We start from the raw sequence: 225,770 nt of genomic DNA, 5'->3' as shown, positions 1-225,770 counted from the left end.
CCATCCATGGCGAAGTCTGGTAACCGCCCCCTCCCGCCACCCTGCTGACACTCGCCGTCAGCAGGGCCCCTAGCCTTCGGGCGCGCGGGACCCTATTTTCCGGGGATGCCCAGCACCCGAGACAGCGGCGTTTCAGACGTCTCCACGCCCTTCGTCATGGACGTCTCGGCCGATCCGGCCCTGATCGCCCGGCAGACCCTGTGGACCCCGCACCGCCCCGAGCGCCCCGCCAAGTCGGAAGGCGGCAAGCGGTTCAAGCTGGTCAGCGAATACTCCCCCGCCGGCGACCAGCCGACGGCCATCGCCGAGCTGGTGGAAGGCCTGGAGAACGGCGACCAGGACCAGGTGCTGCTGGGCGTCACGGGCTCGGGCAAGACCTTCACCATGGCCCAGGTCATCGAGAAGACCCAGCGCCCGGCCCTGATCCTGGCCCCCAACAAGACCCTGGCGGCCCAGCTCTACAGCGAGATGAAATCGTTCTTTCCGGAGAACGCGGTCGAATATTTCGTCAGCTATTACGACTACTACCAGCCCGAAGCCTACGTCCCGCGCACCGACACCTATATCGAGAAGGACAGCTCCATCAACGAGCAGATCGACCGGATGCGCCACTCGGCCACCCGGGCGATCCTGGAGCGCGACGACGTCATCATCGTCGCCTCGGTCAGCTGCATCTACGGCATCGGCTCGGTCGAGACCTATACGGCCATGACCTTCACCCTGGAGGTCGGCCAGACGGTCAACGAGAAGCAGCTGATGGCCGATCTTGTGGCCCAGCAGTACAAGCGCAACGACGCCGCCTTCGAGCGCGGCACGTTCCGCCGCCGGGGCGACACGCTGGAGATCTTCCCCGCCCACTATGAAGACCGCGCCTGGCGCATCAGCCTGTTCGGCGACGAGGTCGAGGCCATCGCCGAGTTCGACCCGCTGACCGGCAAGAAGACCGCCGACCTGCCGTCGATCAAGGTCTACGCGAACAGCCACCACGTCACGCCGCGCCCCACCCTGCGCCAGGCGATCATCGAGATCCGCGCCGAGCTGAAAGAGCGGCTGGCCTGGATGTACGAGAACGGCAAGCTGCTGGAGGCCCAGCGCCTGGAACAGCGGACCAATTTCGACCTGGAGATGATCGAGACCACCGGCTCCTGCGCCGGCATCGAGAACTACAGCCGCTATCTGTCGGGCCGCAAGACCGGCGAGCCGCCGCCGACCTTCTTCGAATACATCCCCGACAACGCCCTGCTGTTCACTGACGAGAGCCACCAGACGGTGCCGCAGATCGGCGCCATGTACAAAGGCGACCGCAGCCGCAAATGGACCCTGGCCGAGTACGGCTTCCGCCTGCCATCGGCCCTGGATAACCGCCCGCTGAAGTTCGAGGAATGGGACGCCATGCGGCCCCAGTCGGTGCATGTCAGCGCCACCCCGGCCGCCTGGGAGCTGGAGCGGTCGGGCGGCGTGTTCGCCGAGCAGGTGATCCGCCCCACCGGCCTGATCGACCCGCCGGTCGAGGTGCGCCCGGTCAGCGCCAACGGCGCCAGCCAGGTCGACGACGTCATCGACGAGATCCGCCAGACCGCCAAGAAGGGCTACCGCTCGCTGGTCACCGTGCTGACCAAGAAGATGGCCGAGGACCTGACCGAATATATCAACGAGCAGGGCATCGGCGTCCGCTACATGCACTCCGACGTCGACACCCTGGAGCGCATCGAGATCATCCGCGACCTGCGGCTGGGCAAGTTCGACGTGCTGGTCGGCATCAACCTGCTGCGCGAGGGCCTCGACATCCCCGAATGCGGCCTGGTGGCCATTCTCGACGCCGACAAGGAAGGCTTCCTGCGCTCGGAGACCAGCCTGATCCAGACCATCGGCCGCGCGGCGCGCAACATCGACGGCAAGGTGGTGCTCTATGCCGACCGGATCACCGGCAGCATGGAGCGGGCCATGGGCGAGACCCAGCGCCGCCGCGACAAGCAGCACCAGTTCAACCTCGACAACGGCATCACCCCCGAAAGCGTCAAGCGCGACATCAAGGACATCCTCAACAGCCCGTTCGAGCGCGGCGACCGCGTCACCGTGCCGATCGGCGGCCTGCACGCCGGCGACGTCGAAAAGCCCTTCACCGGCGACAACTTCAAGGCCGCCCTCAAGGACCTGGAGTCCAAGATGCGCGAGGCCGCCTCCAACCTCGAATTCGAGACCGCCGCCCGCCTGCGCGACGAGATCAAGCGCATGAAGATGATGGACCTGGAGTTCGCCAACGAGATCCTGACGGCGCCGGGCGAGGCGGTGGACAAGGCCGCGCCGAAGCGGATCCGGCAGGAGCTGCGGGCGGAGCAGGCCGAGGCGTTCAGGAAGAGCCGGCTGTAGGCCGAAGATCCTCCCCCTCCGGGGGAGGACGGCCCGAAGGGCCCGGAGGGGGCAACTGGGCGGAGGCCGCGATGGCGCGGATCGCGTTCAAAACGCGGCCGGGGATAGTGATTGGTGGCGATTAGGTCGCTGGGGAGTTAGGGGATCTATTCAAAAAACGACTTTCGCCCAGGAAATAAACTCCACTACCCATCCAAACATTGCGCCATGTGAACTAGCTATTTTTAAAATGACAGGCTCTAGTTTTATTATAGTCGCCACCAAAGCGGCAATTGACGTATACTTTATTCCGTCAGTTAATATCGCACTTGGAGCATCCGAAACACTTTTCTTAAATTGAGAATTTACGTATCCAGCCACAACAGCCAGCATGTTTTGCGCCATTCGAACCACGCCTTCACGTTCAAGCTCAGAACTCGCTCCACTTTCAATGTCACTTATATAAGAAGTAACTTCTCTTGCCGCTTCAGAATACATTGTTTTAGGATCGCTGAACTCGCGAAGAACATCAAATGCTCTATCGACGACACTGCTCTCTATTTCACCTTGCGGCCTATCGACCTCCCAAAGATACTCTCTCCACGCCCGAAGCCTATTCAAAAAGAGATCCGTCTGTCGCGTTGCGGCATTTATGCCACCATGCGCAGCATCGTCTATGTTGTCAGACTCAAATTTCAATTGGTCTTTTATAGATCCGTTTATTATTCCCGCCCTTATTACCGCAGGACCTGTTGGATTTTCGATTATTTCATTAAGAACAGATTTTAGGCGTGACATTTTCTGCGATATTATAGGCGCAGAATTTGAAAGATTATATACACTTGTTATGTCGTTTATTTGATTTACCAACTCTTGCAAGACAGTCGAGGCATCATCTTCCTTAACAACCCCCTCAATTCTTCTAATTGAAGACTGTAACTTTCCGCTGCCAATTAGAAATTCTATGGGAGCAGATAGGGGCTTTGGCAATCCATATGTATTAATGGATAAGTCTTTATTTACATGATCAATATAATATCTTGAAAAATGCCTAGCTGCCGCTCCAGATATTTTCGAAGACGATTTTCGAGAAAACCTTGGGGGCGGAGGGAGTGTCGTCTCAAGAAGAAGCTTTAGATGAGCTGCGTCCACACCCTTTCCATTAGCAACGCCCTCTACAATCTGGTCCCAAGTAACATAATCTCTTTCCATAACCCTGAATCCGGTGGACCGCGCAACCTCGCCATCACCCAGCAGAAGCCACACGGTGTCAGGAGATACCTTTGATATCGCAGGTACTAGCGCATCAAAATAGGTCAAGGCGCTGTCGGGGCGCGACGCGCCATAAACCAATATACTATCCGATATTAAGCTAGATATATTCTTTATGTAATCGTAATAGAATTCTTTTCTAAATATTTTTATTGGCTTCAGCACATCTTCATAATATTCGGAAACGCCGATATTTGCCGCATCCCTCTTAACGAGCGCCCCTTTGACTGCAAGCCCCAATTCATACGGCATTATATTCCCGAGTCTGGTAACATCATCCCTGTATGATCCAGCAAGATTATTTGGTACCAACTTCTCTCTTACATCTTGAGAGTCTGTAGCGACAATTGCATTCAATCCCCGCAACTCATGTACGAGCGGCAACGTAAATTCTGTCAAATTTTCACCGGTAACAATAATCCCCTTTGGGTTATCATCATGCAGTAGTCTGAGGCGCGTCAGTTCTCTGATAATCGGAGAAGTGTCCCATTCAATTATGAGCCCTTCCGATCTTCCCGATATTGAAATTTTGGCCATGCTCGCCCTCGTTGTGCCCGAATAGACACCACTCCCTCTCCGGGAGGAAGAACAAAAGACTCAGCTTGATCGCCTGGCCATCACGCTGGCCATTGTCGAAGACTAGGATCGCCGCCACTTCGATCATGTCTCAGCTGAGGGGGTATGTGCAGCGCCCCACCCCGCCCTTCATCTCATGGAGGCCAAGCGTGCCGGTCTGGACAGGTTGGTCAAGGACGGCCCTCCGGGCCGCCGCGGCGCGGCCGGTCGCAGACCGGTCCTTGAGGAACCTGTCCAGACCGGCGATCGTCTCGCCGTGAGATGAAGGGCTGGCTCCCTTCGGCGCGAAGGCGGCGTGGTCCCCGCTTTGAGAAACCCTGATTTCGCCGTACCCTTACGGCCATGACCACGCACTCCGTCGTCCTGCCCGAGCCTCTTGAAGCCTTTGTCGAGGCCGAGGTCGCCTCCGGCGCCTATCCCGACGTCGACGCCGTACTGGCGGCGGCTGTCGATCTGCTTCAGCGCCAGCAACGTCGCGAGGCCGCGAAGGTCGAACGCTTCAAGGCCCTGATTCAGGAAGGTCTCGACGATCTGGAAGCCGGCCGCGTCGAGATCGTCGAGGACCTGGGCGCCTGGTTCGACCAGATCGAGGCCGAACTCGACGAGGCGTCGCGCGCCGCGTGAGGCGAGCCCATCTCACGGCCGGCGCCCGCCGCGACGTGGCCACGATCCTGGCGTGGAGCGAAACCCGGTTCGGCAAGCGCCAACGGCACCTCTACCGCCTGCTGCTGGAACGCGCCTTCGCAGCGCTCTGCGAGAACGCCGATCGTGCAGGCGTCCGGACCGATCCGGACCTTCCGCCCGACCTGCGCCTCTATCCCATCCGCTTCAGCCGCGCCGACCTGCCGCGCCAGGATCGCGTGGGCCGCCCCCGTCACGTGGTGGCCTTCCGCGTTGAAGGCGATGTTGTCGTGATCTTGCGGGTGTTGGACGAGGCGATGGACTTGCCGGAGCGACTGGTGTGACGGACAGGACTACGGGCCGCCACGGCGCGGCCGGTCGCGGACCGGTGTCGGCGGAGCAACCTGCCCAGACCGGCGACCGTCTCGCCGTAAGATGAAGGGATGGCTCCCTTCGGCGCGAAGGGGGCGGGGCGCACAGACCACAGCCCTCTCCCAGAGGGGAGGATTATGTACCTGACAAAGCAAGCCGATGGCGGCGCTGATTCGAGAGGTCAATCTGGAGCTGAGATAGAAGTCACCCCCGCCATGATTGATGCGGGGTGGGATGTCGTTCTCATGCATGGCCCAGATGGGGCATCACCAGAAGACGACTGGCTCGTGAGAGTATTTCGCGCGATGTCAGCCCAATGCCATAGATAAGCCCTTACAGCTTGCTGCGATGGCTCGAACGACAATTCCTAGCTCGCTGGTGGTTGAGTCCAAAAGAGAAAGGTCTAGCGGCTCGTTTTTGTGAGATCCGTGGCGCTTAGAAAGCGCTCCCTTTATCAGCACTGTGCGCCCTGTCTCTTCTTCGGTTCCATACAGGCTATGGGCCAGCTTGTTGCGAAGAGCCAAGGCGTTACCGATGCATGCTTCCCCCTTCAGAATTTGGACCGATATGGGGTGCGTTGGATTCAGTTTCGCTACACTCTTCACGATCGCCCACCGGGCGCTGATGTTTTCAATCTTTATCAGAATTGCCCCCGCTATTGCCCCATCTCCGAGCAGCCCAGAGAAGGCGATGAACAGATAGGCTTCCAGATTTGCTGTCGCGATGATCAAGCGCCCAACGGCCTGGAGGACTTCAGCGGGCGTATCTGGATATGGATCTGTCACACTGGCGGTCCGAGGCTGACTAGATGTAGGTTGCGCTATGAGCCAAGATCCTAAGCCTGAATCGCCAGAATCCGACGAAGAGTTTGAGCGAGTTCTACGGAACCTAGTGAACACACCCCACAAGCCGCACAACAAGGCCGCCCCTAAGCGTCCCGCACGCCCCCCGCGATGATTTCTTCCAGCAGCGGCCTGCGCCACGCCAGCCCAAGTTCCGCATCGAGGGGATTAGAAGAGTGGATGCGTCCGGAGTAGATGCCGAAGAATCGCGTGGCGACACCGGTCATCACGCACGTGTTGCCGTCCTCCATCGGAACCGAGCCTGACGCGCGGCGGATGATTGGAGAGCCCGACATTCCGGGTCGGCTCGCCGTATCGATGAGGGTAAATGGACGGCTCGGATCCGCAACATCCGGTTCTGACGCGAGACTACCCCGCTTCCAAACGGGCAAGCCGCCCGGCCCGATCCCATAGGGATACCCAAGAATAAAAAGGTCGCTGCCTATCTCGGTTCTGATGGCCATCTCCGGGAGGTCGTTGACGGCGTAAGGCTCCACGTTTGGCGGCGCGATCAGCGGCAGGGCTACAGCATCCACCGCCGATCCTAAGTGAGGGTGCACGAGCCAGAGTGGGACTCCCTCGTCATCACGTAACGGATGATTTAGGGCGACCTTATCGCCAAGTTGATCTTTGACATTCCACCAAACCCTCAACTGATTTGGCTCAGCTAAGGTATTTGACAGATGTTTCCCGGTAAATGGGTCCTTTCCAGATACATTGTGCCAGTTGGTCATCAGAAACAGTTGTTGCTCTAACTTCCAAAAGAAGGCCGTTCCCTGGCTCAATAGCGTTTCAGCGAAGAACATCTCGATTGGGACGCTAACTACGGAGTACTGATCTATGACCTGCAAATCACCGCCTCCTGTGGCATACTTGCGCGCCGCCGTTCCGCTAACCTTCAGTCCGGCCAGCACGCGTAGGCTTACGCTTCTGGAAAAGCTTACGCGCCTTCTGCCTAACCGTGCGCGCCTTCGTTAGTCCGCCGATAGGTCAGGCGCTTGCCGCCGATGCCGCGAAGGGCTTCGTCAGTACGCATCGTGTCGTTGATGCCGAGCGCGATACGGTTGGAATAGCGGAAGTCGAACTCTTTCAGATAGCGGGCGAGGTGGGCTTCCGAGACGTGATGGAAGGTCCCGATCACGCCGCGCTTCAGGATCGAAAAGAACCCTTCCGCCGTGTTCGAGTAAGCGTCGCCACGAACGTATTCTTCTTTGCCGTGGTTGACGGTTTCGAAGCGCGCGAACTCGCGACCGACGTTGCGGTATTGGCCAGCGTCGTCGGTCATCAGGGCTGACTTGCGATCAACGTGTTTGACGATGATCGGACGCAGGGTCTTGCCGGTCACGTTGGCGACATGGAACGAGCGGGCGCGACCGCCGCGCTCAACCAGCGTGAAGCAGATTTGCTTGCCCACGGCGCCAATGTTCTTCGGGTTGCGCTTGGACAGGCGCTTGTTGCGTTCCTTGCCGCCAATCACGGTTTCGTCTGCTTCAACGAACTTGCCTTCGCCGCCCATCGGAGCGCTGCCATCATCGCCCATGGCCTCGCGGATGCGGTGACACATGAACCAAGCCGTTTTGTAGGTAACGCCGAGTGTGCGGCCGATCTGGTGGGCCGAAATGCCCTTCTTGCTGGACGACATGAGGAACGTCGCCAGCAGCCACTTGTTGAGCGGCACCTTGGAGCGTTCGAACACGGTCCCGACCGTCACAGTAAACTGCTCACGGCATTCCTTGGCGTTGCACTGATACAGGCCTGGACGAGCCGACCGACCCTCAATCTTCGTGGCCTCGTTGACCACGCCGCAATGCGGGCAGATCGGACCTTGCGGCCAACGCGTCGCTTCAAGATGGGCGCGGGCTTTGTCGGCGTCTTGGAAGATTTCAGAGGTCAGGTTCATCGGCAGGGCTCCAGTGAGAAAACCCTATCAATTCAATCCTGCTTTGTCACGTATATAATTACCCCCAGAGGGAGAGGGAGGGGCCCGCCGCGCAGCGGTGGGAGGGTGAGGGGTTTGCGAAGCCCTTCCGGACAAGGCAGGGCCTTCGGGCGCCAGGACGGTTGACGGTGTAACCCCTCACCCTCCCACGCAAGCGTGGGCCCCTCCCTCTCCCTCTGGGAGAGGGTTGCTCACGGGGATAGCGCGCAGTTTATCCCCGCGCCCGCCGCCACAAACCCCAACCCTTTCAACGCCCTGCAGAAAAATCGATCGCGCCTGTCAGACGCGCTCAAACCTGCCGCATACTTCTAGCCATCCCGTCGCGAGGGAGAGGGCTCTTGGATCCGGCCCGAGACGCGCGGCGCGGATGCGGTCGAGCGGGGCCGCCGGAGTCGCGTGATGCGGGACCGGCCGGCTTGATGGGAGGGCGGGTGACGTAAACCCGCCTATCGGGAGGTCCGTCGGAGGGCCCCCGCCCGCCCGAAGGTTCGCTCCGGGTTCCTCCGGAATCGGCGTTGCCGCAGCTTCAGGCTGGGTGCGTCGCGAGGCAGGACAAAACCCGGGTGGGGCATAAGGCTGAACAAGGCCTGCGCGCCCCGGCCAGAGGGATAACGACCGCGCGGGGCGTCAGGCTTCGTCGAAACGGTACACTCTTCACAACAGCTCCGGACGCGGTCCGGACGCCCCGCGCCTCTCCCGTTTTCACCCGCGCCGCGATCCGGCGCGGCGGCGAAGCCGTGCGCCCATCCCGGCGCGCGCCGCCGGCATCCCAGGAGACACCCATGACCGACACCTCACGCGAAGCCCGCGTCAACGCCTGGCACAAGGCCATGACCGAGAAGCTCGACGCCCTGCGCGCGCAATGGGCGGCCGAAGCGGCCGAGCGCGCCGCCCGCCCTCGCATTGTCCGCCGCACGCCGGCCTCGCCCCGACCGCGCCGCGCCGCCGGCCCGGCCGACGCCGCGCAACAGGCCCGCGAGGCCGAACACGCGCGCCAGCTGGATCAGGTGCGGCAGGACTGGCTGCTGGCCATGGAGCAGGCGGCGATGGATGTGGCGCTGATCGGGCGGTAGTCGGCGGGGGAAGCTGAAGGCGGCTCAGTCCGCCTTCGTCGACTCGGCGGCGGCCGCGTCAGCCCGGTCCTTGGCCTTCTTCAGCCGCTCGCGATAGGCGGCCGAGCTCTTCACGAAGCCCTCGGCGTCGCCATAGTCGAGGAAGGCGGCGTAGCGCTCGTGGCTGCCCTTGACCTTGAGGGCGTGCTTGATCGGGCACCAGTACTGCTCGGTGCGGGCGGTGATCTCGCGGGCATAGGCGATGACGCCGGCGCCATAGCCGCAATAGACGCAGTTGAGCTTCTGGACCGGGTTCAGATAGCTCAGCCGGTGGCGGTCGATGACCACATAGTCGCGGCGGCGGACCCGCTCGATGCCCCAGGCGCTGAAGCAGCCCAGCTGGTAGACGCTGACGGCCAGGTCCATCAGGGCCATCGGAATGACCATGCCGTAGATCAGCGGCATGGTCAGCAGGGTGGGCCAGGGGGTCTTGAAAAAGTCGATGCGGCGCTTGTGGCTGCGCTGGCTCTGGCGGGCGTCGGGGCTGAAGTGGGGCTTGCCGCGCTTGAGCTCCAGCCCGTGCTCGCCGGCCCGGGCGACGAAGGCGGCCTCCAACTGGTCCTCCAGATGGCGCAGACGGTCGATCATCTGCTCGATCGAATCGGCCATCGGGGTGTCCTCGGTTTGCGGGCGTCAGTCTTCGGTATTCCGGCGGCGCGGACCAGCGGTATTCCCCGCGGGGCGCCCCGACGGGATAGGCCCGGCCGGCGATTAAAATATAACGGCACTATGTCTGCCATTATATTCCTGATACAGCCACGTCGAAGCCCCCGGCGAAGCTGTCGACAGAGTCGCGGACGGGCGAGCGGGATCATCGCGCGATCCCGACAGCCGACCCCACAATGAGTTTTCGACACCGAGCTCTGAGCGCTTTTGGCCGCTCTCGATGTTTACGTCGCCGACCCGGAGAGATATCGTCCCGACATCTGGCCTCGAAAGCCAGTATCGCCTTCATAAGCCTGATTGATATTGCCCAGTTCCGTTTACCAAGTACAGCGTATTGACTTGAGGGGAGTTCGATTTTGCAAGACAGCAGTCGGATAAATCTGTCCTCCGCCCGGTTCCTGATCGTCGACGACAACGACAAGTCCCTGAAAATCCTCTGCGATCTGGTCCGGAGCTTCGGGGCCGGATCGGTGACGGCCGCCAGCAGCGCCTTCGAGGCGCAGGAGCTGATGAGCCGCCAGCGCTTCGACCTGCTGATCACCGACGCGGTCATGCCCGACTATGACGGCTACGCCCTGGTGCGCTGGCTGCGGGCCCGGCCCGAGGACGAAGAGCGGATCATCCCGGCGCTGATCGTCTCGGCCCATACCCGCGAGGAAGAGATCGCCATGGGCCGCGACTGCGGGGCGCATTTCATGATCGCCAAGCCGATCAGCCCGACCGTGCTGCTGGAGCGCATCTTCTGGATCGCCACCCACCAGCGCAATTTCCTGGTCTGCGAGACCTATGCCGGTCCCGACCGGCGCTGGAAAAACCGCGCCCCGCCGTCCGAGTTCGGGGCCGGGCGCCGCAGGAGCGACCTGTCGATCGAGATCGGCGCGGCGATCGACGCCAACCTGTCCGGCGACGCCATCGACGCCCTGTTGAAGCCCCAGAAGGTGCGCTCGTGAGCCTGGTCCGGACCATCCGCAAGCAGCCGATGCTGGCGCAGATCATGCAGACCGCCGGCGGCGTCCACGCCCGCACGGCCCTGGAGCAGGCCCGGGCGGTGATCGCCTCGACCCGCGGCGAGAACATCGACGCCATCGGCGCGGCCCTGACCCGGATGGGCGAATGGCGGGCCCTGGCGGCCCCCGGCGAGGACGACTGGAACCAGCTGTTCGAGGCCAGCTCCAGCGTCATCTCCCTGTGCGACCCCGACGAGGACGTGCATCTGGTGCGCGCCGCCCGGCTGCTGTGCGACTACATCAACCGCACCCGGGCCGCCTCGCGCAGCGCCGCGATCGGCGGCCTGTTCATCAGCACGATGAAATCAGTCGCCTCGCAGGAGGCCGACGAGGCCGCCCGCGCCGAGGTGATGCGCCGGCTGGAAGACCTGATCCAGCGCTAGGCCAGCATCGAGGCCAGCCGGCCGCGGATGATGTCTTCAGCCTCGGCCACCATGCGGTCGACCAGATCCTTGACGGTCGGGATGTCATGGATCAGGCCCTGGACCATGCCGGCCGACCAGATGCCGCCGTCGGTGTCGCCCTGCGCCAGGGCGTCGCGGCCCCGGGTTCCGGCCACCAGATGGGCGACGTCCTCGAACTTGGCGCCCCCGGCCCGCTCGATCTCGACCACCTGCTGGCTGACCTGGTTGCGCATCACCCGGGCGGTATTGTGCAGGGTGCGGAAGATCAGGTCGGTCTGGCGCTCGTCATTGGCGACCATCTGCTCCTTGAAGGCCATCGGGATCGGCGCCTCCTGGGTGACGCAGAAGCGGGTGCCCATGTTGACGCCGTCGGCGCCGAGGGCCAGAGCCGCGACCAGGCCGCGCGCATCGGCGATGCCGCCCGAGGCCAGCATCGGGATCTTCACCTTGTCGGCGGCGGCGGCGATCAGGATCAGGCCGGGAATGTCATCCTCGCCCGGATGGCCGGCGCACTCGAAGCCGTCGATGCTGATGGCGTCCACGCCCATCCGCTCGGCGCTGAGGGCGTGACGGACGGCGGTGCACTTGTGGATCACCTTGACGCCGTGGGCCCGCAGGTCGTCCACGTGCTCCTGCGGCTTGTAGCCTGCGGTCTCGACGATGGTGATCCCGCTCTCGATGATCGCGGCCCGGAACTCGGCGTAGGGCGGCGGGGTCATGGTCGGCAGGATGGTCAGGTTCACGCCGAACGGCTTGTCGGTGAGATCGCGGGTGCGGGCGATCTCCTTGCTCAGCGCCTCGGGCGTGGGCTGGGTCAGGGCGGTCAGAAAGCCCAGGGCGCCGGCATTGGCGACGGCGCTGACCAGCTCGGCCTTGCCCACCCACTGCATGCCGCCCTGGGCGATGGGGTGCTCGACGCCGAACATCTCGGTGAAGCGGGTCTTGATAGCCATGCGCGTCTCTCCCTGACGATTTTCAGGGACTATGCGCGGTTGACCGTAACGTCAGGCAAGAGGCCTCAGCGCCCCTTGCGAAAGAGCTCCAGCTCGCCGGCCCGCTCGCGGGTGCGGTCCAGCACGCACTGGTTGGCCTCGACCCGGGCCACCGAACCCCAGTCCTCGTCCAGATAGCTGGCGCAGTCGGCGTCGCGGAAAGCGATCCAGGCCCGCTGGGCCTTCTGCAGCGCCGCCTTCTGGCGCGGACGCTCCAGCCGGCTGATGGCGGCCTGATAGGCGTGGTTAAGGCGGGCGTCCTGAACGCGGGTCTCGCTCGCCAGGCACTCGATCATGCCGTAGGTGGTCTGGCCCTCGGGCCGGGCCAGGCAACGATCCAGGGCCGAAACCGGCCTGGCTGCTTTAGTCGCTGGGGTAGAAGCCTGCGCATTGGCAACGCCAGAGGTGCAAAACAGCACGCCGGCGGCGATCCAGAGCAATTTTTTTTGCATGGCGTTCTCCTCCCCGGCCGCCCGTCGACCGACCACTTTCTTAAGGCCGCGCGGACGCCTCGCCAAACGGCTTTCGGGACCTCTCGGACATTTGCGATATCCCAAGCCTCACAAGGTTTGGCGAGCGCTCCTGCCGCCGCCCATTCCCACCTGGCACGCGAATTTTTCGCCTTCCGGAGGATCCAATTCCCTTGTTGCGCGAGCATCCGAAAGTTGTGTAGCCGCCCAACTTGGGCGCGACCACCACCTGAAATGGGCGCAAACTTGCTTGGCGTGAAATCTATTCCGCGTCAAAGTGCCGCATTCGAAAACAATGGCAACCTCAGATGCTCGTACTCGACCGATCAGACGGAGCATACGCAAACAACAAGGCCCCCTTGTCGTCACGCGTAGTGTCAGTTTTTAAACTATTAGCTATAATTTTAACTTGGTTAATCATCATTTTACCGTTTTCGGTATGGGTTTTAACAATTTATATTGCAAAGTTTACAATTCGAATCCTCAAGCTAGATTCTCGCGCAGGTGGATCTGCACTTAAGGTCGTAGACTGAGACTGCCGCTTCTCTTGATACCCAAAACAAAGGCCGCAAAAGCGGCGCCGACTGAACCGATGGAATAGGCTGATGATCAGAACCGCACTAAAGGCGGAGATATCCTCGAAAGATCTCACCAGCGCAGGGCTTCGGGCGCGCTTTCAGCTTGATGAGAGCAACTCGCAATATTACTCCGGTCATTTCAAAATCGGGCTTCCGATAAGGAAGTCGAGAATCCAGGAGTTGGCGGCAATCAAATCACCTGCGCACTCGAAATCAGAATACGACTCGACAGACGATGATCTGGAAAATTCGAAGCTGGTTTACAGATGGTGTGGAATACTTTTGTCGACGCTGATCAAGCGACGGGACTACTATTCCGGTGATCTGGACAACTTCATCATCCACATGGTGCTGGTGCTGGGCGAGCTGAAGGCGATGAACCTCGCCGCCGACTCCAGCGCCCGCGGCCTTTCGCAGCCGGCCGGCGGCCACGGCGTCAACGTTCAGAGCCTGTCGGACATCACACGGATCCCGCGCGAGTCCGTCCGCCGCAAGCTGACCATGCTGATCGAGTCTGGCCTGGTGCGCCGCGGCCCCGACCGCCTGCTCTATCCCGGCCCCGCCAGCGACCTGAACACGTTCTTCGAAGACCTCTCGCCGCTGTTGCGGGAAAGCGCCCGGCTGACCTGAGTCAGACCGGGCGGCCGGCCCGGGCGCCGGCCGAGTTGAGGCTCAGGGCTTGAGCAGGTCTTCCAGCACCTGGGCCCGGCGAGCGGTGTGCTCCAGATAGCAGTTCTGCATATAGATCGGGGCGACGGTGCCGCCGATCAGAGCCCGGACCGTGGCGCAGTCGGCGTCGCGAAAGGTGATCCAGGCCCGCTGGGCCTTGAGCAGCGCGGCCTTGGCTTCAGGAGCCTCCGCCAAGTCGGCCATGTCCGCCTTATAGGCCTTGTTCAGCCGGGCGTCCTGAAACGCCATCTCTGCCTCGCCGCAGCGAAGTATCCCGTAGGTGTTGGAGTTTTCCGGCGTGTCCCAGCAAAGCTCATAGGCGGGACTGTAGGTGACGCCCTCCTTGGGCTGGGCCTGGGCCTGGGCCGCAACCGGCGCCATGGCCAGAAAGGCGGCGGCGGTCAGCATTGTCCGGAAGAGCATCGGTTCGTCCTTGTCCGACTATTGCAGACCGACGCGACCGATGGCGTAGAACCGCTCCGAGCGCTGCTTCTTCAGGGCGGCCGCGTCGAGCAGGGACAGGGCCTTCAACTCGTCCTCGACCGCGTCACCGACGGCCTTCAGGGCCGCCTCGTGATCCGAGTGCGCGCCGCCGGCCGGCTCTTCGATGATGCGGTCGACGATGCCCAGCTTGATCAGGTCCTGCGCCGTGATCCGCATCTGGGTTGCGGCGTCCTTGGCCCGGGCGCCGTCGCGCCACAGGATCGAGGCCGCGCCCTCGGGGCTGATCACTGAATAGATCGAGTGCTCCAGGATCAGCACCTTGTTGGCGCCGGCCAGGGCGATGGCCCCGCCGGAGCCGCCCTCGCCCACGATGGTGGCGATCATCGGCACTTCGAGGGTCAGGCAGCGCTCGGTCGAGCGGGCGATGGCCTCGGCCTGACCGCGCTCCTCGGCGCCCAGGCCCGGATAGGCGCCGGCCGTGTCGACAAAGGTGATGACCGGCAGGTTGAAACGCTCGGCCATGTCCATCAGGCGGACGGCCTTGCGATAGCCTTCGGGGCGAGCCATGCCGAAATTGTGCTTCAGGCGCGTGGTGGTGTCATGGCCCTTCTCGTGGCCCATGACCACGACGGGTTGCCTCCGGAAGCGGCCCAGGCCGCCGACAATGGCCTGGTCGTCGGCGAACTTGCGGTCGCCGCGCAGCTCGACGAACTCGTCGATCAGGCTGGCCAGATAGTCGCGCAGATGGGGCCGCTGGGGGTGGCGGGCGACCATGGTCTTCTGCCAGGCGTCCAGATTGGCGTAGGCCTCGACGCGCAGCTCCTGGGCGCGGTCGCGCAGCGCCTGGATCTCAAGCTCGAACGCGCCTGGCCCCGCGGTTTCGGAGAGCTTGCTCAGCTCCTCGATCTTGCTTTCCAGATCAGCGATGGGGCGTTCGAAATCGAGATAGTGGGCGGCCATGGAGTCTCAACGTCGCCGTTTACGAAAGGGTGCGAACCTAGAGGTTACGCCGCAAAAAGGGAACCGGCTTTGGAACGTTCCGGCGCACGGCGGATTCATCCCCAGGACCGTCCCCAGATGAGTCGCGAGAGAGTCTTCTTTGAAGACTCAAACCGGTGGAGAATCGCGACATTTGGTCCTATGGTGAGTTCTGGCTGGTTGAGAACAAAAACCAGCGCCCAGCGGCCCCCGCCCATCGAATGTGGCTCGGACCCGCCTGTTGAGAACGGCGTTCCCATGCAGGTGTTTACGTTCTTCTGCGTCGAGCCCGATGGCTCCGTTCCGCGCTTCGACGTCGCCCCTTTCGCCGATGATCAAGCCGCTCGCCAGCGCGCGTTCGAGTTGATCGACATGCATCACCGCTGCGACCTGATCGAGGTCTGGCGCGGCGCGACCCGCATCTTCGACGTGCCGGCCCAACGGTCCGCCGTCGCCTGATATTCATCACATAGTGAATTATTGCGGCGCACCCTGCGGGGTGCTATGCCGTCGTTCCGGATGGAGCGCCCTCCCCGGTGGCTCCCGTTCTGGAAGCCTCCCATGGACGCGCAAGTTCCCCGCCCCCTGATCCCGCCCGCGCCGAAGGTCCACGCCAAGGGCCAGACCAATCTGCGCGCCGCCTGGTCGATGATGCGCAACATGGTCGGGGCCTGGTCGGAGGCCGACTTCGACACCCTGATGACCCCCTACACCTTCCTGGGGCAGCCTGGCCTGGTGGTCAGCGACCCGGCGGGCGTCAAGCACGTGCTGGGCGCCCAGGCGGCGCGCTATCGGCGGCCTTATCAGGCCGGTCGCATTATCCGCCCGCTAGTGGGCGAAGGCCTGCTGCTGACCGAGGGTGAGACCTGGCGGCGTCAGCGCAAGGCCCTGGCGCCCAGCTTCACCCCCAAGGCGATCGGAAGCCTGCTGCCGCATTTCATCGCCGCAGGCCATACCCTGGCCGACGGGCTGGCGGGCCAGACAAGGGGCAATCTCAGCGAGCGCTTTCACCGCGCTGCGCTCGACGCCGTTCTGCGCGCCCTGTTCTCACGGCCGGCGGCGGAAGACGGCGCGGAGCTGGCCGCGATCGCCCGAACCTATCTGCAGGGCCAGAGCGGCCTGAACCTCTTCGACTTTCTGGCGCGCAAGCCCGGCGACTTCGCCTTCGCCGAACGCGGCCGACGCCGGACCGGAGACGCGTGGATGAGCGCCGTCGCCGCCCTGATCACGGGCCGCAAAGTGGCGGGACCGCCCCTGGAAGGCGGCGATCTTCTGGACAGCCTCCTGGCCGCCCGCGACGAGGACGGCCGGCCCCTGCCCGACGCCGAGGTCCGCGACCAGTGCGGCACCCTGCTGGCGGCTGGGTTCGAGACTACCTCGCGACTACTGTTCTGGGCGACCTATCTGCTGGCTCTGGATCCCGCGACCCAAGGACGGGTGCGCGCCGAAGTCCTGGCCGTCCCGCCCGACCAGATCCGCACGCTGGACGATCTCTCGGCCTGGCCCCTGCTGCGCTCGGTGCTGATGGAGGCCCTGCGCCTGTATCCACCCGCGCCGCTGATCGCCCGCGAAGTCGTTCTGGCCGACGAGATTCTCGGGCATCGGGTCAAGCCGGGCCAGATGATCATGATCAGCCCATGGCTGATCCAGCGGCATCGCAAGCTGTGGGATCAGCCGACCGCCTTCCTGCCCGACCGCTTCGTGGATCACCCTTCGCCCTGGGGCCTGGACGCCTTCATGCCGTTCGGCGCGGGTCCTCGGGTCTGTATCGGCGCCAGTTTTGCCATGGCCGAGGCGCAGATCATGCTGGGCAGCCTGCTGGCGCGCTTCGAGATCGGCCTCACCCGCGACCGGCCGGTCATGCCGGTGGCGACGGTCTCGCTAGGCCCCGACCACGAGCCGGACTTCAGCCTGACACCAATCCCACACAAATAGACAATCGCGCGCCTCTTGCGGCGGGCAAGCTGCGACACGAGCTTGGCTGCAAGCCTGAAGGGAGCCCCGCCATGACCGACACCCCACGCCCCAGCGCCGTCGCCGACGACAGCGGCCACGGCGGCCTGCAGACCTTCGTCACCGCCGGCCCGACCAGCCTGGTCGCCGATGTGAAGGTCTCGGCCGGCGGTCTGGACCTGGGTCCTGATCCGCATGACCTGGTCGCGGCGGGTCTGGCGGCCTGCACCACCATGACCCTGCGCCTCTACGCCAGGCGCAAGAACTGGCCACTCGGCGCGGTGCATGTCGAGGTGCGCAGCAGCCGGGAGCCCGACATGACCCCGCCGGAACGGTTTGATCGCGAGATCACCCTGGACGGCGATCTGGACGCCGATCAGCGCCGGCGACTGCTGGAGATCGCCGAGATGTGCCCGATCCACCGACTGCTGACGCAGGGCGCGCGGGTGGTGACGACGGTGGGGTGATATCCAGAAGATCCTCCCCCAGCGGGGGGAGCATCTACCGCCTAGAACCCATACAGCGCCGCATACTCCGCATCCTTGCCCGCGATTTGCCGCGCGCAATCCACCATGACCTTGGCCTGTTTCCAGGTCGCGTCGTCCTGCATCTTGCCGTCCAGCATCGCCACGCCGGTGCCGTCGGGCATGGCCTCGAGGATGCGCTTGGCGAAGATCACCTCGTCGGGGGCCGGGCTGAAGACCTGCTTGGCGATGGCGATCTGGCTGGGATGCAGGCTCCAGGCCCCGGCGCAGCCCATCAGGAAGGCGTTGCGGAACTGCTGCTCGCAGGCGACCGGATCGTCGATCGCGCCGAACGGACCGTAGAACGGCTTGATGCCGTGGGCGGCGCAGGCGTCGACCATCTTGGCGAAGGTATAGTGCCACAGGTCCTGCTGCACCGAAGCGCGGGGAGAGCCGTCAGCGTGCGGGTCCTCGATGACGCGATAGCCCGGATGACCGCCGCCCACGCGGGTGGTCTTCATGGCGCGGCTGGCGGCGAGATCCGCCGGGCCCAATGAAATGCCCTGCATGCGCGGGCTGGCCGCCGCGATCTGCTCGACGTTCATCACGCCCTCGGCGGTTTCCAGGATGGCGTGCAGCAGGATCGGCCGGGTGACGTCGTGCTTGGCCTCCAGCGAGGCCAGCAGCTGGTCCATGTAGAAGATATCCCACGGCCCCTCGACCTTGGGGACCATGATCACGTCGATCCTGTCGCCGGCCTTCTCGACCAGGGTCGAGACCTCGTCCAGGTGCCAGGGCGAGTTGAGGCAGTTGATCCGAACCCACAGGCCAACGCCCAGGGCCTTGAAATCGACGTCGCGGGCCATGGCGATCGTGCCGGCCAGGGCCGCGTCCTTGGCGTCGGCGGGGATGGCGTCTTCAAGGTTGGCCAGGATCACATCGACCGTCGGCGCGATCTCGGGAACCTTGGCGCGCACCTTGTCCAGATGCGGCGGCACGAAGTGGATCATGCGCTCGACGCGGGCCGGCAGGTCGCGGTAGGGCGCGGGCGCGCCGATGGCCAAGGGTTTGAAAAAGCCTCGCGCGGTCTTCATCCGCAGTCTCCCCGTCTTTGATTGCCGCGTGACGGGCGCCGAAACCGGCGTCCACTTTCGGCTGTCACGCTTGCTGCTCTTTTCGCAGTTGCGAGAAGATTGCGGCGGCGCGGCAAGGGCGTCAAGGCCTCAGCTTATCAGCGTTCAGAAACCTCAGCCCTTTGGCGGCGCGGGCGGTGGCGACATGGGGGGATCGTCAGGATCCTCGCGTTCCAGGTCCAGGGCGGCGTCGTTGCTGGAGCCGGGCTTGGCGGCCTTGGCCTTGCTGCGGCGGCGGGCGGCGGGTTCCAGCTTCAGGCTGGTCAGCGCGTCCTCGCCCTCTTCGCCGAACAGGCCGCGCACCCGGATGTCGCGCTGCGGATAGGGGATCTCGACCCCCGCCGCGCGCAGGGCGTCGTCGATGGCCCAGGTATAGGCCGCGAAGATCGCCGCGGGACGGCGCACCGCCTCGACGGTGGGCCAGACGATCAGCTCGAACTTCAGGGCGTGCTCGCCATAGCCGACCAGCCAGACCTGGGTGCGGCGCACGGCGTCGTCGGGCGAGGTGAAGGGCACCGACTTGGCCGCCTTCAGCACCGCCTCGCGCACCTTTTGCTTGTCGACCCCGAAGGCGGTGACGAACGGCACGCGGATGCGGCGGTTGGTGTTGCGCAGGGTCCAGTTGATGACCAGATCGTTGACCAGCACCGAGTTGGGCACGATCAGGTCGGTGCTGTCATTGGTGCGGATGCGGGTGGCGCGGGGGCCGACCTCATGCACCACACCGCGCTGGCCGTTGGGCAGCTCGACGAAATCGCCCACCGCCACCAGCCGCTCGAACACCAGCGAAATGCCCGAGGCGAAGTCCTTGACCATGCCCTGCAGGCCCAGACCGACACCCACGCCCAGGGCGCCGGCGAACACCGCCAGCGAGGTCAGGTCCAGACCCATGGTCGACAGGCCGGCCACGAAGCCGATGATCACCAGGCCGTAGGTCAGCACCTTCTCGACGATGTACAGCGAGGCGGCGCTGCCGGCCGCCCGGGCCCGCAGGCGCTGCAGCCCGGCCGCCGTCAGCCGCGAGGCGATCAAGGCCACGGCGATGATAAACAAAGCGGCCGCGAGACCGCCGACCGTCACCGAAGCCTTGCCCAGCTTGACCAGCTCGAAGGTGTCCAGGCGTTCCAGGGGATTCTCGACCATGGGCGCACTCTGAGCCGCGCCGCGCGGCGGGATCAAGGGGGCCGGCCGCTACTTCTCGACCTTTGGCGTCCAGCCGTCGGCGCCGCGCAGGAAGTTGGCCGCTGACCACGCCTTCGCCTGCGTCCCGGTCAGCTGATGGGTCCAGGGCTCGCGCGCCCCGGGGTTCGCGCCCGGCCCCCTGGAGCGATACTCGGCGTAATAGGCCGTCTTCCAGGTCTCGGTCTTGCCCGGGGTCCACTCGCGCCAGCCCTTGGGGTCAAGGCCCTTGCCCAGCCTGGAGTCGAGGAACACCACGGTGGCGTAGGGCCGCCAGGCGCGCCCGAGAAAGACGCCGGTCGCCCTGGGATCGACGGTCACCCTGGCGCGATCGAAGACATAGCCGCTGTCCTGCTCCGGGGTCAGGCGGCTCTGGGCGGTGAAGAACACGCCGTCATGGGCGATCGCGTGCAGATGACAGCGCTCGAAGACCGTCTTGCCGTCGCCGAAGATGAAGTCGATGTGGCCCTCGATATAGGTATCGCGGAAGTACTGCCGACTGTTCTGACAAACGACGCCGGGCGCGCATCTGCGATGGCCGGCATAGAGGGTGTCCTGGGCGCCCAGCAGGCGCAGGCGATCAAACACCGCCCGGTCGCCGTTGACGAACAGCGCCACGGCCTGGGAGGGCACGGTCGCCTTCAGGTGATAGTCGTTGGCGATGGTCAGGTTGCGGACCTGGAAGTCGTCGCCGGTGATCGTCACCGAGGCGCTCTTGAAGGTGCCGCCGATGGTGGCCGAGGCGTCGCCCCAGACCAGCACCACGTCGTCGGGCTTCTTGCCCAGGCCCTTGAAGCGGACATGAGCCTTGGAGACGTTGAGTTTCTCGCGATAGGTCCCCGGCGCGATTTCGATCACCCCGCCCTCGGCGGGCAGGGCGTCAACCGCGCTCTGGACGCTGGAATAGGCCGCGCCCGTGGGCGCCACGCGAAGGCGGGTTTCGGCCGAGGCGCGCGCCGCCGGAACGGTCGCCAGCAGCGCCATGCCGATCCAAAGCCAGTTCATCGCCACCTCCCGTGAGTCTCCGCTCGCGGGCTAGCGATAGCACGCCAATGACACCGGTGGACATCGGCCGCCCGGATCAGGTTTCAGGGCCGGAGCATGCGGCCCTTCAGGTCAAAGCCACAGGCCCGCCGCCTCGACCCCGTCGCCCCAGAACCCCGGCTTGGGCGGCGTGATCACCCCGCCCTCGACCCGCAGCCCGCCGGGATGATCCACCGCCAGCCACCACGGCCCGTCGAGATCGGCGAACTGACAGCCGGCGGCCAGATGTAGGGCCGGCGCGATCCCCAGCGACGAGGCCACCATGCAGCCGGTCATCAGCTGGAAACCCAGGTCCCTGGCCTGCTCCAGCATGCGCACGGCCTCGGACAGGCCGCCGGTCTTGTCGAGTTTGAGGTTCACCGCCTGATAGCGCCCGCGCAGGGCGGCCAGATCGCCGCCGACATGCACCGACTCATCGGCGCAGATCACGTAGGGCGGATCATAGCCGTCCAGCGCCTGGTCGGCGTCGGCCGGCAGGGGCTGCTCGACCAGCGCGATCGGCAGATCGGCCAGCAGCGCGCGCAGGCCGTGCAGGATCTCGAACGTCCAGCCCTCGTTGGGATCGACGATGAAGCGCGCGTTCGGCGCCGCCCCCGCCACGGCGCGCAGGCGGGCGGCGGGATCCTCGGCGGACAGCTTGATCTTGATCAGCGGGGCGTCGGCGACGGCCAGCGCCGCGGCGGCCATGGCTTCGGGCGCATCCAGGCTGACCGTCACGGCGGTGACCAGCGATCTGGGAACCGGCAGGCCCGTGGCCTCGGCGACGCTAACGCGGGTGCGCTTGGCGCGCAGGTCCCAGAGGGCGCAGTCCAGGGCGTTGCGGGCCGCGCCCGGCGCCAGCAGCGCCAGGGCCGCGCTCTCGTCGCCCTCGACTTCAAGCATCCGCAGGGCTGGCTTCAATTGGGCCAGCACGCCCTCGACGGTCTCGTCATAGCGGCCATAGGGCACGCTCTCGCCACGTCCGACATGGCCGCCGCTCCGGGCCTCGACCACCACCACCTCGGCCGCCGTCTTGACCCCGCGCGAGATGCGGAAAGGAGCCTTCAGCGGGTGATGGACGGCGCGGGCGGAGACGGACAGCGACATGGCCCAAGGCTTGTCATTGTTCGCTGGCCTTGGCGAGACCCCTACCAGGACCAGTCGCGGCGGATCGGCGAGTCGGCGCGGCGCTCGCGAAACACCTTCATCGCCAGCGGCCGGTCGACCACGAACAGGGCCAGCCAGACCAGCAGAACCCCCGCATAGTTGATCGCGCCAAGAACGCCGGTTGGACGACCCGGACGGGCGGGACGGCGGGTGGGTTGAAAAGCGTGGGGCATGGCGTAGTCGGTCATGGCGTCCTCCTGGGATGCCCCAACCTCGCCCCTGCCTACGTCGGAAACGGACGCATGTTCCGCGACGCCGAACCGTTCCTATGTTCAGGGCGTTGATACCGAACCTTCAGCAGAGACCCATCATGTCCAAGCCGATCACGATCACCATTCCCCACCAGCTCGGCGCGGCCGAGGCGCGGCGGCGGATCGAGACCGGCTTCGCCCAGATGGCCGGCCAGATTCCCGGCGGCGGCGCCGACAAGGTTCATCAGTCGTGGAACGGCGACACCCTGACCTTCTCGGCCGTGGCCATGGGCCAGACGATCAGCGGCACGATGGATGTGCTGGGCGACATGGTGAAACTCGACATCGTCCTGCCCGGCATGCTGGGCATGATCGCGGGCAAGATCAGGGACCAGTTGCAGAAGCGCGGTCAGCTTCTGCTGGAGAAGAAGTAGCGCAGCGCTCCCTGCGGCCTACATCCGCCGGCTGTCATAGTCGTGCCGTCCGACGCTCTCGAACCGGCCTTCCTCGGCCTTGTGGATGTATTGCGACGCCACCAGCCAGGCCTTGACGGGTCGCAGGCTGCCCAGGCACGCCGCGATCAGGACCGGGAACACGGTCACGAAGTGCACCCAGATCGGCGGCCGATAGACCACCTCGACCCAGGCGAACACGCCGATCACGATGATGCCGACGCCGCTCATCACGAAAAAAGCCGGGCCGTCGGCCGGGTCGGCGAAGGCATAGCTCAGGCCGCAGCGGTCGCAGGCCGGAGCCAGCTTCAGGAACCCCCTGAACAGCTTGCCCTCGCCACAGCGCGGGCAGCGGCAACGCAGGCCGGAAATGATGGGCAGGGGAGAGTTGTAGACTGGATCGGCCATCGAAAGCCCTTCCTACAATCGCGCAATTGATACATACATTCTGGATACAATGTATGTATTTGTGAGCCGCGAGACAACCGCCATGCTGTCGCATCCGTCCGCCGCCTGGTTGAAACGCGCCGAGGCCCTGACCGGTCCCGTCTATCAGCGGCTGGCCCAGGCGCTGGAGGCGGCAATCGCGGACGGGGAGTTGCAGGCCGGCGACCAGATCCCCGCCCAACGCGAAGTGGCCCGGCTGGTCGGCGTGGACTTCACCACCGTGACCCGCGCCTACGCCATCGCTCGCGAGCGCGGCCTGATCGAGGGAACCGCCGGTCGCGGCACCTTCGTGCGCGGGCGCGTCGGCGAGGACGAAGCCGGGCTGGTCGATCTGTCGATGAACCTGCCGCCCCAGCCTCGAGGTCTGAACCTGGGCGCCCTGCTGCGCGAGACGACCGGCGCGGTGCTGGCCCGCACCGATCCGGCGGCGCTGATGGCCTATCACCCCGGCGCCGGATCCCTGGCCCAGCGCACGGCGGCGGCCAGCTGGCTGGCGCCGACCCTGGGCGCGGCTTCACCGGAACGCCTGCTGATCGGCAGCGGCGCCCAGACCGCGCTCAGCGCCCTGCTGGCCCTGATCGCCCGCCCGGGCGAGGCCATCATCGTCGAAGCCCTGACCTATCCGGGCCTGCTGACCGCCGCCGCCCAACGGGGCCTGCGGGTCATCGCCTGCCCGATGGATGATGAAGGCTTGGAGCCACAGGCCCTGGCGCAGCTGTGCGCGCGGCATCGCCCCCGCGCGATCTGCTGCACGCCCACCCTCCAGAACCCGACCACCGCGACGATGAGCCTGGCGCGGCGCGAGGCCATCGTCGGGGTCGCCCGGGCGGCCGGGGTGATGATCCTCGAGGACGACGCCTATGGCCTGTCGCTGGCCGCGCCCCTGCCCGCCCTGGCCAGTCTGTGGCCGCAGGGCGTGTTCCACATCGCCACCACCGCCAAGACCCTGTCGCCGGGCTTGCGCATCGCCTTCGTCGCGGCGCCGGAAGAGCGCGTGGCCGAGACGGCCGGGGCTCTGCACGCCATCGCCCAGATGCCCGCGCCCTTGATGGCGGCTGTGGTCACCAGCTGGATTCGCGAGGGCGACGCCCGGCGGGTGCTGGACGGCGTGCGACACGAGGCGATCGAACGGCGCCGTCTGGCCGCCGAGATCCTGCCGACGGCGATCGGCGGGCCCGAGAGCCTGCATGTCTGGCTGGAGCTGCCCGCTGGCTGGCGCCGGGGCCGCCTTCTGGAGGCGGCGCGGGCGCGCGGCCTGTCGCTGGTGGACGCCGAGACCTTCCGTGCGCCGGGCGTCACACGCGAGGGTCTTCGGCTATCGCTGGGCGCGCCGGCCAAGGCCTCGACCCTGGCGCGGGCCCTGCGCGACGTCGCGGGACTGCTGGCGGCGGAGGTGTCCTAAAACGCGCCTTCGTCTTCGTCCCGGTCTTCACCGTCCTCGTCGGCGTCGCCGCCGGTCGCGAGTTCAAGCGAGTCGATGATGTCGTCCATCTGCTCGGCGGTGATCGAGACATACAGGGTGTCGCCGCCGATGGCCGAGACCAGCAGGCGATAACCGTCTTCAGTTTCTTGCAGGCTGAACGACTGGAGGGGCTGCAGCTTGGCCATGGGAGGCTCCGGTAAAATCAAGGCGCGGATATAGGCTCCCGGAGCCGACTTTGCCACGCCCCTGCGTCAGCGCCCTATTTCAGCGCGCCACGCCGCAGCATGGCGATATGGGCGGCGATCAGGGTTTCGCGCTCGACCCAGGGAAACTCGGCCCGGGCGATCAGCAGCGACACCAACCCATGCAGGCCGGCCCACAGGGTCTGGGTGGCCAGTTGCGCGTCGTCCAGAACGGTCAGGCCCTTGGCCTGGTACTCGCCGATGATGTCGCGGAACATGTGGAAGGCCTCCAGTCCGGCGATCATCGGCCGGCTGTTGGTCTTGTCCAGGAACTCGCCATGGGGGCCCTTCTCGATCATGAAGGCCACCCGATAGGCGTTGGGGTTCTCGACCCCGAAATCGACATAGACCCGCAGGGCCCGCTCGAAGTTTTCCGCCGTCGGCACGTGCCCGACCCGCGCGGCGGTCATCCGCTCGATCAGGGTGGCGAAGGCCCGCACGCACAGCTCGGCGGCCATGTCGTCCTTGGTGGTGAAATAGGCATAGAGCGCCGGCTGCGAGATCCCGGCCAGCTCGGCGATCTGCCGGGTCGAGACGGCATGGACGCCGCGCTCGCTGAACAGGGTCAGGGCGGCGTCGAGAATCTCTTCGCGGCGTTCGGCGCCGTGGCCCTTGGCTTTACGCGGCGACCGCGTGGTTGACGTCTTCATTTTCCGACCTTCATCACTCCGCGCCAAGCTTGACAAGCGACAACAATCTATCACTGATAACTTATCATTGATTGATCTGGAACAAGGACGATGCGGCGCTCTCCCCAGCCCCTTCTCCAACGCGCGTGGCGGCCGTTCGTCTTCGCCGCCGTCGTGCCCTTGCTGGCGTCGTGCGGCGGCAAGGCCAATCAGGCCGAAGCCCCCGCCCCGCCAACGCCGGTGGAGGCCGCGCAAGTCGCCGCGCCCAACGCCGCCGGCGCGGTGTCTGGAACCGGCACGCTGGAGCGTCGGCGCGAGATGGCGCTGTCGTTCCGCATCGCTGGGGTGCTGACCCGCATGAGCGTCGAGGCGGGCGACAGCGTCCGCGCCGGCCAGGTCATCGCCACGATCGATCCGGCCAGTCTGGACGCCCGCCAGCAGCAGACCTCGGCCGACCTCGAGCGCGCCCGCCGCGACGTCGAGCGCGACAAGGCCCTGTTCGAGAAGGGCTATGTCAGCCGCCAGCGACTGGACGATCGCCAGAGCGTGCTGAAATCGGCTCAGGCCGCCTACAGCTCGGCCAGCTTTGACCGGCGCTGGGCCCAGCTGGTTTCACCGGCCTCCGGCGTGGTGCTGGCCCGCACGGCCCAGACCGGCGAGGTGGTTCAGCCCGGCCAGGTGGTGGCGCGCGTCGCCGACCTGACCAGCCCGCTCGTCCTGCGCCTGCCGCTGGCCGCCCGTGACGCCGCGCGCGTCCGGGTCGGCGACGGCGCCCGGGTCAAGGTGGAGGATCTGGGCGGACAGCTGCTGAACGGAACCGTCACCCGCGTGGGCGAGGCCGCCGACACCCGCACCGGCGCCGTCACCGTCGAGATCGAACTGGCCGGCCGACCCGAGCTGCGAAGCGGCCAGATCGCCAGCGCCGAGCTGTCGGTGCGCGCCGCGCCCAGCGCAGGCGGCCAATTTGCCCGCATTCCCGCCGAGGCCGTGCTGGAAGCGCAGGGCGGCCGCGCCTTCGTGCTGCGGCTGGATCGCGGCGTCGCCCGCCGCACGGCCGTCGGCTTTGGCGGCTTTGACGGCGACGACGCCCTGGTCTCGGGCCTGGCCGACGGCGCCCAGGTGATCACCGCCGGGGCCGGCTTCGTCAGCGACGGCGAGAAGGTGCGCCTCGTCGATCCGGCCAAGCTGGCCGGGGAGAAATAGCCGTGAAGTTCGACCTCGCCGGACTGGCGGTTCACCGCTGGCAGTTCACCCTGGTGGCGTTTGGCCTGCTGGTCATGCTGGGCTTCAACGCCTTCACCAGCATTCCGCGGTCCGAGGATCCGCACTTCCCGATCCCCATCGTCATCGTCCGCGCCGTGCTGCCGGGGGCCGAGCCGTCGGAGATGGAGCAGCTGGTCGTCGACCCGATCGAGGACGCCGTCGACGGCCTGGACAATATCGACAAGGTCGAGTCGACCAGCTCGGACGGCGCGGCCGTCGTCCGGGTCCACTTCACCTGGGATGTCGATCCCGAGCGCAAATACGACCAGGTGGTGCGCGAGGTGAACGCCATTCGCGGCAATCTGCCCAGCGGCATTGCCCGGCTGGACATCCAGCGCGCCCGGACCACCGAGGTGGCCATCGTCCAGGTGGCCCTGACTAGCGACGTGCTGCCGATGCGCCGCCTGGAAAAGACCGCTGACCGCCTGCGCGAGCGGCTGGACCGCGTGCCCGGCGTGCGCGAGGCCCGCTATTGGGGCGCGCCCGCCTCCGAGGTTCAGGTCACTCTGGACCTGGCCCGGCTGGCCGCGCTGAGACTGCCCGCAAGCGCCGTCGCCGACGCCCTGCGCCAGGCGGGCGCCGAAGCGCCGATCGGCGCCGTTCAGGCCGGGGAGAGACGCTTCAACGTCAAGTCCGGCGGGGCCTTCCGCTCGCTGCAGGCCGTGGGCGACACACCGGTGCGCGCCGTCGGCGGCCAGGTGACCCGGGTGCGCGATGTCGCCCAGGTGGCCTGGGCCCAGGCCGAGCCCAACCATCTGGCCCGCTTCAACGGCCAGCGCGCCGTGTTCCTGACCGTGACCCAGAAAGACGGTCAGGACGTCGCCAAGATCACCAAGAGCGTCGAGCAGGTGCTGGACGAGTATGAAAAAATCTTGCCCGCCGGCGTGAAGCTGCAGCGCGGCTTCGTCCAGGCCGAGAACGTCAAGCATCGCCTGAGCAATCTGTTCCGCGATTTCGGCATCGCCCTCGTGCTGGTGCTGATCACCCTGCTGCCCCTGGGTCCGCGCGCCGGGCTGGTGGTGATGGTCTCGATCCCGCTGAGCCTGCTGATCGGCCTGTCGATGCTGCAGGCCTTCGGCTTCACCCTCAACCAGCTGTCGATCGCCGGTTTCGTGCTGTCGCTGGGCCTGCTGGTCGACGACAGCATCGTCATCACCGAGAACATCGCCCGCCGCATCCGCGAGGGCGAGGAGCGTACGGAAGCCGCCGTCAACGGCACCCGCCAGATCGGCCTGGCGGTCATCGGCTGCACCGCGACCCTGATGCTGGCCTTCCTGCCGCTGATGGCCCTGCCGGCCGGCTCGGGCGCCTATATCAAGTCGCTGCCGGTGACGGTGCTGTGCACCATCGCCGCCTCGCTGCTGGTCTCGATGACCATCATTCCGTTCCTGGCCAGCCGGATCCTCGACAAGCACTCCGACCCCGAGGGCAACGCCATCCTGCAGGCGGTCAATGGCGGCATCCACCGCTTCTATCGCCCGGTGCTGCACCGCGCCCTGGCCCGGCCGTGGGTGGCGCTGGCGATCATGCTGGCCCTGTGCCTGACCACCTATCCGATGCTGAAACTGATCGGCTCCAGCCTGTTTCCGCCGGCCGAGACGCCGCAGTTCCTGGTGCGGATCGAGACGCCGGACGGCTCGTCCCTGGCCCGCACCGACCGCGCCCTGAAATATGTCGAGCAGCGCCTGAAGGCCACGCCCGAAGTCACCTGGCGCGCCGCCAATCTGGGCCGCGGCAATCCGCAGATCTTCTACAACCAGCAGCAGCGCGAGAGCGCCACGACCTATGCCGAGGTCTTTGTCAGCCTGAAGGCCTGGGAGCCGGGCCAGAGCGAAAAGGTGCTGGACGGTCTGCGTCGAGACTTCAGCGACTTCCCGGGCGCGCGGATCAGCGTCGTCACCTTCGAAAACGGCCCGCCCATCGACGCGCCGATCGCCATCCGCCTGACCGGCCAGAACCTGGACGCGCTGAAGGCCCTGGCCGCCCGCGCCGAGGAGATCCTGAAGGCCACGCCGGGGACCCGCGACGTCACCAACCCCGTCCGCCTGGATCGCACCGACCTGGACCTGGGCGTCGACGAAGCCAAGGCCTCGGCCCTGGGCGTGCCCGCCGGCGCGGCCCGCCGCGCCGCGCGGCTGGCCCTGTCGGGCGAGGAAACCGCCCGCTTCCGCGATCCCGACGGCGACGACTATGCGGTCAAGGTGCGGCTGCCGATGGAGCAGGCCGACGGCGCGGCGCGCAACCCGCTGTCGGCCCTGAAGGGCGTCTATGTGCCCACCGCCGACGGCCTGGCCGCGCGGCTGGACGCCGTGGCCACCCCGACCCTGAAATCCAGCCCCGCCCGCATCGACCGCTTCGACCGCGAGCGGACGGTGACGGTCACCTCGTATGTCGCCACCGGCTTCCTGGCCGCCAAGGTGACGCAGGACGTCGTGGCCCGGATGGAAAAGGACCTGCCCATGCCCCCCGGCTATCGCCTGACCCTGGGCGGCCAGGCCGAAGCGCAGTCGGAAAGCTTCGCGGGCCTGGGCGCAGCGGTGCTGGTGGCGGTGTTCGGCATTCTGGCGGTGCTGGTGCTGGAGTTCCAGAAGTTCAAGACCGCCCTGGTCGTGGCCGGCATCATCCCGTTCGGGATCTTCGGCGCGGTGGCGGCCCTGGCCCTCACCGGCAACTCGCTGAGCTTCACGGCGACCATCGGCCTGATCGCCCTGATCGGCATCGAGATCAAGAACTCGATCCTGCTGGTCGACTTCACCGAACAGCTGCGCCGCGAGGGCATGGGCCTGCACGACGCCATCGAGAAGGCCGGCGAGGTGCGGTTCCTGCCCGTGCTGCTGACCTCGGTCACGGCCATCGGCGGCCTGTTGCCGCTGGCGCTGGAGCGGTCGGGCCTCTACTCGCCGCTGGCCATCGCGATCATCGGCGGACTGATCACCTCGACCGTGCTGTCACGGGTGGCGACGCCGGTGATGTACTGGCTGACGGCGCGGGGGAAGGCGGAGCGGGCTTAGGGTTTTCGGCCAGCGCCACGCGCTGGGCGGCGCAGGCCGAGCGACACGTGGCCTAAAAGCGGACACCGCCAAGGTTCGGGAACGGTGGATAGCCGAAGTTAGAGATTGAGGCGCTGCCGAACCTCCTCGGCCAAGGATGAGACTTCATGATCCGCGAGAGTGATCTTACGGCTGGTTCGGCTTGTGATGTCGTAAACAGTAAATCGCCAGAAGCGCTCGCCATCGCGGTTCGTCAGGAAATGCACGCTAAACAACGCCCCAGAAACAAGCAGTATCCTTGAGTATGACGCGCCCGCTGGTAGCTCAGCACGGCGAACAATTTGCCATTCTTCAAGCCATTCTCGGGGTTCAATGCCGAACAGAATATCTTCACCTGCATCATCGACGGTCCGAATGGTGAAATCATCCGACAGGCCAACGTCTGGGCTCATGTACTTGCCCGGTTCGACCGTGAGCGTCTTCATTCAACCAACCTGCAACCATCTCGGAGCGTCAGCAATGGGTCGGGTCCGGAAATCAGCCAAGCACCCGAAACCAGACATTGGCCGCCATGCCGGAAAGCGGACAGGGCGAAGTTCGGCTAGGGGTGGAAAGCGGACGCGGGCGTAGGTAGCGTGGCCGGATGAAGCAGCGGACCCGCGTCGCCTTGACCGTCGTCTTAGTCGCGTTGGCCGCTTACCTCATATGGCGCGGTCCAGCGATCTATCGGCTCTATCAAGATTGGCCGCTGATCGCTGCTTGCGCCCGAGACAATAGCAATTGCCCTTGAGGGCAGCGGCCTGCTCGGAAGGCTTTAGAAGGGTGGTTGGCGGACCGGAGTTATTCCCCGCTTCGGTCGCGTAGATATGCGCGCTGCTCTACGATTTCCTGATCCGTGAACTCTTGGTCGGCAAAGTCCTCGGGCGGCTGCCACGCGTCGTATCCGAACCAATCGTTCTTGTGTCGAAAAGCTTCGAACGATGATTTCGCTGTAAAGCTGTGCAGCAGGACGGCGGTGGGCATCGTCAATCGACGTACCTTGTCGTTCTGAGGGTGAACGACGAACATGCTGCCTCCGCCCTCCTTCGGGCCATCTCCCCAAATTTCAAACAGAAGCTCTGGCATGTTCGGTCCCGGTGGCTGACGGCTGTATAGCAGGCGCGTCAGATGCCCGCGTAGGGTCGGGACCGGAAATCCGGCCGCCGCCTCAAACAGGACATTCCAGCTTCGACCCTAATTCCGACCGTTGTTAAACCACGTCGTCCCAACGATGAAGGTCTCCGCCGCTTCTGCGGAGGTGAACGGTCCGACAAGGTTACCGCCGTGCCGGTTCTCGTAATCGCCGGTTTCGCGCCTCTCCTGTTCGTTTAGGTATACTTCGCCACCCTCGAACTCCATCACGTCCACGCCCCGAGCACCGTCCTTGCTGTAGAGTTGGAAGGCGATGCGATAGCTCTGTTCGGTCAGTCTGCTCATGGCTCCATTGGCACACGAGGTGCCAAGGTCCGCAATGGGTCGAAAGCGGCCTCTGGCTCATTGCCAACAAGCGGACGCCCCGCGTCCCGCTCATCCTTAAATCTCTTGGAGGCTGCAGCGTGCCGGTCTGACCAGGTTGGTCAAGGACTGGCCTGCGGCCAGCCGCTCCGCGGCGGCGCGGAGCGCCGTCCTTGAGCAACCTGGTCAGACCGGCGATCGTCTCGCCGTGAGATTTAAGGATGGCTCCCTTCGGCGCGAAGGGGGGCGGGGCGCCAATCCAATACATTACCGTCATTCCCGCCCTTGTGGCGGGAACGCCTGTTTCAGCTGACACGTGAAGCGCAAGCGAAGTGCGCGCGCACTTCGCCCCTTCCGCACCTGCGGCGGACAGAGGGGTTCCCGCCACAAGGGCGGGAATGACGGTAGGTGTGGGGATTGGCGGCGCTATATCCCCGTTCTTTCGGGAGCAAACTTCAGCACAATCAACGCACTAAAAAATAATCGATCGCGCCCATCAGACGCGCTGAAACCTCCCGTATTCTTATCCCACCTCATCGCGAGGAAAGGGCGCAAGGCCAGCGACCATTGCGGCGGCGGGGGGTGATCGAGCGGGATTGGGGTCGAGGGGGATACTCGACCGGTCCGGGGATCCCGGCGTTGCGGGACCCGCCCGCCGTTGGCGTGGATGAGGGCAGACGGGTGTGTACATTAGTCATTAGATTGGCTCGCCCGCCTCGACCGCCGGTTCCTCGCGGAAACGTGGAGAACTGGCTCCCGGTAAGGCCTGAACAGGGCCACCTGACGGGACGCTGATGGATAACGACCACGCGGAGCGAACGGCTTCGTCGAAACGGTATTTTCTATTCTCATCCGGACGTGGTCCGGACGCTCCGCGACCCTTCCCATCCCTTCAGCGAGCAGTCGCGTGAGGCTGAGAACCCGCGCGCCCTTGCCTATTATACACTCGTATAGCAACCTCTCCCCTTCAACTCGGGGACGACATCACATGGCCACCACCCAAACCCGCGACGCCGTCATTATCGGCGGCGGCCATAACGGCCTGGTCTGCGCCTTCTACCTGGCCAAGGCCGGGCTGAAGGTCACGATCTGCGAGGCGCGCGGCGTGGTCGGCGGGGCGGCGGTGACCGAGGAATTCCATCCGGGTTTCCGCAACTCGGTGGCCAGCTACACGGTCAGCCTGCTGAGCCCCAAGGTGCTGGCCGACATGGGCCTGCACGGCCACGGGCTGAAGATCGTCGAGCGGCCGATCTCCAACTTCCTGCCGATCAGCGACAGCAAGTACCTGAAGCTGGGCGGCGGGCTCGAGCGCACCCAGGAAGCCTTCCGCGAATACAGCCGCCGCGACGCCGAGGTGCTGCCGGCCTATTACGCCATGCTGGACGAGATCGGCGACGTGCTGCGCGACCTGGCCGCCGAGACCCCGCCCAATCTGGGCGACGGCATCCACGGCCTGCTGCGCGGCGCCCGCCAGGGCACCCGGCTGGCCCTGCTGAGCAAGGAACGCAAGCGCGACCTGCTCGACCTGTTCACCAAGAGCGCCCGCGACTTTCTGGACGGCTGGTTCGAGAGCGACGCGGTCAAGGCCAGCTTCGGCTTCGACGCCGTGGTCGGCAATTTCGCCAGTCCCGACAGCCCGGGCTCGGCCTATGTCCTGCTGCACCACACCTTCGGCGAGGTGAACGGCAAGAAGGGCGCCTGGGGTCACGCCATCGGCGGCATGGGCGCGATCACCCAGGCGATGGCGAAAGCCTGCGAGGCCCTGGGCGTCGAGATCCTGCTCGATGCGCCGGTCGAGGCGGTGCATGTCGAACACGGCAAGGACGGCCCCCGGGCCACGGGCGTGCAGCTGGTGGACGGCCGCCAGATCATGGCCCCCATCGTCTCGTCCAACCTCAATCCGTCGCTGCTGTACGGCAAGCTGATCGCGCCCTCGGCCCTGCCCGCCGCCTTCGCCAAGGCCATCAAGGGCTACAAGAACGGCTCGGGCACCTTCCGGATGAACGTGGCCCTGTCGGAGCTGCCGGACTTCACCTGCCTGCCGGGCAAGGTCTCGGCCGAGCACCACCAGTGCGGCATCGTGATCTCGCCCAGCCTGGACTACATGGACGAGGCCTATCGCGACGCCAAGGCCTACGGCATCAGCAAGAAGCCGATCGTCGAGATGCTGATCCCCTCGACCCTGGACCCCACCCTGGCCCCGCCCGGCCAGCACGTGGCCAGCCTGTTCTGCCAGCAGTTCGCCTGGGACCTGCCCGATGGCCGTTCGTGGGACAACGAGCGCGAGGCGGCGGCCGACCTGATCATCGACACGGTCAATGACTGGGCCCCCAACTTCAAGGCCTCGGTCCTGGGGCGGATGATCCTGTCGCCGACCGACCTGGAGCGGAAGTTTGGCCTGGTCAACGGCGACATCATGCACGGCCACATGTCGCTGGATCAGCTGTGGGCGGCGCGGCCGGTGCTGGGCCACGCCAGCCATCGCGGGCCGCTGAAAGGCCTCTATATGTGCGGCGCCGGCTGCCATCCGGGCGGCGGGGTCTCGGGCAATCCGGGGCGCAACGCGGCGCGCGAGATCCTGCGCGACAAGGACTTCGTCACGGCGCTGAAGCTGTCGGTGGTGGGGCGATGATCTCACACACCGACCCGCAAGCCGACTGGGGCCTGCCCGGCTGGACCTACGGCAATGACCGGTTCTTCAAGGAGGAGCAGGACAGGATCCTGCGCCCCTCGTGGCAGGTGGTCTGCCATCTGAACGACATCCCCAAGGCCGGCGACTTCCACACGCTCGACTTCCTGGGCGAGAGCGTCGTGGTGGTGCGCAGCAAGGACGGCGGCGTGCGGGCCTTCACCAATGTGTGCCGCCATCGCGGCGCGCGGCTGGTCGACGGCCCCAGCGGCAGCTGTGGCAAGGGCGGCGGCCGCATCGTCTGCCCCTATCACGCCTGGACCTACGACCTGGAAGGCCGGCTGATCGGCGTGCCGATGCGCGACACCTATCCGGCGCTCGACATGGACAGGCAGGGCCTGGTCAAGGTCGAGGTCGAGGTCTGGCGCGGCTTCGTGTTCACCCGGCTTGAGGGTGATGGCCCATCCGTCGCCGAGATGATGGCCCCCTACGACCATGAGGTCGCCCACTATCGCTTCGAGGAGCTCCAGCCGTTCGGCCGGGTCACCCTGCGGCCCCGGACGGTGAACTGGAAGAATATCAGCGACAACTATTCGGACGGCCTGCACATCCCCGTCGCCCACCCCGGTCTGACCCGGCTGTTCGGCAAGGGCTATGGCGTCGAGGCCGAGCCCTGGGTCGACAAGATGTGGGGCCAACTGATCGACGAGCCGTCGAACAATCCGTCCGAGCGGCTGTATCAGGACCTCCTGCCCGACGTTCCGCACCTGCCGCCCGAGCGCAAGCGGCTGTGGACCTATTTCAAGCTGTGGCCGAACTTCGCCTTCGACATCTATCCCGACCAGGTGGACTTCATGCAGTTCATCCCGGTCTCGTCCACCCAGACCCTGATCCGCGAGATCGCCTACGCCCTGCCCGACGACCGTCGCGAGATGAAGGCGGCCCGCTATCTGAACTGGCGCATCAACCGCCAGGTCAACGCCGAGGACACAGAGCTGGTGGCCCGGGTGCAGGAGGGCATGGCGTCGCGGAGCTTCACGGCGGGGCCGCTGGCGAGCTCGGAGGTGAGCTTGCGGAGCTTTGGCCGGAAGATGCGGGCCCTGATCCCCGAGGCGCGGCTGGACCGGCCGCCGACGGGGTGGTGACACCGGGCAGCTCATGACCCGCGCGCCCTTCACCCGGGAAACCGCCGACGTCCGCCGTCAGGCCCTGGTGGCGGCCGCCGAGACCGTGCTGGCCCGCGACGGCGTGGCCGGCGCCTCGGTGCGGGCGATCTGCGCGGAGGCCGGCGTCTCGCCCGGCCTGTTGCGGCACTATTTCGACGGCGTCGACGCCCTGATCGCGGCGGCTTACGAGGCGGTCGGCCAGCGGATCGACGCGGCGCTGGAAGAGGCTGTGGCTCAGGCGGGAGACGCACCCCGCGCCCGGCTGGCGGCCTATCTGACCGCCAGCTTCAGGCCGCCGGTGCTGGACACGCAACTGCTGGCCGCCTGGCTGGCCTTCTGGAGTCTGGTGAAGGTCAATGACGCCATCGCCGACATCCATCGACGGACCTATGCCGGCTATCGGGCGCGACTGGAGGAGCTGCTGACCGCCTGCGATACGGGTCTCGATGCGCGGCTGGCGGCCATCGGCCTGACGGCCGTGGTCGATGGACTATGGCTGGAACTGTGCCTGGACCCCACAGTCTTCACCCCGGCCGAAGCCGGGGCCATAGCGGAACGGTTATTGGCCGGCTATTCGCCGACGCCGGTATTCCTGGACTAGGCGGCGACGTGGCTGACGATGCTGCGGCCCCAGGTGGCGCGGCGGACTTCAGGCTCAAAGACTTCGACCTTGGCGGTCTTGCCCTGCACGCGCATGTGGCGGGCCATCATCTCGGCGATGGCCTGGGCCTCGGCCTGGCAGGAATAGGAGCCGATCAGGTCCGGCGCATCGTTCCAGGTCACATGCCAGACACCAGAGACCGGGCGCACGAAGTACTTGTGTTCGGTGGCCATCGGGGAACTCCTTGGACGGGCTTAAGCGTCGGACATACAGCGTCCGCGTGACAGTGTTTCAATGCTGCACGGCAACATGCGTGCTGCATTGCACATTGCACAGGCCGCGCCAAGGCGAAGGCTGGTGAATCCGGGAGCAGCTTTGAGGCGAACGCGTCGGGAAGAGCGGCGGCCGTGCCTACTCCTTCACCACCACACCGCCCTTCATCACCCTGGCGACGGAGGACAGAATGGCGATATCAGCCAGAGGATCACCGGCCACGGCGATCATGTCGGCATAGCGCCCCTTGCTGATCGCGCCCACCTCGGCGGACTTGCCCATCAGGGCGGCCGAAACCGTGGTCGCCGACTGGATCGCCTGCATTGGGGTCATGCCGTACCGGACCATATAGGGCATCTGCCGGGCGTTCTGGCCGTGGGGAAAGACCCCGGCGTCGGTGCCGTAGGCGATCTTCACACCCGCCTTGACCGCCTTGGCGAAGCCCACGCGCTGAGCCTCGGTGGTCTCGGTGTTCTTGCGCAGGGTCTCGGTCGGCCAGCCATGCTCGCGGCCATAAGCGTCGATGAAGTCGCCGTTATAGATGTCGGCCACCAGCCAGGCGCCCTTGGCCTTCATCAGGGCGATGCCTTCGTCGTCGATCAGCGAGCCGTGCTCGATCGAGCGCACCCCGGCCCGCACCGCCACCTTGATGCCCTCGGCCCCGTGGGCGTGGGCGGTGGCGTAGGTTCCGCGCTTGGCGGCCTCCTCGACGGCGGCCTTGATCTCGTCTTCCGACAGCTCCAGCTGGCCGGGCTCGGTGCCGACCGTAAGCACGGCGCCGGTGGCGATCAGCTTGAGAAAGTCGGCCCCGCCCACCAGCAGGGCGCGGGCCTTCTTGTGGGTGTCGGCCACGTCCTCGACCACGCCGCGTCGCATCTCGGGCGGGATGCCGACATCGGCCGCGATGCCGGTGATCTCACCGCCGCCGCCAGGCGTGGTGATATAGGCCCCCGCCACCGACATCCGCGGTCCGGGAACCAGCCCCTTGTCGATGGCGTCACGCAGGGCGACGTCGCTGAAGGCCCGCCACGATCCCACGTCGCGCACGCTGGTGAAGCCGGCCATCAGGGTGTCGCGGGCGTGGGCGGCGCCGATATAGGCCTGCTCGGCGGCCGTGGTCAGCAGGGGCTCGGCGATGTTGTCGGTCTGCTCCTGGTCGACCAGATGGGTATGCATGTCCATCAGGCCGGGCAGGACGGTGAAGGCGCTCCAGTCCAGCACCGGGCCGTCGGTCGGGGCGCTGACCCAAGGGCCGACGGCGGCGACGCGCTCGCCCTCGATGCGGATCAGCTGGTTGGTCAGAACCTTGCCGCCCTCGGTGTCGATCAGCCTGCCGGCATGCACATAGGTCGGCCTGACCTGGGCCAGGGCGCCGGGCGGGGTCAGGGCGATGAGACCGGCGGCCAGAACGGCGCCGGCCAGGGCGGTGAGACGATGCGGCATGGTCTTCACTCCGGATCGGGAACGACGGCGAACCGCTTGATCAGCCAGTGGATCGGCAGGCCCACCACCAGCAGCGCCAGGCTCCAGAGGCTGGCCTCGCCCGCGCCATACAGCGTCCAGAACGAGTAGATCGTCGCGATGATCGCCACCACGGTCACGGCGCGCGAAGGCTCCATCCGGCCCCGGCTCTGCAGGCGCAGCGCCGCCATGGCGCAGAACAGATAGGCGAACAGCGAGATGGCCGTGGCCAGCAGGGCCATGAAGGTGAACAGCTCCACCATCGACTTGGCGTAGTTCATCGTGACCAGCACGGTCAGGAACAGGCTGGACAGTATGTGGGCCCGGACGGGCGCGCCGCGCTTGGAGGTCTTGGCCAGGAAGGCCGGAAACACCCCGCCCTTGGCCATGGCGTAGGGCACCTCGCCCTGCAGTAGCATCCAGCCGTTCAGGGCGCCAAAGCCGCTGATCGCCGCGAAACCGGCCAGGACCAGGCGGGCGTCGCCGCCGCCATACAGCCCCACGAAGTCGGCGAAGGGCGCGTTGGAGGTTTTCAGCATGTCCGTCGGGGTCAGCAGCACCACCGCAGAGCAGACGATCAGATAGATCACCCCGGCAAAGGCGGTGCCCACCAGGGTGGCGCGCGGAATGGTGCGCTCGGGATCCTTGACCTTGCCGGCCGGCACGGTGGCCGACTCCATTCCCAGCAGCGCCCATAGCGTCAGGGTGGCGGCGGCGGTGATGCCCACGGGCGTCAGGTCCTGGGCGTGGAACGGCAGGACGGTCGAGCCGCCGGTCTTGCCCAGCACCACGGCCGCCAGCAGGATCACCCCCATCAGGGGCAGCAGTTTCAGGGCCGTGGTCACCACCTGCATGCCCCCGGCCAGCCGGGCGCCGAAGCAGTTCATGATCGTCAGGCCCCAGATCATCACCAGGGTGATCGCGCAGTGCAGGCCGGTCTGGGTGGCGATTTGCGGATAAAAAACGCTGAGATAGCTGACCGTACCCGCCGCGATGGCGGCGTTGCCGACCCAGATCGAGATCCAGTAGCTCCACGCCACCATGAAGCCGGCGGCGGGACCAAAGGCCTCCTGGGTGTAGATGTACGGGCCGCCCCCCTGCGGAAAGGCCTTGGCCAGACGGGCGAACACGAAGGCCAGGCACAGGGCGCCGCCGATGGTCAGGATCCAGCCCGCCACGGCGTTCCAGCCATAGGGGGCCAAGGATGCGGGCAGCATGAAGACGCCCGAGCCGATCATGTTGCCCACGACCAGGGCCACGCACATCCAGAAGCCCAGCGCCTTGGGTTCGACCGCTTTCACTAGAATACACCCTTCCCGCTCTCCCGGGCCTGGCCCAGAGGAGAGACACTCGCCGTCACGCCATCATCGGAAAGAAAAAGGGGCGGCTCGTTCGAGCCGCCCCTCTCCAGACTAGAACTTGCGTCCCACCTTCACCCCGACGGTGCGGGGCTGATTGGGCACAATATAGGTCTGGGCGCCGCAGACGCTTTCGGCGCACTCGGCATAGCGATTGAGGCTGGCGCGCTTGTCGGTGAGGTTCTTGACGTACAACGACATCGACCAGTCCGCTCGCACCACGCCGGTGGAAACGTCCAGCAGGGTGTAGCCCGACTGACGTCCGATGATGCCGCGCTCATCCAGTCGCAGATCGGTCCAGCTGCCGGTCTGGTGCACGGCCGAGGCCTGCATATAGGCCTCGTACTCGCCGACATTGAAGTCATAGCGGGCCGTGACATTGGCCTTGAACTTGGGCGTCACCGGCAGGGCCGTGCCGTCCGGAGCCTGCGGGTTGGCGCAGGTGGTCACCGGATTGCCCGAGGCGTCGGTAAAGCCGCAATAGTTGGCCGTCAGCTTGGCGTCGGTATAGGCCGCCGCGCCGCTGATGGTGAAGCCTTGCGAGACCGCCAGGGTGACGTCGCTTTCAACGCCCTTGATGCGGGCCTCGTTGGCGTTCTTGATCTCGGTCAGGCCGTTGGCGCCCAGGATCGAGAACTGGAAGTTCTGCCAGTCCTCCATGAACACCGCGCCGTTCCAGCGGACGCGGTTTTCCATCCAGCTGGTCTTCCAGCCGAACTCGTAGTTCTTCAGATAGTCGGCCTGATAGGGCGGCAGGGTCGAGCGACGGTTGATGCCGCCCGGCCGAAAGCCTTCCGAATAGGTGATATAGGCCAGCTTGTCGTCGTCATGCTTGTAGGTGAGCGTGACCTTGGGAACGTTGCCGGTCTCCTTGACCCGCTTGTCCAGGTTCGTACACGGCGCGCCATTGACGCCGCCGGTGCGGAAGCAGGCGCGCTCGCCCGTGCCGCCATAGCCGGTGCCGTAGCCGTAGAAGCCTTCCAGCGAGTTGTCGGACTTGAAGAAGCGGATGCCGCCCATGACGGTCAGCTTGGGCGTGATATCGAAATAGGCCTCGCCGAAGACGGCCTTGTCGCGGTCGATCCGCTCCTGGGCGGTCAGCCAGATCGTGTCGCTATAGCCCGGCACCTCGATGTCGTAGCTGATGCCGTCGATCTTGTAGCGCTGGGTGATGCCGTGCTTCTGGCGCTGGATGAACACGCCGCCGATCAGGCGGAAGCGCTTGTCGTCCGGCGTGGCGATCCGGATTTCGTGGCTTTCCTTCTTATAGCGGTCCTTGCCGGTGATGTATTGCGACGGGTTGGCCAGGCCACCTGTGTCGTTGGTCCAGTAGAAGCCGTAGCCGACCTGATCGTAGAAGTAGGAATAGTCCGAATAGTCCTGGCGGGTGTCGACCGTGCGCTTCAGGTACGAGCCGGCATAGGTGACATCCAGATTGGCGATCTGCCCCTCGATGGTCATGGCCGTCTGGGTCCACTTGTCATCCGAGGCTTCCGGATAGAAGTGGGTCAGTTCCAGGTCGCCGACCTTGGGGTCATAGGCATAGATGCCGCTGGTCTTGGTGCGCTGGCCCATGACCGAGGGCGTGATCACCCAGTTCTCGCCCAGCTCGACCCGCAGGGCGGCCCGGCCGCCGCGGGTGCTGGAGCCGTTGTAGTTGTCGCTGGCGACGCCGGCGTTGCTGATCGTCAGGTCATCGCTGGGATCCGCCGTGCCGCGGCCATAGGTGCGCGTGCCGACGACATTATCGATATAGCCGGCGGCTTCCTCGTTCCAGCCGACCAGGCGCACCGCCACCGTGTCCGACAGCGGCATGTTGATGAAGGCTTCTTCGACATGGCCGGTATCGTCGCCGTCGACGATATTGCCCTCGATGTCGACGCCGGCCGAGAAGCCCGCCGTGCTGGGCTTGTTGGTGATGATCCGCAGCGTGCCGGCCTGCGAGCTGGCGCCGTACAGCGTGCCCTGCGGTCCGGCCAGGGCCTCGACCCGGGCGACGTCATAGACGTGGATGTCCAGCGCGCCCTGGATGGTGCTGATCGGTTGCTCGTCCAGATAGACGCCGACGCTGGGCAGGGAGCCGGAGTGGTTGCCGTCGCCGCCGCTGGCCACGCCGCGCATATAGACCTGGCCAAAGCCCGGGCCCGCCGTCGTGAACGACACGCTGGGCAGGAACTTCACATAGTCGACGAAGTTTCCGACCTGCAGCTGCTCCAGCTTGGCCTCGCCCATTGCCTGGATCGAGACCGGAACGTCCTGCAGATTTTCGGATCGCTTCTGGGCGGTGACCACCACCTCTTCCAGCGACACCGCCTGCCGGGCGTTCGCCGCCACACTGGTCAGCATGGTCGACGCCAGCAGCGCGGCCGAATAGACCCCCGCCCGTTTCATGTTTTTGTTCAAAGCCATGGTCGCTCCCCGTACCATTTTAAGGGAACGATGTTCGGCCGCGCCCAGACGATCGACAAGACGGAAAGCGCTGAAAAATCCCGAATCTTCCGAGTGTTGCAGAAATGGCAGACCCCCGGTCAGGTGTTCAATTTCTGGGCGCGGCGGGGTAGGTCAGCAGACATTTCCCCAAGGCCTGTTTCAGCGGGTCCAGGGCCGATTCGAAATTCTGCCAATGCTCGACGGCGTCCTTGAAGATCGGCTGGCGAACCTGTTCGGAACTGGCGGTGCGCACGGCGCGGTCGTTCTCGTGAAAGCTCAGGCAGCCCGCCTCGAACGGCAGGCCGCAATGGTCGAGCAGGGAGCGGATCAGGCCCTCCGGATCGGCGATCATCGCCTCGTAGATCACCCGGTGGACCCGGCCCGGCAGCACGGTGTCGAAGTGGTCCATCAGGTCCACATAGTCGGCATAGTAGCGGCCGATGTCGGTCAGGTCGTAGCTGAAGGCCTGGCCCCGGGCGAAGTGCTGCTTGAAGCCTGAAAAGCAGCAGCCCAGCGGATGACGGCGCGCATCGATGATCTTCGCGTTCGGCAGGATCAGGTGGATCAGGCCGGTGTGGGCGAAGTTGTTGGGCATCTTGTCGATGAAGAACGGCCGGTCCGTCTTCCGCTGCACCCGTGTGCGTTCCAGATACTCCTCGCCGAGCGCTCGCAGGGCGTCGGGTGACAGGTCGGCCAGCATTTCCGGATAGGTCGAATCCTCGCGCCGGTTGGCCCTGCCGCCCAGCCGCCGCGCCATAACGATCAGGTCGGGCAGCTCCATCGTGCCCTCGACCTGGCTGTGGCTGGCCAGGATCTGCTCGATCAGGGTGGAGCCCGAGCGCGGCAGGCCGACCACGAAGATCGGATCCGGCGCCGGGCAGCCCTGCCCCGCCGTGGCGGCCAGAAAGGCTGGGGTGAACACCGCGCGAGCGCGCGCCACGTCGGCGTGGTTTTCCTCGGGATCATAGTCCACCTGCCGCCGCCGGATCGCCGCGCCGGCGGCATAGTGCTGGAAGGACTCTGCGTAGAGCTTGGCGTCTTCCAGCGCCTTGCCCAGGGCGTAGTGCAGATGCAGGCGGTCATCGTCCGACAGGTCCGGCTGCTCCAGTCCGGCGGCCATGGCGGCGCGGTCGGCGGCGTCGAACTTCACGGTCTTCAGGTTGGCGAGACTCCACCAGGCCTCGCCCAGGCCCGGGGCCAACTCCAGACACTTGCGGTAGGCGGCGATGCAGTCAGTCTGCCGGCCCACGGTCTTGAGGGCGTGGCCATAGCTCATCCAGCCCTTGGGCTGGTTCGGGAACTCGGCCAGCATCCGCTCGTAAATCCCGATGGCGGTGTCGTACTCGCCCAGCCGCGACAGGATGGCGGCGCGCAGGTTGGCGTAGCCCGGATGGCGCGGATCGCGATCGGTCAGGCGCTCGATCTGGGCCAGGGCCTCGGCGGACTTGTTCTGGCGATACAGCATCGTCGCCAGATTGTGCCGCGCGGCGGCAAAGCCCGGGGCGATCTCCAGACAGCCGACCAGCAGCCGCTCGGCGTCCTCATAGCGGCCCAGCCGGGCGCCGGTCTCGGCCAGCATGCGCAGGGCGGCGACGTCGGCGGGGTGGTCGGCGAGGTGGTCGCGCAGCTTTTGCTCGGCCTCGCCCAGCCGGTTATCGATTAGGGCGGCGGCGGCCTCGATCAGGGCCGGATCGCGGGTCGAGGCGCGCAATTGCTGGGCCAGGGCCTGCTCGGCGCCCGCCGTGTCGCCCATCAGATCCAGACCCTCGGCCAGGCCGCGCCAGGCCTCGCCGGCGCGGGGATCGAGCGCGACGGTGCGCCGAAAGGCCGCGACGGCCTCGGCGGTGCGGCCCAGATCGGCCAGGGCCAGGCCCAGTTCCAGCTGCCCATCGGCGAGGCCCGGCAGGCCGCGCGCCAGCGGCGCGATTACGGCCAGGGCCTTGTCGGGCTCTCCGCTCAGGCGATGCGCCGCAGCCAGCACCACGGTGGTGCCGGCGTGGCGCGGAACCGCTTCCAGAATGGCTTCCGCCTGTTGCCGAGCCAGCACCGGGTCGCGCTCCAGCAGGCGCTGGGCGTGTTCAAGCGCGGTGGCGAGGCCGCCCTGGGCGGAGGTCGTCTGGGTGGTCATGGGGCGAGGAGATCGACGGCGGCTGGGGAAGTCAATTCGAGATGGCTCAAAGCCGGTCACGCAGTCCGTACCAGCTCAGCCCGGCCACGGTCAGCGGCCAGCGCAGCAGTCCGCCGCCCGGAAACGGCGGGGTCGGCAGGCGCGACAGCAGTTCAACCCCCGCCCCTTCGCCCAACGTCGCATCGGCCAGCAGCTTGCCGACATAGGGCGCCAGCATCACCCCCTGCCCCGAATAGCCAGACGCCACCCGCACGCCGGGCGCGACCTGCGCCACAAACGGCACACGGTTCATCGTGATGCCCAGGGTCCCGCCCCAGGCGTGGCTGATCTTCACGTCGGTCAGGCGCGGATAGATCTTCAGCATGTGCCGACGGACAAAGCCCGCGATGTCGCGGGGGAAGCCCGGACGATAGTTCTCGCCGCCGCCGAACAGCAGGCGGCCATCCGGGGTCTTGCGGAAATAGTTCACGACGAAGCGGCTGTCGGCCACGGCCGCGTCGGAGGCGATGATCTGGTCGGCCAGATCGCCCAGCGGCTCGGTGGTCAGGATGAAGTTGTTGATCGGCATCACCCGGTCGCGCGCCGGTCCCGCCATGTGGTTCAGGCCGCCGTCGCCGCTGATGATCAGTTGGTCGCAGGTGAGCCGGCCGTCGGTGGTGAACACCACGATCTTGCCGCCCTGACGGGTCCAGGACAGCGCGCGGCTTTGCTCGCAGATCGTCGCGCCCACGGCCATGGCCGCGCGGGCCAGGCCCAGCGCCAGGTTCAGCGGATGCAGATGGCCGCCGCCCCGGTCCAGCAGGCCGCCATGATAGACCTCCGTGCCAAGGTCGGCGGCCAGGGCATGCCGCCCGATCAACGACAGGGCGTCATAGCCATAGCGCCTGGCCATGTGCTCGATATGGGCTGCGTCTTCGGCCTCGCCGCCCAGACGGTGACGGGCGTGGATCATGCCGGGCTTCAGGTCGCAGGCGATGGCGTGCTCGGCGATGGTGGCGTGCAGGTGCGTCCGCGCATCCTGGGCCAGTCGCCACAGGGCCATGGCGTCGTCCTGGCCCACCGTCTTTTCCAGCCAGGCCTGATCGCGGCGCTGGCCGGTATGGACCTGCCCGCCGTTACGGCCCGAAGCCTGCGATCCGACACGACCCGCTTCCAGCACGATCACAGAGACCCCGCGTCGGGCCAGTTCGAGCGCCGCGCCCAGGCCCGTATAGCCCGCGCCGATCACGCAGACGTCGGCGCGGACATCGCCCCGGAGCGGGGGCAGGCTTGGGAAGGGCGTGGCGGTGTCGGCGTACCAGGAGGTCATCTCCCCTCCGCCATCATGGGGAAGGGCTTCAAGACATCACACATTCAGCAACAGGAACTCCCGCTCCCAGGGGCTGATCGTCCGCATGAAGGTCTCGTACTCGGCCTGTTTCACATGGTCATAGGCCTGGCAGAAGACCGGCCCCAGAATGTCGACCAGGTCCTGGCAGTCCTCGAACAGCTTCAGGGATTCGGTCAGGCTGCGCGGCAGCTCGATGCCCCGCAGGCTGGCGTCGGTGAGAACCGGCGGGCTGGGCTTGAGGTCATTGACCATGCCCAGATAGCCCGCCGCCAGGGTCGCGGCGATGGCCAGATAGGGGTTGGCGTCCGACGACGGAATGCGGTTTTCCAGCCGGCGGTTGGCGGCGTTCGACGGCGGCACGCGCAGGCCGCAGGTGCGGTTGTCATAGCCCCACTGGGTGTTGACCGGCGCGCCGGAGTCCTTGGCGATCCGGCGGTAGGAATTCACGTAGGGGGCCAGGATGGCCATGATCGCCGGCAGATAAGTCTGCTGGCCGGCGATGAAGTTGTGGAACAGCGCCGTCTCCTCGCCGGTCTTGGGATCGGAGAACAGGTTCTGGCCGTGCTTGTCGATGATCGACTGGTGGATGTGCATGGCGCTGCCAGGCTCGCTGGCCATCGGCTTGGCCATGAAGGTGGCGTAGATCTCGTGCTCCAGCGCCACCTCGCGGATGGTCCGCTTGAACATGAACACCTGGTCGGCCAGCTCCAGCGGATGGCCGTGGCGCAGATTGATCTCCATCTGGGCCACGCCGCTTTCGTGGATCAGGGTGTCGATCTCCAGGCCCTGACGCTCGGAATATTCGTACATGTCCTCGAACAGCGCATCGAACTCGTTGACCGCGCTGATCGAATAGCCCTGACGCCCGGTCTCGGGCCGGCCCGAGCGGCCGATGGGCGGTTTCAGCGGGTAGTCAGGGTCGGTGTTCTTGTCGACGAGATAGAACTCGATCTCCGGGGCCACGATCGGAACCCAGCCCTTTTCGGCGTACAGGGCCAACACCCGGCGCAGCACCTGACGCGGGCTTTCCTCGACGGGCCGGCCGTCGGGATGGAAGGCGTCATGAATGACCTGCGCCGTGGGGTCCTGGGCCCAGGGCACGGCGGCCAGGGTGGCGAAGTCGGGCGTCAGGACGATGTCGGTGTCGGCCTGCACCGAATTGACCACCCCCTCGAACTCGGGAAAGTCGCCGGTGATGGTCTGGTAGAACACCGCCAGCGGCAGGTTCATCGACGGGGTCCCGAGGAACTTGCGCACCGGCATGATCTTGCCGCGCGCCACGCCGGCCAGATCAGGCACGACGCACTCGATCTCCTCGATGTTCTGCCGGGTGAACCAGGCCTGCGCCTCCTCCAGCGTGGCGACGCCGCGGTTCACCCGCTGGTCCGGCTTGGTCTTCTTGTGCTTGGGCTGCTTCATGACGCGGCCTCCGGCTTCAGGGCGCGGAGAACCGGCTCGGCCTCGATCAGCGACTTGCGCAGGATCCCCACCAGTTCGTCGATCTCGGCGTGGGTGATGATCAGCGGCGGGCAGCAGACGAGGCTGTCGCGGATGGCGCGGACCATCAGGCCGTTCCGGATGCAGATGTCGCGCACAATGGGGCCGGCCTCGCCTTCCTTGTCGAGGAAGCGGTGGTTGGTGCCCTTTTCGCGGACGATCTCGACCGCGCCGATCAGGCCCAGCGAGCGGGTCTCGCCCACCAGCGGCAGGTCGTTCAGCGTGGCCAGGGCCTTGGCCAGATAGGGGCCGGTGTCGTCGCGGGTGCGCTCGACCAGGCCTTCGCGCTCGAGGATCTCAATGTTCTTCAGGGCGACCGCGCAGCAGGTCGGGTGGCCTGAATAGGTAAAGCCGTGGATGAAGTCGCCGCCCTTGTCCTTCAGTTCGGCGACGATGAAGTCGGCCACGCCCACGGCCGAAATCGGCAGGTAGCCGGACGACAGGCCCTTGGCCATGGCGATCATGTCGGGCTTGATCCCGTAGTGCTGGTGCCCGAACCACTGGCCCAGGCGCCCGTAGCCGCAGATCACCTCGTCGCAGACCAGCAGGATGCCGTACTTGCGGCAGACGGCCTCGACCGCCGGCCAGTAGCCGTCGGGCGGGATGATCACCCCGCCGGCGCCCTGCACCGGCTCTCCGATGAAGGCGGCGACGTTCTCGGGACCGACCGCCAGGATCCGGTCCTCGATCTCCTTGACCGCGCGGTCGCGGAAAGCGGCCGAGTCCTCGCCGAAGCCCTCGCCGAAGGGATAGGGCTGCATCACGTGCTCGACGCCGGGGATCGGCAGGTCGCCCTGCTCGTGCATGTGCTTCATGCCGCCCAGGCTGACGCCGGCCACGGTCGAGCCGTGATAGGCGTTCCAGCGGCTGATGAAGATCGTGCGCTGCGGCTGGCCCTTCAGTTTCCAGTAGTGGCGAGCCAGACGGAAGACCGTGTCATTGGCCTCCGATCCTGACGAGTTGAAGAAGACGTGGGTCAGGGCGCCGCCCATCTTCTCGGCGATCTTGGCGGCCAGCCGGATCGGCGGCGGCGAGGCCGTCTTGAAGAAGGTGTTGTAGTAGGGCAGCTCCAGCATCTGGTCATAGGCCGCCTGGGCCAGCTCCTGCCGGCCATAGCCCACGTTCACGCACCACAGCCCGGCCATGCCGTCGAGGATCTGGTGGCCCTCGCCGTCGTGGATATAGACCCCGTCGGCGCGGGTGATGATCCGGCTGCCGCCCAGCTCCTGCTGCAGCTTGTAGTCGGTCTGGGCCGGCAGATGGTGGGCCAGGTCCAGGCGCTTGAGCTCGGCGATGTCGTGGTTGCGGATCGGGACAGTCATTGGGCTTGGTTCCTACGCGACGTCTTCTTGGGGCGCTCCCGCCGAGGCGGGACCGACGAGCGGCGCGCCTCTGAGGGCGCGTCCGAAAAGCTGGAAAAAGGTCTGGGACTGAAGGTTGGCGGCGGTCTGCCATTCGGGATGCCACTGGACGGCCAGGACGGGCGCGCCGTTGACGGTGGCCGACACCGCCTCGACCACGCCATCAGGCGCGCGGGCCTCAACGATCAGGCCTTCGCCCAGCCGGTCGACGCCCTGATAGTGCACGGAATTGACCACCGCCCGCTCGGTTCCGAACGCGGCCGACAGCACCCCGCCGGGGGTCAGATCGACCGGGTGAAGATGGTCGAACATGCCGTTGAAATCGACTTCGTCAGGCGCGTGGTGGGCGATCAGCTCGGCGCTGGAGGCCATGTCACGGCGCAGGGTGCCGCCGAACGCCACATTGATCTCCTGGAAGCCGCGACAGACGCCGAACACCGGCCGGCCGAGATCCAGCATGGCCTTGATCAGGTCGGCGGTCATGGTGTCGCGGGCCAGGTCGAACGGGCCGGGCGCGTCGCCGATCTCCTCGCCATAGAGCGCGGGATCCAGGTTCGAGGGACTGCCGGTCAGCATCAGGCCATCCAGCCGCGCGGCGACCTCGGAGGCCTTCATCAGCTCGGGCATCGACGGGACCAGCAGGGCCGCGGCGTCGGCATACCGCATCGCGCCGGCGACATAGCGGTTCATCACCGCCTGGGCCGGCTCGATCCCCACGGTGCGAGTGCAGCAGATGATGCCGGCGACGGGGCGGGTCACGACAACAGCACCGCCGGCGAGCAGGCGTGCCAGCACAGCCAGACCTCTTCGCCCAGCTTGAAGTCTTCTTGGTCCCAGCGGGTCAGGTTGGAGCGGTGGACCTTGATGCTGCGGCCTCCGGCGATCTCGACCTCATAGACCGACGAGCCGCCCAGATAGGCCTCGTGCTTGATGACACCCGCCACCGCATTGGCGCCCTTGGGGGCGTCGCCCAGATTGGGGGCCTCGTCGCCGTCCTTCTTGTGCAGCTCGATCTTCTCGGGCCGGATCGCCGCCCAGGCCGCGCCCCCGCGCGGGCCGGTGACGCCGTGGTCCAGGAAGATGTCCACCGGCAGGTCGGGCGAGCGGATCACCGCGTGGCTGGGCTCGTCCACCGCCAGCACGCCCTCGAACAGGTTCACGCTGCCGATGAAGTCGGCCACGAAGCGGCTGTTGGGGAACTCGTAGAGATCGCTGGGCGTCGCCACCTGCTGCAGCACCCCCCGGTTCATCACCGCGCAGCGCGTGGCCAGGGCCAGAGCCTCGTCCTGATCATGGGTGACCATGATGAAGGTGATGCCGACCTTCTCCTGCAGGGTGCACAGCTCGGTGCGCATCTGCTCGCGCAGCTTGGCGTCCAGGGCCGACAGCGGCTCGTCCAGCAGCAGCACACGGGGCCGCTTGACCAGGGCCCGGGCCAGGGCGACGCGCTGGCGCTGACCGCCGGACAGCTGGTCGGGCTTGCGACCGCCCAGACCGCCCAGTTGCACCAGCTCAAGGGCTTCCTCGACGCGCCGATCGCGCTCGGCTTTCGGCACCCGGTCCACCTTCAGGCCGTAGGCGACATTGTCGGACACGGTCATGTGCGGGAACACGGCATAGGACTGGAACACCATGTTCACCGGCCGCTTGTTGGGCGGCACGGTCGACACGTCCAGGCCGTCGATCAGGATGCGGCCCTCGGTCGGCGTCTCGAAGCCGGCCAGCATCCGCAGCAGGGTGGTCTTTCCGCAGCCCGACGGCCCCAGCAGCGAGAAGAACTCGCCCTCCTCGACGCTCAGCGAGACATTGTCGACGGCCACCATCTTGCCGAAGCGCTTGGTGACGTTCTCGAAGGTGATAATGCTCACGACTTCTCTCCCCCATGGCCCGCCGTCGCGGCCGAATTGCCCTGCAGCTTCAGGGCGACGGCCGTCAGGATCACGGTCAGCACGATCAGAATGGTCGAGGCCGCGTTGACCTCGGGCGTCACCGAGAAGCGGACCATCGAATAGACCTTCACCGGGAAGGTCACGGTGTCGGGTCCGGCGGTGAAGAAGGTGATGACGAAGTCATCCAGGCTCAGCGTGAAGGCCAGCAGCGCCCCGGCCACCAGCGACGGGGCCATGTGCGGCAGGATCACGTCGCGGATCGTCCGCCACTCGCCCGCCCCCAGGTCGCGGGCCGCCTCCTCCATCTCGCGGTTGAAGCTGGTCATGCGGGCCCGCACCACCACCGCCACGAACGGGAACGAGAACGAGACGTGGGCGATGATGATCGCCCCCAGGTTCAACGGCCACACCATGCCCTGCGGCCACGGCATCACCTTGGCGAAGAACACCAGCATGGCCACGCCCATGCAGATCTCGGGCACCACGATGGGCAGGGCCAGGGCCCCATTCAGGGCCGTCTTGCCGGGAAAGCGGAAGCGCCACAGGGCCAGCGCAACCATCGCGCCCAGCGCCACGCTGACCACGGTCGACACCGCCGCGATGGTCAGGCTGTTGCCGAACGCCTCGATCAGCCCGTCGTTGTTGAAGGCCTTCTCGTAATATTTGAGCGTGAAGCCCTTCCAGACGATGTTGCGCCGGCTGTCGTTGAAGCTGAAAGCCATCAGGGCGATCAGCGGCGCGTAGAGAAAGATCGCCACGGCCGCCAGCCAGGCCTGCATCTGCCAGCGGCGGAGATATTCCAGCGGACCGGGCGCATTCTTGCGAAGCTTGGCCATCACTTGGCCTCCGGAGTCTTGCGAGACAGCACCGCCTGGATCGCGATGGCGATGAAGGTCAGATACATCAGCAGGAACGACATCGCCGCGCCGAACGGCCAGTCATTGGCCCGCTTGAACTGGCGCTCGATGACATTGGCGATCATCTGGCTGTCGGGACCGCCCAGCAGGTCGGGCGTCAGATAGGCCCCCAGCGCCGGGATGAAGGTGATCAGCACGCCAGACGCGATGCCCGGCAGGGCCAGCGGCACCACCACCTTGAACAGGGTCCGCATATGGCCGGCGCCCAGATCCAGGCTGGCCTCCAGCAGCGACTTGTCCAGCCGGTCCAGCGCCGAATAGAGCGGCAGCACCATGAATGGCAGGTGGACGTAGATCAGGCCCAGGATGACGGCGAAATTGTTGTGCAGCAGCTCCAGCGGCTGGAAGTCGCCGATCGGCGCCAGGCCCAGCAGCGGCGCGATCCCGCCCATGCCGTTCCACAGCCATTCCAGGCCCATATTGACGTAGCCCTCGGTGCGCAGCACCGCGATCAGGGCGTAGGTGCGGATCAGCAGGTTGGTCCAGAACGGCAGCATGATCAGCAGCAGCAGCCAAGTCTTGGTCTTCTCGGACGCGAAGGTGATGGCCAGGGCGACGGGGAAGCCGATCACCAGGCACAGCCCCGTGGTGATGGCCGCCACCCAAGCCGATTTCACAAAGATCTTCAGGTACAGCGGCTCGATCGCCCGGGCGTAGTTCTTGAACGTGCCGGTGATGGCGATCTCGGTCAGGCCGTCATTGTTGCCAAAGCTGTAGGCCCAGACGATGGCCAGCGGCACGAGGAAGAACAACACCAGCCAGAACAGCGGCGGGCCCAGCGCGCCCGCGAACACCGCCTTGGCCTGTTTCCAGCTCTGTTCCATGGGTGGTCCCCCTAAAATCCTCCCCCCAGCGGGGGAGGTGTCGACGCAGTCGACGGAGGGGGAAGTCGGGCTGACTCAGCAGCACTTCCCCCTCCGGCCTTCGGCCGCCTCCCCCGCTGGGGGGAGGACTTGGCTCGCCCCCTAAGCCGCCCGCACCCGCGTCATGACTTCCTCGTACTGGCTGGCCTTTTCGGCCCCTTCGAAGGCGCCGTATTCGCACTTGGCCATCACGTCGAGCGGCGGGAAGATCACCGGATTGTTCTTGTAGTCGTCCGGCATCAGCGCCTTGGCCGCCGCATTGGGCGTCGGATAGAGGATGGTCTTGGAGATCGTCGCCCCGGCCTCGGCGTCCAGCAGGTAGTTGATGAACTTGTGGGCGTTCAGCGGCCGCGGCGCGCCCTTGGGGATGCACAGGGTGTCGGAGTTGATCAGCGATCCTTCCTTGGGGATCACGAAGCCGACGTCCTCGTCCTCCGTCATCAGCTGGGCGATGTCGCCGTTGTATTCCAGGACCAGATCCACCTCGCCCGAGGCCAGCATGTCCTGGCCGTTGTCGTCATGGAACGCTTTGACGAACGGCTTCTGCTTGATCAGCATCTTCTCGATCTCGGCCACCAGTTCGGGCGGGATGTTGTTGACGCTGTGGCCCTTGTATTTGGCCGACAGGCGGATCAGGTCGGCGCTTTCCGACAGCAGGGCGATCTTGCCTTTGTACTGGTCGCTGTCGAACAGGTACTTCCAGCTGTCGGGAACGCCCTTCACCTTGCTCTTGCGATAGCCGATGCCCAGCACCAGCCAGGTATAAGGCATCGAGAACTTACGACCCGGGTCGTATTCCGGGTTCATGAAGGCCGGATCGACGTTCTTCAGGTTGGGAATCTTGCTGTGGTCCAGCACTTCCAGCAGGCCCGCCTGACCCATGCGGGTGACGAACTCGTTGGAGGGCACGATCACATCGAAGCCAGGATTGCCGGCCTTCAGCTTGGCGAACAACTCGTCGTTGGTCGCGAACAGGCTCATGTTCACGTCGACGCCGCTGGCCTTCTTGAAGTCAGCCAGGGTGGTGTCGCCGATATAGGTGTCCCAGTTGTAGAAGTTCAGCTTGGCTTCCTCGCCGCCCGTCGCCGCGGCCGGCTTCTCGCCGCAGGCGGTGAAGGTCAGGCCGATGGCGGCGGCGCCCGTGGCCGTCAGCAGCGACCGGCGGTTCATGCCTCTCTGAGTGATGGTGCCCATGGTCTCGAAACTCCCCTGTCCGTTCCGTTTGATGCCGGCCTCCGCCGACGGTTCACGCCAAGCTCCGCTCCACTTCGCCATCAGGCGTTGCGGAGGTACCAATCGAAATCGAGGCTGGTGACCACCTCGAAGAACCTCGCCTGTTCGGTCCGCTTTACGGACACGAACATGTCCACGAAGCGATCACCCAGATAGTCACGAAGCACCGCGGACTGATCGAACAGATCCACCGCCGAGAACCAGTTTGACGGCAGACGCGACTTCTCCTTGGCCGCGGCGGCATAGCCGTCGCCGACCACCGCCGGGCCCGGATCGATCCTGTGGGTCAGGCCGTGGTGAGCGCTGGCCAGCAGCACGGCCATCACCAGGTACGGATTGCCGTCGGCCCCCGCGACGCGGTGCTCGACATGGCGCGTCGGGGCCGGACCAGCCGGAATGCGCAAGGACACCGTGCGGTTATTGACGCCCCAGGTCGCCGCGACCGGCGCATAGCTGTTGGCCTTGAAGCGACGATAGCTGTTGGCGTTGGGCGCCAGGATGGCCATGCCCTCGCCCAGCAGCTGCTTCATGCCGCCGATGGCGTGGCGCAGCATGGGCGAGCCTTCAGGATCTTCGTCGGCGCAGAGGTTATTTCCGTCCGCGTCGTTGAAGCTGACATGGACGTGGAAGCCGTTGCCCGCCCGGTCGGCCCAGGGCTTGGCCATGAAGGTCGCCTCGCAGCCGTGGCGCAGGGCCACGCCCTTGGCCATGCGCTTGTAGAGCAGGGCGTCGTCACAGGCCCGCAGCGCGTCGGGCTTGTGCTTGAGGGTCAGCTCCACCTGGCTGGGCGCGAACTCCGAGATCGCGCCTTCCAGCGGCACGCCGATGACGTCGGCGGTGTCCCACAGCTCGCGCAGGAACGGCGCGATGGCCTCCAGCTCGGGCAGGCCATAGACCTCGATGCCGTGCGGGCGACGACCGGTCTGCAGAGACTTGGGGGGCTGCAGGTCGCCATCGGCGGTGCGCTCCAGGTCGACCAGGTAGTATTCCAGCTCGCAGGCCGCGACCGGCGTCAGCCCGTCGGCGGCGTAGCGGTCCAGCACCCTCTGCAGCACGTGGCGCGGATCCAAGTCGTTGGGCGTACCGTCCAGCTCGTAGAGCGACAACATCACCTGGGCCATGTCGTCGCCCAGCCAGGGGGCCAGGGTCAGGGTGCCGGGCACGGGCCGCGCGCGGCGGTCGGCGTCGCCGTCCTCCCAGACCAGGCCCGTGTCCTCGCAATCGGCGCCGGTGGTGTCGACCACCAGGATCGAGCCCGGCAGGAAGCGGCCATAGTCATAGATGGCCTGCAGCTCATGCACCCGCAGCCGCTTGCCGCGCGGCACGCCGGTCATGCTGGTGAAGAACACATCGACGAACCGCACCTGCGGGTTGGCGGCGAGGAAGTCGCGGCATTCCTGGGGATCGGCGACCATGGGGGACGTCATGCGGATAGGCCCTCGAGCGCCCCGGCGAAGCCGTCGACCGCCGCGACCAACCGGTCGATCGACGCATCTTCAGTCACCGGAGACACCAGCATCATGTTGTGAAAGGGCGCGATCAGCACGCCCCGATTGATCAGCCACAGATGAAGCGCGGCCACGAGGTCGTGGTCCAGAGCCTTGCGCATCTGGGCGGCGTTTTTTGGCGGAGGATCGGCGAAGACCAGCTCGACCCGCGCCCCGACATGGGCCACCGACCAGGGCAGGCCGCGCGCCGCGATCACACCGTTCAGCCCGGCCACCAGCCGCTCCGCGCCGGTCAGCATGCGGTCATAGGCGGCGGGCGTCATGACCTCGGTCAGCATGGCGCGCATGGCCGCCATGGCCAGGGCGTTGCCCGACAGGGTGGTGCCGATGCCCGACTGGCCTGGACCGATCCGCGCCTGAGCCGCGTCCATCTGGGCCGAAAGCTCGGCGGTGACGCCCCAGACGGCGGCCGGTACGCCGCCGGCTATGGCCTTGCCGACCACAAACATGTCGGGCTCCAGCCCATGCAGGCCGGCATAGCCTCCGGGACCGCTGGACAGGGTGTGGGTCTCGTCCAGGATCAGCAGGGTCCCGGCGTCGCGGGTCAGGCGGCGCAGGGCCTCGTGAAAGCCCGGCTCGGGCAGGATCATCCCGCAATTGGTCATCACCGGCTCGGCCAGGACGGCGGCCACCTGGTCGGAGGCCAGAGCCATTTCCAGGGCGGCCAGATCGTTGAACGGCACGACCCAGGTGGTGGCGGTCAGGTCGTGGACCTGGCCCAGCAGACCGGGCTTCATCACCCGCGCGCCGTCCCTCAGCACCACGAAGGCGTCCTCGACCATGCCGTGATAGCAGCCGTCGAACACCAGGATCCCGGGTCGCTGCGTAACCGCGCGCGCCCATCGGATCGCGGCCCGGTTGGCGTCGCTGGCCGTGGTGGCCGTCTGCCACAGCGGCAGGCCGAAACGCTCGGCCAGCAGGCGGCCGACGAGGATCGCGCTGGCCGTCGGCAGCATGAAGCCCGCGCCGCGCCGGATCTGGTCCGACACCGCCGAGGCCACCGCCGCGTCGCCATGGCCGAACATCGACGGCGTGTCGCCCAGGCAGAAGTCGTCGTACAGCCTGCCGTCGACATCGGTGATCTGGGCCCCGACGCCCTGGGCCGCGAAGATCGGCGACGGACTGGCCCAGTCGTTCATCCAGTGCATCGGCGCGCCGCCGCGCCAGACCTGCGCCGCCTGCCCCGCCATCGCCACGCTGCGCGGATGCTCGGCCGTGAAGCGCGCGGCTTCGGCCTGCATCAACCCTTCGAGGGTGGACGACGGGGCGGCGGCCGACATCATCCCTTCACCCCGCCAAAGCAGAGGTACTTGGTCTCGAAATACTCATCCAGACCTTCGGACGCGCCCTCGCGACCCAGGCCCGACTCCTTGACCCCGCCGAACGGCGCGACCTCGGTGGAGATCAGGCCTTCATTGATCCCGACCATGCCGGCCTCGATGGCCTCGGCCACCCGCCAGCAGCGACCGACGTCGCGGCTGTAGAAATAGGCCGCCAGGCCGAACGGCGTGGCGTTGGCCAGGTCGATGGCCTCCTGCTCGGTCTCGAACTTCACGATCGGGGCGACCGGGCCGAAGATCTCCTCGTTGAACAGGCGCATCCCTGCCGTCGCGCCGGTCAGCACGGTGGGCTGATAGAACAGGCCCGCCAGGCCATGGCGCTCGCCGCCGGTCTCGACCTTGGCCCCCTGCTTCACCGCCTCGGCGACCAGGGCCTCGACCTTCTCCAGCGCCTTTTCGTTGATCAGCGGGCCGATGGTGACCCCATCGCCTGTCCCGGGGCCGACCTTCATCGCCGCGACCTTCTGCGTCAGGCGCTCAACGAAGGCGTCATGGATGCCCGACTGCACGATGAGCCGGTTGGCGCAGACGCAGGTCTGGCCGGTGTTGCGGTATTTGCTGGCGATGGCGCCGTCGACGGCGGCTTCCAGATCGGCGTCGTCGAAGACGATGAAGGGCGCGTTGCCGCCCAGCTCCAGGCTGAGCTTCTTCATGGTGCCCGCGCACTGGGCGTACAGCGTCTTGCCCACGGGTGTGGAGCCGGTGAACGACAGCTTGCGCACGCGAGGGTCATCACAAAGCGCCTTGCCGATGGCGCTGGCGTCCTTGCCGGTCACGATGTTCAGCACACCCGCCGGCACGCCGGCCTCGACCGCCAGCCGGGCGATGGCCAGGGCGCACAGGGGGGTCTCGGCCGCCGGCTTGACCACCACCGTGCAGCCGGCCGCAAGCGCCGGGCCGACCTTGCGGGTGATCATGGCGATCGGGAAGTTCCAGGGCGCGATGGCCGCGCACACCCCGACCGGCTGCTTGATCGACATCAGCCGCTTGTTGGGGTCCGGCGTCGGGATCGACTGGCCGTGGCCGCGCTTGGCCTCCTCGGCGAACCAGTCAATGAAGCTGGCGCCATAGACGACCTCGCCCCGCGCCTCGGCCAGCGGCTTGCCCTGTTCGGCGGTCATCAGCCGGGCCAGGTCGTCGGCATGGGCCAGCATCAGGTCGCTCCACCGCCGCAGGATCGCCCCGCGATCCTTGGCGGTGCGCGCGGCCCAGGCCGGGAAGGCGCGATGGGCGGCTTCGATGGCGACGGCGGTCTCGGCCGCCCCCAGGTCGGCGACCTTGGCGATCACCGAGCCGTCGGCCGGGTTGGTCACCTCGAACGTGGCGGCGGCCTCGATCCAGAGGCCATCGATAAAGGCGGCGGTTTCTACAAGCTTCATCAGGTCACCTCAGCGTCACGGACACCGACTTCAGGTCGGCGTACTTGTGCAACGCATGGAGGCTGCGATCGCGGCCGAAGCCCGACTGCTTGAAGCCGCCGAACGGCATGGTGATGTCGCAGGCGTCCCAGCCGTTGACCCAGACCAGACCGGCCTTCAGCTTCCGCGCGCCGCCAAGCGCGCGGTTGATATCCGAGGTCCAAAGCCCGGCGGCCAGGCCATAGACGGTGTCGTTGGCCAGGGCGATCGCCTCGTCCTCGGTCCTGAAGGTCATCACCCCCAGCACGGGCCCGAACACCTCCTCGCGGGCCAGGGTGGAGTCGGGCTCGACGCGGTCGAAGATGGTCGGCTCGACATAGAAGCCGCCGCTCTCCCTGCGCACCCGCTGTCCGCCCAGCACCCGGCGCCCGCCCTGGCTGTCGGCGGTGGCGATATAGTCCAGCGCGGTGTTCATCTGCCGCTCGCTGACCATGGCCCCGAACACGGTGTCGGGATCCAGGGGATCGCCCGGAACCATGTCCCTGGCGACGGCGACAACGCGGGCCAGGAAGTCATCCTTGATCGAGGCCTCGACCAGCAGGCGCGAGGCGGCCGTGCAGACCTCGCCCTGGTTATAGAACACGCCCCAGGCCGCGGCCTGGGCGGCGGCGTCGAGATCGGGACAGTCGGCGAAGACGATCTGGGGCGACTTGCCGCCCAGCTCCAGCGACACCCGCTTGAGGTTCGACCGCGCCGAATACTCCATCAGCCGCCGGCCCACAGGGCCCGAGCCGGTGAAGGCGATCATATCGACGTCCATCGACAGGGCCAGGGCCTCGCCGGCCACCGAGCCGAGCCCGGGAACAACGTTCAGCACACCCGGGGGCAGGCCGGCCTCCAGCGCCAGTTCACCCAGCTTCAGGGCGGTCAGCGGCGACTGCTCGGCGGGCTTGAGCACCACCGAATTGCCCATGGCCAGCGCGGGGGCGACCTTCCACATCGCCATGTGCAGCGGGAAGTTCCACGGCACGATCGCGCCGATCACGCCCAGCGGCTCGTGGACGGCGTAGCTGAGACGGTCGACCGGCGAGGTCCCGACCTCGCCATAGACCTTGTCCAGCGCCTCGGCGTACCAGCGGCAGGTGTTGATCGCGAGCGGGATATCGACGGCCCGGGCGTCGCGGATCGGCTTGCCGACGTCCAGGCTTTCCAGCAGGGCCAGCTCTTCGGCGTCGCGCTCCATCAGGTCGGCCAGGCGGAACAGGATCGCCTTCTTCTGGCGCGGGCCCAGGTCCCGCCAGCGGCCGTCCTCGAAGGCGGCGCGGGCGCTGGCGACGGCGCGGTCAACATCGGCCTGACCGCAGGCGGCCACGTCATTGATCACCGTGCCGTCGCGCGGCGAGACATTGTGGAACACCTCGCCCGACGCGGCCTCGACCCGGGTGCCGTCAATCACCGCCAGCCCCGGCAGGGACAGGCGCGAAAGGGCGTCAGTGATGGCGGCGGGAAGGGTCACGTGCAGGCTTTCCTGAAACTGTGATCACAGTTCGCGGGCCTAGCGCCCCTGTCAAGCCGGCCGCTCATGCGCCCGCCTCCACGGCGGCCCGCATCTTGTCCATGCCTTCGGACAGGTCAGCGGCGATGGCGCGGCGGGCGCCCTCGGCGTCGCGGGCTTTCAGGGCGGCGATGGCCTCGGCGTGGCGGTCAGCCGGCAGGCTGCCGGTGCCGACGCGTCCGAACACCACCCGCATGAACGGCCCGATCTGCAGCCACAGCCCGCCGGCCATCGACAGCAGCACATCGGCGCCCGACCGCTCATAGATCGCGAAGTGAAAGGCGTGGTTGGCGGTCATGTAGCCGTCGACGTCGCCGACCGCGAGGGCGGCGTCCAGTCGGGCGTCTATGGCCTGCAGGGTTCGGATCAGCCCCTCGTCGACCCGGGGCGCGGCGCGCGCGGCCAGCTCCGGCTCGATCCAAAGCCGGGCCTGGGACAGCTGTTCCAGCCGGTCGGCGGTCAGGGACGGCACTGACAGGCGCTTGTTGGCCGGGTTGATCGCGAGGGCCCGCTCGGCCGCCAGCCGCCGCACCGCGTCGCGCACCGGCATCGGCGAAACCCCCAGCTCGGCGGCGAGGCTGCGCAGACTGACCCCGACGCCGGGCGCGATGCGGCCGGTGATCAGGGCCTGACGGATGGCGTCATAAACCTGGTCATGCACGGCCGTGGAATCGGCCAGGGCGCGTCTTTGCGGGGCGGCGGGCACGAAGGGGCTTCCAGAAAGCGGTCAATTGCGATCACAGTGCATGATCCCTCGCCCGACGCCAGCCCCCGGCCCAGCCTTCGAGACCGCCCATGCCCGATTTCGGCGCCAACAACCTCGACGCCTTCTGGATGCCGTTCACGCCCAACCGGCGGTTCAAGGCCCATCCGCGCATGCTCTCGTCCGCGAAGGACATGCACTACAAAACGCCTGAAGGTCGCGAGATCCTCGACGCCACCTCGGGCCTGTGGTGCGTCAATGCCGGCCACGACCGCGCCCGCATCCGCGAGGCGATCCAGAAGCAGGCGGCCGAGATGGACTACGCCCCCTGCTTCAACATGGGCCACCCCCTGGCCTTCGCCTTCGCCAGCCAGCTGGCCCAGGTGACGCCCGAGGGTCTGGACCGGATCTTCTTCACCAACAGCGGCTCGGAGTCGGTCGATACCGCCCTGAAGATCGCGCTGGCCTATCACCGCGCCCGGGGCAAGGGGACCAAGACCCGGCTGATCGGCCGCGAGCGCGGCTATCACGGCGTCGGGTTCGGCGGCATCTCGGTGGGCGGCATCCCCAAGAACCGGATGTATTTCGGCTCGCTGCTGACCGGCGTCGACCACCTGCCCCACACCCACGGCGTGGCCGGCAACCAGTTTGCGAAAGGCGAACCCGAGCACGGCGCCGACCTGGCCGACACTCTGGAAAAGATCGTCGCCCTGCACGACGCCTCCAACATCGCCGCCGTCATCGTCGAGCCCGTGGCCGGCTCGACCGGCGTGCTGATCCCGCCCAAGGGCTATCTGCAGCGCCTGCGGGCGATCTGCGACAGGCATGACATCCTGCTGATCTTCGACGAGGTCATCACCGGCTTTGGCCGCCTGGGCGCGCCGTTCGCCGCCGACCGCTTCGGCGTCACGCCCGACCTGATCTGCATGGCCAAGGGCCTGACCAACGCGGCCGTGCCCTGCGGCGCCGTCGCCGCCTCGGGCAAGATCTACGACGCCATGATGGAGGGCGCCGACGCCCCCATCGAGCTCTTCCACGGCTACACCTATTCGGCCCACCCGCTGGCCTGCGCGGCCGGGATCGCGACGCTGGAGACCTACAAGGAAGACGACCTCTTCGCCCGGGCGGCGGGCATGGAGGCCTACTGGCAGGAGGCCATGCACAGCCTGAAGGACGGCCGCCACGTCATCGACATCCGCAATCTGGGCCTGATCGGCGGCATCGAACTGGAGCCCCGCGCCGGCGCGCCGACGGCGCGAGCGATGGAGGTGTTCGAAGCCGCCTTCGACGCCGGCCTGCTGATCCGGGTGACCGCCGACATCATCGCCCTGTCGCCGCCGCTGATCATCGAAAAGAGCCACGTGGACCAGGTGGTCGAGACCCTGCGCGGGGTGCTTTCAAAGGTTGATTAGGCACGCGAGCGCCGCTGGAATTGATCCCGATCAATTGCAAGCCGCCGCCGGCGCGCACACTCGGAACAGACCCCCACTGGGCCCGAGCGTCACCATGTCATCATCCCTGATCGCCACCCGGCGCCTGATCCTCATCCTGGCCGCCGGCGCCAGTCTAGTCGCCTGCGCGACGTCTCCGGGAGAGCCCTCGCCGGCCGATCTGGTGGCGCGCGGACGGACCCTGGCCCTGACCGAATGCTCGCAGTGCCACGCGGTGGCCTCCAACGGCGGCAGCCCCAACACCGCCGCGCCCAGCTTCGCCAGCGTCGCCGAGCGCTATCGCAACACCCGCCTCGACTGGGAGCTGGAAGCGATCTCGCAGGTGGGCCACTACCGCATGCCGCGCAAGCAGCTGACCTCGATCGATATCGCCGACCTCACGGCCTATATCCGCTCACTGGACCGCGCGCCGCGTTAGGGGTGTGATGCGGGGGGCGGAAGCGGACCTTGCGGGGTTTGGCTTGGGGTGGAGAGCGGACGTTCAGGCCGGGAGTTTCCACCATACGTCTGTCTGATATTCGGCGGGTAGTTCGTCCTGCCATGGGGCGGCCACGCCACGCGCCTCGAGCTGCTCGAACCATTGGTCCCGCTTGCTATCTGGCAAACGGTCACCGCAAAAAGGACAGTAGAAGAGTAACTGAAGCGCGCCTCCCGACGGGATGCTGTATTCGTCGAATCTCGGGTCGTAGCTGACCGCGCCCCAGTCGTTCTGCGGATGCTGGTCCATATGCCCTGCAGGTTTCTTAGCGCTCATACTTTATCGTTGCCTGACACCGCGATGAGGTCTGCGATCAGTCGAGCAAGGCAGGTCTGATCCGCCTCAAACTCGAAGTGCGCTCGTTGATCGTTCCCACCATTGTCAATCAACAGACCACTGACGCGAACCCGGCCAAGGCCATCGCCCTTCAAGCGAATGTAAGGCTCCTCCCACATCGGCTTCAGAACTGCTTCGCCCTCCAGCGTCCGATCAATCTTGCCGAGTGCAGCGATGAACTCAGTGAGGGGGTGGGACTCAAAGAAGAACGGATAGGCGGCCGTTAGCCAAGCAGACCGAACCGAGATGTTGCATCCATAGCCAGAACCGTCTGCGTATCGTTCCACATCGGTAAGCGCGAGGAACGGGTTCTGTGTGTTGGTGGCAAGGATGATGTCCATTTGGGCAACTTAGGCCAAGCTACAAGGTCCGCAACGGGTCGAAAGCGCCCCTTGCCCATGCCCCAAAACGGACAGGTCGAGCCGAAACGCACAAAACACATCACGGTCTCCGGGTTCATCCCGGCCGCTTCGCGCCTCACCACCTAACTCAGCGGTCTCCCGCGCGAGGTCAATAAGCGACACTTGACGCCATCTGGTTACATTTGTAGCGTACTGACGACATCAACGCGGGCCCTTTTTACAATGACCGATCCCTCGGAGCTCGAACTCGAAGTCCTCAAGGCCTTCTGGCGCGGCGGCGCGATGAGCGCCCGCGAAGCTCAGGCCCTGATCGCGCCGGAACTGGGCTGGACGCCATCGACCACGCGCACTGTTATCGAGCGGATGGTCGCCAAGGGCCTTCTGGCGCGAAAGTCCGTGCACGGCCTGGCCGTCTATGAGGCCCAAAAGGCCAAGGTCGACGTGATCGGCGGCGTGCTGAACCGCCTGCGCGGCCTGCTGGAGATCGACGGCCGCCTCCCCGCCTCGGCGTTCTCGGGCAGCCAGATCCTGTCCGTTGATGAGCTGGCCCAGCTGGAAACCCTGCTGAACGCCCCCGCCGAGGAGCCCAAGGCATGAGCGCCCTGCTGACCTCGACCGCCATCGGCGTACTGGCCGCCTGGCCCGCCGCCGGCCTAGGCTGGGCGCTGGGCAAGACCGCCGACGCCATCACCGAGGATCCTGGCCCGCGCGCCCGCGCCTGGGCCCTGGCCGGCGCCCTGCCCGCCGCAGCGCTTGGCCTTGTGGTGCTGGCCTCACAGCTTCCGACCTCCGTCGCCCCGCCGATCGTCGCCGTCGCGCCCACGGTCCAGGAGGTCAAGGCCGCGAGCGTGGACCTCGCCGCCCAAAGCCCCTGGCTACCCGACCTGTTTTCGCTGGGTGCGGGCGCCCTGATCGCCGCTTCCGCGGCTGGCCTGGCCGTGGCCGCCGCCCGCCAGGCGCTGGGTCGGCGTCGGCTGGCCCGGATTGTCCGGGGCGCCCACCTGGCGCCCGCCGCCCTGGTCCAGGCCAATCAGGTCGCCGCCGCGCGACTGGGTGTCAGCGCGCCGCCGATCCTGGTCAGCGACCTGGTGGACCAGCCGCTGTTGGCCGGACTTTCAAGGCCCGTGATCCTGCTGCCCTCGCCCCTGGTCAGTCGGCTGGACGCCCCACGCCTGGCCCTGATCTGCGCCCACGAACTGGCTCACCTGAAGCGGCGCGACAACTGGCGGCTGCTGGTGGAAAGCCTGGTCGGCGGCCTGTTCTGGATGGTCCCGCCCGCCGTATTCTTGCGCATCCGCGCCGCCGCCGTGCGCGAGGAGCTGTGCGACCGCCTGGCCCTGAGCGACGCCCCGGCCGTCGCCCGCCGCGACTATGCCGACAGCCTGATCCAGGTGCTGCGCCTGCGCGCCGCGCCTTCCCCCCACCCCGCATTTACCGGCAAGGAAGGACACCCGACCGCCATGCGCCTGAAAGCCATTCTTGAACCCCGCCGCCCCGCTGGCCTGGCCCGCAAGGCCGTATTGGTCGCGATAGGCGCGCTCGCCCTGACCGCCGTGGGCGCCTGCTCATTTGCCGCCGCCGAGCATCGCGTTTCGAACAGCTCCCACAGCAGCACCACCATCAGTTCGGATGGCAAGAACCAGAAGGTCTGGGTTCGAATCGAGGCTGACAAGGTCCAGATCCTGGGCGAGGGCCGATCGGCCCATGAAGGCCATGTCAGCGTGAAGGGACGCCTGCGGGCCTCGGGAACCGTGCTGCTGCTGGACGGTCGCGCGCCGCCGGCCGACTTCGACCCGACCCGCCTGCCCGCCGGCGCCATCCAGCGCGTGGTGCTGACCGATACGCTCGACGAGCCGGATGGCAAGGTGACCGTCGACGTCACCCTGGCCCGGCTGGGCGCCGAGGCCACCCCCATGCGGCCGATTTCTATCATGGCCGACCAGCAGATCACGACCCGCGGCGAGAGCCGTGTGGTGTTCCGCGGCAGGCCCACGATCACGGGCGACGCCTCGGCCATGTCCCTGCTGGTCAACGGCGCCCCGGCGCCCGCCAACCTCGACCCGGCCAAGCTGAACGCGGACTCCATCGACAGGCTGGAAGTGACGCCAGGCGATCAGCGACCCGACCGCAAACCGCTGATCAACATCGTCATGAAGGCCAGCTGATCGGGAGAGGCGTTGCGTACATTGGAAATGACACCGGTGGACAAGGCAGAGTTCCACCGGCATTTTCGCCTCGAACCTTCAGGCGGCGCAACAGACGTCGCCGGTCCGTCGGGGATGAAACAAAGCATGCGCCGCCCGCTTCAGAACGCCGCCGGACTCGCCGCCCTGACACTCGCCGTATCGGCCTGCGCAACCGGCCCGTCCCTCGCCGCGCCGAAGGAGGTCATCGCCTTTCCGGGCGCAGAAGGCGCGGGGCGCCTTTCGGTCGGCGGGCGCGGCGGGGCGGTGATCAGGGTCACAAACTTGGAGGACGCGGGCCCAGGCTCCCTGCGAGCCGCCGTAGAGGCCAGAGGGCCGCGCACGGTCGTCTTCGCGGTGGCCGGCACGATCGCCCTGAAGAGCCCGCTGAAGATCGCCAACGGCCAGATCACCATCGCCGGCCAGACCGCGCCGGGCGGCGGTATCACCCTGCGCGACCAGACCCTGATCGTGGCCGCCGACGACGTGGTGATCCGCTTCATCCGCTCGCGCCTGGGCGCCGAGAGCAAGACCGAAGGCGACGCGATCTGGGTGGCCAAGGGGCGGCGGATCATCCTGGACCACGTGTCGGCCAGCTGGTCGGTGGACGAGACCCTGTCGGCCTCGGCCCGGTTCGACAATCCGGGCCAAGGCTTTCATGACCTGACCGTGCAATGGTCAATCATCAGCGAAAGCCTGGCCCACTCGATCCACGCCAAGGGCGACCACGGCTATGGCAGTCTGATCCGGGGCGGTCAGGGTTCGAAGATCAGCTTCCACCACAATCTGTGGGCCAATCACCTGGCCCGCATGCCGCGCCCCGGCAACTATGACGGGCCTGACAAGGACCCGGTCGGGGCCTTCATCGAGTTCCGCTCCAACGTCTTCTACAACTGGGGCAAGGGCCATGCCGGCTATGACGCCGACAAGGAGGCGCTGGTCGCCTACAACTTCGTCGACAACGCCTATGTCATGGGCCCCAGCTCCGAAAAGCCCGTCGCCTTCAACGAGAGCAACAGCCTGGCCAGGGCCTATTTCGCCGGCAACAGCATGAACGGCGTGGTTCCCGCCGATCCGTGGAGCCTGGTCACTGGCCTGCAGGTGGAAGGCTATCGCCAGGCGGCTCCGATCGACATCGCCCCCATCGCCGCCGATCCTGCCGCGAGCGCCTATGACCGCGTGCTGGCCGACGCCGGGGCTTCGGTGGCGCGCGACACGGTCGACGCGCGGGTCGTGGCCGGGGTGCGCGACCGCAGCGGCAAGATCATCAACAACGAACAGGACGTCGGTGGCTGGCCCGTGCTGGCGCCCGGCGTCGTCGCACCGGATACAGACGGCGACGGCATGCCGGATGCGTGGGAAGCGGCGCACGGGCTCAATCCGAAGAAGCCCGATGGCGCGGCGCCGGCGAAGGGCGGCTCGGGCTGGACCAACCTGGAGCTTTACCTGGCCGATGCGGCGAAGGTTCGCGGGTGAAAGCAAAAAGGCCGAAAGCTTGCGCCTTCGACCTTTTCGACAGGCCTCCTTTCGGAGGCAAGGACTTGCGTCCAGCGGCCTCAGGGCCGTGAAGAGACAATAGGGGGATCGGGCCCAAAAATCAAGGTGCGCTCGGGTCTGGCTCCATGGTCGGCGGTTCGATCGAGTCCAGAATGATCCGGTTCAAAGCCAGACGCACACGTTTGCCGATCTCGCGCATATCGGCCGGATCGATCGTCGGAAAACGAGGATTGGCATAGACGTCCGCCATCGGGCGAAGACGTTCAGAGGCGACCGTGTAAATCTGGTTGCAAATGACCCAGGACCGCTTGTTTGGCTTCTTGGGATTGGGATTGCGCGGCATCTCGTAGGCGTAGACATCTCCGGTGTGATCGATCGTCGTCATGGGCAGGACGAGATGCGGACGATCCAGCTTCTGACCCGAACGAATAACGATCGCCGGATGCACGTCATCGAACTCCGGCAAGACATTCGAGATCGAAAAATCGCACCAATAAACCTGCCCGTATCGCGGAACACTCTTCAGCAGAAGTGGCGGCTTGGGAGGCTTGTAGTGCATTCTTGAACACAGCGCCCAACGACACGATATGCAATTTTTAGTTGCCTTATCGGCAAATGCAATCCCCCTCCCCGCGCGTACTTTGCCCCACCCATCTGTTTCCGCTAGAAGCCCCGCCATGTCGCACAACACCTTCGGTCATCTGTTCCGCGTCACCACCTGGGGCGAAAGCCATGGGCCGGCGCTCGGCTGCGTCGTCGACGGCTGCCCTCCCGGCATCGCCCTGACGGCCGAGATGATCCAGGGCTTCCTCGACAAGCGTCGCCCCGGCCAGGGCAAGTTCGTCACCCAGCGCCAGGAGCCCGACGCGGTGCGGATCCTGTCGGGCGTGTTCGAGGACGGCCGCACCGACGGTCAGCGCACCACCGGCACGCCGATCAGCCTGATGATCGAGAACACCGACCAGCGCTCGAAAGACTATGGCGAGATCGCCCAGGCCTTCCGGCCGGGCCACGCCGACTATCCCTATTTCGCCAAGTACGGCGTGCGCGACTATCGCGGCGGCGGCCGCAGCTCGGCGCGCGAGACGGCCGCCCGGGTCGCGGCCGGCGCCATCGCCAGGCTGGTGATCCCCGGGGTCACGGTGCGCGCGGCCCTGGTGCAGATCGGCCCGCACGCCATCGACCGCTCGCGCTGGGACTGGAGCGAGGTCGACAACAACCCCTACTGGTCGCCCGACGCGGCGATCATTCCGGTGTGGGAAGAGCACCTGGAAAAGATCCGCAAGGCCGGCTCCTCGACCGGGGCCATCGTCGAGGTCGAGGCCACCGGCGTGCCGGCCGGCTGGGGCGCGCCGCTGTATGGCAAGCTGGACGCCGAGCTGGCCGCGGCCCTGATGTCGATCAACGCCGCCAAGGGCGTCGAGATCGGCGAAGGCTTCGCGTCGGCGGCCCTGACCGGCGAGGACAACGCCGACCAGATGCGGATGGGCAACGACGGTCCGGTGTTCCTGACCAACCATGCCGGCGGCGTGCTGGGGGGGCTCTCCACCGGTCAGCCGGTGGTGGCGCGCGTGGCCTTCAAGCCGACCTCCTCGATCCTGATCCCGCGCGACACGGTCAACGAGGCCGGCGAGGAGGTCGAGCTGCGCACCAAGGGCCGTCACGACCCCTGCGTGGGCATTCGCGGCGTGCCGGTGGTGGAAGCCATGACCGCCTGCGTGCTGGCCGACGCCTTCATGCGCCATCGCGCCCAGACCGGCGGCGGGGCCTTTCGCCCCGGCCAGACTGACCGCCTTTAAGACCGCTGATCTGCGAACTTTGCCGAGCGCGACCTGATCGATTGAAAACACTCAGGTTTCTGGGTTGACCTTGTACATTGCGACGCTGTAATGCTTCTTCCCATGCGGACATCCAACAGTAGGTTCGCGCATAGGTTGCGCTAGTGCGCGTCAGGGCTCAAGAAAACGCGTGCGCTTCGACACCCTGAAAATCCTTCTCGTTGACGACAACCAGCACATGCGGCTGCTGTTGACCGAGATGCTGCGCGCCATCGGCGTGCGGAACATCTTCGAGGCCATCGACGGCGCCGAGGCGCTGCACATGATGCGGCGCGTGCCGATCGACATCGTCATCACCGACCTGAAGATGGGCCTGCTGGGCGGGATCGAGTTCGTCAAACTGCTGCGCCGCTCGCCCGACAGCCCCAACCCCTTCGCGCCGGTTCTGATGGTGACCGGCCATTCGACGATGCGGCGCGTCCAGGACGCCCGCGACGCCGGGGTCAACGAGTTCCTGACCAAGCCTGTCACGGGCCGCGGCCTGGTCCATCGCCTGACCCAGCTGATCGACCAGCCCCGTCCGTTCATCCGCTGCGAGGGCTATTTCGGCCCCGATCGGCGCCGCCACGTCGCCGCCGGATACAAGGGACCCTGGCGGCGCGACGAGGATGCGATCTCCATCGACTCCGACTTCGGCTAAGCCGGTCTTAAGACCTGTTAGCCATCATGGGGCCGCTGTTAGTCGGGATAAGCGAGCCATGACCGCCCAACGTCTGATTTCCACCCTCGCCCTGGTTACGCTGGGCCTGGCCCTGCAGGGCTGCATGGCCGCCGGCGCCGTGGGCACCGTGGCCGGCACCGCCATCGGCCTCACCGGCGCTGTGGTCGGGGGCGCCGCCAAGGTCGGCGGCAAGGCTGTCGTCGCCACCGGCAAGGCCGTGATCCCGGGCGAAAGCGCCGCCGACCGCGACAAGCGCGAATACGAAGAGTGGAAGCGCTCGCGCTAGACCTCCCCGGAGGCTCCAACGCTCCCTGGCCTGAACGCGCCTATTCGGCGTCTATCAGGAAGAGGACGCCACGGCTGCCGGGCAGCACGCTATGGGCCTGTCCCGCCGGCACGAGGTAGAAATCACCCGCCGTCATGGGGATCGGACGCCCGTCGATCTCGAGCGTCATCTGCCCTTCGACCACCAGGAACCCTTCATCGAAGTCCGGATGACTTTCGGTGGGGATGCCCGCCTCGTCCATGCGGATGATCTTGATGTTGGCGCCGCCCGTGCGCCCCAGAACCCGGGAACGCCAGGCCTGAGGTAGCTCTGCGGCGTCCTGCATCAGATGGGTGAGCACCGCGACCTCCGATCAGGACAGCGACAGGGCGCAGCTTTCGCCGATGGTCGGGCGCGAGATCACCACGCGCGACAGACCCGGAAAGGTCGGCGTCAGGCGCTCGGCGAAATACAGGCACAGACGCTCCAGGGTCGGGCTTTCCAGACCGGGGCGATCGTTCAGCAGGCCATGATCCAGTTCGGTGGCCACGGCCTTGAGCGCCGTGTCCAGGCCCTCCAGGTCGGCGACCCAGCCGGCGTCCTGCATCTGCCCCTTCACGCTGGCCTCCACCTTGAACGAGTGGCCGTGCAGTTTGCGGTAGCGATGGTCGGCGGGACCTTGCTCGATATAGTGGGCCGCGTCGAACGTCGCGGCCTTCGTGATCTCGAAGACGGGCTTCATCAGGTACTTCTTTTGACAGGGCCTGGGAGGCTCTAGCGCAACGACCCTGTCACCAGGTCGAGCGCCTTATCCGTCAGGGCAGGCCGAGATATTTGTGTGTTTGGACGCTTAAACGCCATTGGGGGTGGGAAAGGCAATAGGCGACCGCCAATTGCGTGTTCCGGTCGCGGTCGGGACCATCCATCGGCTGCAGGTAGAACCGCTCGAAATCCAGGCTCTCGAACCGTTCCGGCAGGGCCTTGTCCTGCGGATAGACCAGCTTCAGCTCCTGGCCCCGGGTCTGGATAACGGGGGCGTCGGCCTTGGGGCTGATACAGACCCAGTCGATGCCGTCAGGCGCCTCGACGGTGCCGTTGCTCTCCACCGCGATCATGAAGCCCCTGGCGTGCAGAGCCGCGATGGCCGGCGGATCCAGCTGCAGCAGCGGCTCGCCGCCGGTGCAGACAACCAGCCGGTCGTTCGGCCCGCCGGTCCACTGGGCCTCGACCGCGTCGGCCAGGGCCTCGGCCGTGGCGAACTTGCCGCCGTTCTCGCCGTCCGTGCCGACGAAGTCGGTGTCGCAGAACGTGCAGACGGCCCTGGCGCGATCCTGCTCGCGACCGGTCCACAGATTGCAGCCGGAAAAACGGCAGAACACCGCCGCCTTGCCCGCCTGACCGCCCTCGCCCTGCAGGGTGAGGAAGATTTCCTTCACGGTGTAGGTCACGGGGCCAGCACCGCGCGGCCGGCGGCGTCCCAGTCCTCATAGCCCTTCTGGCGCAGGTCGCAGGCCGGGCATTCGCCGCAGCCGTGGCCCCAGGAGTGCAGGTCGCCGCGCTCGCCCCGGTAGCAGGTGTGGCTCTCGATCACGATCAGGTCGACCAGGTCCTCGCCGCCCAGAGCCTTGGCCAGGGCCCAGGTTTCCGCCTTGGTCAGCTTCATCAGCGGGGTTTCGATGCGGAAGTCGCGATCCATGCCCAGGTTCAGCGCGGTCTGCATCGCGTCCAGCGTATCGCGCCGACAGTCGGGATAGCCCGAGAAGTCGGTCTCGCACATGCCGCCGACCAGGGCCGGAATGCCGCGCCGATCGGCCAGGGCCGCAGCATAGATCAGGAACACCAGGTTGCGGCCGGGCACAAAGGTCGAGGGCAGGCCGCGATCGGTCATCTCGATGGCCCGGTCGGCGGTCAGGGCGCTTTCGGCGACCGCGCCGAAACCCTTGAGGTCCAGCACGTGATCCTCGCCCAGACGCTCGGCCCAGTGCGGGAAGCGGGCGGCGATCTGGTGACGCACGGCCACGCGCGCCTCCATCTCGATGACGTGCCGCTGGCCATAGTCGAAGCCCACGGTCTCGACGCGGGCATAACGCTCCAGCGCCCAGGCCAGACAGACGCTGCTGTCCTGGCCGCCGGAGAACAGCACCAGGGCGGCGTCAGTCATGGACGGATCTCCGGCCCGGCGCGCGCCGGGCTGCAAAAGGATGGAAACAGAAAGCCATGGCTCCCTCTACACGAGGCGGCGACGGCTCGAAACGGTCCAGCGTTTCGACAGGGTCATGCGACCGCCGGGTAGGGCCCGAAAACCCCCGAAAACCCGTCAGCGCGCCCAATACCCAAGTCCGCAATCGCGCGACGCGAGAGGACGATACTCTTTACAGCGCCCGGTATTTGGGAGCCGGGACCGAGGCTGCCTTAAGGTAAACGCCAAACCGACTTTTCTAATCGTAGTGGAAACTTGCCCCAAACAGGAGAACGTGACGCCGGGGAAAGTGAAAAGGCGTAACCTATCGCCGTTCACTTAGGCTGGCGGCAGTTGACAGTCAAAGAACGCAAGTATGCAATCCTCCAATGCTGCGAGGGGTCAGCCGTACGCCCGCGTAGCGTGAATTGTACGGCGCCGAGGAAACAAACGACGTCCGCAGAAGTCCGCATAAGGACTCGCGGCGTTCAGGGAGGGAATTCGAATGTCGCAATCTTCGCGTTTGCGGAGCCTGCTGGCTATGGGCGCTTCGGCGGCCGTGCTGGCAGCCGTCGCCACACCCGTGCTGGCCCAGACCGGTCAGCAGTCCACGGTCATCGAGGAACTGGTCGTCACCGCCCAGAAGAAGGAAGAAGCCCTTCAGGACGTGCCGATCGCGGTTTCCGCCTTCAGCCAGGATACGCTTGAAGCCCAGAAGATCGACGGGGGTCCGAATCTTCAGCTCGCCATTCCGAACGTCAGCTTCGCCAAGAGCAACTTCACCAACAGCTTCAACTTCCAGATCCGCGGCATCGGGGCCCGGGCGGTCGGCGCAGCGGCCGACGCCGGCGTCGGCGTCCACCTGAACAACGCCCCCCAGCAGTCGGGCAACCTGTTCGAAGCCGAATTCTATGACATGGAGCGCGTGGAAGTTCTGCGCGGCCCGCAAGGCACGCTGTATGGCCGCAACGCCACCGGCGGCGTGGTCAACCTGATCACCGCCAAGCCGACGGACACCTTCGAAGCCATGGCCCGCGCCGAAGTCGGCAACTACGGGACCCAGAAGGTCCGCGGCATGGTAAACCTGCCCATCTTCGGCGACAAGCTCGCCATCCGGGCCGCCGGCGCCTATCTGAAGCGCGACGGCTACATGACCAACACGTTCACCGGCAACAAGGTGGACGACCGGGACCTGTACTCGACCCGCATCTCGGTGATGTTCAACCCCACCGAAAAGCTGCGCACCAACTTCCTGTGGGAACGCTTCGACGAGGACGACGCCCGTTCGCGGACCGGCAAGCAGCTCTGCACCAAGGATAACGGTCCGGCTACGGTCGGCGGCGTCGCCACCGGCGCGGCGCGCATCTTCCTGACCCAGGGCTGCCTGGCCGGCTCGCTGTACAGCAACAACGCCTACGGCACGGTCAACAGCTCGGGCACGCTTACCGGCGAGCTGGGCAACATCTTCGGCTTCACCAGCGGCGACGTGAACGCCGGTGACACGACCGACAAGGACCTGAACAAGTTCGAGTCGTCGTTCGACCCGATCTATCAGTCCAAGTCCGACGTCTATCAGTTCACCCTGAACTACGACCTGACCGACTACCTCACCCTGACGGCGATGACGTCATACAGCGAGAACTCGGTCTATTCGAAGCAGGACTACAACCGCAACGTCTCCGTCGTACCGTTCAACAACACGCCCTTCACGCCGGGCGGCTTCTTCACCGATCCGCAGACGGGCCGGACGAACAAGTTCACCACGCTGGACATCTCGTCCAACACGGCTGAACAGTTCAGCCAGGAATTCCGCCTGTCGTCGAACTTCGATGGCCCGCTGAACTTCAACATCGGCGGCATCCACTTCGACTACGAGTCGGTCACCGACTACTATGTCATCGGCAACTCGCTGACCCTGTCGGCCCTGGCCCTGAACGCCACGACGGCCGGCAATGGCGGCAACCCCAACTGTAATCCGGTCACCCTGCCGACGACCTGTATCGGCATCGACACCGGGGCCACGCCCGACGGCTCGGGCCACAACTATTATGACAACCGCACGCCCTATCGCCTGAAGTCGGACGCCCTGTTCGGCGAACTGTACTGGCAGGCCAATGACGCGCTGAAGTTCACCCTGGGCCTGCGCCAGACGCGCGACCGCAAGGAAGTCGACAACTACAAGACCGTGCTGCTCAGCCCCGGCACCGGCCTGGTCCTCGACCCGGTCACGCCGACCGCCAAGGTCAGCTTCAGCGAACTGACCGGCCGCTTCGGCTTCGACTACAAGCCCGAGCTGTCGATGACCGACGACACCCTGGTCTATGCCTTCTATTCCAAGGGCTACAAGGGCGGCGGCATCAATCCGGGCGTGCCGGACAACGCCATCGGCATCCCGCAGACCTTCGATCCGGAATTCGTCAACGCGTTCGAAGTGGGCACCAAGAACACCCTGATGGGTGGCAGCCTGATCATGAACGCGACGGGCTTCTACTACGACTATCAGGGCTACCAGATCTCGAAGATCGTCAACCGCACCTCGGTCAACGAGAACGTCAACGCCAAGGTCTATGGCCTGGAGTTCGAGTCGATCTGGTCGCCGGTCTACAATCTGCGCCTCAACGCCAATATCGGTTACCTGCACACCGAGATCGGCAAGGGCGTGAAGTCGATCGACACGATGGACCGCACCCAGGGCAACGCGGCCTATACCCTGGTCAAGGTCGGGCCCAGCCTGCCCAACGCCAGCGTCGGCGCCAACTGCGTGCTGGCCAGCGCCGGCGTCGCCACCCTGCTGGCCATCGGCCAGGGCGGCACCCTGCCCTTCGCCTGCGGCGGTCCGGCGGTGTTCTCCGGCTTCCTGCAGAGCCGCGGCGTTCCGGCGGCCACGGCCAACTTCCTGGCCAACGGCACCGGCCTCTATAACTACGGCGCGGGCTATTCGATCGAGGGCACCAGCGCCGACATCTCCGGCAACGAGCTGCCCAGCTCGCCGCATTGGACGACCTCGGTCGGCGCCCAGTATCGCTGGGACATGGCGGCCGGCTGGTCGGCTACGCTGCGCGGCGACTACTACCGCCAGACGGGCCAGTACGCCCGCGTCTACAACACCGACTACGACCGCATCAAAGCCTGGGACAACGCCAACCTGACCCTCAAGCTCGAGAAGTCGGAATGGGGCCTGGAGGTCGACGCCTATGTGAAGAACCTGCTGAACGACATTCCGATCATCGACGCCTACACCAGCGACGACTCCTCGGGTCTGTTCACCAACGTCATCACCCAGGAGCCGCGCCTCTACGGCGTGAGCATCACCAAGAAGTGGTAGCCGACCGTCCCTGACAGGACGCTCTTTTCGGGGGCGGCGGGTCATCCCGCCGCCCCTTTTTATGGCCCGGCCACCCGTCCTTCGCCGCGACATCGGGGTGCGCCTGAAACAGCTTTCCCGGGAATCGGCCGCGACTTAACGACTCCGCAAGGGCGAAGCAGGCAAGGTGATCCTTCACAGACGCCAGCGAAGCGGCCGCATGGAAACGCTATCTCGTCTCATTGATCGCCGTCCGCCGGTCGCCTCCACCACGTCCTGCCAGGACGTATGGGCGATCTTCGACGCGGATCCCCGAGCTTTTTCGGTCGCCGTCGCCGACGGCGCCACGCCGACCGGCGTGGTCTATCGCGATGTGCTGATGGGCATGATGGCCGTCGCCCGCGACACCCTGAGCGCGCGTCCGATCGTCGAGGTCATGGACACCGATCCGCGCCGGGTGAAGATCGACACCGAACTTGGCGATTTCGTCGACGGCCTCGCCGATAGCCCCTCTCCGGTGTTCCGCACCGCGTTCGTGGCCGTTGACCAGGCCGGCGACTATGTCGGCGTGGGCGGGCTCGGCTCGCTGCTGGCCTCCTATCGACGCCGCCAGCGCGAGGCCAAGGACGCCATGGCGCTGGTCGAGCGCATGGCCACCGACATCACGCATCACCTCAACGGCGTCCTGGCCATCACCGAGCGTCTGGAGCAGCAGCGCCTGACGCCGGACGCCAGCGCCTTTGTCCGGGCCATAGGCGACACCAGCCGCGACATGGGCGCCATGCTGGGCCGCGCCATCGATCTGCACCGCTCGGCCGTGGGCCAGCTGCCGATGATCGCCCGGCCCGTGCGGCTGCGCGATCTGGCCGACGCGGTCGAAGCCCGCTGGTCGGCGCGCGCCGCCGAGGGCGGATCCACCCTGCTGTTCTCGTATGACGGCGAGCCCGAATGCGGCGTCGAGGTCGACGGCGAGCGCCTGCTGCAGGTGTTCGACGCCCTGATCGAGAGCGCCCTGGCCAGCGGCCGCGGCGTCATCGAGGCCTGCCTGCAGGCCCGCATCGGCATTGATGGCGTACATCTGGACGGCAGCGTCCGCGACAACGCCGCGGGCCTGGCCGAGGACCGCCTGGCGCGGGTCTTCGCGCCGCTGGGCGCCTCGCGCATCGAGGATCGCACCGAAATGGCCCTGGGCGTAGGCATGGCCCTGGCCCACCGGATCATGCGCGGCATGGGCGGCGAGGTGAAGGCCGAGGCCAATCGCGGCGCCGGCCTGACCGTGCGCTTCGCCTTTGTCGCCCCGTCGGCGCAGATCGACGCTGCGCCCCCGGCCGAACCGACCATCGACGCCCGCGCCGCCCACATCCTGATCGTCGACGACAACGCCACCAACCGCATGGTCGCCGAGGCGCTGTGCGACATGTTCGACTGCACCTCCGAACAGGCGGTCGACGGCGTGGAAGCCGTCGAAATGGCCAAAAGCGGCCGCTTCGACCTGATCCTGATGGACATCAAGATGCCGCGCATGGACGGCGTCACCGCCACCCGCGCCATTCGCGAGATGGGCGGCCGCCCGGCCATCACCCCCATCGTCGCCCTGACCGCCAACGCCGATCCCGCCGACGTCCAGACCTATCTGGCGGCCGGCATGCAGGACGTGGTCGAAAAGCCGATCAAGCCCGAGCGCCTGGCCATCGTGCTCAGCGCCCTGCTGAGCGACGACGCCGACGAAGAGGTCGCGGCCTGATCCAACCCTTGCGACGGAGCAGGTCGAGGCTCTAACCTGGCGTTGAACGCTGGAGTCGCCGTCGCGTGCTGACCACCGCCGAGCAGATCGCCTGGGATTTCCTCAGCAAGGCGCCGCACCACACCACACCCGACGCGGTCGAGACCCATTTCGCCCAGGCCATCGCCGCCTTCGGCTATGACCGCTTCTGCGCCACCCTGATCAACGCCGAGCATTACGGCAAGGAACCGCCCACCCTCAGCCGGCGGGATTTCGACGTCTGGGACGCTCGCTACTGGAGCGAGCGCCATGTCGTCCACGACCCGTGCGTGAAGCTGCTGATGAAGTCCACGCGCGCGTTCGCGTGGTCGGACGCCAAGCCGTTCGGCGACAACCGGCGCGCCGACATCATGTGGGCCGAGGCCTCCGATCTGGCCATGAACGACGGCTTCGTGGTGCGGGTGTTCGGCCCGGCCGGCCACCTGGTGCTGATCCGCATGGCCACCCAGGCCCCCGACACCGATCCCGCCGCCCGCGCCGTGATCGAGAGCCTGGCCACGGTATTTGGCACCATCATGCTCAAGCACTGGGAGCTACAGGACGACAATCCCGACTATGGCGTGATCTCCGAACGCCAGGCCCAGTGCCTGCACTGGGCCAGTCGCGGCAAGACCGACTGGGAGATCGGCGCGATCCTGGAACTGTCGCCCCGCACCGTCCACCACCACATCGAGAACGCCAAGAAGCGCCTGGGCGTGGTCAAGCGTCAGGAAGCGGTGATGAAGGCCGGAGAGCTGGGACTGCTGGGCAAGGGCTGAGACATGGCCTGGCCGCCTCGCGCGGAAAGCCGCCGAGGGGATGGGAAGGGTCGCGGAGCGTCCGGGCCTCGCCCGGATGATGGGATAGTTGAATACCGTTTCGACGAAGACAGACACTCCGCGTGATCGTTATCCCTCTGGCCGGGGCGCGCGGGTCTTGTTCAACCCTATGCCCCACCCGGATTTTCTCCTCCTCGCGACGGACCCAGCCCTCAAGCTGCAAGCCACGCCGATTCCGGAGGAACCCGGAGCGAACCTTCGGACGGGCGGGGGCCTTGGCTTGCCCCCGATAGGCGGGTTTACGTCACCCGCCCTCTGATCAAGTCCGCCGGCCCCGCTCTCGCGACACCGGCAGACCCCGCTCGATCACCCCTGACAGCCGTCGCTGGTCGCCGGCCGGACGCCCTTCCCGTGCTGTCAGGTGAGATTGATTATGCAGGCGGTTTCGACGCGTCTGATTGGCGCGATCAAGTTTTTTACAAGCCGCTGATCTGATTTGATTTTGTTCTAGAAAGAACGGGGATTGAGCGCTCCATATCCCCGCCTTCTCCTAAAATCTCGTCATCCCGGGGCTTGTCCCCGGGACCCATTTGTCCGCCGCAAGGGCGGAGCAGACCCCGATGCTCACGTGGAAGCTGAACCATGGGTCCCGGGGACAAGCCCCGGGATGACGGTGATCTATTGGATTGGCGTCCCGCCCCCCTTCGCGCCGAAGGGAGCCATCCTTAAATCTCACGGCGAGACGATCGCTGGTCTGGAAAGGTCACTCAAGGACCGCCCTCCGGGCGGCCGCTCCGCGGCGGCGAAGCCGTCCTTGACTGACCTTTCCAGACCAGCACGCTGCAGCCTCCAAGAGATTTAAGGATGCGCGGGACGCGGGGCGTCCGCTTGTGGGGCGGAGGGCAAAGCGTGCTTTCGACCCATTGCGGCCCTCGGAACCCCTCTCTCATAGAGAGAGGGAGGGGCCCGCCGCCGCAGGCGGTGGGAGGGTGAGAGGTTTCACCATTTCCGGAAAGGCCCTGGCCGTTCCGCCATTCCCCAGCGAGTTCAGGCCCACCCCAGGATAAGAGCTAGCCACCCCGCAGAGCTAGGTTCCGAGAGGCTGTAACCTCTCACCCTCCCACCGCTTCGCGGCGGGCCCCTCCCTCTCTCTATGAGAGAGGGGTTCCGAGGGCCGCTTCCCCCCCATAGCCGACATGCACCACGCCTTCTAACAGCCCCCCCATAGGCCGTTTGGCCTATCGCCACCGCCCAGAAACCTGACACTTACTCGTGGCCGTCACTTCCGGGGGAACGGCCATGATCCACATCGTCACGTCAGACAATCGCCACCTGTATGGCCCGCAGCTGTGGGCCATGCACGAGCAGCGTCGCCTGCAGTGCGTGGAGAAGAACGGCTGGGTGGATCTGGTCGTGCTGGATGGCGGCGAGGTCGACGACTATGACGACGCCCGCGCCATCTATCTGCTGGGCTTCAACGAGGCCATGGACCTGGAGGTCGGCCTGCGCCTGCGGCCCACCGACGACCGCTGCATGCTGGCCGACAAGTTCCCCCATCTGATCGCCCCGGGCGAGCCGCCCAAGAAGGGCGCCGACATCTGGGAGGCCAGCCGGCTGTTCACCACCGAGGCCTATCGCCGGCGCAAGGGCGGCGGGCGCGGCGAGCGGGTGTTCGAGGCCTGGGCGGCGGCGATGGAGCTGGCCCTGGCGCACGGGGTCAGCCGCTTCGTGGGCATGATCGACATGCAGCTGTATCCCGGCATCCTGAACTCACCGATCGACACCCGGCTGCTTGGCCTGCCCCGCGCCTATGACCACGGGATGGTGGCGGGGTCGGAGATCGCCCTGTCACCCGCCCTGCTGGATCGCGTGCTGGAGGCGCTGGGTCGGGACGGCCCGGTCGGCTACGAGGTCGACGCCCTGGACATGATCGCCTTCGGCGACCTTGGCGCCGTGCAACGGCAGGTGAAGCGGGCCATGACGCCCCAGCTTTGCGCCGGCGTGGAGCGCGACGAGACCCTGGCCGCCCAGACCCTGTTTCGCCTGCACGACACCTCGGATCAGGCGCGCCGGATCTGGGCCCGGCGAGACCAGGCCAGGCCCTCTTTCCTGAACGCCTAGAGCGGCGCGCGCGATCAAGGAATCGCACGCACCACTCTAGTTTTCTCTTTTCGCGTCGCCTTTGCGGAAAACCGGCATCCACTTTTCCGCGCGACGCTCTAGCGCCCCCAAACCCTGCCGCAGGGGGCCTGAAACCCATTTCGGGGCCATGAGTCGCCCGACTCGCGCGACCTAATGCCGCGCCTGACTTACGCCGCCGTCACGGTCGTGTCATGTTGGACAGACAACCTTTGGAGGCGAAAACATGGGCGAAGAAACCGAGGGCCGGCGACCCAATCCGGTCGATCTGCATGTCGGCGGGCGCGTTCGGATGCGCCGCAAACTGCTGGGCGTCAGCCAGGAGCAACTGGCCGATTCCCTGGGCCTGACCTTCCAGCAGGTCCAGAAATACGAGCGGGGCGCCAACCGCGTCAGCGCCAGCAAGCTGTATGAGATCGCCAAGACCCTGCAGGTGCCGGTGTCGTTCTTCTTCGACGGCCTGGCCGACCCCATGGGCGGCTCGGAAGCCGATGACGCCGGCCTGCACGCCGAACGCATCGTCCAGGAGTTCCTGACCACGCCCGAGGGCCTGGAACTGGCCGAAGTGTTCCCGCGCATCGCGCGCGGCCGGGTCCGTCGCCAGGTCCTGGATCTGGTCCGGGCGATGGCCGACGACGCCGGGCGCAACGAAGCCGCCGCCTGATCCACCCGCGCCTGGCGCGACAGCAGACCTCGACGGGCGACCGTCGGGGTCTTCGTGTATCTGCAGGTCAGCTCGCCGAAAGGCGCGCCTGCGAGGCGGCCCAGATGTTCTTGGCCGTCCGCGCCGAGGCGTGGGTCAGGCCGCGCAGGTCGTGGGTCTTGAGCACCTTGAAGCCGACCTCGCGATCCTTCTGCCAGGCCAGCTGAACGTCATGGGCCAGGCCCGCGGCCAGATCGACCAGCTGCACCCGGGCGGGCGGCGCGGCGCCGGCCAGCATCTGCACCCGCACCCCGCCGTCGGAAACGTCGCGGATCACGCAGTCCCAGGCGAAGGCGCCGCACAGCAGCTTTCCCGCTCTCTGGGTCGAGACCCGGGGCGAACCCCGCCGATCACCTTCTGCGCCTGACGCGTACTTTGACATGATCGCATAAACGCATGGTGCGGTTAATCGGCCGTGCAGACGGCGCGTTTTTGTCGCCCCCGCGACCATAGGTCTCGCACAAGCCGCTGAAACCGCGAGGCTTTTGTCGGAAACCCGACGCGGCCGGCCGGCCCCGGATCATGGCGCCGCGCCGTTAACCTTTGCGGGCGGTCAGGCGACCGCCGGCGAGGGCGACCGCTCCAGCGCGCCGGCCAGATCGGCCAGGATGTCGGCCTCGTCCTCCAGGCCGATCGACAGCCGCACCAGCCCCTCGCCGATGCCCGCCGCCGCCCGCTCCTCGGCGCTGTAGGTCGAGTGGGTCATGCTGGCCGGATGCTGGATCAGGGTCTCGGCGTCGCCCAGCGACACGGCGCGGCGGATCAGGGTCAGGCGGTTCATCATCGCCACCCCGGCCGCGTGCCCGCCGGCCAGTTCGAAGGCCATCATGCCGCCGGGCAGGGCCATCTGGCGCTGGGCCAGGTCATGCTGGGCAAAGCTCTTCAGTCCCGGATAGAAGACCCGCGTCACGGCCGGATGGGCCTCCAGCCAGGTCGCGACGCTGGCGGCGCTGGCGCAGTGCTGGCGCATGCGCAGGGCCAGGGTCTTGAGGCCCCGCATGACCAGGAAGGCCGTGAACGGCGACATCACCGCACCGGTCATGTCCTTGACCCCGGTCAGCCGCACGCGGGCCATGTCTTCCACCCCGCCCACGGCGATGCCGCCGATCAGGTCGCCATGGCCGCCCAGATACTTGGTGGCCGAATGCACGACGATATCGGCGCCCAGTTCGATCGGCCGGGTCAGCAGCGGCGTGGCGTAGGTGTTGTCGACCACCAGCTTGGCCCCGCAGGCCCGCGCGACTTTCGCCGCGCCGGCGATGTCGACCAGCCGCATATTGGGATTGGCCGGGGTCTCGAAATAGATAATCCGGGTCTTGTCCGACACCGCCGCCGCCAAGGCGTCCATGTCGGTCATGTCGACCTGGGTGACGGTGATCCCGAACCGCGAGAGCCCGTCGCGCAGGAAGGCGAAGGTGCAGCCATACAGGGTCTGGTCGGTGACCACCTCGTCGCCCGAGCGCAGGAAGCTCCACATCACCGCCGTGATCGCCCCCATGCCCGAGGCCGTGGCGACGCCGGCCTCCGCGCCCTCCAGCGAGGCCACCCGGCGCTCCAGCAGGTCGGTCGTCGGGTTGGAGATGCGCGAATAGAAGTGCCCCGGCCGCGTGCCGGCGAACATCTCGCCGCCGGCCTCGGCGCTGTCGAAGGCGAAGGTCGAGGTCAGGTGGACCGGCGGGGTCAGGGCGCCGTGCTCGTCGGCCGGATCATAGCCCGCGTGGATCGCCCGCGTCGAAAAACCGGTCTCGATAAGGTCGCGCGCCATGACTGTGCTCCGTTGCCAGGGCGCGAGATTGACGCGGATTGACCAGCGGAAGATTGCCAAGTCTGCTAGTAAAGGCATCCGTTTTGGCAGATTCCACCCCAAGGACCCGATATGGACGCCAAGGACCGTCAGATCATCCGCGAACTGCAGAAGGACGGCCGCCTGACCAACCAGGACCTGGCCGAGCGGGTGAACCTGTCGCCCTCCCCCTGCCTGCGCCGGCTGCGCCATCTGGAGGCCGAGGGGGTGATCACCGGCTACACGGCCCTGGTCGACCAGAAGGCCTATGGCCTGCCGATCACCGTCTTCATCCGCGTGCGGCTGGATCGCCACGGCCAGGACGTGGTCAAGGGCTTCGAGGACCAGGTGGCGCGGATCGACCAGATCCTCGACTGCTTCCTGCTGGCCGGCGGCGACGACTATCTGCTGCGGGTGATCGTCGAGAGCCTGGAGGCCTATGAAGACTTCATCCGCCGTCGGCTGCACGCCATCCCCGGCATCGCCTCGATCGACACCAGCTTCGCCTATGGCGTGGTCAAGCAGACGCGGGTGTTTCCGCTGGCGGGAAGCTAGAGCCTGGGCAGCCACATCCCCATGGTCGCGCCGAAGATGCCGACGCTCATGGCCAGGGTCAGGACGAACAGGGCCAGCGCCATGCCGCTCTTGGCCAGCGCCCCGCCCCGGTCGCGGGCCACCCTGTAGACCTCCAGCACCGCCAGCGGCAGCAGCACGTGGGCGAAGGCCAGGAAGATGTCGAACGGTCCGGTGAAGGTGTCATTGTGGCCCACCGGCGCCTTGTGGATGACGAACCACAGCATCATCCCCACCCGATAGAACCAGACCCCGTACATCAGCACGAACAGCCGCAGGGCCCAGCGCTGGTGCAGGGCTATCCGGCGGGCGGCGGCGTGACGCCAGGCCAGGACGGCGCAGACGATCACCAGCACCGCGTTCAGCGTATTGCCGACCGCCATATAGTGTCCGGCGACCGCCCCGCGCGTGAAGGCCACATACAGACCAGAGCCGCTGATCATCAGGGCGATCAGCAGAAACAGCCGGCCGTTCCAGCGATGCAGGGCCGGGACGCGCGACCGGATCTGCGGGACCAGTTGCAGCGCGCCGCTGAAGCTGACGAGACCGGCGGCCAGCAGGTGGACGCCCAGCACCGCATTGCCGCCCAGATCGCCGGGATTGTAGCCGTGCCCGGCCGGCAACACCGTGTTCCAGCGCGCCCACTCGCCCCGCAGCGCGCTGACGCCATAGAGGGTGACGATGTAGTAGCCGAACACCCAAAGCCCGACGACCAGCGCCAGATACCACAGCGCCGCCGACGCCCTGAGCGCCAGGGTGGCCGTCGCCAGCCCATCCCTGCGGCGCGCCGATACCGGTTTCATTCTGCCTGCCTGTTTCCGAAATGCTTCAAAGCGAGCCGCAAGATCCAGGCTAGGAACCGGTCGCGCGGGCCGCCATGATCGCGGGGGCCAGATTCTTGACCCTGGAGACCAGATGCGCGGATCGACGGTTTCAGGCGGCTTCGCCCGGGCGCTGATGGACTTCGCCGTCTCCCTTGGAGCCGACCGCGAAACCCTCGCGGCGCGGGCCGGCATCGCGGCCGAAGACCTCGCCGACCAGGACAGCCGCATCCCGATGGACCGCTACAAGGCCCTGATGAAGGCCGGCCAGGACCTTTGCGGCGAGCCCGCCCTGGCGCTGCGGTTCAGCGAAGGCACGCGCTTTGAGGAGCTGTCGATCGTCGGTCTGATCTGCAAGGCCGGCGAGACCATGGGCGAGAGCCTGCAGCAGCTGAGCCGTTATTCCCGGCTGGTCACCGAGATCGACGGCCTGGGCGTCGAGCAGCGCTTCCAGCTGGTCCGGCAGGGCGAGGAGCTGTGGCTGGAAGACCGGCGTCCCGATCCCAACGACTTCCCTGAACTGACCGAGGGGGCCTTCTCGCGGTTTGCCTGCGAAGTGACCCGCAGCCATGGCGACGTGCCGTTCGTGACCGCGGTGCACCTCACCCATCCCCGGCCCAGCTACAGCGCCGAATACGACCGCATCTTCAAGGCGCCCGTCGCCTTCGACCAGGCCCGCAACGCCCTGCGGATCGAGGCCTCGTGGCTGGCGGTCAAGACCCACAAACCCAATCGCTATGTCTTCGGAATCTTCAACGAGCACGCCGAGGCGCTGCTGAAACAGCTGGAAACCACCGGGACCACGCGCGGCCGGGTCGAGACCCTGCTGATCCCCCTGCTGCATACCGGCGACCTGGCCATGGACGCTGTCGCCAAACGTTTGGGCCTCAGCCGACAGACCCTCTATCGCCGCCTGAAAGCCGAGGGCGCCAGTTTCGACGCGGTGCTGGACGATCTGCGCCGGCGGATGGCGCTGGACTATCTGGGGAGCAAGAAGCTGTCGGTCAACGAGACCGCCTATCTGGTCGGCTTCTCCGACCCCAGCGCCTTCTCCCGCGCCTTCAAGCGCTGGACGGGCGAGAGCCCGCGCGGGCGCAAGGGCGCGCGGGCGGCGACATCTGGCTGAGAGTGGAAGACCGTCCTGGTGGTTGGAGGCGGGATCGAACCGCCGACCTGTGGGTTATGAATCCACCGCTCTAACCATCTGAGCTACCCAACCGTTCCAGAACGGAGCGGCGTCATACGCTCTCGCGGCCAAGGCATCAAGCCCGCAAGCGCGATCCGCCGAAGTGGCCGCCGGTTCGGCGCCAGATCGCGCTTTCACTTAGAAAAGAGCCTTCTTATCCGGGACGGGAAGCCCCGTCCCGGGAAGGCTCAAGCATCCGATCCAACACCGCTTCAAGACGCCGCGCCAGGCGAGCCGAGCCATAGTCATGCAGCACGGTGTCGCGGGCGCGCTGACCCATGGCGCGGGCCAGGTCGGGCGCGGCGATCAGATCGGCCAGGGCGTCGGCGAAGGCCATGGGATCATCGGGCGGCACGAGGCGGCCGGTTTCGCCGTCCACGACCATCTCGACCGGGCCGTCGATGGCCGACGACACCACCGGCAGGGCCACGGCCATGGCCTCCAGCAGGGCCAGGGGGAACCCCTCCTGATGGGACGGGAAGGCGAAGAGGTCGCCCATCGCCAGGAAGCCCGAGACATCGGCCGCCCAGCCGATCAGGCTGACGGCGGCGCCTAGGTCCAGTTCGGCGATCAGGCGCTCCAGATGGGCACGTTCCTCGCCCTCGCCGGCGATGTCGCACACCACGTCCAGGCCGCGGGCGCGCAGCAGGCCGATGGCGCGGATCAGGATGTCGAAGCCCTTCTTGGGATGCAGCCGGCCGGCGGCCACCACCCGGATCGCCGTGCCCGGGGCGGCGAAGGGATCGGCCTGGGCGGTAGGCTCGGCCACGGCGTTGGGCACGAAGTGGGCCCGCGCCGACGGCACGCCGCGCGCCACGGCCAGCTCGGCCAGATGGCGTCCGACGCAGATATAGTGGGCGCCCTCGATCACGTCGAAGACCGGCTTGTGCACGCAGACCGCCTGCACCACCCCCAACGGAGCCAGACGACCGAACAGCCGCGCCGGGCGCTGGCCGTGGCTGAGGATCAGGCCCGGGTGAACCGTCTCGACCAGTCGCCGCGCGGCGCCCACGGTCCAGGGGTCCCAGTCGGTGAAGGCGGGCATCAGCGCCAGCGGCGGCGAGCGCATGGCCTCGGCCCCGCTGACCGCCCCGCCCCGGCGCACCACGCCCGTGCAGGTTCCGCCGTGCCGGGTGGCATAGGCCTCCAGGATCGGCTGGTAGTCGAGGAACACGCGCTCCAGACCGCCCAGTCCCTTGCCCAGCATGGCGTGCAGGATGTTGGTCAAGGTTGGTCTCCGATACGGCGACAGGCGCGGAACATCTGCGGGTGGGCCGAGGGTGTCAACGTGGCGTACTCTCGTAACGGGCGCGCGAAAGCGGGCGGGCCCTGTCAGAACTGCCCAGCTTCGATCCGGGTCCGTCCCGCATCGAAAAAATAGCCCGGCGCGCGCGGGCGCAGGCTCAGCCCAGCAGCCGCGCCGCGACCTCTTCGCCGATGGCCAGAGAGCTGGTCAGGCCGGGGCTCTCGATGCCGAACAGCGCCATCAGCCCCTCAAGGCCATGGTCGTCGGCGCCGCGCAGCTGGAAGTCGGGCTGAGGCTCGCCCGCGCCATGCAGCTTGGGCCGCACGCCGGCATAGTCGGGCGTCAGCGCGCCCTCGGGCAGACCCGGCCAGAACTTGCGGATATAGGCGGCGAAGACCTCGGCCCGGGCCGGATCGATCGAATAATCCGGTGACGGAACATATTCCAGATCGGGGCCGAACACCGCCTGGCCGCCCAGGTCATTGCGGTAATGCGTGCCGAGCGCTCCGGGTATCGGCGGCGGATAGATCAGGCGCTGGAACGGCGCCTTGCCGGTCAGGCGGAAATAGACGCCCTTGCCGAAGTGGCCCGCAGGAATGCGATCTTCCGGATAGCCCTCGATCCGCGCCGCCACGGCCTGGGCCGACAGGCCGGGCGCGGTGACCAGCAGCCGGCAGGTCAGGGTGGTGGGCTCGGCCCCGCCGGCCCGCACCGAAAACCCGCCGTCGGCCAGGGCTTCGGCCCCTTCGAACGGCGTGGCGATCACCACCGCCCCGCCGGCCGCCTCGATCTCGCCCTGCAGGGCCAGCATGTAGCCGTGGCTGTCGAACACGCCGCTCTCGGGCGACAGCAGGGCGGCGTGGGCGTTGAGGCCGGGCTCCAGCGCGCGGGCCTCCTCGCCGGTCAGGCGCTGCATGCCCTCGACATCGTTGGCCAGCGCCTGGGCCCAGATGCCGTCGAGGCGCGCGACCTCTTCCTCATTGGTGGCGACGACCAGCTTGCCGCACTTCTTGTAGGAAACGTTGTGCCCGTCGAGGAAGGCGTACAGCAAGCGTCGCCCCTGCACGCACAGCCGCGCCTTCAGCGAGCCGGTGGCGTAGTAGAGCCCGCCGTGAACCACCTCGGAATTGCGCGACGACACGCCCTGGCCGATGTGGCCCTGCTCTTCCAGCACCGCCACGACCAGGCCACGCCTGGCCAGCGCATAACCGCAGGCCAGGCCCACGGCGCCGGCGCCGACGACGACAGCGTCGAAATCGAAGGTCTGGGTCATTTCACGCTCTTGGGCAGACGCGCGCCGTGAACGACGCGCTCGATAAGGATATCAACCTCGGTCACACGATAGAGGATGAGATAGGGCTTGAGGGTCAGTCCCCGTACACCCTCGCCATAAGGCCGATACAGCGGGCCCATGTCCGGCGCGTCCTGCAGGGCCATGGCGCGCGCGATCAGCGCCTCGACGAACCGGCGTGCGGCCATCGGCCGGTCGCGAGCGATCCAGTCGCCGATATCGTTGAGGTCAAGCTGGGCTCGGCGCGAAAACCTGACGCGCCTCAATCCCCGGCCTCGCCATAGCGCTGGCGCAGGCGGGCGAACACGACCTCGGCGTCCTCATAGCTGTCTTCAGCGATGGACGTCTCGATGGAGAGACGGATCGCCTCGACGTCATCGGTAACGCCGAACTCCAGTCGATCCGCGAACGCGCCCGCCGCGACAAAGACGGCCTCACCCACACTCTCGAACACGCCACTTTCCACCGCCGGCTGGAACCGCTCGGCGAGCGACGGCGGGATGTAGTGGCTGTCGGGCTGGCGAACCGGCTTGTTCATGACTTGGCCTGCGCCTTCAGGTTCGTCAGCATCTCGGTCAGCGAGATGTTGCCGGCGACCGGCTCTTCGGGATCGATCAGGTCGAAGTCCAGCTCGTCCAGCAGCGCCTCAAGCTGCTCGGAGCCCCCGACGATCTCGGCGGCGCGGCGATAGTTGAGCTCGGCCAGTTCGGCGGCGACGCCCTCGTCGAGCGACGCGAACTCGCCCCGCTCCACCCGGGCCTGCAGATCGGCGGCGTCCTCGGCGGAAAGCTGCACCGTGACGTAGGGGGGATCGAGCGGTCTGGTCATGAGACCGAGCCTACCACGAACGCGCCGCCGTGCGACACCTCGGCGGCGCGGGCGGTTGACAAGCCCGGCCACGGCGGCAAGGTCCGACCAATGACAGCGCTAACTAGGCCACTGGCGGCGCACTGTCCAAGGGGGGAATCTCGACCATGAGCCGCGACGCGCCGACAGTCTCCACGCGCAACGACCTGATCGACACGCTGCGGGCTTTCGCCCTGATCGGCGTGTTCATGGTCCACATGTTCGAGCAGTTCGAGATCTACTGGGTCTCGCCGCAGCAGACTCTGACCCACACTCTGATCACCACCCTGATGATGGGCAAGGCGTTCGCGCTTCTGGCCCTGTGCTTTGGGCTGAGCTTCTTCCTGCTGATGGACCGTTCGGCCCGCCGGGGCGAGGACTTCTCGGCGCGCTTTGTCTGGCGGATGGTGCTGCTGGGCCTGATCGGCACGGCGCATGGCCTGATCTATCGCGGCGACATCCTGGTGGTGCTGGCCCTGCTGGGCATCCCGCTGATCCCGTTCTACCGGGCCTCGAACAGGATGCTGGCCGGGGCGGCGGCGCTGTTCCTGCTCCAGCCGTGGATCTGGACGCAGATCGCCATCGCCGCCTCGGGCGCGCCGTGGGCCAATACGCCGCCCCGCCACTGGGTCGATCCGGCCCTGGCCCTCTATCAGAGCGCCGACCTGATGACGGTGCTGAAGACCAACCTGTTCGAAAGCCAGCTGATCAAGTGGCTGTTCTTCATCGAGACAGGCCGGATCAGCCTGGTGATGGGCCTGTTCCTGGTCGGGCTGATGCTGGGGCGAAGCGGCTTTCTCGACGCGCCGCAACGCTTCGTCGTCGAGCGCCGGGTCGCTCTGGCCGTGCTGGCGACCACCGCCCTGGCGCTCTACCTGGCCAAGCCGCACCTGACCGCCCTGCTGCCCGAGACGCCCAAGCCCGGCATGGCCCGGGTGATGGCCGGCAACCTGCTGGGCGGCTGGTTCGACATGGCCCTGATGGGGACCTATGTGCTGCTGATCGTCGAGGCCTATCAGGGCCTGGCCGGCAAGGCCCTGCGCCTGCTGGCCCCGATGGGCCGGATGACCCTGACCTTCTATGTCGTCCAGTCGCTGGTCTGGGTTCCGGTGTTCTACGGCTTTGGCATGGGGGCATGGAAAACCCTGCCGCAGGCGACCGCCCTGTGGCTGGGCGTCGGCTATCTGGTGGTCCAGGCCGTGATCGCCCAGCTGTGGTTCAGACGCTTCGCCTATGGCCCGCTGGAGTGGGCCTGGCGGGCGGCGACGTATCGGACGTGGAAGGTGCCGTTCGTGAGGCGGGCGGCCGGATAGGCCAGAGCATTCGCACACGCCGGAGCGCCCCCTCCGTCACGTCGCCTATCGGCGCCGCGCCACCTCCCCCGCACGCTTCGCTACGGGGCAGGAGAAGAGCTGCTGAACCCTCCTGCCCCGCAAAGCGGGGGAGGTGGCGCGATGCGAATACGCATCGTGACGGAGGGGGCGTCTCGGCGCTTACCCCGCCCACTGCTCCCAAAGCTTCGCCTCGGCCGCCTTGGCCGTGACCACCGACGCCTCCTTGACGTGGCCGTAGCCGCGGATGGACTGCGGGATCTCGGCGATCTTCAGGGCCAGGGGCAGGCTCTCGGGCCGCAGGCCGGCTGACAGCCGGTCGAGCGCGACCTCGTAGTCCGCCATCAGGCCGCGCTCCATCCGGCGCTCTTCGGTCTTGCCGAAGATGTCGAACTGGCCGCCGCGCAGGCCCTTCATCTTGGCCATCAGCGGGAAGGCGTAGTCGAGCATCCAGCCGCCGAAGGCGATCTTCTTCGGGCGGCCGTCAGGGCCCTTGGCGCCGATGATCGGCGGGGCCAGCCAGACCCTGGCCTTGCCGCCCTTGAACGTCCCGGCCAGTTCGGCCGCGAAGCGACCGTCCGTGTACAGACGGGCGACCTCGTATTCGTCCTTGTAGGCCATCAGCTTGTAGAGATTGACCGCCGCCGCGCGGGTCAGCGGCAGGGCGCTGTCGGCTCCGCTGACCGCGACCTCGGCAGAGCGCACCTTGGCCACCCTGGCGGCATAGCGCTGGGCGTAGGCGGCGTTCTGATAGGCGGTCAGCTCGGCCGTGCGTTTGGCGATCAGGTCGTCCAGCGGCATCGTCTCGGGCGTGGCCACGGCGTCGACCTTGGGGCCGGCGGCCGTGGGGTCGTGGGCGATGCGGCGGCCCAGCTCGAAGGCCTGCAGGTTGGCGTCGGCCTCGACCCCGTTCAGCTTGATGGCCCGGTAGAGGGCGCGGCTGGACAGCGGGATGACGCCGCGCTGCCAGGCGAAACCGACCATGATCATGTTGGCGAAGATGGCGTCGCCGAACTGGCTTTCGGCCAGATGCTGGGCCGGGCAGGCATCGAACGACTTGGACGCCGCCTTGACTCGGCGGGCCATGGCGCCGCTGTCGAACTTGACGTCGCGGCTGGTGACGAAGTCGGCGGTGGGGGCGAAATCGCTGTTGCCGAAGGCGGCGGTGCGGTCCTTGGCGTACAGCGACAGGCCTTCCGGCGATGCGGCCACCAACAGGTCGCAGGCGATCAGCACGTCGGTGCTGGCGGCCGGCACGCGGCCGCCGACCACGGTGTCCTCGGTCTCGCCGATCTTGACGTGGCTGAACACCGAGCCGCCCTTCTGGGCGAGACCCGTCATGTCGACCACGCTGCCCGAGCGCCCGTCGATATGGGCGGCCATGGCCAGGATCGAGGCGACGGTGGTCACGCCCGTGCCGCCCACGCCCGTGAACAGGATCTTGCGCACGCCAGTCAGCGGCTCGAATTCGGGCAGCGGCGTCGAGTCGGCCGTCAGGGCGGCGGGAGCCTTTTTCGACTGCGCGCCCTCGGCCCCTTCCAGGGTGATGAACGAGGGGCAGAAGCCTTCGACGCAGCTGTAGTCCTGATTGCAGCTGGACTGGTTGATCTTGCGCTTGCGGCCAAACTCGGTGTCCAGCGGCTCGACCGAGACGCAGTTGGACTTCACCGAGCAGTCGCCGCAGCCCTCGCAGACCAGCGGGTTGATGAAGACGCGCTGGGTCGCCTTGGCCATGGTCCCGCGCTTGCGGCGACGGCGCTTTTCGGTGGCGCAGGTCTGGTCATAGAGCAGCACCGTCGTCCCGACCGTGTCGCGCAGCATCTTCTGCACGGTCATCAGCTCGGATCGTGGGAACACCTCGACGCCGGGGGCCAGGTCCTTGACCTCGGCGTAGCGCTCCAGCTCGTCGACGACGATGACCGTCTTGGTCACGCCTTCAGACGCCAGCTGACGGGTGATCTGGGCCGGGGTGAAGCCGCTCTCGGCCTTCTGGCCGCCGGTCATGGCGACGGCGTCATTGAACAGCAGCTTGTAGGTGATGTTGGCCTTGGCCGCGATCGCCGCCCGGATCGCCAGCGAGCCGGAGTGATTGTAGGTGCCGTCGCCCAGGTTCTGGAAGACGTGCTTTTCGGTGGTGAACGGCGCCGCGCCCACCCAGGTCAGACCCTCGCCGCCCATGTGGGTGTTGAGGTCGGTCGAGGGATCGTTGAAGCCGGCCATGTAGTGGCAGCCGATGCCTGCAAGGGCGCGCGAGCCTTCCGGCAGCTTGGTCGAGGTATTGTGCGGGCAACCCGAGCAGAAGAACGGCTTGCGGGCCTGGTCGGCGGCCAGGCTGACGGCGGCGACGCCGGCGGCCGAGACGCGGTCCAGATAGGCGCGGGCCCGTTCCATGTGCGGCCCGTCGGGCAGACGGTCATAGATGGCGAGCGCGATTTCGGCAACCGACAGCGACCCCAGCTCCGATAGCAGCGGGTGATGATGCTCGTCGGTCTTGCCGATGATGCGTGGGCGGGCCTGGGCCGGAAGGTCATAGAGCGCGGCGCGGGCTTGCGGCTCGATCAGCCCCCGCTTGTGCTCGATGACCATCAGGGTCTCAAGACCGGCGGCGAAGGCGCGGATGCCCAGCGGCTCCAGCGGCCAGGGCATGCCGACCTTGTAGATCGACACGCCCAGATCGGCGGCCTCCTGCAGGGTCATGCCCATGGCCGTGAAGGCCTCCAGCACGTCCTTGTAGGCCTGGCCCTGGCAGACGATGCCCAGGCGGGCCTTGCCGACGCGCACATGCGAGGCGCCCAGCACCACGCGGTCGATATGGTTGGCGCGGGCGAAGGCCAGCGTGGCGGGCAGCTTGTGGAGGCGGAGGCGACGCTCCTTCTCCATCGGCTGGTCCTTCAGCCGGATGCCCAGCCCGCCGGGCGGCATGGCGAAGTCCGGGATGATGATCTTGTGGCGGTCCAGCGAGACATCGATCGTGACGCCCGAGTCCATGGTGTCGGCCAGGGCGATCATGCCAGTCCACAGGCCGGTGAACCGCGACATCGCGATGCCCATCAGGCCGTAGTCCAGCACTTCCTGTACGTCGGCGGGCGACAGCACCGGCATCTCGAAGTCCTGGAAGGCGAACTCCGACTGCGACGGCAGGGTCGAGCTCTTGCAGGCATGGTCGTCGCCGGCCACGGCCAGCACGCCGCCGGTCGGGAAGCTGCCGGCGAAATTGGCGTGCTTGAAGACGTCGCCGGTGCGGTCGACGCCGGGCGCCTTGCCGTACCACATGCCGAACACGCCATCATGGGTCGCGCCCGGGAACAGGTTGGCCTGCTGGCTGCCCCACACGGCGGTGGCGGCCAGGTCCTCGTTGAGGCCTTCCTTGAAGACCACGTCATGGGCGGTGAGCAGCTTGTTCAGGCGCGCGGCCTGCTGGTCGAGGCCACCCAGGGGCGAGCCGCGATAGCCGGAGAGAAACCCCGCCGTATTCAACCCCGCCTTGCGGTCCAGGCGCTTGCGATCGAGCAAAACCCGGATCAGCGCCTGCACGCCGGTGATGAAGGCGCGACCATCTTCGAGAAGATATTTGTCGTCTAGAGTGACTTCCGAGTGCCTCATGGCAAAAAAATTCCTCCCGGGTCTTCTCGCCCGCTTAGCAATATCTTATAGAAGCGGGGAAATTGTTTGCCCAAGGCATGCCCTACCCATGGCTGCTTTCGGCACGATCGCCGCGCCAAATGACCTCTGGGGGAGGAATTCTTGTCCGAACAACTCGACGCCGTGGATGCCAAGATCCTCGATCTCATCCAACACGACGCCGGACTGTCTGTCGCGGAGATCGCGGAGCGAGTCGGATTGTCGTCCAGCCCGTGCTGGCGACGGATCAAAAGGCTGGAAGACGCAGGCGTCATCCAGCGTCGCGTGACCATTCTTGACCGTGAAAAGCTTGGCCTGGGCTTCGAGGTCTATTGCACCGTCAAGCTGTCGCTGCCGACCAAGGAAAACCTCGACACCTTCGAGCAGGCCGTCGGCAAGTGGGCCGAGGTCGTGCAGTGCGCCACCGTCACCGGCGCCGCCGACTACGAGATGCGCATCGTCACCCGCGACATGCGCGCGTTCGACGAGTTCCTGCGCGACAAGCTGCTGTCGCTGGGTCTGGTGTCCAACATCGAAAGCCGGATCGTCATCCGGGGGGTCAAGAACTCCACGGCGGTGCCGCTGGGTCTGGTCAGCCCCTATGTCAGCCCCCTGGGCTAGGGCGCTCGCGAGCGTCGCCTTCGGCGCGCTCGCCTTTGCCCTCACTACGCTGTCTGGGGCCACGCCGTCCCTGGCCGAGGGACGGCTGGACGCCTTCCGCCGCCTGCGCGCCGAGGGCCTGGCCGCCGCCAAGGCCGGCGACATGGCCGCCGCTCAAGCGCGGGTCGGCGAGGCGGTGACGACGATGCCGTCGCACCCCGGCGCCATCCTGCTGCTGGCCCGCCTGAAGGCCACCGACGATCCCGCCGGCGCCGTCGCCCTGCTGGCCCGCCACGCGGCCATGGGCCTGACCCACAACGCCTCCGCCGATCCGGTCCTCAAGGCTCTGGCCGAGCGCCCCGACTACGCCCCGGTCGCCGAACGGATCGCCGTCAACCGCCAGCCGGTCGGCGCGCTGAAGCCGGTCAAGGACTTCGCCGGCCCCGTCCTGACCGAGAGCGTCGCCTATGACAGCAAGACCGGTCGCCTGCTGGTCAGCCAGATCCACACCCGACGGATCGTCGCCATCGGCAAGGACGGCGCGGTCTCAGAGTTTACGGCGCCCTCCGACGACATCTGGGGCGTGTTCGGTATCGCCATCGATGCGCCGCGGCGGATTCTATGGGCCCTGACCGCCGCCACGTCCCAGGCCAAGGGCGTCGCCGCCACCGATCTGGGCGCCACGGCCCTGCTCCGCATCGATCTGGACACCGGCAAGGTCCTGGCCCGCTACGCACCGCCGGCCGACGGGACCAAGCGCCAGTTGGGCGACCTGACCGTGGGGCCTAACGGCGCGGTCTATGCCTCCAATTCGCTGGGCGGCGAGATCTGGCGACTGGAAGCCGGCGCCGAGGCGCTGGACCGGCTGGCGTCCTCGCCCGAACTGGGCTCGCCTCAGGGCCTGGCCCTGACGGCCGACGGCAGGCGCCTGCTGGTCGCCGACTATTCCAGCGGCCTGCACGTCATCGATCTGGCCAGCGGCGCGGTCTTGCCGGTCGCGATCCCGCCGGACGTCACCCTGCTGGGCGTCGATGGCTTGGCCCGCGCCGGCCAGACTCTGATCGCCGTCCAGAACGGCGTCGCGCCCCAGCGGCTGCTGCGCCTGTGGCCGACGCCGGACGGAAAGCGCCTGACCCGAGTCGAGACCCTGGCCGCCAACCTGCCCGAGCTGGACGAGCCGACCAGCGGCGCGATGCGCGGTGACGACTTTGTCTTCGTGGCCCGCAGCCAGTGGACCGAATTCGGCGACGACGGGCTGAAGACGGCGGAGCCCAGAGCCGCGCGCGTCATGGGCATCGCTGTTTCGCGCTAGCGCGAGGCGCATTTCGACAAGACGCCCACCGCAACCTGTGAGAATCTCCGGCCATCCCCGCGCCGGAGCCCTCCATGATCGACCTCGTTATCGAAGCCCGCCGTCACGACATCGGCAATTTCGAGGTCGGGCGCGTGTTGCCGTTCCACGCCAAGCGGATGGTCGGCCCCTTCACCTTCCTTGACCACATGGGCCCCGCCGAGTTCGCGCCGGGCTTTCCCAAGAGCGCCGACGTGCGCCCTCACCCGCATATCGGCCTGTCCACCCTGACCTATCTGTTTCAGGGCGAGATCACCCATCGCGACAGCGTCGGCTCGCTGGCGGTGATCAAGCCGGGCGAGGTCAACTGGATGACCGCCGGGTCGGGCATCACCCATTCCGAGCGCTTCGAGACCCTGCGCCGTCAGGGCGGCCGAATGGACGGCATGCAGGCCTGGATCGCCCTGCCGAAAGAGTTCGAGGAGGTCGATCCCAGCTTCAGCCACCATGAGGGCGACGCCGCCCTGCCCTCCTACGAGAGCGGCGGGCTGAAGGCGCGGCTGATCGCCGGCGAGGCGTTCGGGGCCAAGACCAATGTGCCGGTCTATTCGCCGCTCTTCTATGTGCACTGGGAAATGGCCGCCGGAACCACCGCCGCCCTGCCCGCCGAATATTCCGAGCGCGCGGCCTATGTCGCCAGCGGCCGGGTCGAGGTGGACGGCCGCGAGCTGACCGCCCTGCAGATGGCCGTGTTCGCACCCGGCGACACCATCATCTTCAAGGCCCTGGAGCCATCGACCGTCATGCTGCTGGGCGGCGAGCCCGTGGGACCGCGCTTCATGGAATGGAACTTCGTCTCGTCGTCAAAGGACCGGCTGGAGCAGGCCAAGGCCGACTGGAAGGCCGGCCGCATGAAGCTGCCCGACCTGGACCACGACGAGTTCATCCCCCTGCCCGAGGCCAAGCCCGCAACGCCGCAACCGTTGTAGCGCCTCGCCACCTTGACGGGCGCTAGCGAAACTTGCTCCCTTTAGCGTGTCTGGCGGAGGATCGATTTTGCGTCTGATTTCGGCTTTCGCCCTTGGCCTGGCGCTGTGCCTGCCCGCCTCGGCCTGGGCGGGCTTTCCCGTGCAGGTGAAGGAAAAGTGCGCCGTCGGCGGCCAACGGTTCACCTATGTGACAACGGGATCCTACTCGATCTACGGCCACCGACCGGACGGACGCCCCTACGGCAGCTGGACCTTCCCCCTGAACCTGCCGACCTGCCCCAAGAACGGCCTGGTGATGTACAGGGATTTCTCCCCGGAAGAGCTGGCGCGCCTGCCTGCCCTGCTCGCCTCGCCGGACTACCTGGCCTTGCGGAAGGACGAAACACAGTATTACCGCGCCGCCTGGCTGGAGCGTGCGCTCGGCGGCAGTGAGGCCACCGCCGCATGGCTGCTCCTCAACGCCACGTGGGAAACCGAGGGGGACGCCGCGCGTCACAACCGCTATCGCAGCGAGTTCGTCACAGCGGCGGGTCAAGCGCCCTTGCAGCTCGAAACCCTCGATGGGTTGGCGCTGCGCGTCCGCGCGATCAACGCCCTGCGCGAACTGGGACGGTTTGACGAGGCGGCGGCGACCTTGCGAGACCTGCCACGCCAGGCTCTGGAGCCCCGCCCCTCGCCACCGCCATCCGACCCTGAGTCCAAGCCGGTCGACGACAACGAAAGCCGGGCGTTCTGGCGCGACTTCATCACCAAGCTGGACGTCGTCATCGCGCGCCACCACGCCGGCAAGGAGCCGCTCGATCTCTTGCCGATAGATCTTGCCGCCCAGCTCTGTGTCGGCGCAGGCATCGACGGCGAGGCTCCGCCCCGAACAGACGCGCTGTGTGGACAGTCGCCGATCGCCGAAGCCGTCGCCAGTTTGAAGGCCGAGATCGCCGCCAACAACTAGAACAGCGCGTCATGCCCAGCTTCACCGCGTCGGCCGGCCTGAAGAGCGCCTTCACGGTCTGGGACGATGACGAGACCCGGCCTTCGCCGCAGCGCTGGCGGCGTTCCTGAGCGAGGCGCGGCGGCCGCTACTTGTAGCGACGGTTCTCGCGGATGCCGAAGCGCAGATAGTGCTTTTTGGCGTCGACGCGGGCCGCCGCCACATCGGGATTGAGCGCCAGATAGCGTTTCGGATCGAAGTCCGGCGGCGTCTTGCCGGGAACCGGCGCGGGCTGTCCGGCGCCGACCGGCGAGGCCCGACGCGGGACCTGCTCGACCGGGCGATCGACATAGACGTTCGGCGCGGTCTGGCCGGTGGTGATGTCGACGATCTGGCGCAGGTCCAGATTGCCCATCAGCGGGTCCGAGAAGGCCGGCGTGTAATAGGCGCAGTCGTCGAAATAGTAGTGCGTCACCTGCGACCAGCGCGTCCGCGTCGGATCGTTCTGGCGGCTGCCGCCATGCAGCAGGTTGGCGGCCCAGATCAGCGCCTGGCCCTTCTTGGGCTGGAAAAATTCCGGCTTGGCGCCCGAGGCTTCGACCATGGCGTCCCAGACGTCTTCATACGGCTTCTGGGCCATGAAGTCGGCCCCGGTTCCGATCACCTTGCCGATCATGTCATTGTAGACGATCGGCCACTTGTGAGAGCCCGGATAGTAGACCAGCGGGCCGGCGTCGGGATGGATGTCCTCCATCGCCAGCCACACGCCGCACATGAAGCGCTCGGGAATGCTCGAGAAGTGGATCGAGTCCGAATGGATGTGCTGCTGGGTCCCGACGGGGAAGTTCAGCGTCTGGAACGGGAAGGCGCGGCGGCCATACAGCTTGCTCAGCAGGTCGGTCACCACCGTGTTGGCGGCGATGGCGCGGACGTCCTCATTGGTGCGCCAGGCGTCCTGCACCCGCTGATCCTTCCGGGCCCAGCCGTTGGCGCGGTAGTGCTCCAGATCATATTCCGGCGTCAGGGCCGCGATGATGCGCTCGATCCGCTGGTCGATTTCCTCGTCGGGGAAGTCAAAGACCGCGAAGCCCTTCTCGTTCAGCTGGACGGCGATGTCGCGCTCGCTATTGGACAGGCCCATGTCGTCGAGCGAGGCCGCGAACAGCATCGACTCGATGATCGGCACGCCCGGCAGAAGCTTCTGAGAAACAGTCATGGGCCCTTCGCGACGGCAACCTTGAGTACGGGGTCGACTTAACCGATATCGCCGCGTGATTGCCAGCCCCGCCGGGGAGCGGCGACGCCTTAAGGGGTTTATCGGGAAGCAGGCGGATTTATCGGGTCGATGTCCGGTTCGAGACTGTCGGGTTTATCGGGTCGTATTTGCAGACCTGGCGCCGCAATGACGGTTGATCGCGCGCCGCTGGTGCGACCATAAACCTGCATGACCGACACCAGCCTGACCACCTTCGTTCGCGGCCTGCCCAAGGCCGAGCTGCACATGCACATCGAGGGCAGCCTCGAGCCCGAGCTGATGTTCGAGCTGGCCCGGCGCAACGGGATCACCCTGCCCTATGCCTCGGTCGAGGAGATCCGCGCGGCCTACGCCTTCTCCAACCTGCAGGACTTCCTGGACATCTATTACCAGGGCGCGGGCGTGCTGATCACGGAAGCCGACTTCAAGGACCTGGCCCTGGCCTATTTCCGCCGCCTGGCGGCCGACGGCGGCACCCACGCCGAGATCTTCTTCGATCCCCAGACCCATACCGATCGGGGCATCGCCTTCGACGTGGTCATGAAGGGCCTGCTGGCCGGCATGGACGAGGCCGAGAAGACGCTGGGCGTCACCTCCAAGCTGATCCTGTGCTTCCTGCGCCACCTGGATGAAGACGCCGCCTTCGCCACCCTGGAGCAGGCCAAGCCCTGGCTGGCCAAGATCGCCGGCGTCGGCCTGGACAGCTCGGAGGTCGGCCACCCGCCGGCCAAGTTCGCCCGGGTGTTCCAGGCGGCCCGGGACCTCGGCCTCAAGATCGTCGCCCACGCGGGCGAGGAAGGCCCGCCGGCCTATGTCTGGGAAGCCATCGACCTGGTGAAGGTCGACCGCATCGACCACGGCAACCGGGCGCTGGAAGACGAGGCCCTGACGGCGCGGCTGGTGCGCGATGGCGTGACGCTGACGGTCTGCCCGCTGTCGAACCTGAAGCTGTGCGGCGTGAAGACGCTGGAGGAGCACCCCCTCAAGCGCATGCTGGGCCTGGGCCTGAAGGCCACGGTCAATTCCGACGACCCGGCCTATTTCGGCGGCTACCTGCTGGAGAACTACATGGCCACGGCGACGGCGGTGGGCCTGAGCCGCGACGAGCTGGTGACCCTGGCCCGCAACAGCTTCGCCGGGTCGTTCCTCAGCGAGGCGGAAAAGGCCGAGCGGATCGCGGGCGTCGACGCCTACGCGGCGGCGAACTAGCCCGCGACAGCGCTGCGCAGCACCGCCGCGATATCGTCCAGGGCCTCGAGACCCAGATCCGGATCAATGCGGATCACCACCACCGAACCCGCCAAGCGGTCGGCGACCGGGGTCTCGTCGGCGTCCATGTCACGGGTGCGGAACGAGGCGCCGACAGCTTCCACGCCGGCCTCTCCGAGCTTTGTCAGCACGCCGGCGGCGGTGTCGTCGGGCAGGCTGAAGGCGCAGGTCTCGGAGACCCAGCTCATGCCCCAGCCGGGCTGGAAACCGATCGGCGCGTCCAGCAGCAGAACCCGCAGGCGCTGGGCGGCGGTGGCCAGGCGCGGACGCCTCTGCGGCCACAGGTCCAGGCCCGCCTCGCCGTCGAACAGCGGCGCGTCCATGGCGTTGATCGGGGTGGCGTCCTCGCAGGCGACGAACACGCCCTGGCCGCTGGGCAGGCCGACAATGACCGGCACCGGGGCGCTCTGGATGACGTCGAAGGCCTCGAAGGCCTCGACCAGGATCGGCAGGCCGGTCTCGTCGCGAAAGGCCGCCCAGGCGCGCAGGTCGGGCGCGCGGCCATGGGCGCCGGCCGGCAGGATGGCTTCCAGCGGACCGGGCGCCTCGGGCAGGCGCTCACGCAGGTGCGAGGGATCGAACATCCAGCTGAACGGATCGACATCGACCAGCCAGGGCTTGAGGCCCGCCGCGTCAACGCCGGCCAGGGTCTCTGAGCAGGCCAGGGCCGACACCACGCAATAGCCGCCGGGACGGACGCCCAAAGCGGTCAGGGCGACGGAAACGGCCTGCGCATGATCCGACAGCACCCGCACGGCGACGGGGCGGCAGAAGCGCGACATCAGGCCCGCCTCCTCGCCCGGACCATGGCCGGCCGCGCGCAGGGCCTCGGTCACGGCGTCGAAGTCCACCGGCAGGGAGGGCGCGCGCTTTTTGGCTGTGGTCGGCTGCGGAGCGGGAACGGCGGCGGGCGAAGGACGCATGGGGCAGGCGCTTCCACGAGAAACCGGTTACGCCCTATGGCGTCACCTTATGGTTAAGCAACCGTAACAAACGATTCCGTTCGCCCCACTGCGGCGCGCCGTCGCGGGAGAAGGCTCAGACTTTCGACGAAACCTGCCATGAGTCGCGCAGTTCTCGCTTGAGAACCTTGCCGATGTGGCTGCGCGGCAAAGCATCGACCAGATGCAGTTCCGCCACCCGCTGGGTCTTGCCCACCCGACTATTGACGAAGGTCTTGATCTCGTCGGCGTCGGCGATCGCGCCGGCCTTCAGGGCCACGAAGGCCACCGGCGTCTCACCCCAGGCGTCCGACGGCACGCCGACCACGGCGGCCTCGGCGACGGCCTCGTGCTTGACGATCTCGGCCTCCAGGTCGCTGGGATAGATGTTGAAGCCGCCGCTGATGATCATGTCCTTCTTGCGGTCCATCAGCGTCAGGAAGCCCTCCTCGTCGAACCGGCCCACGTCGCCGGTGCGGATGAAGCGCAGACCCTCGGGCGAGACCCAGGTCGCCTCAGCGGTCTTGCCCGGCTGGCCGTGATAGCCGTTCATCATACCGGCCGAGCGCCCGACGATCTCGCCGACCACGCCGGGTCCGACCTGCGCGCCGTCCTCGTCGATCAGCCGAATGTCATGGCCCGGCGCCGGCTGGCCCACCGTGTGGAGCTTGTCGGGGTGCTCGTGGCACATCAGGATGCAGGTGCCGCCACCCTCGGTCATGCCGAAATACTCGACCAGCCCGCCGGGCCAGCGCTTGAGCACATCGGCCTTGAGGTTCGCCGCGAACGGCGCGCTGGTGCAGAACTTTAGATGGGTGGTCGACAGATCGTAGCGGTCGAAGTCCGGCCGCTCCATCAGGCGGCGGTACTGCACCGGCACCAGCATGGTGTGGCTCATGCGGTGCGTCTGGGCCAGCTCCAGATACCGGCCGGCGTCGAACTTCTTCATCAGCACCACCGTGCCGCCGCCCGCCAGGGTGGGGAAGAAGCAGACCAGGGTGGTGTTGGAATAGAGCGGCGTCGACAGCAGGGTCACGGCCGTGGGGCCATAGCCGATGGCGTCGCCCCGGAACACGTGCTTCCAGCGCATGGCGTGCGACTGGACGATGCCCTTGGGCGTGCCGGTGGTGCCGCTGGAATAGATGATGTTGAACGGCGCCTCGGGGGCGATCTCGACCGGCGCCGGCTGAGCGCCTTCGGGGGCCAGCCAGGCGTCGAACGCCTCGCCCGCGCTTGAGCCGTCCAGCGCGATCTGACGCACCGGAACCGGCGCGGGCGTCTGGGCCTCGGCCACACCGGCGTCGAGGAAGAACAGCTTGGCCCCGCAGTCGGCGACCATGCCGGCGATCGACTCCGGCGTCGACGACGGCGCGATCGGCGCCACGGCCACCCCGGCCCGCAGGCCGCCCAGGAACACCGCCGTGTAGGGAATGGACGACAGCGCGCAGACCGCGACCGCCTCGCCGGGCTTGATCCCGTCGCGTTGCAGCGCCGCCGCCACCCGGTCGACCAGGGCGTCGAACTGGCCGTAGGTCACCGCCTCGCCGGTTTCCATGATGATGGCCGGATGGTCGGGGCTTTGCGCCGTCCGCAGCCGCAGGATGTCGCCCATCACGCCATAGTCGGCGGTCATCATGGCGGCGATGGTGGTCATGGGCTTCTTCCTGAAACGCAAAATACCTTGTCATCCCGGCCAAGCGCGAAGCGCGCCGAGCCGGGACCGCCGGAAGCTCTGAGCCTTCTGCGGTCCCGGCTCTCCGCTGCGCTGCGGCCGGGATGACAATTCGAAAGGATCAGGCGTCCTTGAAGCCCTTGCCCTCGGCCACGAGGCGCTCCAGCAGGGCCGACGGCTTGAAGTCCTCGCCCAGCGTGGCGTGGAATTCCTTCATCTTGGCCAGCACCTTGTCGAGGCCGACCAGTTCGCCCCAGAACATCGGGCCGCCCGTATAGACCGGCCAGCCATAGCCGTTGATCCACACCGTATCGATGTCCGAAGCCCGGATGGCCTTGCCCTCTTCGAGGATCTTCGCGCCCTCGTTGACCATCGGATACAGGCACCGCTCCAGGATCTCCTGGTCGGTGATGTCGCGGCGCTGGATCTGGCGCTTTTCGGCGAAGTCGCGGATCACTTCCTCGACGATGGCCGAGGGCTTGGCGACGCGGTTTTCGTCATAGTCGTAGAAGCCCTTGCCGTTCTTCTGACCGCGACGGTCCATCTCGCACAGTACTTCACGCACGGTGGACGAGCTGGTCTTGGCCGGGTCCCAGCCGATGTCGAGGCCGGCCAGATCGCTCATCGCAAACGGACCCATGGGCAGGCCGAAGTCGTAGAGCACGCGGTCGACGTCCCAGGGCATGGCGCCTTCCAGGATCAGCTTCTGGGCCTCGCGCTGGCGCTGGGCCAGCATGCGGTTGCCGACGAAGCCGTGGCAGTTGCCGACCAGCACGGCGACCTTGCCGATCTTCTTGCCGATCTGCATCGAGGTGGCGATCACCGACTTGTCGGTCTTGGCCCCGCGCACGATTTCCAGCAAGCGCATGACATTGGCCGGCGAGAAGAAGTGCAGGCCGATCACGCTTTCCGGCCGCGAGGTCGAGGCGGCGATCACGTCGATGTCGAGATAGGAGGTGTTCGAGGCCAGGATCGCGCCGGGCTTGGCGATCTTGTCCAGCTTGCCGAAGACTTCCTTCTTGATCTCCATCAGCTCGAACACGGCCTCGATGATCAGGTCGCAGTCGGCCAGGTCGTCCAGCGACATCGAGGGCGTCAGCAGCCCCATGCGCTTTTCGACGTCGTCCTGGGTCAGGCGGCCCTTCTTGGCGGTGTTCTCGTAGTTCTTGCGGATGGTGGCGACGCCGCGATCCAGGTTCTCCTGCTTCATCTCGATGATCGTCACCGGGATGCCGGCGTTGAGGAAGTTCATCGAGATGCCACCGCCCATGGTGCCGGCGCCGATCACGCCGACCTTCTTGACGGGGATGATGGCGGTGTCGTCCGGCACGTCGGGGATCTTGGCGGCCTGGCGTTCGGCGAAGAACACGTGGCGCTGGGCGGCCGACTGGCTGCCGGTCATCAGTTCCATGAACAGCTTGCGCTCGGCCTTCAGGCCTTCGTCGAAGGGCAGGTTCACCGCCGCCTCGATGCACTTGATGTTGTTCTCCGGGGCCATGAAGCCGCGGAATTTCTTGGCGTTGGCGGCCCGGAAGGCGGCGAAGATCTCGGGCTTGCCGCGCGCGGCCTCGACCTTGGCGTTGAGCTCGCGAACCTTGGCCAGCGGACGCTTCTCGGCCAGCACCTTTTGGGCGTAGGCGATGGCGCCGGCGCGGAGGGCGCCCTCTTCCACCAGCTCGTCGAACAGGCCCATCGCAAGCGCGGCCTTGGCCGGCACGTGCTGGCCGCTGGTGACCATCTCCAGCGCCTTCTCGACGCCGACGATGCGCGGCAGGCGCTGGGTGCCGCCTGCGCCGGGCAAGAGGCCGATGTTCACTTCGGGCAGGCCGCCCTTGGCCGAGGGCACGGCCACGCGATAGTGCGCCACCAGGGCCACTTCCAGGCCACCGCCCAGCACCGTGCCGTGGATCGCGGCGATCACCGGCTTGGGCGAGTTTTCGATGGTGTTCTGCACGTCCTGCAGGGACGGGCCGGTCATGGCCTTGCCGAACTCGGTGATGTCGGCGCCGGCGATGAAGGTCTTGCCTTCGCAGATCAGCACGATGGCCTTGACGGCCGAATCGGCGATGGCCGCGTCGAACGCGCCCGAGAGGCCCTCGCGCACGGCGGCCGACAGCGCGTTGACCGGCGGCGAGTTCAGCGTGACGACGCCGATGTCGCCTTCGACAGTTAGATCGGTGACGGCGTTGATCGCGGTCATGGCGGTTTCCACCCCTGCTCTTTTGAACGGTTGTTTGACGACAAAACCTGCACGGCCAGACGCGGATGTCCAGCCTGACGAAGCGGCGCCCGATTTGTGGGCAGCCGGCGTTGACGACGCCGGGAACATACTACAAATTCGAAACAGTGATTTCAGCCAAGATCGTCCGTGGGGGCGGATGACGCGGTGAACGCGGTCTGCCCTGCACTTTCAAGAGAACATCGGGCTGGGGGAGGGCGTACGCGTGGGAGCTGAGGCTTGGGACGCGACTTGCAAGCGTCCCGGAATTTCGAAGTCATGGATTTTGCGCGGACGCGGCGCGTTGTGGCCAATGCGTCGAACTTAGGTAAAGCGCACTTCGGCGCGGGAGCCCGGCTCCCGCGCCGCTTTCTTTCGCGCGGCGGCTAGGCCGCTGACTCCGTGAACGCCGAATAGACCAGCGTCCGCAGTTCGCGCCGGATCGGGTAGGCGGTCGACGGCATCAGCTGGGTCATGAACACCACCGCCAGATCTTCGACCGGATCGATCCAGAACGCCGTCGAGGCCATGCCGCCCCAGAAATATTCGCCGTGCGAGCCGATGTTCTTGGTCCGCGCCTGGTCGACCGTCATCGCGAAGCCCAGGCCAAAGCCCAGGCCTTCGAACACCGCCTCGCTGAACAGCGACTTGGACAGCTCGGTCAGCTCCTTGCCGCCCGGCAGGTGGTTGATGGTCATAAGCCGGATGGTCTTGGGGCTGAGCAGCCGCGCGCCGTCCAGCTCGCCGCCGTTCAGCAGCATGCGGCAGAAGCGCATGTAGTCGTCGGCCGTCGAGACTAGGCCGCCGCCGCCCGACTTGACCGACGGGTCGGTCAGGTAGCGGCTCTTTTCCGGATCGTCCTGCAGCACGATCTTGCCCGACGGGGTCAGGGCGTAGCAGGCCGTGAATCGGGCGCGCTGGCTTTCCGGGACGAAGAAGCTGGTGTCGACCATCTTCAGCGGATCGAAGATGCGGCTCTTGAGGAAGGCGTCGAAGGGCTGGCCGGAGATCTTCTCGACCAGATAGCCGAGCACGTCGGTGGCCACCGAATAGTTCCAGGCCTCGCCGGGGCTGAACTCCAGCGGCACGGTTCCCAGCCTGTCGACAAACTCCTGCAGGCCGCCTTCGCTGTCGATGCCGTCCAGCTTCAGCTTGCGATAGGCGGCGTCGACATTGGTGCGCTGCTGGAAGCCATAGGTCAGGCCGGCGGTGTGGCGCAGCAGGTCCAGCATGCGCATGGGCTCGGCCGCCCGCCTGGTCTGGAACGCGCCCTGCACGCCCGCCTGGAAGACGCCCAGGTCACGCCAGGCCGGAATGAAGCGATGGACAGGGTCGTCCAGCGAGACCTTGCCTTCCTCGACCAGCATCATGAAGGCGACGCTGGTGACCGGCTTGGTCATCGAATAGATGCGAAACAGGCTGTCGGCCTTCAGCGGCTTGCCGCGCTCGATATCGGCCGATCCCAGCACGGACGTATAGGCCAGCTGGCCGCGTCGCCAGACCTGGGTCAGGGCGCAGGGCAGCTTGCCGCTGGCGATGTATTTTTCCTGGATGAAGGTCTCGATGCGCTTCAGGCGCTCGGACGACAGCCCCACGGCTTCAGGCGTGCTCACGATTCTACATCTCCCCTGCGATCGCCTCCGCAGGGAAGGCGTTGTTTTTGTTGGCGACGAGGCCTTTTGGCGCAACGCTCGCTTTACTCGTCTCGTGCATGGTTATTGAAAACGAGGGAACGCCGATGGGCAAGGACCTGAGCGACAAGGCCGTCCCGAGCACGGAGGACGCCGCCGCCGACTGGTTCTTCCAGAACAGCCTCGACATGTTCGTGGTCCTGGAGCGCGGCGCCATATCGCGCGTCAATCCGGCCTGGACGTCCCTGACCGGCTGGTCGCCCGAGGAAAGCCTTGGCCGGCAGATCCGCGACTTCTTCCATCTGCACGACGCCGAGGTGTTCGAGGCCCTGAACCGCACGCTGCGCGTCGAGGGCCGCGCCGGATCCGAGCACCGGCTGGCGCGCAAGGGCGGCGGATGGCTGTGGGTGCGGTCGCAGTCCAGGCAGCTTTCGCCGGCCGTTCTGCTGGTGGTCATGCAGGACTTCAGCGCCGACCGCGCCAGCGCCATCGCCCGCCAGCAGGCCGAGCGCGCCGGCGAGATGCTGCGCTCCACGGCTGGCGTCTATGTCTGGAAGTTCAACCCCCGCAAAGGGGTCTATGTCTTCGAGCAGGACATCCCCACGCCCTCCTCGCCCCAGGGCGGCGCGCGCACCATGAGCGTCGCCGAGATGACCCAGTCGATCCACCCAGAGGACAGGGCCAGGGTCTGGGAGAATTTCTCGGCGACGCTGCAGACCGGCGACCATCGCGTCGTGGACTACCGCTATCTGGATCCGGAGAACCAGGCCTGGGTGATCATGCGCGCCGCCTGGCGCGGCGTGCGCGGCCCCAGCCCCGACGTCTGGGACGTGATCGGCATCAGCCAGGAAATCACCGAACTGGTCGCCGCCCGCGACGCCGCCCTCGACGCCGCCGAGGCCAAGAGCCAGTTCCTGGCCAATATGAGCCACGAGATCCGCACGCCGATGAACGGCGTGTTGGGGGTTCTGCATCTGCTCAAGCAGGAAACCCTGTCAGAAGATGGCCGTCAGCTGCTCAACGAGGCGCTGGGCTGCGGCGCCATGTTGTCGGAACTGCTCAACGACATCGTCGACTTTTCGAAGGTCGAGGCCGGCAAGCTGGAACTGGCCCCGGAGCCCACCGACCCCGCCGCCCTTCTGCGCGGCGTCGCCGATCTGTTGCGCGCCCAGACCCGCCAGCGCGGCCTCTATCTGCGCGTCGAGACGCCCGCCGATCTGGGCTGGGTGTCGGTCGATCCGGTGCGGCTGCGTCAGGCCCTGTTCAACCTGCTGGGCAACGCCGCCAAGTTCACGCTTGAAGGCGGTATCGACGTCCGCCTGACCACTCGCGCCTCAGACGCCGGCCTGCGCCTGCGCTTCGAATTCCAGGACACCGGCGTGGGCATCGCGCAGGAGGCCGGTCGCCACCTGTTCGAGCGCTTCAGCCAGGCCGACGGCTCCACCACGCGCCGGTTCGGCGGCGCCGGCCTGGGCCTGGCCATCACCCGGCGCCTGGCCCAACTGATGGGCGGCGACATCGGCTTCACCAGCACCCTGGGCCAGGGCTCGACCTTCTGGCTGGAGATCGAAGCCGCGCAGGCCGACGCCATCGCGTCCAGCGAGGAGGTCGAGCGCCCGCTGTTCGCCGGCCGGCGCTTCCTGCTGGTCGAGGACAACGCCACCAACCGGATGGTCGCCTCGCGCATGCTGGAGGCCTTGGGGGCCAGCGTTGAATGCGCCGAGGACGGCGCTCAGGGCGTCGAGGCGGCCGAGCGCGGCTTTGACCTGATCCTGATGGACATCCAGATGCCCGGCATGGACGGGATCGAGGCCACCCGGCGCATCCGGGCCCTGGGCGGCGCGATCGGCGCCACCCCGATCCTGGCCATGACCGCCAACGCCCTGGCCCATCAGCAGGCCAGCTACCTGGCCGCCGGGATGAACGGCGCGGTGGCCAAGCCTCTGTCGCCCGCCGCCCTGATCCAGACCCTGGCCGCCGCCCTGGATGACGTCGACGGCGCCCAGCCAATCGGCATTCTGCAACAAAGCTGAAAAACGCCGGGTCCGAAGGCCTGTTATTGTCTAGATAATCGAGGCGCGACCTTTGCGCCGCCCCTCGGCGCGCCTAAATTGGACCGAGTAGTCCAGCAACCGGCGTACTCGGTGCTTGGGGAGTCCTGCGTATGGATGATGGACGGATCGGTGGCGTGGCCACGGCGCGCTATGCGCGCAAGAAGGAAGCCATCCTGGCGGCCGCCACGGCGATCCTCAACCGTCAGGGCGTCCGCGGCATGACCCTGGCCGACGTCGCCGCCCGCGTGGGCCTGATCACCACCAGCGTCACCTACTACTATCGCAAGAAAGACGATCTGGCGGCCGCCTGCTTCATGCGCGGCCTGGAGCGGTTCGACGCCATGATCGCCCAGGCGGCGGCTCAGCCCGATCCGCCCTCGCGCCTCAAGACCTTCATCGATCTGTATCTCGACCTGAACCGTCGCGTGCGGCTGGGCGAGGCCACGCCCCTGACCAGCTTCACCGAGATCAAGGCCCTCAAAGAGCCGCTGCGCTCGTCGGTGTCCAACGCCTTCAACGACCTCTTCCGCCGCGTGCGGGGCTTCTTCGAGGGCGAGGGCTTCGAGCACCTGGAAAAGCGCGAACGCAACGCCCGCACCCACCTGTTGATGGAGCAGGTCTTCTGGTCGGGCACCTGGCTGCGGCGCTACGACCTGGATGACTACGACCGCGTCCGCGACAAGATCTACGACATCCTGATCGGCGGCCTGGCCGCGCCCGGCCGCGCCTGGACGCCCGCCGCCCTGCCCGACCCGACCCCGGTCTCGTCCGAGGGCCAGGAATGGCGCGAGACCTTCCTGGTCGCCGCCACCCGGCTGATCAATCAACGCGGCTATCGCGGGGCCTCGGTCGAGGACATCTCGGCGGCGCTGAACGTGACCAAGGGCTCATTCTATCACCACCACGAGGACAAGGACGCCCTGGTGGTGGAGTGCTTCCAGCGCACCTTCGCCGTGACCCGCAAGTCGCAAGTCGACGCCCGCGCCAGCAATGGCTCGTCCTGGGACCAGGTGGCCGCCGCCACCGCGACCCTGGTGGCCTATCAGCTGTCGGACCACGGCCCTCTTCTGCGCGCCTCGTCGATGGGGGCCCTGCCCACCGACATCCGCCACGATATGGCCGAAGGCTATGGCCGGGGCTCCGAACGGTTCGCGGCGATGATCTCGGACGGCATCGCCGACGGCTCGATCCGTCCCGTCGATCCGATGATCGCCGCCCACATGATCAATTCGATGCTCAACGCCGCCGCCGCCCTGGGCGCCTGGGTGCCCGGGGTCGAGCGTGACGAGGCCGCCGAGCTGTTCGCCCGTCCGCTGATGATGGGCGTCTTCACGCGTTAACCAACCAGAGGTTTGATTTCGCAGGATTTCAAACCATGGCGGGGCTGTTACTCTTGCGGCGATTGAATCGCTTCGAGTACCCCCATGACCATCATCGGATCTTCGCCGTACGTCACGGGCTACGCCAATGCCGGCCTGGCGACCAATACGACGACCACACCAACGAACACGGCGGACACCTCGGCCCAGGCCAAGGCGGCCAACAACGCCACGGCGGCCGTCACCGTCACCCTGTCAGCCGAGGCCCAGGCGGCCCTGAAGGCCCAGACCGACACCCGCACCACCGACGGCGTGGTCGCCGAGGCTCGCTCCGCCCTCGACAGCCTGTTGAAGGCCGCCAGGGCGACGAGCGCCCTGAAGGACGGCAAGGCGACCATCGACCTGACCGGGCTGGATCGCCGCGAGCTCTACGCCGTCGCCAGCAACCGCGGCGGCAAGTTCCCGATCGAGGAGCAGGTCGTCACTTCGCTGGAGCTGAAATCCCGCCGCGACGCCGTCCTGGCCGGCCCCGCCGCCAGCGCCCGGATCACCGGCGACTATGCCGGTCTCTACAAGGCCGCCCTGGACCATCTCGAGACAGCCTCTCCTGAAGAAAAGGCGACGGGCCAGTGGGCCAAGGACAAGGCCGCCCTGACCGAGGGCCGCAAGCAGGCCATGGACCGCCCCGGCATCGCCCCCGCCGGCATCGAGGGCGACCCGATCGCCGCCTATCTGAAGGACGCCGGCGGCGTGGTCGCCAGTCCCCGCACACGCGACTTCGGCAAGGTGGCCAGCGACGTGCGGGCGGTGCTGGACCGACAATACGCCACAGCGACCGGAGAGGGCATGGCGACCGATCCGGAGTCAGGCGAGATCGATTTCGCCCGGTTCGACGCCCGCTCGCTGGCCGCGATCTCGCTCAATCGCGACGGGCTGTTCTCGGAGCATGAGATCCGCGAGGCGGCGACCGAGATCCGCACGCGCGACGGCCAGGCGGTGCGCGACAGCTACACGTCCACCGGCGCCTCCGACGACCCGTCGGCGTTCGGCAAGGCGATGATCGCGCGCTATGTCGGCATGACCGGCGAGGAGCGCCAGGCCGCCGGCTGGACGCCGCAGCTGTACGACCAGATGGTCAAACTGCAGGACATGCGCAGCCAGCTGGCCTCGCTCTTCAGCGGCGCAAACGGCCCCAACGGCGGATCCAGCCTGCTCGACTACATCTGAGGACGTCGGACGCCATCGCCAAACGAAAGAAGCGCGCCCCGCGAAGGGCGCGCTTCCGTCTTGGTCTCTCCAGCGAGATCTAGAACTTCTTGCGCAGACCGATCTTGTAGGTCCGGCCCAGCGGATCCCCGGTGAAGGGGTCGTAGCCGAGGTCGAGACGGGCGTAGGACGGATCCTTGTCGAACAGGTTGGTGATCGCCGCGGTGACCGTGGTGTCCCAGGGCAGGAAGACGCGATAGGCCAGATCGGTCAGGATCTGGGCGTCGATCGTCTTGCCGTTGGTGATCTGCACGCCCGCGCCGGTGGTGTCCTTGTAGGCGTTGGCCGCGAAGGGCGCCGTGCGCTGGTCGGTGTAGGAGTCGATATAGTGGACCGTCAGGCGCACATTGTGCGGCCCCATGCTCCACTCGCCATGGATGTCGCCCTTCCACTGCGGGATCGGCACGACCGTGGTCTGGTAGTTCAACAGGCCGACGGCGTCGAAGGCCTTCTCGACCACCACGCCCTCGACGCTGGTGGCGCCGACCTTGTACTCGGAGATGTAAGTGGCGTTGCCGCCGACCGCGAGCTCACCGCCCAGGACGTTGTCGAACCGGTAGTCGAGCGCGAAGTCGAAGCCCGAGTTCTTCACCGCCGCGCCGTTGATGTAGTTGGTCTTCAGGCGGGCGATGGTGGTGGGCGGACCGCAGGCGCCGTTGAAGGTGAACCGCGCGGCCAGGGCCGGATAGAGGGCGCAGTTGTTGGCCCCCGTGGCGCCGTTCGGATAGAGGGCGTTGACGATGCCCGCCACCGGCTCGGTCACGATCGGGTTTTTGAAGTCGAACTGGAAGTAGTCGATGCTGGCCTTCAGGTTGCCGGCGCTGAACAGCAGGCCGGCGTTGTAGGTGTTGGCCTTTTCTGGATCCAGGTTCGGATTGCCGAAGATGTCGACCGCCCGGAACGTGCCCAGGATGCTTTGCAGCGAGGTCACCGAGGTGGTGGTGGTGATCGGGTCCGGCGGCCCGCGGAAGGTGGAGCCGGCCGAGCCGCGCACGGCCAGCCAGGGCAGGGCCTGCCAGCGCGCCGAGATCTTGGGATTGAAGGTGTCGCCCACCGCGCCGCCGTAGTCCTCGAAGCGGGCGGCCAGTTGCACCTGGAAGGTGTCGGTCATCGGCACCGACAGTTCGCCGAACGCGGCCATCACGTCCGACTGGTTGTCGGCTTCGTTGCCCACGCCCAGGAACATGAAGGGGCCGTTGCGCTGCGAGCCCGTGCAGGTCGTGACGCCGAAGTCGGGCGTGTTGACGCACGGATTGATCGCCGCGTTGCTGATGTCGTTGTAGTCGGCCTTGAAGTAGCTGCGGCGATACTGGACGCCCGCCGCCCAGGCCACGTCGCCGCCGGCCAGGCTGATGCCGGTCTTGCCGTTCAGGACCGCCTCACCGACGAACAGTCGCGAGGACTGCTTGGTCGACAGCTTCTGGAAGAACCACTTGGCGAGGTCCTTGTTGACGGCCAGGGAGGCGTTGTAGGCCGGATTGGCCGCGCCCGTGATGGCGTTGCTGGGGATCGCGCTGGCGAAGGGGTTGAAATACATGCAACCGCCGACCCCGGCCGTGCCCTGGATGCCGGGCAGGCTTGGATTGCTGTCGCAGGTCGGGCCGCCCAGGCCTTGCAGCGCAAGAGCGTAGCGGTTGACCAGGGTGTCGTAACCCGTGCGGATGCCGACTTCCTGGGAATAGGTCAGCGCCATTTCCCAGCCGATGCCGTTGTCGAACTCGCCCTTCAGGTCGCCCGAGACGCGGAAGGCGTCGAAGCTACGTGAGCCGATCGAGGGGCCGTAGTCGAAGGCCGGGTTGCCGCCGATGCCGAAGGGGCGGTTGGCGGCGTTGATGGCGCCGAAGGCGAAAATCGATCCCGGCGCCGTGAACTGGGTCCCGTTGACCAGATTGGTCAGCTGAACGGTCGGGTTGGACGCGATGAAGGCCTGCAGGCCCGGATTGCTGGCCGGAACAATATAGCGCCCGGCGATGGGCGAGGCTTCGGCCGTGGGAACCGCCAGGGCGGCATAAGACGGCGAGGTGTTCCAGTCAGGCACGTCGGTGTGGGCGTACAGCACCTCGACATGGAACTTGGTCTTGTCGGAAAGGTCGGCATTGACCTCGCCATAGATCTGGATCGCGTCCGACTTCTCGACCAGATTGTCGAACGGCGTGTAGTGCCAGTAGCAGACCGGGGTCAGGCCGCTGAAGCCCGGGAAGCCGCTCAGACCCGCGCAGGCCGGGTCGCGCATGCCGCTGGTGGTGCTGGCCAGGGGGATGAAGGTCGACGGGCTGCCCGCCGCCGACCAGCCGGCTTCCGGATTGTTCAGATAGGGCGTGTTGGCCCAGCTGCGCTCGGCCACGCTGAGCTTTGAGCGATGCTGCCAGCCGGCGCTGACCAGCAGGTTGCCGTTGTCCCAGATCTTGCCGAAGGTGGCGTTGAGGCTGTGGTCGCCGTCCGAGCCATCGATCACCCGATAGTCGGCGCCCACTTCCAGGCCGTTGAAATTCTTCTTGGTGATGAAGTTGACGACGCCGGCGATGGCGTCCGAGCCATAGGTCGCCGCCGCGCCGTCCTTCAGCACCTCCAGCCGGCCGATGGCGGCGGCGGGGATGATGTTGGTGTCGACGATGCCGGCGCCGGCGGCGCCGAACGGATTGATCGCCAGGCGACGGCCGTTCAGCAGCACCAGGGTGCGCTGCGAGCCAAGCCCGCGAAGATTGACCGAGCCGGAGCCTTCGGACCCCTGGGCGCGGCTGTCGAACTGGTTGGTGTCGCCCAGAACCCCGCTGGAAACCGACAGGGCCTTGAGCAGCTCGACGGTGGAGGGAGAGCCCCGCTTCTGCAGTTCCTCGGCGCCGATCACATCGACCGGCAGGGCGGCGTCTTCGGGGGTGCCCCGGATGAACGACCCGGTGACGACGACTTCCTCGACCTCGGTGGGCGCGGTGTCAGGCCGGGTCTGGGCGTGGGCCGCCCCGGCGGTTAGGGCGATGGCCAACGCCAGTGACGAGCCGCCCCGCAGGAACACGGTTCTTTTCATTATGCTTCCCTCCCTCGTTTGCTTTTTTGATGCTTATTTTTGGGGGCCCGGGGTCGACCTCAGTCGTCGGGACGCGTCGCACAGCAGGCCGAGCGCCAGGCCTCGCCATAGCGGGCGAAATCTGGCGTTGCAGCATTTTCGAAGTCTGATGATGCGCCGCACATAACCGACACTCTTGGGATCTCCCTGAGCCGGATACTGGAAAACTCACGCATAACCGCCGCGCGCGAACTCCGCGAGGCGAGGCTCGAACCTGGATTCGAACACCTGTTTCGATGATGCGGTATGTTTTGACGGTACGTCAACCGTCGTGGGATTGGGGGCGCCGCAAAGCGGGTTCCGACGCCGCTGCTGACACCTTGTGGCGTCAGGGTCTGGCATGAGACCTGGCCAAGGCGCCCGTTCACCGATCAATGATCAACAGAGGGGTTTTCCGGCGGGCCGGACACGCCTAATTGGAAGGGACAAGGGTCGATGCGGCGAACCGCCGACGGGCCGCGGATCAGGTTGGACTTCATGAGTTTCGTCGCGACGGACGCCGCTGGGCGCCATCGTCCTACAGGCTCGAACGCGCGCGCCATCGCCGCTGTCGGTCTCGCCGCCCTGACCCTTTCGGCCTGCGTCTCAGCGCCCCGGTCGGCCGACACGCGCCTGCCCGCCGCTTTCGAGGCCCCCGCGGGCGTCGCCCTGCCCGACCAGACCCTGGATCGCTGGTGGACGGTCTTCAACGACCCGGCCCTGACCCAGCTGGTGGACACCGCCCTGGAGCAGAGCCAGGACGCCCGCCTGGCCGCCGCGCGGCTGGACGAGGCCCGCGCCGTGCGCCGGGGCCAGGTGCGGCAGCTCTATATCCCCTCCACGCCGCTGACCGGCGCGGCCAGCCGCACCAGCACCGACATCATCGACCAGAGCGGTCCGGGCGGCTTCACTCAGGGCGGCGACAGCGAAAACTACAGCGCCAGCTTCGATGTCAGCTGGGAGCTGGACCTGATCGGTCGCCGCCGCGCGGCCCGGGGCGTGGTCGACAACGATCTGGCCGCCGCCCGCTTCGGCTATGAAGGCGCCCGCGCCGCCCTGGCCGCCAATGTCGCCCAGTCCTATTTCCAGGCCCGCGTCCTGGCCGTGCAGCTGGAGGACGCGCGCGAGAGCGCCCGTATCGCCCGATCGCTGTCCGATGTCGCCGGAACGCGCGCCACGCGCGGGCTGTCGCCGAGTTCCGACGCCGACCGCGCGGCCGCCGATCTGGCCCAGTCCGAAGCCCAGGTCGCCAGCCTGGAAGCCGAGCTCCAGGTCGCCCGCCGCAGTCTGCTGATCCTGGTCGGACGCGGGATCGATCCGCTGGCCAGCCTGCCGGTCCCCGCCGCCCTGGCCGATGCGCCGCCAGCGCCCGCCGCCATCCCCGGAACCCTGCTGGCCCGCCGCCCCGACGTGCGCGAGGCCCAGGCGCGGCTGGCCTCGGCCTCGGCCAATCTGAAGGTCAATGAGCTGGCGCTGTTCCCGACCTTCACCCTGGCTCCGGGCGTCGGCCTGACCAAGGCGGTCTCGCCCAGCTTCCTGACGCCGGGCGCCACGTCCTCGACCAGCAGTTCGGCCTGGTCGATCGGCCTGAACCTGTCGGTCCCGGTGCTGAACATCCCCAAGCTGCTGACCGATATCGACGCCCAGGACGCGCGCGCCGAACAGGCCGCCATCACCTACGAAAAGTCGGTGCAGACCGCATTTGGCGAGGCCGAAGGCGCCCTGCTACAGCTGTCGGCCGACCAGCGCCGGGTCGCCCTGCTGGAAGCCGGCGAGCGTCGCGCGGCCACGGCCTATGACGCCAGCCGCCGCGGCTACGCCGCGGGCCTGACCGACCTGACCTCGGCCCTGCAGACCGAACAGTCCTGGCGCGCCGCCCGCACCGCCCTCAGCGGCGCGCGGGGCCAGGCCCTGCAGCGCGCCGTCCAGACCTACAAGGCGCTTGGCGGCGGCTGGTCGCCCCAAGCTGTTCCCGAAAAAGCCTCTTCGCGATGAGATCCGCCCTGATGAACCGCACCCTGATCGCCGCCCTGCTCCTGACGACAGCCCTGGGTGTCACCGCCTGTGGCGGCAAGAAGGACGAGCCCGCCGCCGCCAAGGCCTCGAGCCAGGCGGCCCGCGCCGTCACCGTTGGCCGCGTCGAAAGCCGGCCGCTGGGCGCCGGGTTCGAAGCCTCGGGCCAGCTGGTCCCGCGCGAGGAAGCCGCCGTCGGCTCGGAGCTGGCCGGCTATCGCGTCGCCAAGGTCTATGTCGAGGAAGGGGCCTATGTCCGCGCCGGCCAGCCGCTGGTCCAGTTGGACGACACCCTGCTGCGCGCGCAGATCGCCCAGCAGGCGGCGCTGACCGCACAGGCCCAGGCCGAGGCGGCGCGCGTCGCCGGCCTGGACGGTCAGGGCGTCCTCAGCCAGGAACAGATCGAAAGCCGCCGCTACGCCGCCAAGGCCCAGGAAGCGGCCCTGGCCGAACTGCGCACGCGTTCGGGCCGCATGACCATCACCGCCCCGGTCGGCGGACGGGTCCTGGAACGCACCGTGCGCCCCGGTGAGATTTCCGGCGGCGCGACCACGCCCTGGTTCCGCATCGCTCGCGACGGCCTGGTCGAGCTGGACGCCGAGGTCGGCGACGCCCAGCTCTCGTCCCTCGCGGTCGGTCAGTCGGCCCAGGTCATGCTGCCCGACGGCCGCTCGGTGTCCGGCGTCGTGCGCCTGATCAGTCCGCGGATCGACGCGGCGACGCGCCTGGGCAAGGTGCGCCTGCGCCTGCCCACCGATGAGGGCCTGCGCCCGGGCGGCTTTGGCCGCGCCATCTTCGCCGCCTCGGGCCGCAAGGTGAAGGCCGCGCCCGAAACCGCGATCCGCTATGACGCCGAGGGTTCGTCCCTGGTGACCGTCGACGCCTCCAACCGGGCGCGTCAGACCCCGGTCCGCACCGGTCAGCGCGGCGGCGGCTGGGTGGAGCTGCTCGACGGCCCGCCGGTCGGCTCGCGCGTGCTGTTGGGCGGCTCGGCCTTCACGCTCGACGGCGATCTGGTCAAGCCGACCGACGCCAATGGCAAGGCCGCGCGCTGATGGCCGGCGTTCGCATATCCGCCTGGTCGATCAAGAACCCGATCCCGGTCGCGGTTCTGTTCATCGCCCTGATCCTGGCGGGCATCGCCAGCTACATGATGCTGCCCATCAAGCAGTATCCCAACGTCTCGTTCCCGCTGGTGGCGGTGACCATCACCCAGAGCGGCGCGGCCGCCGGCGAGATGGAAACCCAGATCACCCGCCAGGTGGAAGACGCCCTGGCCGGGATTCCCAACGTCAAGAGCATCCGCTCTTCGGTCGTTCAGGGCGTCTCGACCACCTCGATCGAGTTCGAGATCGGCGAGGACCTGCAGAAGGCCACCGACGAGGTGCGCTCCAAGATCGACCAGTCGCGCGCCCTGCTGCCGCGCGAGATCGACGAGCCGATCGTCCAGCGCGTCGACCTGGATTCGCTGCCGATCGTCACCTACGCGGTGTCATCGCCCACCATGACGATCAGCGAGCTGTCCTGGTTCGTCGATGACACGATCAGCCGCCGCCTGCAGGGCGAAAAGGGTGTCGCCCAGGTCGGACGGGTCGGCGGCGTGGATCGCGAGATCAACATCGTCATCGACCCCGACCGCATGGCCGCCGCCGGCCTGACCGCGCCGCAGCTGAACGCCGCCCTGGCCAGTTTCAGCCTCGACGCCCCCGGCGGGCGGCTGGCGATCGGCGCGCGCGAACAGACCGTCCGCGTGCTGGCCGCCGCCCGCACCGTCGAGCAGCTGCGGGCCATCACCATTCCGACCAGCGGCGGGCGTTTCGTGCGCCTGACCGATGTGGCCGAGGTCGGCGACGGCGCCGGCGAGGCCCGCTCCTTCGCGCGTCTGGACGGCCGCCCGGTGGTCGCCTTCCAGGTCAGCAAGACCAAGGACGCCAGCGACGTGCGCGTCGAGGACGGCATCAAGATCGCCATCGACAAGCTGGTGGAGGCTCACCCCGACGTCACCTTCACCAAGATCTATTCCATCGTCGACGACACCCGCGCCAGCTTCGAGGCCACCCGGGCCACCCTGCTGGAAGGCATGCTGCTGGCGGCCGTGGTGGTGTTCCTGTTCCTGCGCGAATGGCGGGCCACCCTGATCACCGCCATCGCCATGCCGATGTCGCTGATCCCGACCTTCATCTTCATGGCGATCATGGGCTTCTCGCTCAATGTCGTGACCCTGCTGGGCCTGACCCTGGTGATCGGCATCCTGGTGGATGACGCCATCGTCGAGATCGAGAATATCGAGAAACGCGTCGCCGCCGGCGAGCGGCCCTATGCCGCCGCCATGGTCGGCGCCGACGCCATCGGCCTGGCGGTCGTGGCCACCACCTTCACCATCGTGGCGGTGTTCGCGCCCGTGGCCTTCATGCCCGGCATCCCCGGCCAGTTCTTCCGCGAGTTTGGCCTGACCGTCGCGGTGGCGGTGCTGTTCTCGCTGGTGGTCGCGCGTCTGCTGACGCCGCTGCTGGCCGCCTATTTCCTGAAGCCGGCCACCCATCCTCACCCGCGCAAGCCGTTCAAGGGGATGTATCGCAATGTGCTGGAATGGGCGCTCGATCACCGGATCGTCGCCTGCATCATCGGCGGCGTGATCTTCGCCTTCTCGATCTTCATGGCCAGCGGCCTGCCCGCCGGCTTCCAGCCGCCGGCCAACAACAACTACTACTACCTCAAGGTCCAGGGCCCGCCGGGCGCCACGGCGGCCGACATGGACCGCGCCGTCCAGTCGATCACCAAGCTGTTCAAGGCCCGCCCCGAAACCTCGCACGTCTTCGCCCAGATCGGTTCGGTGATCGCCGCCAGCGGTCCCGGCGGGGGATCGGGCGGCAGCGACCTGCGCGACGGCACGGTGACCATCGTGCTGCATGACGAGCGCGAACTGCGGGTGCCCGAGATCAAGGCCCTGATGCGCGACAAGCTGATGGATCTGCCCGATGTGCGGGTCAATCTGCTCAGCGACGACGGCTCGGCCGAGGTCTCCACCATTCTGACCAGTGAGGACGGCACGGCTCTGGAGCGCGCCGCCCTGACGCTGGAACGCCAGATGCGCGGCCTGAAGACCGTCGCCGACCCGCGCCCCGCCTCCCCGCCCAGCGGCCCGGAGATCGTCATCCGCCCGCGCGCCGACGAGGCGGCCCGCCTGGGCGTCTCGGCCGCCGACATCGCCGCCGTCGCCCGCGTGGCCACGGTGGGCGACATCGACGCCAATGTCGCCAAGCTGACCGACGGCGAGCGCCGCCTGCCGATCCGGGTGCGCCTGCCCGACAACATTCGCGGCGACCTGGCCCAGATCAAGGCCCTGCAACTGCCGACCGCGTCCGGGGGCTATACGCGCCTGGACGCCGTGGCCGATGTCGAGTTCCAGGCGGGTCCGGCCAAGATCGAGCGTTATGGCCGCAAGCGCCAGCTGACCACCGAGGCGGACCTGCAGCCCGGCGTCGTGCTGGGCTCGGCCACCGCCGAGGTCGACAGCCTGCCGATCATGAAGAACCTGCCCGCCGGGGTCGAAAAGGCCACGGGCGGCACCGAGGAGGCGATGGGCGAGCTGTTCGGCGGTTTCGCCATCGCCCTGCTGTCGGCCATCTTCCTGGTGTTCGGCGTCATGGCCCTGCTGTTCGGCAGCTTCTTCAAGCCGATCACCATCATGTCGGCCCTGCCGCTGGCCATCGGCGGCGCCTTCGCGGGCCTGCTGGTCTGCGGCATGAGCATGTCGATCCCTTCGCTGATCGGCCTGCTGATGCTGATGGGCCTGGCCGCCAAGAACTCGATCCTGCTGGTCGACTACGCCATCGAGGAGGAACGGGCCGGCAAGTCCCAGCGCGACGCCATCCTGGAAGCCTGCCGCGAACGGGCCCGCCCCATCGTCATGACCACCCTGGCCATGATGGCCGGCATGCTGCCCACCGCCCTGGGCATCGGCAAGGGCTCGGAGTTCCGCCAGCCCATGGCCGTGGCGGTGATCGGCGGCCTGATCACCTCGACCGTGCTGTCGCTGGTGCTGGTGCCGGTGGTCTATGAGATCATCGACGACTTCGAAAACTGGCTAAAGCCCAAGCTGGCCCGCTGGACCACACCGCGCGAAGCGCCGGTCACGGCGACGCCGGACGGGGCGCCGGCCGACCGGCTTTAGGACTCCAGCGCCTTGGGCCGATAGGTCAGGCGACAGACGGTCCAGCCGTCCTGGCGGGTCAGATCGAAGACGCCGCCAAGCTGACCGGCCATTGAGCGGACGATCCGCAGGCCAAGACTGGCGGATTTGCGGGGATCAAAGCCGGGCGGCGGCCCGGCGCCATTGTCCCGCACGATCAGCACGTGCTCGTCCCCGCTCTGGTCGAGGCTGACCAGCACCTGGCCCGCGCCGCCCTTGAAGCCGTGTTCGATGGCGTTGTTGAAGCTTTCCAGCAGCACCAGAGTCACCGGCGTGGCCTGGTCGGGATGCAGCGGCGCCTCGCCGCCGTCCAGCGACACCTCGGCGGGACTGCCGGCCGCCGCGTTGGCGTCGGCCAGAAGGCTTCGCGCGAAGTCGCGGAAGGGAGACGGATCGCCGACCTGGTTGTGCAGTTCGCGCTGGATCCGGGCGATCGTCTCGATGCGGCCGCCGGCCTCCGTCAGGGCGCGCTGGGCCTCGCCGTCGCTGACGCCGCCGGCCTGCAGACGCAGCAGCGCGCCCACGACCTGGATGTTGTTGCTCACCCGGTGATGCAGTTCGCGATAGAGCAGATCACGGTTCTCGGCCAGCCGCTCATAGCGTTCGCGCTCGGCCGCCAGCTGGCGCATCGCGCCGCGCATGCCGTCGATGAAGAAGATGTCGACCGCCACGACGAAGACATAGAAGAACAGCGCCATCCCGGTGGCGACGTTGATGTGGAAGCCATTATAGGCCGGTACGAAGAAGTAGCCCGCGCCCACCATCGACAGGACAGCGCAGAGGATCGCCGGCCTGGCCCCGGCGAGATAGGCCGTGATGACCACGGCGGGAAAGAAGGTCACATAGGGAAAGCCTGGCGGAAACCAGCCGTCGAGCAGCAGGCGCAGGCAAAAGGCCGCCAGCGCCGCGACCGCCGCGATCCCGTAGCCGAATAACGGCGCGGTGCGGATGCTCCGCCAGCCCATCATCAAGTCCCCCACCAGATGTTGACGTGACGCGGCTACTGGCAAACGTCAAGCCGGTTGCCGACATAGCCGTTTGGCGTCACGCGATCCAGTGCCCCCAAAGCAAAAGGCCCCGGCGTTTCCGCCGGGGCCTTCGCAGTCTTTAGCCGTGGCTGGAAAGTCGAGACTACTCGACGATCTTCGCAACCACGCCGGCGCCGACCGTACGGCCGCCTTCGCGAATGGCGAAGCGCAGGCCCTGGTCCATGGCGATCGGGGTGATCAGCTCGACGTCCAGCTCGGCGTTGTCGCCCGGCATGATCATTTCCACGCCTTCGCGCAGCTTGATGATCCCGGTGACGTCCGTCGTGCGGAAGTAGAACTGCGGGCGATAGTTGGTGAAGAACGGGGTGTGACGGCCGCCTTCTTCCTTGTTCAGGATGTAGGCTTCAGCCACGAACTTGGTGTGCGGGGTGATCGAACCCGGCTTGCACAGCACTTGGCCGCGCTCGACGTCTTCGCGCTTGGTGCCGCGCAGCAGAACGCCGACGTTGTCGCCAGCCTGGCCCTGGTCCAGCAGCTTGCGGAACATTTCGACGCCCGTGCAGGTCGTCTTCTGAACCGGACGGATGCCGACGATTTCGACTTCTTCGCCGACCTTGACGATACCCTTTTCGATACGGCCCGTGACCACGGTGCCGCGGCCCGAGATCGAGAACACGTCTTCGACCGGCATCAGGAACGGCAGGTCCAGCGGACGCGCCGGCTGCGGGATGTAGTCGTCAACCGTCTGCATCAGCGCCAGGATCGACTCTTCGCCGATCTTGGGGTTGCCACCGTCGATGGCGACCTTGGCCGAGCCCTTGGTGATCGGAATGTCGTCGCCCGGGAAGTCATACGACGAAAGCAGCTCGCGCACTTCCATCTCGACCAGCTCGAGCAGCTCTTCGTCGTCGACCAGGTCGACCTTGTTCATGTAGACGACCAGGGCGGGCACGCCGACCTGACGGGCCAGCAGGATGTGCTCGCGGGTCTGGGGCATCGGGCCGTCGGCGGCCGAAACCACCAGGATCGCGCCGTCCATCTGCGCAGCGCCGGTGATCATGTTCTTCACATAGTCGGCGTGGCCGGGGCAGTCGACGTGGGCGTAGTGACGGTTGGCCGTCTCATATTCCACGTGCGCGGTGTTGATCGTGATGCCGCGGGCCTTTTCTTCCGGCGCGGCGTCGATGTCGGCGTAGTTCATCGCCTTGCCGCCGCCGACCTTGGCCAGCGTGATGGTGATCGCGGCCGTCAGCGTCGTCTTGCCATGGTCAACGTGACCGATGGTGCCGATGTTGCAGTGCGGCTTAGTGCGTTCGAACTTTTCCTTGGCCATTTTTCTCTACCTTAGGACCCCAGAGGGGCCTCAAATTAATGGGAATATCTGGGGTTTGATTAGGCGTACTTCTTGATCACTTCGTCGGCGACGTGTTGCGGCACCGGCTCGTAGTGGTCGTATTGCATGGTGAACTGGGCGCGGCCTTGCGACATGCCCCGCAGGGTGTTCACGTAGCCGAACATGTTGGCCAGCGGCACGAAGGCGTTCACCACCGTGGCGTTGCCGCGCATGTCTTGCCCCTGGATCATACCGCGACGGCTGTTCAGGTCGCCGATGACCGAACCCAGATACTCTTCCGGGGTCACGACTTCGACGGCCATGATCGGCTCGAGCAGCTTGGGAGCGCCCTTTTCGCGCAGCTCCTTGAAGGCGGCGCGCGACGCGATTTCGAACGCCAGCACGCTGGAGTCGACGTCGTGGTACTTGCCGTCCGTCAGGGTGGCCTTGAAGTCGATCAGCGGGAAGCCGGCCAGCAGGCCGTTGTCCTTGACCGAGTTCAGACCCTTTTCGACGCCCGGGATGTATTCCTTGGGCACCGCGCCGCCGACGATCGAGTTTTCGAACACGAAGCCCGAACCCGGCTCGCCCGGTTCAAAGGTGATCATGACGCGGGCGAACTGGCCCGTACCGCCGGTCTGCTTCTTGTGGGTGTAGTCGATGTCGACCGCCTTACCCAGGCTTTCGCGATAGGCAACCTGCGGCGCGCCGATGTTGGCTTCGACCTTGTAGGTCCGCTTCAGGATGTCGATCTTGATGTCCAGGTGCAGCTCGCCCATGCCCTTCAGGATCGTCTGGCCGCTTTCGAAGTCGGTCGAGACGGTGAAGGACGGATCTTCGGCGGCCAGCTTCTGCAGGGCGACGCCCAGCTTTTCCTGGTCGGCCTTCGACTTGGGCTCGACGGCGATTTCGATGACGGGCGCCGGGAAGATCATGCGCTCCAGGATCACCGGCGACTTCAGCGGATCGCACAGGGTGTCACCGGTGCGGGTTTCCTTGAGGCCGGCCAGGGCGACGATGTCGCCGGCAAAGGCTTCCTTGATGTCTTCGCGGTTGTTGGAGTGCATGAGCAGCATGCGGCCAACGCGTTCGCGCTTGTCGCGCGAGGCGTTCAGCAGGCCCATGCCGGTTTCCAGCTTGCCCGAATAGATGCGGCAGAAGGTCAGCGAACCAACGAAGGGGTCGTCCATGATCTTGAACGCCAGAACCGACAGCGGCTCCTCGTCCGAGGCCTTGCGAACGATTTCTTCTTCGGTCTTGAAGTCGATGCCCTTGGTCGGCGGGATGTCCAGCGGCGACGGCAGGTAGTCGACGACGGCGTCCAGGAGCGTCTGCACGCCCTTGTTCTTGAAGGCCGAGCCGCAGAGGATCGGATAGAAGGCGCCGGTCAGCACGGCCTTGCGGATGCACTTCTTCAGCACGGCTTCCGAGGGCTCTTCGCCGCTCAGATAGGCTTCCATCGCCTCGTCGTCCATTTCGACGGCGGCTTCGACCAAGTAGGCGTGGGCCTCAACGGCCTTGTCCAGCAGGTCGGCGGGGATTTCTTCGTCGCGGAAGTTGGCGCCCAGGGCGTCGTTGTCCCAGACAACGGCCTTCATGCGGACCAGGTCGACCAGGCCGCTGAGGGTGTTTTCCGAACCGATCGGGAACTGGATCGGCACGGCCTTGGCGCCCAGGCGGTCGCGGATCGACTCGACCGACTTGTCGAAGTCGGCGCCGATCTTGTCCATCTTGTTGACGAACACGATGCGCGGAACGTTGTACTTGTCGGCCTGGCGCCAGACGGTTTCGGTCTGGGGCTCAACACCGGCGTTGCCGTCCAGAACGGCGACGGCGCCATCGAGCACGCGGAGCGAACGCTCGACTTCAATCGTGAAGTCGACGTGGCCGGGGGTGTCGATGATGTTGAGGCGCTTTTCTTTCCAGAAAGCGGTCGTCGCGGCCGACGTGATCGTGATGCCGCGCTCCTGCTCCTGGTCCATCCAGTCCATGGTCGCTGCGCCATCGTGGACTTCGCCGATCTTGTGCGACTTACCCGTGTAATACAGGATCCGCTCGGTCGTCGTCGTCTTCCCGGCGTCGATGTGCGCCATGATGCCGAAGTTACGGTAGTCTTCGATTTTATGCTGGCGGGCCATGATGGAGCTCTGCGTAGCGCTGCCTTGCGGCAGGGACATTAAACGTGCGGCGCGGGCGGTTTATCGCAAACCGCCCGCGCCTGAAAGAGTGCTGGTAAGAAAGGTTACCAGCGGTAGTGCGAGAACGCCCGGTTGGCTTCAGCCATCTTGTGGGTGTCTTCGCGCTTCTTCACCGCGGTGCCGCGGTTGTTGGAAGCGTCGAGCAGTTCACCGGCCAGCTTCTCGGTCATGGTGTTCTCGCCGCGCTTGCGCGCAGCGGTCACCAGCCAGCGGATGGCCAGGGCGCGACGACGATCCGGACGCACTTCCACGGGCACCTGATAGGTGGCGCCGCCGACGCGACGCGACCGGACTTCGATCGCCGGGGCGACGTTATCCAGGGCGGAGTGGAAGGTCTCAAGCGGACCTTGGTCCTTGCGCTTGTTTTCCAGGATGTCGAAAGCACCATAGATGATGTTTTCGGCGACGGCTTTTTTGCCCTCGTACATCACGTAGTTCATGAACTTCGTAACGATCAGATCTCCAAACTTGGGATCCGGCAGGACTTGGCGTTTCTCGGCGCGACGGCGGCGGGACATTCTTCTTTTCCTTACTTCGGACGCTTGGCGCCGTAGAGCGAACGACGCTGCTTACGATCCTTGACACCTTGGGTGTCGAGGACGCCGCGCAGGATGTGATAGCGGACGCCGGGCAAATCCTTGACGCGGCCGCCGCGGATGAGCACCACCGAGTGCTCCTGCAGGTTGTGGCCTTCGCCCGGGATGTAGCAAACGGCTTCGATGCCGGTGGTCAGACGGACCTTGGCGACCTTACGCAGAGCCGAGTTGGGCTTCTTCGGGGTCGTCGTATAGACGCGGGTGCAAACACCGCGACGTTGTGGGCAGCCCTTCAGGGCGGGCACCTTGTTCCGGACCGGCTTAGGCTGGCGCGGCTTACGGATGAGCTGGTTGACGGTAGGCATTAAGTCTCTGCTCTGATGGAAGCGTGTGCCTTTCGGCCGGGGCGCTTCAGGTCCTAGTCATGTATTCCGGCTTGCAAGGCTCCGGATGGAGACCCGATAAACACGAAACTCGCCGGGACGCGGAAAGCGTTCCGGCGGGCTATCCGTCGGTAGGGGACGGGCGCTTATCGTGACGGGCGCAAGGCCCACCTCGAAAGAGCGCGGTATTTACTCGCGAAGTCGATCCGCGTCAACGCCGGTGATTGCGTCGGTTAACGAGGTCTTAAAGGCCACGCTTTCGCCACTTCCGGTCGAGAGGCTGCAGGCCTGATAACCCTTTTGTCGAGTGATCGGTGACCCTGTCAACGGCGCGTTCCCTTCCCCTGAGACGAAGCGCCGTTTTGGCCGGCTCCATCGCCGCCCACGGGCTGGTGCTGGTCCTGCTGGCCTTTCCGCGCATCGAGGCCTTTCCCGACCACTCCAACGACGAGGACGCCCTGACGGTCACCCTGGAGCGGATCGACCGGACGCCGGAGGTCCTGGCCGACTCGCCGGCCGCCAGCGCGCCCAGCCAGATCCAGCCGCGAACGCCTCGCGCCGTCTTCCGCTCGCCCGTGGCGCCGCTGATCGTTCCGGGCCTGCCGGCCGCGCCGCGACGCGGAACGGCCCTGCATCCCGCCCCCCTGCCCGAGGGCCCCAGGGGCGATCTGCGCGCCGCCCTGCGCGGCAGCGGCGTCGGCTGCGCCAATGAGCGCGCGGTCGGGCTGAACCGGCGGGAGGTCGAAAAGTGCCAGGAGCGCTGGGGGGCGGCGGCGCGCAATGCGCCCGCCTACGCCAATGCCCCGCGCAGCGCCGGGGCGGCCATAGACTTCCGTCAACAGTCGCTCGCCCAGGAAGCCAGTCGCGCCTACAGGGAAAGCCCCATGGGCGTGGGCGTGGATCACCGCAGCCGCGACGGCCCGGGCAGGGCCAAGGACATCCCCTTCGTCGGCGGTCTCGAACAGGACGGGTTGGGCAACTCCCGCGACGCGCGCGGCCAGGAACTCTATCTGCTGGGCAAGGCCAAGGAGGTCGAAGCCGCTCGCGCCAAGGCCAGGCGGGAATCAGAACAGCGTTGACGGGGGCTAGGCGACGCGGCGCTGGGACGCCGAGGACGCATCCACCTTGAAGCGGCCGACCAGGCCCGCCAGGCTGTCGGCCTGGGCGACCAGATCGCGGCTGGCGTCGGCCGAGCGGTTGACCATGGCCGCGTTCTGCTGCGTGCCCTGGTCCATCTGGTTGACGGCGGTGTTGACCTCGGTGAGGCCGGCGGCCTGTTCCTGGGCGCTGGCGGCGATCTCGGAAACGCTGCCGTCGATGGCCGCGACCTGGGCGGCGATCTTCTGCAGCGCCTCGCCCGTGCGGCCGACCAGCTTCACCCCGGCTTCAACCTGACGGGTGGAATCGCCGATGTGGGTCTTGATCTCCTTGGCGGCGTCAGCCGAGCGCTGGGCCAGGGCCCGTACTTCCTGGGCCACGACCGCGAAGCCGCGACCGGCCTCACCGGCGCGGGCCGCCTCGACCCCGGCGTTCAGGGCCAGCAGATTGGTCTGGAAGGCGATCTCGTCGATGACGCCGATGATCTGGGCCACCTGGGCTGCTGAAGCCTCCACCCCGTTGATCGCATCGATGGTCTCGCTTACGACCTGGCGCGAGCGGTCGGCTTCGGCCTGGGCTTCGCGTACGGCTTCGCGGGCCCCGCGCGCGCCGTCGGCGGTGCGTTTGACCGTGGCGGTGATCTCGTCGAGGGCGGCGGCGGTCTCTTCCAGGCTGGCGGCCTGCTGCTCGGTGCGGCGCGACAGGTCGCCGGCCTCCGAGGCGATGCCGCCGGCGCCGGCGTGGAGGCCGCCCACGGCGTCGACCACGGCGCCCATGGCGTCCTGCAGACGCGCCACGGTCTGGTTGAAGTCCGCCCGCAGGCCTTCATAGTCGGCCGCGAACGGCGTCTCGATGCGCACGGTCAGGTCGCCCTCGGACAGGCGCCCCAGCCCTTCGGCCAGGCTGGTGACCACCCTGTTCTGGGCCTCGGCCTGGCGGGCGTCGCGATCCCGGGCGGCCAGACGGTCGGCCTGTTCGGCGCCGTCGCGCGCCTCGGCCTGGGCCTGAATGGTCTGCTTTTCCCGGGCGTCGTCACGGAAGGCGTGGACCGCGTCGGCCATCAGGCCGATGTCGTCGCGCCGCCCGGCGAAGGGCAGGCTGACGGTCAGGTCGCCGGCCATCAGCTTGCCCATGGCGTCACGCAGGGTCGACAGCGGCTTCAGTTGACCGCGCACCATCAGCACCGAGGCCGTGGCCCCGGCGGCGCCCAACAGCAGACAGGCCGCCGCCAGGAGACCCAGCTGCTTGTAGACCGGCTGGAAGAAGTCGGCCTGGGGCACGCCGACATACAGGATGCCGATCACCTGGCCGCTGGCGTCCTTGATCGGGTCATAGGCGACGAAAAACGGCCGATCCAGGATCTTGGCCTCGCCGCGATAGGACTCGCCCCGACCCAGCACGGCGTCATGGACCTTTCCCTTGGCCAGGGGCGTGCCGACCGCGCGGCTGCCATCGGGCTTGGTGACATTGGTGGTGATGCGGGTGTCGCCCATGAACACCGTGGCCGTGCCGCCGACCAGGGCCTTGACCCTGTCGACGCCGTCGAAGTCGCCGTTCAGAACCTTGTCGCCCACCATCAAGTTGTCACCCTCGCGGCGGAAGACCGCGCCGCGCTGGCCGATGACGTCCCACGCCACCCGCATGCTGGCTTCCTGCTGGGCGGCGGCCTGATGCTTGGCGAAACCGAGCGAACCGCTGGCGACAATGGCCAGGACCGCAACGGTCAGGACCAGGAAAGCTGCGGCGATGGTCAGACTGACCTTGGTGGAAATGTCCGAGCGCATGGCATCCGTGGGGAGGGGTTAAGCTCCACCACATGCCCAACCCGCGTAAACCAAGACTGAAGATTTTGACGTGGCTCAAATTTCCTCGTCGCCTTGCGACCTTATGCCGCCGGATCCGCCTGAGAACCGCGCATCTTGGGCCGCATGATCAGCCACGGCGTTGGCCCGGCGCGCCACTCCCAACAGGCCAGCATCATGTCCAGATGACTGCGGCAGGTCAGCTGGTCCGGCAAATCGGCCTTCTCCACGCAGGGATCGAGGCGCTTGATATCGTGAGTGGGCGCGAACCGGGCGATGAGACGCTCGGTGACACCCTCGCGGAACCCTGGATGGGTCTCGACGATCACATTGAAGTCGGCCAGGGCCGGATAGAGCTCAGGCTGGAGAATCTCGTCCTCGAACCCCTCCGCATCGATGAAGACCAGAACCCGCCCACGGCCGCGATAGGCGTCGAAGTCCTCGCCCTGAAAGGCTCCGCGAACGATCACCCGCTCTGAAACGCCGTTAGCCGCCGCCAGCAGGCCGCAGCGGCGGCGCGCTGTCTCGTCGATATCGTAGGCGTTGACCGTGACCCCGGGCATCAGGCGCGCAAGGCCAACGGCGTAGTAGCCTTCGGCGCATCCGATATCGATCACGTGATCCAGGCCTTCGACCGCGAACGTCAGGAGATCGGGATGCAACTCGCGCTCATAGACGCCGAGCAGCCGGGGCAGCAGAGCCCCCTCGGCCGCTTTCACCACATAGTCCATGCCGGCGAACGGCCCTGAGCGTACGTGCAGGCCGTCCGCGGCCAGGGTGTTGACCCAAAGCTGCGTGCGCCATTTGACGCCGATCATCATGGCCTTGGCCAGAAGGTCTGCGTCGGAGACCCCCTCCGCGTCGGATATCAGCGCGCGCAACCTGGCCGCATAGTCCGTCGTCAGACCCATCCGCCGCTCTCCCCCGGGTCTGCGACCCGATAGCAAACGAACGAAAACTGAAATCGATCCGCCCGGGCGGGATTCCAGCCGGCCCCGGCCCCGGCGCCGGGCAAAAGAAAAGGCCCGGGATCGCTCCCGGGCCTTTCCGTTCAGTCCGTCAGGTCGAAGCCTAGTCGGCGTCGGCCTTCCTGTTGTCGCGGACGCCTATTCGGCGTCGGCCAGGGCGATGGCCTCGGGCAGAGGCTCCATCGCGTCTTCGCGCTGCTGGGCCAGTTGCTCGTCGCGCTTGGCGGCGACGCGCTGCAGGCTGCGCAGATAGGAACCCGTACCCGCGGGGATCAGACGACCCACGATGACGTTTTCCTTCAGGCCTTCCAGGGTGTCGGTCTTGCCGTGCACCGAGGCTTCGGTCAGGACGCGGGTCGTTTCCTGGAACGACGCGGCCGAGATGAAGCTCTTGGTTTGCAAGCTCGCCTTCGTGATGCCGAGCAGCACGGGCTGGGTGGTGGCCGGACGGCCGCCACGCGAAACCGCGCGGTCCTGCTCGATGTAGAACTCGGGCTTGTCGAGGTGATCGCCCTTGATCAGACCCGTATCGCCCGGCTCGAGGATCTCGACCTTCTGCAGCATCTGACGAACGATCGTCTCGATGTGCTTGTCGTTGATCGGCACGCCTTGCAGTCGGTAAACTTCCTGAATTTCGTCGACCAGGAAGTTGGCCAGGGCCTCGACGCCCAGGATGCGCAGGATGTCGTGCGGATCCGGGTTGCCGTCGATGATGTACTCGCCGCGCGCGATGAAATCGCCATCGTGCACCGCGATGTGCTTGCCCTTGGGGATCAGGAACTCGACCGGTTCGCCCTGGTTGCCGTCAGCGTCGACTTCCGGGGTGATCTTGATACGGCGCTTGTTCTTGTAATCCTTGCCGAATTCGACGCGACCGTCCATTTCCGCGATGACCGCGCAGTCCTTAGGACGGCGGGCTTCGAAGAGTTCGGCGACGCGCGGCAGACCGCCGGTGATGTCGCGGGTCTTGGCGCCTTCGGTGGGGATCCGCGCGATGACCTCGCCCGGCTTGACCATGTCGCCGTCAGCGACGGAGAGAATGGCCCCGACCGACATCAGGTAGCGGGCCTCACCGCCGTTGGCGAGGCGAACATAGGAGCCGTCCTCGGCCAGAACGCCCATGGCGGGACGCAGGTCGGCGGCGCGGGCCGAGGTCCGCCAGTCGGCGATCACGCGTTGCGCGATACCGGTGGCTTCGTCGGTTTCCTCGCGGACGGAGAAGCCGTCCACCAGGTCTTCCGCACGGATCTTGCCGGCCACTTCGGTGATGATCGGGGTGGTGTAGGGGTCCCAATCGGCCAGACGCTGGCCACGCTTCACCTTGTCGCCGTCCTTGATCTTCAGACGCGCGCCGTACGGCGGCTTGTAGTTTTCGCGTTCCTTGCCGTCGACCAGGACGCTCACGGCCGTGTTGCGGCTCATGACGACCAGGAAGCCTTCGGTGCCGACAACGGTGGCGCCGGTCACGCGGACCACACCGTCATTGCTGCTTTCGAAGAACGACTGCTCGGCCACCTGGGCGGTGCCGCCGATGTGGAAGGTCCGCATCGTCAGCTGGGTGCCGGGCTCGCCGATGGACTGGGCGGCGATGACGCCGACCGCTTCACCGATGTTGACCGGGGTACCGCGGGCCAGGTCGCGGCCGTAGCAGGCGCCGCAGACGCCGACCTTGGCTTCGCAGGTCAGGACCGAACGCACCTTCACCGACTGCACGGCGGCCGCTTCGATCGCGTCAGCCATGTTTTCGGTCAGGTAGGTGTCGGCCGGAACGACCAGTTCGCCGGTCGCCGGGTCCTTGATGTCCTCGGCCGAGAAGCGGCCCAGGACGCGCATGCCCAGCGAGACGAGGACGTCACCGCCCTCGACCACGGCGCGCAGGGTGATGCCCCGCGTGGTGCCGCAGTCTTCCTCGACAATGATGCAGTCCTGCGCCACGTCGACCAGACGACGGGTCAGGTAGCCGGAGTTGGCGGTCTTCAGCGCGGTGTCCGCCAGGCCCTTACGGGCGCCGTGGGTCGAGTTGAAGTATTCCTGAACGGTCAGGCCTTCCTTGAAGTTCGAGACGATCGGGGTCTCGATGATCTCGCCCGAGGGCTTGGCCATCAGGCCGCGCATGCCGCCCAGCTGCTTCATCTGGGCCTGCGAACCACGGGCGCCGGAGTGGGCCATCATGTAGATGGAGTTGATCTCCTTCTCGCGGCCGTTCTCGTCCTTATGCTTCATCTGAAGCTCGGCCATCATCTCGTCGGCGACGCGATCGGTGGCCTTGGCCCAGGCGTCAACGACCTTGTTGTACTTCTCACCCTTGGTGATCAGGCCGTCGGCGTACTGCTGCTCATACTCTTCAGCCAGCGTGCGGGTTTCGGCGACGATCGCCTCTTTCCGCTGCGGGATGATGATGTCGTCCTTGCCGAAGGAGATGCCGGCCTTGGCCGCTTCCTTGAAGCCCAGACCCATGATCTGGTCGGCGAAGATGACCGTCGCCTTCTGACCGCAGTGGCGGTAGACGATGTCGATCAGATTGCCGATTTCCTTCTTGGTCAGGGCCTTTTCGATCAGGCGGTGACCAACCTGCGGGTGACGCGGCAGCAGGGCGGCGATCTTCATCCGGCCCGGCGTGGTGTCGATCACGCGGCGACGCGCCACGCCATCGGCGTCCACTTCGGTAAAGCGCGACTTGATCTTGGCGTGCAGGCTGACGACGCCGGCGTCCATGGCGGCTTCGATTTCGCCGAGGTCAGCGAAGATCTTGCCTTCACCCGGCTCACCGTCGCGAGCGACCGACAGATAGTACAGACCCAGGACGATGTCCTGCGACGGCACGATGATCGGGCGACCGTTGGCGGGCGACAGGATGTTGTTGGTCGACATCATCAGGACGCGCGCTTCGAGTTGCGCCTCCAGCGACAGCGGCACGTGGACAGCCATCTGGTCGCCGTCGAAGTCGGCGTTGAAGGCGGCGCAGACCAGCGGGTGCAGCTGGATGGCCTTGCCCTCGATCAGCTTGGGCTCGAACGCCTGGATGCCCAGACGGTGAAGCGTCGGCGCGCGGTTCAGCATCACCGGGTGTTCGCGGATAACCTCTTCGAGGATGTCCCACACCTGGGGCTGTTCGCGCTCGACCATGCGCTTGGACTGCTTGACGGTGCCCGACAGGCCCTTGGCGTCCAGGCGCGCATAGATGAACGGCTTGAACAGCTCGAGCGCCATCTTCTTGGGCAGGCCGCACTCGTGCAGCTTCAGGTCGGGTCCGACCACGATGACCGAACGGCCCGAATAGTCGACGCGCTTGCCCAGCAGGTTCTGACGGAAGCGACCCTGCTTGCCCTTCAGCATGTCGGCCAGCGACTTCAGCGGACGCTTGTTGGCGCCCGTGATGACGCGACCGCGACGGCCGTTGTCGAACAGGGCGTCGACCGACTCCTGCAGCATCCGCTTTTCGTTGCGGATGATGATGTCGGGCGCGCGCAGCTCGATCAGGCGCTTGAGGCGGTTGTTACGGTTGATGACCCGGCGATAGAGGTCGTTCAGGTCGGACGTGGCGAAGCGGCCGCCGTCCAGCGGCACCAGCGGGCGCAGTTCCGGCGGAATGACCGGCACGACCGTCAGAACCATCCACTCGGGGCGGTTGCCCGACTCGGAGAAGGCTTCGAGGATCTTCAGGCGCTTGCTGAACTTCTTCTGCTTCATGTCCGACACGGTGCCGGCCAGCTCTTCGCGCAGGCGGTCGGCTTCCTTGTCGAGGTCGATCGCCTTCAGCAGGTTCTGGATGGCCTCGGCGCCGATCTCGGCGGTGAAGCTGTCATCGCCGTATTCTTCCTGGGCGCGCATGTAGTCGTCCTCGCTGAGCAGCTGGTGCTGCTTCAGCGGGGTCAGGCCCGGCTCGGTGATGATGTAGTATTCGAAGTAGAGGACGCGCTCGATGTCCTTCAGCGGCATGTCGAGCATCATGGCGATACGCGACGGCAGCGACTTCAGGAACCAGATGTGGGCGACCGGCGAGGCCAGTTCGATGTGGCCCATGCGCTCGCGACGGACGCGGGCCAGGGTGACTTCGACGCCGCACTTTTCGCAGATGATGCCCTTGTACTTCATGCGCTTGTACTTGCCGCACAGGCATTCGTAGTCCTTGGTCGGGCCAAAGATACGGGCGCAGAACAGGCCATCACGCTCGGGCTTGAACGTGCGGTAGTTGATGGTTTCAGGCTTCTTGATCTCGCCGAACGACCACGAGCGGATCTTTTCCGGCGAGGCCAGCGAGATGCGGATCTGGTCGAAGGTCGGAGCGGCCTGGACCGGATTGAAGATGTTCAGGACTTCCTGGTTCATCTTGGTTCCTTCTGCGGGATTACCCGCGAAAATTCAAAGTTGGAGAGCGGCTGAGCGAAGGCCCCTCCCCTGCCGTCAGGCAGAGGAGGGCGGTTCGGATCAGCTGTTCTCCAGCTCGACGTTCAGGCCGAGCGAGCGCATTTCCTTGACCAGCACGTTGAAGCTTTCGGGGATACCGGCTTCGAACGTGTCATCGCCACGGACGATCGACTCGTAGACCTTGGTGCGGCCGGCCACGTCGTCGGACTTCACCGTCAGCATTTCCTGCAGGGTGTAGGCCGCGCCGTAGGCTTCCAGAGCCCAGACTTCCATTTCCCCGAAGCGCTGACCGCCGAACTGGGCCTTACCACCCAGCGGCTGTTGCGTGACGAGGGAGTACGGACCGATCGAACGGGCGTGGATCTTGTCGTCGACCAGGTGGTGCAGCTTCAGCATGTAGATGTAGCCGACCGTGACCGGACGCTTGAACTGGTCGCCCGTCTGACCGTCGAACAGGATCGACTGGCCCGAGGGGTCGAGACCCGCCATGCGCAGGTGGTCTTCGATGTCGCCGATGCGCGCGCCGTCGAACACGGGCGTCGCGATCGGAACGCCCTTGCCGAGGTTGCGAGCCAGTTCCACCAGACCCTCTTCGGTGTCGGGCAGTTCTTCGTCGGGACCATAGATCTCGGTCAGGCGTTCAACGAGCGCCTGCTTCTGACCACCGGCCTGCCAGTCTTCCAGCAGAGCGGTGATCTGCTTGCCGAGACCGGCGCAGGCCCAACCCAGGTGGGTTTCGAAGATCTGACCGACGTTCATGCGCGAAGGCACGCCCAGCGGGTTCAGAACGACGTCGACGTGCGTCCCGTCGGCGAGGAACGGCATGTCCTCGATCGGCAGAATGCGCGAAATGACGCCCTTGTTGCCGTGACGGCCGGCCATCTTGTCGCCGGGCTGAAGCTTGCGCTTCACGGCCACGAAGACCTTGACCATCTTCATCACGCCCGGGGGCAGTTCGTCGCCGCGCTGCAGCTTGTCGACCTTGTCCTCGAAGCGACGGTCCAGACGCTTGCGGTTCTCGTCGAACAGACGGCGCAGGCTTTCCAGTTCGCCCATCGCCTTCTCGTCTTCGAGGGCGATCTGCCACCACAGGCCGGGCTGAACGTCAGCCAGGGCCTGAGCGGTGATCTCGCCGCGCGACAGGCCCTTGGGACCCGACAGAGCGACATTACCGATCAGCAGCTCGCGCAGACGGCCCGAGATGTTGCGGTTCAGGATCGCGAATTCGTCGTCGCGGTCCTTGCCCAGACGGTCGATTTCCGAGCGTTCGATGGCCAGGGCGCGTTCGTCCTTGTCGACGCCGTGACGGTTGAACACGCGCACGTCGACGATCGTGCCGGCGACGCCCGGGGGCAGGCGCAGGCTGGTGTCGCGGACGTCCGAGGCCTTTTCGCCGAAGATGGCGCGCAGGAGCTTTTCTTCCGGCGTCATCGGGCTTTCGCCCTTCGGCGTGACCTTGCCGACCAGGATATCGCCCGGCTGGACTTCGGCGCCGATCGCCACGATGCCGGCTTCGTCGAGGTTGCGCAGGGCTTCCTCGCCGACGTTCGGGATGTCGCGGGTGATTTCTTCCGGGCCGAGCTTCGTGTCGCGGGCCATGACTTCGAATTCCTCGATGTGGATCGAGGTGAAGACGTCGTCGCGGACGATGCGTTCGGAGATCAGGATGGAGTCTTCGAAGTTGTAGCCGTTCCAGGGCATGAACGCGACGAGCGCGTTGCGGCCCAGGGCCAGTTCGCCCAGCTCGGTCGAGGGACCGTCGGCGATGATGTCGCCGGCGCTGATCTTGTCGCCCACCTTCACCAGCGGACGCTGGTTGATGCAGGTCGACTGGTTGGAACGCTGGAACTTGCTCAGGCGGTAGATGTCGACGCCCGAACGGGCGGCGTCGGTCTCTTCGGTGGCGCGGACGACGATACGGGTACCGTCGATCTGCTCGACCACGCCCGTGCGCTTGGCCACGACCACGGCGCCGGAGTCGCGGGCGACCACGGCTTCCATGCCGGTGCCGACCAGCGGCGCGTCGGACTGCACCAGAGGCACGGCCTGACGTTGCATGTTCGAGCCCATGAGGGCGCGGTTGGCGTCATCGTTTTCGAGGAAGGGGATCAGGGCCGCGGCCACCGACACGACTTGGCGCGGCGACACGTCCATCAGGTCGACCATCTCCTTTTGCAGGAGCGTGGGTTCGCCGTTGATCCGGCCGGGGACAAGGTCGTCGACGATCTCGCCGTTCAACACCTTGATGTTGGACTGGGCGATGACGTGCTTCGACTCTTCCATGGCCGACATGTAGACGACCTCGTCGAGCGGCTTGCCGTCGGCGACGCGACGGTAAGGGCTCTCGATAAAGCCGTACTTGTTGACGCGGGCGTGGGTGGCCAGCGAGTTGATCAGACCGATGTTCGGGCCTTCCGGCGTTTCAATCGGGCAGATGCGGCCGTAGTGGGTCGGGTGAACGTCGCGGACTTCGAAGCCGGCGCGCTCGCGGGTCAGACCGCCCGGGCCAAGCGCCGAGAGACGACGCTTGTGGGTGATTTCCGACAGCGGGTTGGTTTGGTCCATGAACTGCGACAGCTGCGAGGAGCCGAAGAATTCACGCACCGAGGCCGCGGCCGGCTTGGCGTTGATCAGGTCGTGCGGCATCACGGTGTCGATGTCGACGGACGACATGCGTTCCTTGATGGCGCGTTCCATGCGCAGCAGGCCGACGCGGTACTGGTTTTCCAGCAGTTCGCCGACCGAACGCACCCGGCGGTTGCCCAGGTTGTCGATGTCGTCGATTTCACCGCGACCGTCGCGCAGGCCGACCAGCAGCTTCAGGACGGCCAGCACGTCTTCCTTGCGGAGCACGCGCATCTCGTCCGAAGCGTCCAGCTCCAGGCGCATGTTCATCTTCACGCGGCCCACGGCCGAGAGGTCGTAGCGCTCGGCGTCGAAGAACAGCGACTTGAACATCGCCTCGGCGGCTTCGACGGTCGGCGGCTCGCCCGGACGCATGACGCGATAGATGTCGAACAGCGCGTCCTCGCGGACGGCGTTCTTGTCTACGCGCAGGGTGTTGCGCATGTAGGCGCCGACCGTGACGTGGTCGATGTCCAGCACGTCGATGGTGCTGAAGCCTTGGTCGGCCAGGGCCTGGATCGAGACCACGTCCAGCTCGTCGCCGGCTTCGGCGTAGATCTCGCCGTTCTCGAAGTTGACGGCGTCGCGGGCCAGATAACGGCCGGTCAGGGCCTCGGGCGCCAGCAGCAGGGTCTTGAGGCCGGCGTCAGCCAGCTTCTTGGCCTGACGGGCGGTGATCTTGGTGCCGGCCGGAGCCACTTCTTCGCCGGTGTCGGCGTCGATCAGGGCGAATTCCGGCTTCACGCCGCGCCAGCGCTCGGGCTTGTAAGGGGTGGCCCAGCCTTCAGCCCCGGCCGTGGTGCGCTTCTCGAAGGGCACCACGTCATAGAACGTCGTCAGGATTTCTTCGCCGTCCATGCCCAGGGCATAGAGGAAGGTGGTGGCGGGCAGCTTGCGGCGACGGTCGATGCGGACATAGACCACGTCCTTGGCGTCGAACTCGAAGTCCAGCCACGAGCCGCGATACGGGATCACGCGGGCGGCGAACAGCAGCTTGCCCGAGGCGTGGGTCTTGCCCTTGTCGTGGTCGAAGAACACGCCGGGCGAACGGTGCATCTGCGAGACGATGACCCGCTCGGTGCCGTTGACGATGAAGGTGCCCTTGTCGGTCATGAGCGGGATATCGCCCATGTAGACGTCCTGCTCCTTGATGTCCTTGACGGACCGGGCGCCGGTTTCTTCTTCGGTTTCGAACACGATCAGGCGCAGCTTGACCTTCAGCGGCGCCGCGAAGGTCATGTCGCGCTGGATGCATTCCTCAACGTCGTACTTGGGCTCTTCGAATTCGTACGAGACGTATTCGAGCACCGCGCGCTCGTTGAAATCCTTGATCGGGAAGACGGACTTGAAGACCGCCTCGATGCCTTCGTCCTTGCGCGTGCCCGGACGGACTTCGCGCTGCAGGAACTGTTCGTAGGAGGAGCGCTGAACCTCGATCAGGTTCGGCATCTGCACAGCTTCGGGGATGCGGCCGAAAGACTTCCGGATCCGCTTCTTGCCGGTAAAGGATTGCGCCATGTTTTTCCCTTGGGCGCGGCTCGGCCGCGCCAAATGTTTCGAAGGTCACGTGCGGATACGGAATCCGCGCGCAAATTCGTCTTGATCCTGCGTCCACCCTCGCCGCACCCGCCTGAGACGGGAGCGCCGGACGCTGGAATTCCCCTGACAGGCGACCGGGACCGGTAGACCTGACGGGCGCCCCTTCGCGCGGGTCGGAGGGCGGCTGACCGCGCCTCGGGGCGTAATATGCGGACACGCGCGTGCGCGCTCCGCCGAATGTCTTCGTGAACGGGCGGATATAGGCCAAGCAGCTGTGGATGAAAAGGGGGTTTATTAAGAAACCGCCGTTCCCCTGCCCCAGCCCCCCGTGGCCCAGGCGCTGTGCAGTAGCGCCGCTTCGCCCTTCAGATAACGCGTTATTCCAGCGAGCGCCGCGGACGGTTAGGCCAGGGTTTTATCGCTGACATGATCTCTCAGCTCAGTCGCAATCTCCGAGAAATCAGTAAGTGTGCAAATACATTGTTTAGGTTGCGCACTGTAAATTCTCATCTCGATCAGGGATGTCTATCCGGAGCTTCGAGATGACAGCAGCGACAGGGTGCAGCGGCTGCCGCGACGGCGCAGGCTTCGACATGCCCATCACCATGGCCTTCCAGCCTATCGTCGATGCGTCGACCGGCGCGGTGTTCGCGCACGAAGCCCTGGTTCGCGGCGCGGGCGGCGAAAGCGCGGCCAGCGTGCTGTCCCAGGTCTCGGAGACCAATCGCTACGCCTTCGATCAGCAGTGCCGCGTCACGGCCATCGAGCTGGCCGCCCAGCTGAAGATGGCAGACCAGGGCGCCAACCTGTCGATCAACTTCCTGCCCAACGCCGTCTATGAGCCCCGCGCCTGCATCCGCCTGACCCTGGCGGCGGCGATGCGCTCGGGCTTCCCGATCAATCGCATCATCTTCGAGTTCACCGAGGTGGAGCGGCTCGACACCGACCACATCCTCAACATCCTGCGCAGCTATCGGGCGATGGGCTTCCAGACCGCCATCGACGACTTCGGGGCGGGCTATGCCGGCCTTGGCCTGCTGTCGAAGTTCCAGCCCGACATCGTCAAGCTGGACATGGACCTGATCCGCGACATCGACACGGACACCGTCAAGCAGACGATCGTCGGATCCACCCTGCGCATGCTGCGCGATCTGGGCGTGACCCCACTGTGCGAAGGCGTCGAGACCGTGGGCGAATATGACGTGCTGCGGTCGATGGGCGTCGACCTGATGCAGGGCTATCTGCTGGCCAAGCCGGCCCTGGCCGCGCTGGCTACGCCCGTGCTGCCGGGCCAGACGACAGACATCGCCGCCGTGGCCTGAGGAGCCGGGAGCAGCAGGCTCAGGACGCCAGCGCCGTCTCGATAGCCACGCGTAGCTGACGGTCGGAGACCGGCTTGAACAGAACGCCCGCCGGGTGGTCCAGGGCAATGCGGTCGATCGTGGCCTGCTCGCGCGAGCCGGTGATGAAGATCACCTTGGAACCGACATCCTTGTGGATGGCCAGGGCGGCGTCGACGCCGTCTCCCTCGCCGCGCAGCCGCATGTCCATCAGCACCACGGCCGGTCGATGCTGCCGGGTCAGGGTCACCGCCTCGTCGGCCGTCGCGGCCGTGCCGCAGACCTGCATGCCCATGTCTTCGACCTGCATGCACAGGCCTTCCGCAATCAGGAACTCGTCATCGACCACCAGGACGGTGTTCTGCAACTGACTCATGTCGATAAAGGCCTCGGAACGCGAATCTCGCTTCGGACACCGTTCTCATGGTTCACGGACAATGTCCCGCGCATCTGCTTGACCAGGCCTTCGATAATGGTCGAGCCGAGCGATGTCCGGTCGTGTTCGGGATCCAGGCCCTTGCCATTGTCCGCAACCACCAGCGTCACCAGGCCGGTCTGGTCCTGCTCCAGTATGACCTCGACATGGCCGACACCGTCGGGAAAGGCGTGCTTGAGCGCGTTGGTGACCAGTTCGGTGACGATCAGGCCCAGCGGGATGGCGAAATCCAGGCCAACGGTCAGGGGAACCGCCCGCACGGTGAAGCCGACCTCAGACGGAGGGCCGCTCTGCATGACATTCTGCGTCAGCTCCCTCAGGAAAGGCCCAATGTTGAAGGTCTCCAGATCCAGAGACTCCATCAGCTGGTGATGGACCAGACCCAGGGCGTGGAGGCGGCTGCGCATGTCCGTCAGCGCCTGCTTGGCCTGCGGATCGGCCAGCCGCCGCGCCTGCATCACCATCATGGCGTCGACGATCTGCAGGTTATTCTTCACCCGGTGATACACCTCGCGCAGCAGCAGGTCGCGCTGGGCCAGGGCCCTGGTCAGCTCGGCCGTGCGCTCGGCCACGCGGGCTTCCAGTTCGCCGTTCACACGCGCCAGGTCGGCGGCCGACGGCAGGGCCGCGATCTTCGGCAACAGCGGCCAAAGCACCCCGGCCGTGGCCAGCGACAGGATCGCCGTGATCGTCTTGATCACCGCCTCGACGCCATAGGCCGGATACCAGAGCGTAAGGATGGCCCACAGGTGGGTCGTGCCGCAGGCCAGGATGAAGCCGACGAACAGATAGGCCACCCAGCTGTAGCGGATGTCGGGTCGACGGCGCAGCAGCGAGGCGATGGCCAGGGGAATCGAGAAATAGGCCAGGCCGATCAGGGCGTCGGCGATCACATGGGTGGCGATCAGGCCTGGCGCCCAGCTTAGGCAGAATCCATGGGGCGTCAGCCCCGAGGGATTCATCAGCCAGTCCCAGATCGACATCGCGAACTCCCCGGCGAACTTCGCCCGCGCCCCCAGACGCGGCCGGCTGACGCCAGCAACTCAGCGTCGCCCATCACCATCGTCAAATCGGCACGCGCGTCAAACAGGACGGCCCCGGCGGTTTCCCTCCGGGGCCTTGCAGAAACGGACTATTTCTTGAGAGCCGCCAACAGCGCCTCGGCCGCCGGCTTGGACGAGGCCGGATTTTGTCCGGTGATCAGCAGACCATCGGTCAGGACGTAGGGACCCCAGTCCGGCCCCTTGGAATAGACGCCGCCGTGGGCCTTCAGCATGTCCTCGACCAGGAACGGAACCACGTCGGTCAGGCCCACGCCCTCTTCCTCGGTGTTGGTGAAGCCCGTGACGGTCTTGCCCTTCACCAGAGCCTGACCATCGGGCCCCTTCACATCGCGCAGGACGCCCGGCGCGTGGCAGACGGCGGCCACCGGCTTGCCGGCGGCGATCAGGGCTTCGATCAGGGCGACGGACTTGGCGTCCTCGGCCAGATCCCACAGCGGTCCATGGCCGCCGGGATAGAAGACCGCGTCGAAATCCTCGGCCTTCACCTCGGACAGCTTCACCGTGGCAGCCAGCGCCTTCTGGGCGTCGGGGTCGGCCTTGAAGCGCGCGGTGTCCTCGGTCTGGGCGTCGGGCTCGTCGCTCTTCGGATCCAGCGGAGGCTGGCCGCCGGCGGGCGAGGCCAGGACCAGGGTCGCTCCGGCGTCCTTCAGCACATAGTAGGGCGCGGCGAACTCCTCCAGCCAGAAGCCGGTCTTCTTGCCGGTGTCGCCAAGGCGATCGTGGGAGGTCAGAACCATCAGGATGTTCATAGGGGGCGCTCGCGGGCTGGGAGGGGTACGGCATGTGGTGCGCCTTGGCCCGTCCCCTAAGGGGGCGCGCCGGCGATCACTGATGACCCAACAGAAACCGGGCCCAAAGGTTCACGCCGGGCCGATGCTTTTTGCGCCTGGCCGAAGCGTTCAGCTCTTGCGGAGCGCCTTGGCGGCCAGCGAGACGCCCAGCCCGATCAGGCAGACGAAGAAGGCGATCTTGGCCAGGCCGCCGGCCACGTCGACGACGAAGCCGAGGATGCCGAAGACGATCATCAGGACGAGCAGGATACCGGCGAGCTTGAGCATGGGGGAGAAACGCGCTGGGCGACGATCCGTTGCGCTCACGCCTCCCAAAGTCCGATCGAGCCCTTGGGCCCGCAGAGCAGGCCCTTGCGGGCGGTGATCAGGCGGGCTGTGTTGAACGGCGTTGTCGAGACCCGCTCAAAGGTTTGGCCATCCACGGCGGCGATCGATCCAGCCAGTCCGGTCGCCAGCACGGTGGAGCCCTTGACGGCGAGGCCTGACAGATAGCCGGGCGGAGCGGCGACGGCCTGGAACGTCCGGCTGTTGGGCGCCAGCCAGGCCAGGTTGACGCCGGGGGCGGCCGGCTCCTTGTAGTCACCGCCGCAGACCCACAGGGCCCCGTCCCCTCCGAAGGCGACGGCGAAGGCGCCCCGCGAGGGGGCGTCGGCGCGGATCGGCGTATCCAGCGGGTGGAAGTAGCGGCCGCCGTCCCGCGACAGATAGACCTTGGCCCAGCCCGCGCCGCCGGTGCAGAAGGCGACCAGCCCCCGGGGTCCGACCGCGAGACAGCCGTTACTGGCGGCGAACGCCCCCTCCCCGTCATTGGCCGGCGGCAAGGCGTCCGGCGGCAGGCGGGTCCAGGTTTCGCCGGCGTTGTCGGTATAGAGCACGGTGAAGCGGCCTTCGGTCGGATCACCCAGAATGAAGCCGCGCCGCTTGTCGACGAAGGTCAGGGTGTCCCAGAAGCCGTTGGGGTCGCTGTTGGCGAACAGGCGCGCCCAGGTCCCGCCGCCGTCGGTGGTGCGCCACAGCTGCGAGGCCTCGCCGGGCCCCGCGCTCATGGCCAGGACGTGGCGGTCGGAAAAGGCGTGCAGTCCCCGAAAGTCCAGCGCGTCGAACCCTGTCCCCCGCACCGCCTCCAGCCGTGAGCCCTTGCCGCGCACCAGCCAGCCTTTCGAGCCCGACGCCCAATAGGTCTTGCCCGTCACCGACAGCCCTCGCAGCTCGCTGGGGGTGACCGTGGCCGGCAGCCTGATCACCCCAGGGCCGCGCGGCGGTGCGGCCTGGGCGGGACCCGTCGCGAGGGCCGCGCCCGCCAGGGCCAGCGCGGCCCTCCGCGTGAGAAGCGAACCGGAGAAATCCCGCGCCGGAGCGTCTTGCTGGTCAATCGTCATGACTGCTGGGATACCGAAGGAATGCGCAAACCGCAAAGCCCCGGCGAGCCGCCAAAGAAAACGGCCCCGGAGGTTTCCCTCCGGGGCCGCTGACTTGCTTGGTTCCAAGACCAGCCTCTCCGGAGAGAGGCGGTAAGAACCCATCCACGCCGAAGCGTGGAATGGATTACTTGATTTGGACGGTCGCGCCGGCTTCGGTCAGCTTCTTGGCGACTTCTTCGGCTTGGGCCTTGGAGACGTTTTCGACGACGTTCTGCGGAGCGCCTTCGACCAGGTCCTTGGCTTCCTTCAGGCCGAGGTCCGGACGGACGCCGCGGACTTCCTTGATCACGTTGATCTTCTTGTCGCCACCGGCGGTCAGAACAACGGTGAACTCGGTTTGCTCTTCAGCAGCTTCGACCGGAGCGGCCGGGCCAGCCGGACCAGCGGCGGCGACCGGAGCAGCGGCGGAGACGCCCCACTTTTCTTCCAGCATCTTGGACAGATCGGCGGCTTCGAGGACCGACAGGGTGGACAGTTCTTCAACCAGCTTTTCGAGCTTGGACATGTTCAGTTTCCTAAAACGAATGAGGGATGTACGCGGAGATGACCGTTAGGCGGCGTCTTTGGTCGCATAAGCGTTGAAGACGCGCGCAAGTTGGCCAGCCGGGGCCTGCAGGACGCCAGCGATCTTGGTCGCCGGAGCCTGGATGAGGCCGATAAGCTTGCCACGGATCTGGTCGAGCGACGGCAGCGTGGCCAGAGCCCGCACAGCCGCTTCGTCGAGAACCGTCGTCTGACCCAGGATGCCACCGACCAGCTTCAGCTTGTCGTTTTCCTTGGCGTACTGGGTGACGATCTTGGCGGCGGAGACCGGATCCTTGCCGAAGGCGATGGCGACCGGGCCAGTGAACAGGGCGTCGCCCTTTTCACCGATCGAGCCGTCGAGGGCCTTCTGGACGAGGGTGTTCTTCACCACCTGGAACGTGGCGTCTTCCTTGCGGAGACGGGCACGCAGTTCAGTCATTTCCGCAACGGTCATGCCCGTATAGTGGGTCACGACGACAGCGCCGGCGCCGGCGAATACGCTTTTCAGCGACTCGATCGACTCCTGCTTTTGAGCGCGGTCCATTGCGGTCTCCTACTCAATTACAGCGGCCGGACCATTCCGGCAGCCAAATGCCACGAACATGAGGGATCGCTCCCGCACGCGAGTTGCATCAGCCTGTTCCAAGGAAAGTCAGCCGCGCGTCCCATCCGTGAAGGAGGAAATAGCGTGGGCTTGTCCATCCCTGTCTCCCGACGGCGAGGAAGGGCTCTTCCTCATTTACGGCGTTGGTGACCCCACGCCCCGCTGTTCACAAACAGGTCTTCGCCGGGCGAGCCCGACGGAGAAGCGGGGCGTATAGACGGTTTGGGGATGGATTTCAACCGGGGGCGACAGGAAACGCCCGACGCAGGCTTGATACCGCGCCGGGCTGGTCTGTCAGGTCGCGGTGAGCGCGCCATCGACGGTATAGACGCCGCCGTTGCAGTAGGTGGAATCGTCAGAGGCCAGAAAGGCCACGAGCCCAGCGACCTCCTCGGGCGTGCCATAGCGCCTGGCCGGCACCATCTGGCTGGTCAGGTCGTGGGCGGCCTTGGCGTCGGCCGACTGGCTGCTGTTGATCGACTGCATCATGCGGCTCTCGATCGGACCGGGATTGACGCAGTTGACCCGCACGCCCTTGGGCGCGGCCTCGACGGCCGCCACGCGGGTTATGCCCACGACGGCGTGCTTGGAGGTGCAATAGCCGGCCATGCCCGGCGAGCCCATCAGGCCAGCGACGCTGGAGGTGTTGATGATGCTGCCTGCGCCCTGGGCGTACATCACGGGCAGAACATGTTTCAGACCCAGGAAAACCCCCGCCACATTGACGCCAAGCACCTTCATGAAGGCGTCCAGAGGATAGTTTTCGATCGGCTGAATGGGGCCTTCGACGCCGGCATTGTTGAAGAAGATATCGATCCGGCCGCATTCGGCCTTGGCCGTCTCGATATAGGCCTTCACCGAAGCCTCGTCGGTGACATCGGCTTCGGCCGTGACCAGCTTGGCGCCCGCAGGCAGGGCGGCTTTCAACTTGGACCAGTCGGTTCCGGGGATGTCGACGGCCACGATGGTCGCGCCACGCTCGGCCAACAGCTTCGCGGTCGCCGAGCCGATCGCGCCGGCCGCGCCGGTGATGACGGCGACCTTGCCGTCGAGAACTCGTGTCATGGAAGTGATCCTTGCTACGGCGTGTTCCGCCAACGTCTTAAACTGTAACAAGCGTTGTTTCGTTGCATCCCGCGTTTGGACCGGCCAGCGAGCGGCGCACGCTCGGCATGTTACGCCCGCGCCGGCGGCCTTTCGAGATGACTTTTCATGACGCCCAGCCCCACGCCCATGGCGGGACCGTACACATCGGCCAGGGCATGCGGCAGGACGTCGGCGGTCCAGACCACCCGGGATCGCCCTTCGCCGGCGTCGACGATCACGATGGCCCCATTGTGGTGAGCCACGCTCTCGCCCTGGATCGTCCAGACCAGCCGGCGGCGGATGTCGTCGCGATCGATGATCACCTCCCTGGCGACCGCGCCATTGCCAAAGGTGACGATCCGGACCGCCGGGTCGGCGCCGACCACGAGCTGGGTGTCAACGACGAAGCCCGGGGCCAGCCGGGTATGCAGCGCGCCGATGTCGGCGACCGCGTCCCACACGGTGTCAGGGGTCGCGTCGATGAGGATTTCCTGGTGGATCGAGGCCATGTTGCTCTCCTTCTTGGCCCCCAAGGCCTAGCAGCGGACCTATCCCGCGACTGGCAGGAAACGGACGTGGTCAACCGGCGCGTGATGCGTCCCGGCCCGCATGCGGTATCGTCCAGGCCAAGGAGATCGCCATGGACGGATCGGATCAGCCCGCGCTGACGCTGGATTTCGAGTTCTGCGAGCGCGTTCGCCACGCCCGCGACCCGGCCTATGACGGCCTGATCTTCATCGCGGTCACCTCGACCCGGATCTACTGCCGGCCGGTCTGCCCGGTGCGCCAGCCGCTGTCCCGGAACGTCCGCTACTATCCCAGCGCCTGCGCCGCCGAGGGCGCGGGCTTTCGCCCCTGCCTGCGTTGCCGGCCCGAGAGCGCCCCGCACTCCCCGGCCTGGATGGGCGTACGCGCCACCGTCGGTCGCGCCCTGCGGCTGATCGAGGACGGCGCCCTGGACGAGGCCGACGTCTCCACCCTGGCCGAGCGCCTGGGCATAGGCCCGCGTCACCTGTCACGCCTGTTCCGCGTCCACCTCGGCGCAACGCCGTCGAAGGTGGCCCGCACCGCCCGTGTCCAGCGCGCCAAGCGGCTGATCGACGGCACCGACCTGTCGATGACCGAGATCGCCGGCAGAGCAGGCTTTGCCAGCCTGCGCAGCTTCAACGCCGCGTTTCGCGAGATCTATCGCCGCGCGCCCAGCGACATCCGACGCGGCAAACCCGCAAAAGCCGCCGGATAGCGCCGCGCCCTCTTCTCGCGGTCGCGGTTTTCTGAATTATCGGCCCTGACGAGGGACGAGGAGGGGGCTTTCATGACACGCAAGCTGATCGCCGGGGCTCGCGCCCTGCTTCTGGGCGCCCTGTTCCTGAGCGCTCTGTCCGCAGGACAGGCGTTCGCCGAACCCCGCTTCCAGCCCGTGCCGCGTGCGGTGATCGTCGATCCGGCCCGCGATCCCAAGCATCCGGCCGACATGGCCGCCTTCACGCTTCCGACTGGGAGCGTGGCCGTCAACGCGGTCTTCTACCTGGCCTCGGGGCCCGGACCGCATCCGACGATGCTGTTCCTGCACGGCTTCCCGGGCAACGAGACCAATATCGACCTGATGCAGGCCGTGCGTCGGGCCGGCTGGAACGTGCTGAAGATCAATTATCGCGGCTCGTGGGGCAGCCAGGGCAGCTTCAGCTTCGCCGGCGCCCGCACCGACGCCGAGGCCGCCGTCGACTTCCTCACCCAGCCGGCCAATATCGGCAAGTACCGGATCGATCCCAGGCGCATCGTCGTGGCCGGCCACAGCATGGGCGGGTTCATGGCCGCCAGCGTTTCGGCCGCGCGGCCCTCGGCGGTGGCCGGGACCATCCTGATCGACGCCTGGAACATCGGCGGCGACGAATACTTCGCCAAAACCGATCCCAAGGTCCTGGCCGAAGAGATCCGCCCTGACACCGCACCGCTGGCCGGAACCAGCGCCGAAGCCCTGATCGCCGAGATCCGGCGCGACCAGGCCAAGCTGGACCTTTCCGCCCTCTCGCGAACCATCGCCGCCCGCCCCGTGCTGATGATCGGCGCCGAGCGCGGCATCGGCCCCGTCACCGCCACGCTCGCCGCGGCCGCGCGCGAGGCTCATCCCGATATGGTTGTGGAAGCGCAGCACCCGACCGATCACAGCTTCTCGGACTCGCGCATCGCGCTGGAAAGCGAAGTGCTGCGCTGGCTGGCCCGCTTCGATCCGACCATTGCCCCGGCCGGCGCCCGCCTCCCGCTGAAAGCGGCCTATGACGAGGCCAATCCCTTCGCCAGGATCATCCGGGGCGAGCTGCCGGCCTACAAGGTCTATGAGGACGCCGAGGTGCTGGCCTTCATGGATCGCGCGCCGATGGAGCCGGGCCACGTGCTGGTGATCTCCAGGACCTCCAAGGCCCGCAACATCCTGGAGATGGACCCGAAAGACCTCGCCAGGGTCATGGCTGTCGCCCAGAAGGTCGGGCAGGCAGAGGTCGACGCCCTGGGGCTGGAGGGCTTCATGATCCTCCAGAACAACGGCGTGGGTCAGAGCGTGCCGCACCTGCACGTCCACGTGATCCCCCGTGTCGCTGGCAAGCCTGTTTACATGGTCGAGAACGCCCCGGCCGATCCCGGGGACCTCAAGGCGATGGCGGTGAAAATCAAGGCGGCGATGAAATAGGCGAAGGGATAGCCCCTACTTCAGACCGTCCTCGGCCAGGGTGTAGGCGACGATCGCATTGGCGTGGCCGTGGCCCAGGCCGTGCTCGGTCTTGAGCATGGCCACAAGATCCATGTGCTTGGCCGGATAGCGCGCCCGGACCAGGGCCTGCCAGTCCGCGACCGGCCGGCCATAGGTCTTTTCGATCGACGGAAAATAGGACGCCGGGCCCTTCACCTTCTCATCCGCCACGTCGTTCCTCCTGCTCCAGTTTCGCCAGAACCTGCCGCGCCGCCGCCACGCCGGTGGCGAAACAGGCCTGCAGCAGATAGCCGCCGGTGGGAGCTTCCCAGTCCAGCATCTCGCCAGCGACGAAGATATCCGGCGCAGTTTTCAGCGCCAGCCCGTCCAGCGACTCCAGCGTCAGGCCGCCCGCCGAAGAGATCGCCCGGTCCAGCGGCTGGGTTCCCGTCAGCACGATCGGCGTGGCCTTGATCGCCGCCGCCAGGGCGACAGGTTCCGCCGGGAGGTCCAGGCCATGGGCCTCGCGCAGCAGATTGACCTCGACCGGCGACAGGTTGGCGGCCTTGCGCAGGAAATTGGCCACGGACTGGCCGTTGCGGGGCTTGGACAGTCGCGCCGCCAGGGTCTCGACCGGCATGTCCGGGCGCAGGTCGATCTCGAGGATCGCCCGCCCGTCGGCCGCGATCGCCTCGCGCGGGGCCGCGTCCAGGGCATAGACCGCACCGCCCTCCAGGCCATAGCCGGCGATCATGGCGTCGCCCCGCGCGACCGCCTCGCCCAGCCGCACGGCGATGTTCTTCAGGGGCTCACCGGCGAAGCGGTCCCTGAACACCGCGCTCCAGGCGACATCGAAGCCGCTGTTGGCGGCCACGAACGGCGCCACCGCCGCGCCTCGGGCTTGCAACAACTGGGCCCAGGCCCCGTCGGAACCCAGCTTCGCCCAGCTGGCGCCGCCTAGGGCCAGGATCGTCGCGCGCGGCCGCACGGTCTGGGCGCCCTCGGGGGTGAGAAACGAGAGGGCGCCGTCATCGGTCCAGCCGCGCCATTCGGTCCTGGTCCGCAGCGACACGCCCTGCCCCTCCAGCCGCGCCAGCCACGCCCGCAGCAGCGGCGAGGCCTTCAGAGCCTTGGGGAACACCCGGCCGCTGGAGCCGACGAAGGTGGCCTGTCCCAGCCCCTCCGCCCAAGCGACCAGGTCGGCGGGCGTGAAGCCCTCCAGCATCGGCCGCAAGGTCAGACTGGCCGCCCCATAGCGCTGTGCGAACCGCGCGAAGTCTTCCGAGTGGGTGAGGTTCAGCCCCCCGCGCCCGGCCATCAGGAACTTGCGCCCGAAGGTCGGCATCTTCTCGAACACCGCCACCGACCGGCCGGCGGCGCTCACCACCTCGGCGGCCATCAGCCCGGCCGGCCCGCCGCCGATCACGGCGACGTCGAGGTTGAGGGCGTCGCTCAAGCGGGCTCGATGTCGGTCAGCGAAAAGTCGTCGCCCTTGAACAGCAGCGGCACGCCGTGATTCCGCGCGCAGGCATAGGCGAAGCAGTCGCCCATGTTCAGCCTGGCGGGGTGAGCGCCCTTGCCGAAGCGGATGTGAGCCTGCAAGGCGACGACTTGCTCGGCCTGCCCAATTGGAAGGACGCGTGCGCCTGCCAAACTCTGTAGAGCTCCAAGCTTGAGCGAAGCCGCCTCGACGCCGCCTGTCGTCTGCCGCCCAACGGCGCGAACGGTTTCCCAGTTGGCGATCGCCGAAGTCGTTACGTCGATCGCGTCCGCCAGCTTCTCACGGAACATCTCGGCTTCCGGCTCTTCCAGCAGAATGGCCGTCCAGGCCGAGGCATCGACAAACATCAGTCTTCGTACATTTCGTCGAAGAACGCCTTGTCCGCCTTGAGCCCCGTACGGGGCCAGCTTGCGACCTCCGCCGATATGGCCCGCATCTTCGCCAGTTTTTCGGCGCGCGCCTGATCGCGCGAAGCCAGGGCTTCGGCGGCGGCCAACTTCACGGCCTCAGTAATGCCAAGCCTGGTTTTATCAGCCAGTTCGCGCACCAGGGCGTCGGTCTCGGGATCTCGAACGTGGAAAGCCATCGGACACCTCCGTCTAGCCGGAACATAACACTGGCTAGCCGACCTCACAACGCGAGCCCCAAACGCAAAACGGGCGCTGGATTTCTCCAGCGCCCGTTCCGATTAGTCAGAAGCTCGAAAGGCTTAGACGATCGACGAGGTGTCGACCTTGAAGCCCGGGCCCATCGTCGAGGACAGGCCGATACGCTTCACATAGATGCCCTTGGCGCCCGAAGGCTTAGAGCGGTTCAGCGCTTCGATCATCGCCTTGACGTTGATCAGCAGGGCTTCGTCGGTGAACGAGACCTTGCCGATGCCGGCGTGGATGATACCGGCCTTTTCGACGCGGAACTCGACGGCGCCGCCCTTGGCGTCCTTCACGGCTTGACCGACGTTCGGGGTCACGGTGCCGACCTTCGGGTTCGGCATCAGGCCGCGCGGGCCCAGCACCTTACCGAGGCGACCGACCAGGGCCATCATGTCCGGGGTCGCGATGACGCGATCGAAGTCCATGAAGCCGCCGGCGATCTTTTCGTACAGATCTTCGGCGCCGACGTGTTCAGCGCCGGCCGCGGTGGCTTCGGCCGCCTTGGCGTCCTTGGCGAAGACGGCGACGCGGACGTCGCGGCCGGTGCCCGACGGCAGGTTCACAACGCCGCGGACCTGTTGGTCGGCGTGGCGCGGGTCAACGCCGAGGTTGACCGAGATCTCGATCGACTCGTCGAACTTGGCCTTGGCGTTGGCCTTCACCAGGGCGATGGCTTCCGAAGCGGTGTGGGTGGCTTCGCGATCGCCGGTCCAAGCCTGGATGCGCTTTGCTTGCTTAGCCATGACTTAGGCCTCCACGATCTTCAGGCCCATGGCCTTGGCGGAGCCTTCGATGATCTTGGCCGCGGCCTCGAGATCGTTGGCGTTCAGGTCCTTCATCTTCTTTTCGGCGATCTCGCGCAGCTGGGTGCGCGTGACTTCACCGACGGTTTCGCGACCGGTCAGCTTCGCGCCGGACTTCAGGCCGGTGATCTGCTTCAGGTAGTGCGTCGCCGGGGGGGTCTTGGTGACGAAGGTGAACGACTTGTCTTGGTACACGGTGATCACGGTCGGCAGGGGGGTGCCCTTTTCGACGTTCTCGGTGCGCGCGTTGAACTCCTTACAGAAGCCCATGATGTTGACGCCGCGCTGGCCCAGTGCGGGGCCGATGGGGGGCGAAGGCGTGGCCGAGCCAGCCTTCACCTGGAGCTTGATATAGCCCAGGATCTTTTTAGCCATTGTATCCTCTCAAGAAAGCCGAGCTAACGGCCTTCGCTGGTTGGCCGTGGTGCGGGCTTGGCGTCCCTTCCACGGATTTAAGCCCGCCATAACGACGAGCACGCCCCGGGACGGAGTCCTGGAGCGAGGCGGGGCGTGTAGCAGTCAGGGCGGCGGGAGTCCAGCGGCGCGCGGCGCCTAGCCCCGCGCATCCAGGTGCATCGCGCCGGGCGTGGCGCTGGAGTCGTAATAGCCCACCACGCCTTCGGCGAAGTAGTGGCAGACGATCGACTTGCGCGACCGCGTCAGGTCCTCGCGCACCGAACCCGCATGCATCAGGTTCTCATGCCAGATCAGCACGGTGCCCGCCTTGGGGCGATAGACCTGGGGCGTGACCGCCGCGTCGTCCAGCATCTGCTTCCAGCGCGCCACCACCTTGTCGCCAAAGCCCGTCCAGTCGCCGTCCACGACCGGCGGCAGATCGACGGTCTGGCGATAGATGCGCGGCAGGCGGTGCGTGCCCGGATACACCATCAGCTCGCCCGAGGACGGCTGGACGTCTTCCAGCGCCGTCCACACGCCGCACATGTAGCCCGCCGGGAACGGCGTCAGGTGGATGGTGTCCTGGTGGTGATCCTGCTGCGATCCGAACACATAGGTCAGCGACTGGCAGGGCCGCGCGGGCGCATCGAAGATCAGGTCCAGCAGGCGCATCACCTTGGGATGGAGCCACAGCTTGCGCACGGCCGGATAGGGTTCGTGCAGATTGTGCAGCCGCTGGCTGGATCCCCACTCATAGCCCTCTCGCCGGGTGGCGACGGCGTCGTCGATCGCCAGGTTCAGGGCTTCCAGCTCGTCGGCGCCAAGCAGATCCTCGACGACGAGGAAGCCCTGCTCGACGAATTGCTTGAGCGCGGCGGCATCGGCGGCGTCGATGACGCCGTCCTGGAGAAGGGTGGCGATATGGGCGGCCGCGACCTCGGGTTCGCGGTCGAACCAGGGCGTCGCGTGGCGATCAGCGTAGTCGTAAAGCTCGCTGCCGCATTGATCGATGACCACCGGCGCGCCCTGCCGTTTCAGGGTTTCGGTCACGCGCTCGGCCAGGGCTCCGCGATTTTGGGCGAAGACCGAGGCGTCGGCCTGCGCCAGAAGACCGCCTTCGGCGTCGACCAGCTCGATCCGGATGGCATGGACGCCGTCGCCCAGCAGATGGCCATGCAGCGCCAGCCACCAGGTCTGCTCATGCGGCGCGAGGGCGATGTCCGCCGAATAGAGCGCTTCACCGTCGCGCGCCTTCAGGACCAGGGTGGCCGGCGTGGACTCGGGCGCGGAAGCGGTCACGAAGATCCGGATCAGACCGGCGGTCGGTTCGGCGGAATAGTCGATCGACAGGAAAGCCCGAGGCGCAGGCTCAGGGGCCGCCGCAGGCGCTGCGGGAGCCGGCGGCCTCAGCAGCGCGCCCACCCGGCGCAGAACCCTGAGCGGCAGGGTCCGGAACCCGGAAAGACGGCGACGAGCAGACATAAGCGCGACTGGCATGGGACCCGACACTGGCAGGGATCAAAACGTGTGCCGGGGCCACTCACAACCCAGACAGGGCGCAACCTAGCCGGGTTCGTCGCACGTTTGAATGGCGATCGCGCGCCGCCGCCCACATTCATTCCAAGGCGCCGCTTTCCAGGCCGCAAGGCGCCCGGACAGGGCTCGCCTACCCCCGCGCCAGTTCCGCCTCCACCTGCCCCAGCCGCTCCTTGCCGAAGAACATCTCCGGCCCGACGAAAAAGGTGGGAATGCCGAACACGCCCCGCGCCGCGGCGGCCTCGGTATTGGCCATCAGGGCCGCCTTGACCTCCGGGTCGGCGGTGGCCGCCAGCAGGGCCGCGCCGTCCAGATCCGCCGCATCCAGGGCGGCGGTGAAGACGGCCGGATCGTCGAGCTTGAGCCCCTGCTCCCACATGCCCTTCAGCATGGCGTCCAGATAGGCGACCCCCACCCCGGCGCGCTGGGCGGCGATCATGCCGCGCATCAGCAGCAGGGTATTGACCGGAAAGTGCGGATTGAACCGGAAGGCGGTCAGGCCATGGGCCGCGATGAACCGCCGGGTCTCCAGCATCTCATAGTCCATCTTTCCCTTGATCCCGCCGAAGGCGATCATCGGGGCCTGGTTGCCGGTCAGCTTGAAGATCCCGCCCAGCAGACAGGGCGTCAGAACGATCCGCGCGCCGGTCCGCGCGGCGATGGCCGGCAGGATGGCATGGGCCAGATAGGCGTTGGGACTGCCGAAGTCGAAAATGAATTCGACCGTTTTCTCGGGAACTTGGGTCATGTCGGAATCTCCGCGAAGGGCCTGGCCCCTACCAGGCTTCGGAATGGGGGCGCAGGTCGATCTCGTGCGTCCAGGCCGAGCGCGGCTGGTTGTGCAGCCAGACATAATTGGCCGCGATCTCGTCGGGCTTGAGGATCTCGTCGCGGTCCAGCAGGCCCTGCACGTCGTCGCGCATCTGGCGGGTAAACACCCCGTCGATAGCCCCGTCGACCACCACATGGGCCACATGCACGCCCTGCGGTCCCATTTCGCGCGCCAGGCTCTGGGCCAGCGCCCGCAGGCCGGCCTTGGCCGAGGCGAAGGCGGAAAAGCCGTCCTTGCCGCGCAGGCTGGCGCTGGCCCCGGTGAACAGGATCGTGCCGCGACCGCGCGGCGCCATCACCCGCGCCGCCTCGCGCCCGGTCAGGAAGCCGGCGAAGCAGGCCATCTCCCAGACCTTGGAAAACACCTGGGCCGTGGTGTCGACGACCGTGAAGCGCACGTTCGCGCCGATGTTGAAGACCACCACCTCCAGCGGCCCCACCTCGGCCTCGATCTGGTCGAACAGGGCGACCATCTCGGCCTCCTGGCGGGCGTCAACGCCATAGGCGCGCGCCCGGCCGCCGCCGTCGCGGATGGTCTGGGCCAGGACTTCCAATTGATCGAGATGGCGCGGGCGGCGGGTCATGCAGACCTCGTAGCCTTCGGCGGCGAAGGCCCGGGCGATCGCGCCGCCGACGCCGTCGCCGACGCCCACCACCAGGCACGCGCCCTTTCCGGTCTTCGCCATCGCCATCTCCCTGATCTCGTTGCGATCAAGTTCGTATTGAATCTGTACTGAGTCAAATGCAGAATGGCGGCGCACGCAAAAGGACCCCGACGCCATGAAGTGGGATGATCTCGCCGCACAGCCCTGCTCGGTCTCGCGATCCCTGGCCGTGATCGGCGATCGCTGGACCCTGATGATCCTGCGGGACTGCTTTCTGGGCGTGCGGCGGTTCGAGGCCTTCCAGGCCCGCCTGGGCATCTCGCGCAGCATTGTCACCGATCGCCTGCGGGTGCTGGTCGAGGAAGGCGTGCTGCGCCGCGAGGCCTATCAGGCCAATCCGCCGCGCCACGACTACCGGCTGACCGCCAAGGGGATGGACCTGCACCCCGTGATCATGGCCGTCGCCCATTTCGGCGACACCTACTATGCCGGCTCCGAGGGCCCGCCCCTGCTGCGCCGGCACAAGGGCTGCGGCTGCGACTTCCATCCGGTGCAGGTCTGCTCGGAATGTGGCGAGACCGTCACCGCCCGCGATGTCGAGACCCGCGAGGCGTAGGGCCCGGAGCAGGTCGGATTGTCGATGGGCGCGGCCGCAGACAGCAAAAACCCCGCGCCGTCGCCGGCGCGGGGTTTTCGAAACTCTGACCGGCTGGCCGAAATCAGCTGATCTTTTCGACCTGGTTGTATTCCAGCTCGACCGGGGTCGCGCGGCCGAAGATCGAGACGGTGACGCGAAGGCGCGAGCGCTCTTCGTCGACCTGCTCGACCGAACCGTTGAAGCTGGCGAACGGGCCGTCGGTGACGCGGACGTTCTCGCCGATCTCGAACAGCACGACCGTCTTGGGACGCTCGACGCCTTCTTCGATCGTGCCGATGATGCGCTGGACTTCCTTTTCCGAGACGGGCTGCGGCTTGGAGGCGCTGCCCAGGAAGCCGGTGACCTTCGGCGTGTTCTTGATCAGGTGATAGGCTTCGTCCGAGAGGTTCATTTTCACCAGCACATAGCCGGGGAAGAACTTGCGTTCGGCGTCGACCTTGCGACCGCGACGGATCTCGACGACGTTCTCGGTCGGAACCAGGATTTCGGAGAAGCTGTCCTCGAGCCCCTGGCTCTTGGCTTGCTCGCGGATGCTGTCAGCCACCTTCTTCTCGAAGTTCGAGTAGGCGTGGACGATGTACCACTTGTGGTTCGGGTTGGACGCGGTTTCGGTGCTCATGGTCTCTTATCCCGCGGCGAACGACAGGAGCGCCTTGGCTCCAAGGCCCAGCAGTCCATCGACCGCCGAGAAGAACAGGGCCGCCAGAACCACCATCATGAAGACCATCACCGAGGTGATCCAGGTCTCCTTGCGGGTGGTCCAGGTGATCTTGCGGGCTTCGGCGCGCACTTCGCGGAAGAACTGCACGGGGTTCGTGCGCTTCTTCTTGGGCGTCGCCGCCGCGGCGGGGGCCCCACCGGCGGGCGCGAGCGCAGCCGCCGTACGGGCGGCGCGGCTCTTGATCGCGGACGGGCTCGAACCCGGTTTCCTGGCCATGCTCTTGAGGCTCACGACTTTCCAAAACGACAGGACCGGGGGCCGGACCTCTCGAAGACATATAATGGCAGGAGTGGGGGGACTCGAACCCACGACTTTCGGTTTTGGAGACCGACGCTCTACCAGCTGAGCTACACTCCTGCAGACCATGGCCCCTTTCGGGTCCCGGTCTCTGGAAATGGACAACCCGCCGGAAGCCTTCAAGGGCCGTCGACGCGCTGGGTCCAATCGCCAGAGCCGCGCCATTTAGCAGGGTCGTCTCCGCCGGGCAAGCGGCCGCAAGCCGTCTGCATGGCGTTCGTGCCAACGAAAGCCGGCTAGGCGAGGTCGAACCTCGCCAAACCGGCCCGGCGTAAAGGCCAGAAGCAGAGAGACAGGGCCTTTGAGCCAGACGGATCGAACGCGCAGGTCCGCGCGTTGAGACCGCATGACCCAGCCCATCACAGCCCAGGACGCACCGGCGCCGCCCTCGAAATCGGCGCGCGCCTCGAATCCCTCGGTCGAGAACGAGAATCTTCGGTCGCCCTCGAGCGACGGCAAGCCGCCGCGTCCGGCGACGGAGCCGCAGGGCAGCGAAGACAGCACGCAGTCTCCCAAGACCCGCACGGATCCGGGGTCGGGCGAAAGCTGAAACCGTCGGGCGGCCGCTGACGCGCCGCCCGTCCCGGCCTGAAAGTCTAGCCCGCCTTCTTGTCGGCCTTTTCGGTGGAGGCCGAGGTCGAGGGCGGCGCGCACTGAATGCCCAGATAGGACCACTTCACGTCCGTCAGTTGACGGCCGCACTCGGTGTTCTTGCCCAGGTCCTTGCCCTGCAGCGAGATCGCCACACCCTTGGAGGGATCCGGCGCCGGGCTGGCGCTGCTGATATCGTAGTAACCGCCGGCGCGACCGCGAACCACGAGGCACGAGGTGGTTTCGACCGGCCTCACGCAACCGGACGCCGTGACGGATTTAGCTTCCAAGACAACCTGCTGGGCCTGCGCGACTTTCGTCTTCGCGCCGCCATCGCTGCAACCGGCCACACCAAACGCTAACAGACTGGCCGCCGCGGCGGCCCTCACGAACCTTACCCGCATACGTTCCTCCGTATCGTTGGCTCCGCGAACGAAGCAGAACGAAGTCTGCGCCCCGTTTGGGTGGTCGGCAATCACATTTTTGACGCATTTCGAAAAAGTGTTACGGCGCATTTTGACGAGTTTGCGAAAGATTTTCCCGCGCCGTCATTAGAGGAGCTGAGTTGACTTCTCTTCCCCGCTCCTCAAATGAAACCAGCGTCGCCTCAGGGCCGTGGCGACGCTACCGGATTTGCCTTTTCGCGCGTCTGCGCCCAGGACCGAAACATTGACGATGACGGCCGCCCCAGCCCCCGCCGCCCCGATCCCCGCCGCCCCGGTCAAGGAAGCCGCCCAGTCCGTCGAGACGGTGCTGTGGGTGAAGCACTGGACCGACCGTCTGTTCAGCTTCGCCATCACCCGCCCGGCCAGCTTCCGCTTCCGCTCCGGCGAGTTCGTGATGATCGGCCTGCCGCCGCGCGAAGAGCTGGGTGAGAAGAAGCCGATCCTGCGCGCCTATTCGATCGGCTCGCCCAGCTTCGCCGAGGAGCTGGAATTCTTCTCGATCAAGGTGCCCGACGGCCCGCTGACCTCGCGCCTGCAACAGATCCAGCCCGGCGATCAGGTCCTGCTGGGCAAGAAGCCGACCGGCACCCTGGTGCTGGACGCCGTCCGCCCGGGCAAGCGTCTGTTCCTGTTCGGCACCGGCACGGGCCTGGCGCCCTGGCTGTCGGTGGCCCGCGATCCCGACGCCTACAGCCGCTTCGAGAAGGTCATCGTCGCCCACGGCGTGCGCGAGGTGAAGGAACTGGCCTATCGCGACTTCTTCACCTCGGAGATCTTCGAGGACCCGCTGGTCGGCGACGAGGCCAGAACCCAGCTGGTCTACTACCCGACCGTGACCCGCGAGCCGTTCGAGCGTCAGGGCCGCTTCACCGACCTGATCGAGAGCGGCCAGCTGTTCCGCGACCTGGGCCTGGACACCGACCGGTTCGATCCCGAAAACGACCGCGCCATGCTGTGCGGCTCGATGGCCATGATCAAGGACACCGCCGCCCTGCTGGAGGCTCACGGCCTGAAGGAAGGCTCCAACGCCGAGCCGGGCGACTTCGTCATCGAGCGGGCCTTCGTCGGCTAGGGCATGGCCCAGGCTCCGCTCAAGAACCTCACCGTCCAGGAGGCCCGCGCCCGCATGCTGGCCGACGCCGCGCCTCTGGGCGCGGAGACCGTCGCGATCGGCCAGGCGCTGGGGCGCGTTCTGGCCCGGGCCGTCGACGCGACTCGCGACCAGCCCCCCTTCGCCGCCTCGGCCATGGACGGCTGGGCCATCCGCCGCGCCGACCTGACGGCGGACGCCAGCTTCAAGGTCGCTGGCGAGAGCGCGGCTGGCAAGGCCTATCACGGCCGCGTCGGCGCCGGCCAGACCGTCCGGATCTTCACCGGCGCGCCGGTTCCTGCAGGCGCCGATCTGGTGGTCATCCAGGAAGAGGCCCAGCGTGACGGCGACACCGTGCGCTTTGACGCCGGCGACGATCCCCGATCCAACATCCGGCCGGCCGGCGGCGATTTCCGATCGGGAGACCGCCTGCTGGAGACGGGCGTCCGTCTCGATCCGTGGCGGCTGTCGCTGGCGGCGGCGGCGGGCCGCGCCACGCTGGAGGTCGCCCGACGGCCCCGCGTCGCCATCCTGGCCACCGGCGACGAGCTGGTTCAGCCGGGCGGCGACCCCGCCCCCGACCAGATCTTCGAATCGGGCTCCATCGCCCTGGCCGCCCTGGTCGAGACCTGGGGCGGGTCGGCCACGCGCCTGACCGCCGCCGTCGACAATGCCGAGGCCATCGCCGCCTCGGTGACAGGCATCGACGCCGATCTGATCGTCACCGTCGGCGGCGCCTCGGTCGGCGACCACGACCTGGTCAAACCCGCCATGGAAAGGCTGGGCCTGGCCCTGCGGGTCGAGACCATCGCCATTCGCCCGGGCAAGCCCACCTGGTTCGGGACGCTGGCGGATGGCCGCCGGGTGCTGGGCCTGCCCGGCAATCCCGCCTCGGCCCTGGTCTGCGCCGAGCTTTTCCTGCGTCCGCTGCTGAGCGCCCTGACCGGGCGCGACCCCGCTCCGCCCCTGATCACGGCGCATCTGGCCGCCCCCTTGGGCGCGAACGGGCCCCGCGAGCACTGGATGCGAGCCGCCCTGTCGATCGATCCCCAGGGGCGAGCGATGGTCACGGCATTCCCCGATCAGGATTCCTCGCTGGTCGGCGTCTTCTCCAGGGCCGATGCTCTCATCCGGCGACCCGTGAACGCGGCCGCTGCGTCTGCTGGCGACATCGTCGAGGTTCTGCCGCTCCCACGTGCTTAAGAAAGCGTGGGGCGACGGGGAGGACGGCGGCGAGCAGGCGTGCTAAGCCCGGACGACTCCGGGTCTCGGCCGGGCGTTTGAAGTAGAGGTTTCGTCTATGGGCCGTGCCGGAAAGATCGCAGCGCATACGCTGCTAGCCTTCCTGGCCTTCCTGGCTGGCAGGGTCCTGGCCGGCGTCACCACGATCGACATGCACGTCCTGCCCCAGGCCGCCCTGTTCGCCGCTTCGGCCCTGCTGGTCGAGCTGGTGCTTCGGGTCGAGCGGGTTCCGTGGCGCTTCGTGGCGGCCAGCGACATCCTGCGCCTGGCCCGTTCCGCCTTCGTCTCCTGCCTGGTGTTCGCCGCCCTCCTCTGGCTGGTGACCGCGCGTTTCGAAGGCCTTCGCGCCCTGATCGGCGCTTTCGTGATCCAGGTCTTCCTGCTGGCCAGCCTGCGCGTCGTGCGTCGCGGCCTGCATGAGCGGGTGCTGTTCGAATCGGTTCTGGGCCTGCGCACGGCCGCCCCCCATCCCGCCCTGCCCCGCCTGCTGATCGTCGGCGCCGCGGCCGAGGCCGAAGAATTCCTGCGGGCTCCCACCGGCCTTGGCGAACGCTACACACCGGTCGGCGTGGTCTCGCCGCTCGACCGGGAAACCGGCGACGAACTGCGCGGCGTCTGCGTGCTGGGCTCCATCACGGCCTTCGACGACGTACTGGCCCAACTGCGCGAGGGGGGCCTGGCCCCGGCGGCCATCCTGTTCCTGGCCGACAGCCCGATGAGCGCCTTCGGCTCCGAGCGCCTGGGCCGCCTGAAGAGCGAGGGCATGCGCCTGCTGCGCCGCCATGGCGTGGTCGAGATGGGCCACACCGCCACCGCCCTGCGCGAGATCAGCCTGGAAGAACTGCTCAGCCGCCCGCCTGTGCGCCTGGATCCCGAACCCGTCCGCACCCTGGTGGCCGGCCGCCGGGTTCTGGTCACCGGGGCCGGCGGCAGCATCGGCTCCGAGCTCTGCCGCCAGATCGCCGCCAGCGGCTGCGCCCAGCTGACCCTGCTGGATGTCTCCGAGGCCAACCTCTTCCATATCGACCGCGAACTGGGCGAGGCCTGGCCCACCCTGTCGCGTCGCGAGATCCTGTGCGACGTCCGCGACGCCGCTCGGCTGGACCGCGTCTTCGCCGCCGAGCGGCCCGAGATCGTGTTCCACGCCGCGGCGCTCAAGCACGTCACCATGGTCGAGAACCATCCCTGCGAAGGCGCCCGCACCAATGTGCTGGGCACCCGCAACGTGGCCATGGCCGCCAAGGCCTTCGGCGCGGCGCATATGGCGCTGATCTCGACCGACAAGGCCGTGGCCCCGACCAGCGTGATGGGCGCGACCAAGCGCGTCGCCGAGGCTCTGGCCCGCCAGTACGGCTCAAGCCACGAGACGCGGGTCAGCATCGTGCGGTTCGGCAATGTGCTGGGCTCGGCCGGTTCGGTGGTGCCGCTGTTCCAGCACCAGATCGCCCGCGGCGGCCCCATCACCCTGACCGACGCCCAGGTCGAACGCTTCTTCATGACCATCCCCGAAGCGGTGCAGCTGGTCCTGCGCGCCGTGGCCCTGTCGACCACCACGCCCGAGCCGCCGGCCGGCGTGCTGACCCTGGAGATGGGCGAGCCGGTCAAGATCATCGACCTGGCCCGCCGCATGATCGAACTGCAGGGCCTGGTCCCCGACCGCGACATCGAGATCCGCATCACCGGCCTTCGCCCCGGTGAAAAGCTCACCGAGGTGCTGGTCGACGTCAACGAGGCCGCCAAGCCCAAGGCGCCGGGCGTGATCGAGGCCGCGCCCCAGACGCCGTGCCCGGTCATCGACGCTGACCTGCTGGCCCTGCTGGAAAGCACCGCCATGGCTGGCGACGAATTTGGCGTCCGCACCCAGCTGTTCGCGATGGTCGACCGCATTCGCGGGACCGAGGCCGCCGCCCCGGCCAAGGCCCGCAGCCGGGCCTGACCCTCCCCTTTCAGTGAAAATCCCGGCTCCTCTGCAGCCGTCCCGACACCCTGTGCCGCACGCGCGGGGCCGGCGCCGCGGGATCCTCCTTCAGGCGACCCAGCTCCGCCGACAGGTCGGTGAAGCGCTCGGCGACCACGTGGATCACGCCCTCGGCGGATTGCACCTTGCCGTGCACGACCAGGAACGAGGCGGTCATCACCGTATTGCGGTCGGCTTCGAAGCGGTCCTTCCAGACCACCGCGTTGGCGACGCCGGTTTCGTCCTCCATCGTGACGAACACCACGCCCTTGGCGGTGCCGGGCCGTTGCCGGATCAGCACGATGCCGGCCACCGAAACGCGCTTGCCGTCCTTGATCCCCGCCAGTTGCTCGGCCCTGATCACACCCATCCCGTCCAGCATCGAGCGGTAGAAGGCGCAGGGATGAGCCTTCAGCGACAGGCTGGTGGTGCGATAATCCTCGGCCACCGCCTGGGGCAGGGCCATGGCCGGCAGGCTGACCGCCGCCTCGAACAGCGGCAGGCCCGCCAGCAGCGGCGCCTGAACGGGAGCCTTGGTCTCGCCCTTCACGCCCTTGACCGCCCAGAGGGCCTCGCGCCGGCTGAGGCCCGTTGACGCAAAGGCGTCGGCCTCGGCCAGTAGCTCCAGAGCCCGTTGCGGCACCCCGTATTGCGCGAAGTCGGCCGGCGTCCGCGCGCCCTCGTCCCGCGCCATGGCCAGCAGCTTGGCCTCGGCCTCCCGCACGCCTTTCACCTGACGCAGACCCAGCCGGACGGCCTTCCAGAACGGGCGGGTGTCGGGGTTGAAGAGCTTGTCGGGTCGAACATCCCCCTTCCCGTTGGCGGATGGGGGAAGGGCCGGGGATGGGGGTGACAGCGTGGCAGGATGTGGCGCGGCCGAGCTCAAGCCCGCCAACGGTGTCACCCCCACCCCTGCCCCTCCCCCTCCCCCTCCCCCATCCAAGGGGGAGGGAGAGATTTTCGCTTCCAGCGTACAGTCCCAGTCGCTGCTCATCACATCGGGCGGCCGCACCTCGACGCCATGCTCGCGCGCGTCTCGCACCAGTTGGGCCGGTTGATAGAACCCCATCGGCTGGGAGTTGATCAGCACGGCGCAGAACACATCGGGCCAGGCCCATTTCAGCCAGGCCGAGACATAGACCAGCTTGGCGAAGCTGGCCGCGTGGCTCTCGGGAAAGCCATAATGGCCAAAGCCCTCGATCTGCTTGAAGCAGCGCTCGGCGAAGTCGCGCTGATAGCCGCGCCCCGCCATGCCCTCGACGAACTTGTCGCGATATTCGGCCGGCGTGCCCAGGTTCTTGAAGGTGGCCATGGCCTTGCGCAGGCCGTCGGCCTCATCGGGCGTGAACTTGGCCGCCTCGATGGCCAGGCTCATGGCCTGTTCCTGGAACAGCGGCACGCCGAAGGTCTTGCCCAATATGCCCCTCAGCTCATCGGCCGGGCCGTGCTCGGGCGACGGGGCGGGCCATTCCACCGGGTCCTGGCCGTTTCGGCGGCGCAGATAGGGATGGACCATGTCGCCCTGGATCGGACCGGGCCGGACGATCGCCACCTCGATCACCAGGTCATAGAACTCGGCCGGCTTCAGCCGGGGCAGCATCGACATCTGGGCCCGGCTCTCGACCTGGAACACCCCGACCGAGTCCGCCTTGGACAACATGTCATAGACGCCCTTCACCTCGCGGGGGACGTCGGCCAGGTCGGTGATCTGCTGCCCATGCTCCACCCGCAGCATGGCAAAGCCGCGCTGGATGGCGGTCAGCATGCCCAGGGCCAGGATGTCGACCTTCATCAGGCCCAGACTGTCGATGTCGTCCTTGTCCCACTCGATGAAGGTGCGGTCCTTCATGGCGGCGTTGCCGATCGGCACGGTCTCATCCAGCCGCCGCTTGGTCAGCACGAAGCCGCCGACGTGCTGTGACAGGTGGCGGGGGAAACCCAGCAGCTCGGTCGCCAGGCTGACGGCGCGGGCGATCTCCGGCGCGTCAGGGTCCAGCCCCGCCTTGCGGATGTGCTCCTCCGGCAGGCCGGAACCCCAGCTGCCCCAGACCGTGGCGGCCAGCAGGCTGGTGACATCCTCGGTCAGGCCCAGGGCCTTGCCCACGTCGCGGATGGCGCTGCGCGGCCGGTAGTGGATCACCGTGCCGCAGATGGCGGCATAGTCGCGGCCATAGCGGCGATAGACATACTGCATCACCTCCTCGCGCCGCTCGTGCTCGAAGTCGACGTCGATGTCCGGCGGCTCGCCACGGTTCTCGGAGATGAAGCGGGTGAACAGCAGGCGATGCTCGGTGGGATCGATCGCCGTCACGCCCAGGCAGAAACAGACCGAGGAATTAGCCGCCGAACCGCGCCCCTGGCACAGGATCCCCATGGCTCGGGCCTCCTGCACGATGTCGTGCACGGTGAGGAAATAGTTGGGGTAGTCCATCTTGCCGATCAGCCGCAGTTCTTCGTTCAGCTGCGCGACGACCTTTTCCGGAACCCCGCCGGGATAGCGCCAGGCCGCGCCCGCCCAGGTCAGGTCGGTCAGGTGCTGCATCGACGTCTTGCCCGGCGGCACGGGCTCGTCGGGATATTCTTCCCGCAGCTGGCCCAGGTCGAAATCGATGCGCGAGGCGATCTCCATCGTGCGCTCGACGGCGCGCGGCCAGCGCTCGAACAGGCGCGCCATTTCCTGCGGCGTCTTCAGGTGGCGCTCGGCATTGGCCTCCAGCCTAAAGCCCGCCTCGTGGATCGAGCAGTGCTCGCGCACGCACGTCATGACGTCCTGCAGGGGTCGCCGTTCGGGCGCGTGATAGAGCACGTCATTGGTCGCCACCATCGGCGCGCCGGCCGCGCGGGCCAGCTCGTCCAGCCGCGCCAGGCGCTGCAGGTCGCGGGCGGCATAGGCCCGGCTGGCCGCCAGCCAGACCCGGCCTCGCAGGTCGCCGGCCATCCGGCCCAGGTCGGCGGTGAAGGCCTCGTCCAGCTTGGCGGGCGGCACGATCAGGGCCAGCTGGCCCTCGGCATGCTGCAGGAAATCCTCCCAGTGCAGCTCGCATTCGCCCTTGCCGGCCCGGCGCTGCCCCACCGTCAGCAGGCGGGTCAGGCGCGCGAAGGCCTCGCGGTCGGACGGGTAGCAGAGCAGGCTGGGCGTCCCGTCGGCGAAGTCCAGCCGGCAGCCGGTCAGGGCGCGGACCTGCAGGTCCTTGGCCGCCGTCCAGGCGCGCACCACGCCCGACAGGGTGTTGCGGTCGGCGATCCCGACAGCGGCCAGACCCAGGCCCTGGGCGGTGGGCATCAGCTCACGGGCGTGCGACGCCCCGCGCAGGAACGAGAAGTTGCTGGTGGTTTGGAGTTCGGCATAGGCGACCATCAGCCAAACAGCCCATGCAACCACCACTTCGGGTCCTCGCCCGTCCCGAACAGCCCCTGCCGAAAGATCCAGAACCGGCCGCCGGCCTCGTCTTCCACCCGGTAATAGTCGCGGATCCTGCCCGGTCCGGTGTCGTCGAAATCGCCGCGCCACCATTCCTGGCCGATACGCTCGGGTCCCTCGGCGCGACGCACGCGGTGCGAACGGCCGCGCCACTGGAACTGGACCGGCGGATCGTCGGGCAGTTTGGCCATCGCCGTGATCGGCTCGGGCCGCTTGAACAGCCGCACCGGCCGGGGTCGCTCGGGATCCCAGGTCTTGCCGGAGGGCGAGGCCAGCGGCGCGCGGCGGATGACCGAGCGTTCCGGCACATGGCTCTCGTAAGGATCGGCGCGCCAGACGCGGTCCTCGCCCAGGCGGTTGATCAGCCGGTCGACCAGCGGCGCCAGAGTCTCGTCGAGACCGGATCCCGCCTCGGCGTCCAGCCGGGCCTGGACAGCGGTCAGGGGCTCGACGTCGCCGGCAAACACCGTGACCACCTCAATGCCGAAGCCGGGATCGATGACGTCAAGCTTGGGGACCATCAGCCGGGTCAGGCGCACGGCGTCTCGCCCCGGCCGCGCCAGCCCGGCCCGCACCGGCATGGCCTTGCCGTCCAGCCGGTGAAAGACCACCTCGAACCGCCGCGCGCCCTGGCCCTCGGCCTCCAGCCGCTTGCAGATCAGGGCCGTGACGTCGCCGACCACCCGGGCCAGGTCATCCGGCGCGCTGATCGGCTCGGCGAAGGCCAGGCGGTCGAACCACGGACTGGCCGGCCGGCGATAGACCAGGGGCTCGCCCGCCGCGCCCAGGGCCTGGTCCAGGCGCAGGGTCAGGTGCATGCCAAACCGTTTGGCCAGCTGGGCGCGGGGCAGGCCCAGCAGCTGCTCGATCCGGAACAGGCCCAGACGTGGCAGTTGGGCCGTCGCCGCCTCGTCCAGCCGCAGGGCCGCCACGGGCAGCTCGGCAAGGCGCTGTCTCTGCCCGTTTGGCGGCGCGATGTCGCCGGTCTCGCCGAACCGGGCAAGCGCCCAGGCCGCGCCGGGCGTGTCGGCGATCGCCGCCCGGGCCGGTACGCCCCAGCGCGCCAGTCGCGCCAACAGGTCGGCCAGCATCGCGGCCTCGCCGCCCCACAGGTGGTCGGTCCCGGTGATGTCGAGAAACAGACCGTCATCGCCGTCGATGGCCACGGCCGGCGAGAACCGCACGCACCAGTCGCACAGGGCCTCCAGCGCCGCGCGGTCGGCGTCGGGATCGTGGTCGGCGGTGACCAGGTCGGGCGCCAGCGCCATGGCGTCGGCGGCCTTCTGGCCGGGACGCAGGCCCAGGGCCAGGGCGGCCTCGTCGACGGCGGCCAGACGGCGGGTTCCGGCTTCGGAGACCAGCAGGGCGAAGGGCGGCGCGGCAAATCCTCCCCCTGAAGGGGGAGGTGTCGGCGCAGCCGACGGAGGGGGAAGTCGGCGAGCGTTGCGGATCACTTCCCCCACCGGCGCTTCGCGTCGCCTCCCCCCCTGGGGGGAGGACTTGTCACCCGGCCCATCGCAACCCGGATTCCGCCGCCGCCACGTCGTGATCGGCCAGTTGGGACACCAGACGGAAAGGATGCGGGCCATGCTCGGCCTCCGAAGACTCCATGATCCAGCTGCCGGAACGTCCGCCCCGGCAGCGCTCGAGTTCGACCCGCCAGCGCGGCGGGCCCAGGCCCGGAACATCCGGCGGCGGCTGGCTGGGCGCGCCGGCGATGCGCCAGCGGCTGAACGACGACGAGCCCGACACCGTCCGCGCCGCGCCAGCCGGTCCGCCATAAGGCCGCCGGTGCAGCAGCACCCCGAAACTGCCGCGCTTCTCGCAGGCCAGCTGCAGCCGGCGACCGACCTTCAGCTCCGGAGCCTCGGCCTCGCCGATGGCGGCGGCGACGCCCACGGTCGAGAGGGCGTCCTCCAGAACCGACAGCACCTCGGCCTCGTCGCGGGCCCTGACCTGGATCAGCCGGTCGGTGGGGACGTCCAGCCCCGCCAGGCCCGGCGCGAACAGATCGGTGCGCCGCATCACCCACACCACCGCCCCGGCCTTGAGCAGGGGCCGGATCAGCAGGGCGGCGAAGGCGGCGGGGGCGGCGGAGGTCTCGTCCTCCAGCCCGGCGCCCATCACCTCGTGCCAGGCGCCGGACGGCAGGCCGCCCGCCGGAAAACAGCTGTCGATCGCCGCATCGCCAAAGCTCAGGACCGGACTCGGAGTCCGAGTCCCTGCTTCCAGAGCAGCGATCCGGCCCTTCAACGCCGCTATGCGCGCCTCGCGCGGGACGGCCATCAATCCAATCCTTTGTTCCTATTTTGTTCTGATCTTATAGGCTTGGAGAGTCAAGCCGGGGCGGCCATGGTGCGTCAAACGGCCGTATGAAGCCCCTCCAGGAAACGCCATGACCTTCCAGCGCGTGCTGATCGCCAACCGCGGCGAAATCGCCCTCCGCATCGCCCGCGCCGCCGCCGAGCTGGGCATCCAGAGCGTGGCGGTGTTCGCCAGCGACGACGCCGCCAGCCCGCACGTTTCCGCCGCCGATCAGGCCGTCGCCCTGCCTGGCTCGGGCGCCCGCGCCTATCTCGACATCGAGGCCATCATCGCCGCCGCCAAGGGTGCGGGCTGCGACGCCCTGCATCCCGGCTATGGCTTCCTGTCGGAGAACCCCGCCCTGGCCCGCGCCTGCGCGGCGGCGGGGATCACCTTCATCGGCCCGGCGCCCGAGCATCTGGAGACCTTCGGCGACAAGGCCGCCGCCCGCGCCCTGGCCGCAAGGCTGAACGTCCCCCTGATCCCTGGAACCGGCGCGCTGGACCTGCCGGCCGCGCAGGCCTTTCTGACCCAGCACGGCGCGATCATGCTGAAGGCCCGGGCCGGCGGCGGCGGACGCGGCATGCGGCTGGTGCTCGACCCCGGCGAACTGGACGCCGCCTTCGCCGCCTGCGCCCGCGAGGCCATGGCCGCGTTCGGCGACGGGGGCCTCTATGCCGAAAAGCTGATCGAAAGCGCGCGCCACATCGAGGTGCAGATCGTCGGCGACGGCGCCGCCGTCCTGGCGGTGGGCGACCGCGACTGCTCCCTGCAGCGTCGCAACCAGAAGCTGGTCGAGATCGCTCCGGCCCCGAACCTGCCGGGCGCCACGCGCGCGGCCATGGCCCAGGCGGCGCAGGCCCTGTGCGCCGGCTATCGGGGTCTGGCCACCGTAGAATATCTGCTGGATACGGCCACCGGCGACTTTGCCTTCATCGAGACCAATCCGCGCCTGCAGGTCGAACACACCGTCACCGAGGAGGTCACGGGCCTAGATCTGGTGCGCCTGCAGTTCGAGCTGGCGGCGGGCAAGACCCTGGCCGAGCTGGACCTGACCGCCGCCCCGCCCGCCGTGGGCGCGGCGATCCAGGCGCGGATCAACGCCGAAACCCTGACCGCCGATGGCCAGGTGAAGCCCTCGTCCGGAACCCTGACCGCCTACGCCCCGCCCGGCGGCCTGGGCGTGCGGGTGGATGGCGCCGGCGCGGTCGGCCTTGTGGTGGGCGGGGCCTATGACAGCCTGCTGGCCAAGGTGATCACGCGCGGTCGCACCCCGGCCGAGGCCGCCGCGCGTCTGGACCGGGCGCTGGGCGAGTTCACCATCACCGGCGTCGCCACCACCGCCCCGCTGATCCGCGCGATCCTGGCGCAGTCGGACTGGAAGGACGGCGCCGCGACCACCCGCTTTATCGACGACCACGCCGCCGAGCTGGTCGCCGGGCTTCCCCTGCCGCCAGAGAGCGCCCAGGCCCACTTCGAGACCCTGGACGGCGCGGTCGCCATCGCCGCGCCCCTGGCCGCCACGGTCGGCGCCATCGAGGTCGCGGAAGGCGATCTGGTCCGTCCGGGCCAGGCCCTGGCGGTGCTGGAGGCCATGAAGATGGAGCACCTCGTCCACGCTACGTCCGGCGGACGGGTGCTGAAGATCGCCGCAGCCCCGGGCCAGACCTTGGCCGAGGGCCAGCCGCTGCTGTTCCTGGAACCGGTCGAGATGGACGCCGCCGTCGCCGTCGATGCGGCCGCCGAGGATCTGGACGCCCTCCGTCCTAACCTCGCCGAGGTCATCGCCCGCCACCGCTTCACCCTCGACGAAGCCCGTCCCGAAGCCGTCGCCCGGCGCCGCAAGACCGGCCATCGCACGGCGCGGGAGAACATCGACGATCTGGTCGACCCCGGCAGCTTCCTCGAATACGGGGCCCTGGCCATCGCCGCCCAGAAGCGCCGACGCACGACCGAGGACCTGATCGCCAACACCCCGGCCGACGGCCTGATCACCGGCATCGGAACCGTGAACGGCGCGCTCTTCGCTCCCGACAAGGCCCGCTGCGCGGCGCTGGCCTATGACTTCACCGTGCTGGCGGGCACGCAGGGGGCGATGAACCATCGCAAGAGCGACCGGCTGATGGCGCTGATCGCCGACCAGAAGCTGCCAGTCGTCTGGTTCGCCGAAGGCGGCGGCGGCCGTCCCGGCGACACCGACACCACCGCCGTGGCCGGGCTGGACGTGCCGACCTTCCGCAGCTTCGCCCAGCTGTCCGGCATCGTGCCCAAGATCACCATCGTCGCGGGCCGCTGTTTCGCCGGCAACGCCGCCATCGCCGGCCTGTCGGAGATCATCATCGCCACCAAGGATAGCAATCTGGGCATGGGCGGTCCGGCGATGATCGAGGGCGGCGGGCTCGGCGTGTTCAAACCCGAACAGATCGGGCCCTCGGCCCATCAGTGGAAGAATGGCGTCATCGATATCCTGGCCGACGACGAGGCCCACGCCACCCGGCTGGCCAAGCAGGCCCTGTCCTATTTCCAGGGAAAGCTCGCCGACTGGACCGCCCCCGACCAGCGGCGGCTGCGCCATGCGATCCCCGAGAACCGCCTACGGGTCTATGATGTCCGTACGCTGATTAATGGCCTCGTGGACGAGGGGACCTTCCTGGAACTGCGCGGCGGCTTCGCGGCCGGCATGGTCACCGGCCTGATCCGCATCGAGGGCCGCCCCATGGGTCTGATCGCCAATGATCCGCGCCATCTGGGCGGGGCCATCGACGGCGACGGGGCCGAGAAGGCCGCGCGGTTCCTGCAGCTGTGCGACGCCTTCGCCCTGCCGGTGCTGAGCCTGTGCGACACCCCCGGCTTCATGGTCGGGCCAGACAGCGAGGACGCCGCCGCCGTGCGCCGCGTCAGCCGCCAGTTCATCGCCGGCGCCAAGCTGCGTTCGCCGCTGTTCACCGTGGTCACCCGCAAGGGCTATGGCCTGGGCGCCCAGGCCATGGCCGGCGGCAGCTTTCATTCGCCCGCCTTCATCGCCGCCTGGCCGACGGGCGAGTTCGGCGGCATGGGCCTCGAAGGCGCGGTCAAGCTGGGCTACCGCAAGGAGCTGGAAGCCCTGAGCGATCCGGCCGAGCAGAAGGCCCTCTACGACCAGTTGGTGGCCCGGCTCTATGCGTCCGGCAAGGCCACCAGCATGGCCGCGGCCCTGGAGATCGACGCCGTGATCGACCCGGCCGACACCCGGCGCTGGATCGTGGGCGGGCTGGACGCGGCGAGCGGGTCGGTCCGGCCGTGGGCGATGCGGGTGGATAGCTGGTGAGGTCGGGCTCCCGAGGCGGGGCCGAACGCAGAGGCTGGGGAGGTCGGTTGTGGGTCGTTTGCGGACGTCCGAGAACTTGGCGTTCTCATACGGTTTGGCGCGCCCCGATGCCCTCCACAACGACCCGGATCAGGCGGACAATGTCGCCCGCGTCGAACGGGCCGCCGGCCAGCGCGGTGAGCATCGCCTGACCGTAGACGCCCAGAAGCACCAGGCTCATGAAGTTGGCGTCCTCATCCTCGCGGATCGTCGCCTGCCGCTGGCCGAGCAGCAGCACATCCCGAACCAACCCTTGGAAGGACGGCCGATCGGGGGGCGGCTCCAGGCGCGGCCGCTCTGCCGGCGCAAGCGCAAGCCGGGCGATGGAGGGGTTGGCCAGGCACCAGCCGGCGCTGTCCAACAGGATCGTCTCCAGCAAGCACCGCGCATCCTCGCCTGCCCCCATGCGGGCGCGATAGCCCTGATCCTGCGCTTCGGCCCGCGCGATAAGCTGGTGCGCGATCTCCTCCTTTGAACCGAACAGGTTGTAGACCGTCTTGCGGGTCAGCCCCGCGCGGGAGGCAATCTCCTCCACCGACACAGCCGCAAAGCCCTTTTCACGGAACGCCTCGTCGGCGGCATCAAGGATAAGGCCGCGCGACCGGTCGGTCCGCTTGAGGTTTGGCATATTTACACTCATGTGTAATTTTATACGTGCGTATAGATCAACTTGCTCAAGAGTACGGGCCGCAGCAATCGAAAGGTCGCCGCATGACAGCTTTGCAGGTGTTCGGACCGAATCTCTGGATCGCCGACGGGCCGGTCGTCACGGCTGGCGGCGGCTTCCACTACCCCACCCGGATGGCCGTGGTCCGGATGACGGAAGGATCGCTGTTCATCTGGTCGCCGATCGCCCTGTCAGAGGCGCTGCGATGCGAGGTCGACGCCCTGGGTCCCGTGCGCTACCTGATCGCGCCGAACACCCTGCACGACCGGTTCCTCGGCGAATGGCGGGCGACCTACCCCGCCGCTCGCATCTACGCCGCGCCGGGACTTCGCCAACGCCGCCCGGACCTCGACATCACCGCCGAGCTCGGCGAGGAGCCGCCCTCGGACTGGGTCGCCGACATCGATCAGGCGCCGATGCGGGGCAATCTGATCACCACCGAGGTGGTGTTCTTTCATCGAGCCAGCGCCACGCTCCTCGTCGCTGACCTCATTCAGCACTTCGCGCCGGCTTGGTTCACCGGATGGCGCGCCTGGGTCGCCAAGGCCGACCTCATGAGTGCGCCCGAGCCGCAAGTTCCGAGGAAGTTCCGGGCGGCCTTCGTGAACCGCGCGGCCGCCAGGAGGGGGCTTGAACGCATCTCGGGGTGGCCGGTCGAACGCGTGGTGATGGCGCACGCTGATCCCGTCCATGCCGATGGCCGCGCCTTTGTCCGGCGTGCTTTTCGATGGCTTGCTTGAAAGGGTTTTCCAACCTTGGGCCGCGCGCTCCCAAGTCCTCCCCCTGAAGGGGGAGGCGGCCGGAGGCCGGTGGGGGAACACCGCAAGGAGTCAGCAGTACTTCCCCCTCCGTCGGCCCCGAAGGGGCCGACACCTCCCCCGCCAGGGGGAGGACTTGAGGGGATAGAGGGCGCTCAATCCCCGTAGTTTCCGAAATCGAGTTCAACGAAATCAACCGCTTGTAAAATAGTTGATCGCGCCAATCCTCGGCGCTCAAACCACCCGTATTCTCAGTGCTGTCCCTGTCGCGGGGGGAGGCGCCTGGATCCGGCCCAACAGCGGCGATGGGGATGGAGCTGAGCGGGGCCGCGCGGTCACGCGGCGAGGACGAAGGTGGTCTGTTCGTTGGATAGATCCGGGACCACCGGAAGGCTCGTCGGAGAGACAGCGTGGAGCAACAGGGCGAGGGATCGTAAACCCGCCTATCGCGCATCGTCGGGGGTCGAGACGGTTAGCCGATCGACCTTGGTGCGCGCCCGTACGGGGGCTCTTGGGTATCAGAGCTGAAAGACGCTCGCTTGGCCCGATCCTCACGCAAGAACAGCTTCTGCGAAGCGGACAGGTCGAGCCGAAACGCAAAAACTCATCACGGTCTCCGGGTTCGTCCCGGCCGCTTCGCGCCTCCCCAACCCCTTCAGCGGCTCATGCCGCGTGAGGCTGAGAAGCCGTGTCGTCTCCCTTCCCCCTTGGATGGGGGAAGGGCGGGGATGGGGGTGACCCCGCCGGACGATTTCACACCGTCAGAGCCCCATCCTGAACCGCTGTCACCCCCATCCCCAACCCTTCCCCCATCAAAGGGGGAAGGGAGTCCGGGGCGCCAACGCCGCAGGCCCTCTTCGCACTCCGCCGATTCCCCCCTAGGACTGCCGTCATGACCCACGCTCATCAAGGCCGCGTTCTCGTCATCGCCGGATCGGATTCCGGCGGCGGCGCGGGCATCCAGGCCGACATCAAGACCATCACCGCCCTGGGCGGCTATGCGGCCACCGCCATCACCGCCGTGACGGTGCAGAACACGCTGGGCGTCACCGGCGTGCATCCGATCCCGCTGGAGATCATCGCCGCCCAGGCCCGCGCCGTGCTCGACGACATCGGGGCCGACGCCATCAAGACCGGCATGCTGGGCGATGTCGGGGTGGTCGAGACCGTCGCCGCCACCCTGGATTACGCGAAGGGCGTCCCGGTGGTGGTGGACCCGGTGATGGTCGCCAAGGGCGGGGCCAGCCTGCTGGCCGACGCCGCGATCGGGGCGGTCAAAAGCCTGATGATCCCTCGCGCCGCTCTGCTGACCCCCAACGCCCCCGAGGCCGCGGCCCTGACCGGGTTGAGCGTCGAGACCACCGACGACCTGCGCCGGGCCGGCGAGGCGCTGCTGGCGATGGGCGCCCGGGCCGTGCTGATGAAAGGCGGGCACATTGACGGAGACCGGATGATCGACGTGCTGATGACCCCGGCCGGCGAAACCACCTTCGAAGGCGAGCGGATCGACACCCGCCACACCCACGGCACTGGCTGCACCCTGGCCAGCGCCTGCGCGACGGGCCTGGCCCAGGGGCTGCCGCTGGAACAGGCGGTGGCGCGGGCCTGGAACTATGTGCACGAGGCCATGCTGCGCGCGCCGGGCTTCGGACAGGGACACGGTCCGCTGGACCATGGATGGATGCTGCGCAAATGACCGGTTCCCTGGAAGCCCGCCTGATCGACATCATCCATGGCGTGCCGACGACGATGCAGGTGCTGCGCGTCGTTCGGGATCTGGATCTGCCCGACGCCATGATCTTTTCCGGCGCCATCTATCAGCCGGTCTGGAACCACCTGACCGGCCGCGCGCCCGACTACGGGATCAAGGACTATGACGTCGCCTATCACGACGCTTCCGACACCTCCTACGAGGCCGAGGATGTCGTGATCCAGCGGGTGGCCGCCGCCTTCGAGCCGCCGCTGCGCGACCTGGTCGAGGTGCGCAACCAGGCCCGGGTGCACCTGTGGTTCGAAAAGAAGTTCGGGGCCGACGAGCCCTATCCGCCGCTGGAGAACAGCGCCGCGGCGCTGAAGCGTTTCGTGGCCACCGCCTTCTGCGTGGGCGTGCGGATGGAGGCCGATGACACCCTGAGCGTCTTCGCGCCGTTCGGGCTGGACGATCTGTTCGCCCTTCACCTGCGGCCCAATCCCCTGCGGCTGAAGGGCGCCGGCGGCTGGGAACGGACGACGGGCTCGGCCCAGGCGCGCTGGCCGGAGATCACGGTGGAAGGGGCTTGAACGCCACCACGCCCGCTCTCCCCGGCGAAGGCCGGGGTCCAGATCGAGCCCGGACACGTTGTGGATAGGGCTCAGGCGGAAGGCGCATCATCCCAAACCGCTCCGGATGAATCTGGGCCCCGGCCTTCGCCGGGGAGAGCGGGTATAGATTGTCACCATGACAATGTTATCTTTGATCTGTGGATCAATCCGAATTAGCCCTGTCGGCGCCTTCCTCTGAAAGATCCGCCCCATGCGCCAGTGGACCATCGACGCCTTCGCCTCCGAGCCCTTCAGGGGCAACCCCGCCTGCGTGCTTGAGCCGTTCGACACCTGGCCGTCGACGGCGTGGATGCAGGCCATGGCGGCGGAGAACAACCAGGCCGAGACGTCGTTTCTGCTGAAGACCGCCGATCCGGCGCGCTTTGGCCTGCGCTGGTTCACCCCGACCGTCGAGGCGCCGATCTGCGGTCACGCCACCCTGGCGGCGGCGCATGCGCTGTTCTTCGAGATGGGTGTCGACGCGCCGCTCCTGACCTTCGACACCCAGGCCGGCGCCCTGACCGTGCGTCGCGACGGCGATCGTCTGGAGATGGATTTTCCCGCCGACCCGCCGCGCAGGATTGCAGTCCCAAAGGGCCTGGCCGAGGCCCTGGGCGCGGCCCCGGTCGAGGTCTGGGCCGGCATGTATCTGATCGCGGTGATGCAGGACGAGGCGACCGTCCGCGCCCTGACGCCGGATCAGGCGGCGGTGAAGCTGGTGGGCGGCGAGGCCTCGGGCGGTCCTGGCCAGATCGTCACCGTGGCGCTGGCCGATGCTGACCGGCCCTATCAGGTGGTCAGCCGTTTCTTCGCGCCGGGCTGCGGCATCCCCGAGGATCCGACGACCGGCTCGGCCCACTGCATCCTGATGCCGCTGTTTGGCGAGCGGTTGGGGCAGGAGGTGCTGAGCTTCCATCAGGCCTATCCCGGTCGCGGCGGAGACCTGGACTGCGAAAACCGCGGCGCGCGCGTTCTGTTGCGCGGCCGCGGCTTTACGGTGGTGGAAAGCCGGCTCCGTCTGGAGCCGGTCTGACCGGCATCGGGATTACCAGCGCGGGCGATAGTCGTCGCGGTGATCGCGGTCGCGGCCATAGCCCGAGCCATAGTCGCGGTCGTGACGCTCGTAGCGGATCTGGGCGCTGATGCGGTCGAAGCGACGATCCAGGTCGGCGCGCTCCCAGCCGCTCAGGCCGCCGCGACGATAACGGTACTCGAGGCGGGCGGTTTCCCGCAGCTGGGCGGTCAGGCGATAGGCTTCGCCGCGGCTCAGGGAGCCATTGCGCACGCCCTGGTCGATCCGGCGCTCCAGCATGGCCTGGCGATGATTGATGGATTGGGCGGACGCAACAGTGGGGACAACGGTGGCGGCCGCCAGGGCCGAGACCGCCGTGATCGAAAGCAGGATCTTTTTCATCGGTCGGTTCCTCTCAGAAATTCTCCGTCGCCCGGTGTGGCGACGTTGAACCCAGGAAACCACGCGCCGCCTGAAGCGGTTCTGAGCCGCTCGTTGTCTGGCGTTCAGGTTCGAAAAATCTTCGGGAGCGGCGGTTTTCAGGCCGCGTCGGCGAGGCGCGCCGCGGTCATGGCCGCTTCGATGGCGGCGTAGAGCTTGGTCACTTCGATCGGCTTGGCGACGTGACCGTCCATGCCGGCGGCCAGATAGCCCTCGACCTGATGGGCCAGGGCGTTGGCCGTGACCGCCACGATCGGCGTTCGGGCCCGGCCTTCGGCGCGTTCCAGTTCGCGGATGGTCCTGGCGGCCTCGACGCCGTCCATGACCGGCATGTGGATGTCCATCAGGATGATGTCATGCCCGCCGCGCTTCCAGGCCTCGATACAGGCCGCGCCGTCGGCGACCAGTTCGACCTCGGCGCCCAGCGGGGCGAGAACGGCGGCGATGACCTTCTGATTGGTCGGATTATCGTCGGCGGCCAGCACGCGGGGACGGGTCCGCGCGGTCGCGGCCGGCTCCTCGACGGGCTCGGCGACAGGGGCCTCGCCCTCGCCGCGCGGCATGGCCAGCACGACGGTGAAGGTCGAGCCCTGGCCTTCGCGGCTCTGCACGGCGATCCCGCCGCCCATCAGGGTGGCCAGCTCGCGGCAGATCGCCAGGCCCAGGCCCGAACCGCCGAACTGGCGGGTCGTCGAGCTGTCGGCCTGGACGAACTTGTCGAACAGTCGCGGCTGCATCTCGGCCGAGATGCCGATACCGGTGTCAGCCACGTCGATCCGCAGGCCCGAGCCGTCCTCGGCGGAGGCGAACCGCACCGCCACCGCGCCGGACAGCGTGAATTTCAGCGCGTTGGAGATCAGATTGCCCAGGATCTGTCGCAGGCGGTCAACATCGCCGTGCCAGACGCCCTGGGCTTCGGCGGCGATCGCGACCTCGAAGGCCAGGCCCTTGTCGCGCGCTTCGCCGGCGAAGCTCTCGCGCAGCGAGACCGCCAGGGCGGCCAGGTCAAAATTCTCGGCCGCGAGCTCCAGGCGACCGGCCTCGATCTTCGAGAGGTCGAGCACATCGTTGAGCACGGCCAGCAGAAGGCCGCCCGACTCGCGGATCACCGACAGGCGCTCGCGCTGGGCGGGCTTGAGCTCGTCCATCGCCATGACCTCGGCCATGGCCAGCACGCCATTCAGGGGCGTGCGGATCTCGTGGCTCATATTGGCCAGGAAGTGGGATTTCAGGACATTGGCGGCATTGGCGTCATCGCGGGCCCGGACCAGGGCGGCCATGGCGCGGCGCAGATCATGGTCATTGATCTCGAGCCGGCCGACCAACTGGTTGAAGCTTTCGGTCAGGCTCTGGAAGACATCATCCTCGCTGGTCTGCTCCACGGGGCGAAAATGGCCGTCAGCGGCCACGGCCTGCATGGCCTCGGTCAGACGCTGCATCGGGCGGGTCATGCGGCGGGCCAGCCCGTTGGCCAGCAGGATGGCCAGGCCGGCCGAGCCGAAGAAAAGCGTGCCGGTCAGGGCCAGGTCGCGGGCCAGGATCTGTTCCAGCCGGGGCTCTCGGGCCACCAGGGCCAGGGTGCCGATCTGCCGGCCGTCCAGGAGGATCCTCTTCTCGACGGTCTGGGTCGATTTCCCAGCCTCGGGCGCGGCGCCAAGGTGAGCGATCACGCGGCCCCGCAGGTCGGAAATCTGCACGCCCGCCACGTGCGGCGCCTTGGCCACGGCGGCCAGGGCGTTGCGGACACCGACCACGTCGCCGGCGGCCAGGGGCGCGGCCGCGCCGGCGGCGACCATCTGGGTCAGCACCTGGTGATTGGCCCGGGCCTCCTGCCGCGCGACGCTCCATTGCTGAACCATGAAGCAGGCGCAGGCGGCGACCAGGGCGACGACCGTGGTGATCAGCGCCACGCCCGCGATTCGCGCCTGCAGCGGTGCGTGCGTTGTAGCCTCGGTGCTGCGCAGCGGGTCAGACATGAGAGGTCCGGGTGAATGCCAGGACCCATTTTGGGGGCATCTCCCTAACGCTTCGCTTCCAAGCCAGCCCGATGACGCGGCAAATCAACGCTAAGAGGTGTTTCTCATTGCCCACCTGTTAAGACTTCGTTTACCTTCGTTGACAGGTTCTTAACGGGAGATGGGCATGGAAAAGGTTTTTGTTGCACAACGCGTCGCGACCAAACTGTTTGCGACGGAAAACGCTGTTGACGCGGCGATGGTCGAAGCGGCCGAGCTGATGGCGGACATGCTTCGCGCTCGCAAGGACATCGGCCTCTCGGCCGTGGTCGGCGACCGCGCCAGCGCCAAGCTGGTCGAAGCCCTTGCCGCGCTGGGCGAAGCCCGTTCGGCGATGGTCGAAATGCACAACGAGCTGAACGACGTGAAGCTCCGCATCGGCGTCCGCACCAAGATGGCCGGTTTCGAGGACAAGCCGCCGGAAGGTTCGTTCCGTCGCGCGGATATTTCGAGCGTCCGCGAAGCGGTCTAAAGAACATTGCAATAGTTTAACTGCTTAAGGCCTCTAATTACGGTTAGAGGCCTTTTTCATGTACACTTCTGTCGCGCCCATCATCGGTTGGACAGTGCTCGTCGCCATCCTCTCGCTTGCCTGGATAAAGGGCGGTCGACCGGAGAAACTGGGCGCCAGTCTCGTACTTTTTGCGGCCTTGTTCGCGTTTGGCGTGCATAACTTGTCCCCCCTTGAGTGGCAGCCTCTTTTGCTGCTTGCGGACGACGGCTTCCTAGCCATGGGATTTCTGGTCATTGCCCTTCGCTACGCCAGCGCATGGCTCGGCGGCGCGATGATGTTCCAAGCTGTCCAGTTCAGCCTTCACGCCTACTATTTTGTGGCTGAACGCTCCCATGACCGGCTCTATTCGATCATCAATAATATAGACTCCCTGGGCGTCTTAGCCTGCATCCTCCTTGGCGCTCTTCTCGCCTGGCGCAAGCGGACACGCCCCGCAAAATAATTGCCGACGGGCGCCGGAAAACCCCATGGCGCGACAATTCTCTCCTTGCCTTTCGGTCTGAAACGGCGTTTCTCGCCGGCGGGCCACGCCCCCCCAACGGGGCGCTGTCCATCTGTAAGGATGGGAGACATCGCTATGACCACCCTCGCCAAGCCGGCGCAACGCCCGGCTCGTCCCGAGTTCTCTTCCGGCCCCTGCGCCAAGCGCCCAGGCTGGACCCCCGAAAATCTCAGAAACGCTGTCTTGGGCCGGTCGCACCGCTCGAAGCTGGGCAAGGCGCGCCTGAAGGCCGCCATCGACCAGACGCGCGAAGTGCTGGAAGTGCCCGCCGACTTCCTGATCGGCATCGTCGCCGGCTCCGACACCGGCGCCGTCGAAATGGCGATGTGGTCGATGCTGGGCGCCCGCCCGGTGCAACTGATGGCCTTCGAGTCCTTCGGCAAGGACTGGGTCACCGACGTCACCAAGCAATTGAAGCTGCCGAACGTCGAGGTGCTCGACGCGCCCTACGGTCAGCTGCCCGACACCTCCAAGGTCGATCCGGCCAAGGATCTGGTCTTCACCTGGAACGGCACCACCTCTGGCGTCCGCGTCCCGAACGCCGACTTCATCTCGGCCGACCGTGAAGGCATCACCATCTGCGACGCCACCAGCGCCGCCTTCGCCCAGGACCTGGACTGGACCAAGCTCGATGTCGTGACCTTCTCCTGGCAGAAGGCGCTCGGCGGCGAAGGCGCGCACGGCGTACTGATCCTGTCGCCCCGCGCCGTGGCCCGCCTTGAGAGCTACACGCCGGCCTGGCCGATGCCCAAGCTGTTCCGCATGACCAAGGGCGGCAAGGTTTCCCTCGACATCTTCGAGGGCGCGACCATCAACACCCCCTCCATGCTGTGCGTGGAAGACGCCCTGGACGCCCTGAAGTGGGCCTCGTCCATCGGCGGTCTGGAAGGCATGCAATCGCGCGCCGACCAGAACCTGGCGGTCATCGCCGACTGGGTGGCCAAGACCCCGTGGGTCGATTTCCTGGCCGCCACGCCGGACATTCGCTCCAACACCTCGGTGTGCCTCAAGGTCGTCGATCCCGCGATCGCCGCCCTGCCGGACGACGCCCAGGCCGACTTCGCCAAGAAGCTGGCCAGCCTGCTCGAGAAGGAGGGCGCCGCCCTCGACATCGGCGGCTATCGCGACGCCCCGGCCGGCCTGCGCATCTGGTGCGGCGCTACCGTCGAGGCTTCCGATCTTGAAGCCCTGACCCCCTGGCTCGACTGGGCGTTCGCCACCGTCTCGGCCGAACTGGTCGCCGCCTAAGTCATCAGACCCCCTCCGGCCCTTCGGGCCACCTCCCCCATAAAGGGGGAGGCGTACCCGGCTTCCTCCCCCTTTATGGGGGAGGTGTCGGCGAAGCCGACGGAGGGGGCTTTCCCACGCAAAATTCTCCGCAAGGAACACCTCACCATGGCTCCCCGCGTTCTCATCGCTGACAAGCTCAGCCCCGCCGCCGTCGACATCTTCAAGAACCGCGGCGTCGATTTCGACATCAAGGTCGGCCTGACCAAGGACGAACTGATCGCCGTCATCGGCAACTATGACGGCATCGCCATCCGTTCGGGCGCCAAGCTCGACAAGGACGTGATCGCCGCCGCCCACAAGCTGCAGGTCATCGCCCGCGCCGGCATCGGCGTCGACAATGTCGACATCCCCGCCGCGACGGCCAAGGGCGTGGTGGTGATGAACACCCCGTTCGGCAACTCGATCACCACGGCCGAGCACGCCATCGCCATGATGTTCGCCCTGGCCCGCCAGCTCCCCGCCGCCGACGCCTCGACCCAGGCCGGCAAGTGGGAAAAGAACCGCTTCATGGGCGTGGAGCTCTACGCCAAGACGCTGGGCCTGATCGGCGCCGGCAATATCGGCGGAATCGTCGCCGACCGCGCCCTGGGCCTGAAGATGAAGGTCGTCGCTTACGACCCCTTCCTGTCGCCTGAGCGCGCCATCGAGATGGGCGTCGAGAAGGTCGAGCTGGACGACCTGCTGGCCCGCGCCGACGTCATCACCCTGCACACGCCGCTGACCGACAAGACCCGCAACATCCTGTCGGCCGAGGCCCTGGCCAAGACCAAGAAGGGCGTGCTGATCGTCAACTGCGCCCGGGGCGGCCTGGTCGATGAAGTCGCCCTGCGCGCCCTGCTCGACAGCGGCCATGTCGGCGGCGCCGGCTTTGACGTGTTCATCACCGAGCCGGCCAAGGAAAACCCGCTGTTCGGGTCGGACCGCGTCGTGGCCACCCCGCACCTGGGCGCCAGCACCAACGAAGCCCAGGAAAACGTCGCCCTGCAGGTCGCCGAGCAGATGAGCGACTATCTGCTGACCGGCGCCGTCACCAACGCGCTGAACAGCCCTTCGATCACGGCCGAGGAAGCCCCCAAGCTGAAGCCGTTCGTGGCCTTGGCCGAGAAGATCGGCGCCCTGGCCGGCCAGATGGTCGACTTCGGCATCAAGGCCATCGACATCGCCTATGAGGGCGAGGTCGCCAACCTCAACGTCAAGCCGATGACCTCGGCCGCCCTGTCAGGGATCCTGAAACCCATGCTGGCAGAGATCAACATGGTCTCCGCGCCCGCCGTGGCCAAGGAGCGCGGGATCACCGTTTCGGAGAGCCGCCAGGAGGTCAGCCCCACCTATGACAGCCTGATGCGCATCACCATCACCACCGAAAAGGGCAAGCGCGCCTTCGCCGGCACGGTGATCGCCGGCGCCCCGCGCGTCGTCGAGGTCAAGGGCATGGAGCTGGACGCGGCCTTCTCGCCGGCCATGCTCTACATCAACAACCTCGACAAGCCGGGCTTCATCGGCGCCCTGGGCATGCTGCTGGGCGAGGCGGGCGTCAACATCGCCACCTTCAACCTGGGCCGCCTGTCGGCTGACGAAGACGCCATCGCCCTGGTCGGCGTCGACCAGGCCCCGACCGCCGAGCTGCTGGCCAAGATCCAGGCCCTGCCGCACGTGAAGGAAGCCCGCGCGCTGACGTTCTAGGCGCCCTACAGGCTTTTGCGATTTCGTCATCCCGGCGCGGCATGATCGCCGTTCCCGGGATGACGAACAGGTTTCAAGGTCAGGCATGCAGCTGTTCAAGAACCGCAGGGTCAATCGCCTGGCCTTCGTCGTCTTCGTGGCGACGTCGCTGTTCACCCTGTGGCGGGCCGTGCTGCCGGATGACGGCGGGGTCGACTTTATCCCGTGGGACAAGGCCAAGCACTTCATCGCCTTCTATGTGCTGACGGCCCTGGCGGTCGCCGCCCTGCCGGCCAGCCGCTTCTGGCGGATCGGCGCGGTGCTGCTGAGCTTCGGCGTCGGCATCGAGGTGGCGCAGGCCCTGGTCGGCCGTGACGCCGCATTTGGCGATGTGGTGGCCGACGCCTGCGGGATCGGCGCGCTGCTTGGACCCATCGTCCTGCGGGCCTGGACCAAGCGGACGCCCGTCGCCGCCTAATTGTAGGCCAGGTGCTCGGGCAGGAAATAGAACAGCCACTCCAGCTTCAGGACGTTTTGCAGTTCCCGGAAGCTGGGCGGCTGATAGCGCGACACCACGTGCAGCGGCTTGCCCGTGATTTTCAGCGCCTCGATCAGCAGGACGATCGAGGTGTCGACTGTGGCGATCCGCGCGGCGCGTTCGATCACCGTGCTCCAATCAACCAGGGTGTAGCCTTCGACCACCCTTAAGCGGACTTCCTTTTCCGGCGCCGGGTTCGGAAAGGGAATGGTGCGCGAGCTGCAGGTCTCGTTGATCAGGGCATAGGGAACGCCGTCGTCCAGGCCCAGTTCGGCAAACAGCCGCTCTTCCTTTTCCAGGTCGCGGCGCAGGGTGACATGGTCGGCCCAGTCGTCCATCGGCACGCCCGAGACCTGGTATTTCAGGTCCATGGTCTGTTCGGGGGCGTAGCGCCAGCTGAAGAACAGCGACAGGAAGGTGTAGGCGTTGGCCTCGATGGGGCTGAGCGCGATCTTGTCGGCCAGGAACAGGATCTCGTCGCGATACTCGAACTCTTCCTCAAGGATCGGCGTCTCGACATTGGCCGGCATCACCAGGGCGTCATAGACCCAGCTATGCGTCTGGCGCACCGGCAGGATCACGCGGCGGCCGCCGGCGGCGTAGGTTTTGACGATCTTCTGGATGAAGAGCAGATCGCCGGCCATGCCGGGCTGGAAGATGATCACGGGCTTCATGGCGGGCTCGCAGAATCGGGCTGGTGAGCAGTCTGGCACAACTTGGCCGTTGGACCCCCTGTGACGGAGGCGCGCGGCTTTACGCTCTCGCGCCGGATCGGCTGCAAGTGGGTTGGGGAGGCGCGAAGCGGCCGGGGCGAACCCGGATGACCGTGATGTGTTTTGTGCGTTTCGGCTCGACCTGTCCGCTTCGCAGAAGCTGTTCTTGCGTGAGGATTGGGCCAAGCGAGCGTCTTTCAGCTCTGATACCCAAGAGCCCCCGTACGGGCGCGCACCAAGGTCAATCGGCTAACCGTCTCGACCCCCGACGATGCGCGATAGGCGGGTTTACGATCCCTCGCCCTCTTCGACCCGCGTTCACCCGGCCGACGAGCCACTCAGCGTTTGGTCCGTCCTTCTGAGACAGCCCGCACGCCTCGACCCGCCTTCCAGGGCGTCGCGGCCCCGCTCAGCTCCATCCCCATCGCCGCTTTGGGCCGGTACCACGCGCCCTCCCCCTGCGACGGGGACAGCACCAAGAATACGGGCGGTTTGAGCTCCGAGGATTGGCGCGATCAACTATTTTACAAGCGGTTGATTGGGTTGGAGTTTGTTCGAGAAAATACGGGGATATACTGCGCGCTATCCCCATTCTCCCAGCCCTCTCCCAGAGGGAGAGGGAGGGACCCACGCTTGCGTGGGAGGGTGAGGGGTTACACCGTCGACCGCCCTGACGCCCGAAGGCCCTGCCCTGTCCGGAAGGGCTTCGCAAACCCCTCATCCTCCCACGCCTGCGGCGCGGGCCCCTCCTTCTCCCTCTGGGAGAAGGTTTCAATCCGGCGTCCCGCCCCCCTTCGCGCCGAAGGGAGCCATCCTTAAATCTCACGGCGAGACGATCGCCGGACTGGAAAGGTCTCTCAAGGACCGGTCTTCGACCGGCCGCTCCGCGGCGGCGCGGAGCGCCGTCCTTGACAGACCTTTCCAGTCCGGCACGCTCCAGCCTCCAAGAGATTTAAGGATGAGCGGGACGCAGGGCGTCCGCTTGCGGGCAATGAGCCAAAGACCGCTTCCGACCCAACTAAGACGTTACCAATGTCCTGTCTCGGTCACTCGAATGGCCTATCCGTTTTCGGCGTAACGACATTTGAGGCTGGAAGGGGGCTCGTTCACGCCCAGCCTATTCGAAACAGGATGCGGGCGCCGGCCCCATGCTCCCGCCAACATAGCAAGGCGCGCCCAACATGCGATCAAGCGCAGGGCGCAAGATCGTGAGATGGCTCGCGCCGAACACGACTAGAACGGTCTCGCCCTTTCCGAGATGATCGGCGATGGCCTTCAGAAGGAACGCGTCGCGCGCACGCCCGACGGCCGCCGCCATCTTGTTGGTGCTGAAGTCGCCATCAACCAACGGGCCGACTTCCTCAAGCTTGAAGCGGCGGTCAAAGCCTTGGCCATTCACCCGCCTGTACCAGGCCGCCCATGCGGCGTAGTCCGGAAGAAGAGCCTCCTTTAGCCCCAGCCGACTTCTATTGTGGATCAGTTCGCTCTCAATGAGAGCCTTCACTCGAGGATCTCCGCCATCGGCTATTCTCTCCTCTCTGATCCATTGAGGGACTGAGCGGAGCGTATAGAATCCCAGCAGGTCGACGGCCGAGATGCCCTCGTCGAGAATGCGATCGCGAATAACGATATCGTCGGGTTCGCCGCCCCAAATATGCGCACCCTGTTGAACGGCCCCGCGCAATGCAGGAACGCTTTCGCCCCCCATCACAAAACCTTCGGTTTCGGTCTGAGCTTCAAGCCACTGCAGGGTACGGGGCGCGTCAGGGCCTCGCGAGTATGGGAAGCCCTCCGCGATCAGGGTGTCGAAGCTTTCGCGAGCGTAGACCTCGGCGATGAGCTTGAACGTGGGACTATCCGAATGTGTTGAATGGTTAGCACCCACGAAAACCAAATGACGCCCCCGCCATCGATAGACGACCGCGAACGACTCCTCCGGTTGCCGGTCCCGCAGCTCCCGAGTCCATGGCGCGAGTCGAGTAGCGTCCGGGTGGGGAGTGGTGGAGCAACCGGCCAACAGCGTCCCGCACAGAAATAAGACTAGTCCTGCGTTGCGCATGCTGCCCCCAGTGTCGCATGAAGGAAAATAGCGAAATTGCGCTAAACTTGGCGGGTATTGGCGACGTCCGCAATCCACCCCTAGCGGCCCTTCAAAGCTTCCGCCGCTCCCCCTCACGACGCCGCCCTCACCGCCTCCCAAACCGCCAACGCCTGGGCCGTCTCGCGCACGTCGTGGGCCCGCGCCGCCGCGACGCCCGCCGCTGCGCCGGCCAGATGCGCCGCCAGCGAGCCGCCCAGGCGCGCCCCGGCGGCCTCGCCCAGAGGGTCGATCGCGGCGATGAAGCGCTTGCGGCTGGCGCCCAGCAGCACCGGGTAGCCCAGGGCCACAAGGCGCGGCAGGGCGGCCAGCAGGGACAGGTTGTGCTGGAGCGTCTTGCCAAAGCCGATGCCGGGATCCAGCCAGATCTTCCCACGCGCGACCCCCGCCGCCACGGCGGCGTCGGCGCGGGTCAGCAGGAAGGCTTCGACCCGCGCGACGACGTCGTCATAGACCGGCGCGTCCTGCATCGTGCCGGGCTCGCCCAGCATGTGCATCAGCACGACCTCGCAGCCCAGCTCGGCGGCGACCTGGGGCGCATCGGGGGCGAAGCGCAGGGCGGCGACGTCGTTCCAGATCGTGGCGCCGGCCGCGACGGCGGCGCGGGCGACGGCGGGCTTCATGGTGTCGATCGAGATCGCCACGTCGCTGTCGGCGCGGATCGCCGCGATCAGCGGGATCACCCGGGCCAGCTCGTCGGCTTCCGTGACCGGCGCGGCGCCCGGCCGGGTCGACTCGCCGCCGATGTCGAGGATGTCCGCGCCGTCCGCGATCAGCTGGCGGGCATGGGCCAGGGCCGAGGCGTGGTCCAGGAACCGGCCGCCGTCCGAAAAGCTGTCGGGCGTGACATTGACGATGCCCATGAGGCGGGGCCGAGCGGAGAGAGTCATGGACGGTGTTTTAGGCCGTGGACGCCCCCTCCGTCACGTCGCGTATCCGCGCCGCGCCACCTCCCCCGCAAGCGGGGCAGGAGAAGGAGCCGCGTGACGGAGGGCGCGCGCAGCCTTGACCGCGCAAGAAAAAAGCCGGCCCCGCGAGGGACCGGCTTTTCCGTGTCGTCTGAAGAAGGCCTTAGGCCGTGACGCCCGTGGGCGAGATCGGCACCGATGACATCGGCAGGGCCGGCTTCTTTTCGTCTTCGTCCTTCCGGCTGGGCTGGACGCCCTTCATGACGCCGATGATCTCGTCGCCGCTCAGGGTTTCGAACTCCAGCAGGGCCTTGGCCACCGCATGCAGGTTGTCCAGCTCCTCGGTCAGGATCCGGCGCGCCTCGTCCTCGCCGCCCTTGACCAGGCGACGCACCTCGGAGTCGATCTTGATCATGGTCTCGGGCGAGACGTTCTGGGTGCGGGCGACAGAATGGCCCAGGAACACCTCGTCCTGGTTGTCGCCATAGGCCACCGTGCCCAGCTCGTCGGAGAAGCCCCAACGGGTGACCATGTTGCGGGCCAGGCCGGTGGCGGCGCTGATGTCGCTGGAGGCGCCCGAGGTGATCTTCTCCTTGCCGAAGATCAGCTCCTCGGCCACCCGGCCGGCCATCATGATCGCCAGGCGCGAGGTCATCATGTCGAAGCTCATCGAGTAGCGGTCGCCCTCGGGAAGCTGCATGACCATGCCCAGGGCCCGGCCACGCGGCACGATGGTGGCCTTGTGGACCGGATCGGCGACGGGGACGCGCAGGGCCACCAGGGCGTGACCGCCCTCGTGATAGGCTGTCAGCTTCTTTTCGCTCTCGCTCATGGCCATCGAGCGACGCTCGGCGCCCATCATGACCTTGTCCTTGGCGTGCTCGAAGTCGTGCATGGTGACCATGCGACGCTCCTTGCGGGCCGCCGTCAGGGCCGCTTCGTTGACCAGATTGGCCAGATCCGCGCCCGAGAAGCCGGGGGTGCCGCGCGCCAGGGTGCGCACGTCGACATCGGCGGCCAGGGGGATGTTCTTCATGTGGACGCGGATGATCTTCTCGCGACCGGCGACATCGGGATTGGGCACCACGACCTGACGGTCAAAACGGCCGGGACGCAGCAGGGCCGGGTCCAGAACGTCGGGACGGTTGGTGGCCGCGATCAGGATGATGCCTTCATTGGCCTCGAAGCCGTCCATCTCGACCAGCAGCTGGTTGAGGGTCTGCTCGCGCTCGTCGTTACCGCCGCCCAGGCCGGCGCCGCGATGGCGACCGACGGCGTCGATTTCGTCGATGAAGATGATGCAGGGGGCGTTCTTCTTGGCCTGCTCGAACATGTCGCGCACGCGGCTGGCGCCGACGCCCACGAACATCTCGACGAAGTCGGAGCCCGAGATCGTGAAGAACGGCACGCCCGCCTCACCCGCGACGGCGCGGGCGATCAGGGTCTTGCCGGTGCCGGGAGGGCCGATCAGCAGGGCGCCCTTGGGGATCTTGCCGCCCAGGCGCTGGAACTTGGCCGGGTCCTTCAGGAAATCGACGATCTCCTGCAGTTCTTCCTTGGCCTCGTCGACGCCCGCCACGTCGTCGAACACGACGCGGTTCTTGTTCTCGGTCAGCAGGCGGGCCTTGGACTTGCCAAAGCCCATGGCGCCCTTGGCCCCGCCCTGCATCTGGCGCATGAAGAACACCCACACGCCGATGACCAGCAGGATGGGCAGCAGGTTCACCAGGATGGCGAACAGGCTGATGCCGCCGCCCTTGAACTTGACGTCCGCGCCCTTCGCCACGAGGCGATTGACCAGTTCGTCCGAGTTGTTCGGGGCGTTGACGGTGAGCACCTTGCCCGAGCCGTCCTTGGCCTGGACGATCTGCCCGGCGATGTCGGCCGACTTGATCTCGCCCGCGTCCACCTTGCGCAGAAGCTGCGAGTAGCTGATTTCGCCGCCGGCCTGGGTGTGAGAGGTCTGGTTGACGACAAACACGCCGACCAGCACCGCAACGATCACCAGCCAGATGGCCAGATTCCTGAAATTCATACGCGTCGTCTTCCCAACGATAGCCTTCGACCTCCCAAGATAGGGGGTCGCGAGCGCTTGCGCCACGCGTGCGTCGTCAGGTCACGCATTCTTGGTCGATCAGGCCGGTCGCGGCCCTGAAACGATCCAGGAAGAGAGCCCCAATTCGCACGCCTTCGCTGACTGCAAGAGCCGGGCCGCCGAGGATGGGACAGCTGAGGCCGCCGCGCGCGAAAACCAAGGCGGGCAAGGCCGGGCGGGCCGCGGCGGGCGCTTGCCGCAAGGCGGCGCGCTGGGCTTTCGGCAGGCTGGCGGCCAGGCCTTTCAGGGCGCGGACGGTGACGGCCTCCTCGCCGGCGGAAATTTCGTAGCGACCATCCCAGACGCCGGTTTCGCCGGGGACGAGGGCCAGATCGGCCAGACCGCCCCGCGCCGACTCGCCCGCGTCCCTCTGGAACCGCACCGCGTCGGGGCCCGCCTCGATTCGCGCGCCGGCCAGGGTGGCGGTGAAGACTTCGCCCGACCGCAGCCGGGCGACCAGGCGCTCCAGCCGCTCGCCGCGCGGTGGGCGTTCGGTCCCGGCGGCGCACAGGCAGGCGGCGGCCAGGTGGGCGGCGGCGGCGTCTCGCGGCAGGGCGATGACGCCCAGGGGGTCGCCTTCGAAGGTGGGAGGCGCTCGCGGGGCGGGCTCGGCGGCCAGCGTGTCGTCCACGGTCAGGGAACGCCGGGCCCGGGCGCGGGCCGAGCGCGGATCATCATTGGCCGGGTCGTCCAGCCAGGTCTCGCCCCGCGCGCGCAGAAAGGCGCGCAAGTCGGACCGGCGCTGGTCCAGCAGGGGGCGCAGCAGGAAGACGTCCCGCCCCTCGGGCCAGACCGGCGACGGCGACCAGTCGCGCGGATCGGAGACGGTCGAGCCCTCGGCCCGCATGGCGGCCGCTTCCAGCCGGTCGTCGGCGGTGTGGCCCAGCAGCAGGACCCGCGCCCCGGCGGCGCGCGCGGCGTTGGCCAGCAGGGCATGACGGGCGCGGCGGGCGGCGGCCGAAAGGCCCGTGGCCGGCTTGTCGCCGGTCCAGGCCAGGGACCGCGCGGTCGCGCCCAGCGTCTGCGCGCGAGCGACCGCGTCGCGGGTCCAGACGGCGCTGGCCGGCTGCAGCTGATGATCGACGGTCAGGCTCAGCACCGGACGGCCGTGCGCCCGGGCCCAGTCCAGGGTGAGGATCAGCAGGGCCAGGGAGTCGCCGCCGCCGGAGAAGCCTACGGCCAGCGGCGCGCGGCTTTCGGGATCCAGCCGCCGATCAAAGGCGGCCGAAATCCCTGTCAGGCGCACTTGGCCGCGACGCGGGTCGAGGCGGCGCGCGAGACGACGGCCGGCGGGGCCTTAGGATAGCGCTTGGCCAGCTCGTCCAGCGTCTTGCAGGCGTCGGCGGGCTTCTTCAGGGCGACGAGCGAGCGCGACAGCTTCAGGGTGGCGTCGGGCGCCCAGCTGGTCTGCGGCCAGCCGCGCACGGCGCCCAGATACGAGCCGGCGGCGTCGCCATAGGCCTCGCGCACGAACAGGGTCTCGCCCAGCCAGTAGCGGGCCTCGGGCGCGCGGGCGTTGTCGGGATAGTTGGTCACATAGGCCAAGAAGGCGGCCTCGGCATTGGTGTAGTCGCCATCCAGCAGGAACTGGCGCGCCTGCTTGAACGCCACGGCCGGATCGGCCGGCGGCGCGGGCGGGGCCGGTGTCTCGGCGACCTGGGCGGCCTGGACGGCGGCGGTCTCCAGGGCGGTCAGCTTGGCCTCCAGCGCCGCGAGGCGAGCCTCCAGCGCGTCGCCGCGGGTCTTCTGCTCGGTCGTGGCCCGACGGGCCTGGTCCAGATCGTGGGTCAGGGTCTCGTTCTGGCCGTTGACCTTTTGCAGGGTCTGTTCGAGGTCGCCGATGCGCTCGCCCAGGGTCAGGATCTGGGCCTCGGTCTCGGCCGGCTGCACGACGACGGGCTTGCCGGTGTCGCGCCCCTGGAAGACGATCGCCCGCAGCTCTCGGACCACCTTCTCCATGCGCTCGACGCGCTTGACCGAGCGATCGTCCAGCGGATCTTCGGGCATGGGGGTCTGGGCCAGCGCCGGAATGGCGGCGGAAGCCAGCAGGGCGGCGAGCAGAACGGATTTCAGCTTCATGTCGGCGATTATGCCCTGATTGCGGACAAAAGTGGGGCAAACCCGAAAAGCCCTCCCCCTCGATGGGGGAGGGTTGGGTGGGGGTGGCTACGGCGTCTGCAGTTGAACCGCCGCATCACCCCCATCCCCGGCCCTTCCCCCATCAAGGGGGAAGGGAGCGTCTTTAGCGCGCGCCGTCGGTAATGGCGGTGCGGGCGTTACGGTTCTTGGCCCAGGCCTCTTCCGAAGTGCCCGCGTCGATCGGGCGCTCCTTGCCGTAGGACAGGGTCTCGATGCGCGCGCCCGACACGCCCTGGCTGACCAGGAAGTCGCGGACGGCGTTGGCGCGGCGGGCGCCCAGGGCCAGGTTGTATTCGCGGGTGCCGCGTTCGTCGGCATTGCCTTCGATGCGGACGCGGACGGCCGGATAGCGGTTCAGCCACTGGGCCTGGGCGCCGAGCACCGGCTGGGCGTCGCTGCGCACGACATATTCGTCCGTGTCGAAATAGATGCGTTCGCCGATGTTGATGACGAAGTCCTGCACCGAGCCGGGCACCGCGCCCTGGCTGGGGGGCAAGGTCGGCGGCGTGTAGGGCGCGCTGGGGCTGGCAGGTTCGCTCGGCGCCACCGGGGCGGGACCGGCCGGCGTCGGCCGCGAAGCGCAGGCGGCGAGAGAGGCGGCCGCCAAACCGATCAGCGCCAGTCTAGTGGCGCGCTTGGTGTCGAAGTTCATCCAGTTTCTCCTCAAAACCTCGGTTTGGACCTGTTGGATACCCTTCAAGCACCTCAACGGGACAATGAAAACGTCTGACCAAGCCTCACAATGACGTCAGATGACCGTGTCGCGACCTTGATTCACTTGCAAGGCGAACCGTCACAGCAAACGTCTCCGCACAGTCGAGGTTGCCCGGACGTCCAGATTCAATCCAGCAACGGCGACCAGGCCGGATCGGAGGCCTGACCCTGATAGGCGGCCGGACGCAGGATGCGGCCGGTGATGTCGACGGTCCACAGGCGCGGCGTGCCGGCCTGGCTCTCGCGGAAATACATCAGCACTCGGCCGTTCGGCGCCCAGGTCGGCCCCTCGTCCAGATAGCTGGTGGTCAGCAGACGCTCGTCCGATCCGTCGGTGCGCATGACGCCGATGTGGAACTGGCCGCCGGTCTGCTTGGTGAAGGCGATGAAGTCGCCGCGCGGGCTCCAGACGGGCGTCGTGTAGCGGCCGCCGCCATAGGAGATGCGCCGCACGCCCGAGCCATCGGCGTTCATCATATAGAGCTGAGCCTGGCCGCCGCGGTCGGAGTTGAAGACGATCTTGCTGCCGTCCGGCGAGAACGACGGCGAAGTGTCGATCGAAGGATCGGTGGTGATGCGGGTCGACTGGCGGCTGCGCAGGTCCAGCACATAGATGTCGCTGTTGCCGCCCTTCTCCACCGAAAAGGCCACCTTGCTGCCGTCGGGCGAGAAGCGCGGGGCGAAGACCATGCCCGGGAACTTGCCGACCGTTTCCTGGCGGCTGGTCTCGAGATTGAGCAGGTAGATCGACGACCCCGTCGGCCGCAGGGCCATATAGGTCAGCTCCTGGCTGGTGGCCGAGAAGCGCGGGGTCATGACGATGTAGGAGCCGTCGGTCAGGAACTGCGGGTTGGCGCCGTCCTGGTCCATGATCGCCAGGCGCTTGATGCGGGCCATCTTGGGACCGCTTTCGGCCACGAAGGCGACGCGGGTGTCGAAATAGCCCTTCTCGCCGGTCAGGCGCTCATAGACGGCGTCGCTGATCTTGTGCGCCACGCGGCGCCAGTTGTCGGGCGTGGACGAGAACTGCAGGCCCAGAAGCTGCTGCTGCGAAAAGACGTCCCACAGGCGGAAGTCGACGCGCAGGCCGCCGTCGGGTCCCACCGTCACCTGGCCGTTGATCAGGGCCTGGGCCCCGGTCGCCTGCCAGTCGGGGAAGCGCGGCTGGACGTTCACGTCGGGCAGCTTGTCGGGCACGGCCGAGACGTTCAGCGGCTGGAACAGGCCCGAACGCTCCAGATTGCCGGTGATGACCTGGGCGATCTCGGCCCCGCGTCCCGAGCCGGAGAAGGCGGGCACGGCGATCGGCAGCGGCTTGACCACGCCGGAGTTGATATCGACCTCGATCGGGCCTTGCTGGGCGGCGGCCGGCAGGGCGATCGCGCCACCTAGCAGGGCGGCGACCATCAACAGCAGGGGTTTCAAGCGCATCGCGTTTCCCTTCGAGGAGATCATCCGGGGCAGCCCTGTTTTGCGTCGAAGTTCAGGGCGATTTTCTGACCGTAGAGGTCAGACGGCAGATAAGCGAACGGCGCCGCCGCGAACAACGCGCGAATGGCGCGGTCCGATGCGGCCTTCACGACGGGATCAGACGAGGTGGTGCCCGATGATTGTGGCTGGCCGACGACTCGGCCGCCGGGGCCGACCTCAAATACCACCCGCACATTGACGCTGGAGCCACCCTCGACCTGGCAGTTGGGGTTCCAGCGATCCCGCACCTCGCCCTGCAGGCGTCCCAGCGCGGCGGCCGACAGGCCGGTGGCGGCGCCGGCGGCGGGACGGGCCGAGACCGAGGTCTCGGCGCGGCTGGGGCCCTTGGGCGCGTTGGCGGCGGGCTTGCCGGTCGACTTCTTGGTCTTGGACAGCGACGCCTCCAGCGAGGCGAAGAAGTCGTCATTGGCCTTGGCCGGGGCCGGTTTCTTGGCCGGGGTCGGGGTAGGCGTCGGCTTGGGGGCGGCCTTGGACGGCGGGGTCGGGGCCGGGGTCGGAACCGGCGCGGGCACGGGGGCCGGCGGGGTCGGCGCAGCCTCGGCGACCGGCTCTTCGGTCAGGGCCGTCTGCTCTTCCAGCGCTTCCTCGGCCGGGCGCACATTGGTGGGCCCCTGGGTGACGATGGTCACCGGCACGCTTTCGCCCAGGGTGATGGGCACGGGCTTCTTCCACGGCAGGCCGATCAGGATCGCCGCCGCCACCAGCCCGTGCAGCGCGACCGACCCGATCAGAGCGGGCGAGAATCCGGTTTCGGCGCGACGAGCCATCCGAAGTCCTATTGGGCCGGCCGCAGGTCGCCCGAGCCTTCGGGCAGGGCGTCGCGCGGAGCCGCGCCCGAGGAGGGGCCGCCCGTCTCGGTGATCAGGTTGATCTTGGCGAAGCCGGCGTTCGACAGCGCCGCCATGGTCTGGGCGACGATGGCATAGGTCGCCGCGCCATCGGCCCGCACGAACAGCGGCTTGTCATAGCCGTCGCCGGCGATGGCGGTGATGCGCGGGGCGAGGTTCTCGAACGGGATCTGGGTCTCGTCCCCCTTTGGGTCGCTGACGAAGATCTGGCCATCGGCGCGGATCGACACCGTGATCGGCTCCTGCTGGCTCTGCAGGGCGGCGGCCTCGGTCTTGGGCAGCTCCAGCGGCACGCCGGCGGTCAGCAGCGGGGCGCTGATCATGAAGATGATCAGCAGCACCAGCATCACGTCGACCAGCGGGGTGACATTGATCTCGGACAGCGCCCCGCGCGAGCGGCGGCCCCGACGGCGGCCGCGGCGGCCGCCCGTGGCGAAGGCGTCGTTGGCGGACATCGACATCGGATCAGACCCGCTCGGCCAGGCGACGCTGGATCGCGGTCGACAGGTCGTCGGCGAAGCCTTCCAGGCGGCCGGCGTACTTGCCCGCGTCGGTCGAGAACTTGTTGTAGGCGATATAGGCCGGGATGGCGGCGACTAGGCCGATAGCGGTGGCGAACAGGGCCTCGGCGATCGACGGCGCCACCACGGCCAGCGAGGTGTTCTTCGACAGGGCGATGGCCTGGAAGGCGTGCATGATGCCCCAGACCGTGCCGAACAGGCCAATGAACGGGCTGGCGGTGGCGACGATGGCCAGGCTGCCCAGACCCTCTTCGACCTTGGCGCTCTCGCGGGCGATCATGGTGTCCATGATCCGGTCGATGCGCTGGATCAGGAAGGCGGCCTGGTTTTCGCTGATCGCGCCCCGCAGCTTGGCGTCGCGCCATTCCTTCAGCGCCGCCTGCAGCATGCGCGGCAGCGGATGGCGCGGATTGGCGCCGGCCTCGCCCGCCACGTCTTCCAGCGAGCGGCCGGCCCCGACCTGGCTCTCGAAACGGTCGGCGGCGCTGTTGAGCGCGGCGAAGCGGAACAGCTTGTCCAGAATCACGGCCCAGGAGCCCAGCGAGGCGAGGATCAGGCCGACCATCACCCCCTTCACGACCCAGTCGGCCTGCATAAACAGGGCGACAAACGAGAAATTGGCGGGGGCGGCTGCGGCGGCGTCCATGCGGGGGATCCTGCTCCGTTCGGGCGTCTGTCTAGGTCTAGTGCCTTACTGGCATGAAGCGGCGCTTTGGTGAAACTATGACAATCACCGGGAGAGCCTGAAAATTCCCCGCGCTCAGTTTTCGTTCCCGGCGGCTGGCTCGAGCCACGGGGCCATCTGGGCCAGCATCTGCGCCGTCGGCTTGCGCGGCCGGCCGTCCAGGGTGATGCAGACGGCGACGCCCTGGGCCTGACAGATCAGCTCTTCACCCCGCGTGACCCGCTGCGTCACGAACAGGCGCGGCCCCTTGACGCTGTCGAAGGTGGTCCGCACCACCAGGGCGTCGTCGATCCGCGCCGAGCGCTTGAAGTCCAGCTCCATGCGGATGATCGCGAACGCGGTGTCGGCCTGCGCCAGCTCGGTGTGCGAGATGCCGATCAGCCGGAAGAAATCGCTCCGCCCCCGCTCGAAATAGCGCAGGTAGTTGGCGTGATAGACGATGCCGGAAAAGTCGGTGTCTTCGTAATAGATCCGGACGGGCAGCTGGTGCTCGCGGCCGTCGAAGACGCCGGCGGTGGGGTCGATCATGAGGCGGGCTCATCCTCTTTGGCGGGCTCGCCGAGCATGAGGCCGACAGACAGGCCCCAGGCCAGTATCGGCGCGGCGCCGTAACCGATAACGGGCGCGGGATAGTTTCCCAACAGGTTGGAGGCGATCCAGCCGGCCCAAAGCGCCGCCAGCGCCAGGGCCTCGGCGCGGCGCTCGGGTCGGGCGGCGGCGACCAGCAGGAACGGCGCGGGCAGGCTGAACATCAGGAGACCCGCCAGGGCGCCCAGAACGGGGCTGGCTTCGAAGGTCGTGCGCAACAGGCCCTCGACATAGGGTACGGCCGGCAGGGTGTCGGGCTCGGTCCAGGCGGCATAGGCGAGAACAGCGGTGGCGGCGACAACCGCCCAGGGGATGGCCTGGCGCGGGCGCTGGACCAGAATCGCCCCGGCGACGGCCAGGGCCCAGGCCAGAGACGAGGCGGCGTCGTGCTGGTAGAGCAGCAGAAAGCTCACGACGGCCGCCAGGCCCGCCAGACGCCGGTCTTCGAAACCCCGCGCGAACGCCCAGGCGCCCAGCGGCAGGACCAGGGAAGCGGTATGCAGCTGCATCGGTCCCAAGGCCAGCCAGCGCCGCGCGCCTTCCAGTTCGGCGCCGGTCATCAGGGTCAGGAGCAGGGCCAGGCCGCAGGCGGCCATCAGCAGCCAGTAGCGCCAGTCCGCCTTGCGCCAGAAGCGCATGACCACCAGCGCCAGAGCCAGGGCCAGGACAGCGGCCAGGCTCTGGACCACCAGCGCGTTGGGGCCAGCGCCTGCCGCGCCGATCGCCGCCAGCGAAACCCCGAAACAGGCCGCCGCCTGGACGGCGGTGATCAACCGGATCGCGCGCATCGCCCTACTCCTCCCCGAACAGCCCCGCCTGCCCCGGCGGCGCGGCGGGCGCCTTGAGCCCGAGATGCAGATAGGCCTTACCGCAGGCCACCCGGCCGCGCGGCGTGCGCTGGATGAAGCCCTGCTGCATCAGATAGGGCTCGATGACGTCTTCCACCGCGTCGCGGGACTCGGCGATGGCGTAGGCGATGGTCTCGACCCCGGCCGGGCCGCCGCCATAGTGTTCGATCAGGGCGCGCAGATAGCGGCGGTCGAGGCTGTCGAGACCGACCTCGTCGACCTCCAGCCGGGCCAGAGCCATGCCGGCCGCCTTGCGGTCGATGACGGTCGCGCCGTCGGCCTCGGCGAAGTCGCGCACGCGGCGCAGCAGACGGCCGGCGACGCGGGGGGTGCCCCGCGCCCGGGCCGCGATCTCGGCGGCGCCGTCTTCCGACAGCGGCGCGCCCATCTTGCGGGCCGCGCCCAGCAGCACGTGCTTCAGCTCGGCGTGGGTGTAGAATTCCAGCCGGATCGGGATGCCGAAGCGGTCGCGAAGCGGTGTCGCCAGCATGCCCGCCCGGGTCGTCGCCGCCACCAGGGTAAAGGGGGCCAGGTCGATGCGGATCGAGCGGGCGGAAGGGCCCTCGCCGATCACCAGGTCCAGCACATGGTCTTCCATGGCCGGATACAGGATCTCCTCGACGTTCGACGACAGGCGGTGGATCTCGTCGATGAACAGGACGTCGTTGGCTTCCAGATTGGTCAGGATCGCCGCCAGGTCGCCGGGCTTGTTCAGCACCGGACCGGAGGTGGCGCGGAAGTTCACGCCCAGTTCGCGGGCGACGATCTGGGCCAGGGTGGTCTTGCCCAGGCCTGGCGGGCCAAACAGCAGCACATGGTCCAGGGCCTCGCCCCGGCCCTTGGCGGCCTCGATGAAGACGCGGAGATTGCCCTTGGCCTGCTCCTGGCCGACGAACTCAGCCAGGGTCTGGGGGCGCAGGGCCTTGTCGGCCGCCAGCGGGACGGCTTCGTGGGCTTGGGCTTCGCCGGAGATGATGCGGGTCATTGAGCGATATCCTCCCTTCCCGTCGGCGGATGGGGGAAGGGTCGGGGATGGGGGTGACTACGGCGGTAAGGTTCGCGCCAGCGGCCAGCGCCGAGACACCCCCATCCCAACCCTTCCCCCATCAAGGGGGAAGGGCTTTTAAAACCGATCACCGCCCCAACTCCTGAAGCCCAGCCTTGATCAGGGCCTGCACCGTCGCCTCTTCACCCAGCTTGACGGCGGCGGCTTCGACCACGCGGCGGGCGTTCACTTCGGCCACGCCCAGACCCATCAGCGCCGCGACGGCGTCGCCGGTCGGGGCGGGCTTGGCCTTCACGGGCGCGGAACCGGAAGACGGCGCGGTCATCAGCACCGGGCCGTCGGTGATCGGCTTGTCCTTCAACTCGGTGACGATCCGCAGGGCCAGCTTGGGCCCCACGCCCGAGGCGCGACCGACGGCGGCCTTGTCCTCGCGGGCGACAGCGCTGGCCAGCTCGGCCGGCGACAGGATGTCCAGCACCGCCATCGCCGCCTTGGGGCCGACCCCCTGGATGGCCTGCAGCAGCACGAAGGCGCGGCGGTCCTCGCGGGTGGCGAAACCGTAGAGTCGCAGGCCGGCGCTTTCGCTCCACTGGCTCTCGATGTGCAGCAGGGCCTCTTCGCCCAGGGCCGGCAGGCGCGAGAGGGTGCGGCCGCCGCAGCGGACCACATAGCCCACGCCCATGACGTCGATCAGGGCCTCTTCCTCGCCGACCTCGGCGACCGCGCCGCGCAATCTACCGATCATGCGACCCTCCGGTTGGCGACGCGCAGATTGGCGTGGGTGATGGCGACGGCCAGGGCGTCGGCGCAGTCGGCCGTGGTCTTGCCCGCCGTGGGCAGCAGGCGGGCGATCATGAAGCCGATCTGGGCCTTGTCGGCCGCGCCGGTGCCGACCACCGCCTTCTTGACCAGACGGGTCGAATACTCAGCCACCAGCAGGCCGGCGCGGGCCGGCGCGATCAGGGCGGCGGCGCGGGCGTGGCCCAGTTTCAGCGTGGATTGGGCGTTGGTGTTGAGGAACACCTCCTCCACCGCCGCCTCATCGGGCCGATGCTGCTCGATCACCGCGCAGATGCCTTCGAACAGGTGCAGCAGGCGCTGGGCGAACTCGGCCTTCTCGTCGGGCGCGATCACGCCGTGGGCGACGTGGCTCATGCGCGAGCCTTCGACCGCGATCACGCCCCAGCCGGTGCGGCGCAGGCCGGGGTCGAGGCCCAGGATCCGGATCGGGATGCGATTCATGTTCATCATGTGTTCTCGCAACATCGCCTGTTCCGCGCCCGAGGAAAAGCCCCTGTATTGCTAACGCGAGCTTAACGCCGACCCTTGCGCGCGACCGCGCGCCGGGCTCTCCTTCCGCCCAGTTCATAAGGGGAGATGATTTGATGCGTTTGGCGGGATGGATGACGACGGCGGCCGTGCTGGCCCTGCCGATGGCGGCGCAGGCCCAGGCGACGCCTCGCCCCGATCAGCTGAAATTCCGCGAGCTCTACAAGGAGCTGGTCGAGATCAACACCACCCTGTCGGTCGGCAGTTGCACCGCCGCCGCCGAGGCCATGGGCGCGCGCCTTAAGGCGGCCGGCTATCCCGAGGCGGATGTGAAGGTCGTCGTCGAGCCCAAGCACCCCCGCGAAGGCTCGCTGGTGGCCGTGCTGCACGGGACCGACCCCAAGGCCAAGCCCATGCTGCTGCTGGCCCATATCGACGTCGTCGAGGCCAACCGCGCCGACTGGACCCGCGATCCGTTCGTGCTGGTCGAGGAGAACGGCTATTTCTACGGACGCGGCACGTCGGACGACAAGGCCCAGGCCGCCATCTGGGCCGACAGCATGGTCCGGTTGAAGCAGGAGGGCTTCAAGCCCAAGCGCGACATCAAGATGGCCCTGACCTGCGGCGAGGAAAGCGAGGGCTATAACGGCATCGAGGACCTGGTGAAGAACCACCGCGCCCTGGTGGACGCCGAGTTCGCCCTCAACGAAGGCGCCGACGGCCTGCTGGATGATCAGGGCAAGGAAGTGGTGCTTGAGGTCCAGGCCGGCGAGAAGGTCTATCAGGACTTCACCCTGACGGTGACCAATCCGGGCGGCCACTCCAGCCGGCCCCACGGCGCCAACGCCATCTATCAGCTGTCGGCGGCGCTGGACCGGATCGGCGCCTACCAGTTCCCGCCCCGCTTCATCGACGCCACCCGGGGCTATTTCACCCAGATGCAGCCCCGCGTGCCGGCCCCGCAGGCCGCCGCCATGAAGGCCCTGGTCGCCAATATCGAAGACCCGGCGGCGCTGAAGGTCGTCACGGCCGATCCGATGTGGAACGCGATGCTGCGCACCACCTGCGTGGCCACCATGGTCAGCGCCGGCCACGCGCCCAACGCCCTGCCCCAGCGCGCCACGGCCAACGTCAACTGCCGCATCCTGCCCGGCACCCCGGTCGAGGAGGTCAAGGCCAAGCTGTCGGAGGTCGCCGCCGATCCGGCCGTCGCCTTCACCCTGGCCCACCCGTCCAAGGCCGCCTCGCCGCCGCCGGCCCTGACGCCGGCCATCATGGGCCCGATCAACAAGCAGGCCGCCAAGCTGTGGCCCGGCGTGCCGATCGTGCCGATCCTGCTGACCGGCGCCACCGATGGCGTGCACACCAACGCCGCCGGCATTCCAACCTATGGCGTCAGCGGCCTGTTCGGCGGCTCGGACGGCGACGGCATCCACGGCCGGAACGAGCGCATGCGGGTCAAGTCGCTGTATGACGGGCGCGACTTCCTGCACGGCCTGATCAAGGACTATGCGGGCGGGAAGTAGCGTCCTTTTTCATCCCGGGTCTGCGCGCTGCGCGCTTGCCCGGGATGACAATTCATTGGAACGGGCCGCCAGTTACACGATCATAGGCCCAGCGCTGCAAGACGCTCGACAGTGCGCACAATCCGCCAGCGATTAGGCTAAAGACAGCGGTCATCGCGAGCGTGATCCCGAGGCCCAGCCAAAACGAATTCCAATCCTTCACGATTCGGAGCGTGCCCCCGATTACCAAGGGGATACCGACCGCTAAGGCTGTTCTCGATGCCCCCTTCACGAACGACGTCCAAGGATCGTCTGGCTCTCGGAGGATCCGCATCATGCGGCGCCGGCCGAGCGATCGAACTGATCGTCCGCTAGCTTCCCGAACAGCGTCGTCAGGATCAGCCGCTCCACGACAGCGACATCGACGTCCACGCAGACCTCGGCGTTGGGCGCGCCGTCGATGCGCTCGATGCGGCCCTGGCGGATCCCGTCGACCGACACCCGCAACCGCGCCGGCTCGAAGGTGAAGGCGTCAGGCGCGATCAGGCTGGCGGCGGCCACGGCGTCGTGCGGATGGCAGCCCCCCGCCGTGCCCCAGACCTGGGCGTGGAAGTCCATATAGGCGCCCGCCGCCCGACTGAGCCGAGCCGAGAGCGGCGAGCCGCAACAGGCCGCGCCCGCCTCCAGCGCCGCCCGGGTCAGGGTGATCCGGCTGGAGACGTCCATCGGCATCAGGCGCGGGCGAACCCCGGCCTCGAGAATCCGCTGCAGGGCTTCCGGATCGCTCCAGCTGTTGAAGTCGGCGCCGCCGGCGGCCTTGCCCTCGACGGCGAAGGCGCCGGCCATGATGGTCGGGCGCCAGGCGCGGAACGCGACCGGATCGTCCAGCAGGCCCTGGGCCAGGTTAGTCAGGGGGCCCAGGAACAGCCCGGTGATCCGGCGACGCGCGGCGAAGGCCAGCAGGCTGACGCCATGGCCGCGATCCAGCTCCGGCAGTTTCCAGCGCTGCGAAAACCCCGCGCCGTTCAGCCCATCGGCGCCATGAGCGGGCCGCATCCGCTCGACCCGGCGCTTGGCCAGACCCGATCCGGCGCCGATATAGACCTCGGCCCCGCAGCCGGCCAGCCGCAGCACCCCTCGGGCATTGGCGGCGGCCTGGTCGACATAGGTGTTGCCGAACACCGCCGACACCGACCCCACCTCGATGACGTCGCGCGCCCGCGCCAGCATGGCCAGCGCCAGGGCGTCGTCCACGCCGCAGTCGGTGTCGATATGCACGCGCAGGGTCATGCGGCGAGTGTAGCCGAGCGGATGTGACGGGGAGAAGACGGGAAACACCGTCTCCCTCCCCCCGCGCCGGAAACGGCCGCAGCCTAGCCCAGCTTGGCCAGGTCTTCGTCGCTGATCTCTTCGTTCGAATAGACGTTCTGGACGTCGTCATCGTCGTTGAGCATGTCCAGCAGCTTCATCAGGGTGGCGACGCTGTCGCCGGTCACCGGCACCTGCATCTTCGGACGCCAGGCGATCTTGGTGTTCGACGCCGGGCCGAACTTGGCTTCCAGGGCGGCCGCCACCTCGTTGAGGCTTTCGAAGGCGGTATAGACCGTGTGGCCCTCGCCCTCTTCGTCCATGTCCGACTCGACGTCATCGGCGCCGGCCTCGATGGCGGCCTCCATCATCGCGTCTTCCGACGCCGCCTTGGCCGGATAGCCGATCTGGCCGACGTGGTCGAAGTTGAACGTGACCGAACCGGTCGCGCCCATATTGCCGCCCAGCTTGGTGAAGTAGGAGCGGACATTGGCGGCGGCGCGGTTGCGGTTGTCGGTCAGCACCTCGACGATGATGCCCACGCCGCCGGCCGCGACGCCTTCGTAGCGGATCTCGGTGTAGTCGGCCGCGTCGCCCATCTGCGACTTCTTGATCGCGCGGTCGATGACGTCCTTGGGCAGGCTTTCGGCCTTGGCGTTGTTCACCGCCAGGCGCAGGCGCGGGTTCATGTTGGGATCGGCCACGCCGGCCTTGGCCGCCACGGTGATTTCCCGCGACAGCTTGGAGAACAGCTTGGAGCGCGCGGCGTCGGCGCGGCCCTTGCGGTGCATGATGTTCTTGAATTTCGAGTGGCCGGCCATTCGGGGGCTCTATCTCTGATCTGATGATGGTGGAGTGGGCGCGCTTCTAGCCTCTGAAGCGGGGTTTTGTCACGTCTAGACCGCCGGAACCGTCGGCTTCAGCCGGCCGCCCACCCGGATCGGCTCGACCCGCAGGGCCAGGCCGGTGCGGTCGTCGGTCTCGACGAACACGCCGCAGACCGTGGCCGGACCCGAAGCGGGCGTATAGCGGCCGCCGCTGATCTTGGTGGTGAAGCGCCGCAGGGGCTCTTCCTTCTGGTTGCCGATGACGCTGTCATAGTCGGCGCAGGCCCCGGCGTCGGTCTGGTAGGCCGTGCCGCCGGGCAGGATCTGGGCGTCGGCGGTCGGCACGTGCGTGTGGGTGCCGACGACCAGCGAAGCGCGACCGTCGCAATAGTGGCCCATGGCCATCTTCTCGGAGGTGGCCTCGCAGTGCATGTCGACCACCACCGCGTCGGCCACCTGGCCCAGCGGGGCCTTGTCCAGCTCGCGGTCGGCGGCGGCGAAGGGGTCGTCCATGGCGTCCATGTGCACCCGGCCCAGCAGGTTGATGACCATGATGGTCCGGCCGCGCTCGGTCTGGAACAAGTGGCTGCCCCGCCCCGGGGCGTCCGACAGGATCGGATAGTTGGCCGGACGGATCAGGCGCGGCTCGCGCACGATATAGGTCAGAGCCTCGCGCTGGTCCCAGCTGTGATTGCCCAGGGTCAGGCAATCGGCGCCGGCCTCAAAGAGTTCGCGCGCCGTGTTCTCGGTGATGCCGAAGCCGGCGGCGGCGTTCTCGGCGTTGATGATCACGAACTCAAGGTCGAGGTCACGGCGCAGGGCGGGCAGATGATCGGCCAGACCGTCGCGGCCCGACTTGCCGACGACATCGCCGAAAAAAGCAAAACGCATGGATATTCCTTAGCGGCCCGTCTTCGAGCCCGTGTCATTGACCGCGATATACTCTTTTTCGGTGAGAATGGCGTCCAGCGCTTGATCATGCGGTTCGTGCGGCAAATTCGCCGTCTCCTGACCGCCATAGGCCAGGCCCAGCACGAAGACTTCGCGCCGCGCCTTCAGGGCTTCCAGCGCGCGATCATAATAGCCGCCGCCCTGCCCCAGACGCCGGCCGTCGCGATCGAAGGCCAGCAGCGGCACGATGACCAGGTCAGGCTCAAGAGCCTCGCTGTCGGCGGGCGGCGCGTGCAGGCCGATACCGTCGCGGCTCAGCGGGGCTGTGCGATCCCAGCGGCGGAAGACCATGGCGCCGGTCTCGCCCTCGACGGACGGCAGGGCCAGGGTCCAGCCCGCTTCAGCCAGCTGGTCGGCCAGGAGGCGCGGCGAAATCTCCGAACCCAGGCTGTGATACAGCGCGGCGACCCTGCCGACGGGATCGGGGAAGAGCCGGGTCAAGGACTGGCGACCGACTTCGGCGACCATCCGGTCGGCCTCGGGATATTCCTTGGCCAGCAGCTTGCGCCGGGTGCGGACGAACATCCGCAGGGCGGCCTTGGCGGAGGCGGGATCGGCGTGAACCATGCCGCTTCATTAAGGAAGGAAAGGTGGCGGCGCCATGAAGAACCGTGAAGACGTTTCAATCCACTCGAACCTGTTTGGTACAGGTGGGCCCCGTGTCCCCGCAGCCACGGCCACGGGAGGGAACAGGTCCCGATAGAGAGATTAAGGTCCCTGGGAATAGAAATCTTCGACGAGGGCCACAGCAGACCCGCCGCTGAGGAATATAGGCGCTCGCTCCCCCCGGCGATAGGGGCGTTCCGTCGCGGCCCTCACGATCCTCAGAGTCCCAGCGAGACCTTCAGGAACGCGTCGGCCTTCCCCAACATCTCGGTCCGGGCCGCACCGTCGTTCAGATGGTGATCGAGACCCTTGAACTCGATGTACTCGACCTTGCGACCTGCGTCGCGGAGCTTGCGCTCCATCAGCCGCGACTCGCCGACCCCGACATTGGTATCCAGGTCGCCGTGGAACAGCAGCACCGGAGCCTTGATCGCCGCGGCGTTCTGGGCCGGTGAGCCCTCGGCGACGTGCGGCCCCTTGCCGATGAACTGGCTGACCTGCAGGTAGTTGGTGAAGTTCTGGTGCTCCTGCCGCAGCAGTTCGAGGTCCGTGACCGGCGCGATCGCGACGACGGCCTTGAACAGGTCGGGATCCAGCACATTCGACTGCAGCGCCGCGTAGCCGCCGTAGGACCAGCCGACGATGGCCAGCTTGCCCGGCGCGGCGATCCCCTGCTGCGCCAGCCAGCGGCCGCCGTCGTTGACGTCGCCGACGGCCGTGCGCCAGGACTGGAAGCCGTTCTTCTGGAACCAGTCGGCCCCATAGCCGGCGGAGCCCCGGTAGTTGGGTTGCAGCACCGCGAAGCCCCGCTGGGCGAAGTACTGCGCCAGCCAGTCGAAGCCCCAGTCGTCGCGGGCGCTGGGGCCGCCGTGCGGCATGACGATCGCCGGCAGGTTCTTGCCGTCGCTGCCCGGCGGCAGGGTCAGGTAGCCCGGGATCTGCGTGCCGTCGGCCGCCGGATAGCTGATCGCCTTCACCGTGGCCAACTTCATCCCCTCCAGCTGCGGCCGGGCGGCCGTCAGGTCCTGGAGCTTCCGGGTGGTCTTGTCGAAGAGGTAATAGACGCCCGGATAGCTGTCGCCGCCGGCGAACAGCAGGAGCTTGGATTCGTCGGCCGAGGCGTCGATGAAGGTGACGATCCGTCCGGGCATGGCCTTGCCGATCGCCAGACCCAGCTTGCGCAGCTCCGGATCGAAGAATTCGGTTTCCCGGCGGTCGGTGACGAAGGATGCGCCGACCACGCGGTTCTGCTGGCCGATCCGCACCAGGCCCGAGACGTCGACGTCCGGTCGCGCCAAGACCAGGTCGCGCGTCATCGAGCCGTCGAGGGCGATCTTGTAGAGCGCCTGGCGCCCGTCCTTGTCGTCGAAACCGTAGACGACGTTGAGCTTCTGATCGACGGCGTAGGGGTTGAACCCGCTCCAGCCGACCGAACCGCTGGTCAGCTGGCCCAGCGGCAGCCACTCGCGGCTGTCGGGCTTGCGGTAGAGATAGGAGATCTTGCCGCCGGAATAGCCGGAGTTCCCCCGCGTGGGCTGCATGCCCATGATTCTGACCGTCCCATGCCCGTCACCGATATATTCCAAGGCGGTGCTGAAGGCCTTCTCGACGGTCTTTCGCACCAGGGTCAGCGTATCGACGCGCTCGACGCCCAATCCCTCGTCTTTGCGGGTGGTGCGACTGACGCCGGTCTCCTCCAGATACTCGCGGGTCATCAACACCCCGCTCTCAGCGTCGTCGATCGACCAGTCGACGATGGAGCCGCCGTTCTGGGCGACCCCGATGGTCCGGTTGCTGTTCTCGGCGGTCAGCATCTTCAGCTCGCCGCCGTCGCTGTTGAGCGCCAGCAGGCGCGTGTAGCCCAACTTGCTCTCGCCGTTCTTGACCATGGCGTAGATCTGGCAGACCAGGCGCGTGTTGGTCGACCAGCGGCAGTAGGTCAGCCGCTCGGGCGCGCCGCTGGAGACCAGGATGGTCTTGGACGCCCCGGTCGCGATGTTGATGGTCACCAGCTTGGCGCCCTGGCCGGAGCCGGGGACAATCATCGCCACCTGCTGACCGTCGGGCGAAAGGCTGATTTGCTGGATGTATTCCCGCGCCCCGAACGCGGCGGCCGTGGGATCCGCCGCGAGCGCGGGCCCGCCTAGCGCCAGACAGACAAACGCAAACGCCGTGACCAAACGCATCCACCACCCCTTCAAGCTTGGCCCGACGATAGGCGAGACGGCGAATTAAACAACCTAGAGCGCAGCCGGGGCGCGCGGTATCGAAGCGCCCTACTCCGCCGCCAGCTTCTCGATCCGCTCGGCCGCCGCGTCGATGGCGCGGATGGCGGCGATCTCGATGCGGTTGGCTTCGCGGTTCTGTTCGTTCTGCAGCCGCGACAGCTCGCCCTGGGCGTGGGCCAGGCGCAGCTTCAGGTCGCTCATCTCGTCGGCCAGCAGCAGGGCGCCCATCAGGAACAGGCGGGTCTCGCCCAGCTGGCCGACATCCTGGCTCACCTGGCGGACCTGACGGTCGAACAGGCGGGCGATCTCCATGAGGTGGGCCTCCTGCCCGTCCTCGCAGCCGACGGTATAGGGCCGGCCGTTCACCTGGATGGTCAGTTGGGCCATGGGTCAGGCCTCCCGCGGATCATCGAACAGCTCGTCGGTCTCGTCGGCCGGGGCGAGGTCGTCGGACGGATGGTCGTCATTCACCGGTCCCTCGTCGCCCAGGGCGGCGCGGATCTCGGCGATAGCGCGGCCGAGGGCGACCGAGGCCTGGGCGCCGGCTTCCTCCAGGGCGCGCTCGCGCACGCGGGCGGCGTCCAGCTCGGCCTTCAGGCGCGCGGCCTCGCCGTCGAACAGATCGGACGACGATGCTGAAGACGCCGTCGCCGAGGCGACAGCCACGGTCGCGCGCGCGGCCAGCCGCTGTTCAAGCTGCGTCACGGCGCGCTCGAGACGGCGCGCGGCGAGGTCGAGGGCGCTCGTTTCGCCCAGGGTCATCGGCGGGTTCCAATCATGCGGTGCAACATATAGATCAGGGCCAGCTTCGCCACCCGCTGCGGCGACAATAGGGTGATGAAATCGCCCTTGGCAGTATTCCGTCATGCGTTGTTACCGGCCCGGGCTTGACTTCCCCGCCCCTGCCCGCAAAACGCGCCTGCAAAATCAGGGAACGTTGGTCCCTCCGGGCCGCGTCCGATCGTTAGGAGAAAGACCACCATGGCTCTTCGCGTCGCCATCAACGGCTTTGGCCGTATCGGCCGCCTCGTCCTGCGCTCCATCGTCGAGCACGGCCGCACGGATATCGAAGTCGTGGCGATCAACGATCTGGGCCCGGTCGAGACCAACGCCCACCTGCTGCGCTATGACAGCGTGCACGGCCGGTTCCCGGGCGTCGTGACCTCGGGCGAGGACTGGATCGATGTCGGCACCGGCAAGATCAAGGTCACCGCGATCCGCAACCCGGCCGAGCTGCCGCACGCCGAGCTGAACGTCGACATCGCGTTCGAGTGCACGGGCCTGTTCACCACCAAGGAAAAGGCCAGCGCCCACCTGACCGCCGGCGCCAAGCGCGTGCTGGTCAGCGCCCCGTGCGACGGCGCCGACCAGACCATCGTCTACAAGGTCAATGACAACGTGCTGAGCGCCGCCGACCTGGTGGTTTCCAACGGCTCGTGCACCACCAACTGCCTGGCCCCCATCGCCAAGGTCATCCACGACCTGGTCGGCATCGAGCGCGGCTACATGACCACGATCCACAGCTACACCGGCGACCAACCAACGCTGGATACGATGCACAAGGATCTGTATCGCGGCCGGGCCGCCGCCCTGTCGATGATCCCCACCTCGACCGGCGCCGCCAAGGCCCTGGGCCTGGTGCTGCCCGCCCTGAAGGGCAAGCTGGACGGCTCGTCGATCCGCGTCCCGACCCCGAACGTCTCGGTCGTCGACCTGAAGTTCGTGCCGACGCGCGACACCACCGCCGCCGAGCTGAACGCCGCCCTGGTCGCCGCCGCCGAAGGCCCGCTGAAGGGCGTGCTGGCCGTCACCGACGAGCCGCTGGTCTCGACCGACTTCAACCACATCGCCGCCAGCTCGACGGCGGCCCTGGCCCAGACCCAGGTCATCGAAGGCAAGCTGGGCCGCGTGCTCAGCTGGTACGACAACGAATGGGGCTTCGCGACCCGCATGAGCGACACCGCGCTCGTGATGGCCAAGTTCCTGTAAGTCGCTATCCACTCTCAGCCGCCCCGGTCTTCGGGGCGGCTGAGCTGCTTTAGACAGGTAGAATCCCAACGCGGTCGCCAGAGGAGGACGGATGCTGAAATCTTGGTTGCGACGCATCTTCGCTTCGGCTTCCGCGAAGTCTTCGGAAGCGCTCGCCGCGTCGTCGGCAGACATCATCCCTGACGTTCTCCGACAGATCGAAGCCGATGTGGCGGGTGGATTTTCCACCAGGGACGAAATCATTGAGTCCGTCGTGGACATCTATGGTGACGACTATGGTGACCCCGTCGCCCTGCGCTCATACGCGACCCCATTGGTGGACGAAGCGCTTCGGGCGCATGGTTTGAAGCAGGCCGAATGGTCCGGATCCACGGATTGCGATCGGCTCGACGCCGCATTTGCCGAGCTGGAAGCAGATGGCGTCATCTCGCGGCATAACTTTTCTTGCTGCGGAACGTGCGGAGCGGCGGAAATTTGGGACGAGATTTACTCCGCGAAGGACGCAGGAAAGCCCACGCGTGGCTACACTTTCTACCATATGCAGGACACTGAATCCGCAGTTGACGGCTATGGGCTCTGCCTGAACTACGGCGCTTGCGAGGAAGGATCTCAAGCCGCAATCGCGATAGGCCACGAGATCGTCGCGCGCCTCAAACAGCACGACATCAAAGCCGAGTGGGACGGAAGCATCGAGCGGCGCATCACGGTCCCGCTCGACTGGAAACGTCGTCGCCACAACCTCCCAGCCTGAAAGAGTCACATGACCTTCCGCACCCTCGACACCGCCGATCTCGCCGGCAAGACCGCCCTGGTCCGCGTGGACTTCAACGTGCCCGTCGAGGGCGGCAAGATCACTGACGACACTCGCCTGCGCTCGGCCCTGCCGACCATCCAGTATCTGACCGGCAAGGGCGCCAAGGTGGCGCTGCTGGCCCACTTCGACCGGCCCAAGGGCAAGGTGGTTCCCGAGATGAGCCTGGCCTTCGTGGCCGCGCCCCTGGCCGCCCTGCTGGGCGCGCCGGTGGCCTTCGCCGGCGACTGCGTCGGTCCCGAGGCCGCCAAGACCATCGCGGCCCTGCCGGCCGGCGGCGTCGCCCTGCTGGAGAACGTCCGCTTCCACGCCGGCGAGGAAAAGAACGATCCGGCCTTCGCCGCGCAGCTGGCCGCGCTGGGCGACCTCTATGTCAACGACGCCTTCAGCGCCGCCCACCGCGCCCATGCCTCGACCGAGGCCCTGGCCCGCGCCCTGCCGGCCTATCCGGGCCTGGCGATGCAGCGCGAGCTGGAAGCCCTGGACTCGGCCCTGGGCAATCCGCAGAAGCCGGTGATCGGCATCGTCGGCGGCTCCAAGGTCTCGACCAAGCTCGACCTGCTCAACAACCTGGTCGCCAAGCTGGATCGCCTGGCGATCGGCGGCGGCATGGCTAACACCTTCCTCTACGCCCAGGGCCACGATGTGGGCGGCTCGCTGTGCGAGAAGGATCTGGCGGACACCGCGCGCCAGATCATCGAAAAGGCCAAGGCCGCCGGCTGCGAGCTGCTGCTGCCGGTCGATGTGGTGGTGGCCAAGAAGGTCGCCCCGGGCGTCGACGCCGAGACCCGCGCGCTGGGCGACGTGCAGCCCGACGACCTGATCCTCGACGCCGGCCCGGAGACCACCAAGCGCCTGCTGGCCGCCATGGACGCCAGCAAGACCCTGATCTGGAACGGTCCTCTGGGCGTTTTTGAAGTCCCGCCGTTCGACGAAGCGACCGTTTTGGCGGCGAAACATGCCGCCCAGCTGGCAAAATCGGGTAAGATCGTCGCCGTGGCCGGCGGCGGTGATACGGTGTCGGCGCTGAATCACGCGGGCGTCGTGGGCGATATGACCTTCGTCTCGACCGCCGGCGGCGCGTTTCTTGAGTGGATGGAGGGCAAGGACCTGCCCGGTGTCTCGGCTTTGAACACCTAGGGTTCCAGATTTTTCAGGCGCGGACCTCCGGGAGGGGTCCGCGTGAGCGACCGGACGGCCCGGGCAGAGAACGCAAAAGCGTCACGCCCCAAAAACAAGAAACGACCCAAACCTTTCAAGCTTGCAGGAGAGATATCACGTGGCGAGGATCACGCTTAGGCAGTTGCTGGACCATGCGGCGGAGCATGAGTACGGACTGCCGGCCTTCAATATCAACAACATGGAACAGGGTCTGGCGATCATGGAGGCGGCAGACGCCGTCAACTCGCCGGTCATCATCCAGGCCTCGCGCGGCGCGCGGTCCTATGCCAACGACATCATGCTGGCCCGCATGATCGACGCCCTGGCCGAGATCTACCCCCACATTCCGGTGTGCATGCACCAGGACCACGGCAACGGCCCGGCGACCTGCGCCACGGCGATCCAGTACGGCTTCACCTCGGTGATGATGGACGGTTCGCTGATGGAAGACGCCAAGACCCCGGCCTCCTACGAGTACAATGTCGAGATCACCCGCAAGGTGGTCCAGATGGCCCACGCCTGCGGCGTGTCGGTCGAAGGTGAACTTGGCGTGCTCGGGTCACTCGAGAGCGGCATGGGCGAAGCCGAGGACGGCCACGGCTTCGAAGGCGTGCTGAGCCATGACGAACTGCTGACCGATCCCGACCAGGCGGTCGACTTCGTCGGTCAGACCGGCGTCGACGCCCTGGCCATCGCCATGGGCACCAGCCACGGCGCCTACAAGTTCACGCGCAAGCCGGACGGCGACGTCCTGGCCATGAACGTGATCGAGGAAATCCACCGCCGCCTGCCCAACACCCACCTGGTGATGCACGGCTCCAGCTCGGTGCCGCAGGACCTGCAGGACATCATCAACCAGTACGGCGGCGAGATGCCCCAGACCTGGGGCGTGCCGGTCGAAGAGATCCAGCGCGGCATCAAGCACGGCGTCCGCAAGATCAATGTCGACACCGACAACCGCATGGCCATCACCGGCGCGATCCGCAAGATCCTGGTGGAAAAGCCCGGTGAGTTCGATCCGCGCGCCTATCTCAAGCCCGCCAAGGAAGCCATGCGCAAGGTCTGTCAGGCCCGCTTCGTCGAGTTCGGCTCGGCCGGCCATGCCGACAAGATCAAGGCGCTGTCGACCGCGACCATGGCCAAGCGCTACGCCTCGGGCGAACTGCACGCCAAGTTCGGCGCCTCGACCGGCAAGGTCGCGGCCGAATAGGCTGTCGATCGCTGACAGGAACAGGGCCTCCCGGAGCGATCCGGGAGGCCTTTTTCATTCGCCCGTGAGATCGGAAAGGGTCGGCTCGGGCCGTGGACACCGGCTGATCAGCTTCAGCCCGACCGCGCCCGCCGCGCCGCACAGAGCCACCCCCAGGCTGTACCACAGGGCCACGAACAGGAACGTCGAGTCCTGGCAGTGCACGCCGTAGATGGTCGCGGCCACGCCGCCGCAGAACAGGCCGACGAACAGCCCCGTCAGGCCCGGACGCTCCAGTTCGACGCCGCGCAGGCCCACCCCGGCGACCAGCAGCATGGGGACCGACAGCACGGCGATATAGAAGACGCAGTCGAAAGCGCCGCCCGGATCAAAGATGTGGGCGATCAGGGCCGCGTCCAGACCGGGGGCCTCGAAGGCGGCGGCGAGGGTCATCACGACGACCACGGCGCCGCCCGCGCCCAGGGCGGGCCACAGCGGCGCCCCGGGACGCGCGGCCGCCACCGCCCCGCCCAGGGCGATGGCGGCGAGGGTGGCCGTGTAGAGACCCTTGATCCAGAAGAACGGATGGCCGATCGCCACCCAGAAATCGGGGCGCGGCTTCAGCCAGAACAGAACCAGCAGCACGGCCGCGAGGGCGCCGGCGGCGGCGACCTCCATCAGGCGTGCGTGTAGTCTACCTGTCGACCACGCTTGTGTGGCCGCCGGCGCCTCGTCGGGGAGGACGAGGACGTCGTCTATCATCACGGGCGACCCTCCCCACAAGGTGTCAGAACCGGCTATGGGATCCGCGCTTGCGTATGGCTCGCAATCTCGGCGCAGGCACTTGAAGAGCTGGCCCGATGCTTGTCAACCGGCGTTATGGGAGCGTAACCAGACGTGATCGCCGCGGCCGCCGGCCGGCGCGGCGGCGCTCACCAGCGCAGCGCCCAGCGCCCGAGAAACGCGCCCAGGGCCCCGCAGGCCAGAATGCCCAGGCTGTACCAGACGCCGACGAAGACAAAGCTGCTCTCGGCGCAATGCAGGCCATAGACGGTGGCCGCCACGCCCCCGGCCAGGGCGCCGGTGGCGAAGCCGGCCAAGACCGGACGGGTCGGCGCAAGACCCCGCACGACCCACAGACCCACCAGCGTGGTCGGCGCCCCCAGGGCCAGGATGTTCAGCGAACACCGGGTCCAGGACTGGCCGCGCAGCAGGGCCATCGGATCCTGCGCCATCCCGAACTGGACCAGCCCCGCCAGGACAAAACCGCCCAGCACGATCAGGCCCAGCACCAGTCCCCGCCGGGGCGAGCCCGCAGGCCGCGCCAGCTGCTCGACCGCCAGATAGCCCGCCAGGCCCAGGGCGCCGGTATAGGCCGCCTTCAGCCAGAAAAAGCCGCCGCGCATGACCTCCATCAGGTCGGGCCGCACCTTCAGCCAGACCAGCACCCCGATCAGGGCCGCCAAGCCGCCCAGACCCGCCAGCAGGGCAAGGCGTCGCGCGGGCGGACCGCCGGGGGCGGGGCCGGCATTGGCGGCCAGGGCGTCGATCAGGTCATCGGTCCGCATGGCGCATCCTTTCGGCCAGGGCCTTCAGCGCCCGGTGCAGGGCGACCTTGGCCGCGCCCTCGGTCATGCCGGCCTTGGCCCCGGCCTGCGCCAGGCTGAGCCCGACCAGCTTGACGTCGCTGACCAGCACCCGCTGGCGCTCGGGCAGGCTGGCCAGGGCGCGGTCCAGCTCCAGGCCGACGCCGGGGTCATGCTCTTCGGCGGCCAGGAATTCGGAATGATCGTCCAGCGGCAGGGTCTGGCGGATCTTTCGCCGCCGCCAGTGGTCGATCAGCTTGTAGCGCGCCACGGCGTGCGCCCAGGCGGTGAACGACAGGGACGTATCCCATGTGGCCCGCTTGATATGCACCGCCAGCAGCGTCTCCTGCACCATGTCCTCCACATCACCGGGCGCGCCGGCCATCCGGCGCGCGAAATAGGCGCGCAGGCGAACACCCAGCAAGGCCAGACACTCGCGATAGGCCGGGGCGTCGCCCTCAAGCCCGCGCAGCATCAGCGCCTTCAGTCGGGTCTCTGTGTCCGTCACGCAGCCCCCTATTCGCGCGCCTGGGCCAAATGGTTACACGGCTCGCGCGTGAGCCGGAACCCACGGAGCGCCACCGGAAAATTTTGTTCGTCGACCGCTGTAACCTTTGATCGCGCCCCGCCGTAATCCCCCTCGACCGACCAACAGGGGCGGTCACGGACATCATCCCAAGGAGCCAGTCCCATGAACCGCAACAACACCGCCGCCGCCGCTCTCGCCGCCGTCTTCGCCCTGTCGGCCGGCGCCGCCATGGCCGCCGACAAGAAGCCCGAGATGGAAAAGTGCTACGGCGTCTCCAAGGCCGCCCAGAACGACTGCAAGGCGGGCGCGGGCACCTCGTGCGCCGGCACCTCCAAGGTCGACTATCAGGGCGACGCCTGGAAGCACGTGGCCAAGGGCACCTGCACGACCATCAAGACCCCCAAGGGCATGGGCTCGCTGACGCCGAAGGCGATGTAGTTCGGCCCCGGCCACCTGCCCCCTCCGCGCAACTGCCCGGAGGGGGCAGGTGATCGTCCAACCTCAAGAGACTCCCCCCATGACCCCGACCGCCGGCCTCGGCCTGAAGCCCCAGCACTATGACGACGCGCTCGTCGCGACGGCGCCGGGCCTGTGGTTCGAGGTCCACCCGGAAAACTACATGTCGGCCGGCGGACCCCGCCTGTCGGCGCTGGCGGCGATCCGTCAAACTCACCCGCTGTCGCTGCACGGGGTGGGCCTGTCGCTGGCCGCCGACGCCGATCCGGACCCCGAGCATCTGGCCGCCCTCAGGGCCCTGGTCGACCGCTTCGAGCCGTTCGTGGTCTCCGAGCATCTGGCCTGGTCGACCCATCGCGGCGTCCACCAGCCCGACCTGCTGCCCTTTCCCCGCACCCGCGCGGCCCTGGCCCGCATCGCCGGCAATATCGCCCGCATGCAGGACGCTCTGGGCCGCCGCGTGCTGGTCGAGAATCCCTCGCTCTATCTGCCGCTGACCGGCCACGACCTCGACGAAACCGACTTCCTGACCGCTCTGGTCGACCGGACCGGCTGCGGCCTGTTGGTCGACGTCAACAACGTCTTCGTCAGCGCCCATAACCTCGGCTACAGCGCGCAGGCCTATCTCGACGCCCTGCCCGCCGCCGCGATCGGCGAAATCCATCTGGCCGGCCACGGCCCGGACGAGGGTGGGTCGGACCTGCTGATCGACACCCATGGCGCGCCGATCGCCGAAGGCGTGTGGACGCTGTATCGCCACCTGATCGACCGCATCGGTCCGCGCCCCACCCTGATCGAACGCGACGACGATATCCCGGCCTTCGCCGTGCTGATGGCCGAACGCGACCGGGCCCAAGGCGCGCTGGAAGCCGCGACGCGGGAGCCGGCCCATGTCTGACCTGCTGGACTTTCAGGACGCCTTCGTCGCGGCCCTGGCCGGCGCCCCCTCGGCCCTGTCGCCCTGGCTGGCCGAAGGCCAAGCCGGCGAGACGGGGCTGTCGGTCTATCGCAACACCATCGCCCGGGGCTGCGTCGACGCCCTGGCCGCCAATTTCCCGACAGTCCTGGGCCTGGTCGGCGAGGACTGGTTCCGCGCCGCCGCCGCTCTGTTCGCCCGCGAGGCGCCGCCGACCCACGCCGCGCTGCTGGACTATGGCGAGGCCTTCCCCGCCTGGCTGGACCGCTTCCCGCCGGCCCGGGACCTGCCCTGGCTGGCCGGGATCGCCCATCTGGACCGCCTGTGGATCGAGGCCCTGTTCGCCGCGGCCGCGCCGTCACTGAGCGCTCAGGCCTTCGCCGACCTGTCGCCGGAGATCCTCGCCCTGACCCGGGTGCGACTGCATCCGTCCGTTCGGTTCGCCGCCTTCGAAGCGGGCCTGCCCGGCCTCTGGGTCGCCGCCCGGGAGGGCCGCGACGACCTCGAGCTGTCCGAGAGCGCCCAGGGTCTGCTGCTGGTCAGATCCGGCGCTTCAGTGGCCTACCGCGTCGTGGGCCCCGCCGACCTCGCCTTCCTCGCCGCGTGCGCAGCCGGCGGCTCCCTTGTCGAGGCCATGGGCCAGGCGGCGGAGGCCGATCCCGACGCGGACCTGCAAACCCTGTTCGCCGCCCTGATCGCCGAAGGCGTGTTTGGCGGTTTCATTTCCGGAGCCCCGTCATGATCACCGCCGTTCTGAAACCCTTCGACCAGCTTGCCCAGATTGCGGGCAAGCTGCTGCCCGACGACGTCCTGAGCCTGGTCGCCCGCCTGGGCGTGGCCAGCGTGTTCTGGCTGTCGGGTCGCACCAAGGTCGACGGCGTGCTGCACATCACCGACAGCACATATTCGCTGTTCTCGGACGAATACGCCCTGCCCCTGATCCCGTCCGACATCGCCGCCCATCTGGCGACCTACAGCGAGCACCTTTTCTCGATCCTGCTGGTCCTGGGCCTCTTCACGCGGCTGTCCGCGCTGGCCTTTCTAGGCATGACCCTGGTCATCGAGATCTTCGTCTATCCCGACGCCTGGAGCACGCACCTGTCCTGGGCGGGCCTGCTGCTGCTGATCCTCGCCAAGGGCGGCGGACGGTTCAGCCTGGATCGCCTCTTGCGCATCGCCTGAAGCCCGCGCCGGTCGTGCGACAATACGCCTCAGGGTATTATTGGCATAGATAATTCCCGTTAAGCTTGTTTTATTCGCCACACCCCATCGTCACGTAACACGGTTGGGCGAACTGGAGCGGCGACATGGCGGATCCAACAGCAGGCGCGGTGCTTACCTTCAACTTCAATGAAGCCAGCGTCCTGATCGTGGATGAAAACGCCGGCTTCATGGACGTCACCACCCTGGTGCTGTCCAGCTTCGGCTTCAAAAAGCTTCACCGCTGTCAGAGCCTGGGCGAGAGTCACGCCTTCAGCCAGGACGTCGAGGCCGACCTGATCCTCGTCGATCCGTTTCCCCGGGCCGACGAAGGCCTGGCCCTGATCCGCGACCTGCGAAAGCGACAGCAGCCCGCGGACCCGCCCCGGGTGGTCATCGTCGTCACCGGCCATACGCCGCGCGACCTGATCCAGCAGGCTCGGGCGGTGGGAGCCGACTATGTGGTGGCCAAGCCGTTCTCGCCCACCACCCTGCTGGACCGAATCCTGTGGAGCGCCGCGCCGCTGGCGGAGCGCGGGCGCGGCGGTGAAAACCCCGGCGCCGCCGGCGTTCAGCCTCAGGCTGTCGACCCGCTGCGCGAGGCGGCCCGGGCGCTGCTGCAATGAGCCAGTCCAGCCGCCTCACCCGCTTCATCGACCTGCCCGACGGCATCGCCGTCGGCGAAGCCCTGGCCCGGGCCGGCGAAAGCCTGGAATCGCATCGCGAGGCCGCCCTGAAGGTGATCGACACCGCCATCGGCGACCTGGCGGCTGCGGGAAGCCAGGCGCCCTATGACTCCCTGGCCCGGCTGTCCGACAGCATCGGCGGCCTGGCGGGCATGTTCCAGTTGGACGCCCTGGGCCAGGCGGCCAAGCGCCTGGGCGATATGGTGCGTCTCTTCGAGGAGCGCGGAGCCGCCGACCCCGACCTGATTGGACTGCACATCGCCGCCCTGCGGGCCATACGGATCCAGCCCGATCCGCACGGCGCCGCCGAACTCCTCAAGGGACTGGATCAGATCGCCGCGCGGGTGGCCCAGCGCGCCGGCTGATCACGCCAGACCGGCGCCGCCCCGTCACCAACCGCCGTAGATCGGCCTGAACTGGTGTTCCAGGTCGCTGACCTCGCGCTCGGCGTCACGTTTGGCCCAGTCGGCGCGACGACCGTCCTCGATGGCGGCGCGGCGCTCGCTGCGCAGGCGGTTCAGCCGGTCGCGCAGTTCGCGTTTCTGCTCGTCGTTCAGCGCCGGATTGCGCAGTTCGTCCTCGACGCCCCGCGCCTCGCGATCGCGCTTTTCCGCGCGTCGGTCGGCGCTGTCACGATCGGATCGCGCCTGGCTCAGCCTCGCGGCCGCTTCATGGACCAGCCTGCCGTCGGAATAGCCTCCCAGGAAGCGGCCGGCCGCGGGTTCGGGGCAGACCCCGGCATAGCTGTTGCCCTGGCGGCCCTCGTGAAAGCCCCGCTCCGGCGTGCAATAGAGCCTCAGCCCCTGGGCGCGAGCGGCGAAATAGGGGGCAGGATCGGGCGCGACGCCCGTCTTGGCGCAGGCCTTGGCGTGATCGTCCAGGCGGCTCTGCGGATAGCCCGCCTCGCCATCCTTGAAGCCGACCCCGGCCCAGTCACCCTGCAGGCAGGCTTCCTGGCTCATCGTCGCGCAACTGGCCAGAAGCACGCCGCCAGCCAGGAGCGGAAGCCAAAAGTACGGACGCATGTCGAAACTCCCCAGACGATGTCCGGGAGCTAAAGCTTGGCCGCATGAATGGTCAATGAACCAGATCGGCCAGCCGAAGCGGCGACCCTAGTGCAGGGTCGGTCCCTGGGGACGCCGCCACAGCTGGGCGGTCAGGGCGTTGGCGACGCCCAGCCAGCCCAGATCGGGCGCCGTGCCGCCGCCGACCTTGCGGGCCTCGATCGCATAGGCCGTCGACGCCGCCAGCGACGCGGTGGCCGCCGTGGCCTGTCCGCCCAGGCGCTTGGCGCCCAGACCCAGCCACAGGGCGTTGAAGCCCTGGGTCAGGCTCCACAGCGTCAGGGCCCGCGTGCGCGCCGGACTGGCCGGAGCATTCCAGGTGCGCAGGCCCGACAGGGTCATGGCGATGAACAGCGGCGGCAGGATCAGGCTGGTCAGCGGCTTGGGCTGGTGGGCGACCGGCTCGTGCATCTCGGCGAACTCGACCGCGTACATCGCGTCGTCCAGAACCGCCTCGTGACGCCGGCCCATGGCCAGGGCCGCCAGGATCGCGCCGCCGGCCAGCAGGGCCCCCAGCGCGATCTGGGCGGCGGGATGGGTCTCGTGGGCGGCCTCGGCCTCGAAGGCTTCTCGACCGGCGCGCGCGGCGCGGTGGGACTTGCCGTTCAAGATGTTCATGCCGGACTCCTCGCTAAACTGGCTGTCTAACCGACCGGAACAGGCTTGGTTCCGGCTCGGGGGTCTCGCTTCCTATGATGGGTGCGTTTTGGGCCAGGCGCCAGCGCCCTGGTCACGAAGGTTGTCACCGGCCCCCTGACTGGACGGGTCTGCGCGCGCGCGCCAGACTGCCGGTCATGATCCCGCTGTTGCGCGAAGCCCGCACCGAAGACATCGAAGCCATACGCGCCATCGAACGGGCCTCGGCCCAGCGCTTCATCGGCCTGATGGACGCCCTGGTCGCCGACGAGCCAACGCCGCGCGAGGTGCTGGCGGCGCGCATGGCTTCAAAGGGCCTGCTGGTCGCCGCCGACGCCGATGCGCCCGTCGCCTTCGTGATGTTCCGGCCGGTCGAGGACGGGCTCTATATCGAACAGATCGACGTTCTGCCCGCCTTCGCCGGCCAGAGGATCGGCGCCCGACTGCTGGACGCGGCCGCCGATATGGCCCGGACGCGCGGGCTGGGCGCCCTGACCCTGTCGACCTTCCGCGATGTGCCCTGGAACGCGCCCTGGTACCGGCGGCTGGGCTTCATCGATATCGCCGACGCCGCCCTGACGCCCGGCCTGCTGGAGATCCGCGGGGAGCATCTGGCGCGAGGCCTGGACGAGACCGCGCGGACCTTCATGCGCCGCTCCATCTGATCAGAGGGGCTGATCAGAGGGGTTGATCAGCGGTTGGTCGGGGCGCGCTGCAGGCCGTCGATCAGGGATTCCATGGCGACCAGATTGAGCAGTCCCGCCTGGCGGATCTCCTCGCGCGCCAGCACCGCCGAGGTCACGATCACCGCGCCCGACGCGGTGCGCTGCGCAAACCCGGTCTTGGCCAGCTTGACCACATGGCGGCGCGTGGTCTCCACGGGGATGCCCAGCGATCGGGCCAGGGCCGAGACACTGACGGGGCGGCGCAGTTCGTCCGGAAAGAACTCTCCGGTGACGATCTCAACATAGTCCGCCTGCTCGCGCAGGTGCTCCGTGCCGGCCTGGGCGGCGGCGATGAACACCATGGCCAGGTCCATGTCGCCGTCGAAAAGGTCGGTGAAGATGCGAATCAGCCGCAAGGCGTAGTCCGCGCCCAGGCTGAGATGGTGGCGGTTCACGAACGGCGTTTTATTGCGTTTCATTCTCAAGCAAGCGGCTGTTTTCGTTAATTATTAATTCAGAATAACTACCCAATTTGAGCAGATATTCTCACGTTTTAAGGCGTTGTTTATTCGGCGGATAGCACGTTAACGCGCACACAATGGGGCTAAGAGTTATGCGATTGCGTCTATCTGGAGCCATGAACCTGTTCGGCGCGAGCCTGGTGGGGGGGCTTGTTGTTCTGGCGACCGTTTCCTGGTTCGCGATCGAGACGGTGCGCGTGGGCGGCCCGCTGTACGTCAAGATCGTCGCGGGCAAGGACCTGACCGCCGACATCCTGCCCCCGCCGCTGTACGTGATCGACGGCTATCTTGACGCCAAGCTGACCTTTGCCGCCGGCGGATCGGCCGACCTGAAGGAGGCGGCCGCAGAGCTGGCCAAGCATCGCGCCGAATACGACACGCGTCTGGCCTATTGGCGCGCCCTCGATTTCGATCCGCAGGTGAAGTCGGTGCTGATGGGCGAGTCCAACAACCAGGCCCAGATCGTCTGGACGTCGGCGGACGCCATGCTCAAGGCCCTGGCGGCCGGCGACACCGCCACCGCCGCGGCCCAGGAGGCGCAACTGACCAAGGCCTTCGAAGCCCACCGCGCCGCCGTCGAGCAGATCGTTCCCCTGATCGCCGCCGACAACGCCCGCATCGAGGCCGAAGCCAACGCCAAGCAGGTCCAGAAACTGAGCCTGATGGGCGCGCTCTGCGTGCTGTTGGGCGTGGTCATCACCGGCGGCGTCTGGGCCATGAGCCGCGGCGTGGTGCGTCCGGTGCAGGCCATCACCCGCTATATGGGCGAGCTGGCGGCGGGCGACTATGAGCGCGCCGTGCCGTTCGCCGGGCGTCACGACGAACTGGGCGACATGGCCAAGTCGGTGGCGGTGTTCCGCGAGGGCGTTCTGGAACGCCGCGCGCTGCGCCAGGAGCAGGATGACGAGCGCCTGAAGTCCGAGGCCGAGCGTCGGTCCAACGAAGATCAGCGCATCTCCGCCGAGCATAAGCGCGACAGCGCCATGCGCAGCCTGGCCCAGGGCCTGGACCACCTGTCGGCGGGCGATGTCGCCTACCGGCTGCAGACCGCCTTTGCGCCGGAATACGAACGCCTGCGCGGCGACTTCAACGCCGCCGCCGAGAAGCTGACCCAGACGCTGGGTCAGATCCGCCAGTCTTCGAGCGGGGTGGGATCAGGCGCGGCCGAGATCGCCCAGGCCGCCGATGACCTGTCGCACCGCACCGAACAGCAGGCCGCCAGCCTGGAAGAAACCGCCGCCGCCCTGGACCAGATCACCTCGACCGTGCGCCAGACCGCCGAAGGCGCCCGCAAGGCCGACCTGATCGTCGCCGACACCCGTCGCCAGGCCCAGGCCACCGAAACCGCTGTCGGCGCCGCCGTCCGCGCCGTCGGCGAGATCCAGACCTCGTCCAACCAGATCAGCCAGATCATCGGTGTCATCGACGAAATCGCCTTCCAGACCAACCTGCTGGCCCTGAACGCCGGCGTCGAAGCCGCGCGCGCCGGCGAGGCGGGTCGTGGCTTCGCGGTCGTCGCTCAGGAAGTGCGGGCCCTGGCCCAACGTTCCGCCGACGCCGCCAAGGAGATCAAGGTGCTGATCGGCACGGCCTCGACCAAGGTCAGCGAGGGCGTGGGCCTGGTCGGCCAGACCGGCTCGGCCCTGGGCGACATCCTGGAGCGAGTGAGCCAGATCGCCGCCCTGGTGGCCGAGATCTCGGCCTCGTCGCAGGAACAGTCGACTGGCCTGGACCAGGTCAACACGGCCATCAACCAGATGGACCAGATGACCCAGCAGAACGCCGCCATGGTGGAACAGACCACCGCGGCGGCGCATTCGCTGCGCAGCGAGTCGGGACGACTGGCCGACCTGGTCGGTCAGTTCAATCTGGAGCCGGCGACGCGAGCCCGCGCCGCCTGACAGGTCAGCCCGCCGGCAGTTCGCCCATGGCGCTCTGCAGGTAGTTCTGCTCGCCGATCGACTTGACCAGGCCCAGCTGCATTTCGAGGAAGTCGATATGCTCCTCGGTGTCGCTGAGGATCTCGCGCAGAAGCTCGCGGCTGACATAGTCGCGGACCTGCTCGCACTGGATGATGCCGGGGATCAGGGTCTCGCGGCCGCCGACCTCGACGGCCAGGTCCGAGGCCAGGCACTCGGGCACGGTCTCGCCGATCTTCAGCTTGTGCAGGTCCTGCAGGTTGGGCAGGCCTTCCAGGAACAGGATGCGGTTGATCAGCTTGTCGGCGTGTTTCATCTCGCCGATCGACTCGTCATAGGTGATCTTGCCCAGGCGCTTGAAGCCCCAGTTGTCGTACATCCGCGCGTGCAGGAAATACTGGTTCACGGCGGTCAGCTCGTTGGTGAGCACCGCGTTCAGCAGGCGGATGATACCAGGATCGCCTTGCATGGCGGGTCTCCTTGAAGTGCGAGTCGCGGCGACCGTGAGGCAAGGCGCGGCGGGCTTCAACCGCTATGTCTGCAAGTGTTTCGCGCTTTCACGGAAATCTTCGCGAGCGCCAATCGTTCTCAGAATGAGATCTTAAACCGGCCCTACTCCGCCGCGTAGGCCAGGGCCTGACGGTTCTCATCAATCATCTGGCGCATCTCGCACACGCACTTGGCGCACTGGGCCTGGCAGCCCTTGTGGCGAAAGATCTCGGCCGGGCGGCTGGCGCCCGCGTCGATGGCGGCGCGGACTTCGCGCTCGCGGATGCCGTTACAGTTGCAGACGTACACGGAAGCAACGCCCTATCGAATGAGTGTCATTCTCATGTAGCGAAGGTCGAGGCCTTTTGCAACTAACTCTCACTATGGTTAGCAACGACGTGAGGTCGCGGCCCTTTGGGCGACGCAGCTTGGGCGCGGGCGCGAATTGGCGTAATTCCCGCGTCATGACCCTCGATTGCCGCCTCTATCTGATCACCCCGCCGACCTTGACCGACCTGGCCGCCTTTGGCCTCGAGCTGAACAAGGCCCTGGAGGGCGGCGACGTGGCCGCGCTGCAGATCCGGCTGAAGGACGTTTCGGACGCCGCCATAGCCGAGGCCGTGGCGGCCATCGCGCCGATCGCCCGCGCCCATGACGTGGCGGTGATCCTCAACGACCGGCCCGATCTCGCCGCCAGCCTCGACTGCGACGGCGTGCATGTGGGCCAGGGCGACACCCCCTACGCCGCCGCCCGCAAGCTGATGGGCAAGGACCGCATGGTCGGGGTCACCTGCCATGACAGCCGCCACCTGGCCATGGAAGCCGCCGAGGCCGGGGCCGACTATGTGGCTTTCGGGGCCTTCTTCCCGACCACCACGAAAGACGCCCCCACCACCGCCGATCCGGAAATCCTGTCGATCTGGCAGGAGGTGATGGAAACCCCCTCGGTGGCCATCGGCGGGATCACGACCGACAACGCCGCCGGCCTGGCCACGGCGGGGGCCGACTTCCTGGCCGTTTCGGCGGGGGTCTGGGCCCATCCCCAGGGCCCGGGGGCGGCCGTCGCCGCCCTCAACGCGGCGATCGCGACAGGTCTCGCCGCCCGCCCTTAAGATAACGGCGATATTGCGGGTCCGGCCCGACAGGCATAGCCTCCGCCCAACGATAAGTTACGGGGGGAGACGCGATGAAAAATCGGCTCGTACTATGTTTGCTTAGCGTAGCGGCCGCGGCCGTGGCGACCTTCGCCCAGGCCGAAAACTGGAAGCCTTCGCCAGGCGAATCCAGAACCTTCTATGACGAAGACTTCATGCGGGTGGACAGCAAGTCCGGCCTGGTTCTGGTGCGCATCGCCGACGGCAAGCCCAACGGCCCCTACAAGACCTGGCCGGCCGCCAGCCGGGGTCCGATCATGCTGTTCGCCCTCGACTGCGCCGCCAACAAGTGGATCGACCTGGGCATGGACTTCACCGGCGACCAGGGCGTCGGCAAGGGCTGGCGCAACGGGGAAAAGATCGAGGACATCAGCGCGGCCGTCGGCGGCGCCGGCAAGCTGGCCTGCGAGACCCGCGACAGCCTGCCCAAGGCGGATCTGCCCTGACAGTGGAAGCGCCTCCCCCTCTGGGAGAGGCTATCGCATATCAACACAGGCGGTTGTCATCCCGGACGAGCGCGCAGCGCGAAGATCCGGGACCGACGCCTGAGCTCTGCGCTTCCGGCGGTCCCGGATCTGCGCCCGGCTTCGCCGAGCTTGTCCGGGATGACAGCTTTTTTCGCGGCGACCTTGATATTCAATAGGCCCTGCCCAGCGGGGAGCATCCGCCTCGCCTTGCTTTCGCGCGCGTCCGCGACTAGGTATCGCGCCCAATTTCCCGATCTTTCTTACCGCCGCTCGCATATCCCCCGCCGTCCCGCCCTTTCATCAAGAGGAGGACGCTGCGCAGGGGGACCTATGAGGAAAACCCGCCTTGGCTACTCCCTCCGCCCTTCTGAACGTGATGATCGACGCTGCCCGCAAAGCGGCGCGTGGCCTGGCTCGCGATTTCGGTGAAGTCACCGAGCTGCAGGTTTCCAAGAAGGGCGCGGCCGACTTCGTCACCAATGCCGACCTCAAGGCCGAGCAGACGATCTTCGAACTGCTGGAAAAGGCCCGCCCCGGCTACAGCTTCCTGGGCGAGGAACGCGGCCTGATCGAGGGCACCGACAAGACCCACACCTGGATCGTCGACCCGCTGGACGGCACCACCAACTTCATGCACGCCATCCCGCACTTCGCGGTCAATATCGCCCTGCAGCGCGAGGGCGAGGTGGTGGCCGGCGTCACCTACAACCCCATTACCCACGACCTGTTTTGGGTCGAAAAGGGCAAGGGCGCCTTCCTGGGCGCCGAAAAGCGCCTGCGCGTCGGCGCCCGCCGCCATCTGGACGAGGCCGTGCTGGCCACCGGCGTGCCGTTCCTGGGCAAGCCCGGCCACGCCCAGTTCCTGAAGGAGCTGCACCAGATCAGCCAGAAGGTCGCCGGCGTCCGCCGCTTCGGCGCTGCTTCGCTGGACCTGGCCTGGGTCGCGGCCGGCCGTTTCGACGGCTATTGGGAGCGCAATCTGGGCGCCTGGGACGTCTCGGCCGGCGTGCTGATGGTCGCCGAAGCCGGCGGCAAGGTCACGACCATCGAGGAGCACGGCAACCCGGCCGAAGGGGCCTCGATCCTGGCCTCTAACCAGGAACTGCACCCGCTGGTGCTGGAAAAGCTGCGGCTGGCCTAGCGGTCAGCGCTGCAACGCCCCCTCCGTCACGATGCGTATTCGCATCGCGCCACCTCCCCCGTTTCACGGGGCAGGAGAAGAGCAGCTGAACCCTCCTGCCCCGCTTGCGGGGGAGGTGGCGCGGCGCCGATAGGCGACGTGACGGAGGGGGCGTACGGCACTAGCCAAATTGTCATGATGCAGCGCTAAATCGCCGCCATGACCCTGCTGACCCGTCGCGCCCTGACCACCGCCGCCCTCGCCGGCACTTTCCTGCCGGGCCTCGCCCGCGCCCAAGGCAAGAAGCCCCTCGTCATCGCCCACCGAGGCGCCTCGGGCCTGCGGCCAGAGCATACCGCCCTGGCCTATGAGCTGGCCATCGAGCAGGGCTGCGACTTCATCGAGCCCGACCTGGTGCCCACCAAGGACGGCCATCTGGTGGCCCGCCACGAGAACGAGATCGGCGGCACGACCGATGTCGCCGCCCGTCCCGAATTCTCCGCCCGCAAGGCTGCCAAGACCATCGATGGCCAGACGGTCGAAGGCTGGTTCACCGAAGACTTCACCCTGGCCGAGCTCAAGACCCTGCGGGCCCGCGAGCGCCTGCCGCAGCTGCGCCCGACCAGCGCCGCCTTTGACGGCCAGGCCCAGATCCTGACCTTCGACGAAGTTGTCGCCATCGCCCGGGCCGCGACCAAGCGCGCCGGCCGCGTCATCGGCGTCTATCCCGAGATGAAGCACCCCGGCTATTTCGCCTCGATCGGCCTGCCGGTCGAAGAGCGGATGCTGGCCGCCCTGAAGCGCAACGACCTGAACTCGGCCGACGCCCCGGTGTTCGTTCAGTGCTTCGAGGTCACCCCCCTGAAGACCCTGCGCGCCAAGACCCGCGCCAAACTGGTGCTGCTGGCCGACGCCGAGGGCGGCCCGCCCGACCTGCCGGGCGTCAAGTATGCCGATCTGCTGACCGCCGAGGGCCTGAAGGGCGTGGCGGCCTATGCCGACGGCCTGGGGCCGCACCAGTCGCTGGTGATCCCGCGCGCCGAGGGTCTGCTGCCGGCCACCACGCTGGTCAAGGACGCCCACGCCGCCGGCCTGCAGGTGCACCCGTGGACCGTGCGGGCCGAGAACTATTTCCTGCCGCCGGCCCTGCGCCGGGGCGACGCCGCGCGGCCGGACTACATGGCCCTGCACGGCGATGTCGAGCCGCTGCTCAAGGCCCTCTACGCGGCCGGGGTGGATGGCGTGTTCAGCGACTTCCCGGCCCTGGCGGTCGCGGCGCGCGCTTGACCCTCTGACGCTGGCGGGTGCAGCCTGAGCGCTTGGTTGCGTCGAGGCTTTTCATGAACACCCGTCTGGCCGTCCTGGCCGCCGCCTTGCTGCTGGGCGCTTCGGCGCCCGCCCTCGCCGCGCCTGACGGCGGGGCGAAGCTGGACACCATCGCCCGGGATTTCGTGGCCCTGACGCTGGAGGCCGGCGAGCGCGAGCCCGGCTATGTCGACGCCTATTACGGCCCCAAGGCCTGGGCCGAGGCGGCCAAGGCCAACCCCCGCGCCGTGCCGGCCCTGAAGGCCGAGGCTATCCGCCTCACCGCCGCGACCCGGGCCGTCGATGACGCCGCCCTCACCCCCGACGAGCGCCGCCGCAAGGCGTTCATGCTGGGCCAGCTGAAGGCGGCCGAAACCCGCCTGGCCATGCTGGAGGGCCAAAAGTTCAGCTTCCAGGACGAGGCCGAGGGCCTGTTTGGCGTGCGTCCGCCGCTGAAGCCGCTTGCGAACTTCGACCCGATCCTGGCCCGGCTCGACAAGCTGGTCCCCGGCGAGGGCGACCTGGCCGCCCGCATCGACGCCTTCCAGTCGAAATACGTCATCCCCGCCGACAAGCTGGACGCGGTGATGAAGGCCGGCATCGCGGCCTGCAAGGCCAGGACCGAGGCGCACATCGCGCTGCCCAAGGCCGAGAAGTTCGACCTGGCCTTCGTCACCGGCAAGCCGTGGAGCGGCTACAACTGGTACAAGGGCGGCGCCCACAGCCTGATCGAGATCAACACCGACCTGCCCGTCGCCATCAGCCGCGCCGTCGATCTGGGCTGCCACGAGGGCTATCCGGGCCATCATGTGCTGAACGCCCAGCTGGAAGAGAAGCTGACCAAGGGCAAGGGCTGGGTCGAGTTCTCGGTCTACCCGCTGTACTCCCCCCAATCCCTGATCGCGGAAGGCTCGGCCAATTACGGCATCAGCCTGGCCTTCCCGGGGGCCGAAAAGGTCAAGTTCGAGCGCGAACAGCTCTATCCGCTGGCGGGCCTGGATCCCGCGACCGCTGACGCCTATGACGCGCTGATGACCGCCAAGGCTGATCTGGCCAGCAGCGAAAACACCATCGCCGACGCCTATCTGTCCGGAAAGATGGACAAGCCCACCGCCATCGCGGCCCTGGCCAAATACGGCCTCAGCTCGGTGGCCCGCGCCGAGAAGCGCCTGAGCTTCATCGAGACCTACCGCTCCTACGTGATCAACTACAACCTCGGCCAGGACATGGTCCGGGCGCATGTGGAGCGGGCGGGGCCGAGCCAGGACGCGCGCTGGAAGGCGATGGCGGCCGTGATCAGCGAGCCGACGACGCCGGCGGATCTGGCGAGGTAAGGACGGCGCTTCGCGATTTCCTCCACGGTTCCAACATGCCAACTTCCGCCGATCAGTCAGCACAACGCACCCAGGAAGCCTATGATGCCCTTGCATCAGCGGAGACCTTTGCCGAAGCACGGGTGTCTTGGGAGGATTTCCTCACCCATTGGAGGCGGGGTCTTAATCGCTGCGACGCCACAGGAAGGCGTATTATGCGACGAGGTTACGTGGAAAGCCGAGTGCGCGTGGAAGCAGACCCCGCACTTGCCTATCTTTGGGCGGCCAGGAATGCCGAGGAACATGGTCTGACAGAGATAGCCACCTTACAGGACCGGGCTATAGCCATCGGTTCACTTGGCGGCTACCACGAAGAGGAAGGCGAGCCCGGCCCAAACGGAGAGCGAACCTTCACATACACTCCGCTAACAGACGATCCGCCGCCATTCTTTGCGGTCATTCCTGAACACATCAAGCTTCAAGCGATTGTGGACAGGGAGAAGATCGTTCCAGTACCTGCGGGCTATGACTATGACTTGGCGATGACGTCCGCGCCGGTCGCACTGGCGAAAGTCGGCTTGGACTTTCTCCTTCGAGAAATAGACGGCCTTGTTAAGCTGAACCCAAACTCGACGCCATCCTAAGCGTCCGGTGCAAAAGCACTCTAGCGTGCCGAATTCCTTTTATAATCAAGCTGATATGCCTTCAGCACCATCGATGGGCTGTGGCATGGAGCCCAAATTTTCTACCCAGGCATCGACGGTAGCCTGATCGACAAAACGACCAGCATCGACATCGGCCATACCCTCAAGGGTCATCGCATAGTGTGGTTGTCGCAGGTCGATATCTTCAGCCATCCAAGACACCCTTTCCCCCGCTCTCCCCGGCGAAGGCCGGGGCCCAGATTCAGCCTGAGCGTTTGGAGATGATGCGCCTTCGACCACGCAAAATCACGGCGGCATGTGGGTTCGATCTGGATCCCGGCCTTCGCCGGGAAGAGCGGATTAAGGGTGGGCGAAGACTTCGGCCCTTCTCCTAAGCCGCCTCCACCCCGAACTGCAGTTTCGCCAGCCGCGAATACAGCCCGCCGCGCGCCGAG

At 67.2% G+C, this 225,770-nt stretch carries 211 protein-coding genes, 2 tRNA genes and 2 pseudogenes (2 of these 215 running past the window's edge); 83 read left to right on the top strand and 132 right to left on the bottom strand.

The window, feature by feature from the left end:
* Both ACW17V_RS03280 and uvrB read left to right on the top strand, forming a co-directional pair.
* On the top strand, positions 1-23 hold the end of the coding sequence (locus ACW17V_RS03280) for a hypothetical protein (protein ID WP_492107458.1). Its footprint begins 1,219 nt before the window's first position; 23 of the gene's 1,242 nt are visible here — the last part of the coding sequence; its start codon lies beyond the left edge, outside the window; its stop codon occupies positions 21-23.
* Positions 24-105: 82 nt separating this feature from the next.
* Positions 106-2,370, top strand: coding sequence for an excinuclease ABC subunit UvrB (gene uvrB, locus ACW17V_RS03275; protein ID WP_492107457.1), 2,265 nt, complete (start codon positions 106-108; stop codon positions 2,368-2,370).
* Between the two features lie 150 nt (positions 2,371-2,520).
* Here uvrB and ACW17V_RS03270 read toward each other — a convergent pair whose 3' ends face one another.
* Positions 2,521-4,158: a hypothetical protein gene (locus tag ACW17V_RS03270; protein WP_492107456.1), complete on the bottom strand. Its 1,638-nt coding sequence runs from the start codon at positions 4,156-4,158 to the stop codon at positions 2,521-2,523.
* 381 nt (positions 4,159-4,539) lie between these two features.
* Here ACW17V_RS03270 and ACW17V_RS03265 point away from each other — a divergent pair, with 381 nt between their 5' ends.
* Positions 4,540-4,821, top strand: a complete 282-nt coding sequence (locus tag ACW17V_RS03265; protein WP_492107455.1) for a type II toxin-antitoxin system ParD family antitoxin — start codon at positions 4,540-4,542, stop codon at positions 4,819-4,821.
* Positions 4,818-5,162, top strand: a complete 345-nt coding sequence (locus ACW17V_RS03260) for a type II toxin-antitoxin system RelE/ParE family toxin (protein WP_492107454.1) — start codon at positions 4,818-4,820, stop codon at positions 5,160-5,162. The genes ACW17V_RS03265 and ACW17V_RS03260 overlap by 4 nt, the downstream gene beginning before the upstream one ends.
* A 336-nt stretch (positions 5,163-5,498) precedes the next feature.
* Here ACW17V_RS03260 and ACW17V_RS03255 read toward each other — a convergent pair whose 3' ends face one another.
* The 3 genes from ACW17V_RS03255 to ACW17V_RS03245 form a co-directional block, all read right to left on the bottom strand.
* Complete coding sequence (locus tag ACW17V_RS03255) at positions 5,499-5,975, bottom strand: hypothetical protein (RefSeq protein WP_492107453.1); 477 nt, start codon at positions 5,973-5,975, stop codon at positions 5,499-5,501.
* Between the two features lie 143 nt (positions 5,976-6,118).
* A complete protein-coding gene (locus ACW17V_RS03250) occupies positions 6,119-6,946 on the bottom strand; it encodes a trypsin-like peptidase domain-containing protein (protein ID WP_492107452.1) in 828 nt (275 codons plus the stop codon).
* A 41-nt stretch (positions 6,947-6,987) separates the two neighbouring features.
* Positions 6,988-7,932 carry an IS1595 family transposase gene (locus tag ACW17V_RS03245; protein ID WP_492107451.1) on the bottom strand — a complete coding sequence of 315 codons (945 nt, stop codon included), beginning with the start codon at positions 7,930-7,932 and terminating at the stop codon, positions 6,988-6,990.
* An 821-nt stretch (positions 7,933-8,753) separates the two neighbouring features.
* Here ACW17V_RS03245 and ACW17V_RS03240 point away from each other — a divergent pair.
* Positions 8,754-9,044, top strand: coding sequence for a hypothetical protein (locus tag ACW17V_RS03240; protein ID WP_492107450.1), 291 nt, complete (start codon positions 8,754-8,756; stop codon positions 9,042-9,044).
* Between the two features lie 24 nt (positions 9,045-9,068).
* Here ACW17V_RS03240 and ACW17V_RS03235 read toward each other — a convergent pair whose 3' ends face one another.
* Positions 9,069-9,692: a hypothetical protein gene (locus ACW17V_RS03235; protein ID WP_492107449.1), complete on the bottom strand. Its 624-nt coding sequence runs from the start codon at positions 9,690-9,692 to the stop codon at positions 9,069-9,071.
* Positions 9,693-10,105: 413 nt separating this feature from the next.
* On the opposite strand from ACW17V_RS03235, the gene ACW17V_RS03230 reads away from it, so the two are divergent.
* Positions 10,106-10,699, top strand: a complete 594-nt coding sequence (locus ACW17V_RS03230) for a response regulator (RefSeq protein ID WP_492107448.1) — start codon at positions 10,106-10,108, stop codon at positions 10,697-10,699.
* The gene (locus ACW17V_RS03225) at positions 10,696-11,139 is read left to right on the top strand and encodes a hypothetical protein (RefSeq protein ID WP_492107447.1); all 444 of its coding nucleotides are present in this window, start codon (positions 10,696-10,698) and stop codon (positions 11,137-11,139) included. The genes ACW17V_RS03230 and ACW17V_RS03225 overlap by 4 nt, the downstream gene beginning before the upstream one ends.
* Here ACW17V_RS03225 and ACW17V_RS03220 read toward each other — a convergent pair.
* Entirely contained in the window at positions 11,136-12,113 is a 978-nt protein-coding gene (locus tag ACW17V_RS03220) for an NAD(P)H-dependent flavin oxidoreductase (protein ID WP_492107446.1), read from the bottom strand. The genes ACW17V_RS03225 and ACW17V_RS03220 overlap by 4 nt on opposite strands.
* Positions 12,114-12,178: 65 nt before the next feature.
* Positions 12,179-12,604, bottom strand: a complete 426-nt coding sequence (locus tag ACW17V_RS03215; RefSeq protein WP_492107445.1) for a lysozyme inhibitor LprI family protein — start codon at positions 12,602-12,604, stop codon at positions 12,179-12,181.
* Between the two features lie 878 nt (positions 12,605-13,482).
* Between ACW17V_RS03215 and ACW17V_RS03210 the strand changes: the two genes are divergently transcribed.
* A complete protein-coding gene (locus ACW17V_RS03210) occupies positions 13,483-13,830 on the top strand; it encodes a hypothetical protein (RefSeq protein WP_492107444.1) in 348 nt (115 codons plus the stop codon).
* A gap of 42 nt (positions 13,831-13,872) precedes the next feature.
* Here the strand turns inward: ACW17V_RS03210 and ACW17V_RS03205 are convergent, their stop codons facing one another.
* Both ACW17V_RS03205 and ACW17V_RS03200 read right to left on the bottom strand, forming a co-directional pair.
* Positions 13,873-14,292 (bottom strand): lysozyme inhibitor LprI family protein, encoded by a 420-nt coding sequence (locus ACW17V_RS03205; protein WP_492107443.1) that lies wholly within the window; start codon positions 14,290-14,292, stop codon positions 13,873-13,875.
* 18 nt (positions 14,293-14,310) lie between these two features.
* Complete coding sequence (locus ACW17V_RS03200; RefSeq protein ID WP_492107442.1) at positions 14,311-15,273, bottom strand: acetyl-CoA carboxylase carboxyltransferase subunit alpha; 963 nt, start codon at positions 15,271-15,273, stop codon at positions 14,311-14,313.
* Between the two features lie 276 nt (positions 15,274-15,549).
* Here ACW17V_RS03200 and ACW17V_RS03195 point away from each other — a divergent pair, with 276 nt between their 5' ends.
* The 3 genes from ACW17V_RS03195 (at position 15,550) to ACW17V_RS03185 (ending at position 17,711) form a co-directional block, all read left to right on the top strand.
* Entirely contained in the window at positions 15,550-15,750 is a 201-nt protein-coding gene (locus tag ACW17V_RS03195) for a hypothetical protein (protein ID WP_492107441.1), read from the top strand.
* 102 nt (positions 15,751-15,852) lie between these two features.
* Positions 15,853-17,226 (top strand): cytochrome P450, encoded by a 1,374-nt coding sequence (locus tag ACW17V_RS03190; protein ID WP_492107440.1) that lies wholly within the window; start codon positions 15,853-15,855, stop codon positions 17,224-17,226.
* 71 nt (positions 17,227-17,297) lie between these two features.
* On the top strand, positions 17,298-17,711 hold the full coding sequence (locus ACW17V_RS03185; protein ID WP_492107439.1) for an OsmC family protein: 414 nt from the start codon (positions 17,298-17,300) through the stop codon (positions 17,709-17,711).
* A gap of 41 nt (positions 17,712-17,752) precedes the next feature.
* Here ACW17V_RS03185 and ACW17V_RS03180 read toward each other — a convergent pair whose 3' ends face one another.
* The 5 genes from ACW17V_RS03180 to didA form a co-directional block, all read right to left on the bottom strand.
* Positions 17,753-18,802, bottom strand: a complete 1,050-nt coding sequence (locus ACW17V_RS03180) for an HpcH/HpaI aldolase/citrate lyase family protein (protein WP_492107438.1) — start codon at positions 18,800-18,802, stop codon at positions 17,753-17,755.
* Between the two features lie 153 nt (positions 18,803-18,955).
* Complete coding sequence (locus tag ACW17V_RS03175; protein WP_492107437.1) at positions 18,956-19,984, bottom strand: mechanosensitive ion channel family protein; 1,029 nt, start codon at positions 19,982-19,984, stop codon at positions 18,956-18,958.
* Positions 19,985-20,032: 48 nt separating this feature from the next.
* Complete coding sequence (locus tag ACW17V_RS03170) at positions 20,033-21,025, bottom strand: pectinesterase family protein (protein WP_492107436.1); 993 nt, start codon at positions 21,023-21,025, stop codon at positions 20,033-20,035.
* A gap of 111 nt (positions 21,026-21,136) precedes the next feature.
* Positions 21,137-22,150 carry an N-acetyl-D-Glu racemase DgcA gene (gene dgcA / locus ACW17V_RS03165; protein WP_492107435.1) on the bottom strand — a complete coding sequence of 338 codons (1,014 nt, stop codon included), beginning with the start codon at positions 22,148-22,150 and terminating at the stop codon, positions 21,137-21,139.
* A 41-nt stretch (positions 22,151-22,191) separates the two neighbouring features.
* A complete protein-coding gene (gene didA, locus ACW17V_RS03160) occupies positions 22,192-22,398 on the bottom strand; it encodes a DNA damage-induced SOS-independent cell division inhibitor A (protein WP_492107434.1) in 207 nt (68 codons plus the stop codon).
* Positions 22,399-22,520: 122 nt separating this feature from the next.
* On the opposite strand from didA, the gene ACW17V_RS03155 reads away from it, so the two are divergent.
* Positions 22,521-22,835 (top strand): polyhydroxyalkanoic acid system family protein, encoded by a 315-nt coding sequence (locus ACW17V_RS03155; protein WP_492107433.1) that lies wholly within the window; start codon positions 22,521-22,523, stop codon positions 22,833-22,835.
* 18 nt (positions 22,836-22,853) lie between these two features.
* Here the strand turns inward: ACW17V_RS03155 and ACW17V_RS03150 are convergent, their stop codons facing one another.
* On the bottom strand, positions 22,854-23,261 hold the full coding sequence (locus tag ACW17V_RS03150) for a DUF983 domain-containing protein (protein ID WP_492107432.1): 408 nt from the start codon (positions 23,259-23,261) through the stop codon (positions 22,854-22,856).
* An 82-nt stretch (positions 23,262-23,343) separates the two neighbouring features.
* Between ACW17V_RS03150 and ACW17V_RS03145 the strand changes: the two genes are divergently transcribed.
* Positions 23,344-24,702 (top strand): aminotransferase-like domain-containing protein, encoded by a 1,359-nt coding sequence (locus ACW17V_RS03145; protein ID WP_492107431.1) that lies wholly within the window; start codon positions 23,344-23,346, stop codon positions 24,700-24,702.
* On the opposite strand, the gene ACW17V_RS03140 is transcribed toward ACW17V_RS03145, so the two are convergent.
* Together ACW17V_RS03140 and ACW17V_RS03135 are read right to left on the bottom strand one after the other, a co-directional pair.
* On the bottom strand, positions 24,699-24,908 hold the full coding sequence (locus ACW17V_RS03140) for a hypothetical protein (protein ID WP_492107430.1): 210 nt from the start codon (positions 24,906-24,908) through the stop codon (positions 24,699-24,701). The genes ACW17V_RS03145 and ACW17V_RS03140 overlap by 4 nt on opposite strands.
* A gap of 74 nt (positions 24,909-24,982) precedes the next feature.
* Complete coding sequence (locus ACW17V_RS03135) at positions 24,983-25,615, bottom strand: TetR/AcrR family transcriptional regulator (protein ID WP_492107429.1); 633 nt, start codon at positions 25,613-25,615, stop codon at positions 24,983-24,985.
* A gap of 90 nt (positions 25,616-25,705) precedes the next feature.
* Here ACW17V_RS03135 and ACW17V_RS03130 point away from each other — a divergent pair, with 90 nt between their 5' ends.
* Both ACW17V_RS03130 and ACW17V_RS03125 read left to right on the top strand, forming a co-directional pair.
* A complete protein-coding gene (locus ACW17V_RS03130) occupies positions 25,706-26,797 on the top strand; it encodes an efflux RND transporter periplasmic adaptor subunit (protein ID WP_492107428.1) in 1,092 nt (363 codons plus the stop codon).
* A 2-nt stretch (positions 26,798-26,799) separates the two neighbouring features.
* Positions 26,800-29,868, top strand: a complete 3,069-nt coding sequence (locus ACW17V_RS03125; protein WP_492107427.1) for an efflux RND transporter permease subunit — start codon at positions 26,800-26,802, stop codon at positions 29,866-29,868.
* A gap of 98 nt (positions 29,869-29,966) precedes the next feature.
* Here the strand turns inward: ACW17V_RS03125 and ACW17V_RS03120 are convergent, their stop codons facing one another.
* The 3 genes from ACW17V_RS03120 to ACW17V_RS03110 all read right to left on the bottom strand — a co-directional run bounded on the left by ACW17V_RS03120 (position 29,967) and on the right by ACW17V_RS03110 (position 31,323).
* Positions 29,967-30,332, bottom strand: a complete 366-nt coding sequence (locus ACW17V_RS03120; RefSeq protein WP_492107426.1) for a hypothetical protein — start codon at positions 30,330-30,332, stop codon at positions 29,967-29,969.
* A 355-nt stretch (positions 30,333-30,687) separates the two neighbouring features.
* The gene (locus tag ACW17V_RS03115) at positions 30,688-30,972 is read right to left on the bottom strand and encodes a hypothetical protein (protein WP_492107425.1); all 285 of its coding nucleotides are present in this window, start codon (positions 30,970-30,972) and stop codon (positions 30,688-30,690) included.
* A gap of 108 nt (positions 30,973-31,080) precedes the next feature.
* Positions 31,081-31,323, bottom strand: a complete 243-nt coding sequence (locus ACW17V_RS03110) for a hypothetical protein (protein WP_492107424.1) — start codon at positions 31,321-31,323, stop codon at positions 31,081-31,083.
* Between the two features lie 1,006 nt (positions 31,324-32,329).
* Here ACW17V_RS03110 and ACW17V_RS03105 point away from each other — a divergent pair.
* Genes ACW17V_RS03105 through ACW17V_RS03095 form a run of 3 tightly spaced genes read left to right on the top strand, consistent with a single transcriptional unit; the run spans position 32,330 to position 35,737 of the window.
* Positions 32,330-33,973, top strand: a complete 1,644-nt coding sequence (locus ACW17V_RS03105) for a phytoene desaturase family protein (protein WP_492107423.1) — start codon at positions 32,330-32,332, stop codon at positions 33,971-33,973.
* The gene (locus ACW17V_RS03100) at positions 33,970-35,115 is read left to right on the top strand and encodes an aromatic ring-hydroxylating oxygenase subunit alpha (RefSeq protein WP_492107422.1); all 1,146 of its coding nucleotides are present in this window, start codon (positions 33,970-33,972) and stop codon (positions 35,113-35,115) included. Before ACW17V_RS03105 ends, ACW17V_RS03100 begins: the two co-directional genes overlap by 4 nt.
* A gap of 13 nt (positions 35,116-35,128) precedes the next feature.
* Entirely contained in the window at positions 35,129-35,737 is a 609-nt protein-coding gene (locus ACW17V_RS03095) for a TetR family transcriptional regulator C-terminal domain-containing protein (protein ID WP_492107421.1), read from the top strand.
* Here the strand turns inward: ACW17V_RS03095 and ACW17V_RS03090 are convergent.
* The 19 genes and pseudogenes from ACW17V_RS03090 to ACW17V_RS03000 all read right to left on the bottom strand — a co-directional run bounded on the left by ACW17V_RS03090 (position 35,734) and on the right by ACW17V_RS03000 (position 58,944).
* Positions 35,734-35,970: a hypothetical protein gene (locus ACW17V_RS03090; protein ID WP_492107420.1), complete on the bottom strand. Its 237-nt coding sequence runs from the start codon at positions 35,968-35,970 to the stop codon at positions 35,734-35,736. The two genes, ACW17V_RS03095 and ACW17V_RS03090, sit on opposite strands and share 4 nt — an antisense overlap.
* Positions 35,971-36,148: 178 nt before the next feature.
* Positions 36,149-37,453, bottom strand: coding sequence for a Xaa-Pro dipeptidase (locus tag ACW17V_RS03085; RefSeq protein ID WP_492107419.1), 1,305 nt, complete (start codon positions 37,451-37,453; stop codon positions 36,149-36,151).
* 5 nt (positions 37,454-37,458) lie between these two features.
* Positions 37,459-38,772: an amino acid permease gene (locus ACW17V_RS03080; protein WP_492107418.1), complete on the bottom strand. Its 1,314-nt coding sequence runs from the start codon at positions 38,770-38,772 to the stop codon at positions 37,459-37,461.
* 111 nt (positions 38,773-38,883) lie between these two features.
* A complete protein-coding gene (locus tag ACW17V_RS03075) occupies positions 38,884-41,238 on the bottom strand; it encodes a TonB-dependent receptor (RefSeq protein WP_492107417.1) in 2,355 nt (784 codons plus the stop codon).
* Positions 41,239-41,365: 127 nt separating this feature from the next.
* Entirely contained in the window at positions 41,366-43,387 is a 2,022-nt protein-coding gene (locus ACW17V_RS03070) for a tetratricopeptide repeat-containing sulfotransferase family protein (RefSeq protein WP_492107416.1), read from the bottom strand.
* 46 nt (positions 43,388-43,433) lie between these two features.
* Positions 43,434-44,696 (bottom strand): NAD(P)/FAD-dependent oxidoreductase, encoded by a 1,263-nt coding sequence (locus tag ACW17V_RS03065; RefSeq protein ID WP_492107415.1) that lies wholly within the window; start codon positions 44,694-44,696, stop codon positions 43,434-43,436.
* 36 nt (positions 44,697-44,732) lie between these two features.
* Positions 44,733-46,136: a glutamine synthetase family protein gene (locus ACW17V_RS03060; RefSeq protein ID WP_492107414.1), complete on the bottom strand. Its 1,404-nt coding sequence runs from the start codon at positions 46,134-46,136 to the stop codon at positions 44,733-44,735.
* A complete protein-coding gene (locus ACW17V_RS03055; protein ID WP_492107413.1) occupies positions 46,133-47,536 on the bottom strand; it encodes an aspartate aminotransferase family protein in 1,404 nt (467 codons plus the stop codon). The genes ACW17V_RS03060 and ACW17V_RS03055 overlap by 4 nt, the downstream gene beginning before the upstream one ends.
* Before the next feature lie 12 nt (positions 47,537-47,548).
* The gene (locus tag ACW17V_RS03050; protein ID WP_492107412.1) at positions 47,549-48,334 is read right to left on the bottom strand and encodes a gamma-glutamyl-gamma-aminobutyrate hydrolase family protein; all 786 of its coding nucleotides are present in this window, start codon (positions 48,332-48,334) and stop codon (positions 47,549-47,551) included.
* Positions 48,331-49,398 carry an ABC transporter ATP-binding protein gene (locus ACW17V_RS03045; RefSeq protein WP_492108729.1) on the bottom strand — a complete coding sequence of 356 codons (1,068 nt, stop codon included), beginning with the start codon at positions 49,396-49,398 and terminating at the stop codon, positions 48,331-48,333. Before ACW17V_RS03045 ends, ACW17V_RS03050 begins: the two co-directional genes overlap by 4 nt.
* A 41-nt stretch (positions 49,399-49,439) precedes the next feature.
* The gene (locus tag ACW17V_RS03040) at positions 49,440-50,300 is read right to left on the bottom strand and encodes an ABC transporter permease (RefSeq protein WP_492107411.1); all 861 of its coding nucleotides are present in this window, start codon (positions 50,298-50,300) and stop codon (positions 49,440-49,442) included.
* On the bottom strand, positions 50,300-51,205 hold the full coding sequence (locus ACW17V_RS03035; protein WP_492107410.1) for an ABC transporter permease: 906 nt from the start codon (positions 51,203-51,205) through the stop codon (positions 50,300-50,302). The genes ACW17V_RS03040 and ACW17V_RS03035 overlap by 1 nt, the downstream gene beginning before the upstream one ends.
* Positions 51,206-51,327: pseudogene (locus tag ACW17V_RS03030) on the bottom strand (hypothetical protein); the annotation flags it as partial.
* Between the two features lie 19 nt (positions 51,328-51,346).
* On the bottom strand, positions 51,347-52,438 hold the full coding sequence (locus tag ACW17V_RS03025) for an ABC transporter substrate-binding protein (RefSeq protein WP_492107409.1): 1,092 nt from the start codon (positions 52,436-52,438) through the stop codon (positions 51,347-51,349).
* Between the two features lie 80 nt (positions 52,439-52,518).
* Entirely contained in the window at positions 52,519-53,892 is a 1,374-nt protein-coding gene (locus ACW17V_RS03020; RefSeq protein WP_492108728.1) for a glutamine synthetase family protein, read from the bottom strand.
* A gap of 8 nt (positions 53,893-53,900) precedes the next feature.
* On the bottom strand, positions 53,901-55,265 hold the full coding sequence (locus ACW17V_RS03015) for an aspartate aminotransferase family protein (protein WP_492107408.1): 1,365 nt from the start codon (positions 55,263-55,265) through the stop codon (positions 53,901-53,903).
* Positions 55,265-56,704, bottom strand: coding sequence for an NAD-dependent succinate-semialdehyde dehydrogenase (locus ACW17V_RS03010; RefSeq protein WP_492107407.1), 1,440 nt, complete (start codon positions 56,702-56,704; stop codon positions 55,265-55,267). The genes ACW17V_RS03015 and ACW17V_RS03010 overlap by 1 nt, the downstream gene beginning before the upstream one ends.
* 4 nt (positions 56,705-56,708) lie before the next feature.
* Entirely contained in the window at positions 56,709-58,205 is a 1,497-nt protein-coding gene (locus ACW17V_RS03005; RefSeq protein WP_492108727.1) for an aldehyde dehydrogenase, read from the bottom strand.
* 58 nt (positions 58,206-58,263) lie between these two features.
* Positions 58,264-58,944 carry a GntR family transcriptional regulator gene (locus ACW17V_RS03000; RefSeq protein ID WP_492107406.1) on the bottom strand — a complete coding sequence of 227 codons (681 nt, stop codon included), beginning with the start codon at positions 58,942-58,944 and terminating at the stop codon, positions 58,264-58,266.
* 89 nt (positions 58,945-59,033) lie between these two features.
* Between ACW17V_RS03000 and aptA the strand changes: the two genes are divergently transcribed.
* Together aptA and ACW17V_RS02990 are read left to right on the top strand one after the other, a co-directional pair.
* Positions 59,034-60,353 carry an omega-aminotransferase AptA gene (aptA, locus tag ACW17V_RS02995; protein WP_492107405.1) on the top strand — a complete coding sequence of 440 codons (1,320 nt, stop codon included), beginning with the start codon at positions 59,034-59,036 and terminating at the stop codon, positions 60,351-60,353.
* Between the two features lie 94 nt (positions 60,354-60,447).
* Positions 60,448-60,810: a c-type cytochrome gene (locus ACW17V_RS02990; RefSeq protein ID WP_492107404.1), complete on the top strand. Its 363-nt coding sequence runs from the start codon at positions 60,448-60,450 to the stop codon at positions 60,808-60,810.
* Between the two features lie 63 nt (positions 60,811-60,873).
* Here the strand turns inward: ACW17V_RS02990 and ACW17V_RS02985 are convergent, their stop codons facing one another.
* Together ACW17V_RS02985 and ACW17V_RS02980 are read right to left on the bottom strand one after the other, a co-directional pair.
* Positions 60,874-61,146, bottom strand: a complete 273-nt coding sequence (locus ACW17V_RS02985; RefSeq protein WP_492107403.1) for a DUF6980 family protein — start codon at positions 61,144-61,146, stop codon at positions 60,874-60,876.
* Positions 61,143-61,547 carry a WapI family immunity protein gene (locus tag ACW17V_RS02980; RefSeq protein WP_492107402.1) on the bottom strand — a complete coding sequence of 135 codons (405 nt, stop codon included), beginning with the start codon at positions 61,545-61,547 and terminating at the stop codon, positions 61,143-61,145. Before ACW17V_RS02980 ends, ACW17V_RS02985 begins: the two co-directional genes overlap by 4 nt.
* 243 nt (positions 61,548-61,790) lie before the next feature.
* On the opposite strand from ACW17V_RS02980, the gene ACW17V_RS02975 reads away from it, so the two are divergent.
* From ACW17V_RS02975 to ACW17V_RS02965, 3 genes are all read left to right on the top strand, one after another.
* Positions 61,791-62,165 carry a BlaI/MecI/CopY family transcriptional regulator gene (locus ACW17V_RS02975; RefSeq protein ID WP_492107401.1) on the top strand — a complete coding sequence of 125 codons (375 nt, stop codon included), beginning with the start codon at positions 61,791-61,793 and terminating at the stop codon, positions 62,163-62,165.
* Complete coding sequence (locus ACW17V_RS02970; protein ID WP_492107400.1) at positions 62,162-63,733, top strand: M56 family metallopeptidase; 1,572 nt, start codon at positions 62,162-62,164, stop codon at positions 63,731-63,733. The genes ACW17V_RS02975 and ACW17V_RS02970 overlap by 4 nt, the downstream gene beginning before the upstream one ends.
* Before the next feature lie 126 nt (positions 63,734-63,859).
* Positions 63,860-65,227: a pectate lyase gene (locus ACW17V_RS02965; protein ID WP_492107399.1), complete on the top strand. Its 1,368-nt coding sequence runs from the start codon at positions 63,860-63,862 to the stop codon at positions 65,225-65,227.
* 121 nt (positions 65,228-65,348) lie between these two features.
* On the opposite strand, the gene ACW17V_RS02960 is transcribed toward ACW17V_RS02965, so the two are convergent.
* Positions 65,349-65,807 (bottom strand): type II toxin-antitoxin system PemK/MazF family toxin, encoded by a 459-nt coding sequence (locus ACW17V_RS02960; protein WP_492107398.1) that lies wholly within the window; start codon positions 65,805-65,807, stop codon positions 65,349-65,351.
* A 118-nt stretch (positions 65,808-65,925) separates the two neighbouring features.
* On the opposite strand from ACW17V_RS02960, the gene aroC reads away from it, so the two are divergent.
* The 3 genes from aroC (at position 65,926) to ACW17V_RS02945 (ending at position 68,033) form a co-directional block, all read left to right on the top strand.
* On the top strand, positions 65,926-67,047 hold the full coding sequence (gene aroC / locus ACW17V_RS02955; RefSeq protein WP_492107397.1) for a chorismate synthase: 1,122 nt from the start codon (positions 65,926-65,928) through the stop codon (positions 67,045-67,047).
* 169 nt (positions 67,048-67,216) lie between these two features.
* The gene (locus ACW17V_RS02950; RefSeq protein WP_492107396.1) at positions 67,217-67,726 is read left to right on the top strand and encodes a response regulator; all 510 of its coding nucleotides are present in this window, start codon (positions 67,217-67,219) and stop codon (positions 67,724-67,726) included.
* Positions 67,727-67,784: 58 nt separating this feature from the next.
* The gene (locus ACW17V_RS02945) at positions 67,785-68,033 is read left to right on the top strand and encodes a hypothetical protein (RefSeq protein ID WP_492107395.1); all 249 of its coding nucleotides are present in this window, start codon (positions 67,785-67,787) and stop codon (positions 68,031-68,033) included.
* Between the two features lie 40 nt (positions 68,034-68,073).
* Here ACW17V_RS02945 and ACW17V_RS02940 read toward each other — a convergent pair.
* The 4 genes and pseudogenes from ACW17V_RS02940 to queC all read right to left on the bottom strand — a co-directional run.
* A pseudogene (locus tag ACW17V_RS02940) lies at positions 68,074-68,349 on the bottom strand (cupin domain-containing protein); the annotation flags it as partial.
* 36 nt (positions 68,350-68,385) lie between these two features.
* A complete protein-coding gene (locus ACW17V_RS02935; RefSeq protein WP_492107394.1) occupies positions 68,386-68,754 on the bottom strand; it encodes a 6-carboxytetrahydropterin synthase in 369 nt (122 codons plus the stop codon).
* 73 nt (positions 68,755-68,827) lie between these two features.
* Positions 68,828-69,460, bottom strand: a complete 633-nt coding sequence (gene queE, locus ACW17V_RS02930) for a 7-carboxy-7-deazaguanine synthase (RefSeq protein WP_492107393.1) — start codon at positions 69,458-69,460, stop codon at positions 68,828-68,830.
* Positions 69,457-70,173, bottom strand: coding sequence for a 7-cyano-7-deazaguanine synthase QueC (gene queC / locus ACW17V_RS02925; protein WP_492107392.1), 717 nt, complete (start codon positions 70,171-70,173; stop codon positions 69,457-69,459). The genes queE and queC overlap by 4 nt, the downstream gene beginning before the upstream one ends.
* A gap of 523 nt (positions 70,174-70,696) precedes the next feature.
* Here queC and ACW17V_RS02920 point away from each other — a divergent pair.
* The 5 genes from ACW17V_RS02920 to ACW17V_RS02900 all read left to right on the top strand — a co-directional run bounded on the left by ACW17V_RS02920 (position 70,697) and on the right by ACW17V_RS02900 (position 78,839).
* A complete protein-coding gene (locus tag ACW17V_RS02920) occupies positions 70,697-73,516 on the top strand; it encodes a TonB-dependent receptor (protein ID WP_492107391.1) in 2,820 nt (939 codons plus the stop codon).
* 199 nt (positions 73,517-73,715) lie between these two features.
* Complete coding sequence (locus ACW17V_RS02915; protein WP_492107390.1) at positions 73,716-75,239, top strand: response regulator; 1,524 nt, start codon at positions 73,716-73,718, stop codon at positions 75,237-75,239.
* 65 nt (positions 75,240-75,304) lie between these two features.
* Complete coding sequence (locus tag ACW17V_RS02910) at positions 75,305-76,036, top strand: helix-turn-helix transcriptional regulator (RefSeq protein WP_492107389.1); 732 nt, start codon at positions 75,305-75,307, stop codon at positions 76,034-76,036.
* A gap of 1,299 nt (positions 76,037-77,335) precedes the next feature.
* The gene (locus ACW17V_RS02905; protein WP_492107388.1) at positions 77,336-78,157 is read left to right on the top strand and encodes an acyl-homoserine-lactone synthase; all 822 of its coding nucleotides are present in this window, start codon (positions 77,336-77,338) and stop codon (positions 78,155-78,157) included.
* 244 nt (positions 78,158-78,401) lie between these two features.
* A complete protein-coding gene (locus ACW17V_RS02900; RefSeq protein WP_419254172.1) occupies positions 78,402-78,839 on the top strand; it encodes a helix-turn-helix domain-containing protein in 438 nt (145 codons plus the stop codon).
* A gap of 67 nt (positions 78,840-78,906) precedes the next feature.
* Here ACW17V_RS02900 and ACW17V_RS02895 read toward each other — a convergent pair whose 3' ends face one another.
* Both ACW17V_RS02895 and ACW17V_RS02890 read right to left on the bottom strand, forming a co-directional pair.
* Positions 78,907-79,260: a PilZ domain-containing protein gene (locus tag ACW17V_RS02895; protein ID WP_492107387.1), complete on the bottom strand. Its 354-nt coding sequence runs from the start codon at positions 79,258-79,260 to the stop codon at positions 78,907-78,909.
* A gap of 171 nt (positions 79,261-79,431) precedes the next feature.
* Positions 79,432-80,643: a methionine gamma-lyase gene (locus ACW17V_RS02890; protein WP_492107386.1), complete on the bottom strand. Its 1,212-nt coding sequence runs from the start codon at positions 80,641-80,643 to the stop codon at positions 79,432-79,434.
* Positions 80,644-80,754: 111 nt separating this feature from the next.
* Between ACW17V_RS02890 and ACW17V_RS02885 the strand changes: the two genes are divergently transcribed.
* Positions 80,755-81,216: an Lrp/AsnC family transcriptional regulator gene (locus ACW17V_RS02885; RefSeq protein ID WP_492107385.1), complete on the top strand. Its 462-nt coding sequence runs from the start codon at positions 80,755-80,757 to the stop codon at positions 81,214-81,216.
* On the opposite strand, the gene ACW17V_RS02880 is transcribed toward ACW17V_RS02885, so the two are convergent.
* A complete protein-coding gene (locus ACW17V_RS02880) occupies positions 81,213-82,037 on the bottom strand; it encodes a DUF2306 domain-containing protein (protein WP_492107384.1) in 825 nt (274 codons plus the stop codon). The two genes, ACW17V_RS02885 and ACW17V_RS02880, sit on opposite strands and share 4 nt — an antisense overlap.
* Before the next feature lie 112 nt (positions 82,038-82,149).
* On the opposite strand from ACW17V_RS02880, the gene ACW17V_RS02875 reads away from it, so the two are divergent.
* On the top strand, positions 82,150-83,181 hold the full coding sequence (locus ACW17V_RS02875; RefSeq protein ID WP_492107383.1) for an AraC family transcriptional regulator: 1,032 nt from the start codon (positions 82,150-82,152) through the stop codon (positions 83,179-83,181).
* A gap of 16 nt (positions 83,182-83,197) precedes the next feature.
* On the opposite strand, the gene ACW17V_RS02870 is transcribed toward ACW17V_RS02875, so the two are convergent.
* From ACW17V_RS02870 to ACW17V_RS02845, 6 genes are all read right to left on the bottom strand, one after another.
* Positions 83,198-83,274, bottom strand: a tRNA-Met gene (locus tag ACW17V_RS02870).
* Positions 83,275-83,395: 121 nt separating this feature from the next.
* Positions 83,396-84,469 (bottom strand): glycosyltransferase, encoded by a 1,074-nt coding sequence (locus tag ACW17V_RS02865; RefSeq protein ID WP_492107382.1) that lies wholly within the window; start codon positions 84,467-84,469, stop codon positions 83,396-83,398.
* A 175-nt stretch (positions 84,470-84,644) separates the two neighbouring features.
* Positions 84,645-85,760 (bottom strand): NAD(P)/FAD-dependent oxidoreductase, encoded by a 1,116-nt coding sequence (locus tag ACW17V_RS02860; protein ID WP_492107381.1) that lies wholly within the window; start codon positions 85,758-85,760, stop codon positions 84,645-84,647.
* Positions 85,757-86,044 carry a type II toxin-antitoxin system RelE/ParE family toxin gene (locus ACW17V_RS02855; protein ID WP_492107380.1) on the bottom strand — a complete coding sequence of 96 codons (288 nt, stop codon included), beginning with the start codon at positions 86,042-86,044 and terminating at the stop codon, positions 85,757-85,759. Before ACW17V_RS02855 ends, ACW17V_RS02860 begins: the two co-directional genes overlap by 4 nt.
* On the bottom strand, positions 86,041-86,316 hold the full coding sequence (locus tag ACW17V_RS02850; RefSeq protein ID WP_492107379.1) for a hypothetical protein: 276 nt from the start codon (positions 86,314-86,316) through the stop codon (positions 86,041-86,043). Before ACW17V_RS02850 ends, ACW17V_RS02855 begins: the two co-directional genes overlap by 4 nt.
* The gene (locus tag ACW17V_RS02845) at positions 86,313-86,606 is read right to left on the bottom strand and encodes a hypothetical protein (RefSeq protein ID WP_492107378.1); all 294 of its coding nucleotides are present in this window, start codon (positions 86,604-86,606) and stop codon (positions 86,313-86,315) included. Before ACW17V_RS02845 ends, ACW17V_RS02850 begins: the two co-directional genes overlap by 4 nt.
* A gap of 146 nt (positions 86,607-86,752) precedes the next feature.
* Here ACW17V_RS02845 and ACW17V_RS02840 point away from each other — a divergent pair, with 146 nt between their 5' ends.
* On the top strand, positions 86,753-87,937 hold the full coding sequence (locus ACW17V_RS02840; protein ID WP_492107377.1) for a DUF418 domain-containing protein: 1,185 nt from the start codon (positions 86,753-86,755) through the stop codon (positions 87,935-87,937).
* Between the two features lie 180 nt (positions 87,938-88,117).
* Here ACW17V_RS02840 and ACW17V_RS02835 read toward each other — a convergent pair whose 3' ends face one another.
* Positions 88,118-91,558, bottom strand: a complete 3,441-nt coding sequence (locus ACW17V_RS02835) for an indolepyruvate ferredoxin oxidoreductase family protein (RefSeq protein ID WP_492107376.1) — start codon at positions 91,556-91,558, stop codon at positions 88,118-88,120.
* Positions 91,559-91,699: 141 nt separating this feature from the next.
* On the opposite strand from ACW17V_RS02835, the gene ACW17V_RS02830 reads away from it, so the two are divergent.
* The 4 genes from ACW17V_RS02830 (at position 91,700) to ACW17V_RS02815 (ending at position 95,405) form a co-directional block, all read left to right on the top strand.
* Positions 91,700-92,197 carry an Lrp/AsnC family transcriptional regulator gene (locus ACW17V_RS02830; protein ID WP_035045585.1) on the top strand — a complete coding sequence of 166 codons (498 nt, stop codon included), beginning with the start codon at positions 91,700-91,702 and terminating at the stop codon, positions 92,195-92,197.
* Positions 92,178-93,488 (top strand): SMP-30/gluconolactonase/LRE family protein, encoded by a 1,311-nt coding sequence (locus ACW17V_RS02825; protein WP_492107375.1) that lies wholly within the window; start codon positions 92,178-92,180, stop codon positions 93,486-93,488. The genes ACW17V_RS02830 and ACW17V_RS02825 overlap by 20 nt, the downstream gene beginning before the upstream one ends.
* Before the next feature lie 74 nt (positions 93,489-93,562).
* Entirely contained in the window at positions 93,563-94,456 is an 894-nt protein-coding gene (locus ACW17V_RS02820; RefSeq protein ID WP_492107374.1) for a pirin family protein, read from the top strand.
* 67 nt (positions 94,457-94,523) lie between these two features.
* Complete coding sequence (locus tag ACW17V_RS02815) at positions 94,524-95,405, top strand: hypothetical protein (protein ID WP_492107373.1); 882 nt, start codon at positions 94,524-94,526, stop codon at positions 95,403-95,405.
* Between the two features lie 127 nt (positions 95,406-95,532).
* Here the strand turns inward: ACW17V_RS02815 and ACW17V_RS02810 are convergent, their stop codons facing one another.
* On the bottom strand, positions 95,533-96,600 hold the full coding sequence (locus tag ACW17V_RS02810) for a phytanoyl-CoA dioxygenase family protein (RefSeq protein ID WP_492107372.1): 1,068 nt from the start codon (positions 96,598-96,600) through the stop codon (positions 95,533-95,535).
* A gap of 228 nt (positions 96,601-96,828) precedes the next feature.
* On the opposite strand from ACW17V_RS02810, the gene ACW17V_RS02805 reads away from it, so the two are divergent.
* A complete protein-coding gene (locus tag ACW17V_RS02805; protein ID WP_492107371.1) occupies positions 96,829-97,848 on the top strand; it encodes an adenosine deaminase in 1,020 nt (339 codons plus the stop codon).
* On the opposite strand, the gene ACW17V_RS02800 is transcribed toward ACW17V_RS02805, so the two are convergent.
* From ACW17V_RS02800 to ACW17V_RS02785, 4 genes are all read right to left on the bottom strand, one after another.
* Positions 97,845-98,831 carry a DegT/DnrJ/EryC1/StrS family aminotransferase gene (locus ACW17V_RS02800; RefSeq protein WP_492107370.1) on the bottom strand — a complete coding sequence of 329 codons (987 nt, stop codon included), beginning with the start codon at positions 98,829-98,831 and terminating at the stop codon, positions 97,845-97,847. The two genes, ACW17V_RS02805 and ACW17V_RS02800, sit on opposite strands and share 4 nt — an antisense overlap.
* Positions 98,832-98,946: 115 nt before the next feature.
* Positions 98,947-100,503: a class I adenylate-forming enzyme family protein gene (locus ACW17V_RS02795; RefSeq protein ID WP_492107369.1), complete on the bottom strand. Its 1,557-nt coding sequence runs from the start codon at positions 100,501-100,503 to the stop codon at positions 98,947-98,949.
* A 139-nt stretch (positions 100,504-100,642) separates the two neighbouring features.
* Complete coding sequence (locus ACW17V_RS02790; protein ID WP_492107368.1) at positions 100,643-102,733, bottom strand: 3-hydroxyacyl-CoA dehydrogenase NAD-binding domain-containing protein; 2,091 nt, start codon at positions 102,731-102,733, stop codon at positions 100,643-100,645.
* 392 nt (positions 102,734-103,125) lie between these two features.
* On the bottom strand, positions 103,126-104,352 hold the full coding sequence (locus ACW17V_RS02785) for a serine hydrolase domain-containing protein (protein ID WP_492107367.1): 1,227 nt from the start codon (positions 104,350-104,352) through the stop codon (positions 103,126-103,128).
* A 125-nt stretch (positions 104,353-104,477) separates the two neighbouring features.
* Between ACW17V_RS02785 and ACW17V_RS02780 the strand changes: the two genes are divergently transcribed.
* The 3 genes from ACW17V_RS02780 (at position 104,478) to ACW17V_RS02770 (ending at position 108,970) form a co-directional block, all read left to right on the top strand.
* Positions 104,478-106,403, top strand: coding sequence for an ATP-binding protein (locus ACW17V_RS02780; protein WP_492107366.1), 1,926 nt, complete (start codon positions 104,478-104,480; stop codon positions 106,401-106,403).
* 131 nt (positions 106,404-106,534) lie between these two features.
* Positions 106,535-107,764 carry a TetR/AcrR family transcriptional regulator gene (locus ACW17V_RS02775; RefSeq protein ID WP_492107365.1) on the top strand — a complete coding sequence of 410 codons (1,230 nt, stop codon included), beginning with the start codon at positions 106,535-106,537 and terminating at the stop codon, positions 107,762-107,764.
* Positions 107,765-107,848: 84 nt separating this feature from the next.
* Positions 107,849-108,970 carry a hypothetical protein gene (locus tag ACW17V_RS02770; protein WP_492107364.1) on the top strand — a complete coding sequence of 374 codons (1,122 nt, stop codon included), beginning with the start codon at positions 107,849-107,851 and terminating at the stop codon, positions 108,968-108,970.
* Positions 108,971-109,049: 79 nt separating this feature from the next.
* Here ACW17V_RS02770 and ACW17V_RS02765 read toward each other — a convergent pair whose 3' ends face one another.
* Entirely contained in the window at positions 109,050-112,034 is a 2,985-nt protein-coding gene (locus ACW17V_RS02765; protein ID WP_492107363.1) for a TonB-dependent receptor, read from the bottom strand.
* A gap of 516 nt (positions 112,035-112,550) precedes the next feature.
* Here ACW17V_RS02765 and ACW17V_RS02760 point away from each other — a divergent pair.
* The 3 genes from ACW17V_RS02760 to ACW17V_RS02750 are packed head-to-tail and all read left to right on the top strand — an operon-like array spanning position 112,551 to position 118,239.
* The gene (locus ACW17V_RS02760; protein WP_492107362.1) at positions 112,551-114,047 is read left to right on the top strand and encodes an efflux transporter outer membrane subunit; all 1,497 of its coding nucleotides are present in this window, start codon (positions 112,551-112,553) and stop codon (positions 114,045-114,047) included.
* Between the two features lie 11 nt (positions 114,048-114,058).
* Positions 114,059-115,120 carry an efflux RND transporter periplasmic adaptor subunit gene (locus tag ACW17V_RS02755; protein WP_492107361.1) on the top strand — a complete coding sequence of 354 codons (1,062 nt, stop codon included), beginning with the start codon at positions 114,059-114,061 and terminating at the stop codon, positions 115,118-115,120.
* Positions 115,120-118,239, top strand: a complete 3,120-nt coding sequence (locus tag ACW17V_RS02750; RefSeq protein ID WP_492107360.1) for an efflux RND transporter permease subunit — start codon at positions 115,120-115,122, stop codon at positions 118,237-118,239. The genes ACW17V_RS02755 and ACW17V_RS02750 overlap by 1 nt, the downstream gene beginning before the upstream one ends.
* Here ACW17V_RS02750 and ACW17V_RS02745 read toward each other — a convergent pair.
* From ACW17V_RS02745 to rpsL, 5 genes are all read right to left on the bottom strand, one after another.
* Positions 118,236-119,225, bottom strand: a complete 990-nt coding sequence (locus tag ACW17V_RS02745; RefSeq protein ID WP_492107359.1) for a sensor histidine kinase — start codon at positions 119,223-119,225, stop codon at positions 118,236-118,238. The genes ACW17V_RS02750 and ACW17V_RS02745 overlap by 4 nt on opposite strands.
* 163 nt (positions 119,226-119,388) lie before the next feature.
* A complete protein-coding gene (gene tuf / locus ACW17V_RS02740; RefSeq protein ID WP_492052331.1) occupies positions 119,389-120,579 on the bottom strand; it encodes an elongation factor Tu in 1,191 nt (396 codons plus the stop codon).
* Positions 120,580-120,638: 59 nt separating this feature from the next.
* Complete coding sequence (fusA, locus tag ACW17V_RS02735) at positions 120,639-122,717, bottom strand: elongation factor G (protein ID WP_492107358.1); 2,079 nt, start codon at positions 122,715-122,717, stop codon at positions 120,639-120,641.
* Positions 122,718-122,821: 104 nt separating this feature from the next.
* Positions 122,822-123,295 carry a 30S ribosomal protein S7 gene (gene rpsG, locus ACW17V_RS02730; protein ID WP_007661568.1) on the bottom strand — a complete coding sequence of 158 codons (474 nt, stop codon included), beginning with the start codon at positions 123,293-123,295 and terminating at the stop codon, positions 122,822-122,824.
* An 11-nt stretch (positions 123,296-123,306) separates the two neighbouring features.
* Positions 123,307-123,678, bottom strand: coding sequence for a 30S ribosomal protein S12 (gene rpsL, locus ACW17V_RS02725; protein WP_007661566.1), 372 nt, complete (start codon positions 123,676-123,678; stop codon positions 123,307-123,309).
* A 380-nt stretch (positions 123,679-124,058) separates the two neighbouring features.
* On the opposite strand from rpsL, the gene ACW17V_RS02720 reads away from it, so the two are divergent.
* Positions 124,059-124,775: a hypothetical protein gene (locus tag ACW17V_RS02720; protein ID WP_492107357.1), complete on the top strand. Its 717-nt coding sequence runs from the start codon at positions 124,059-124,061 to the stop codon at positions 124,773-124,775.
* 6 nt (positions 124,776-124,781) lie between these two features.
* Here the strand turns inward: ACW17V_RS02720 and ACW17V_RS02715 are convergent, their stop codons facing one another.
* From ACW17V_RS02715 to rpoB, 4 genes are all read right to left on the bottom strand, one after another.
* A complete protein-coding gene (locus tag ACW17V_RS02715) occupies positions 124,782-126,578 on the bottom strand; it encodes a methyl-accepting chemotaxis protein (RefSeq protein ID WP_492107356.1) in 1,797 nt (598 codons plus the stop codon).
* Between the two features lie 101 nt (positions 126,579-126,679).
* Entirely contained in the window at positions 126,680-127,507 is an 828-nt protein-coding gene (locus ACW17V_RS02710; protein ID WP_492107355.1) for a class I SAM-dependent methyltransferase, read from the bottom strand.
* A gap of 195 nt (positions 127,508-127,702) precedes the next feature.
* Positions 127,703-131,893 carry a DNA-directed RNA polymerase subunit beta' gene (rpoC, locus tag ACW17V_RS02705; RefSeq protein WP_492107354.1) on the bottom strand — a complete coding sequence of 1,397 codons (4,191 nt, stop codon included), beginning with the start codon at positions 131,891-131,893 and terminating at the stop codon, positions 127,703-127,705.
* Between the two features lie 99 nt (positions 131,894-131,992).
* Positions 131,993-136,075 (bottom strand): DNA-directed RNA polymerase subunit beta, encoded by a 4,083-nt coding sequence (rpoB, locus tag ACW17V_RS02700; RefSeq protein WP_492107353.1) that lies wholly within the window; start codon positions 136,073-136,075, stop codon positions 131,993-131,995.
* A gap of 563 nt (positions 136,076-136,638) precedes the next feature.
* On the opposite strand from rpoB, the gene ACW17V_RS02695 reads away from it, so the two are divergent.
* On the top strand, positions 136,639-137,418 hold the full coding sequence (locus ACW17V_RS02695) for an EAL domain-containing protein (RefSeq protein WP_492107352.1): 780 nt from the start codon (positions 136,639-136,641) through the stop codon (positions 137,416-137,418).
* A gap of 19 nt (positions 137,419-137,437) precedes the next feature.
* Here the strand turns inward: ACW17V_RS02695 and ACW17V_RS02690 are convergent, their stop codons facing one another.
* The 9 genes from ACW17V_RS02690 to ACW17V_RS02650 form a co-directional block, all read right to left on the bottom strand.
* Positions 137,438-137,812: a response regulator gene (locus tag ACW17V_RS02690; protein WP_492107351.1), complete on the bottom strand. Its 375-nt coding sequence runs from the start codon at positions 137,810-137,812 to the stop codon at positions 137,438-137,440.
* Positions 137,809-138,855 carry a sensor histidine kinase gene (locus ACW17V_RS02685; protein ID WP_492107350.1) on the bottom strand — a complete coding sequence of 349 codons (1,047 nt, stop codon included), beginning with the start codon at positions 138,853-138,855 and terminating at the stop codon, positions 137,809-137,811. Before ACW17V_RS02685 ends, ACW17V_RS02690 begins: the two co-directional genes overlap by 4 nt.
* A 149-nt stretch (positions 138,856-139,004) precedes the next feature.
* On the bottom strand, positions 139,005-139,673 hold the full coding sequence (locus ACW17V_RS02680) for a type 1 glutamine amidotransferase domain-containing protein (RefSeq protein ID WP_492107349.1): 669 nt from the start codon (positions 139,671-139,673) through the stop codon (positions 139,005-139,007).
* A gap of 162 nt (positions 139,674-139,835) precedes the next feature.
* Positions 139,836-139,994, bottom strand: a complete 159-nt coding sequence (locus tag ACW17V_RS02675) for a hypothetical protein (RefSeq protein ID WP_492107348.1) — start codon at positions 139,992-139,994, stop codon at positions 139,836-139,838.
* A 35-nt stretch (positions 139,995-140,029) separates the two neighbouring features.
* On the bottom strand, positions 140,030-141,106 hold the full coding sequence (locus tag ACW17V_RS02670; protein WP_492107347.1) for a WD40/YVTN/BNR-like repeat-containing protein: 1,077 nt from the start codon (positions 141,104-141,106) through the stop codon (positions 140,030-140,032).
* 166 nt (positions 141,107-141,272) lie between these two features.
* The gene (rplL, locus tag ACW17V_RS02665) at positions 141,273-141,653 is read right to left on the bottom strand and encodes a 50S ribosomal protein L7/L12 (RefSeq protein WP_035049878.1); all 381 of its coding nucleotides are present in this window, start codon (positions 141,651-141,653) and stop codon (positions 141,273-141,275) included.
* A gap of 45 nt (positions 141,654-141,698) precedes the next feature.
* Positions 141,699-142,217, bottom strand: a complete 519-nt coding sequence (gene rplJ, locus ACW17V_RS02660) for a 50S ribosomal protein L10 (RefSeq protein WP_492107346.1) — start codon at positions 142,215-142,217, stop codon at positions 141,699-141,701.
* A 354-nt stretch (positions 142,218-142,571) separates the two neighbouring features.
* Positions 142,572-143,342 (bottom strand): SDR family NAD(P)-dependent oxidoreductase, encoded by a 771-nt coding sequence (locus tag ACW17V_RS02655; RefSeq protein WP_492107345.1) that lies wholly within the window; start codon positions 143,340-143,342, stop codon positions 142,572-142,574.
* 110 nt (positions 143,343-143,452) lie between these two features.
* Positions 143,453-143,872: an SRPBCC family protein gene (locus tag ACW17V_RS02650; protein ID WP_492107344.1), complete on the bottom strand. Its 420-nt coding sequence runs from the start codon at positions 143,870-143,872 to the stop codon at positions 143,453-143,455.
* 131 nt (positions 143,873-144,003) lie between these two features.
* Between ACW17V_RS02650 and ACW17V_RS02645 the strand changes: the two genes are divergently transcribed.
* Together ACW17V_RS02645 and ACW17V_RS02640 are read left to right on the top strand one after the other, a co-directional pair.
* Complete coding sequence (locus ACW17V_RS02645; RefSeq protein WP_492107343.1) at positions 144,004-144,606, top strand: bifunctional transcriptional activator/DNA repair enzyme AdaA; 603 nt, start codon at positions 144,004-144,006, stop codon at positions 144,604-144,606.
* Between the two features lie 72 nt (positions 144,607-144,678).
* Positions 144,679-146,049 carry an alpha/beta fold hydrolase gene (locus ACW17V_RS02640; RefSeq protein ID WP_492107342.1) on the top strand — a complete coding sequence of 457 codons (1,371 nt, stop codon included), beginning with the start codon at positions 144,679-144,681 and terminating at the stop codon, positions 146,047-146,049.
* Between the two features lie 15 nt (positions 146,050-146,064).
* Here the strand turns inward: ACW17V_RS02640 and ACW17V_RS02635 are convergent, their stop codons facing one another.
* From ACW17V_RS02635 to ACW17V_RS02595, 9 genes are all read right to left on the bottom strand, one after another.
* Positions 146,065-146,280: a DUF4287 domain-containing protein gene (locus ACW17V_RS02635; protein ID WP_492107341.1), complete on the bottom strand. Its 216-nt coding sequence runs from the start codon at positions 146,278-146,280 to the stop codon at positions 146,065-146,067.
* Positions 146,270-147,448: a TIGR03862 family flavoprotein gene (locus tag ACW17V_RS02630; RefSeq protein ID WP_492108726.1), complete on the bottom strand. Its 1,179-nt coding sequence runs from the start codon at positions 147,446-147,448 to the stop codon at positions 146,270-146,272. The genes ACW17V_RS02635 and ACW17V_RS02630 overlap by 11 nt, the downstream gene beginning before the upstream one ends.
* A gap of 53 nt (positions 147,449-147,501) precedes the next feature.
* Positions 147,502-147,897 carry a type II toxin-antitoxin system VapC family toxin gene (locus tag ACW17V_RS02625; RefSeq protein WP_492107340.1) on the bottom strand — a complete coding sequence of 132 codons (396 nt, stop codon included), beginning with the start codon at positions 147,895-147,897 and terminating at the stop codon, positions 147,502-147,504.
* Complete coding sequence (locus tag ACW17V_RS02620; protein ID WP_492107339.1) at positions 147,897-148,136, bottom strand: type II toxin-antitoxin system VapB family antitoxin; 240 nt, start codon at positions 148,134-148,136, stop codon at positions 147,897-147,899. The genes ACW17V_RS02625 and ACW17V_RS02620 overlap by 1 nt, the downstream gene beginning before the upstream one ends.
* A gap of 123 nt (positions 148,137-148,259) precedes the next feature.
* Entirely contained in the window at positions 148,260-148,946 is a 687-nt protein-coding gene (gene rplA / locus ACW17V_RS02615; protein WP_492107338.1) for a 50S ribosomal protein L1, read from the bottom strand.
* 3 nt (positions 148,947-148,949) lie between these two features.
* Positions 148,950-149,381: a 50S ribosomal protein L11 gene (rplK, locus tag ACW17V_RS02610; protein ID WP_007661528.1), complete on the bottom strand. Its 432-nt coding sequence runs from the start codon at positions 149,379-149,381 to the stop codon at positions 148,950-148,952.
* Positions 149,382-149,558: 177 nt separating this feature from the next.
* The gene (locus tag ACW17V_RS02605) at positions 149,559-150,884 is read right to left on the bottom strand and encodes a phytanoyl-CoA dioxygenase family protein (protein ID WP_492107337.1); all 1,326 of its coding nucleotides are present in this window, start codon (positions 150,882-150,884) and stop codon (positions 149,559-149,561) included.
* A gap of 184 nt (positions 150,885-151,068) precedes the next feature.
* Positions 151,069-151,686, bottom strand: coding sequence for a 2-hydroxychromene-2-carboxylate isomerase (locus ACW17V_RS02600; RefSeq protein ID WP_492107336.1), 618 nt, complete (start codon positions 151,684-151,686; stop codon positions 151,069-151,071).
* 28 nt (positions 151,687-151,714) lie between these two features.
* Entirely contained in the window at positions 151,715-152,455 is a 741-nt protein-coding gene (locus ACW17V_RS02595) for an SDR family NAD(P)-dependent oxidoreductase (RefSeq protein WP_492107335.1), read from the bottom strand.
* A gap of 94 nt (positions 152,456-152,549) precedes the next feature.
* Between ACW17V_RS02595 and ACW17V_RS02590 the strand changes: the two genes are divergently transcribed.
* Positions 152,550-152,990, top strand: a complete 441-nt coding sequence (locus ACW17V_RS02590; protein ID WP_492107334.1) for a winged helix-turn-helix transcriptional regulator — start codon at positions 152,550-152,552, stop codon at positions 152,988-152,990.
* Between the two features lie 103 nt (positions 152,991-153,093).
* On the opposite strand, the gene nusG is transcribed toward ACW17V_RS02590, so the two are convergent.
* The 3 genes from nusG to ACW17V_RS02575 all read right to left on the bottom strand — a co-directional run bounded on the left by nusG (position 153,094) and on the right by ACW17V_RS02575 (position 154,110).
* Positions 153,094-153,651: a transcription termination/antitermination protein NusG gene (nusG, locus tag ACW17V_RS02585; protein WP_419319958.1), complete on the bottom strand. Its 558-nt coding sequence runs from the start codon at positions 153,649-153,651 to the stop codon at positions 153,094-153,096.
* Positions 153,652-153,657: 6 nt separating this feature from the next.
* A complete protein-coding gene (gene secE, locus ACW17V_RS02580) occupies positions 153,658-153,969 on the bottom strand; it encodes a preprotein translocase subunit SecE (protein WP_492107333.1) in 312 nt (103 codons plus the stop codon).
* Between the two features lie 65 nt (positions 153,970-154,034).
* Positions 154,035-154,110, bottom strand: a tRNA-Trp gene (locus ACW17V_RS02575).
* Positions 154,111-154,396: 286 nt separating this feature from the next.
* Here ACW17V_RS02575 and ACW17V_RS02570 point away from each other — a divergent pair.
* Positions 154,397-154,600, top strand: a complete 204-nt coding sequence (locus tag ACW17V_RS02570; RefSeq protein ID WP_492107332.1) for a hypothetical protein — start codon at positions 154,397-154,399, stop codon at positions 154,598-154,600.
* A gap of 46 nt (positions 154,601-154,646) precedes the next feature.
* Here the strand turns inward: ACW17V_RS02570 and ACW17V_RS02565 are convergent, their stop codons facing one another.
* On the bottom strand, positions 154,647-155,045 hold the full coding sequence (locus tag ACW17V_RS02565) for a hypothetical protein (protein WP_492108725.1): 399 nt from the start codon (positions 155,043-155,045) through the stop codon (positions 154,647-154,649).
* Positions 155,046-155,316: 271 nt separating this feature from the next.
* On the opposite strand from ACW17V_RS02565, the gene ACW17V_RS02560 reads away from it, so the two are divergent.
* From ACW17V_RS02560 to ACW17V_RS02550, 3 genes are all read left to right on the top strand, one after another.
* Entirely contained in the window at positions 155,317-156,159 is an 843-nt protein-coding gene (locus tag ACW17V_RS02560; RefSeq protein ID WP_492107331.1) for a ferredoxin--NADP reductase, read from the top strand.
* A 3-nt stretch (positions 156,160-156,162) separates the two neighbouring features.
* Positions 156,163-157,380: a molybdopterin molybdotransferase MoeA gene (locus tag ACW17V_RS02555; RefSeq protein WP_492107330.1), complete on the top strand. Its 1,218-nt coding sequence runs from the start codon at positions 156,163-156,165 to the stop codon at positions 157,378-157,380.
* A 97-nt stretch (positions 157,381-157,477) separates the two neighbouring features.
* Positions 157,478-159,355: a polysaccharide biosynthesis protein gene (locus ACW17V_RS02550; RefSeq protein ID WP_492107329.1), complete on the top strand. Its 1,878-nt coding sequence runs from the start codon at positions 157,478-157,480 to the stop codon at positions 159,353-159,355.
* 10 nt (positions 159,356-159,365) lie between these two features.
* Here ACW17V_RS02550 and ACW17V_RS02545 read toward each other — a convergent pair whose 3' ends face one another.
* From ACW17V_RS02545 to ACW17V_RS02535, 3 genes are all read right to left on the bottom strand, one after another.
* Positions 159,366-162,734 (bottom strand): error-prone DNA polymerase, encoded by a 3,369-nt coding sequence (locus tag ACW17V_RS02545; protein WP_492108724.1) that lies wholly within the window; start codon positions 162,732-162,734, stop codon positions 159,366-159,368.
* Positions 162,734-164,101, bottom strand: coding sequence for a Y-family DNA polymerase (locus ACW17V_RS02540; protein ID WP_492108723.1), 1,368 nt, complete (start codon positions 164,099-164,101; stop codon positions 162,734-162,736). The genes ACW17V_RS02545 and ACW17V_RS02540 overlap by 1 nt, the downstream gene beginning before the upstream one ends.
* A gap of 199 nt (positions 164,102-164,300) precedes the next feature.
* Complete coding sequence (locus tag ACW17V_RS02535; RefSeq protein WP_492107328.1) at positions 164,301-165,083, bottom strand: ImuA family protein; 783 nt, start codon at positions 165,081-165,083, stop codon at positions 164,301-164,303.
* A gap of 109 nt (positions 165,084-165,192) precedes the next feature.
* On the opposite strand from ACW17V_RS02535, the gene ACW17V_RS02530 reads away from it, so the two are divergent.
* A complete protein-coding gene (locus tag ACW17V_RS02530; RefSeq protein ID WP_492107327.1) occupies positions 165,193-168,408 on the top strand; it encodes an acetyl-CoA carboxylase family protein in 3,216 nt (1,071 codons plus the stop codon).
* Between the two features lie 85 nt (positions 168,409-168,493).
* On the opposite strand, the gene ACW17V_RS02525 is transcribed toward ACW17V_RS02530, so the two are convergent.
* Positions 168,494-169,075: a TetR/AcrR family transcriptional regulator gene (locus ACW17V_RS02525; RefSeq protein ID WP_492107326.1), complete on the bottom strand. Its 582-nt coding sequence runs from the start codon at positions 169,073-169,075 to the stop codon at positions 168,494-168,496.
* 83 nt (positions 169,076-169,158) lie between these two features.
* Between ACW17V_RS02525 and ACW17V_RS02520 the strand changes: the two genes are divergently transcribed.
* The 4 genes from ACW17V_RS02520 (at position 169,159) to ACW17V_RS02505 (ending at position 173,206) form a co-directional block, all read left to right on the top strand.
* Entirely contained in the window at positions 169,159-169,854 is a 696-nt protein-coding gene (locus tag ACW17V_RS02520; RefSeq protein WP_492107325.1) for a DUF4336 domain-containing protein, read from the top strand.
* A 910-nt stretch (positions 169,855-170,764) separates the two neighbouring features.
* Complete coding sequence (gene thiD / locus ACW17V_RS02515; protein ID WP_492107324.1) at positions 170,765-171,568, top strand: bifunctional hydroxymethylpyrimidine kinase/phosphomethylpyrimidine kinase; 804 nt, start codon at positions 170,765-170,767, stop codon at positions 171,566-171,568.
* Positions 171,565-172,152 carry a nucleotidyltransferase family protein gene (locus tag ACW17V_RS02510; RefSeq protein WP_492107323.1) on the top strand — a complete coding sequence of 196 codons (588 nt, stop codon included), beginning with the start codon at positions 171,565-171,567 and terminating at the stop codon, positions 172,150-172,152. Before thiD ends, ACW17V_RS02510 begins: the two co-directional genes overlap by 4 nt.
* A 232-nt stretch (positions 172,153-172,384) precedes the next feature.
* The gene (locus ACW17V_RS02505) at positions 172,385-173,206 is read left to right on the top strand and encodes a PhzF family phenazine biosynthesis protein (protein WP_492107322.1); all 822 of its coding nucleotides are present in this window, start codon (positions 172,385-172,387) and stop codon (positions 173,204-173,206) included.
* A 12-nt stretch (positions 173,207-173,218) separates the two neighbouring features.
* Here ACW17V_RS02505 and ACW17V_RS02500 read toward each other — a convergent pair whose 3' ends face one another.
* Both ACW17V_RS02500 and ACW17V_RS02495 read right to left on the bottom strand, forming a co-directional pair.
* The gene (locus ACW17V_RS02500; RefSeq protein ID WP_492107321.1) at positions 173,219-173,587 is read right to left on the bottom strand and encodes a hypothetical protein; all 369 of its coding nucleotides are present in this window, start codon (positions 173,585-173,587) and stop codon (positions 173,219-173,221) included.
* A 137-nt stretch (positions 173,588-173,724) separates the two neighbouring features.
* Positions 173,725-175,602, bottom strand: a complete 1,878-nt coding sequence (locus ACW17V_RS02495) for an ATP-binding protein (protein ID WP_492107320.1) — start codon at positions 175,600-175,602, stop codon at positions 173,725-173,727.
* A gap of 160 nt (positions 175,603-175,762) precedes the next feature.
* Between ACW17V_RS02495 and ACW17V_RS02490 the strand changes: the two genes are divergently transcribed.
* From ACW17V_RS02490 to ACW17V_RS02470, 5 genes are all read left to right on the top strand, one after another.
* Positions 175,763-176,113 (top strand): hypothetical protein, encoded by a 351-nt coding sequence (locus ACW17V_RS02490; RefSeq protein ID WP_492107319.1) that lies wholly within the window; start codon positions 175,763-175,765, stop codon positions 176,111-176,113.
* A gap of 58 nt (positions 176,114-176,171) precedes the next feature.
* Positions 176,172-176,597 (top strand): hypothetical protein, encoded by a 426-nt coding sequence (locus tag ACW17V_RS02485; RefSeq protein WP_492107318.1) that lies wholly within the window; start codon positions 176,172-176,174, stop codon positions 176,595-176,597.
* A gap of 135 nt (positions 176,598-176,732) precedes the next feature.
* Positions 176,733-177,905: a phosphoserine transaminase gene (locus ACW17V_RS02480; protein WP_492107317.1), complete on the top strand. Its 1,173-nt coding sequence runs from the start codon at positions 176,733-176,735 to the stop codon at positions 177,903-177,905.
* A 147-nt stretch (positions 177,906-178,052) separates the two neighbouring features.
* Positions 178,053-179,630, top strand: a complete 1,578-nt coding sequence (serA, locus tag ACW17V_RS02475; RefSeq protein ID WP_492107316.1) for a phosphoglycerate dehydrogenase — start codon at positions 178,053-178,055, stop codon at positions 179,628-179,630.
* 85 nt (positions 179,631-179,715) lie between these two features.
* Positions 179,716-180,087 (top strand): VanZ family protein, encoded by a 372-nt coding sequence (locus tag ACW17V_RS02470; RefSeq protein WP_492107315.1) that lies wholly within the window; start codon positions 179,716-179,718, stop codon positions 180,085-180,087.
* Here the strand turns inward: ACW17V_RS02470 and ACW17V_RS02465 are convergent.
* The 16 genes from ACW17V_RS02465 to ruvC all read right to left on the bottom strand — a co-directional run bounded on the left by ACW17V_RS02465 (position 180,084) and on the right by ruvC (position 196,064).
* Positions 180,084-180,821, bottom strand: a complete 738-nt coding sequence (locus tag ACW17V_RS02465) for a hypothetical protein (RefSeq protein ID WP_492107314.1) — start codon at positions 180,819-180,821, stop codon at positions 180,084-180,086. The genes ACW17V_RS02470 and ACW17V_RS02465 overlap by 4 nt on opposite strands.
* A 1,156-nt stretch (positions 180,822-181,977) precedes the next feature.
* Positions 181,978-182,754: a hypothetical protein gene (locus ACW17V_RS02460; protein ID WP_492107313.1), complete on the bottom strand. Its 777-nt coding sequence runs from the start codon at positions 182,752-182,754 to the stop codon at positions 181,978-181,980.
* A gap of 278 nt (positions 182,755-183,032) precedes the next feature.
* On the bottom strand, positions 183,033-183,848 hold the full coding sequence (gene folP, locus ACW17V_RS02455; RefSeq protein WP_492107312.1) for a dihydropteroate synthase: 816 nt from the start codon (positions 183,846-183,848) through the stop codon (positions 183,033-183,035).
* Between the two features lie 181 nt (positions 183,849-184,029).
* Positions 184,030-185,901: an ATP-dependent zinc metalloprotease FtsH gene (gene ftsH, locus ACW17V_RS02450; RefSeq protein WP_492107311.1), complete on the bottom strand. Its 1,872-nt coding sequence runs from the start codon at positions 185,899-185,901 to the stop codon at positions 184,030-184,032.
* Positions 185,902-185,977: 76 nt separating this feature from the next.
* Positions 185,978-187,207, bottom strand: coding sequence for a tRNA lysidine(34) synthetase TilS (gene tilS / locus ACW17V_RS02445; protein WP_492107310.1), 1,230 nt, complete (start codon positions 187,205-187,207; stop codon positions 185,978-185,980).
* Complete coding sequence (ybgF, locus tag ACW17V_RS02440; RefSeq protein ID WP_492107309.1) at positions 187,198-188,040, bottom strand: tol-pal system protein YbgF; 843 nt, start codon at positions 188,038-188,040, stop codon at positions 187,198-187,200. Before ybgF ends, tilS begins: the two co-directional genes overlap by 10 nt.
* 163 nt (positions 188,041-188,203) lie before the next feature.
* Positions 188,204-188,767: a peptidoglycan-associated lipoprotein Pal gene (pal, locus tag ACW17V_RS02435; protein ID WP_492108722.1), complete on the bottom strand. Its 564-nt coding sequence runs from the start codon at positions 188,765-188,767 to the stop codon at positions 188,204-188,206.
* Between the two features lie 173 nt (positions 188,768-188,940).
* The gene (tolB, locus tag ACW17V_RS02430; RefSeq protein ID WP_492107308.1) at positions 188,941-190,245 is read right to left on the bottom strand and encodes a Tol-Pal system beta propeller repeat protein TolB; all 1,305 of its coding nucleotides are present in this window, start codon (positions 190,243-190,245) and stop codon (positions 188,941-188,943) included.
* Positions 190,246-190,265: 20 nt separating this feature from the next.
* Positions 190,266-191,072 carry a cell envelope integrity protein TolA gene (gene tolA, locus ACW17V_RS02425; protein WP_492107307.1) on the bottom strand — a complete coding sequence of 269 codons (807 nt, stop codon included), beginning with the start codon at positions 191,070-191,072 and terminating at the stop codon, positions 190,266-190,268.
* Positions 191,073-191,080: 8 nt separating this feature from the next.
* On the bottom strand, positions 191,081-191,614 hold the full coding sequence (tolR, locus tag ACW17V_RS02420; RefSeq protein WP_492107306.1) for a protein TolR: 534 nt from the start codon (positions 191,612-191,614) through the stop codon (positions 191,081-191,083).
* Between the two features lie 4 nt (positions 191,615-191,618).
* Positions 191,619-192,320, bottom strand: a complete 702-nt coding sequence (gene tolQ, locus ACW17V_RS02415) for a protein TolQ (protein ID WP_492107305.1) — start codon at positions 192,318-192,320, stop codon at positions 191,619-191,621.
* A gap of 114 nt (positions 192,321-192,434) precedes the next feature.
* Positions 192,435-192,887 (bottom strand): YbgC/FadM family acyl-CoA thioesterase, encoded by a 453-nt coding sequence (locus tag ACW17V_RS02410; protein ID WP_492107304.1) that lies wholly within the window; start codon positions 192,885-192,887, stop codon positions 192,435-192,437.
* Complete coding sequence (locus tag ACW17V_RS02405; protein WP_492107303.1) at positions 192,884-193,735, bottom strand: FtsW/RodA/SpoVE family cell cycle protein; 852 nt, start codon at positions 193,733-193,735, stop codon at positions 192,884-192,886. The genes ACW17V_RS02410 and ACW17V_RS02405 overlap by 4 nt, the downstream gene beginning before the upstream one ends.
* A gap of 4 nt (positions 193,736-193,739) precedes the next feature.
* A complete protein-coding gene (gene ruvB / locus ACW17V_RS02400; protein WP_492107302.1) occupies positions 193,740-194,780 on the bottom strand; it encodes a Holliday junction branch migration DNA helicase RuvB in 1,041 nt (346 codons plus the stop codon).
* Positions 194,781-194,928: 148 nt separating this feature from the next.
* Entirely contained in the window at positions 194,929-195,546 is a 618-nt protein-coding gene (gene ruvA, locus ACW17V_RS02395; protein ID WP_492107301.1) for a Holliday junction branch migration protein RuvA, read from the bottom strand.
* Positions 195,543-196,064 (bottom strand): crossover junction endodeoxyribonuclease RuvC, encoded by a 522-nt coding sequence (gene ruvC, locus ACW17V_RS02390; protein ID WP_419321381.1) that lies wholly within the window; start codon positions 196,062-196,064, stop codon positions 195,543-195,545. Before ruvC ends, ruvA begins: the two co-directional genes overlap by 4 nt.
* Positions 196,065-196,186: 122 nt before the next feature.
* Between ruvC and ACW17V_RS02385 the strand changes: the two genes are divergently transcribed.
* Positions 196,187-197,596 carry a M20/M25/M40 family metallo-hydrolase gene (locus ACW17V_RS02385; RefSeq protein WP_492107300.1) on the top strand — a complete coding sequence of 470 codons (1,410 nt, stop codon included), beginning with the start codon at positions 196,187-196,189 and terminating at the stop codon, positions 197,594-197,596.
* Between the two features lie 312 nt (positions 197,597-197,908).
* Here ACW17V_RS02385 and ACW17V_RS02380 read toward each other — a convergent pair whose 3' ends face one another.
* The 7 genes from ACW17V_RS02380 to ACW17V_RS02350 all read right to left on the bottom strand — a co-directional run bounded on the left by ACW17V_RS02380 (position 197,909) and on the right by ACW17V_RS02350 (position 204,257).
* The gene (locus ACW17V_RS02380) at positions 197,909-198,865 is read right to left on the bottom strand and encodes a nucleoside hydrolase (protein ID WP_492107299.1); all 957 of its coding nucleotides are present in this window, start codon (positions 198,863-198,865) and stop codon (positions 197,909-197,911) included.
* A gap of 83 nt (positions 198,866-198,948) precedes the next feature.
* On the bottom strand, positions 198,949-199,704 hold the full coding sequence (locus ACW17V_RS02375; RefSeq protein WP_492107298.1) for a YebC/PmpR family DNA-binding transcriptional regulator: 756 nt from the start codon (positions 199,702-199,704) through the stop codon (positions 198,949-198,951).
* A gap of 75 nt (positions 199,705-199,779) precedes the next feature.
* Complete coding sequence (locus ACW17V_RS02370) at positions 199,780-200,601, bottom strand: TIGR00282 family metallophosphoesterase (protein ID WP_421739226.1); 822 nt, start codon at positions 200,599-200,601, stop codon at positions 199,780-199,782.
* Positions 200,602-200,610: 9 nt separating this feature from the next.
* Positions 200,611-201,228 carry a 5-formyltetrahydrofolate cyclo-ligase gene (locus tag ACW17V_RS02365; protein WP_492107297.1) on the bottom strand — a complete coding sequence of 206 codons (618 nt, stop codon included), beginning with the start codon at positions 201,226-201,228 and terminating at the stop codon, positions 200,611-200,613.
* Positions 201,229-201,485: 257 nt separating this feature from the next.
* Positions 201,486-203,453 (bottom strand): alpha/beta hydrolase family protein, encoded by a 1,968-nt coding sequence (locus tag ACW17V_RS02360; RefSeq protein ID WP_492107296.1) that lies wholly within the window; start codon positions 203,451-203,453, stop codon positions 201,486-201,488.
* A gap of 90 nt (positions 203,454-203,543) precedes the next feature.
* The gene (locus tag ACW17V_RS02355) at positions 203,544-203,882 is read right to left on the bottom strand and encodes a cell division protein ZapA (RefSeq protein ID WP_492107295.1); all 339 of its coding nucleotides are present in this window, start codon (positions 203,880-203,882) and stop codon (positions 203,544-203,546) included.
* Between the two features lie 3 nt (positions 203,883-203,885).
* Positions 203,886-204,257, bottom strand: coding sequence for a DUF4164 family protein (locus ACW17V_RS02350; RefSeq protein WP_492107294.1), 372 nt, complete (start codon positions 204,255-204,257; stop codon positions 203,886-203,888).
* Positions 204,258-204,476: 219 nt separating this feature from the next.
* Between ACW17V_RS02350 and gap the strand changes: the two genes are divergently transcribed.
* From gap to fba, 4 genes are all read left to right on the top strand, one after another.
* Entirely contained in the window at positions 204,477-205,484 is a 1,008-nt protein-coding gene (gene gap, locus ACW17V_RS02345; protein WP_492107293.1) for a type I glyceraldehyde-3-phosphate dehydrogenase, read from the top strand.
* Between the two features lie 91 nt (positions 205,485-205,575).
* Complete coding sequence (locus ACW17V_RS02340) at positions 205,576-206,235, top strand: DUF6891 domain-containing protein (RefSeq protein ID WP_492107292.1); 660 nt, start codon at positions 205,576-205,578, stop codon at positions 206,233-206,235.
* 9 nt (positions 206,236-206,244) lie between these two features.
* Positions 206,245-207,435, top strand: a complete 1,191-nt coding sequence (locus ACW17V_RS02335) for a phosphoglycerate kinase (RefSeq protein ID WP_492107291.1) — start codon at positions 206,245-206,247, stop codon at positions 207,433-207,435.
* 139 nt (positions 207,436-207,574) lie between these two features.
* A complete protein-coding gene (gene fba / locus ACW17V_RS02330) occupies positions 207,575-208,666 on the top strand; it encodes a class II fructose-bisphosphate aldolase (RefSeq protein ID WP_492107290.1) in 1,092 nt (363 codons plus the stop codon).
* Between the two features lie 54 nt (positions 208,667-208,720).
* Here the strand turns inward: fba and ACW17V_RS02325 are convergent, their stop codons facing one another.
* The 3 genes from ACW17V_RS02325 to ACW17V_RS02315 form a co-directional block, all read right to left on the bottom strand.
* Positions 208,721-209,323 (bottom strand): NrsF family protein, encoded by a 603-nt coding sequence (locus tag ACW17V_RS02325; protein WP_492107289.1) that lies wholly within the window; start codon positions 209,321-209,323, stop codon positions 208,721-208,723.
* A 254-nt stretch (positions 209,324-209,577) separates the two neighbouring features.
* Positions 209,578-210,213 carry a DUF1109 domain-containing protein gene (locus ACW17V_RS02320; RefSeq protein WP_492107288.1) on the bottom strand — a complete coding sequence of 212 codons (636 nt, stop codon included), beginning with the start codon at positions 210,211-210,213 and terminating at the stop codon, positions 209,578-209,580.
* Positions 210,200-210,739: a sigma-70 family RNA polymerase sigma factor gene (locus ACW17V_RS02315; RefSeq protein WP_492107287.1), complete on the bottom strand. Its 540-nt coding sequence runs from the start codon at positions 210,737-210,739 to the stop codon at positions 210,200-210,202. The genes ACW17V_RS02320 and ACW17V_RS02315 overlap by 14 nt, the downstream gene beginning before the upstream one ends.
* 183 nt (positions 210,740-210,922) lie before the next feature.
* Between ACW17V_RS02315 and ACW17V_RS02310 the strand changes: the two genes are divergently transcribed.
* From ACW17V_RS02310 to ACW17V_RS02285, 6 genes are all read left to right on the top strand, one after another.
* Positions 210,923-211,198: a BufA1 family periplasmic bufferin-type metallophore gene (locus tag ACW17V_RS02310; RefSeq protein WP_492107286.1), complete on the top strand. Its 276-nt coding sequence runs from the start codon at positions 210,923-210,925 to the stop codon at positions 211,196-211,198.
* Positions 211,199-211,277: 79 nt separating this feature from the next.
* Positions 211,278-212,114, top strand: a complete 837-nt coding sequence (bufB, locus tag ACW17V_RS02305) for an MNIO family bufferin maturase (RefSeq protein ID WP_492107285.1) — start codon at positions 211,278-211,280, stop codon at positions 212,112-212,114.
* On the top strand, positions 212,107-212,874 hold the full coding sequence (locus tag ACW17V_RS02300; RefSeq protein ID WP_492107284.1) for an HvfC/BufC family peptide modification chaperone: 768 nt from the start codon (positions 212,107-212,109) through the stop codon (positions 212,872-212,874). The genes bufB and ACW17V_RS02300 overlap by 8 nt, the downstream gene beginning before the upstream one ends.
* Entirely contained in the window at positions 212,871-213,314 is a 444-nt protein-coding gene (locus tag ACW17V_RS02295) for a DoxX family protein (RefSeq protein WP_492107283.1), read from the top strand. Before ACW17V_RS02300 ends, ACW17V_RS02295 begins: the two co-directional genes overlap by 4 nt.
* Before the next feature lie 125 nt (positions 213,315-213,439).
* The gene (locus ACW17V_RS02290; RefSeq protein ID WP_492107282.1) at positions 213,440-213,958 is read left to right on the top strand and encodes a response regulator; all 519 of its coding nucleotides are present in this window, start codon (positions 213,440-213,442) and stop codon (positions 213,956-213,958) included.
* The gene (locus ACW17V_RS02285) at positions 213,955-214,383 is read left to right on the top strand and encodes a chemotaxis protein CheE (RefSeq protein ID WP_492107281.1); all 429 of its coding nucleotides are present in this window, start codon (positions 213,955-213,957) and stop codon (positions 214,381-214,383) included. Before ACW17V_RS02290 ends, ACW17V_RS02285 begins: the two co-directional genes overlap by 4 nt.
* Before the next feature lie 24 nt (positions 214,384-214,407).
* On the opposite strand, the gene ACW17V_RS02280 is transcribed toward ACW17V_RS02285, so the two are convergent.
* Positions 214,408-215,043: a DUF2799 domain-containing protein gene (locus tag ACW17V_RS02280; RefSeq protein WP_492107280.1), complete on the bottom strand. Its 636-nt coding sequence runs from the start codon at positions 215,041-215,043 to the stop codon at positions 214,408-214,410.
* Between the two features lie 87 nt (positions 215,044-215,130).
* Positions 215,131-215,700, bottom strand: coding sequence for a tryptophan-rich sensory protein (locus ACW17V_RS02275; RefSeq protein ID WP_492107279.1), 570 nt, complete (start codon positions 215,698-215,700; stop codon positions 215,131-215,133).
* Between the two features lie 176 nt (positions 215,701-215,876).
* On the opposite strand from ACW17V_RS02275, the gene ACW17V_RS02270 reads away from it, so the two are divergent.
* Complete coding sequence (locus tag ACW17V_RS02270) at positions 215,877-216,383, top strand: GNAT family N-acetyltransferase (RefSeq protein ID WP_492107278.1); 507 nt, start codon at positions 215,877-215,879, stop codon at positions 216,381-216,383.
* 26 nt (positions 216,384-216,409) lie between these two features.
* Here the strand turns inward: ACW17V_RS02270 and ACW17V_RS02265 are convergent, their stop codons facing one another.
* On the bottom strand, positions 216,410-216,862 hold the full coding sequence (locus ACW17V_RS02265) for a hypothetical protein (protein WP_492107277.1): 453 nt from the start codon (positions 216,860-216,862) through the stop codon (positions 216,410-216,412).
* A 158-nt stretch (positions 216,863-217,020) separates the two neighbouring features.
* Here ACW17V_RS02265 and ACW17V_RS02260 point away from each other — a divergent pair, with 158 nt between their 5' ends.
* Complete coding sequence (locus ACW17V_RS02260; protein ID WP_492107276.1) at positions 217,021-218,805, top strand: methyl-accepting chemotaxis protein; 1,785 nt, start codon at positions 217,021-217,023, stop codon at positions 218,803-218,805.
* Between the two features lie 4 nt (positions 218,806-218,809).
* Here ACW17V_RS02260 and bfr read toward each other — a convergent pair whose 3' ends face one another.
* Both bfr and ACW17V_RS02250 read right to left on the bottom strand, forming a co-directional pair.
* Positions 218,810-219,292: a bacterioferritin gene (gene bfr, locus ACW17V_RS02255; RefSeq protein WP_419319887.1), complete on the bottom strand. Its 483-nt coding sequence runs from the start codon at positions 219,290-219,292 to the stop codon at positions 218,810-218,812.
* 143 nt (positions 219,293-219,435) lie between these two features.
* A complete protein-coding gene (locus tag ACW17V_RS02250; RefSeq protein WP_492107275.1) occupies positions 219,436-219,621 on the bottom strand; it encodes a (2Fe-2S)-binding protein in 186 nt (61 codons plus the stop codon).
* 155 nt (positions 219,622-219,776) lie between these two features.
* On the opposite strand from ACW17V_RS02250, the gene thiE reads away from it, so the two are divergent.
* From thiE to ACW17V_RS02220, 6 genes are all read left to right on the top strand, one after another.
* Complete coding sequence (thiE, locus tag ACW17V_RS02245; protein WP_492107274.1) at positions 219,777-220,424, top strand: thiamine phosphate synthase; 648 nt, start codon at positions 219,777-219,779, stop codon at positions 220,422-220,424.
* A 122-nt stretch (positions 220,425-220,546) separates the two neighbouring features.
* On the top strand, positions 220,547-220,912 hold the full coding sequence (locus ACW17V_RS02240) for a hypothetical protein (protein WP_492107273.1): 366 nt from the start codon (positions 220,547-220,549) through the stop codon (positions 220,910-220,912).
* 367 nt (positions 220,913-221,279) lie between these two features.
* A complete protein-coding gene (locus ACW17V_RS02235; protein WP_492107272.1) occupies positions 221,280-222,074 on the top strand; it encodes an inositol monophosphatase family protein in 795 nt (264 codons plus the stop codon).
* Between the two features lie 198 nt (positions 222,075-222,272).
* Entirely contained in the window at positions 222,273-223,340 is a 1,068-nt protein-coding gene (locus ACW17V_RS02230) for a glycerophosphodiester phosphodiesterase (protein ID WP_492107271.1), read from the top strand.
* Between the two features lie 53 nt (positions 223,341-223,393).
* On the top strand, positions 223,394-224,692 hold the full coding sequence (locus tag ACW17V_RS02225; protein WP_492107270.1) for a hypothetical protein: 1,299 nt from the start codon (positions 223,394-223,396) through the stop codon (positions 224,690-224,692).
* Positions 224,693-224,727: 35 nt separating this feature from the next.
* Positions 224,728-225,315 carry a hypothetical protein gene (locus ACW17V_RS02220; RefSeq protein ID WP_492107269.1) on the top strand — a complete coding sequence of 196 codons (588 nt, stop codon included), beginning with the start codon at positions 224,728-224,730 and terminating at the stop codon, positions 225,313-225,315.
* A 45-nt stretch (positions 225,316-225,360) separates the two neighbouring features.
* Here the strand turns inward: ACW17V_RS02220 and ACW17V_RS02215 are convergent, their stop codons facing one another.
* Positions 225,361-225,528, bottom strand: coding sequence for a hypothetical protein (locus ACW17V_RS02215; RefSeq protein WP_492107268.1), 168 nt, complete (start codon positions 225,526-225,528; stop codon positions 225,361-225,363).
* A 178-nt stretch (positions 225,529-225,706) separates the two neighbouring features.
* On the bottom strand, positions 225,707-225,770 hold the end of the coding sequence (locus ACW17V_RS02210; protein WP_492107267.1) for an ABC transporter transmembrane domain-containing protein. Its footprint extends 1,787 nt past the window's final position; 64 of the gene's 1,851 nt are visible here — the last part of the coding sequence; its start codon lies off the right edge, out of view; the stop codon is at positions 225,707-225,709.

This window comes from Caulobacter sp. FV2ye17ST (assembly GCF_058680955.1).
Note: the sequence above shows the minus strand (reverse complement) of the source record. Positions and strands in the feature narration are given on the sequence as shown.

Bases quoted from the DNA above. Each gene is read 5' to 3' on its own strand.
- ACW17V_RS02310 (WP_492107286.1), top strand. From the start codon at position 210,923: ATGAACCGCAACAACACCGCCGCCGCCGCTCTCGCCGCCGTCTTCGCC.
- ACW17V_RS02600 (WP_492107336.1), bottom strand. From the start codon at position 151,686: ATGACCCAAGTTCCCGAGAAAACGGTCGAATTCATTTTCGACTTCGGC.
- nusG (WP_419319958.1), bottom strand. From the start codon at position 153,651: ATGAGCACCGAAACCGCGTCCAACCCGAACCACAAGTGGTACATCGTC.
- ACW17V_RS03105 (WP_492107423.1), top strand. From the start codon at position 32,330: ATGGCCACCACCCAAACCCGCGACGCCGTCATTATCGGCGGCGGCCAT.
- ACW17V_RS02975 (WP_492107401.1), top strand. From the start codon at position 61,791: ATGACCGATCCCTCGGAGCTCGAACTCGAAGTCCTCAAGGCCTTCTGG.
- ACW17V_RS02555 (WP_492107330.1), top strand. From the start codon at position 156,163: ATGGCCCAGGCTCCGCTCAAGAACCTCACCGTCCAGGAGGCCCGCGCC.
- ACW17V_RS02510 (WP_492107323.1), top strand. From the start codon at position 171,565: ATGACCGGTTCCCTGGAAGCCCGCCTGATCGACATCATCCATGGCGTG.
- ACW17V_RS03200 (WP_492107442.1), bottom strand. From the start codon at position 15,273: ATGGCCGCCCACTATCTCGATTTCGAACGCCCCATCGCTGATCTGGAA.
- ACW17V_RS02340 (WP_492107292.1), top strand. From the start codon at position 205,576: ATGCTGAAATCTTGGTTGCGACGCATCTTCGCTTCGGCTTCCGCGAAG.
- ACW17V_RS02385 (WP_492107300.1), top strand. From the start codon at position 196,187: ATGCGTTTGGCGGGATGGATGACGACGGCGGCCGTGCTGGCCCTGCCG.
- ACW17V_RS03150 (WP_492107432.1), bottom strand. From the start codon at position 23,261: ATGGCCGATCCAGTCTACAACTCTCCCCTGCCCATCATTTCCGGCCTG.
- serA (WP_492107316.1), top strand. From the start codon at position 178,053: ATGGCTCCCCGCGTTCTCATCGCTGACAAGCTCAGCCCCGCCGCCGTC.
- ACW17V_RS02405 (WP_492107303.1), bottom strand. From the start codon at position 193,735: ATGCGCGCGATCCGGTTGATCACCGCCGTCCAGGCGGCGGCCTGTTTC.
- ACW17V_RS02980 (WP_492107402.1), bottom strand. From the start codon at position 61,547: ATGGACATCATCCTTGCCACCAACACACAGAACCCGTTCCTCGCGCTT.
- aptA (WP_492107405.1), top strand. From the start codon at position 59,034: ATGCCCGATTTCGGCGCCAACAACCTCGACGCCTTCTGGATGCCGTTC.
- ACW17V_RS02495 (WP_492107320.1), bottom strand. From the start codon at position 175,602: ATGTCTGACCCGCTGCGCAGCACCGAGGCTACAACGCACGCACCGCTG.
- ACW17V_RS02290 (WP_492107282.1), top strand. From the start codon at position 213,440: ATGGCGGATCCAACAGCAGGCGCGGTGCTTACCTTCAACTTCAATGAA.
- rplA (WP_492107338.1), bottom strand. From the start codon at position 148,946: ATGGCTAAGCAAGCAAAGCGCATCCAGGCTTGGACCGGCGATCGCGAA.
- ACW17V_RS02645 (WP_492107343.1), top strand. From the start codon at position 144,004: ATGGACGGATCGGATCAGCCCGCGCTGACGCTGGATTTCGAGTTCTGC.
- ACW17V_RS02640 (WP_492107342.1), top strand. From the start codon at position 144,679: ATGACACGCAAGCTGATCGCCGGGGCTCGCGCCCTGCTTCTGGGCGCC.
- ACW17V_RS02360 (WP_492107296.1), bottom strand. From the start codon at position 203,453: ATGCGTTTGGTCACGGCGTTTGCGTTTGTCTGTCTGGCGCTAGGCGGG.
- ACW17V_RS02505 (WP_492107322.1), top strand. From the start codon at position 172,385: ATGCGCCAGTGGACCATCGACGCCTTCGCCTCCGAGCCCTTCAGGGGC.
- ACW17V_RS02260 (WP_492107276.1), top strand. From the start codon at position 217,021: ATGAACCTGTTCGGCGCGAGCCTGGTGGGGGGGCTTGTTGTTCTGGCG.
- ruvA (WP_492107301.1), bottom strand. From the start codon at position 195,546: ATGATCGGTAGATTGCGCGGCGCGGTCGCCGAGGTCGGCGAGGAAGAG.
- ruvB (WP_492107302.1), bottom strand. From the start codon at position 194,780: ATGACCCGCATCATCTCCGGCGAAGCCCAAGCCCACGAAGCCGTCCCG.
- uvrB (WP_492107457.1), top strand. From the start codon at position 106: ATGCCCAGCACCCGAGACAGCGGCGTTTCAGACGTCTCCACGCCCTTC.
- ACW17V_RS03055 (WP_492107413.1), bottom strand. From the start codon at position 47,536: ATGACTGTCCCGATCCGCAACCACGACATCGCCGAGCTCAAGCGCCTG.
- secE (WP_492107333.1), bottom strand. From the start codon at position 153,969: ATGGCCAGGAAACCGGGTTCGAGCCCGTCCGCGATCAAGAGCCGCGCC.
- ACW17V_RS02765 (WP_492107363.1), bottom strand. From the start codon at position 112,034: ATGAAAAGAACCGTGTTCCTGCGGGGCGGCTCGTCACTGGCGTTGGCC.
- ACW17V_RS02880 (WP_492107384.1), bottom strand. From the start codon at position 82,037: ATGAAACCGGTATCGGCGCGCCGCAGGGATGGGCTGGCGACGGCCACC.
- ACW17V_RS03140 (WP_492107430.1), bottom strand. From the start codon at position 24,908: ATGGCCAAGCTGCAGCCCCTCCAGTCGTTCAGCCTGCAAGAAACTGAA.
- ACW17V_RS03265 (WP_492107455.1), top strand. From the start codon at position 4,540: ATGACCACGCACTCCGTCGTCCTGCCCGAGCCTCTTGAAGCCTTTGTC.
- ACW17V_RS02890 (WP_492107386.1), bottom strand. From the start codon at position 80,643: ATGGCGCGCGACCTTATCGAGACCGGTTTTTCGACGCGGGCGATCCAC.
- ACW17V_RS02650 (WP_492107344.1), bottom strand. From the start codon at position 143,872: ATGGCCTCGATCCACCAGGAAATCCTCATCGACGCGACCCCTGACACC.
- ACW17V_RS02380 (WP_492107299.1), bottom strand. From the start codon at position 198,865: ATGACCCTGCGCGTGCATATCGACACCGACTGCGGCGTGGACGACGCC.
- ACW17V_RS02590 (WP_492107334.1), top strand. From the start codon at position 152,550: ATGAAGTGGGATGATCTCGCCGCACAGCCCTGCTCGGTCTCGCGATCC.
- ACW17V_RS02850 (WP_492107379.1), bottom strand. From the start codon at position 86,316: ATGAACAAGCCGGTTCGCCAGCCCGACAGCCACTACATCCCGCCGTCG.
- ACW17V_RS03035 (WP_492107410.1), bottom strand. From the start codon at position 51,205: ATGGAACAGAGCTGGAAACAGGCCAAGGCGGTGTTCGCGGGCGCGCTG.
- ACW17V_RS02745 (WP_492107359.1), bottom strand. From the start codon at position 119,225: ATGATGGGCTGGCGGAGCATCCGCACCGCGCCGTTATTCGGCTACGGG.
- ACW17V_RS03185 (WP_492107439.1), top strand. From the start codon at position 17,298: ATGACCGACACCCCACGCCCCAGCGCCGTCGCCGACGACAGCGGCCAC.
- thiD (WP_492107324.1), top strand. From the start codon at position 170,765: ATGACCCACGCTCATCAAGGCCGCGTTCTCGTCATCGCCGGATCGGAT.
- ACW17V_RS02470 (WP_492107315.1), top strand. From the start codon at position 179,716: ATGCAGCTGTTCAAGAACCGCAGGGTCAATCGCCTGGCCTTCGTCGTC.
- ACW17V_RS02335 (WP_492107291.1), top strand. From the start codon at position 206,245: ATGACCTTCCGCACCCTCGACACCGCCGATCTCGCCGGCAAGACCGCC.
- ACW17V_RS02620 (WP_492107339.1), bottom strand. From the start codon at position 148,136: ATGGCTTTCCACGTTCGAGATCCCGAGACCGACGCCCTGGTGCGCGAA.
- ACW17V_RS03180 (WP_492107438.1), bottom strand. From the start codon at position 18,802: ATGAAGACCGCGCGAGGCTTTTTCAAACCCTTGGCCATCGGCGCGCCC.
- ACW17V_RS03155 (WP_492107433.1), top strand. From the start codon at position 22,521: ATGTCCAAGCCGATCACGATCACCATTCCCCACCAGCTCGGCGCGGCC.
- ACW17V_RS02770 (WP_492107364.1), top strand. From the start codon at position 107,849: ATGACCATCATCGGATCTTCGCCGTACGTCACGGGCTACGCCAATGCC.
- ACW17V_RS03175 (WP_492107437.1), bottom strand. From the start codon at position 19,984: ATGGTCGAGAATCCCCTGGAACGCCTGGACACCTTCGAGCTGGTCAAG.
- tuf (WP_492052331.1), bottom strand. From the start codon at position 120,579: ATGGCCAAGGAAAAGTTCGAACGCACTAAGCCGCACTGCAACATCGGC.
- ACW17V_RS03060 (WP_492107414.1), bottom strand. From the start codon at position 46,136: ATGAAGCAGCCCAAGCACAAGAAGACCAAGCCGGACCAGCGGGTGAAC.
- ACW17V_RS02905 (WP_492107388.1), top strand. From the start codon at position 77,336: ATGATCCACATCGTCACGTCAGACAATCGCCACCTGTATGGCCCGCAG.
- ACW17V_RS03240 (WP_492107450.1), top strand. From the start codon at position 8,754: ATGACCGACACCTCACGCGAAGCCCGCGTCAACGCCTGGCACAAGGCC.
- ACW17V_RS02270 (WP_492107278.1), top strand. From the start codon at position 215,877: ATGATCCCGCTGTTGCGCGAAGCCCGCACCGAAGACATCGAAGCCATA.
- ACW17V_RS02835 (WP_492107376.1), bottom strand. From the start codon at position 91,558: ATGAGGCACTCGGAAGTCACTCTAGACGACAAATATCTTCTCGAAGAT.
- ACW17V_RS02795 (WP_492107369.1), bottom strand. From the start codon at position 100,503: ATGACCACCATCGCCGCCATGATGACCGCCGACTATGGCGTGATGGGC.
- ACW17V_RS03195 (WP_492107441.1), top strand. From the start codon at position 15,550: ATGCAGGTGTTTACGTTCTTCTGCGTCGAGCCCGATGGCTCCGTTCCG.
- ACW17V_RS02280 (WP_492107280.1), bottom strand. From the start codon at position 215,043: ATGCGTCCGTACTTTTGGCTTCCGCTCCTGGCTGGCGGCGTGCTTCTG.
- folP (WP_492107312.1), bottom strand. From the start codon at position 183,848: ATGACTCTCTCCGCTCGGCCCCGCCTCATGGGCATCGTCAATGTCACG.
- ACW17V_RS02900 (WP_419254172.1), top strand. From the start codon at position 78,402: ATGGGCGAAGAAACCGAGGGCCGGCGACCCAATCCGGTCGATCTGCAT.
- fusA (WP_492107358.1), bottom strand. From the start codon at position 122,717: ATGGCCCGCCAGCATAAAATCGAAGACTACCGTAACTTCGGCATCATG.
- ACW17V_RS03040 (WP_492107411.1), bottom strand. From the start codon at position 50,300: ATGGCCAAGCTTCGCAAGAATGCGCCCGGTCCGCTGGAATATCTCCGC.
- rpoC (WP_492107354.1), bottom strand. From the start codon at position 131,893: ATGAACCAGGAAGTCCTGAACATCTTCAATCCGGTCCAGGCCGCTCCG.
- ACW17V_RS02595 (WP_492107335.1), bottom strand. From the start codon at position 152,455: ATGGCGAAGACCGGAAAGGGCGCGTGCCTGGTGGTGGGCGTCGGCGAC.
- ACW17V_RS02680 (WP_492107349.1), bottom strand. From the start codon at position 139,673: ATGGTTCTGACCTCCCACGATCGCCTTGGCGACACCGGCAAGAAGACC.
- ACW17V_RS02295 (WP_492107283.1), top strand. From the start codon at position 212,871: ATGATCACCGCCGTTCTGAAACCCTTCGACCAGCTTGCCCAGATTGCG.
- tolQ (WP_492107305.1), bottom strand. From the start codon at position 192,320: ATGGACGCCGCCGCAGCCGCCCCCGCCAATTTCTCGTTTGTCGCCCTG.
- ACW17V_RS02985 (WP_492107403.1), bottom strand. From the start codon at position 61,146: ATGAGCGCTAAGAAACCTGCAGGGCATATGGACCAGCATCCGCAGAAC.
- ACW17V_RS03220 (WP_492107446.1), bottom strand. From the start codon at position 12,113: ATGGCTATCAAGACCCGCTTCACCGAGATGTTCGGCGTCGAGCACCCC.
- ACW17V_RS02805 (WP_492107371.1), top strand. From the start codon at position 96,829: ATGACCGACACCAGCCTGACCACCTTCGTTCGCGGCCTGCCCAAGGCC.
- ACW17V_RS02670 (WP_492107347.1), bottom strand. From the start codon at position 141,106: ATGACGATTGACCAGCAAGACGCTCCGGCGCGGGATTTCTCCGGTTCG.
- didA (WP_492107434.1), bottom strand. From the start codon at position 22,398: ATGACCGACTACGCCATGCCCCACGCTTTTCAACCCACCCGCCGTCCC.
- ACW17V_RS02530 (WP_492107327.1), top strand. From the start codon at position 165,193: ATGACCTTCCAGCGCGTGCTGATCGCCAACCGCGGCGAAATCGCCCTC.
- ACW17V_RS03075 (WP_492107417.1), bottom strand. From the start codon at position 41,238: ATGGCTTTGAACAAAAACATGAAACGGGCGGGGGTCTATTCGGCCGCG.
- ACW17V_RS02485 (WP_492107318.1), top strand. From the start codon at position 176,172: ATGTACACTTCTGTCGCGCCCATCATCGGTTGGACAGTGCTCGTCGCC.
- ACW17V_RS02710 (WP_492107355.1), bottom strand. From the start codon at position 127,507: ATGGGTCTGACGACGGACTATGCGGCCAGGTTGCGCGCGCTGATATCC.
- ACW17V_RS03100 (WP_492107422.1), top strand. From the start codon at position 33,970: ATGATCTCACACACCGACCCGCAAGCCGACTGGGGCCTGCCCGGCTGG.
- ACW17V_RS02525 (WP_492107326.1), bottom strand. From the start codon at position 169,075: ATGCCAAACCTCAAGCGGACCGACCGGTCGCGCGGCCTTATCCTTGAT.
- ACW17V_RS03170 (WP_492107436.1), bottom strand. From the start codon at position 21,025: ATGAACTGGCTTTGGATCGGCATGGCGCTGCTGGCGACCGTTCCGGCG.
- ACW17V_RS02570 (WP_492107332.1), top strand. From the start codon at position 154,397: ATGACCCAGCCCATCACAGCCCAGGACGCACCGGCGCCGCCCTCGAAA.
- ACW17V_RS02945 (WP_492107395.1), top strand. From the start codon at position 67,785: ATGACCGCCCAACGTCTGATTTCCACCCTCGCCCTGGTTACGCTGGGC.
- ACW17V_RS03045 (WP_492108729.1), bottom strand. From the start codon at position 49,398: ATGGTGGCCGTCGACAATGTCTCGCTGAGCGTCGAGGAGGGCGAGTTC.
- ACW17V_RS02915 (WP_492107390.1), top strand. From the start codon at position 73,716: ATGGAAACGCTATCTCGTCTCATTGATCGCCGTCCGCCGGTCGCCTCC.
- ACW17V_RS03020 (WP_492108728.1), bottom strand. From the start codon at position 53,892: ATGGTCGCCGATCCCCAGGAATGCCGCGACTTCCTCGCCGCCAACCCG.
- ACW17V_RS02750 (WP_492107360.1), top strand. From the start codon at position 115,120: ATGGCCGGCGTTCGCATATCCGCCTGGTCGATCAAGAACCCGATCCCG.
- ACW17V_RS02625 (WP_492107340.1), bottom strand. From the start codon at position 147,897: ATGTTTGTCGATGCCTCGGCCTGGACGGCCATTCTGCTGGAAGAGCCG.
- aroC (WP_492107397.1), top strand. From the start codon at position 65,926: ATGTCGCACAACACCTTCGGTCATCTGTTCCGCGTCACCACCTGGGGC.
- ACW17V_RS02800 (WP_492107370.1), bottom strand. From the start codon at position 98,831: ATGCGTCCTTCGCCCGCCGCCGTTCCCGCTCCGCAGCCGACCACAGCC.
- queC (WP_492107392.1), bottom strand. From the start codon at position 70,173: ATGACTGACGCCGCCCTGGTGCTGTTCTCCGGCGGCCAGGACAGCAGC.
- ACW17V_RS03015 (WP_492107408.1), bottom strand. From the start codon at position 55,265: ATGTCGGCCGCCGCCCCGTCGTCCACCCTCGAAGGGTTGATGCAGGCC.
- ACW17V_RS03235 (WP_492107449.1), bottom strand. From the start codon at position 9,692: ATGGCCGATTCGATCGAGCAGATGATCGACCGTCTGCGCCATCTGGAG.
- bfr (WP_419319887.1), bottom strand. From the start codon at position 219,292: ATGCAAGGCGATCCTGGTATCATCCGCCTGCTGAACGCGGTGCTCACC.
- ACW17V_RS02265 (WP_492107277.1), bottom strand. From the start codon at position 216,862: ATGAAACGCAATAAAACGCCGTTCGTGAACCGCCACCATCTCAGCCTG.
- ACW17V_RS02685 (WP_492107350.1), bottom strand. From the start codon at position 138,855: ATGTCGATCTGGGACTGGCTGATGAATCCCTCGGGGCTGACGCCCCAT.
- ACW17V_RS02220 (WP_492107269.1), top strand. From the start codon at position 224,728: ATGCCAACTTCCGCCGATCAGTCAGCACAACGCACCCAGGAAGCCTAT.
- ACW17V_RS02845 (WP_492107378.1), bottom strand. From the start codon at position 86,606: ATGACCAGACCGCTCGATCCCCCCTACGTCACGGTGCAGCTTTCCGCC.
- ACW17V_RS02885 (WP_492107385.1), top strand. From the start codon at position 80,755: ATGGACGCCAAGGACCGTCAGATCATCCGCGAACTGCAGAAGGACGGC.
- ACW17V_RS03110 (WP_492107424.1), bottom strand. From the start codon at position 31,323: ATGAGCAGACTGACCGAACAGAGCTATCGCATCGCCTTCCAACTCTAC.
- ACW17V_RS03130 (WP_492107428.1), top strand. From the start codon at position 25,706: ATGCGGCGCTCTCCCCAGCCCCTTCTCCAACGCGCGTGGCGGCCGTTC.
- ACW17V_RS02325 (WP_492107289.1), bottom strand. From the start codon at position 209,323: ATGGAGGTCGCCGCCGCCGGCGCCCTCGCGGCCGTGCTGCTGGTTCTG.
- rpoB (WP_492107353.1), bottom strand. From the start codon at position 136,075: ATGGCGCAATCCTTTACCGGCAAGAAGCGGATCCGGAAGTCTTTCGGC.
- ACW17V_RS02775 (WP_492107365.1), top strand. From the start codon at position 106,535: ATGGATGATGGACGGATCGGTGGCGTGGCCACGGCGCGCTATGCGCGC.
- ACW17V_RS02565 (WP_492108725.1), bottom strand. From the start codon at position 155,045: ATGCGGGTAAGGTTCGTGAGGGCCGCCGCGGCGGCCAGTCTGTTAGCG.
- ACW17V_RS02840 (WP_492107377.1), top strand. From the start codon at position 86,753: ATGAGCCGCGACGCGCCGACAGTCTCCACGCGCAACGACCTGATCGAC.
- ACW17V_RS02230 (WP_492107271.1), top strand. From the start codon at position 222,273: ATGACCCTGCTGACCCGTCGCGCCCTGACCACCGCCGCCCTCGCCGGC.
- ACW17V_RS03135 (WP_492107429.1), bottom strand. From the start codon at position 25,615: ATGAAGACGTCAACCACGCGGTCGCCGCGTAAAGCCAAGGGCCACGGC.
- ACW17V_RS02355 (WP_492107295.1), bottom strand. From the start codon at position 203,882: ATGGCCCAACTGACCATCCAGGTGAACGGCCGGCCCTATACCGTCGGC.
- ACW17V_RS02970 (WP_492107400.1), top strand. From the start codon at position 62,162: ATGAGCGCCCTGCTGACCTCGACCGCCATCGGCGTACTGGCCGCCTGG.
- ACW17V_RS02465 (WP_492107314.1), bottom strand. From the start codon at position 180,821: ATGAAGCCCGTGATCATCTTCCAGCCCGGCATGGCCGGCGATCTGCTC.
- tolA (WP_492107307.1), bottom strand. From the start codon at position 191,072: ATGGCTCGTCGCGCCGAAACCGGATTCTCGCCCGCTCTGATCGGGTCG.
- ACW17V_RS02490 (WP_492107319.1), top strand. From the start codon at position 175,763: ATGGGCATGGAAAAGGTTTTTGTTGCACAACGCGTCGCGACCAAACTG.
- ACW17V_RS02560 (WP_492107331.1), top strand. From the start codon at position 155,317: ATGACGGCCGCCCCAGCCCCCGCCGCCCCGATCCCCGCCGCCCCGGTC.
- ACW17V_RS02860 (WP_492107381.1), bottom strand. From the start codon at position 85,760: ATGACCCAGACCTTCGATTTCGACGCTGTCGTCGTCGGCGCCGGCGCC.
- ACW17V_RS03205 (WP_492107443.1), bottom strand. From the start codon at position 14,292: ATGCTCTTCCGGACAATGCTGACCGCCGCCGCCTTTCTGGCCATGGCG.
- ACW17V_RS02960 (WP_492107398.1), bottom strand. From the start codon at position 65,807: ATGCACTACAAGCCTCCCAAGCCGCCACTTCTGCTGAAGAGTGTTCCG.
- ACW17V_RS02500 (WP_492107321.1), bottom strand. From the start codon at position 173,587: ATGAAAAAGATCCTGCTTTCGATCACGGCGGTCTCGGCCCTGGCGGCC.
- ACW17V_RS02535 (WP_492107328.1), bottom strand. From the start codon at position 165,083: ATGGCCGTCCCGCGCGAGGCGCGCATAGCGGCGTTGAAGGGCCGGATC.
- ACW17V_RS02655 (WP_492107345.1), bottom strand. From the start codon at position 143,342: ATGACACGAGTTCTCGACGGCAAGGTCGCCGTCATCACCGGCGCGGCC.
- ACW17V_RS02820 (WP_492107374.1), top strand. From the start codon at position 93,563: ATGATCGACCTCGTTATCGAAGCCCGCCGTCACGACATCGGCAATTTC.
- ACW17V_RS02370 (WP_421739226.1), bottom strand. From the start codon at position 200,601: ATGCGTTTTGCTTTTTTCGGCGATGTCGTCGGCAAGTCGGGCCGCGAC.
- ACW17V_RS03145 (WP_492107431.1), top strand. From the start codon at position 23,344: ATGCTGTCGCATCCGTCCGCCGCCTGGTTGAAACGCGCCGAGGCCCTG.
- ACW17V_RS02545 (WP_492108724.1), bottom strand. From the start codon at position 162,734: ATGGTCGCCTATGCCGAACTCCAAACCACCAGCAACTTCTCGTTCCTG.
- ACW17V_RS02780 (WP_492107366.1), top strand. From the start codon at position 104,478: ATGGGCAAGGACCTGAGCGACAAGGCCGTCCCGAGCACGGAGGACGCC.
- ACW17V_RS02215 (WP_492107268.1), bottom strand. From the start codon at position 225,528: ATGGCTGAAGATATCGACCTGCGACAACCACACTATGCGATGACCCTT.
- ACW17V_RS03010 (WP_492107407.1), bottom strand. From the start codon at position 56,704: ATGAAGCTTGTAGAAACCGCCGCCTTTATCGATGGCCTCTGGATCGAG.
- ACW17V_RS02875 (WP_492107383.1), top strand. From the start codon at position 82,150: ATGCGCGGATCGACGGTTTCAGGCGGCTTCGCCCGGGCGCTGATGGAC.
- ACW17V_RS02755 (WP_492107361.1), top strand. From the start codon at position 114,059: ATGAACCGCACCCTGATCGCCGCCCTGCTCCTGACGACAGCCCTGGGT.
- ACW17V_RS02935 (WP_492107394.1), bottom strand. From the start codon at position 68,754: ATGAAGCCCGTCTTCGAGATCACGAAGGCCGCGACGTTCGACGCGGCC.
- ACW17V_RS02225 (WP_492107270.1), top strand. From the start codon at position 223,394: ATGAACACCCGTCTGGCCGTCCTGGCCGCCGCCTTGCTGCTGGGCGCT.
- gap (WP_492107293.1), top strand. From the start codon at position 204,477: ATGGCTCTTCGCGTCGCCATCAACGGCTTTGGCCGTATCGGCCGCCTC.
- ACW17V_RS03190 (WP_492107440.1), top strand. From the start codon at position 15,853: ATGGACGCGCAAGTTCCCCGCCCCCTGATCCCGCCCGCGCCGAAGGTC.
- dgcA (WP_492107435.1), bottom strand. From the start codon at position 22,150: ATGTCGCTGTCCGTCTCCGCCCGCGCCGTCCATCACCCGCTGAAGGCT.
- ACW17V_RS02895 (WP_492107387.1), bottom strand. From the start codon at position 79,260: ATGTCAAAGTACGCGTCAGGCGCAGAAGGTGATCGGCGGGGTTCGCCC.
- ACW17V_RS03245 (WP_492107451.1), bottom strand. From the start codon at position 7,932: ATGAACCTGACCTCTGAAATCTTCCAAGACGCCGACAAAGCCCGCGCC.
- ACW17V_RS02375 (WP_492107298.1), bottom strand. From the start codon at position 199,704: ATGGCCGGCCACTCGAAATTCAAGAACATCATGCACCGCAAGGGCCGC.
- ACW17V_RS02320 (WP_492107288.1), bottom strand. From the start codon at position 210,213: ATGCGGACCGATGACCTGATCGACGCCCTGGCCGCCAATGCCGGCCCC.
- ACW17V_RS03215 (WP_492107445.1), bottom strand. From the start codon at position 12,604: ATGCAAAAAAAATTGCTCTGGATCGCCGCCGGCGTGCTGTTTTGCACC.
- ybgF (WP_492107309.1), bottom strand. From the start codon at position 188,040: ATGAAGCTGAAATCCGTTCTGCTCGCCGCCCTGCTGGCTTCCGCCGCC.
- rplK (WP_007661528.1), bottom strand. From the start codon at position 149,381: ATGGCTAAAAAGATCCTGGGCTATATCAAGCTCCAGGTGAAGGCTGGC.
- ACW17V_RS02690 (WP_492107351.1), bottom strand. From the start codon at position 137,812: ATGAGTCAGTTGCAGAACACCGTCCTGGTGGTCGATGACGAGTTCCTG.
- ACW17V_RS03115 (WP_492107425.1), bottom strand. From the start codon at position 30,972: ATGCCAGAGCTTCTGTTTGAAATTTGGGGAGATGGCCCGAAGGAGGGC.
- ACW17V_RS02695 (WP_492107352.1), top strand. From the start codon at position 136,639: ATGACAGCAGCGACAGGGTGCAGCGGCTGCCGCGACGGCGCAGGCTTC.
- ACW17V_RS03065 (WP_492107415.1), bottom strand. From the start codon at position 44,696: ATGACCTCCTGGTACGCCGACACCGCCACGCCCTTCCCAAGCCTGCCC.
- ACW17V_RS02550 (WP_492107329.1), top strand. From the start codon at position 157,478: ATGGGCCGTGCCGGAAAGATCGCAGCGCATACGCTGCTAGCCTTCCTG.
- ACW17V_RS02300 (WP_492107284.1), top strand. From the start codon at position 212,107: ATGTCTGACCTGCTGGACTTTCAGGACGCCTTCGTCGCGGCCCTGGCC.
- ACW17V_RS03070 (WP_492107416.1), bottom strand. From the start codon at position 43,387: ATGACCACCCAGACGACCTCCGCCCAGGGCGGCCTCGCCACCGCGCTT.
- rpsL (WP_007661566.1), bottom strand. From the start codon at position 123,678: ATGCCTACCGTCAACCAGCTCATCCGTAAGCCGCGCCAGCCTAAGCCG.
- ftsH (WP_492107311.1), bottom strand. From the start codon at position 185,901: ATGAATTTCAGGAATCTGGCCATCTGGCTGGTGATCGTTGCGGTGCTG.
- ACW17V_RS02480 (WP_492107317.1), top strand. From the start codon at position 176,733: ATGACCACCCTCGCCAAGCCGGCGCAACGCCCGGCTCGTCCCGAGTTC.
- tolB (WP_492107308.1), bottom strand. From the start codon at position 190,245: ATGCGCTTGAAACCCCTGCTGTTGATGGTCGCCGCCCTGCTAGGTGGC.
- ACW17V_RS02350 (WP_492107294.1), bottom strand. From the start codon at position 204,257: ATGACCCTGGGCGAAACGAGCGCCCTCGACCTCGCCGCGCGCCGTCTC.
- ACW17V_RS02825 (WP_492107375.1), top strand. From the start codon at position 92,178: ATGTCAGCCCCCTGGGCTAGGGCGCTCGCGAGCGTCGCCTTCGGCGCG.
- rplL (WP_035049878.1), bottom strand. From the start codon at position 141,653: ATGTCCAAGCTCGAAAAGCTGGTTGAAGAACTGTCCACCCTGTCGGTC.
- ACW17V_RS02275 (WP_492107279.1), bottom strand. From the start codon at position 215,700: ATGAACATCTTGAACGGCAAGTCCCACCGCGCCGCGCGCGCCGGTCGA.
- ACW17V_RS02965 (WP_492107399.1), top strand. From the start codon at position 63,860: ATGCGCCGCCCGCTTCAGAACGCCGCCGGACTCGCCGCCCTGACACTC.
- ACW17V_RS02365 (WP_492107297.1), bottom strand. From the start codon at position 201,228: ATGGTTCACGCCGATCCCGCCTCCGCCAAGGCCGCCCTGCGGATGTTC.
- ACW17V_RS02675 (WP_492107348.1), bottom strand. From the start codon at position 139,994: ATGCTCAAGCTCGCCGGTATCCTGCTCGTCCTGATGATCGTCTTCGGC.
- rplJ (WP_492107346.1), bottom strand. From the start codon at position 142,217: ATGGACCGCGCTCAAAAGCAGGAGTCGATCGAGTCGCTGAAAAGCGTA.
- ACW17V_RS03090 (WP_492107420.1), bottom strand. From the start codon at position 35,970: ATGGCCACCGAACACAAGTACTTCGTGCGCCCGGTCTCTGGTGTCTGG.
- ACW17V_RS02410 (WP_492107304.1), bottom strand. From the start codon at position 192,887: ATGATCGACCCCACCGCCGGCGTCTTCGACGGCCGCGAGCACCAGCTG.
- ACW17V_RS03025 (WP_492107409.1), bottom strand. From the start codon at position 52,438: ATGGGCACCATCACTCAGAGAGGCATGAACCGCCGGTCGCTGCTGACG.
- ACW17V_RS02520 (WP_492107325.1), top strand. From the start codon at position 169,159: ATGACAGCTTTGCAGGTGTTCGGACCGAATCTCTGGATCGCCGACGGG.
- ACW17V_RS02810 (WP_492107372.1), bottom strand. From the start codon at position 96,600: ATGACTGTTTCTCAGAAGCTTCTGCCGGGCGTGCCGATCATCGAGTCG.
- ACW17V_RS02605 (WP_492107337.1), bottom strand. From the start codon at position 150,884: ATGTCTGCTCGTCGCCGTCTTTCCGGGTTCCGGACCCTGCCGCTCAGG.
- ACW17V_RS02285 (WP_492107281.1), top strand. From the start codon at position 213,955: ATGAGCCAGTCCAGCCGCCTCACCCGCTTCATCGACCTGCCCGACGGC.
- ACW17V_RS02760 (WP_492107362.1), top strand. From the start codon at position 112,551: ATGAGTTTCGTCGCGACGGACGCCGCTGGGCGCCATCGTCCTACAGGC.
- ACW17V_RS03085 (WP_492107419.1), bottom strand. From the start codon at position 37,453: ATGCCGCATCGTCTCACCGCCCTGGCCGGCGCCGTTCTGGCCGCCGGT.
- ACW17V_RS02990 (WP_492107404.1), top strand. From the start codon at position 60,448: ATGTCATCATCCCTGATCGCCACCCGGCGCCTGATCCTCATCCTGGCC.
- ACW17V_RS02920 (WP_492107391.1), top strand. From the start codon at position 70,697: ATGTCGCAATCTTCGCGTTTGCGGAGCCTGCTGGCTATGGGCGCTTCG.
- rpsG (WP_007661568.1), bottom strand. From the start codon at position 123,295: ATGTCCCGCCGCCGTCGCGCCGAGAAACGCCAAGTCCTGCCGGATCCC.
- ACW17V_RS03095 (WP_492107421.1), top strand. From the start codon at position 35,129: ATGACCCGCGCGCCCTTCACCCGGGAAACCGCCGACGTCCGCCGTCAG.
- ACW17V_RS03270 (WP_492107456.1), bottom strand. From the start codon at position 4,158: ATGGCCAAAATTTCAATATCGGGAAGATCGGAAGGGCTCATAATTGAA.
- thiE (WP_492107274.1), top strand. From the start codon at position 219,777: ATGACCCTCGATTGCCGCCTCTATCTGATCACCCCGCCGACCTTGACC.
- ACW17V_RS02715 (WP_492107356.1), bottom strand. From the start codon at position 126,578: ATGCGCTCGGACATTTCCACCAAGGTCAGTCTGACCATCGCCGCAGCT.
- ACW17V_RS02630 (WP_492108726.1), bottom strand. From the start codon at position 147,448: ATGGCCGCCGAGGTGGTGAGCGCCGCCGGCCGGTCGGTGGCGGTGTTC.
- tolR (WP_492107306.1), bottom strand. From the start codon at position 191,614: ATGTCGATGTCCGCCAACGACGCCTTCGCCACGGGCGGCCGCCGCGGC.
- ACW17V_RS03120 (WP_492107426.1), bottom strand. From the start codon at position 30,332: ATGAAGACGCTCACGGTCGAACCGGGCAAGTACATGAGCCCAGACGTT.
- bufB (WP_492107285.1), top strand. From the start codon at position 211,278: ATGACCCCGACCGCCGGCCTCGGCCTGAAGCCCCAGCACTATGACGAC.